This is a genomic window from Nocardia sp. NBC_00508 (assembly GCF_036346875.1).
In the GTDB taxonomy this organism is placed as follows: Bacteria; Actinomycetota; Actinomycetes; order Mycobacteriales; family Mycobacteriaceae; genus Nocardia.
In genome coordinates this window covers 3,035,928-3,265,164 of record NZ_CP107852.1, presented here as the reverse complement: position 1 = coordinate 3,265,164, position 229,237 = coordinate 3,035,928, and the positions used below count along the sequence as shown (strand labels likewise).

The window sequence follows — 229,237 nt, the reverse complement described above, 5'->3', positions numbered from 1 at the left end:
GCCGCCCATCTCAGGAGAGTTTTCATGACGTCAGCGACCATTCCTGGTCTTCGTGGATCCGACGGCAAGGCGCCGACCGAGCACAGCGAACTACTCGCCTGGGTACAAGAAGTGGCCGAACTCACCCAGCCGGATCGAGTGGTGTGGGCGGACGGCTCGGACGAGGAATGGGACCGGCTGACCGAGCAGCTGGTCGCGGCGGGAACGTTCAAGCGGCTGGATGAGAAGAAGAAGCCGAACTCCTTCCTCGCGCTTTCCGATCCCTCCGACGTGGCCCGGGTGGAGTCCCGCACGTACATCTGTTCCAAGACCGAGGCCGACGCCGGCCCGACCAACAACTGGGTCGACCCCGCCGAGATGCGCGCCACGATGACCGAGCTGTACCGCGGCTCGATGAAGGGCCGCACCATGTATGTGGTGCCGTTCTGCATGGGCCCGCTCGGCGCCGAGGATCCGAAGCTGGGCGTGGAGATCACCGACTCCGAGTACGTCGTCGTGTCGATGCGCGTGATGACCCGCATGGGCGCCGCCGCGCTGGAGAAGCTGGGCGCCGACCGTCCGTTCGTGAAGGCGCTGCACTCGGTGGGCGCGCCGCTGGCCGAGGGCCAGGCCGACGTGCCATGGCCGTGCAACGACACCAAGTACATCACCCATTACCCCGAGGACCGGGAGATCTGGAGCTACGGCTCCGGCTACGGCGGCAACGCGCTGCTCGGCAAGAAGTGTTACTCGCTGCGGATCGCCTCGGCGATGGCCCACGACGAGGGCTGGCTGGCCGAGCACATGCTGATCCTCAAGCTGATCTCCCCGGAGAACAAGGCCTACTACATCGCCGCCGCGTTCCCGAGCGCCTGCGGGAAGACCAACCTCGCGATGATCCAGCCGACCATCCCGGGCTGGCGCGCGGAGACCCTCGGCGACGACATCGCCTGGATGCGCTTCGGCAAGGACGGCCGCCTGTACGCGGTGAACCCCGAGTTCGGCTTCTTCGGCGTCGCTCCTGGTACCAACCGCAGCTCCAACCCGAACGCCATGGCGACGGTGGAGGCGGGCAACACCGTCTACACCAATGTCGCGCTGACCGACCACAACGACGTCTGGTGGGAAGGCTTGGAGGGCGAGCACGATCACCTGATCGACTGGAAGGGCAACGACTGGTACCTGCGCGAGACCGAGACCCTCGCGGCCCACCCGAACTCGCGCTACTGCACGCCGATGGCGCAGTGCCCGACCCTGGCTCCCGAGTGGGACGACCCGCAGGGCGTGCCGATCTCGGCGATCCTGTTCGGCGGCCGCCGCAAGACCACGGTCCCGCTGGTCACCGAGTCCTTCGACTGGCAGCACGGCGTGTTCATGGGCGCGACGCTGTCCTCCGAGCAGACGGCCGCCGCCGAGGGCAAGGTCGGCACGGTGCGCCGCGACCCGATGGCCATGCTGCCGTTCATGGGTTACCACGTCGGTGACTACCTTGGCCACTGGATCAACGTCGGCAAGAACGCCGACGCCGCCAAGCTGCCGAAGATCTTCTACGTCAACTGGTTCCGGCGCGGCGGCGACGGCCGCTTCCTGTGGCCGGGCTTCGGGGAGAACTCCCGCGTGCTGGAGTGGATCATCGGCCGCATCGAAGGTTCCGCCGATGCGGAGCCGACCGCGATCGGCAATGTGCCGACCGCCGCGCAGGTCGACCTGGACGGTCTGGAGGTCGATCCCAAGGACGTCGACGAGGCGCTTGCGGTGAACGCCGACGAGTGGCGCAAGGAGATCCCGCTGATCGAAGAGTGGTTCGAGTTCGTGGGTGACAAGCTGCCTTCCGGCGTGCGCGACGAATTCGAGGCGCTGAAGCAGCGTCTGGGCTGACACTCCACCAAAAGTAGCATCGCCCGCACCATCTGGCCGATGGTGCGGGCGATTTTGTTCTGCGCGCCAATACTTTCCGCTTCGCAGCAGGATTTCCCCTGTGCCGGAGCACTATTCGGCGAATGGCGGTATGCGGATCAATCGACTGCCCGCGCCGCGATCAATCCCGCGGTGTGCTCACCGCGGGCGGCGGCGGCCAGCACTTCGTAGACTCCGTTTCCGGTCTGCTCCCAAGAGAATTCGCGGGCGCGGGCGCGGGCCTTCTCGCCCATGACCGTGCGCGCCTCCGGATCGTCCAGCAGCTCGCCGACGGCATCGGCCAACTGCGTGACGTCGTCCACCAGGATGCCGGTGGCGCCGTCGACGATGGAATCGGTGAGCCCACGCGAACTGCGGTAGCCGACGGTCGGCACACCGTGCTGTGCGGCCTCGATCACCGCGAGTCCCCAACCTTCCTTGCGCGAAGGCAGCACGTGCAGCCACGCGCGGGCGAGCAGTTCGTGTTTGCGGCGTTCGTCCACGTGGCCATGGAACGTGACTGCGTCGGCGATGCCGAGTTCGCGGGCGTTGTCCTTCAAGTTGTCCGCCCACCAGCCGTCGCCGATCACGTCGACGCGCAGCCGGGGAATGCGGTCGCGCAGCCGGGCGACGGCGGCGAGCGCGTCCTCGATCTGCTTGTGCGGCACCAGGCGGGAGAGCACCACGACGGTCGGTTCCTCGGTCCGCGTTTCCGCGGCGCCCGTGGGTGCGTCGACTGGAACCGGTTCAGCTCCGTTGCGCACCACCGCGATTCGCGAACCGTCTACACCGAGCGTGGCCAATTCCTCGGCCGAAGGCAGTGACACGGTCAGGTATTGGTTGTCCCGGTGCACCCGCGGCGACAGCCGGGACTCGATCCACCAGCCGATCCGGCCGACCAGCCGACCGGCCACCGGCCACTGCTCGCGGTGGCCGTGGTGCACCAGTACCACCGATGCCGCCTTGGTGGCGACGGTGGCGAAGAACGGGATGCCGTTCTGGGTGTCGATCACCGCGTCCGGGCGCACACCGCGCAGCGGGCCAAGGCCGACCCTCGCGAGCAGGAGGGCGGCCAACGCCCGCGGATACACGGTGTAGCGGCCGCCCGCCCGGCTGATGTCGATGCCGTCGATGCGTTCCTGTCGGGGCGCCCCTGGATACCGGGCGGTGCGCAAGGTGACTTTGACCCCGCGTGCCGCGAGCTGCGCGCCGACCTGCTCGAGGTACCGCTCGCTGCCGCCGCCCTGTGGGTGTCCGGTGTCACGCCAGCAGAGCAGGAGGACTTCGCGCACGGTGGAGCTTCTCTCGGTCAGTAGGTCCCGGTAGGGGAACGTCGGATGTCGCGCTACACCCTAACCGAGCACCCGCCGAGGACGGCGACCATCGGGGTTGTGCGAAACTCGGCGCCGTGCTCAAAGCCGAAACACCCCCCGCCCGCAGTGGCTCGCACCGGTTCGCCCGGCGTGCGACGTTACGCCGGTCGCTGCGGCTACTCGGCAGTTTCCGGTTCGAGCAGACCGATCCCGCGCTGTTCTATGGCGGTTTGGCCGCCGACAGCGCGGCCATGATCGCCGACTTCTACGCCGACCTCACCGGCCGGTCGCTGGACACTGCGACGATTCTCGACGTCGGCGGCGGTCCGGGCTACTTCGCGGACGAGTTCGTCCGCACGGGTGCGCGCTACATCCCGGTGGAGCCTGATCCGTCGGAAATGCACGCGGCGGGGCTTTCGGTGGCCGGTGCGGTCCGCGGGTCCGGGATGGCGCTGCCGTTCCGCGACGACGCGGTGGACATCTGCTTCTCGTCGAACGTCGCCGAGCACGTCTCGAAGCCATGGGTGATGGCCGACGAGATGGTGCGGGTGACCAGGCCGGGCGGCCTGATCGTGCTCTCGTACACCGTGTGGCACGGTCCGTTCGGCGGGCACGAGACCGGACCGTGGCACTACCTCGGTGGTGAGTACGCCGCGCGCCGGTATCGGCGCAAGCACGGGCGGGAACCGAAGAACCGGTTCGGTACATCGCTGTTCGCGGTGCGCGCCGCGGACGGATTGCGCTGGGCCGCAAGCACTCCGGCCGAGGTTCACACGGTCTTCCCTCGATACCACCCGCGCTGGGCCTGGTGGCTGGTGCGGATACCAGTGGTGCGCGAGTTATTCGTGAGCAATCTGGTCGTTGTGGCAACTAAAAGTTAGCTGAGCTAAGCCTCCAGCCACCCGCGACGCCAGTGCCGCTTGCCGCACGGCGCGTGTACCGGCTCGCTCCACGGTGACTCCCGGATGGCCAACCCGACCGTCTCCAGCGTGGTCAGACCGACCAGGTCGGCTAGCATTCCGACGGCGGCGACAGCCTCTGCGGCCTGCATAGCCGCGGTCGCCTGCTCGATCGTCAGGGTGCGGCCGGGTAGGAAGGAGACCACCCATCCGCCGCTGCCGACACACTTCGCCTGATGCTCGGTTTGATCACTGGTCATCAGCGACCGGCCGATCACTTGCACCGCCATGACTCGGACTCCCCAGTTTGCGGTATCGGTGGGTGAATGGAGCGAGCTGATCTGTCGCTACAGCATGACGTTTCCAGCAACAGAACGCAATAGTGCGTTCGGCGAAAAGCGAACCGAGAGGTCGGAATTCACACTGGACAGCGCGTCGGGCGGGCGTAAAACTGAAACAGGTTACAGACAAACTGGGCGTAAAACTGTAACGTGTTCTCATGGATTACGACAGCTTGTTCATCGGCGGCCGCTGGACCGCGCCAGCCACTGCCGAGCGCGTCCAGGTCATCTCGCCGGCCACGGAAGAGCCGGTGGGCAGCGTACCCGTGGTGAGCCGTGCGGACGTGGACGCCGCGGTCGCCGCGGCCAGGCACGCCTTCGACCACGGCCCCTGGCCCGCCACGCCGCCGCAGGAGCGTGCCGCGGTGCTCACCCGGGCTGCACGGCTGATCGAGCAGCGTTCCGCCGACCTGCTCGCCGCGCTGACCGCCGAGGTCGGCGCGCCGCAGATGATCGCCATGACGCTCAACCAGATCCCCGCGGTCGCCGCGCTGGACGCCTACGCGGCCCTGGCCGAGTCCTTCCCGTGGCGCGAAACGCGGGTCGGCGGGTTCGGCACCACACGGGTCACCCGTGAGCCGCGCGGTGTCGTGGCCGCGATCACCGCGTGGAACGTCCCGCTGTTCCTGGCGGCGAACAAGCTCGCTCCCGCCCTGCTGGCCGGTTGCACCGTGGTACTGAAGCCGGCCCCGCTCACGCCGATCACAGCCAATATGCTCGCGGACATCTTCACCGAGGCGGGGGTACCCGAAGGTGTGATCTCGGTGCTGCCTGCCGAGCCCGACGCGGCCGAGTACCTCGTCTCGCACCCCGGCGTGGACAAGGTGACTTTCACCGGAAGCACCGCGGTCGGCAGGAAGATCGGCGCGATCGCCACCGGGCAGCTCAAGAGCGTCTCGCTCGAGCTGGGCGGCAAGTCTGCGGCAATCCTGTTGCCCGACATGGATATCGCGGCCAACATCCCGCTGCTGGCGTTCTCCGGCCTGATGAACAGCGGGCAGGGCTGCGTCGCGCAGACACGCATTCTCGCCCCGCGCAGCCGGTACGACGAAATCCTCGACGCGCTTGTCGAGCAGGTGCGGACGATGAAGGTCGGCGACCCGAACGACCCGAGCGTGCAGCTCGGCCCGCTGATCTCCGAACGCCAGCGCGACCGGGTGGAGGGATACATCGCCAAGGGCAAAGCCGAGGGCGCGCGGCTGGTGCTCGGCGGCGGTCGGCCGGAGGGTCTGGATCGCGGCTGGTTCGTCGAACCGACGATCTTCGCCGACGTGGACAACAAGTCCACCATCGCCCAGGAGGAGATCTTCGGGCCGGTGCTGTCGGTCATCCCGTACGAGACCGAGGACGAGGCCGTGGCCATCGCCAACGACTCGGTGTACGGCCTCGCGGGTTCGGTGTGGACCACCGATATCGAGCACGGCGCCGAGATCGCCGCGCGGGTGCGTACCGGCACCTACGCGATCAACTGGTACGCGTTCGACCCGAGTTCGCCGTTCGGCGGCTACAAGGCATCCGGGCTCGGGCGGGAGAACGGCCCGGAAGGTCTCGACTCGTTCTGCGAGCAGAAATCGCTGCTCATGCCGCTCGGCTGGACCGGGTGATCAGTCGGACGGCATGACCACCCGGAGTATGGGCGCCCGGTCGCCATACAGCCAGGTCGGTGCGTCGACGACCTCGACGCGCCAGCCTGGCGGCAGCACGGTCCGCAGCCGTCCCGCGGCCCGGCGGAGCGGGGTGCTCGCGGTCGCGAACTCGAATTCGGCATCCATCGGGAGAATGGGCGCCGTCGTCTCCAGATCGGCCATGCTCCAACCACCTCTCTCGCGCCTCGATCTCGCCGTACGCCGCGGGCTCGCGGGTCCGATATCGGTAGGGAAGTAGGTCAGTCGATCAGTTAACCGCCAGTAATCAGGCTGTGTGGGTAGTAGTGAGAACACGCCCAGGATACGCTACGAACTACACGAAAACTCTCAACAAGATCTTTACCCCTTTGTATGTGTCGATAAACTTACGGCGCGGGTGGAATCCCGAGCCGCTGCTCAGTGCTGATGCACTGCGTGCCAAGGGCTTTCGCGCGAAGTAGTGGATAACACTGCGCTACAACGTCATTCGGGCCGGAATGTTACCGTGCCGCGGTCACCGACCCAGTGATCGGCGGTAGGCGGCAGGGGTGGCTCCCGTCGCCGCGCGCAGGTGTACCCGCAGGGCGGTGACGCTGCCGAAGCCGGATTGCGCCGCAACGACTTCGACCGGCAAACGAGTAGTTTCCAGTAGCTCGCGGGCACGTGCGGTGCGCTGGGCGTCGAGCCAGCGCCGCGGTGTCGTGCCCACCTCCGCCTTGAACCGGCGGATGAACGTGCGCTCGCTCATCAACGCGTGCGCGGCCAGCGCCGAAACGTCGACCGCAGCAGTAGGTTCGGAGACCGCCCAGGCCAGCGTGGCGGCCAAGCCGCTGTCGACGTGGCGAGCGCCGGGATCATCCGGAATGTACTGCGCCTGACCGCCCTCACGGTGCGGCGCGGTGACATTCCACCTGGCCAACTCCGCCGCCGCATGTGCGCCGAGTTCCCTGCGGACGATGTGCAGGCACAGGTCCAAGCCTGCCGAGAGCCCCGCCGATGTGAGCACGTCACCGTCGTCGACATACAGTGCCGCCGGGTCCAGTTTCACCGCGGGATACAACTCGGCGAACTCGTCGCAATAGGCCCAGTGTGTGGTGGCAGGCCGCCCGTCCAGCAGACCCGCCTCGGCGAGGATGAACGCGCCGACGCAGATGCTCACCAGCGTCGCGCCGCGCTCGGCCGCATCCCGCAGCGCGGTCAGCGCCTCCCGGGGAGTGGGCAATGTCGGAATGCCGATCCCGGGGACGACGACGATATCGGCCTCCGCAATCGCCTCGAGCCCGTGTGCCACCCGCAATTCGAAGCCATTGGGCGTCCACACCGGTCCCGGCCGCAGCCCGCATGTCCGCATCTCGAACCCGCTCGGTTCGCCGGTCTTACCTGGTCCATGCCGGAACGCCTGTACGGCAGAGGCCAGGTCGAAGGCCATGACACCGTCCAGCGCGAGTGCGACCACTTTCTTCATCACTCACCAGTTTGGCATGAATCCGAGCGTTACTGTCATCTCTGCCACTCGTCACCGACGCTGGGCTGCGCTTGACTGATGCGGACACAGAGTTCCGACGACGAAGGAGACCGGCGTGGCCGCACCGACCGGCATCGACTGGGAATGGGCCACCCGCACCGGTGGCGCGCTGTCCAAGGAGCAACGCCGAAGGTTGGCCGTCGAGACCGCCCGAACGCTGCCCGCCGTTGTGCCCAACCGGGTGCGGCTCGCGCTGGGGCGGCGCGGACGCGGCAAACTCGAGTTCGCCGGGCTGCGCCTGCCCGATTCCAAGCTGGCTGTCGCGGCGGAAACCGAAGCGCGCGAATCGCTTTCCCCGCACGTGCTGCACCATTCGCTGCGCACCTACTACTTCGGACGAGTCCTGGCTGGCCTCGACGGCGCCACCTACGACGACGAACTCGTCTACGTCTCCTGCCTGCTGCACGACCTTCAACTCGAACATCCCACGCCAGGACGGTGTTTCGCGGTGACCGGCGGCGAGCGTGCTGCCGCGTTCGCGCTCGATGCGGGTGCCGACCCCGGACGCGCCGAAGCGATCGGCGCGGCCATTGCCGCCCACATCACCCCCGGCGTCGCCGACGATCTCAGCGACCCCGGCGGCTTCGTCTCCGCGGGCGCGTCGGTTGACGTGATCGGCGCGCGACTGGCGGAACTGGACCAGGACTGGGTCGCCGAGCTACTGCGGCGGCACCCGCGCCACGACCTCAAACGGCACGTGATCGCGGCCTTCGAGGCGGAGGCCGAGGCTGTGCCGGACGGCAGGGTGCGCTGGCTCAACGGCAAGGGCTTCCTGACCATGATCCGGATGGCGCCGTTCGACGAATAGCGCCGCCACCGTTACCGCCACGGCGAGTTGATCGGTGTCTCTCTACAAACTGTGAGCCGATCGAGCGCGGACGGCTATCGGTCGCGGGATACTCCGCGCGCGCGGTCCTGCCCTTGCCCGGTGCCGCCCCGGACAACGCCCGGTGCATTACCAGGCGGCTCCCGCACCGCCGCTGACGGTGGCTGCGCCTGCCCGAGCCCGAGAATCTTCACCACTTCCGGGGGCACCCCCCGGGCTTGCAGTCGCGCCAGTTCTTCGGCGCGTTCCTTATCCGCCGCCTCGCGTGCTTTCTCCTCCGCCGTGCGGGCGTCGGCTGCTGCACGCTCCAGGCTGGCAGCGTCGGCTGCCTCCCGGGCCGCCTGTTCCCCCGTGTCAACGGCTTCCCGTTCCTGGAACTGATTGGGCACCGGGAATTCCAGCGCAACCCGTTCGGCAGCCGCCCGTTCAACCCGTGCACGTTCATCGGCTCCGCGTGCTTGCCTGGCTCGCTCGGCTTGTTCTCGCGCTTGTCGATCGCGCTCGACTCGTTCGGGGGCTTCTACCCGGCCACGCGTGGCACCGTCGCGGAATCTCAGCATATTCCGGAACTTCTCGGCTCGCGCGCGTGCTTTCGCCAGCTTGGCGATCTTCTCTCTCCGCTTTTGTAGCTCCTGCGCCTTCTCCTCTCGCGCCTTCTCTGCTACACCTTGGTAACTCAAGCTGCTTACCTCGCTCCGGCAGTTCGAGCTGTTTACTTCGCTCCAAATCTACGCCCAATGCCCAAATTGTCCGGGCGTCAGCTCGCGAGATGAGCCTGTGTGTGAACCGGTCCGGAAAATCCCGTTTCAGGCCGGTGATAAGTTCCTGCACTTCTTTCGATACGTGTTCGCCCTCTACGGATCGCAAAATGTGCTTGTGCTGGTCGTTCTCCTGGAGAAGCTCTCGCAGTGCACGCAGTTGTTTTTCGTCTTTCTTCCCCTCGATCCTGCCGGATTTATCTTCTATTGTGAACAGGTGGTCACGGTATTCTTTTACGTGGTCGAACTGGACTCGGCCTTCTCGGGTTTCATATACGCGAGACTGCTGTGCATAGCCGTTCTCGCTGTCACGAAAGAATCGATCGCAACCGCTCTCGAATATCCTGCCGCGCTCATGATTTGGGACCTGGTCGCGGTCTCTGTAATATTCGTCTGGCACGGCTGGCCACACCCCCCAGTGTGTGAAACTTGCTGGTCAAAGGGTTCTGTGCGGTGGCACTTACGGAGTGGTCGACGCTTCTTCGTCGAGCTTCTCCTGGTGATATCCTGCATATTCACGGAGGATTGCAGCCATTTTTGAGAACATCCCGTCATGATCTTCGGGATGGAATTCGATCATGCTTCGCATCAATCCCCACGCGGTCTCTACGTCTTCATCTGCGTCCAACGTGTCAAATCGCAGGGCCGGATTCACGTGGTCATAAAACGAATTGTCACGACCGAACCATTTGTATTCCATCCATTCCGCGCCCGCAAATTTGATACAACACTCGCCGATGAAACAAATAAATGCGTCGGCCATGTCGGCGTTCTCGGGAGCCATCGCCGTAGCCAAATCCGGGAACAGCTCGGCAATAATCGGATCGAGCCGCTCAACCTCCGCTGAGTCTTCCGGCCACGGCTCCGAAGGAATCTCACGTATGCCCGCGCGGTCCATGAATTTCCGGACTTGCGCCTTGCGGCGGTCCGGGTCGACCCATTTTCCCCATTCGGTCTGTTCGACGGGTACGCCGAGATCCATGGTCAACTGCTCGTCATTCCCCACGCCTAGCTCCTTCTCGTCATGGTCCGAACAGTAGGCCAGTGTCCCATGTCACGGCTCCAAATACAGCCGCTCACATGGCAATCTCGGATATCCGTCGGTGTCGTCGTCCATGGACACTTCGACTGCGTCGTGCCAGTGCCGAGCGCGCCACTCCTGGACGAATAGGCACGCCGCCGTGACGCACGCGACGAAATCCAGTCGGGCACCATGCCAGAACACCGAGAGGTGAACATCCCTTTCGGACGGAATCGGCGAGGTTCGGCGATCATCAGGGTCCACAGCTGCCGCTCCTCGTGCCCTCGTAGATGGTCGTCATCGGATGCGGCGCGAGGTCCGTGCAAGGGCCACAACCACATTCAGACATGTGCCACCGCCCTGCGCCTGCCGGGCCCACCACAGGCACGGATGGCGTCGAGCACAACCATTCCGGACGGGCGGAAGGTATCCCGCGGTGTCTCTATCCAGTGTCTGATAGCGCCGGACTGAGCGGTAGGAAACGGCAAGGCAACCGTCCCGCCTTCCCGGACCACTGACACGTCGACCCGGTACATCTCGGCGAAAAGCCTTGTGTCATCGGGAATATCGGGCCGTACGAGGTAGCTCCACCTGTTCGATCGCGGATGCGCCACGATCGGCCCTCCACCAACGCCACGTCGCTGCATCACCTGCCTTACCGCGCGCCCCAGCGGTGCAGGCATGGTCATCGCCCACACATGCGAGGTTCGCATGATGATGCGCCCCAGCTCGGGCGGGTCGATCACGGCGGGTAGATCGCACACTCTGCGGTAGTACGCGCATCGGGACATCGGCGTGTCCCCAAAAGCCGTCTGCTCCATGACAAGACCTCTGCTCATGTCGAAGAGTCTGTAGGTGCGCCCGCCGTCGGCGGCGTGGGTGAGAAGTGATCGTTGGCGAAGGCCACCGAGGGGGCGCAAATAGACATCAACACGGACAGAGGCGCCGGCTCAGGACTACGCTGTATTCAACGGTCCAGCTCGAATCTGAATACAGTCGGCGGGGTGTGCGTTGGACGTAGCGGCACCAGCATTGCTGGGGATGGAATCTCAACGAACCGGACGTACGCTCAGACAGCTACGCAGAGACCGCGGGCTCAGTCTGGGCGACCTTGCCGCGCTGGTATACGACACTCGGGGGCAACTCGGGAACGTCGAGACGGGCCGCCGTTGGCCAAAGGACCGAGGTTGGGCCGAGCGTGTGGACCGGATGCTCAACGCGAACGGCACCTTGGTAGCCGCATGGGATGCCGATCAAGCAGACCAGGCACGGCGAGATGACACCATCCGCATGTTGGAGCGTGCCCGGCTCGAATCGGAAGCATTGCTCGCAGCGCCGGACGCCGCACCACTCGACGACGTTCAAGACGGAATCATCGACGTAGCTCGAAACGCCCGGTTCGAGTCCTACGACCGGACCCTGGTCAGGGCGTTGGATATCCGGGCGGAGTTGATGCGCCGAATCAAATTGGGTGCGCATCGTCCGGAGGAAGTCCGGGAACTCTACGTTGCGCTCGGCCGCGTCTGCGGTGTGCTGTCGTACTTGACGCTCGACCTCGGGCAGGCAGACACCGCCCGCGTCCACGCTCAGGCATCGTTTCAGCTCGGGGACCGCGCGGACCATGACCAGTTGCGGGCATGGGCGTGCGGCACTCGAGCTCTCGCGTTGCGGTTTGTGAAGGATTTTGAGAAGGCGGCAGCGGCGGCAACGGACGGGTTGCGATATGTGAACAACTCCACCGGCACTGCCGAGCCCCGCTTGCTGTGCGGACTCGCCGCGTCGGTAGCGAACCTCGGCGACTCGGCACGCGCTCTGGAACTGCTCGACCAGGCGGAGCGTGCACGGGATGCGGCAGGGCCGGACGAGATACCGGGCCTGTTCACCTTCACTCCGGCGAAACAGATTTACTACCGGGGGTTTTCGCTCATGTGGGCGGAGGACAAAAGGACTTTGCGCAAGTCTGTTAAGGCGTCTACGGATGCTATCGAGGCATGGCAGGTGCAGCGATCGCCCGGTGACGAGATGTTGTCGCAGATCTATTTGGCTTCCGCGAGTGCACGTCTCGGAGACTTGGACGGCAGCATCGCGGCCGTATCGCCGGTTCTGGAGAACCCGATCAGTGCGCATTTCTCATGGGTGCGGAAGCGACTGAACCAGTTGGAGGGTTTGCTCGCCGAGCACTTCCCGGACTCGCCGGTCGCGGAAGACATGCGAGAAACGCTGGTTGCCTATGTGCACTCGACCTGACCGCCAGCCTGAAACAACCTGTCCGGTGCAAATGTTCGCGCGTGGAGAGTTGGATGCCCTCCCGCCCACTGTGTGGATGTTCCAGGCGACTTTGCACCGCATGTCATTTGCGTCGCCGCACCGCCGTTCGGGATCGTGCGTATAGGCCGAGAACGGCGAGCGGGCCGACGACAAGCATTGCGCCCCAGAGCGAATGGGCCGCAGAGGCAAGGGTGCGCTGGAGCGTTGTCGGGCCGCGTTGTTCGATGACGCCCGGCACGCGATATAGCGCGAGGTCGGCGTCATGGTAGGTGGGTTCGAGTTGGGCAAGGGTGGTCGCCGATTCGCCGAGCGGGCCGGGGGTGGTTCGTTCGACGAGCACCCAGCCGACGCCGAGGCGGGCCAGATCCGAGGCCGAACCGCCGTGCAGTAGTAGGGCTTCCACGTCGCTGGCGCGAGCTCCTTCGCCGGACACCGTACGGCCTCGCACCGGGAGCTCACCGGTCTGCAAGACGTCACTCGGCAGCATGCGCGGCGCCGGGTCCAGTACCGGCGCGGCGCCGCTGTAGCGGAACTTGCGGAACATCCCGCCCGGCAGCACCGCGACATCGGCGGAATCGTCGATCCTTTCCGCGACCCGTTGCCACCCGTCGGGATAGTGCACGGCTCGGACCGCTCCGCCGACACCCCAAGCGAGGTCGTAGAGCGGTAGTACAAGGAGTGCGACGAATACCGTTGCGACCGTAGATGTCACTGCTCGGTGCGTCACCGCTGGTTGGTCGGCCGCTGGCTGCGGGGCGGCGGAGAGACGCCGCGCCAGCACGCCGCATCCGGCCGCGGCGCACAACGCATAGGCGGGCATGGCCATGGCCACGTACTTCTGCGTGTCCCGCAGCAGACCCGCGCCCGGCACGTGAGCGACCAGCCACTCCAGCGCCTGCATGCCCCATGGTGTCGCGCCGAGTGCGGGAAACAGGACCGCGATGGCCGCGAGTAGCAGCAGCACGCGGCGGACGTGGCGACTATCCGGATCGTCGTTGCCCGTCGCGACGGCACGCACGCCCAGCGCGACAATCGCCAGGAGCGCGATGCTGCCGATCGCGGCGAGCGGCGTCGTGCGCGAATCCGGCACGGCGTCGGCGTTCCAGATCCCGCCCAGCCCGGCCAGGCTGCCCAGCGTGCCGAGGCCGGGTTCGGCGCGGGCGGCGAACGCCGCGATACCCGTGGGGTCGGAGGGTTCGCTACCCGCCCCGGACAAGGCGGTGGCGGCCAGCCACGGCGCGGACGCGGCCACCCAGAGTGCGAGCGTCGCGGGAAGTTGCCGCACCCGGGCGAGAGTGAGCGCCGCGCAGCCTGCCAACAACGCGCCGGTTGGGGTGAGGCCAGCAGCGGCCAGCGACACCGCGAGCGCCGCCCACGCGGACGCCGATCGGCTTGTCTCGTGCTGCGCAGCCGTTCGGAGGCGATAGGCGGCCAGCACCGTCCACGGCAGGGCGGCATAGCCGGTGAGCAGGCTCCAGTGGCCCTGCAAAAGGCGCTCGGCCACATAGGGGTTCCATAGCGCGACGGTTGCGGCGACGAGTTGTGCCCCGATCGACGCGCGCAGCAGTTCGCGCGCGAGCACCGCCGCGCCGTACGCCGCGGCCCATAGCGCGACGACCAGGATCGCCTTGACGATCAGCCCGCCGTCCACGATCGGCGACAGAACCGCGAGCAACGCGTCCTGCGGCACCGCACGCGGCGCGGCGTCGCCCAGCCCGAGCGCTGAGTCGGTCGGATAGCTGCGTGGCGTGCTCACCGCGTCCCGCAACAGCAGGTACCCCGGCCCCAGCAGCGGCCCGGCCACGAGCAACGCCGCCGCCGCGCTGTATCCCGCAGCCAGCACTCGGTCCCGACGGCTCACACCCACGCCTGAGCACTGTACGTTCCGAAGAGCCCGACGGCGGAGCCGAGCGGCGACTAAAAATCCGGTTCGGCCGGGTACGCGCGGATGCCAGCGTGGGTCCGCCTCTCCGAGTATTCAGGCCGTACCAGTCAGGTGGCGCGGGATTTGCCTTCAGGTCCTACCTCGCGCGGGCCCCGAGTTCTGGGCGGTCCCGGTGAGTTACCCATGTACTCACCAAATCAGCGGTCACGTTGCGCGGCGCGACGGCAGCTGATCCGGCCTGCCTCGGCATCGGCTGGGTGCGCGTCGCAAGCCTCTCGGGCGCGAGCCGCTGGGCGAATCGACGACTCTCGCCCAGCTCGAGGTGGCCTATCAGGACCTCGACCTCGCACTGTATTGTGTGGCGGGCGTCATCGAGAGCGGTGGTTTCAACGACAGTGCAGCCAGCCGCCTTCGCGCCGACGAGTGGCTTGCGACACCAGGACAACTGATCGCGCGAGCGCATCGGTAACTCACCGGGTACGCCCAGAACATGAGCGGAACCCAACGCAGGACCTGAACGCGAATCTTGCGTCACCCGACTGGTACGGCCTGAAGACCCAGAGAGGCGGGGGAGCGTGTCTGCTGTCCGTCGGTTTCTCATGGTGGCGGATCTGACGTGGGTGACGGCCGGGGCGATGACCGCCAACGTGGCCGGGTATCTGCTGCAGCTGCTGGCCGGACGGTGGCTGGGGGTCACCGGATACAGCGAGTTCGCGAGTCTGCTCGCGGTGCAGCTGCTGTGTGCGGTGCCGGCGCTGGCCTTGCAGAACGTGGTGGCCCGGGAGCTGGTTCGCGGTGCGGACGTGGCGGCGCTGCGCGGGTTGCAGTGGCGGTGCGCGTTGATCGTCGCCGTGGTGGTGGCAGTTCTGGTGCCGCTGGTATCCCGCACGCTGAACGTCGGTGTCGCCGCCACCGCGGCGGCACTCGGTGCCGCGCCCGCGTTGGTGCTGTTGTCCGGCGAGCAGGGTGTCTTGCAGGGCAACAAGCGGTTTCGGGCGTTGGGGGTGGTGTTGGGCGCGGCGGGGATATCCCGGGTCGCGCCCGCCTTGGTGGTTCTGGCGCTGAGCGGCGGCGCGACACTCGCGCTGTGGGCCGCGGCCTGCGGGATCGCGGCGGCGGCGGTGCTGGCCAGGATCGTGGCCGGTTCGCCGTCCACGCGGGTCGGTGCCGGAATCGAGGCGGGCGAGGTCGCCGCGGCCACGGGCGTGCTGCCGGTCCTGCGGGCCGCCCAGGTGCAGGCGGCGCTGATGGCGCTGCAGTCGGCGGACCTGATCGTGGTCCGGATCGTGCTGGACGACGTGGATGCCAGCCGCTACGCACTCGGCACCATCGCCACCAAGATCGCGTTCTGGTTGCCGCAGGCAGTCGGCGTGGTGCTGTATCCGCGGATGGCCCAGCCGACTCAGTCGGCGGGCGCCATCCGGGCCGCGCTGGCGGTGCTCAGCGGCATCGGCCTCGTCGCGGTGCTCGGCGCCGTGGTCGCCGCCCCGCTGGCCCCGCTGCTCGCCGGCGAGGACTACGCCCCGATCCAAGGCCTGCTGTGGCTGTTCGCGCTGCACGGAGCGGTGCTGGCCGTACTGCAAGGCGCGGTGCTGTCGGCTATCGCCGTCGACCGCACCTCGCTCGCGGTGGTCACCTGGCTCGGCCTGGCCGTCGAAGTCACGCTGATGCTGGCTTTTGCCCGCACGGTTCCGGCCCTGATCACGACGGCCGTATCGGTCGCGGCGACCACGACCCTGCTGGTCGCCATCGTGGTGTTGCGCGCGGCCGACAGCACGACACGCCCCGAGCCGCTGCGCCCGGTCGGTTGACGGGCCACTGCCCATGATCGAGCTCTCGACCACCGCGATCGTGTCGGTCGCGGTGGCCGACAACCCTGTTGGTCACGGTCATGGTCTTGCGCGCGGCCGACAGCAGACACGCCCTGAGCGGCTGCGCCCCGCCGGTTGACTGGCACCTACCTGAGATCGAGCCCATGATCGCCGCCGTACACGTTCTGGTCTACGTGGACGATCCGGACGGCCGAAGCTCCTCTCGGCAGGCTGTTCGCCACGGCATGCCTTGCCTTCGAGGGAAAGCTGGGCATACGTGACAACTGATTTCGTGAGTACATGGGTGGTACGCCCAAAACTTGCTCGGCACCCGACCTAGAACCTGAACGTGGGTTTCGCGGCACTTACCAGTACGGCCTGAGTACTCGGAGAGACGGTACAGAAACGAATTCGGCTCCCCAGCCGGATGGCGGGGAGCCGAATTCAGTGACGCTCAGCCGGATCAGGGTTGCTTGTTGATCCGGATCTGCTCGGTGGGCGCATCATCGCCGCCGCGACCGCCTGCACCCCGCGAGGTGCCGCCGCCCGGACGCTGGCCCGGGGCGCCGCCGGAGCGCGCGGGCGCCGGGGCGGGCCCGGCCCGGCGGACACCGAGGAACACGCCTGCGATCAGCGCGATCACGCCGAGGACGCCGAGGACGATCGGCATGATCCGGCCGTAGAGCGACAGCTTGTCGATGTTCTCCTTGGCCACCGAGATCTGCGACTCGACGGTGTTCTCGTCGAACACGATGTGCGACTTCAGCGCACTGATCTCCGGCTTGTCCGCGGTGCGCGAGTAGAACAGGTGCAGCTGCTCGCCACCCTTGATCACCGTGCCGGTCTGCGGCTCGACCCACAGGTCACGGGTGTTGGTGTAGTACCGGTTCATGGTCACCGGCTCCTCGCCGCCCTCGACGCCCCACTTGGCGGCGGGCAGGCTGAGCCGGTTGGTCGGCGACTGGACCACGTCGTTCAAGTTGGTGGCGGGCACCGACATCTGGAAGCGGTAGACCTTCATGTTGTTGATCTCGGTCTCTTCGACGAAGGTGGCGTCGAAAGTCTTGCGCACGTTGAGATCGAAGTAGGGGTAGGTCTTCTTCTCGGTGCCGATCGGGAACCGGTACTGCAGACCGGTGTGCTGCACCGGGTCGGCGATGGTCTCGCCTTCCTTGGTGGTGGTGACCGCGATGGAGCCGTTGGGCTCGGTGTCGACCGGCATGCCGGTCACGCGGTCGATGGTCACCCGGTCTACGAGCGCGCTCAGCAGGCCGGTGTCGCCCTGCTTGTCGATGCGGCGCAGCGTCTGGCCCGCCTGCACCGTCATCTTCTCGGCGTCGGCCGGTTCCTCGACGGTGAGGAACCGCTGCGAAACCAGCGGGACGTTGGTGTCGACTTTGGCGGAACCCTCCGGCGCGGTCAGCGACTTGGAGTCCAGCACTAGGCTTTCCTCACCAGGCTGATTCGTCGCGATCGTGGTGATCTCCAGATCGAGGGGAGTCTTCGCCAGCTTGTCGACGGTGTAGGTCGGGATCATCAGTGCGGCGACGATCAGCAGCGCGCCGAGACCCACCAGCAGGCAGGCCACCGTCCTTCTGGTACCGGCACTCAGTGCCATGCAAACTCTCCTCGTCGTAGAACACAGGCCGTTCCGTCGAGTACTGCGGGCATCCCGCGGCACTCGTGAGCCCCGACACTAACAGCCCGATGTCGTACCATGCCGCGTCGAGGCCGGAATCGGCCGAGAAATCGCCCGAGTTTAGCGTGAAATCTGAAACGTCGGGTTATCAACTGTGAATTCGCAAGGCAGACTGGAGCTTGATGACCGCGACGCTGCCCACCACCGCACCCGTTACCGAACGGGTGCGCCCGCGCGCGTTCGTGCCCGCGCTGGAAGGCATGCGCGGGATGGCCGCTCTCGGAGTCCTGCTGACCCACGTCGCCTTCCAGACCGCGGCCTCGGGCACGCCCGTCATCGGCCGGGTGTGGGGACGGTTCGATATGGCGGTCGCGGTGTTCTTCGCGCTGTCCGGATTCCTGCTCTGGCGCCCGCACGCCGCGGCCGCGCGCGGGCTCGACACCGCCCCACCGACCGGCTACTACCTGCGACATCGCGCCGCGCGCATCCTGCCCGCGTACTGGGTGGTGGTGTGTGTGGTGCTCGTGCTGCTGCCCAGTGCGGCCGGGACCGCTGGACTGCGGGTGTGGGTGTCGAACCTGGCGCTGCTTCAGGTGTTCATCCCACTGACACTGACCGACGGGCTGACCCAGATGTGGAGTCTTTCGGTCGAGGTCGCCTTCTATCTGGTGTTGCCGTTGCTGGCCTTCGCTCTGGTTCGACTGCGCGGCCCGGCGGCGCGCTGGCGAGTCCCCGTTCTGCTCGCTGTGGCGCTGATCAGTCTCGGCTGGAACTTCATTCCGGTGCCGACGCCGGACGCCATTCATCCCGACAACTGGTTGCCCGGTTATTTGCCGTGGTTCGCGGCGGGCATGCTGCTCGCCGAGCTCGCCGATAATAGCGTTCGGCTATCACGGTGGTGGAAGATCGCGGCGAACCAGCCTTTGATGTGGACGGTCGCGACGGTCGCCTTCCTGCTCGCCGCGACCGATCTGGCCGGACCGGCCGGGCTGACGCGAGCCGAACCGTGGCAGTACGTGGTGAAGATGGGCTTGGGCGCGATCATCGGGTTCACCTTGCTCGCGCCGCTGGTGCTGCGCGACCCGGCCGCGCGACCGCACCGCTGGCTGGAATCGCCGGTGGCCGCGATGCTCGGACGCTGGTCCTACGGCATCTTCATCTGGCACCTCGCGGTGCTGACGATCGTGTTCCCGGTGTTCGGCATCCTGCCCTTCTCCGGGGACTTCGTCTACGTCCTCGTCCTCACGGTCGCCATCACCCTCCCGCTCGCCGCGGCCAGCTACGCGCTGGTCGAGGAGCCGGTGCGACGCTGGGCCCGCAAGCGGGACCGGGTGAAGCGGGACGAAAAGCCCCAGCCTGCGCTCGGATAGACGACGCGGCAGCCACGTCAGCCGTCCAGCTGCCGGTGCATGTCCAGCAGGTGGTGGCGCATTTCGTGCAGGGTGTGCAGCGCGAGCCAACGCAGTGAGCGATCCGCTTGCTCGGGGTAGGGGAAGCTCAGGGTGCGTTCCCAGTCCTCGTCGCCGAGTCGCTCCAGCACGTTCGCGAACAGCAACGCGGCGTCGCGGATCTGGCGGGCCACGTCCGCGGGAGCCTGTTCCGCGTAGCCGTCGTACTCGACCCGCTCGTCCCGGCCCATCGGTATCGCGGGCGGGTTGTCCAGGCGGCGCGCGGCCAGCACACGCTCCCGCTGGGCCAGCAGCACATCCCGCATGTGGCAGGCGTATTCGAGCGGTGACCATACGTCGGGCCTGCCGCGCTGCCGTAGCTTGCCGGTATCCGCGCCCAGCAGGTCGGCGTACTCCACGGCGTGCTCCCGCGCCAGCGACGGCACCTCGGCCGCCGAAGCCAAGTCGTAGCAGAAACCGCATTCGGCACAGGTGTTCACGCGTGGGAACGTTAGCAACGAGTGCCGTTGCGGCGCACGGCGAATCCGCCTCTTCGCAAGCGGAAGCCCGCTTGTGCGCCCACGGCTATGGCAGTGGTCCCCGTAGGCGCTGAAGACCGAATCGGTGAGCACCGACGTGCGCTCCTCGGTGCGCTTCGCCGGCAGCTGTTCCACCACCGTCACATCGCGGTGCGGCGCGATCTCCACCCGTGTCCGCGACAGGTGGCAGGCATCCGTCAGCGACATGCGGCTGCCCGCGTCGGATGCCACAACTACGCAGCGCGCGGCAAGCGCGCTGACCGCGCCGAGGCGGCTGGCAGCGGCTCGCTCAGTCGGAGGCCGGTCGGCCGATCTCGTCCCCGGACTCGGCGGCCCGTTTCGTGTTCGGCCGGTCTTTGCGCTGGGGCAGCGCCGCGACGCCCACCGCGATGATCGCGATCAGTGCGGGCAGCTGCACCAGTAGCGACCCGCCCATATAACCGTCGGGCGAGCGCCATGGGCCGGTGGAGAGGGCGGCGGCGGACAGCGCGGTACCCACACCCGCCACGACGACGAGTGCTCGGGGGGCTAGGCGCGGCCTGAAACGAGTTGCGACCAAGGCGATCACCGTGACGACCGCACCCACCGGCCCCACGATCAGCGTGGTCGCACCGGCGAGCCCGGCCGCGCCCATCCACCTGCGGCCCCAGGTGTCCGGCGGTGATCCGGCTTGCGGGCCCTGTTGCGTGGCAGGCGAATCCGCGACCGTGCGAGTGTGTTCGGCCGCGGCCGCATCCGGTCGCTTCGCCGTGCGGCCGCGACGCGGGATGGCGAGGGCGGCGAGCGGGATGAGCAGCAGCAGGCCACCGAAGATGCCGAGGCGATACCAGCGGTCGGCCGGGAACGAGACGGTGACCGGTTCGGTGGCGTCGGCAGGCAGCAGCCAACCTTGCTGCCACCCGTCGACCACCACCGGTTCGAGGACACGCCCGTCCGCGGTGGTCGCGTGCCAACCGACGTTGGTGCTCAGGGGCAGCACGAGCAAGCGCGTTCCCGCATCCGGCTGGTGCGCGGCGGACGCCTCGGTGCTGTTCAAGCGCAGGCGGTCCACGAAGAACAGGTCGGTCGGCCCGACCGAGACGTCCACCCGGCCCTGCGGCAGCGCAAGCTCGCCTGACCGCTCGGCCGCGTCGTCGGTGCAGACCCGGGCGGGAACCGGAGCGCCGGAGCGCAACTCGCCGACGGTCGCGGTGACGGTGGTGGACAGGATCCGTCCGCCGACCTCGATCGTGGGGCCGAGCGCGCACGGGACGGTGAGCTCACGTTCCAGCGGCGCGGACTCGGGGTAATCCGGTCCGAGCACCGACACCTCCGCCAGGCCGGACGGTTGGGTCTGTGCGAACCCGAGCGCGGTCTTGTCCAGCACCGGCCGCCAGGTGCGCATGCTGAGCTCGATCCGGTCGGTCACGGTGGGGTGCAACGAGATGTGTACCGGCGTGCCGGGGTCGGCGTCGTCCAGCTCGCGTACTTGCGGGCCGTCGCCGAGATTCACCGTCACGGAGGTCGGCGCCGCGGGCAGGCCGCCGAGCGAGGGGGTCAGGTCCAAGCCGGTCACCAGCGCGGGTTCGGGCAGCTCGATCGTGAGCGTCGGCCTGCCACCGGTCATCGTGCGGACCGAGTCCTCCGGCGCGGTCCAGCTCGTGCGCGGATCGCCGTCGGTCGCGGCGAAGGCGGCGCCGCGCAGGTCGCCTACGTCGGCCTTGCCTCTGGCCACCGGGCGGCTGCGGTCGGTCAGCAGCGCCTCCAGCGCGGGCCCCTGCCTGGTCCGGACGGTCAGTTCGGGAGTGACCGACATCGGCTCATGCACCGTCAGCGTGCGCTGGAACGTTCCCGGTTCCTCCGGCGCCAACGCGAGGCCCTTGCTGCACCGCACTCGGTCGGGCGCGTCGAAACAGGCACTTCGGCCGGGGAATTCCTGGCCCAGATCCCATGCGCGCACCGGTGCGCCCACCGGAGTCGGCGGCAACACCGTCCGATGCCGGATATCGACGCGGACCGGCGCGTTACGGTCCGAGTAGTCGTCCAAGGCGAGTTCGCTGATGCCGAATTGCCCGCCGCCGGAACCGTCTTCGGTGCGGATGGCGGTGATGGTCAGCCATTCGGTCTTGCCCGCGGGCAGCGAAACCGACACCGGCGCACCTGGTTCGGATATCCGGACCGAGACGGTGCCGTTGGCGGTGCGCACCTCGACCCACTTGACCGGATCGCCGATGGCGGCCGCGCTGGTGGTCAGGTTCAGCTGCCCGGCCTTGACCGGGCGATCGAGGTCGAGCCGAAGCCACTGCCCCAACGCACGTTCGATGCCGCTGCTGATCCAGGCGGTGGCGGGGTCGCCGTCGACGACGGCCGCCGTCGAACTTCCCGGCGCCGCGCCGCCGAGCTGGGTGGCGTCCGCGGCCGAGCTGGACGCGGTGATCGTCGCGCCGGACCATTCGCCGCGCACCAGCTCGGTGCCTGGCACCGGATAGTCGGGGACCAGGTTGTGCGTGCGGCGCGCGTCATCGGGCGCCCGCAGCGCCGAATTGTGGTTGTCCACCCGGCCGAAATCGGCTTCGCGATCCATCGGCGTGTCGGTGACCGTCACCGGACCGACGGGTAGCCCGGCTCGAGCCGCGTCTGCGGCGAACAGGGTGGGAGTCTCGACGGCCTGGTCGCGGTGCAGTCGTTCGAGCACTTCAGGGCCGCCCTGTAGGTAAGGAACGTCGCCGAGGGAGACGGTGTATGCGCCGGGAAACGCCTCGGGCGCCCCGGTGCCGCCGCGCACCTCGGCGGGCGTTCCCGGGCCGGGCGCGTCCACCCGGTAGATCTCGATCGCCGGGTACGGCGGGCGCAGATCGCCGTCGGCTACCAGGTCGTCGGCGATCACCACCGATTCGATCGGGTCGCCGAACTCGGCGACCCTGCGCAGCCCGGGCGAGGCGTCGAGCGCCTGGTGGGCCAGCATCGGCCGCGTCGAGCGGGAGGTGTCCGGGTCCAGGTCGTTGCGCAGCACCACGATTCCGATGCCCTGCGCGGCAAGCGTCGGGGCCAGCCCGGTCGAGGGCCTGCCGTCGGCGATGAGCCGCTGCACCGAATCCATCGCGCGGATGGTGCCGGGCGGGTTCAGCGGCACCGCGTCGCGGATCGCCCACGGCGTGTCGGCCAGCGCTTGCAGTGGTTCGTCGCGGGTCAATCCCCAGACCTGGCTGCCGAACGGGGCGCCGGGTACGACCAGCGCGCGCGTGTCGGAGGCATTGTGCCGTAGCCAGTCCGCGGTCTGCAGCCAGTAGGCGGGCACCCGGTCGTAGGCGCCGCGCGGCGCGAGCTTGCCGGTCCAGGCCAGCGACGTGGACAGGGCCAGCGCGGTGAGGATCAGCGCGGCCACCGCGACCGCGCGGTCCCGCTCCGGATGGGCGAACGCGCCGCGCCAGACCGGCATCGGCACCGAGCCGGGCAACGGCACCCGAGCCAGCAGCTGAGCCAGCCCGAGCACGAGCGGGATGCGGATCAGCGGCTCCAGCTTGTGCACGTTGCGCAGCGGGGCGCCGCCGGAGTCCAGGAAGACGCGCACCGACTCCGCGAACGGCCCACCCAGCTCGCCCACGAACCCGGCGCAGATGCCGACCAGCCCGACGCACAGGATGAGCGTGAGCCTGCCCCGATACGGCATGGATCGCAGGGCCAGGCCCGCCATGCCCGCCGCTGCCACCAGACCGGTAGCCAGGACCGCCGCGGGCTGGGTCACCAGCACCGCGCCCGCGATGCGTTCCGGTGAGACGAACGGCGTCCAGCTGTCGGTGCCGCGCAGCACCTCGCCGAGCGAGGCCCACTGCGTGGTTACGCCCGAGGATTCGATGTAATCCAGGAACGGCGGACTCACCTTGCCGAGCAGCAGTAGCGGCACCACCCACCAGAACGTGGCGAGCACGAGCAGCGGAATCCACGCCGCGGTGAAGCGCCACCAGCGTCGGCTCGGCCGGTACGACATCCACCACAGCAGCGCAGGGAGGAACGCGGCCACCGTCGCCACCGCGTTGACCGAGCCCATCAGCGCCAGGGCCAGCGCGCTGCCCGCGGGCGATGCGGCACCGCCGCGCCGCCGCCGGTCCCGCTGGGCGATGCCGAGGGCGGCGGGCGCCAGCAGCACCCACGGCGCCAGCATCATCGGCAGCGTCTCCGAGGAGATCGAGCCGAGCGTGGTCAGCACCCGCGGCGACAGCGCGAACGCGAGCGCCGCGATGACTCGCGACCCACGCGTGCCGATGCCGAGCGTCTCGCACAGCCGGACGATTCCCCAGAATCCGGCGAGCAGCAGCAGCGCCCACCAGACCCGCTGCGTCACCCAGGCGGGTACGCCCAGCACATGGCCCAGCGAGAAGAACGCGCCGTGTGGAAAGAAATATCCGTAGGCCTGGTTCTGCACCTGGCCCATCGGCGCCTGGCTACTCCACAGATGGCTCGCGCGTGCCAGGAAGCCGAGCGGATTCTGCGCCAGGTCGTATTTCGTGTCGGCGACCGTGTTTCCGGGCGCCTGCGCGAAGGTCAGCAGGAACGCCACGACGACTGTCGCGGCGAACCAGCGTCTACCGAGCGGCGCGGTGCTGTGCTGCCCCGGCGCCCCGGAAGATCCGAGCGAGTCGGCAGATGAAGCGGAGGTCAGCGGGTCAGCGGCTGCCGTACTCAACGCTGTTCAGCAGCGAGGAGTCTTTGTCGCCGCTGCGGTCGATCTCGGGTCGCGTGTTCTGCTGGATGGCCATGGTGATGAGGAGAACACCGATCACGCCCAGCACGGCGCCCGCGACCGCACTAGCAACACCAGGGACAGCAAACTTCATCGCGGCACTCCAATACGTCGATGCAGGCACGTTCCCGGTCAACCTAGCAGGACGTCCGGTATTTGTATGCGCTCAGGCCGCGGAATCTCGATCGACTTGTCCCGCGGATCAGCGCTGCGGACGCGCTGACCAGCATGTGACCGGTCGCACAGGCCAGCCGGAATTCGGCGAATCAGTGCTCGGGCAGGCTGCAGTGCAGCGCGCCGAGCAGGGTGCGCAGCTTCGCGGTGGTCTCGTCCAGCTCCGCCTGCGGGTCGGAGGCCGCGACGATGCCGCCGCCCGCGTAGGCGTGCACCGTGCGGCCGTCGGCCGAGAGCTCCGCGCTGCGAATCGCGACCATCCACTCCCCGTCGCCGTCCGCGACACACCAGCCGACCGCTCCGCCGTAGAACCCGCGGTCCTCCTCGACGTGCGCGATGGTGTCCAAGGCGAGGTGGGTCGGGGTGCCGCAGACCGCGGGCGTCGGGTGCAGCAGCAGCGCCAAGTCCAGTGCGGTGATCGAGGTGTCGCGCAGGCGTCCGGTGATCGGCGTCGCGAGATGCCATACCTCGTGCGTGCTGATCAGCTCCGGGCTGTCCGGAATGGACAGTTCGGCGCAGATCGGGCCGAGCCGATCCCTGATCCAGTCGATCACGAACGCGTGCTCGTCGCGATTCTTGGTGCTGGCCAGCAGTTCTCGGGCTTGCGCCGCGTCGGCGTCCCGGTCGGCGAGCCGTGGCAGGGTGCCCGCCAGCGGGCGCAACGTCACGGTGCCGCCGTGCCGGGCGATCAGCACTTCCGGTGTGGCCCCGACCAGCGTCACCCCGGCGCGACCCGCGGGCGTCAGGTCGACGGCGAAGACGTTGGCGTGCGGATGCCTGGTCAGCAGGTGTCCCGCGACGAGTTCCGGGTCGAGTGCGAACTCCGCCTCCGCCAGCACCGATCGTGCCGCGACGACCTTGCGCAATGGTTGCGCCGGATCGCCCAGCTGCTCGACCAATTTCGTCACCCGTGCGATATGCTCTGCCGGACTGGGTATTTCGGCGACAACCCGGACCGCGGGCAGATCGGGTAGTGCGGCGGGCCGCCACGGACCGGCCGTGTGCTCAGCACGTTCGGGCACACTCAGGGCAGCGGGCCTGCGCGGATCGAAGGGCAGCGCACCCACGATCAGCTCCGCGCTCCCATCGCGCAGCGCCACCCCCGCCCGCTGCGCGTCATCGAACACGACCCGGCTCCCGTACCCCCGAACAACGCCGTCCGCCCGAGCAAGCAGGAACCCATCCATGGACCCAACGTAACCCCGCCGTCGGGTCCTATCGCTCTCGAGCGATCCAAATCTCACGAGTCACGCGGGCGAGCGGGTCAGGGATTCTTGCCGGGCGGGACGAGCAGGACGGGGCGATGACAGTGCTTGAGGACGGCGTCGGCGACGCTGCTGTGCAGGAGCGCGCGGATACCGGTCGCGCCGCGAGTGCCCGCGACGATGATGTCGACGTCCAGTTCGTCGGCGTAGTCGACGATGGCGTTCCAGATGGTCGTGGTGCATTCCGCGGTCCGCGCCTCGGCGTTCAGGCCCGCCAGCTCGGCAAGCCGCACGCCCTCCGAGTTGACGGCGCGAGCGTCGATGTAGGCGATGTCCTCGATCTGGTCGTCGGGCACCCATTCCGGTTGCATGACACCAGACAGCCCGGAGAGTCGAGCGGCTTGGCGCACCATCGGTTCCCACGCGGTCAGCACGATGGCTCGGTTCGCGCTGAGGAACCGCCCGGCGTATTCGATGGCGCGCTTGGCGTTGTCGGAGCCGTCGTAGGCGATGAGCATCAGATCGCAGGGCACGGTGACCTCCTGAGGGAGACGCACGGCGACACCAAGAGACTACCCCGCTCGGCCGACCCGAATCCGCTGGCACACCGTCCCCGACCTGCGCGAACACAGCCGAGTCGCATGCGGTAGCGCCGCAGCGATCTCGTTCCCGAGCCCAGTCGCCCCGACTCGGCCTCGGATGGGAAATGCACGAGCGGTCTGGTCGCTGCTCGACCGCGCCCGGTGTGCCAGCCACTTCGGCGGTAGCGGACGGATCCCCCACGACCCCAACCGCATTGCCGTCCGTTGGACCGACGCCACACGCGGCTGGGCCGCCGTCGCATCCGAGTCCGCGAGTTGCCCGCCCTTGTAGGGGCCCAGCCGCTGCTGTCGCCCATACCGCGGCGAGTACGGTTGACCTCTATGCGGAAGACGCCTCTGCTCGTCCTCACCGTTCTCGCCGCCATCGCGACCGCCTGCACGAACGGCGGTTCCTCCGATTCGGCGTCGCCGAGCAGCACCACACCGGACGCGCCGACTGCCGCGGTCCCGGTCACGTCCGCGGCGCCGCCGGACTGCACTGCCGGGTACCTCGCGCAGTTCACCACCCGCGAGAAGCTGGCCCAGTTGCTGACGGTCGGCGTCACCGGGGCGGCCGATGCCACGAACGTGGTGCGCAACGAGCAGATCGGCGGCATTTTCGTGGGCGGATGGACCGACCAGTCGTTGCTTGCGTCGGGCGAGATCACGCAGGTCAAGGAGGCGGCCAAGGTTCCGCTCATGGTGACCATCGACGAGGAGGGCGGTCGCGTCTCGCGCGTTCGCGATCTGATCGGCCCGGCGCCGTCCGCGCGGGTGACGGCGCAGACTATGAGCCCCGAGCAGTTCTACAGCGCGACGCTGGCCAGGGGGCGTGCACTGAAGGACGTCGGCGTGACGGTGAACTTCGCCCCCGATGTCGACGTCAGCTCCCAGCCCGACGACACGGTGATCGGCGACCGCTCCTTCTCCGATGACCCCGCCGTGGTCACCAGCTACGCGGACGCCTACATCCGGGCCATGCGTGAGGTCGGTGTCGGCACGGTGATGAAGCACTTCCCGGGGCACGGGTCCGGCTCCGGCGACTCGCACACCGGCGCGGTGCGCACTCCGCCGCTGGCGCAGCTGCAGACCGTGGACTTGGTGCCGTTCCGCGATCTGATCGGCTCGGGCGCGGCGGTCATGGTCGGCCACCTCGACGTGCCCGGCCTGACCACCCCGGATGTCCCGGCCAGCATCAGCCCCGAGACGATGGCGCTGCTGCGCGAGGGTCGCGGTTACGGCGCCGCGCCGTTCGAGGGCCCGATCTTCACCGACGACTTGGGCGGGATGGCGGCGATCACCGCCAGGATGTCGATCGAGGACGCTGTCGAGGCCGCACTCGTCGCCGGCGCCGACAACGCTCTGTGGATCACCACCGACGCGGTGTCGCGAGTGCTCGACCGGCTGGAGCAGGCGGTGTCGAGTGGACGTTTGCCGATGACGCAGGTGGATGCCTCGGTGCTGCGGATGGCCGCTTTCAAGGGTGTGTTGCCGCGCTGCTGAGGCAGCCGCATGAAGGACACCGCCGGGCGAAGCCCGCCTACAGCCCGCGCCGGGCCGAGCGAAGGCGAGGCAGCCGCACGGCGGGGGCGGGCGACTGGTGAGCAAATCGGACCGCCGGAACTTACCTTGGAGTAATATATGAGGTTCACCTGTGGTAGGAGTGTGGATGGCGGGCGGAACGAAGCGACTTCCGCGGGCGGTACGCGAGCAGCAGATGCTCGACGCCGCGGTGGAGGTTTTCTCGCGTAGAGGCTTCCACGACACCTCGATGGACGCGATCGCCGCCGAGGCGAAGATCTCGAAGCCGATGCTGTACTTGTACTACGGCTCCAAGGACGAACTGTTCCGCGCGTGCATCCAGCGCGAGGGGATGCGCTTCATCGAATCCGTCGTGCCGGCGGGCAACCCGCTGCTGTCGCCGCACGAGCAGGTCCGCACCGCGCTGGAGGGTTTCCTCGGCTTCGTCGACCGCAATCGCCGCTCCTGGCAGGTGCTCTACCGGCAGGCCATCGGTCAGCAGGCGTTCGCGTCGGAGATCGAGAACGCACGCGAGCGCGTCATCGAATTGACCGCCAAGCTGCTGGAATCCAGCGCCAAGCACGCCGAGCCGGGAACGAACTTCGATGTCGTCGCCGTCGCCGTCATCGGGGCGGGCGAGGCCATCGCCGACCGCTTGGCCAGTGGACGCATCGAGGTCGCCGAAGCCGTCGATCTCCTCGACGATCTGGCCTGGCGTGGTCTGGCCGGCCGCAAGAAGACCGAGTAGCCCCGCTTTTGCCCAGGCCGGTTGCTTCCGTGCCGCCCTCCTGCCAGAGTGCGTGAGTTCGACAAACGCGGACCGGCTCATTCGGTCGAGCCGGGGGAACGGGGCGGAAGTGTTCGGGTTGCTCAGGCCGTGTGCGCACGGCGCTCAGAAGTACGGCATCGATAGCACGGAATGGCGTGCGCATCTGTGCGGGTTGTGTCTCGGGTTGCGGGACGGGCACGGTCAATTCGCCCGCGCCACCACCAACAAGGACGCGCTGGTGCTGAGCATGCTCACCGAGGCGCAGTCCGGTTCGGCGCGGCGCACCACGGCGGCGCCGTGCCCGCTGCGCGGAATGCGGCGCGCGTCGGTGGCCGCCGCTGACTCGCCCGGTGTGCAGCTGGCCACCACAGCCTCATTGCTGTTGGCGGCAGCCAAGATTCGCGATCACGTGGATGACGGGGAGGTGGCCGCCCTCGCGCGCGGTCCGCTGGCGAAAGCGGCGACGCGATGGGCCGCAGACGCACACGCGGGCGCCGCGCGGATCGGCCTGGACGTCGAACCTCTCGCCGCGGCCCTCGAGGCCCAGGTGCGACTGGAGCAGGAGGCGAAAGAGCTGGTCGCCGCAGGCGTTTCGGGTGCGGCCGTGCGGCGGACGAACGCGTACGTGCCGGAATCGCTTGCCACCTCGCCGCATTGGCAGTCGGCGATGGCGCCATCGGCCGATCCGCTGGCCCGGCTCACCGCGCCCACCCAGCTGTGCGCGTCGGCGTTCTTCGCCCACACCGCCGTGCTGGCCGATTGCCCGGACAATATCGAGGCCCTGCGCGAGGCGGGGTGGCAGTTCGGCCGGATCGCGCATCTGGCCGACGCTGTCGCCGACTTCGACGATGATTCGGCGCAGCATCGCTTCAACCCGCTCGCGGCCACCGGAACCGCGGTGGGCGAGGCATACGACCTGCTACGGCAATCGAATTCGCGCTTGCGGACCGCCATCGCCGCAGCCGAGCTGAGCCGAGTGCCCACCGTGCGGTGGATGCTGCTCGATCCGCTGACCTCGGTGCTGCGGCGAATCGGCGGCGGCCTCGGGATGCTCGCCGCGCACACCTGCTCGGTGTCGCGCGACACCGCCGGACTGCCGCACGCCGAGATCCGCGCCCACGTGCGCGGCACCGGTCATCGGCCACCGACCCGCCGTCCCGGAGTGGGTGAATCTCTCGCGCTCATCCTGGGCGGGTATTGCACCGGCTACGCCTGCTGCGCCGACCACACACGACCGTGCACCGGCGAACGCAAGGACGCCTGGATCAAGCGGTGCGATTGCAGTGATTGCGGCGAGTGCGATTGCGGCTGTTGCAATTGCGGCGACTGTGGCTGCTGCAACTGCGATTGTGGCTGCGACTGCTGAACGCCGCTGGCGGCGAACCCACTGAAAGACACGAAACCGCCGCCCGATTCAGCTGCATCGGGCGGCGGCTCCGGTCGCTCAGCGAAGGGTCGCCGTCAGGTGCGAGTACCCCTTCTTCGGATGGCGCAGCGCCAGGTCCCAGCCGCCTTCCCCCTGATCGGCGTACACGTTCACGGTGGAGGGCAGCAGAATCGGCTTGCCGAACTTGACCGAATACGTGGTCTGCTCCGGAATGCGGCCCTCGACCGCGCCGAGAATGGTCGCCGCCGACCACATGCCGTGCGCGATCGACCTCGGGAAGCCGAATGCCTTGGCGCCCAACGCGGAAGTGTGGATCGGGTTGTGGTCACCGGACGCGGCCGCGTACCGGGTGATCGTCTTCTGGTCCACGCGCATCGCGCGCAGCGGCGGAGGCGGGACCTCCTCCGGTTGCGGCTCCGGCTTCGGCCCGCCCGACAGCGAGGTGCGCTGCTGGTGCAGGAACGTGGTGACCTGGTGCCACACCAGTTCACGCCCCACCTTGACGTCGCTGATCGCGTCGACGAGCAGACCCTTCGGGTGCTCGCGCAGATTCTCGATATGCGTGCGGATGTCCAGCGGCTCGCTCACCGAGATGTCGCGAGTGCGCTCGATGACGTTCTGCGCGTGCACCGCACCCACCGCGACGAATGGGAAGTCCCGCGCCACCACCAATTGCATGGCCAGCGGGAAGGTGAGGATGAACGGGTAGGTCAGCGGCAGCGCGTCGCCGAACCGCAGACCGGTCGCCCGGCAGTAGGCGGCGAGATGATCCGGATCGACCCGCAGACCCTCCAGCTGAACTGCCCGGTCCGGCAGCGTCGGCTTGCGCGCCGACAACAGCGGTACCGCGCCGAGCGCCGCTTTCGCGAACAGACGGCTGTTCTTCGGCGGCCCGGTGAGGGTGATCACCTGTGTCCGTTCCCCCGCTGCTGAGACGTGGGCCATCATGCTCCGATCAGGCTCTGCCCGCAGACCCGAACGACGTTGCCGGTCACCGCGTTCGAGGCCGGGCCCGCGAAGTAGGCAATGGTCTCGGCGACGTCGACGGTCTGGCCGCCCTGCTGCAACGAGCTCATCAAACGACCCGCCTCACGGGTTGCCAACGGGATGGCGGCGGTCATCGCGGTCTCGATGAAGCCGGGCGCGACGGCGTTGATGGTGATGCCCTTCTCCGCCAGCTTCGGCGCCTCGGCGGCGACCATGCCGATGACGCCCGCCTTGGAAGCGCCGTAGTTGGTCTGGCCGCGGTTGCCCGCGATGCCCGCGATCGAGGACACGTCGATCACGCGACCGCCCTCCTTCAGCGCGCCCCTGGCCACCAGTCCCTCGGTAATGCGGTGCGGCGCGGCGAGATTCACGTTGATGACCGCGTTCCAGCGGCCCTCGTCCATGTTCGCCAGCAACTTGTCGCGGGTGATGCCCGCGTTGTGCACGATGATGTCGATGCCGCCGAAGCGCTCGGCGGCGAATTCGGCCAGCTTCTCGGCGGCGTCGGGGGCGGTCACGTCGAGCGCGAGCGCGGTGCCGCCGACCTTGTTCGCGGTCTGCGACAGCGCCTCGCCCGCCGCCGGGATGTCGGCCACGATCACCTGCGCGCCGTCGCGGGCGAACACCTCGGCGATCGTCGCACCGATGCCGCGCGCCGCGCCGGTGACCACGGCGACCTTGCCCTCCAGCGGGCGGTCCCAGTCGGCGGGGGCGGCGGCGTCGTCCTTGCCGACGCGGATGACCTGACCGTCGACGAACGCCGACTTGGCCGAGAGCAGGAAGCGCAGGGACGACTCCAGACCGGTCGCGGCGGCCGACGCCTCCGGGTGCAGGTAGACCAGCTGGGCGGTCGCGCCGCGACGCAGCTCCTTGGCCACCGAGCGAGTGAAGCCCTCCAGCGCGCGCTGCGCGATCTGCTCGTCCACACTGGACGCCAGCTCGGGCGTGGTGCCGATGACCACGACGCGCCCGGACGCAGCGAGGCTGCGCATGGCGGGCTGGAAGAACTCGAACAGCTGCGAGAGGTCTTCGATCGTGCCGATGCCGGTGGCGTCGAACACCAAGGCGCCGTATTTGGTTTCGGGGCTGAGCGCGTCGGCGAAGGTGTAGTTCGACAGCAGCGCGCGGACCGGCTCGGCGACGCGGCCCTTGCCGCCGAGCAGTACCGGACCGGGCAGCGGCGACGCGCCCTTGACGTAGCGGCGCAAGGCCTCCGGCTGCGGCAGGCCGAGCTTGCTGGCCAGGAACGCGCCGGGAGCGGAGTGTACGAACGATCCGTAGAGGTTGGGAGCACCCTTACTCTTGCTGGCTGCCACTATTCCTACCTTTTCTGAGTTCTGTCTCTCGGGTTGGAGGTCGCCCCGACGTGGTCTGCTAGCGCACTTTTGCGGGGTACGTATCGACATTGAACTTACTCCAGAGTAAGTTCAATGTAAACAACCGCGACGGTGCGCCGATCTGCGTGGAAGCCTCCGCGCCGAACCGGGCCGCCGGGACATCCATCCACGAGACCTTGGAGACTCGAGTGACTAGCAAAGCCCGTTCGGCGAAGAGCACCGCCAAGACCGGTAAGACCACCCGCCCGGTCGCGATCGTGGGTGGCAACCGGATTCCGTTCGCTCGCTCGGACAAGGCGTATGCACACGCCTCCAACCAGGACATGTTCACCACCGCGCTGGACGGCCTGGTCAGCCGTTTCGGCCTGCAAGGCGAGCGGCTCGGCATGGTCGCCGGCGGCGCCGTGCTGAAGCGGGTCGGCGAGCACGGCTTGATCCGGGAGAGTGTGCTCGGCAGCAAGCTCAGCCCCTACACCCCCGCGCACGATCTGCAGCTGGCCTGCGGCACCGGGCTCCAGGCGATCGTCACCGTCGGTGACGCGATCGCCGCGGGTCGCATCGAAGCAGGCGTCGGCGGCGGCACCGACACCACCTCCGACGCGCCGATCGGCGTCAGCGAAGGCTTGCGCGAGTGGATGCTCGACGCCAACCGCGCCAAGACCAACACCGACCGTCTCAAGCTGGTCGGCCAGTTGCGCCCGAGCATGCTCGGCATCGAGATCCCACGCAACGCCGAGCCGCGCACCGGGTTGTCCATGGGTGAGCACGCCGCTATCACCGCAAAGGAATTCGGCATCGCGCGCGAGGCGCAGGACGAGCTGGCCTACCTGTCGCACAAGAACATGGCGGCCGCCTACGACCGCGGCTTCTTCGATGATCTGATCACGCCGTTCCTCGGCTTGACTCGTGACGACAACCTGCGGCCGAACTCCTCGGTCGAGAAGCTGGCCACCCTGAAGCCGGTCTTCGGTGTCAAGGCGGGCGACGCGACCATGACGGCGGGCAACTCCACCCCGCTGACCGACGGCGCCTCCGCGGTGCTGCTGGCCAGCGAGGAGTGGGCCGCCGAGCGCAGCCTGCCGGTACTGGCCCACCTGGTGGACAGCGAGGTCGCCGCGGTCGACTACATCCACGGCCCCGACGGCCTGCTGATGGCGCCCACCTACGCGGTGCCGCGCCTGCTCGCCCGCAACGGCCTGACCCTGCAGGACTTCGACTACTACGAGATCCACGAGGCGTTCGCCTCGGTGGTGCTGGCCACCCTGGCCGCGTGGGAGTCCGACGCCTACTGCAAGGAGCGCCTCGGCCTGGACGGTGCGCTCGGCTCGATCGATCGCGCCAAGCTCAACGTCAACGGCTCGTCGCTGGCCGCAGGGCACCCGTTCGCCGCGACCGGCGGCCGCATCGTCGCCTCCACCGCGAAGCTGCTGGCGGAGAAGGGGTCCGGCCGCGCGCTGATCTCCATCTGCGCCGCCGGCGGCCAGGGCGTCGTCGCCATCCTGGAGTACTAGCCCGCGCTGAAGTACTTGCGCACAGCGACGGTGGCCACCGCGCAGGAGGGGCCACCGTCGCTGTGCGGCTACTTGCCGGGGAGTTCGATGTGCCCGCCGAACGCCTCGCGCATCGCCGAGAGCATCTTGTCCGCGTACAGTGCCTCGCCCCGCGAGGAGAACCGCGCGAACAAGGCGGCCGCGAGCACCGGCACGGGCACGCCGGTATCGATGGCGGCATCGATCGTCCAGCGCCCTTCGCCGGAATCGGACACCCGGCCGCTGTAGGACTCCAGGTCCGGGTCGGCGTGCAGCGCGGCCGCCGTGAGGTCGAGCAGCCAGGAGGCGACCACCGAACCGCGCCGCCACACCTCGGTGACCTCCGGCACGTCGATGTTGTACCGGTAGTACTCGGGGTGCTCCAGCGGCGTCTCCTCCGCGGAGAACTCGCCCGCGTGCTCGGCACCGTAGTTGGCCTTGTGCAGGATATTCAACCCTTCGGCGTAGGCGGCCATGGCCCCGTACTCGATGCCGTTGTGCACCATCTTCACGAAGTGCCCCGCGCCCGCCGGTCCGCAGTGCAGATAACCCAGCTCGGCGGTGGACGGCTCGCCGGAGCGTCCGGGCGTCCGCTCCGCCGCCTCCAGACCCGGCGCGATGGATTTGAGCAGCGGATCCAGGTATTTCACCTGCTCCGCCTCGCCGCCGATCATCAGGCAGAACCCGCGGGTCCGGCCGAACACTCCGCCCGAGGTGCCGATGTCCAGGTAATGGATGCCTTTCGGCCGCAGCCGCTCGGCTCGCTCGATGTCCTCGTGGTAGCGGCTGTTGCCGCCGTCGATGACGATGTCGCCCGGCTCGAGCAGTTCGGCCACCTGGTCGATCACCGAGCCGGTCGCGCCCGCGGGGATCATCACCCAGACCACGCGCGGCGTCTCCAGCATGCTCACGAACTCGGCGAGGTCGGTGCTGCCCTGGAAGCCGTCCCCGAGCTCGGCGCGCAGTTCGTCGATGTGCTGGGCACGGCGTTCGTACCCGACGGCAGTGTGCCCGTCCGTGACGATCCGACGCACGATGTTGGCGCCCATCCGGCCGAGGCCGATCATTCCCAGCTGCATGCCATCCATCTCCCTCATATGCGAAGTCTTGCGGCGGGGTCGTCCTCCTCGATTCTCCCGCGTGTTTTCGATCACGGTTTGTCCGGCGCGTGTAACGCCCCCTTCGATACCCCGATAAACAGGACGGCTCCGCGCAGTTGCCAGACCCCCGACCCGGCAACTGCGCGGGCCTCTTTGCGTGAACGTGCTGTACCCGGTTCTTTGCACGGGATTTGCTGCATATCCGTGCTGTGCCGACCCCGTCGGTAAGGGCCACTATCGTTGGTGGGGACTCGCATCGTGTGGGTCCACAATTCAATGGAACGTGGAGGACGGTTCGTGACGAGCCAGCCGAGCACCGGAGACCGCGGCCCCCAAGCGGGGGGCGATGTCGGATGGCGCCAGCTCCTCGGGGCGGACCGACCCCAGGAATCAGACCAATCGGTCGGGTGGCGCGGCGATGCGCTGCCCACTCAGCCCCTGCATACCGGCCCCCGGCGCCCGTCGCCTCCGCCGCCGCGGCGGCCACCCGGGCGCCGTCCGATCTCCGACCCGCCGCCGAAGCGCCCGGCTGTCGCCATGGTGCGCCGTGTGGGCATCGCGGCCGGCGCGGTGCTCGCGATCGCGGGTCTCGGATACGCGGTGGACTGGGTGCTGTCCTCGGGTGACGTGCCCCGCGGCACCGTCGTCGCGGGCGTCGACATCGGCGGCATGGACAAGTCCGCGGCCGATACCGCCCTGCGGGCCGAACTCGAGCCGAGAGCGAGCCGGGAACTACCGCTGCGCATCGGTGACGTGCAGACCGGCATCGTGCCGAGTTCGGCCGGGCTCTCCGTGGACTGGAACGCCACCTGGACGCGGATCGGCTCGCAGCCGCTCAACCCGTTCACCCGGCTCGCCTCCGTGTTCACCACCCGCGACGTCGCGATCGTCAGCGCGGTGGACGAACCGGCACTGGACCGTCAATTGTCCGACCTGCGGGTGCACGACCGCCCCACGGTCGAGGGCACCATCACCTTCGACAAGGCCAGACCTGTTGCCGTACCGCCGGTTCCGGGCCGGGTGCTCGACGCCGCCTCCGCGCGTGCGGAATTGGTCGACAACTGGATCGCCGGTGCGGCGCTGGATCTTCCGGTCGTTCCCGCGCCGCAGAGCGTGCGCCCGGACGCGGTGGACAAGGCTTTGCGCGAGATCGCGCAGCCCGCCGTGCAGGCGCCGATCACGTTCGCGGGCAAGGGCGCGGGCGCCGAGCTCGAGCCGGAGCAGATCGCGTCCGTGCTGACCTTCGCGCCGGACGGACAGGGCGGTCTCGCGGTGTCGGTGAACCAGGACGCCGCGATCGGCCTGCTCGCACCGCAGCTCGCGCCTTCGGAAGTCGAACCGAAGGACGCCACCTTCGCGCTGTCGGGCGGTAGACCGGCGGTCGTTCCAGCGGTGATCGGCGACAAGATCAACTGGCCGAAGACCTTCGAACAGTTCAGCGCGCTGCTGGTCGCCCCCGGCGAGCGGACCGGGCAGGCGGTCTACGAGCGAATCGAACCGAAAGTGACCACCGAGGCGGCACAAGGCCTCGGCATCATCGAGTCCGTTGGTTCGTTCACCACCAGCGGATTCAGCGGACCGTCCGGTGTCAATATCCGCACCGTGGCCAGGAAGGTCAACGGTGCGATCGTGAAGCCGGGAGAAACGTTCTCGCTCAACGAATTCACCGGCCCGCGCGGTACCGCGGAAGGATACGTCGAGTCCGGCATCATCGACCACGGCCGACCGAGCACCGCGGTCGGCGGCGGCATCAGCCAGTTCGCCACCACGCTCTACAACGCGGCGTACTTCGCCGGTATGGAGGACGCGGGCCACACCGAGCACAGCTACTACATCTCCCGCTACCCGGCCGCCCGCGAGGCAACCGTCTTCGACGGCGCGATCGACCTGAGATTCCGCAACAACAGCCAAACCGGCGTTTACGTCGAAGCTTTCGTCACCGACTCGGAGGTGACCGTCCGGTTGTGGGGCACCAAGTCGGTGGACGTCGAATCCGTCACCGGCGAGAAGACCAAACCGACCGAACCCAAGACCATCACCTTGCCCAAGGGCAAGGACTGCATCGCCTCCGAAGGCGCCCCCGGCTTCACCATCACCGACACCCGCGTTATCACCGACCGCAAAACCGGACGCGAAGTCTCCCGTACGACGCGGACGGTGAAGTACGACCCGATTCCGGTCGTGAAGTGCGAGTGAGCGAGTCCGCTGAAGGGTGTGCGTCGGCAGGGCTCGTCGCTCGAACCTGTGGCAATTCGCGCTTCACAGCGGCGTTCGCATCAGCAGCACGTTGTACTGGGTGTGCTGGGTGACCAGGAAGTAGAGATCACTGCCGGTTTGGTACGGGAAGATCATCGGGGCGTAGGCGGTGGGCAGGGCGTGGGCTTCGATCAGTACCCGGGGTTCGCTCCACGGCCCTTCGGGGGCGGACGCGGTACGCATGACGACACTGTTGAACGGATCGGTGGTGAGCATGACGAACCGGCCGAGGTGGTCGTTCCACATCACCGATAGTTCGGCCACACCGCCGACGATCGGCGCCGCGGTTTTGGCGTCGGTGGGCTTCCACTCTCTGCCGTCCCAGTATTCGTAGGCGTCGATGTTGGCGATATCGGATTCTTTTGCGCGGGAGACGAATCCGGGGCTGTTGCGGCCGGAGGGAGTGCCGTAGCGGTATATGTAGCCGCCCGCCTTCAGGAAGGCGTTCTGCTGGAAGTTCTCGTGGCCGTCGACGTTGGCGCGGCGAGTGTGGGTGAGCGGCGTCCAGGTGGTGCCGCGGTCATTCGAGGCGGCCAGCGTGGAGAAGTTGGTGTGCCACTTGCCATGGTCGCCCCATTCGCGGACCGACATCAGGCTCATGTACTGCACACCGCCCACCGAGATGCCCGCCGTGGGGATCAAACTGATCTCGATGCCGGGAATCTTCGGGCTCGGCAACGGATTCGGCACCACGTCCTCGAAGAGGATGCCGTTGGCCGGGTCGTGTGTCGAGCTGCGGAAGAGCACGTTGCTGGTCCAGGCCCACATGCTGCCCGCAAGCAGGTTGGGGATGCCGAGCCCCGCGCTGTCGCCGAAGGCGGTGATCATCCGGCCATGGCCGTCGTCCCACATGATCCCGAGGTCGGTGCCGAGCACGTTGACATTCTCGGTGCGGTTCGGGCTGTCCATGCCGGTCACCTGGAACACGGCCTTGGTCGGGCCGGGCAGGTTCGGCAGTCCGTGGATGCCGTTGAGGGCTGGGATCGGTATCACGTTGTTGGGGTCGGCTCCGACCGGCGCGGCGGCGGCGAGCGAGAGGACCGCGGCGAGCGCACCGGCGCCGACAAGTGCGGACAGCGATCGAGTCATCCGGCAATTCCCTTCTCGTGGGACGCAGTCTGCTGGCTCATTGTGCCTGTTCGACGCCAGGATGTCGCCTACCTCGGCGCGTACGCGCCACGCGTTCGTTCGATCGGCACCAGCCGGTAGAGCCACCATGGCCGTTGCGGCAGCTCGGGGCTGTACACCCGCATGCTCATCGTGCGGACCCGGCGCGTGGCGAGGTCGCGTATCTGAACTCTGCTGCGCGGGATGTCCGCGGAGCGAACCTCGGTGGTCCACATGCGGTCCCAATCGGGGGAGCGGCGGCAGCGCTCGGCGATCTCCTCGACGCGCTCGCGCAGCGCGAGGGGGGACAGGATGCGGAAGGCGTCGACCAGAAGTTGCGCCTCGACGGCCCAGTCCACCATCACCCGTTTGGCGGCCGAGTCCAGAAACATCCACTCCAGCATGGTGGATCGCGCGACGGCTCCCGGAAAAGTCCGCTCGAAGGCGGAGTTCGCGGCCACCAGATCCTGCGTCGGCATCCGCTGATAGCAGGCTGGATCGGGAAGGCTGTGCAGGTCGGCCCGGTCGTCGGGGGTCGGCACCTCGGGTCCTGGTCCGTAGGCGGCTTCGAAGAAGTTCGGCAAGGTCAGCACGACGATGTGCCTGCGGTACCAGGTCGGCACTTCGAGCGCGTCGAACAGCTGCTCGAGCAGCGGGTAACTCGGCGTGACCGCGCCCGTTTCGACCTGGTCCAGCACCGGCTCGGCGAGTCCGGCGCGTTCGGCCAGGTGGGTGGCCGTCAATCCAGCGGCGAGTCGTCGTTCGCGCAAGTAAGCGCCGATCCCAGTCGCGTTGCGCATCACCTCGGGCACCTCTGCCGGCACTTTCCGTGCCGAACTATGTGAATCGGGAGGTTCCTGCCGCCTCCCGGGAGCACGCAATCTACCGGAGAGCATCGGCACGGAGCCGTGATCGGACGTCACGAATCGACAACCTAGACGACAAACGGCCCGGAGATGATCTCCGGGCCGTCGTGTGCGGCTGCCTCGCCTTCGCTCGGCCCGGCGCAGTCTTCGGACGGGCTACACCCGGCTGCGCCTTTTATGCGGTGTGCGAGTTGAATCAGAAGGCGGCTTCGTCCAGCTCCATGAGGTCGTTGTCCAGGGTGGCCAGCACGGCGCGGGTGGCGGTCAGCTCCGGCAGGATGTTGCGCGCGAAGAACTGCGCGACGGCGATCTTGCCCTGGTAGAACGCCTGGTCGGCGCCGGTCGCGCCGTTGTCGAGCGCGGCGATGGCGATCTCGGCCTGACGCAGCAGCTGCCAGCCGACGAGCAGGTCGCCGACCGAGAGCAGGAAGCGCACCGAACCCAGGCCGACCTTGTACAGCTCGCTCGGCTGCTCCTGGGCGCCCATCAGGTGGCCGGTGAGCGTGGCGGCCATGGCCTGCACGTCCTCCAGCGCGGTGGCCAGCAGCTTGCGCTCGCCCTTGAGGCGGCCGTTGCCCGCCTCGGACTCGATGAACTTCTGCACCTGGCCGGCCACGTGGGCCAGCGCGACGCCGCGGTCGCGGGCGATCTTGCGGAAGAAGAAGTCCTGCGCCTGGATGGCGGTGGTGCCCTCGTACAGCGAGTCGATCTTCGCGTCCCGGATGTACTGCTCGATCGGGTAGTCCTGCAGGAAGCCGGAACCACCCAGGGTCTGCAGCGACTCGGTGAGGTACTGGTAGGCCCGCTCCGAACCGACACCCTTGACGATCGGCAGCAGCAGGTCATTGACGCGGGCGGCCAGGTCGGCGTCCGCACCGGAAACCAGCTGTGCCACATCGGCATTCTGGTGCGCCGCGGTGTAGAGGTAGACCGCGCGCAAACCCTCGGCGTACGCCTTCTGGGTGGCCAGCGAGCGCCGCACGTCCGGGTGGTGGGTGATGGTCACGCGCGGCGCGGCCTTGTCCGTCATCCGGGTCAGATCCGCGCCCTGGACCCGCTCCTTGGCGTAGTCGCGGGCGTTCAGGTAGCCGGTCGACAGGGTCGCGATGGCCTTGGTGCCCACCATCATGCGAGCGTGCTCGATGACGTCGAACATCTGCGCGATGCCATTGTGCACCTCGCCCACCAGCCAGCCCTTGGCCGGGATGCCGTGCCCGCCGAAGGTGACCTCACAGGTGGACGAGACCTTCAGGCCCATCTTGTGCTCGACGTTGGTGACGAAGGCGCCGTTGCGCTCGCCCAGTTCGCCGGTCTGGTGGTCGAAGTGGAACTTCGGCACGAAGAACAGCGACAGGCCCTTGGTGCCGGCTCCCGCGCCCTCGGGGCGGGCCAGCACCAGGTGCATGATGTTCGGGAACAGGTCGTCGGAGTCGGCGGAGGTGATGAAGCGCTTCACGCCCTCGATGTGCCAGGAGCCGTCCTCCTGCTGGATCGCCTTGGTGCGGCCGGCGCCCACGTCGGAACCGGCATCGGGCTCGGTCAGCACCATGGTGGCGCCCCAGCCCTGGTCGGCGGCGATCTTCGCCCAGCCCTTCTGCTCTTCGGTGGCGTTGTTGTAGAAGATGTTCGCGAAGCCCGGGCCGGCGGCGTACATGAACGCGGCCGGCTGCGCACCCAGAAGCAGCTCCGCAATGGCCCAGTAGGCCGCGCGCGGGATCGGCAGGCCGCCGAGCTCCTCGGTGATGCCCAGCTTGTCCCAGCCGCCATCCTGGAGGGTGCGGTAGCTCTTCTTGAAGGATTCGGGCAGCGTGACCGTGTGGGTCGCGGGGTCGAAGACCGGCGGGTTGCGGTCGGCGTCGGCGAACGATTCACCGAGCGGGCCCTCCGCCAGGCGACGCACCTCGTTCAGCATCTCCTTGACGGTGTCCGCGTCGAGATCGCCGTAGGCGCCGCTATCCAGGATGGACCCGAGGCCCAAGACCTCGAAGAGGTTGAACTCCAGGTCGCGGACGTTGCTCTTGTAGTGACCCATTGTCAGTACTCACTCTCCGTTGAGTTGGTGCGGTCGGTTGGTTGCCGTTCCCGCCCGTTGTCGCTCCACCGGGTAGCCGTGCCGGTTTTCCGCATGCTACTCGCGGGTAACTTATGCGCCATATTACCGGTCGGTAATGAACGCGCAAAGAACTGAGCAGGCAATGTGACGCGTTTTACAGTGTTTGATGCACGCGCATTCGGCGCGGCCCTGGACGCGAGCCACCAGGGTAGCGAACACTCAGCGCGCAGGCGATGCACAATAAAGACGGTGCGCATCGAGACGAATGCCGGACCGGCCGAGGTCGAGCTCGAGCAGCCGCGCGGGCCCGCGTTCCTGCTGCTGCTCACGCATGGTGCTGGTGGCGGAGTGGACTCGAAAGACCTTCTCGTGGTGCGTGATTCGGCGCTGCGGTTGGGCGGCGCGGTGGCGCGGGTGGTGCAGCCGTATCGGGTCGCCGGGCGTCGCGCACCTGGTTCGGCGGTCAAGCAGGACGAGGCGTGGCTAGAGATCGTCGCTCGGCTACGCGGCCGCAAGCGCATTCCCCTGATCCAAGGTGGGCGCAGCAATGGGGCGCGGGTCGCCTGCCGCACGGCTGTCGCGGCCGGGGCTCGCGGCGTGCTCGCGCTTTCGTTCCCGCTGCACCCGCCGGGCAAGCCGGAGAACTCCCGCCGGGACGAGCTGGTCGCCCCCGGAGACATCGAGGTGGTGGTCGTCAACGGCGCCAACGACCCGTTCGGCATTCCCGATCCGGCCGACGCCGCCGAAGTGCGGGTCATCCCTGGCCAGCCGCACTCTTTCCGCGCCGGGTTCGATCTCATCGCCGAGACCGTCACCCCGTGGTTGGAGCGCTGGTCCTGAGCCGGCCGGTACCCGCTGCCCAGGTGAGCGTGCGGGGCAGGTCGGGTCGCGGAATCCACGGGGTGGGCACCGCCCCGGCGGCAGGCCGGGGCGCAGCGACCAGCATCGCGTCAGGAGCAGCGGCCGGGCTCTGTTGCCGCCTATTCGGCGGGCCGGGTGGCAATGACCAGCGCGTCGATGGCTTCGCGGGCTTCGGTCGGTCGGTAGACCCGGTCGGCGATGCGCACGCTGATGCGGTGGGCGGCGATCGCGGGGCCGAGGTCGGCGACGATGTCGTCGGGGGTGAAGAGGATGGCGGGTTCTTGGGGGCCGCCGCAGCCGTCGGTGAGGTTGGTGGTGTCGTGGCCGAGGACGAACAAGGTGCCTTCGGGAGCCAGCAGGCCTGCCGCCTTACGGACCACCGCGCGGCGCTGCTCGACGGGCAGGTGTAGGAAGACCATCAGCACCAGCTCGAACGGCCCCGTGACACCCGCCGCGCCCAGGTCGGTGACGTCTGCGCACTGCCAGGTGATCCGACCGCGGACCGAGCGGGACAGTCGTGACGCCACCGTGCGCCCCTTGTCGATGCCCACCTGGGAGTAATCGACCGCGTGCACCTGCCAACCGTGCGTGGCCAGCCATAGGGCGTTGCGGCCCTCACCGCACGCCAAGTCGAGTGCGCGAGGGAACTCCAGCGGTTCGCCGTCAGGTGTGGCGGGCTGCAGCGGCAATCGCCGTTCCAATCCGTAGACATGTTCCACCACGGTGTTGTTCGGCGGTGCGCCCCAGACCAATTCCGTTTGCGCATAGCGCTCGTCCCAATCGGCCGCATCCATAGTCGCGAGTCTATTGACTCAGGGTCGGCGGTCCCCGAGATTGCCAGCGGATGCAACCAACTCCGCTCGTTTGCGAGCGAAGTCAGACCGAACATCCACCCGATCGCCCTTCTCCCGTCCGATTGCTTCCCCAGATTCCTCCCATCCGAGTGGCCCACAGATACCGCCACCAGACAAGACGCCGCCCCCAGCCAAACAGCGAAACACCTGGATCCCGCCTCTACCACCCCACCGCAACCGGCATCGGCCTGACCCCCGTTTTCGAGCGCAGCGAGACCGAGCATTCCCTGTTCGCGGCCCGGCTCGCGTCCGAGCGGCCGCCGCGTCCGCGACGAAGTCGCCAGCGGCGGTCGCTCGGACGCGAGCCATAAGGGGGCCGCGAACACGCAGCGCCGCAGGCGCTGCAAATCAGACACAGCCGCGAACACGCCGCGACGAAGTCGCGGCCAAAAATTACAGCCAGTGCACCGGCGCGGTCTCGCGGACGTGGATCAGCACGTCGAACGCTGCGGCGAGGGATGCCAGCCGGATGTTCGCCTCGGCGTCCGCGGCCGGGTCGTAGACGCCGCTGATGGTGCGTACCTTCGCGGGACCGGCCAGCCAGGCGCGCACCGATTCCGGCGCGTCGGTGTGCAGGTCCAGGTAGTACACGGGCAGCTCGACGGCGCCGAGCGCGGCGTCGACCAGGTCGGGCAGCGGGTCGGGCGCCACGGCCACGCCGAGGTCGCCGTGGTGGAAGCCGATGCCGACCGACACGTATGCGTCGCCGAAGTGGTCGTGCAAATGGCTTCCGGTGCCGCGGAATTCGGCCGGACCGAAAGAGATCGGGAGGTTGGTGGTATGGGCGAGCCCGTCCCAGTAGACGATCTTGGCGCCGGTCGTGCGCTGCCGATTCAGCACTGTCTCGGCGGACGGACGCTCATCGCGGGCGAAGCCCTGGCTCGCGACGCTCTGCCGGTGGAAGTCGAGGATCAGGCGGGCGTGGGCGAGCGCGGTGACGCGTTCCGGCGTGTCCGGCAACGTCTCGAGCAGGGCGACGGCGTCCTCGGCGTGCTCGGCGAACGGTCGTCCGGGGTGGATGCCCTGATGGCGCTGGACGTGCTCGTCGATCTGATGCGCCGTGCGGATCGGTGCGAGGTGCGCCTCGATCGCGGCCGACCGGTCCGGAGCCGTGTCGCGCACGTACGCCAGCACCGCGTCGTAGTCGCTCGGCTCGGCGTGCGGAGGTTCGACGCCGAAGATTCGCACCGGGTCGTCCGGATGGGCCAGGTTGTACGCGCGAATCCAGCGCAGCGTCGCTACCGATTCCTCGGTTCGCCATGGGCGCCACGCACCGGCGAGCACCGTTTCCGGGTCGCCGTCTCCGGCGGTGACGAAACGGTCCCAGCGTTCGCCGGAACGCGCGCTGTCCTGAATCGCCAACGCGCGGAAGCCATACCGTTCGACCAGGGCGCGGAATATCCGCTCGCGCACTCCGAAGGTCTGCCGGGAGAACCGCGTCGACTCGCCGAGCCCGACCACCGTCGCGGCGCCGAGCCGCGCGATCAGTGCGTCGAGGTCCGGGCCGAGAAAGTCGGGGTCGGTGCTGTCGATCGCAATGGCGTTGTCGCGCAGCCAGGCGCGGACGTCGACTGTGGTGGTGAGCATGAAGCCTCCCGAGACGTGAACGATCCAACGCGGTTCAGCCTCATACATCAACCGTTGTTGAGGTCAAGCCGCGTTGGATCGGTGTGGCACGCGCTACAGGGTCGTGCGCATCAGCACGACGTTGTATTGGCTGTGCACCGTCGTGAGGAAGTACAGGTCGCGGCCTGTCTGGTACGGAAAGATCGATGGTGCGTACGCGCTCGGCAATTCTCGCGTGTCGATCAGCACTTCGGGTGCGCTCCACGGGCCGACCGGAGAGGAGGCGCGGCGCATCACCACGGAATTGAACGGGTCGGTGGTGAGCGAAATGAACTGTCCGAGATAGGAGTTGTACATCACCGACAGCTCGCCGACACCCCACATGATGGGTGCCGCGGCGTTCACGTCGTTCTTACGCCAGCGGTCGCCGTCCCAGTATTCGTACTCGCCGAGATTTGCGATGTCCTGCGCGCGGACCCGAGCCACATGAGCGGTGTGATTGCGTCCGGATCGGGTGCCGTATTCGTAGATGTAGGCGCCGTCGGCGAGGAACGCGTTCATCTGGAAGTTGGCGTTTCCGCCCTCGTTCGGGCGGCGGGTTTCCGGTAATTCCGCCCAGGTCTCGCCATTGTCGCCGGAGACGGCCAGCCCGGAGAAGTTGGTGCTCCACCGGCCCACGTCGTCCCAGCTCCGCACCGACATCAAGCTCATGTACTGCGCGCCGTCGACCGCGATGCCCGCGGTGGGAATGCGGCTGATCTCCAGGAAGGGAATCTTCGGGCTGGGAATCAGGTCACGCGCTTGGCCGAGCATGTCGCGGACCACGCTGTCGAAATAGATGCCCTCGGCCGGATGCGTGGTGTGGCTGCGGAGCAGGATATTGCTGCGCCAGGCCCACATGCTGCCCGCGAGCAGATTCGGGAAGCCGAAGCCTGCGGTGTCGCCGAACGCGGTGAGCATTTCGCCGTGCCCGTTGTCCCACATGATGCCCAGGTCGGTCCCGAGAACGTTGTAGTTCTGGGTGTTGTTCGGACTGGCCATACCCGTCACCTGGAATACCGCTCTGCTACGGCCGACCAGATTGGGCAGTCCGGTCGTGCCGTTGAGCACGGGAATCGGGTTGATGGCGTTTGGGTTGGCGATGGCGGGGGTAGTAGCTGGGAAGAGCAAGGCCGAGACACCCGCCAGCGCCGAGAGCAGCAAGGATGCGGTCCTGATCAATGTCTGTGAGCCCTCCGGTTTCTTGCCGAGGGCGGTGCGAAACACAGACGTCCCGCGATACACAGACTCCTTCGCAGTGTGCCTCGCACCGCTGGTTCGACTGGCTGGCAAATCGTGCAAATGGTAGCAGCGGAACCGGCGGGTTCGGGGCTTCTGTCTCACATTGGTTAGCGTAAAGCTATATTGCTGTCATATTGCTGACAGCTTTTCGCACAATTAAGGGGAGCTGGGTGGCACGCTCGACGGCGAAGGTGCGCCGCGGCGAGGCCTGCCAGCTCTTCTCGAAGAGCCGCTTGGCGGCCGCGACAGCGTGCGGCGGTCGGGCCGCGATGCGATCGGCGAGCTTCTCCGCTTCGGCGACCGGATCCGTGACCACCTCGGTGACCAAGCCGATTCTCGCCGCGTAGGCGGCGTCGACGGTGTCCGCGGTCATCGTGAGCATGAGAGCCTTGTCCAAGCCGACCAGCCGGGACAGTGTCGCCGCGCCGGTCATGTCGGGGACGAGGCCGTGCTTGGCCTCCATTACGGAGAACTCCGCGCCGGGGTGGGCGAAACGGACATCCGCGGCGAGTGCGAGTTGGAGTCCGCCGCCGTAGCAGCGCCCGTGAACCGCCGCGATCACCGGGACGGGCAGGCGGCGCCACGCCCAGCACGCCTCTTGGAAGGCGTTCGTGCCACGCCAGGGCAGTGGCACGAAATTGCGCATAATTGCCAGAGGATCGCTGGAGGCCGCCGCAATGTCCAGACCGCTGCTGAAGCTAGGCCCATTGCCGGAAAGGACGACCGCGCGCACTTCGCGGCGACGGGCCACTGTTTTCGCACTAGAAATCAGTCCGCTAATCATGTCGACGGTCAGTCCGTTGTGCTTGTCCGGCCGGTCGAGCGTGACATAAGCCCGCTCGTTCTCGAACCGCAGCGCGATATTGGTATCCATTCTCGAATATTACTAACGAGTCAGTTCTGTCGGAAGCTGTTGTGCTGCGTACTTGCGGGACCCGCATACTGGTCCGGGAGTCGGATACCGACACCACCGCGGCGGCCGGCGGGCGACCCGCTGGGCGAGAACGCCGACGACGCCGTGGATATGTTCACCCCGCTCACCGAGAGGAGCGCCATGACCGACCTGGTAGATGTCGAACGGCGCGATGCGATCACCGTGCTGACGGTCAACCGTCCCGAGGCGCGCAATGCGATCAACCTGGCCACAGCGCAGGCCATCGAGGCCGCCGTCGACGCGTTCGAAGCCGACGCGGCCGCACGCGTGCTCGTGCTCACGGGCGCGGGCGGAACATTCAGCGCCGGAATGGATCTCGTCGCCGCCTCGAAGGGCGAGATGCCGATCACGCAGACCCGCGGTCCGCTCGGCATCACGGCGAAGCCCCCGGCGAAGCCGATGATCTCGGCGGTCGAGGGCTTCGCGCTGGCCGGTGGTTTCGAGCTGGCGCTGTCGGGTGACCTCATCGTCGCCGCGCGGGACGCGCAATTCGGCATCCCGGAAGTCAAGCGCGGTCTGGTCGCCGCGGGCGGTGGCGTGCTGCGGTTGACCCAGCGGCTACCGCGCAGCATGGCCGCCGAACTCGCGCTCACCGGCGGACGGGTCGGCGCCGAACGGCTCTACCAGCTCGGCTTGGTCAACCGGGTCACCGAGCCCGGCGCCGCGCTGTCCGCCGCATTGGAGCTGGCGGGCGAGATCGTCGCGGCCGCACCGCTCGCGGTGGCCGCGAGCAAGCGGATCATCGACGAGTCACCGGATTGGCCGATCGCGGAGGCGTTCGCGAGACAGGGTGAGATCGCCTTGCCCGCGCTGTTCTCCAAGGACGCCGCCGAGGGTGCGCTGGCGTTCGCGCAGAAGCGTGAACCGCAATGGCAGGGACACTGAGAGTGCCGCGCCCGGCGGCCTGGACGCTTACCGCGCCCGACTGATCGTCTCGACCAGGACCTGTGCGCAGGCGGCGGGGTCGTCAGGGAACGGACTGTGGCCGCTGCCGCGCAACGTGACGTGTTCGGCAGTCGGCAGCAACTGACGGGCCCTGCGACTCTGGGTGGCGTAAGTGAGCAGGATGTCGCGGTTACCCCAGGCGATAGTCACCGGAATCTCGGCGAGCGAGCCGATTTCGTACAGCCGTGCGTCGGTGAACGAGGCGAGCGCCTCGTCGAATCCGGTCGCCTCGGCCGCGCCGACAGCGGTTTCCAACGCCACCTGGGCGTCCAGGGCCCAGGGCTTGCCGAAGATCAGCGAGAGGAATACGGTCCGGCCCACGGCGTTTCCGAGCACGAACGGGAGCGTGGGCCGGACCAGACGCGCGAGCGCCTGTGACTTGCCCAGCGACTGTTGGCACCACACGCGACCAGCGGTGTCCCAGAAACCGATCGGCGAAAACGCGGTGACCGAGCGGGCCAGCCCGCGCGCTCCCAGATTCAGCGCGATCAGACCGCCCATCGAATTGCCCGCCAAATGCGGCCGATCGATTCCTTGCGCCGCGAGGAATTCGGTGAACGCGTCGGTGAGGTTGTCGACGGTGGTGTGCGCGAGCGGATTCGATCCACCGAAACCCGGCAGGTCGACTGCGATCACGTCGTACGAAGCGGCGAGGGTGTCGATGATCGGCTCCCATATTTGCCACCGGCTTCCGACGCCGTGTACCAGCACCAGCGGTTCCCCCGCGCCGACCCGGTGATGGTGCAACGTCGTCATGCGCCAACCCTAACAGCGGTCACCAGCCATCAGTTCCAATCCGCCGCGCCGTGCCGCGATACTGTAGCCATCGCTGAGCACCGCGCTTGCTGGGAGAACTGGCCTGGCGCCGGTCCCGGCATGGCCGGTACGATAATTGGTATGGCAACCCGTAAGGTCACCCTCTCGCTCGACGAAGCCGCGTGGTCGTACGCAGAGCAGGCCGCGGCCCGCGCGGGTATGTCGCCCTCGGCGTGGATATCGAAGGCCGCGCGGCGGGAAGCTGTGCGTACCGGCGTCGGTCCGGTCTCGGACGTGACCGCGGAGGCCGCGGCGGACGCGGCAGAGCTGGCGGCCGCGGAGGAGGCGATGCGTGCGTCGGGGTGAACTGTGGATCTACAACCCGCATGGTTCGCCTCGCCGCCGAACGGTCGTGCTGATCAGCAGTGATGGCATCAACGAATCGCCGCGTCCGTGGCTGATCGCCGCCGAGGTGATCGAGGAGGATCCGCAGGACATCCTCGCGGTTCCGGTGCAGGATCACGGCTGGGTACATGCAGGCAATATCGGGCGCATCTTCCGCGGTTGGCTGGCCGAGCGGGTCGACGTGGTGGACCCCGAGACTCTGGAGCGGCTCGACACGGCGTTGCGAGCGGCCATGGACCTGTGAGCACCGGTCACGTAAAGCATTGTCCGGCAAGGTATCCGAGGCTGGGCACGGCGGACGACTACCGCTGGGCGCCGTGGGGCATTATGGTGGCCTCGCCACTGACGGTGGCCAGTCGAGGAAGAGGAGTCAGGTGCGGATCTGCATGATCGCCGCGGCGCTGATCGCGCTGCCGGTGCTCGCGGCATGCGGCAGCGACAAGGACACGGCGGCGGCCACGGTGACGCAGGCCGATCTCGCTCAATCGCTGCAGGACAAAGGCCTCAAGAACAAGCAACTGGCCGACTGCGCCGCGAAGGTGTTCGTCGAGCAGGGTATTTCGCAGGCCGGACTGCGGGTCATGATCAGCGACGAGTACGACGCGAAGTCTCCCAACCAGGAGACGCTGGGGATGACCAAGGAAGACGCGGACAAGGCGCGCGCCGCCAGCGGCCGGATCGCCGGTGAGTGCATGTCTGCGGCGCAGCCGCGCTGATCAGATCGAGGCGGCGTTTTCGGACCTCACAGGGCGACAGTGAGTTCGATCCGGGCGGCCGAACCCGCTTCCAGCCCTTCCGCGATCCGCACCGCCTTCTTCATGGGCAGCACGTAGGTCGCCCGGGACTTGTCCGGAAACAGCGACGTCGACCATCGGCTGTTGCCGACGACCACATGCACCCGCACGGCCCCGAACCCGCCCGCCCGCTGCGCATACCGCTCCTCGATCTCATCGGCCACGTCCTCGGGAAGCGACACGAAATGCCATGCGCTATCCCCGTGGTGCTCCCACACTTCCGCCGTGAACGAGTACTGCGAACCAGCCACGTCGCGACTGTAGCTGGCGGCACCGACTGCAAAACGACTAGGAACGCTCCTGCTCGAGGCCCGGTGTCCCGGGCGGGTGCGTGGCGGCGGGCTTCGCGGTCACGGGTGGGCCTGCTGCCATGCCGCCGAATCGGCCGTACCGGATCATCGGTAGACCCACATGCCGATCGGGCCGGACAACTTCGGACCGCCCGGCTCCGGCTGCCGCGGCCGCCTGTACCAGGGTCATCGCGGTGAGCGCGACCAGTGCGGGTGCCCAACCGTGTGTTCGGGTGTGGAGCACGCCCACCAGGGTTGGTCCCGCGGCGGCCATGGCGAACCCGACCGTCTGGGCCATGGCGGCCAGCGCGGCCGCCTGGCCGATATCACCGGCGCGTTCACTCTGAAATGCCATGGCCATGGCCAGGCACGCCCCAGCTCCTGCACCCAGCAGGAAGATCGCTAGCGGAGCCGAGCTGGGGGCGAGCGCGAGCAGCAGGAACCCTGCGGCATCGAGTACCGAGGCGGCGACCGCAAGCCACCGTTTCGCCGCGGCTGTGCGGGTGAGCCACGGCATCGCGTTGATGACCGCCAAGCCGAGGATCTGGAAGACGAACAGCGACCAGCCGGCGGTCCGCGGCGTCACCCCGTTGTCGTGCAGGATGCTGGGTAGCCAGGCGAGCGTGGTGTAGAACCCCAGCGCCTGTAGACCCATGAAAGCGCTGACCTGCCAGGCCAAGGCCGAACGCCATGGCATCGGCACCCGGCGGACGGTAAGCGGCTCAGCGACGGGTCCGGTCCGAAGCCGCCACACCAGCAACGCGGCGACGGTCAGCAGTGCGGTGGCGGCGAGCGCCTGGCGCCACCCGCCAGGCAGAACATCGGCCAACGGAACGGCGATCCCGGAGGAAACGGCCGCCGCCGCGCACATCGCCGCGACCCAGGCGCCGGTGACCGCTGTGACACGCGCGGAAGAGACGCTGCCGCGGACGATCGCGGGCAGCAGCACATTCGCGAACCCGATCGCCACCGCGATCACCGCCGTCCCGGCGAACAGCCATGTCTGCCCGGGCGTCGAGCGAACCACCAGCCCCACCAGCATCGCGACCAGCGCGAGCCGCACGAGCCGTTCAGGCCCGTGATGCACGGTGCGCAGCACCAGCACCGGGACTACGGCGAAGATCAGCAGCGGCAGCGCTGTGAGCAGCCCCGCGTACGCGCTGGATAGGCCGGTGTCGCCGGTGATGACCGGCATCAGTGGTCCAACGCTGGTCAACGGCGCGCGCAGGGTCGCGCCCACCAGCACGATTCCGAGGTCGATTGGGCCGCCCATCTATCGGCGGGGGATCGGAAAGGTCATGCGGCGAAGTAGCTTGTCGCGCACGACCATTGCGTGGAAAGCGACCGCGCAGATGTGGGCGGTCAGCGCGAGCAGCAGCAGATAGGCGAGCGCGCTGTGCAGGGTCCGCAACGCGGCATAGAGCTGGGGATCGGTCTGCGCGATCGCCGGAACGCGCAGACCTGCGAGGATGTGGATGGGAATACCGGATGCCGAAACCAGTGCCCACCCGACGAGCGGTTGAGCCAAGAACAGCGCGTACATCAGGATCTCGGATCCGGTCGCGACGAGCCGCTCGGGTTTCCGCATAGTTTCGATCTGCGGTGGTGGCCGGCGGCGGATGCGGTAGGCGATGCGGATGACAGCGAGCAGCAGGATGGCGAGCCCGATGGTTTTGTGCCAGGTCAGTAACCGGTTGTAGGCGCCGAGGTAGCCGACCATCGCCGCGCCGATACCGATCATCGCCAGGATCAGGGCTGCCATTGTCCAGTGCAGAATTCGCGCGACAACGCTGAAGCGCGTGGTGTCGACGGTGCGTTCGCGCAGCGTCATCGTCAGACCTCCTTCACCACAACGGCTCCGGTGGGTTTCGTTTCGCCTGCTCGGCGGCGGTACGACTCGGCGTAGGCTGCCGAGCGCGCCTGCAGGAGCGGGTCATCGGAAGGCGCGATGCCGTCGGGCAGCACCAGCGGATCGAAGTTCACGTTCTGCACGTTGTCCGCGGATTCGGTGTGCGCCTGCTCCACCACCACTGCGCCTACCTGCACCTCGCGGCGACCGGGCGGCCACGCCTTGGTGGCGTCATCGGTAGGGTCGACGCCGCGTTCGCCCACCGTCACGACGAGTTTCCAGCGCAGCGGCGCGGCCTGAATGCCGGCGACCAAGCCGTCGAACAGCGCGTTCTCGCCGACGGGTTGGGCGAGCGGAGCGGGATTGTCCGGGACGAGCCGCCAGCGCACCGGTACGGCGTCGCCGTCGGCGTTGGCGAACTCGAAGGCGTTGAGCCCGAAGAATGCCGTCTCCGCGAAGGTCGCTGGAGGCGCGCCTTGTTCGATGATGCTCAGCGCTGCGGCGGTCTTCGGGTGTGCCGCGATGTACCGGCTCATCACGGCGGTGTCGGGCTTGCCGGTGGCCGGATCCGGCGCGAAAGCGAGTGTGCGGTCGTAGAAGTCCTGCGCGGTGGCGTCCAGGAAGACGGGGACGTTGATCATTGCCATCCGCCACTGCTCCCCGCCGGGGAGAAACAGCCGCAACCCCAGTCCACGGGGGGCGGCCGGCACGTCGGGCATGTGCGGGTTGCCGCCCGCGAGGGAGAACCGGCCGTCGAGCCGGTAGCGACCCGGCCGGAACACGGATGCCTTCGACAACTCGACGCCATTGCCGTTGCTGTCGAAGTAACCGGCGACGGCGACGCCTTTGGCGTGGTTACGTCGACAACCGGGGAAGGTGCCGCCCGCGGTGTCCTGCAGGCGATCCACCAGTCTGCGCGCGGTCAGCCGCCACGGCCCGATCACGCTCTCGGTGAACAAGAACCCTCCGATTCCTGCGGCACCGAGCGCGGCGACAGCGGCGCTGCCGAGCAGTGTGCGGCGATTCAGCTGCAAGGAACGCTGGCTTGCCTCGGTCATATTTCTCTTCCTCCGGGTGCGATGCGCCCACGCGGAGCGCGGGCGTAGGAAGGCGGCGTGGCGGCCTCGCCGATCACGGCGGACCCATCGCCTGGAGCCGTTCTATCAGGGCCGAGTCGACGTCGGGCTTATCGGCCAGCAGCATGTCGATCGGGGGTGCGGATGCCGAAGCGATGCGGATGTCGATCACGTAGGGTTCGCCCCCGTCGAGGGCCTTGAACCCCCGCCTGAGCGCGTCGGCGAGTTTCGCGGTCTTGGTCACCACTTCGCCGTCGATGTCGAAGCTCTCGGCGATCTCCGCGAAATCCTGGGCAGGCCGACCCAACCGCAGATACCAGGCGTCGTTGGTCGGCCGCCAGCCGTAGATCTGTTCGATGGCGGACAGACCGGTCATCAGGGTCTTGTACTCGTGGTTGTTCATCACGAGGTACAGGACCGGCAGCGCCAGTTTGCTCGTGGTCCACCATGAATTGGTGTGGAACAGGGCCGAACCATCGCCGACTATGGTCACGACATAGCGGTGCTTGTTTGTGGCAAGACTGATACCTATCGAAGCGGGCAATGAGAACCCGAGGGAGCCGCCTGAGGTGCAGAAGTAGGCATCAGGTGCGTCGTAGGCGATCGCCTTCTGGATCGCCGCCGAGATCGCGAAGTCCTCGTTGATCACGGTCAGTGGCTTCTCCAGCGTCTTTTGCACCTCGGCGAGCACCATCGGCACGACGTAGTCCGGAATAGTCGGCTCGTGCCCGCGTTCGGTGGGTCCCGCCACGAGGAATGCCTCGTCCCGGCGGGCATTGAGCGCGAGAAGGCGTTGATTGCGTTGTGCCGCCGCGGCTTCGTCGTACGCAGAATGATCGATGATGGCGTCGATGATCAGCGGCAGACTGCGCTTGATGTCGCCGAGCACACCCACATCGGCATACGAGTTCTTACCGATTTCCCACGGATCGTTGTGCAGCGTCACTTGTGCGAGCGAGGGCGGGATGATCGGGCCTTTCTCCCACCGGAAGACCAGGATCTGAGCTTGGGAGTTCACGCCGATCTGGAAGATGGCGTCGAAGTCGGCCAGCTGCATGTGCACCCCGTCCTGGGTGGGCACCAGCTCGCCCTGCCAGTGCGGCAGATCGTTCGGGTAGTTCATCCGGCTGGCCTGGTTCTCCGAATAGACCGCGGCGCCGAGCACATTCGACAACCGCTCGATCTCCGGCCACGCATCCGCCTCGCCGACTCCGTCTCCGACGAGCACCACCGGGTTCTTCGCGTGCGCGAGCTGTTGCGCGGCGGCCGCGACACCAGCCGGGTCGGCGGCCACGCCGTGTGCGATGCGTGTGACACGCCCCGGCTGCTGCATGGCAGGCGCTTCGACCAGGAAATTCCATGGCAGCGACACGAATACCGGCCGGAACGGCGGGACCAGGAGTTCTTTGAAGGCACGCTGCAGCACCAGTGGCATCTCGTCGACACTGCGAATCTCATGCGCCCACTTCGTGTACTGCTCGGCCGTGTGGACCAGGTCAGAGGCCAGGATCGGTTCCTGGATCAGCAGCTCGCTGTGCTGCTGTCCGCAGAACACGATGAGCGGGATGTTGGATCGATAGGCATTGAACAGGTTGCCGATGATGTTGGCCGTGCCCGGCGTGATGTGCACGATCGCCGCGCCGGGGCGCCCCGACATCCGCGCGTAGCCCATGGCCGCGCCGAGTGCGATGTTCTCGTGCAGGCACGGTACGTACTCGACACCGTTCTCGGGAATGGTCATTCCGTCGAGCAACGGAATCTCGTGGGTGCCCGGCACACCGAACGCGTACTCGGTACCCACCTCGCGGAGATAGTCGAAAATGATGTCGCGGCCCAGTCTGCGGGGCGGTGTAGATGAACTCATGATCCTTTCGTTTCTGGTAGTTCTGTACCCTGGTCGTCGCGCCGCTCAGCGGCCTGTCCAGATCGGTGGTCGCTTCTCGACGAACGCGCGTGGACCTTCTCGGGCATCGGCGGAGTGGGCGCGCAGGGCTTCCCAGTGGTATGGGGCGGTGAATGCCTCGGGCAGCGGCATGGTCAGGGACGAGGCCGCGGCCTCCTTGATGGCGCGCACCGACAGCGGTGCGCACGCGAGGATGTCGTCGACCCAGGTGTCGGTGCACACGTCGAGGTCGGCGGCGGAAACGACTTCGTTGACCAGGCCGAGTTCGGCGGCGCGTGCGGCGGTCATCCGCCGACCGGTGAGCAGGTGGCCGAGCGCGATCCGGTAGGGAGCCTGTCGCGCCAACCGAAAGACGCCGCCCGCGCCGGGGACCAGGCCGAGTTTGGCTTCGGTGAGACCGAACTCGGCGTTGTCGGCGGCGATCACGATGTCGCAGGCGAGAGCAAGCTCGAAGCCGCCACCGAGCGCATATCCGGTGACCTTGGCTATCAGCGGTTTCGCGAATCCGAACCGTTCGGTGATCCGCGGGTAGCCGGGTTTGCCCGCGCTGCCGAACGTGGAATGTCCGTCGCCGCCGGCGATGCGCTGGGATAGCTCTTTCAGGTCCTGCCCGACCGAGAAAGCACGACCGCCGCGTCCGCTGAGAACCGCTAACCAGATGTCGTCATCGCGTTCGATGTCGTCCCACACCTGCGCGAGTTCGGTGTGCATCCGCAAGTTCATGGCGTTGAGCACTTCGGGGCGATCGAGTTCTACGGTGGCAACGCGGCCGTGCTTGCGATAGACCACGGTGGCGAGGTGCGGCATCGGGGTCACCGGTGTGCTCCCGCGCTGAACCGGCCCACCTTCGCCAGCACGTCCAGGCCGTAGAGCCGAAGCGCCTGATGCAAGGCGAACTCGGCCATATAGCGGCGGAATTCGTCCTGCGGTTCCTCGGCGGTCACGATCATGTGTTTGTTCGCCACCACCGCGTCGGCGGCCAGTTGCTCAGCAGCCGAGGCGATTTCGGCGTCCATCGTGTCGGGTTCGACGACGGAGTCGAACACGTACCGTGCCTCGGGTTCGGTGGCGCGAATTTTCCTGCCCCAGAGGATCACATCGCGCGACAGCCGCGACGTCGAGCCGCGCCCGAGCCGCAGGTTGGCCGCACCGGGGACGATCCCTTCCTGAGCTGCCGGAAGACTGAAGTAGCTGTCCGCGGCGGCGATCACTCGGTCGAAGACCAGCAGCAACTGCGCGCCGCCGCCGATCGCGAAGGTATCCACGGCGGCGATCCACGGCTTGGTGTGCAGCCGCGGTGGCCACTCGTCGGGTTCGGTGGCTGACAAGCCACGCAGGATCTTCGCGATGTACCCGGTCTCACGGCCGAGCAGGAACTCGACATAGGAGATCTTGCCCCGGTGCAGCTGTGTGAGGTTGATGCCTGCGCTGAACACTCGTTTACCGCGGTAGCGCGGGTGGGTCATTTCGCCGCCCCGCACTACCCCGACCGTGGACTGCTGGTCGAGCAGCACCAGGTCGACCGCGGTTTCCAGATCGGCGACGTGCTGGTTGTCCTCGGCGTTGAGGCAGTGGGTGTTGGTGATCGTGATCGTCGCGGCATGACCGGAGCGGGTCAGGGTCGCCGCGGGCAATGTGATTCGGCCGGTGGTCTCGAAGTCGGGCAGCAGCGCCTGCGCGCGGCTGGTGGGCCGGCGCATCGCGTCCAGTAGGTGGTCACCCGCGACCGGGTCGGAGAACACCGCGTGGAAGAAAATTCCCTGGTCGATCTCCCAGCCTTCCTTATGCGCCTGGACCGCGGAGGCGTCGGCGGCGAGCTGACCGGGCTCGGGCAGCAAGCCGGGAAACTGGGTGGTGACCGTGGCGGCGAGCTCGGACAATCGCAACGACTCGCGCAGGTTGTCGGTAGCGGAGAGGTACACCGCGGAAAGATGCTTGCGCAAGAATTCCCGGCGCAGGGCTCGCACAGCATGGTGGGCTCGAGCGGCTCGAGCGGCGCGGTCGTCGTCACGGTCCGCGACCGGCCCGAGCTCGTGCAGGATGCGACCACATTCGGTGGCGGCGGCTCGGAGTTCGGCGTGGTCGTAGCCGAGGTCGCCGAGGTACTGCGGCAGTGTGGTCACAGTGCGCTCCTGAGCCGTCGTAGCGTTCGGTCGGACGCCGCCAGATGCGCGCCCAGCGCGTCTTCGAATCGGGTGGCCGTCGCGTCCAGGACCAGACGTCGGCGGATGGCGATCTCGGACCCAACGGATGCCTCGAACAGTGCCAGACCCGCTTGCACCGCTTGGGTTTCGGCTTGGGCATCGTCATCGATCGAGGCGTCCACCAAGCCCTGCTCCAGCGCTTGGGACGCCGAGAGGCAGCGTCCCTGTACCGCGAGTGTCCTGGCATTCCCCGCGCCGTGTCGGGCGACCAGTCGATACAGCGCCATCCCGGGCCAGGTACCGCCATGCGAGGTGGCCAATCCGAAAATCGACCCGGATCGCAGGATCCGGTAGTCGGAGACGAGTAGCAGTTCGGCTGCCGGACCGTAGGCGTCACCGTCGACTGTGGCGACGATCGGTGCAGGCACCTGTTCCAGCCGCCGCAAAGCGGCTTCCCATTTGCCGACAACGCCGATATCCACCGAGCCGGGCCACGAAAAGTCCTGTCCCGCTTGTGGCCCGGTGATGTACAGGACGACACTGTGCGGTCGATCTTGTGGTGCGTCTTCGGCGCGCAGCGCGATGGCGGTCACCGTGTCGATCAGTTCGGTGGACAGCGGTCGGTCGGCGGGTATCACCGCGGCCAGAATGTTGGTTGTGAGTCCGTCGGATGTAGTCATTGTTCCCCCTGTGTCTAGTTCGACCGACGTGGATCAGAAACGGAGAAGAGCGGCTTCGATCTGAGAACCAGGGCCCATCGTCATGAGGACGCCGTAGTCGCCGGGGCGGACCTGTCCTTCCGCGAGCAGGCGCTGGTAGGAGAACAGGAACGACCCGCTGGACAGGTTGCCGAAATCGCGCATCACGCTCGAGGTGTGGCGCAGATCGTAGGAGGTGAGCCCGAGGTTGATCTTGACCGCGTCGATGACCTTCTTGCCGCCGGAGTGCACGGTCCAGTGCGCGATGTCCTTGCGCCGTAATCCGCTACCGCGCAACAGCTTGTCGATCACGATCTCGGCGTGCGCGCCCACCTCGTAGGGCACTTCCTTGTCGAGGTAGAAGCTGAATTTTCCGGCGTCGTCGTCCCAGTCGTAACGCATCGCTCCGACCGCGTGCCGAATCATGTAGCTGCTGCTGGTCAGCAGCACGGGCGTGCGATCCTCGCGCATGGCGGCAGAGCCGCCGCCGTCACCCGCCTGCACAGCCAGCGCGGCCGCGCCGTCACCGAACAAGCTGTTCACCACCGCGGTGCGCATTGTCCCGTCGAATACGTAAGCCGCCGAGCACGCCTCGGAGCAAACGAGCAAAGCGAGCTCGCCGGGATGTGCGGATGCCCAATTGGCCACGGCGGAAAGCCCGTTGAGCCCGGCGTTGCAGCCCATACCGACGACGTCGAGCCGGGCCGTGTCCGGATCGAGCCCCAACTCGTTGATCAGCAGCGCGCTGAAGCCGGGGGTGAGGAATCCGGTGGTGGTGACGGCCACCAGGTAGCGCACGTCGGGCAGGTCGCGCCCGATCTCGCGCAGGCAACGGCGTACCGCGTCGGCGCCGGTGCGAACGCCTTGGTTCCGGTGCTTTTCCAGCAGCTCGCCTTGAGTCTCGATGCGGAATTCGCCGTCGTCGCCGCGCGGGGGCAGGGTCAGATACCGCTGCTCGATGCCTCCGTTGAGGAAAACGCCGCGGATCTTGGGGTCGGTGATCTTCAGCAAGTCGACGAGTTCGCGCTGGCTGTAGCGGTCCGGCGGGTTCGCGGTGGCCACGCCGAGCAACTTCGGAAGGGTGGCGGGTAACTGCGTGTCGGTGCCGAGTAAGTTCTGCTCGAGTGCTTCGACCCGGGCCGTGCTCATGGTCGTCATGCTCAATTCCTGTGGTGATTGTGGCGACGCGCTGACATACGGGCGCGCGCGGTCGATAATTGCGATGCGCTTCCAGGCGGTCGTTTTATCCAGCTCGGCAGAGCTGGACAACGGCAATAAGGCAACCGTTATCACCCGTGAATGTGTGGGACACATTCATCGAGCAGGGCGCATTCAATATCTTGGCAGGATACCCCCGTCCCCCCTGTAATCGATTCACGCGACATAGTCGCTCAGCGGCTATGTAGTGATGCGCATTCCGGCTCAGGCCCGGAAGCACCACTTCGATCGACTCCGAACAGTACCCCCGCGTGATCGGTGGTGACAACCCCTGAACTTTAGGGGGTCAGCGCCATCGTCTGTGCGAAGTAGTCGAGATACATTGTGGCACAAGACATTTCGGTATGAGCGGATCGCTCCGAGTTGGTACGTACACGTACTATCGACCGAGTGTTGATGACCACGTAACCCTCTTGGGCAAACGACCAACCTGCGCCGGACGGCGGCGCGCGCGTGATCTAATCAGCGAATGGAGTCACTCACCTCGGCGCTGGTGCCGCATATCTTCGCGGAGACGCCCGGTCACCTGATCCGGCTGCTCTACCAGCGACATAATGCCATCTGGAACGCCACGGTCGGGGACTCGATCACACCCACGCAGTTCGCCATTCTGAACGTCGTCTACATCGACGGACCCATGACGCAACACGAGATATCCGCCCGAGTCCGGACCGACACCTCGACGATGGCGCAGTCCGCCGCGTCGCTCGAACGGAAGAACCTGATCAAGCGATCCGTCAACCCGGCCGACAAACGGGAGCGGAGGATCGCCCTGACCCGTACCGGACGCCGTGAGTACGCTCAGCTGCTACCGAAAGCCGATGAGGTACAACGTATCCTGTTCGCGGTCCTCGACCCGGACGAACACCCGCACGCCCTCGGCGTGCTTCAGCGGCTCGCCGGCATGACTCCCGTCTCGCCGGCAGAAGACGCGCTCACCGACGCCTGATCCGATCGCGCAGATTCAAACCCTCGTCCCGATCGGGGCACGGTGCTGGAGTGGATCCGAGGCTACACAACGACGGAGTCATCGACCGGTACAGTGGTCGGTGGCGTTCGGTCGCCCAGGCACTGACCCACAGCTCGAAGGCTGCGAACCATGCATGACCTGTTCGAATTCCCCGCCGACGGAGCCAGTCTGCGTCGCGCGTTCGCCAACTTCCCCAGCGGTGTGGTCGCGGTATGCGCCGACATCGACGGCACTCCCCACGGCCTCGCGGTCAGCACGTTCGTCCCCGTCTCACTCGACCCGCCGCTGGTCTCGTTCTGCGTGCAGAACTCCTCGGCGACCTGGCCCAAGCTCGCCGCCGCGAGCCACCTCGGCCTGAGCCTGCTCGGCACCGATCAGCAGGCCGCCGCCCGCACACTCGGCACCCGCGACGGCGACCGCTTCCGCGACATCCACCTGCACCGCGGCTCCGGCGACGCCGTCTTCATCGACGGCGCCTCCGCCTGGATCGAGGGCGTTCAGGAAGCCAACGTCCCGGCGGGCGACCACGCCGTCGTCATCCTCCGCATTCACCGCATCGCCACCCGCACCGACGTCGAGCCTTTGGTCTTCCAGGGCAGCCGCTACCGCCGCCTGCACGCGGAAACCGCTCACGGGGCGGCCTGAGACCCGAGCGCGCCACGGGCTTACAGCGCATCGCTTTCCGGTTCACGCGCTGTACCCGAGGTGCGCGAGGACCGGAGCGTCTGGGTGAAGCCGGCGAGCTGAGATGAAAAGGCCCCGCACCTGTGGGATGCGGGGCCTGGAGAGCCGATGACGGGAATCGAACCCGCGCTGTCTGCTTGGGAAGCAGAAGTTCTACCATTGAACTACATCGGCCTGCGCTCGAGCGCGATCGACAGCCTATCAGACCAGGCGCTATGCGGTGCAAGTCTCGTTATGCCTGCCCTGATAGCAGACCGCGTAGTCCTCCAGGGACCCGCGGGGGTGTCCGGCTCACGCGCTTGCGGGCGCCGACGAGCGAGGCGGCCTGGCGGGGCCCGCGAACATGCTGGCGGCGGAAGATATGAGGGACGGAAGGTCGAACCTTCAACATGCCGAGGTCGGTCGAAGCCGGTGGCTTCGACGTCGACGCGCCGCTCGTGACCACAACCGCGGCTGGACTTCGATGGCAGACGCTCGGGTTGGTCGCGAGTCGCGCCCGCCCCGCAAACCCCTGGTGAGCAGGGCAGACGGGTGCTGTCCTCGGTTCAGGGACGACGCGTCAACCAGCCCGTTCGGCTTCGCTCATCGCTTGCACGAGAGACTCCCCCAGTGTGGTCAGTGAGCCGGACTCACGCAGTTGGCGCAAACCTTCTGCGGTGTGACCGCGCACCTCGGCGAGCCGACGCGCGGCAGCCTCGCGTGCCGATCCGGTCGCCAGTGTTTCCCGCGCTCGCCAGAAGTCCGCGATGGCAAGGTGGGCGTAGGTGCTGTGCAGCACGCCTTCGATGGGCCGCGGATGCGTAAAACACGGTGGGTGATAGCGCGGCTCGGTATCCGAGCGGTCGTACAGTTCGAATGCGTCCATCATCGCGCCCAGCTTCACATGCTGAAATTCGTGCACCAGCAGTTCGGCGAGCGTGATCGGGTCCAGCCGCAAGGCCGCGATGCCGACTGCGCCGAATGCCAGTCTGGCCGAGGCGCTTCGGTCTGTCGGACCCTCCGCTCGCAGCGGCAATACGGTGCACAGACCGGCGCGAAGGCCGGGAGCGTAACCGGGCAGATGGGTTTCGATGAAGTCGATGGCGTCCGCGAAGGCTGCCTGCCACTGCTGCGCCTCGGCATCGCTCAGCCGCCCAGTGGGGTGGATCTCGCTGCCGAGGTAGGGGAGCACGCGATAGGGGTCGGTATCTTCCAGAGTGACAGTCGGTCCAGCGGAGGTCAGCCGACGCAACGGTTGTGCCATGGCGAGTTCATCCACCGCATCGGTTTCGATCCATACCTGTTCCACTGCACCGGCTTTCAGTGCCCCGAGCATCGGCAGCGGCGCTACTCCGTCACGAACGGGCACCGGTAACCGCATATCCTTGCGTGCTCGTACGGCCGCGCTCGCCGCGACCGCTTCCAGGTGATGGACGTCCGCAGGCGCGAACGCACTGTCGGCGGCACCTTGCAGCAACCGCATCGCCCACACCCGCGTGTACGGGTGTGCCAGCACGTCTGCCACCGCATCCGGTGCGGATGCGTCCAGTGACACGAGAACATCCCACGCGGCGGCGAACCGAGGATCGCTGCGCGGTCCGAATCTGCCTACCGCAGCCAATAATTCGCGCTGCAATGACGACTGGGCCTGCACCAGCCAGCTCACTGCCCCGGCATCGCCGAAACCCGATGCCAGTTGTGCGAATTGATCCTCCGACAGGCTGTGCGCCGATTCAACGGCCGTCATGGCCCTCCTTCATGCGCTCGTCGAACGCGGCGCGGTGTTCCGCGGCGGCGCGCACGGCGGCAGCTTCCGCCTCGGTGTCGACCGGTTCGGCCAGCCATGGCCGCATCGTCTCGCCCATGCCCTGCACGAACCGCTCGCCCAATGCGGTCAATGACCCAGATGCCTGGAGTTGGCGAATCGCCTCGGCGGTCATCATGCGCCACCGCACGAATTGCTGCTCCGATTCCTCGCGCTGCGCACCCTCCGCCTGCTTGCGATGCACCCGCCAGAAGTCGGTCACGCCGATGTGGGCATAGGTGCCCTGCAACAGCCCTTCGAGCGGACGGGGATCCGGGCGCCACGGTGCATAGTGCACGAGCGCGGTGTCGGAGCGGTCGAACAGTTCGAACATATCGAGTACCGCACCCATCTTCACGTGCTGGAATTCGTGGATCAACGGCAGGGCGGCCGACACACACGCACGGCGCAACCCGATACCGACAGAGCCGAACGCCAGCCGCATAGAGGCGCTGCGATCATATTTTTCCTCCGGCTCCATCGGCATCACCGCACGCAATCCGGCGCGCAAGCCTGGTGCGTACACCGGCAAGTGCGCGTCGATGAAGTCGATCCCTTCGGCGAAGGCGCGCTGCCATCGGTCCGCCTCGGCAGCGCTCAACCGCTCGGCCGGGTAGGTGTGGCCAATTCGGTAGGGGTCGGTATCTTCCAGCGGGACAGTCAGCCCAGCACCGGTGAGGTGACGCATCGGCTGCGCGAAGTCCAGATCGTCGATCGAGCCGGTATTGATCCACACCCGATCGTCCGCCCCGGCCTTCAGAGCGCCGAATGTCGGCAACGGCGCTACCCCGTCCCGCACCGGGACCGGCAATCGCAGATCCTTGCCCGCACGCAGCGCCGCACTGGCGGCGATGGCCTCCAGGTGGTAGACATCCTCGGCGGCGATCTCGCCGCGACTCACTCCTTCGAGCAGTCCGACGGCCCACACCCGCGTATAGGGATGTGCCAAGACCTGGGCCACTGCGGCCGGGGCGGTGGAGTCCAGTGATACCAGCACATCCCACGCCGCCGTGAAGCGCCCGTCATTCTGTGGGCCGAACCTACCTACCGCGGCCAGCAACTCGCGCTGCAGCGACGATTGTGCCTGGGCCAGCCAATCTACCGTCCCAGCATCACCGAAACCGGCTGCCAACTGGGCGAATCCATCTTCGGTCAAGCTGTGCGCGCCTTCGTCGGCCGCTCGTGCCGAGGTCTGCGCACCACCGCGTCCCGCCGCCGCTTCTGTCGCTGCCACGTGATCGATCATCTCCTCGAGATCGGCGCAATAAACGGAAGGATTGTCGAAGCCGGCACCCGGCCGGTAGCGGTGCGGATAGAAGCCCCCGCCGCACACCTGCACCAGACGGCACGATCGACAGGTAGCGCTGACACCGTCGATGCCATCCCGGCGGACGGTGATACCGGGAAGCGCGGCTGCCTCGTCGAGGGTGTTGTCCCACACGTTCAATCCGGTGGCCGCCGCGCCGTCGTAGGCAGTCTTGAGCGAGTCGACCTGCTCCAGGGTGCCGTCGGTTTCGATCACCAGCAGGTCCACCGGATCGAGCCCGATGGCTTCGGCGGTGCTCGGCCGGCCGTACATCGCGGCCACGATGGATTCGAAGGTGCGGATCGGCACCGGTCGGCCGTCGGCGTTCCAGGCGTCGAACATCGCGATCAGCCATTTCGCATACTCGCCGTCGCCGTTCGTCGGGTTGTCCGGGTCGCGCGGGATGCGCAACCCGGGCGGCTGATGTTCCCAATTCGAATGCGGCAGAAGGAGGTCCATGCGCGGAGGCTCCTGCTCGAGCAGCCCTCGATACACGGCGATCGGGTCGTTGTCGATATCCACGGTGCACAACAGGCCCGAATAGAGCGCGCGGTACTGTGGCTTCCGCAGCAGGTCCAGACTCCCGAGCACCTGGTCGTAGCTGCTTCGCCCGTTGCGATACAGCCGATGCCTGTCGTTGGCGGTGCGATCGCCGTCGAGCGAGACACCGACTCGCACATTGTATTCGGTGAACAGGTCGAGGTACTCCTCGCTCAGCTGCACCGCGTTGGTGTGAATGTGCAGATTGAGGCGGCAAACCGGAGAAATGGCCGTGTCCAACGCGGCCAGGAAATCCCTGGTGCGGTCCACGCCGAGCAGCAGCGGCTCACCGCCGTGCAGCACGATCGCGACTTCGGGCAGCGAGTGCGTTGCCGCGTGTTCGGCGATACGAAACGCAATCCGGGCGGCCGTCTCCGGGGCAAGCCCCATCGGCCGGCCGCGCCAGGATTGGTCGACGTGCTCATACATATAACAGTGATTGCACGCCAAATCGCACCGGCTGTGCACCTTGATCACAAACTGACGAAATGGAAGCGGTCTATGGTTCATGTGGCAGCCGGTGTCGACGCTGAATCAGATAAGTGCGGAGCTGAACGAAATCCCGGTGGTCGAGGAGTTGCCCAGGCTCGACAGCAGGTCGGGCAGGCTCTGCGACGAGAGCTGGCCGAGCGGCGTGCTCCGCAGATCGGTCACAGCGGAAACCACGGTTTGGTCTTTCGGGGTCATGATCATTCTCCTTCTGAGCGAAACCCTTTGGCGCTCAGGCCGAATGCTATCCCCCGCCCGGCCTCGGTCTCCTTCCCATTCATGGGGGCAGCCGGACTGCATTGGAACATAGCTGATTTCGCGTCGGCGTCAACCGATATCGACTCTGTACATGTATATTTCGATCGCATACGACTGCCTGAAGCTGTGCATCTTTCACGTTGTCCCACTTCGCAATTCGGCGTGTGCAACAGCCGCAGGTCCGCACGAATGTCGTCGTCCACCGTGCATCAGGTCTCCGGCGACCATGACGCTCGCCCTGATCTTTCACGCGGTTCCGCCGAAGTCGGCGGACGGATTGTCCGCGTCTCGTGGAAGAGACTCGCGGGGATGGTCGGCCGGTCGTGTCGCATGCTGGTCCGAGTGTGCGGATCGCCACCGGCCACCGCCGCACCTGATCCGGGTGGCGACTCGTGACGCTCCTGTTCACCGCTGGCCCCGACAGCCTCCTGGACCGGCTCGAAGTAGCGGTAGACGGTCAGGCAGAGGATGAGCCAGAGGGCGCCGATACACCAGCCACCGAGGATGTCGGTGGCCCAATGGACGCCCAGGTAGATGCGGGACAGGCCCACCGCGGCGACGAACACCACGGCGGCGGTCGCGGCCAGGATGCGGAGGGAAGGGCCGCGCACGCTGGGCAGGGCGACCACCGCGACGACGCCGATCACGACGAACGAGCCGACGCTGTGCCCGGACGGATAGGACAGGTTGGCCACGGAGATGAGGTGGTCCTCGACGGGCGGGCGGGCCCGGCCGACCAGGTTCTTGCCGCCGCGGACCAGCAGTCCGGCGCCGAGGCCCGCCCCCGCGACGAGTGCCGCGGCAGGCCACCGCCGCTGCCAGGACAGACCCATGCACGTCAGGGTGGCCAGCACCGTCATGGCGATGGTGCCGCTCAGCACGCTGACCGTGACCGCGATGGGCGTCAGCACTCCGTTGCGGTGTGCGATGGCCCACTCGGTGAGTGTTCGGTCGATCCCGCCGTGGCCGTCGTCGCCGAGCGCGACCACCGTGAGAGCGGCCGTGCACATCACCAGCATCGCGGTGAGCACCCCGGCCGCATTCGGAATCCGTGGGGAGGTCACTCCTCCACGGTGCCACTCCGGGCGCTGGAGGTTAACCGCAGCCCCTTCGCGCTGCCGGGAAGTCTCGAATCCACAGGGTGCGGACGGTCGAGCGCGGCGGCTCGGATATCGGATCTCGTCCGGACCTGCAAAGTTGCCTCACCGGGCGAATCGACGTGGGCCACGGCCCGACGGCCGGATCACCCGGTCGAGGTGCGAAGGCACGCGATCGCGGCGCCCGATCGGTGCGAGGACATCGCTCCGGCCTCGGCAGGCTGAAGCACCGCGGCAAGCAGGCGCTACGCTCGTCGGCGTGCTGCTTTCCGATCGTGACATCCGCGCGGAGATCGCCGCTGGGCGTCTCGGCGTCGAGCCGCTGGTGGAGAACCTGATCCAGCCGTCGAGTATCGACGTGCGCCTGGACCGGATGTTCCGGGTGTTCAACAACACCCGCTACACCCACATCGACCCCGCGCAGCGGCAGGACGAGCTGACCAGCCTGGTGGAGCCGGCCGAAGGCGAGCCGTTCGTGCTGCACCCCGGTGAGTTCGTGCTCGGTTCCACGCTCGAGGTGTGCACGCTGCCGGATGACCTGGCCGGACGCTTGGAGGGCAAGTCGAGTCTGGGCAGGCTCGGCCTGCTGACCCACTCGACCGCGGGTTTCGTCGATCCCGGTTTCAGCGGCCACATCACGTTGGAGTTGTCCAACGTGGCCAATCTGCCGATCACACTGTGGCCCGGGATGAAGATCGGCCAGCTCTGCCTGATCAAGCTGACCAGCCCCGCCGAGCATCCGTACGGCAGCGCCGTGGCGGGTTCGAAGTATCAGGGCCAGCGCGGTCCGACGCCGTCGCGGTCCTATCTCAACTTCCCGGTTCCGGCTGCCGCGATCGACGCCGCCGAATCACGCTGAGCCAGGGCCGGGCCCGCCTCGTCGACTGTGCGGAAGCGGTCCCGGCGGACGGCAGCGGGAACTGATCGCGGAGGTGATCAGTCCCCGCCGCCCGCTCCCACCGCGAGCGCCGTAGTGAGGATGACGGACAGCGGCGGAAGCGTGTCACCGCGGTTCGGCGGGCTGACCCAGAAGCACCCTTCCCGGGTCCAGCGGCCGAGGCCGGTCGGCAACATCACGGCACTGCCGACGGCGGGCAGGCCGATATCCAATCGATTGAGTACCTCGAGCACCTGGGGTCCCGGTCGGCTGTCCGGCTCGGCGAGGAAGCTCCATCGGATCTGTCTGGCCAACATGGGACCCCTCATGCCCTGTTGTTCCAGTGCGGCGCGCACCTTTTCGGCACGTGCGGTCGGCAAGTGGACGACGCAGACGCGCCCGGTGACCGGCAGCATGGCGAAACCACCACGTTCGGTGGCCGGCAGCCCGAACTCGTGCCGATAGAACGCCACCCAATCGTCCACGGTTCTGAGCTTCTCGACATTCACGGCGAACTCCTTGCCTTCCCACTCAATGGTCCCGTCCCGCCTGCTGATTCGGTATTGCCCGAGCGTCCGCCTTCTGCTGCCCTTCCGCTGCCTTTGATAGAAGCCGGATTTCATTTGTGGCCGTGCTCACAAACCCCTCGTACTCTGGAAGGAATCCGTTCGGAAGGGATGTCACCGTGGTCAGGCATTGGTCAGGCAGAGAGGCCCGAGCCCTTCGCGATGCCAAGCGGATGAGCATCAGGGAGTTCGCCGCCCATCTGGGCGTGCACGAACGACTGGTATCCAAGTGGGAGGCCGGGGGCGTCCGAGTCCATCCACGACCGATCAATCAGGCCGCTCTGGATACGTCCTTGGCCAGGTCCGACGAAGTGGTGCGGGCGCGGTTCGCGGCATTGATCGATCAGCCGGTGATCGATCGAAGCGTCCCGCCGGGTTCCGATGCGCGGGGCGGCGCCTCGGCACCCACCCCGTATTCGACCGACGCGGACCTTCTGGCTCTCATAGACGCCGGTGCGATGAGAGGTGCTGCGTTAGCAGCGATTTCGGAGAGGGATCTGATCATGGCGGCTGCCCACGAGGCCAGCGAGCACGCCGGCAAGGCCGAGAGCACCAATGTCGGTGCGACCACCCTGGAACAGCTCGACGCGGATGTCGCGCGAATCGCGAACGATTACGTGCATATCCCGCCGGTTCCGATGATGGTGGAGATGTTGCGGGTGCGACGCCGGGTGTACCGGCTGCTGGAGGGCCAGCAGCGGCCCGCCGATACGAGCCATCTGTATCTGCTGGCGGGCACGCTCTCGGGCCTGCTCGCCAACGCGAGTACCGATCTCGGCTATTACGACGCGGCGGGCGAACAGGTCCGCGCGGCGTGGGCCTACGCGGAACTATGTGGGCACAACGGACTTCGCGCCTGGACCCGCGGCATGCACGCGCTGATCGAGTACTGGTCGCAGCGCCCCCGGCGGGCGGTCCAGCTCGCGCAGAGCGGGCGGGAGTTCGCCGAGTCCGCGACGGCGCATGTGCGACTACTCAATATCGAGGCGCGGATCTGGTCGGCACTGGGCAGCGCCGCCGACACCGACCGTTGCATCCGGGCCGCCGCCGACGCCCGCGATCTCGGCGCGACCGATGCGCTGCACGACGAGGTGGGTGGCGTCTTCGGGTTCAACGACGCCAAGGCGAATTACTACGCGGGAGCCACCTACATCCACCTCGGTCAGGCGGAGCCCGCGCTGAACGCCACCCAGCGTGCCATCGAGCTGTATGCGAAAGGGCCCTCCGAGCAGCGTTCCTACGGCGCGGAGTCGCTGGCGAGGGTGGACTGCGCGGCCGCTCACCTGATCAACGGCAGTCTGGATGGGGCGTCCGAGGCGCTGCATCCGGTGCTCGGCCTCGACGAGGACAAGCGCATCGCACAACTGGAGGAACGGTTGAACGGCGTGCGCCGACGGATGGCGACCCCCGCGTTCAAGGACGCGGTGGAAGCGCGGCGCCTGGACGAGCGGATCGAGGAGTTCTGCGGCTCCACCGCGGCCAAGGGCATCCCGCCGGGCAATCCGGCTTGATGTATGACGCGTCACATTCAATAGTGCCGGAGCCGCCGTCGCGGCGGCGGCCGCCCGATGCCGCCTCGGACAGGCGAATTATCCAGTTGCCACGGATGGCACCATGGGACGCGTGAGTCCTCAACATCCGCACCGCCCCCCGCGTGTTCTGGAGCAGTCCACGAAGCTGCAGAACGTCGTCTACGAGATCCGTGGACCGGTACACGCGCACGCGGCACGGCTGGAGGCCGAGGGCCACCGCATCCTCAAGCTCAATATCGGCAATCCCGCCCCGTTCGGGTTCGAGGCGCCGGACGTGATCATGCGCGACATCATCGCCGCGCTCCCGTACGCCCAGGGCTACTCCGAATCCAAGGGCATCCTGTCGGCGCGGCGCGCGATCGTGACCCGCTACGAACTGGTGCCCGGCTTCCCCGAGCTCGACGTGGACGACGTCTACCTCGGCAACGGCGTCTCCGAGTTGATCACCATCACTATGCAGGCGCTGCTGGACAACGGCGACGAGGTGCTGATCCCCGCGCCGGACTACCCACTGTGGACCGCCATGACCAGTCTGGCCGGCGGCACCCCGGTGCACTATCTGTGCGACGAGGCCAACGGCTGGCAGCCGGATGTCGCCGACATCGAATCGAAGATCACCGACAAGACCAAGGCGCTGCTGGTGATCAACCCGAACAACCCGACCGGCGCGGTGTACTCCGCCGAGGTGCTGCAGCAGCTGGCCGACCTCGCGCGCAAGCATCAGCTGTTGCTGCTCGCCGACGAGATCTACGACAAGATCCTCTACGACGACGCCAAGCACATCTCGTTGGCGACCATGGCGCCCGATCTGCTGTGCCTGACCTTCAACGGGCTGTCCAAGGCCTACCGCGTCGCGGGTTATCGGTCGGGCTGGCTGGCGATCACCGGTCCCAAGGAGCACGCGGCCGGTTTCCTGGAGGGCATCGACCTGCTCGCCTCGTCCCGGTTGTGCCCGAATGTCCCTGCGCAGCACGCGATTCAGGTCGCGCTCGGCGGACACCAGAGCATCGAGGACCTGATCCTGCCCGGCGGCAGGCTGCTCGAGCAGCGCGATGTCGCCTGGGAGCGGCTGAACATGATCCCGGGTGTGTCCTGTGTGAAGCCGAAGGGCGCGCTGTACGCGTTCCCCAAGCTGGATCCGAACGTGTACGAGATCCACGACGATTCGAAACTGATCCTGGATCTTCTACTCCAGGAGAAGATCCTGATGGTGCAGGGGACCGGCTTCAATTGGCCCAACCACGACCATCTCCGGATCGTGACACTGCCCTGGGCGCGGGATCTCGCCGTCGCGATCGAACGCTTCGGCAACTTCCTCTCCAGCTATCGCCAGTGAGGAAAGGCCTGGACCGGGGCATGATTCCCGCCCCGCTTCAGGCCGGTAAACAAACCATATGTACGGATATCTGTCGGATTTTGCGACTACCTAGCGCAAAAGAAGTACTTTTGTGTACAGTAGTCCTCGGCACCACAGAGTGCCTGGTCGGATTGCCTACCCCCCTGGGCATATCCGACCTCGGGTTCGGCCGCCTACCCCCCTGGGCCGCCAGCCCGCGGGCGGCGGAGACATCCCCCTGCTCTCCGCCGCCCCCTCCAAAATCCCCTTTTCTTTTCCGATCGGATCGCTTCGCCTATGTATCGTGGCCGCCGCTCCGATCTTGAAAATGAGATCCTTTAGGCTCGCTCCGGGCAGAAACACGTCTGACAGGTAGGAGCGCGGTGAGCGACCACCACCATCACCACGATCACTCGGGACCGATCGCGATCGGCGCCACCGCGGCGCGCGTGGTCATCGGGTTACTCACCGTGATCGGCGTCGCCGTCGTCATCGGTGCGATCGCCCTGTGGCCGAGCCAGCAGCACGTCGATATCCCGCTGCCGATGCAGAACGCGGGTGGCGGCGCGGTGCAGACCGAAGCGGGCACCGTGGTGATGCAGGACATCGGCCCGTGCGGCAGCCCGTCGCTGGGCAAGGTATTCCCCGACAAGCCCGAGCCGCCACGCAGCAACGCCTACACCTGTCAGCGCAGCGTGATCGCGATCGAGTCCGGCCCGCACGAGGGCAACCGCACGCTGTTCGAGATCGCTCCCGGCCCAGGACAACCCGACCTGCGCGCGGGCGACGAGATCCGGGTGATCCGCCAGACCGACCCGAGCGGAACGCCGATGTACTCGTTCGAGGACTACGCACGCGGGCTGCCGCTCACGCTGATCGTCGTGGCCTTCGTGGTGGTGATCATCGTGGTGGCGCGCTGGCGCGGCGTACGCGCGCTGCTCGGTCTGGTGTTCGCCTTTGCGGTGCTCGTGATGTTCCTGCTGCCTGCCTTGCTGGACGGCAAACCCGCGATCCCGGTCGCATTGATCGCTGGCTCGTTGATCCTGTACGCGGTGCTGTATCTGGCGCACGGGGTGAACCTGCGCACGAGTTCGGCGCTGCTGGGCACGCTGACTGCGATGCTGCTCGCCGCGGCGCTGTCCTGGCTCACGATCGAATTGACGAATCTGACCGGGCTGTCCGAAGAACAGAACACCAACGTCGCCACCTACATCGAGCACGTCAGCATCACCGGGTTGCTGCTGGCCGGGTTCATCATCGGATCGCTCGGCGTGCTCAACGACGTCACCATCACCCAGGCGTCGGCCGCGTTCGAGCTGGCCGCTATCGACGAATCGGCTTCGCGGCGCGAAGTTTTCACCGCCGCCATGCGGGTGGGCCGTGACCATATCGCGAGCACCGTCTATACCCTGGTGCTTGCCTACGCCGGTGGGGCACTGCCGCTGTTGCTGCTGTTCAGCGTGGCGGGGCGGTCCATTCGCGATGTGCTGGCGGGTGACGCGGTCGCGATCGAGATCGCGCGCTCCGCGGTCGGCGGCATCGCGCTGGCGCTCTCGGTGCCGTTGACCACCGGCATCGCGGTGCTGCTCGCCCGCCCGTTCGGCGGCAAGGAGCCGAGCCCGCCGCCGCGGGCGCGCCACGCGCGGCACGCGCGCGTCTGACGGAGTGCCTCGGCGATCATCGCGGCAAACCCGGCCCGTGCGGTCCGTATTCGATTCAGCGTGGTGGCGGTGGGGGGAAGGGGAAGACCTCGGGCGGGATCGTCGGGACCACGATCGGCGGAAGGCCGGGCACCACAATGGTGTTCGGGCCGGGCGTCGGCGGCGCCTCGCTGGTGGTCTGGCGCCGGTTGGGCGGAGGTGCGGCGACCGATTCGTGCGCGGGTGGTTCCGTCGTGCCCGGCGCGACGGCGATCTGCGGGTCGAGAATCGTGGTGCGTGGCGCGGTTGTCGGCGGGATCGAGGGCGAGCCCTCGGTGGTGTGCGAATCGCGTTCCAGCACCTGCGGTCCGTAGCCGAGGCCGAGCCCGATCGCGGCGACCACGGCGAGCGCGCTGACCGTCAACACGGCGCCGCTGATCTCGCGTTTGCCGCGCTGGGTCGGTGCGGATAACCACGCGGGCGAGAGGTCGTCGTCCAGCGCCGGGCTTGCGGCCGGACTCTCCTTGCGGACCGGCCGGGCCAGAAGCGCGGCGCCGCGGGCCATCACGGTCTCCGGACTGTCCGGCACGATGACGGGCACGCCCATCCAGCGTTCGAGCACCTTGGCGACCAAGGGAATTCGGGCGCAGCCGCCGATGGCGAGTACCCCGTGCACCGGACGGTCCGAGCGCACGATCACATCACGCGCCATCCGCGCCGACGACTCGATCGCCAACATGATCAGCGACTCGAAGTTCTCCTGCGCCAGCAGCACCAGCCCCTGCTCGCTGGGCAGCGCCACTGCGGTGTTGCTGGTCAGCTGCTCCTTGGCCTCCCGGCACAAGGCGTCCAGCTCGGCCAGGCCGGCGGCGTTCGGCGGGTGTGCGATCCGGCCGGACGCGATCTGCTGCTCGCGAATCAGCGAATCGAGATAGTCGCCGCTGATGTCGCTGGTGCGTTCGCTGTGCCGAACCTCACGGGTCTGCGTGTCGACCACACTTACCGACAGGCCCGAACTGCCCAGGTCATAGACGACCAGCGAGGAGATGCCTCGGATATCTCCGGTGGCCTGCGCGAATTCCAGCGCGGCGATGATCTCCGGTACGAGTTCGTAGTTGGTCAGCTGCTGACGTGCCATGGCCGCGCGAATCGCGCGGGTGTGCTGCTCACTGCGATAGGCGATCGCGGTGGCGCCGATTCCCGGCGTGGCTTCCAGGGTGACCCCGATGGCCTCGGCCGCGAGTTCCTCTACGCTCTGGCCGGCAACCGGAATGGTCTGCAGGTCGAAGGAATGTGGGGCGACATGCCCGTGGGGGTTTCCGGCGTGTGGTCGCGCCATACGGACAGCGCCGGCCCCCACCGAAACTCCCAGTACCGAACTCATCAGCTGCCCATCTCGTCAACACTTCACGACATGCGAGCCTGCACCGTCCAGCGGCGCAGGAGGCCCGCTGGACGGACCCTACCGCCGGCGATCAGCTGTGCTCGAGGCGGACTGGTCATCTGTCTGGCAGTAGCCCGCCCCGCTCCGCAACTCTACGGTGTGCCGAGTCCCGCGTACACCCATCCGGCTTCTCTCCAGGTGGCACGATTGAGACAGTTCCGGCCGTCGATGATCGAGCGGGCGCGCACCACCCGGTCCAGATCCTGGGGGCGCAGTGAGGTGAATTCGTCCCACTCGGTGAGGACGAGCACGACGTCGGCGCGTTCACACGCCTCGGCAATCGAGGTCGCGTAGTTGAGGGTAGGGAACACCCGGCGCGAGTTCTCCAGTGCCTTCGGGTCGTACACGGTCACCACCGCACCGTGCAGCTGGATCATGCCCGCCACGTTCAGCGCGGGTGAGTCGCGAACGTCATCGGATTCCGGTTTGAACGCAGCGCCGAGCACCGCGACGTTGGCACCGAGCAATGAGCCGCCGCAGGCGCGGGCGGCCATGTCCACCACCTTCGTGCGGCGGCGCATGTTGATGTTGTCCACCTCGCGCAGGAAGGCCACGGCGTGGTCGGCGCCGAGTTCACCCGACCGGGCCATGAACGCGCGGATGTCCTTCGGGAGGCAGCCACCGCCGAAACCCAAGCCGGCATTGAGGAATCGGCGTCCGATGCGCGCATCGTAGCCGAGCGCGTCGGCCAGCATGGTCACGTCGGCGCCGGTCGCCTCGCACACCTCCGACACCGCATTGATGAACGAAATCTTGGTCGCCAGAAAGGCGTTCGCGGAGACTTTGACCAACTCGGCAGTGGCGAGGTCGGTCAGCAGGAAGGGGACCTCGGCGGCGAGCAGATCGGCGTAGATCTCGCGCACCAGTTCCTCGACCCACCCGGCGGAATCGCGGTCGCGATCGACGCCGAGCACCAGCCGGTCCGGGCGCAGGGTGTCCTTGACCGCGAAGCCCTCACGCAGGAATTCCGGATTCCACGCCACCTCGACGTCGGTGGCACTCAGGGCGCGGGCCCTGTCGCCGAGCGCGGCGGCGGTGCCGACCGGGACCGTCGACTTGCCGACGATCACCGAGGGACGCTCCAGCATCGGGGCCAATGTATCCACCACGGCGTGTACGTATTTCAAATCGGCGGCGTACTCGCCCTTCTTCTGCGGGGTGCCGACGCCGAGGAAGTGCACCTCCGCGTGCGCGGCCGCCTCGGCGTAGGAGGTGGTGAACCGCAACCGGCCCGCGTCGAGATTGCGGCGCAGCACATCCTCGAGTCCGGGTTCGTAGAACGGCACCACTCCGTCGGACAGCTTCGCGACCTTGCCCGGGTCCACGTCCACCCCGATGACGTCGTGCCCGAGTTCGGCCATGCACGCAGCGTGCGTGGCCCCGAGGTACCCGGTTCCGAAGACTGTGCATCGCATGATCGATTGGTAAGCCCCGCCGGTGGCCACGCCACGTCACCGAGGCAAGTGTCCGGGCAACAGCAGATGTACATGCGGCGACATGGGCATGCCTGATCCACTGACCTGGACGTATCGGAGCGGTGCCGGGCTAGCATCGGCGTGGTGCGACGTCATCGGTGGGCCTGGATCCTGCTCGGCGCGATTCTGGTGGTCGTGGTCGCGCTGTGGCCGGTCTACGTGCGCCCGCGGACCGACCCTCCTGCCCCGGCGGACGCGATCCTCGTCCTAGGCGGCGCGCACGACGGGCGCGAACAACTCGGCCTGCGCCTGGCTCGCGAGGGGTACGCGCCGCGTGTGGTGTTCTCCAATCCCTATACGAACAGCGCGATGCTGAACCGTATCTGCCACGGCGGCTACAGCTTCGAGATCCTGTGTTTCGACCCGGCGCCGCGTACCACCCGCGGGGAGGGTCGAGAACTCGCCCACCTTGCCCGCACATACAATTGGCGCCGCGTCATCGTCATCACCTTTACCCCGCACATCTCCCGCGCCCGCTACATCCTGCGAAAGTGCTGGGACGGCGAGTTGCTCTTCATCGACCCTCGACCCCACCTCTCCATGCTTCGCTGGGCCTACGACTACGCCTACCAGTCAGTGGGCTTCACAAAGGCGTTCTTCGAGGACTGCTAGGTGGAGTCAATCTGCTGGCGGATGACATCAGTTTGACTCGATGAGAGAATTAACCGTACATTCTGTCGTGGTGGCAGTCTGGCCGCCGCGGAAGCAACGGTGCACACCCTCTGGGAGGGCGGATGGAATACGACTGGTCGGCGGAGGATCTGGCGTTTCGGGACGAGGTGCGCGCGTTTCTCGCCGCGAAGCTGACGCCGGAGTTGCGGCGGGCCGGGCGCTTGGCGACGAGCGTTTATCCCGACCACGAGGCGAGCATGGAGTGGCAGCGGATCCTGCACGAGCGCGGCTGGGCGGCGCCCGCCTGGCCGGTGGAGCACGGCGGATGCGACTGGAGCCTGACCCAGCACTACATCTTCCATCGCGAATCGGCGTTGGCCGGGGCGCCGACGTTGTCCCCGATGGGGATCAGAATGGTCGCGCCGGCGATCATCGCCTTCGGCACCGCCGAGCAGAAGGCGTTCTATCTGCCGCGCATCCGCACCGGCGAAATCTTCTTCTGCCAGGGCTATTCCGAGCCGGAGGCGGGATCGGACCTGGCCGCGCTGACCATGGCCGCCGTCGACGACGGCGCGGATTTCGTATGTACCGGCAGCAAGATCTGGACCACCCACGCCACCGAGGCGAATTGGATCTTCTGTCTCGTGCGCACCGCGCGCACGGGCAAGAAACAGCAGGGCATCACGTTTCTGCTGATCGAAATGACCTCGCCGGGCATCGAGATCCGGCCGCTGGTGATGACCTCGGGTGAACAGGTGCAGAACCAGGTCTTCTTCGACAACGTGCGGGTGCCCAAAAGGAATGTGCTCGGCCGGATCGATGACGGATGGACGGTCGCGAAGTACCTGCTCGTGCACGAGCGCGGGGGAGCAGCGGCGCCGTTCCTGCAGGTCATGGCGCAGGACATCGCGACAGCCGCGGCCCGGCAGCCCGGCCGGGACGGCAATCCGCTGATCGATGACCGCGCCTTCGCGGCGAAGCTCGCGGACCTGCGGATCCGCACCGAAGTGCTGGAAATTCTGGAATACCGCACCCTTTCCGCGATGACGCGGGGAAAGGACCCGGGGCCCGCGTCCTCCATGCTCAAAATCCTCGCGACCGAACTCAGTCAGAAGCTCACCGAGCTGGCGCTGGAAGCCGCCGGTCCGCGCGGGCGCGTGTACCAGCCGCACGCAACCGAGCCGGGCGGGCCGATCGCTCACTACGCCCCGCCCGCCGACGGGTACCACAGTGGCGCGGACTGGCAGGCCGTCGCTCCGCTGCGCTATTTCAACGACCGAGCGGGCTCGATTTACGCGGGCAGCAACGAGATTCAGCGAAACATCCTCGCCAAAGCAGCATTGGGGCTCTGATGGACTTCACGCTTACCGACGAGCAGGAAATGCTCCGCTCCGCGATCGCCGGATTCCTCGGCGCCCGCTACGACCTGGAAAGCAGCCGCGCGGCGGCGAAATCGGCGGGATGGCAACCTGCCATCTGGCGCGGCTTCGCCGACGAGCTGGGGATTCTCGGCGCGACGCTGCCCGAGCGGGTGGATGGATCCGGCGGTGGACCCGTCGAATTGATGGTCATAGCCGAGGAACTCGGGCGGGCGCTGGTGGTCGAGCCGTTCGTCGACACGGTGGTCGTCGGCGCCGGACTGTTGGAACGCTGCGGTGGCGAGCAAGCCGACGTTCTGCTGCGCCGAATCGGGTCCGGTGACGCGCGCATCGCCTTCGCCGCGCTGGAGCCGACCGCAGGACATGCGCTGTACGACGTGTCGACCACCGCCTACCGCGACGGCGATTCGTGGGTGCTCGATGGCGCGAAGGTCGTGGTGACCAGCGTGCCACTGGCCACACACCTGCTGATCACGGCGCGCACCTCCGGCGAGCGGCGCGACGAGGCGGGGATCTCCTTGTTCCGCCTCGAATTCGACGCGAGTCGTCCGCCGGCCGGAGTCGAGGTGCATTCGTATCGGACCATCGATGACCGGGTCGGTTCCGACCTCGTGTTCAACGGCCTGCGCCTGCCCGCGGACGCATTGCTCGGCACGGAGTCGGACGCCTGGATGGTCATCGAACCGACCATCGCGGAGGCCACCGCGGCTATCTGCGCCGAGGCCGTCGGATGCATGCGGAAAGTGCTCGCCGACACCGTCGACTACACCAAGCAACGCCAGCAGTTCGGTCAGCCGATCGGCAGCTTCCAAGTTCTACAGCACCGCATGGTCGATATGTACATGGAACTCGAACAAGCCATCGCCGCGGTCCATTTGGCGATCCATTCGCTGCGCGCCTCCGCCGATGATCGCGCGCGGGCGGTGTCGGCGGCGAAAGTCACCATCGCGCGGGCGGCGCGGTTCGTCGGGCAGAGCGCGGTGCAACTCCATGGCGCGATGGGCATGACCGAGGAACTGGCCATCGGCCACTATTTCAAGCGCCTCACCGTGATCGAGCAGGAATTCGGTTCCAGCGACCATCATCTGGCCCGCTACGCGGCCTTGACCAGGCCGTAGGGAATACTGCACAACGCTGACCGATCGACCCCGATTCTGGTACGACATCTCGTGTCGTGCGGCCGCTGGGATGGCGTCGAAAAGTTGCCGGGTCAGCTCGTCTCGAGCCGTCGATGCGGCTGACCGGTAATCTCCGCAATGGTCTGATAGTCGCTGTCCACATGCAGGACGGTTGCCCCGTGTACCTCGGCGGTTGCCGAAATGATCAGATCGGGGATCGGCAGGCGGTGCGCACCTTGCTCAGCAAGCAGCCCCTGGACCTCCAAGGCTCTGTCCATGGCTTCTTCGGTCAGCGGCAGCCAGACCAGAGCCTTCTGGCCAGCAAGCTTGGCGACGTAGTCAGCATGGGATCGCGCTGAGTAGCCGATCTCGAGTGCGGTGAGATGACACCCCGCGACGAGCGCTCCCGGCGCGCCGGTCACATTCGCAAAGTCGGCGGCAGCAATCTTGTCGCGCAGAACCCACTCCAGCGCCGACTTATCCGCCAGCATGAACAGAGTTCTCAGTGCCAGGCCCCCTTCATCGCCTCTGTTGAGAGATCCGTCTCGCTGTCACGAAGCTGCCGAAGCATCTTCGATACCGCGCGCCTGTTCGCGACCTCGCGCAATGCGGCATTGACCGTGGCCACCTTGGTTTTGTGCCCAGTTCGTCAAACGCGCTAGCTGCCCGAAACGTGGCTGGGCCGGGTCCAGTGGTGGACCCGGCCGCGGCCGTCGGTGTTCAGTTGTCGGTGGGCTCAGTTCCTACGGCCCGGGGCCTTGGCACCGGATTTGAAGCCGAGACCGCCCGGCTTGGCGGCAGGCGGCGCGACCGCAGTTGCGCCGTTGCCGTTTGCGGTCTGCTCGGGCTCGTCGGCCGATTCGGCCTGCGCCGCGGTGGTGTCCGCGGCAGGAGCCTGCTCGGTTGCGGCAGGTTCGGCCGGAGCCGCGGCACCGGGCGCCTTGGGGCCGGGCCGCTTGAAGCCGGACTTCATGGCCAGACCCTTGGCGGGCACCGTCGGCTTGGTCTCCGTCGGCTTGGCCTCGGTCGGCGCCGCTGCCGTGTCGGCGACGGGCGTCTCGTCGGCCGAGGGGGCTGCGGTGGGCGCCGGGGTCTTGGCGCCGGGTGCCTTGGCCGCACCCTTCATTGCGAGACCACCACCGGGCGCCTTGGCGCCGCCCTTCATGCCGAGACCCTTGACCGGCTTGGCCTCGGGAGCCTCAGCCGGGGATTCGGCGGCGGGAGCCGCGGCAGCCTTCGCGCCGGGCGCCTTCGCTCCACCCTTCATCCCCAGACCACCGGGCGCCTTCGCGGGGCCCTTCATGGCCAGGCCCTTGACCGGCGCCGCGGGAGCGTCGGCGGGCGCGGACTCGGCGGCGGGAGCCGCAGGGGCCTTCGCGCCGGGCGCCTTGGCAGCGCCCTTCATGCCGAGACCACCACCGGGTGCCTTGGCCGGTCCCTTCATGGCGAGACCGCCGCCACCGGGTGCCTTGGCGGGGCCCTTCATGGCGAGACCACCGCCGGTTGGGGCGGCCTTGGCCGGGGCGGGGGCTTCCGCGGCCGGGACGGGTTCCGGTTCCGGCTCCGGTTCGGCCTCGGGCGCCTTCGGCTCCTGGATGACGGTGAGGTTCTCGGTCAGCACCGACGGCTCGACGCGCTCGATGGCGTCCAGCATCAGCTGGGCGACGTCCACCACCTCGACGCCTTCGCCTTCGCCCTTCTCCTGGCGCGCGGTGACGCCGTCGGTGAGCATCACGCGGCAGAAGGGGCAGCCGGTGGCGATCTTCGCCGGTGACGTGGTCAGCGCCTCGTCCACCCGGTCGATGTTGATGCGCTTGCCGAGCTGCTCTTCCATCCACATCCGCGCGCCACCGGCGCCGCAGCACATGGACCGCTCGCCGTGCCGCGGCATTTCGACCAGGTTCGAGCCGGATGCCGCCATCAGCTCACGCGGTGCGTTGTAGACCTTGTTGTGCCGGCCCAAGTAGCAAGGGTCGTGGTAGGTGACGTTCTGCGCCACCGGGGCCACCGGGATCAGCTGCTTCTGGCGCACCAGTCGGTTGAGCAGCTGGGTGTGGTGCACCACCTCGTAGCTGCCGCCGACCTGCGGGTACTCGTTGTTCAGCGCGTTGAAGCAGTGCGCGCAGGTGACGACGATCTTCTTCTTGCGCTGCTCCACGCCCTCGAACACCGAGTTCAGCAGCTCGATGTTCTGCTGCGCCAGCTGCTGGAACAGGAACTCGTTGCCCGCGCGGCGCGCCGAGTCGCCGGTGCAGGTTTCTTCGGCGCCGAGCACCATGAACTTCACGCCCGCGGTGGCGAGCAGCTCGGCGACGGCCTTGGTGGTCTTCTTGGCGCGGTCCTCGTAGGCGCCCGCGCAGCCGACCCAGAACAGGTACTCGTAGCCGTCGAAGCTGTCGGCGTCTTGACCGAAGACCGGGATCTGGAAGTCGAGTTCGTTGATCCAATTCAGCCGGTCCTTGGCATTCTGGCCCCAGGGATTGCCCTTGTTCTCCAGGTTCTTGAACAGACCGGCGAGCTCGGAGGGGAACTCCGACTCGATCAGCACCTGGTAGCGGCGCATGTCGATGATGTGGTCGACGTGCTCGATGTCCACCGGGCACTGCTCGACGCACGCGCCGCAGGTGGTACAGCTCCACAGCACCTCGGGATCGATGATGCCGTCGACCTCGGCGCCGCCCACCAGCGGACGCTCCGCCTCGGCCTTGGCCGCGTCGGAGATCTCGGCCAGCTTCGCTTCGTTCGGGTTGCCCTCGGCGTCGACCAGGCCGATCTCGTCGCCGCCCATGTCCTTGCGGCCGCCGGCCAGCAGGTAGGGGGCCTTGGCGTAGCCGTGGTCGCGCAGCGACATGATCAGCAGCTTCGGCGACAGGGGCTTGCCGGTGTTCCAGGCGGGGCACTGCGACTGGCAGCGCCCGCACTCGGTGCAGGTGGTGAAGTCGAGCCAGCCCTTCCAGGAGAAGTCCTCGATCCGTCCGGCGCCGAAGGTGTCGGTGTCCGGGTCGGCGGTCTCCATGTCGACCGGCTTGCCCTTGGACATCATCGGTTTGGCCGCGCCCAGCGCGACGTCGCCGTCGTCCTCGCGCTTGAAGTAGATGTTCGGGAAGGCCGAGAACCGGTGCCAGGCCACGCCCCAGGTGATGTTGCGGCCGACGTAGTAGAGGAACGCCATGCCCGACATCAGCTTGATGAAGGCGAAGATCGACACCATCACCGGGCTGGCGGGCAGCAGCTTCGCCACCTGCATGGTGAAGAAATCGGTCGCGGCGTTGGAGTGGTGGTAGGTCGCGATCTTGCTGGCCTTGACGAAGATCATGCCGAGGCCCTCGAGCAGCACGATCGCCTCGATGACGTAGGCCGGGCCGAACTTGGAGCCGCTGAACCGGGAAAGCCGCTCCGGCACCCGCGGGTGGTTGAGCTGACGCAGGATGATCAGCGTGAGGATGCCGACCACGGTGCCGATGCCGAGGATCTCGTCCCACAGGTGGTAGACCGCGAGGTCGCCGATGATCGGCCAGTGGAACGCGGGGTCGAACGTCTGCCCGTACGCCTCGAACCACAGCATGAAGCCGCCCAGGAAGCCGATCATCACCAGCCAGTGCGCCCAGCCGACGGTGCGGAATTTGTTCATCCGCGTGTGCGCGATGAACTCCACGATCATCTGTTTGAAGCGCGGGAAGAAGGGCCGCCAACGATCCGGCGCGGGCTGTCCGATCATGATGGCGCGCGCGATATTGCGGACGCCGCCAATGAACGACGCCCAACACAGGAGGCTGAGCGCCGCCCCAATCGTGCCCAGCGTCACTGTCAGGGCATTCATGTCGCGACCTTTCTTTAGAGGCACCACGAGCGCGGCCGGTCTGTAACCGCATCGGTTCGCTCGTATCCTAACTGGCAGTAAGTTACCCGCCAGTAACAACCCCGTCCATCGTACGATCGGGTTTTGGCTTATAGCCCCACATATCGGGGCTTGACCGATTATTTACCTGTGATCAATGTCACAGCTGATTTCGTCGATCTTTCTGCCGGTCCGGTGATCCATCACCGTAAACGTCGAAGCATCCCGCCCGGTCGTAAGGATTGGCTTACTCCCATGCCTGATAAGGGATCTCGCTTAAAACGCGGTGTTCCATTAGGCTCACGACGTTCTGATAGCTGTGCCCGTCTTCACACCGCTCGGGGAGGATCCGGAGCCGACCACCCGGATTTGATGGAAAGAGCTCTCGCGTGCTGGAGATCAGCCGGTGACGACAACCTGATGATGGATTGGAAACTGAATGAAACTCCGCAGAACCACCGCGGCGGCTGCGATGGTCATCGGTGCGATGACCATCGGTCTGGGGACGGCTCATGCCGACGAGCCGGCCGCTACGCCTGACCCCATCCGCTACTCGGTCAAGCTGGTGGAGAAGACCGTCGTGACGACGCTCAAGGGGGGCACGTTCGAACTGGCGAAGTCCTCTGAGGACGTCAAGGAAGACGACGTCTACAAGATCAAGGACTCGCAGGGTGACACGGTTATGGTGTTGCCGATCGCCTTCAAGGTCGCCGACACGGTCGTGCCGGTGAAGCCGGTCGTCAAAGAAGACGACACCGTGCTCGAGCTGACCCCGGACCAGAGTGTCGACGTGCCCAAGGACAAGCCGGTCAACACCGTCAACGTCGTCGCGCAGCCGATCGCCTCGCCGATCGAGAACCAGCGCGCGCAGAACGAATTCGCCAGCCAGTTCGGCATCGCGACTGCCGTCGGCGGCTTCCTCGGCACCGCGGTGGGCGTCGTGCTCGGCGGTGTGATCGGCTGCATCCTCGGTCTGCCGTTCCTCGGTGTCGGTTGCATCCCCGCCGCGATCGCGGGCGCGGGCATCGGCGGCATCCTGGGCACCGTGGCCGTCGGCGGCCCGGCACTGCTGGTCGCGGGCATGGACCTGCTGAACACCCTGCAGGCGCCGGACGGCACCACGAAGTGGGCGGATCAGCCGAAGTAAACCACTCGGCCCGAACACTTCTCGATCGATCCTCGACGGCCCGCTCTCTTCGGAGGGCGGGCCGTCGGTCGTCAGTTCGTCAGATCGAGCACCCCCCGGACGACGACCTCGCCCAGATCCTGCCCCAGAACGCCGAACGAGCGCTCGACCATCTCGAACGTGCCGTTCTCGCGTACCAGCAGCACCGTGCCGGCCCTGGTGCCGTGCACCGTGTGCGCGACGAACCTGGCCGAGAGCGCGCGCTCCAGCTCGTAGGGCACCCCGGTGTTCGGCAACCCCTCGTCCGGTGCCTCGGTGCGATCGGCGAGCACATCGAAATAGCGGTCGACCCCACCGGGATCGGATCGCACGACCTCGCCCAGCTCGGTCATACCTGTTCGTACTTTGGGCCAAATAGCCTGTGGTGCGGTCAGATTCGTGTGCGGGTCGGTCGTACCCACGGACGTGACGAACGTGCCGTTGGAGAGTCCGTGGAGGCCAGGAGCGAGCTCCCTCGGCTCCGCCGCGCTTCGGTTGGAATGCCACCACAGCGTGCGCAGGTCGGAGACCACGAGGTTGAAGCCGTTGTAGTCGTCGGGCGCGGCCGCGACATCGAGCACGTACTTTTCCGGGCCGGGAAACCCGCCCGCCGGATGCCGGTCCGAGGCGCCACGCAGGAAGTCCATCAGCAACGCGCCACGGGAACGGGCGTCGGTGCGCTGGTCGTTGGGGTCGCGCACATTCGTGACCGCCGCGAAGCGATTGTTGCCCTGCGGCTGTGCCGTGAGGCCGAGCCAGGTGCCGGGAGGCTCGCCCTCGGCTCGGCCTTCCGCTCCGGTGTCGCGCCCGGCGATCAGGCCGGACACCTCCGGCCACCGGCGCATCGACTCGGTCGGCCGGGTATAGAACTCGTCTCGGTTGGCGGCAACGATCAACCGGTATTCCGGGTGCGCGCGCCAGCCGATCAGCACCAAACACATGCAGTCCAGAATGCCCGACCGGCACCGCACCCCACGCGGCGTTTCCGCCACCGAAGGCCGTCTATGGGCAGTAGAAGGGGCCGAAGACAGCGAAAAGGCCGACAGCCCAACGGCTGCCGGCCTTCTCACGTCCTGCGGTCAGTTGGTGCGCACACGGAGCCCAGGGTTGTCGGAGAGCACGACGTGCACCGGCTGCGCGAACAGCTGCGGCACGTTACCGGTGAGCGCGCCGATCAGGTTCGGGATCTCGCAGATCGGGAAGTCCGCCACCGATGACGCGCTGGAGATGCCCAGCGCCAGCCTGCCGGTCACGATCGGGCCGCCGCTGTCGCCGGGCAGCGCGCAGATGTTGGCCGAGAAGCTCTGGGTGAGCTCCCGCTCACCGACCTGCACGGTCTGGTCGACCGCGTTGACCACGCCGCAGCTGAAGCCGGTGCGCGCGCCGGACTTGCACACCGGAGCGCCGACGACCGGGGTCGCCACGCCCTCGATCGGGATCGGCGCCGCGCCGGGCGCGCGGACGCCGTTATTGGCGAAGCGGTCCTTGGCCTGGTCGTTGATCCGCACGATCGAGTAGTCCTGCTCGCCGAGCACCGACTTCTGGAACGCGCCCAGCTGCGCGCCGAGCCGGTCGCCGGTCAGCTCGTAGACGCCGGCGGCATTGCCGCTGCCTGCCGAAGCGAGATCCGGGTTGCAATGCCCCGCGGTGATGTTCACTGTGTTGCCGTTGCGATCGGTGCCGTTGAAGCCGAGCGAGCAGCGCAGCGAGCTGCGTCCCGCGACCGAGGCGTAACCGTCGCCGCCCGCGAGGGGCCCGTGCGCCTCTCCGGCGATCTCATCGGCCTGCAGGGTGGCTTGTTCGCCTGCCACCGGCGGGGCCATCACGATGACACGCGCCGGGTCGATGAAGTTCGGCATCGGCAGGCCCGCCTGGTCGACGCGCACCGCGATGCTGTTGTTCACGGTGTCGACCACCGCGCCACGCACCAGCGACTGCACCGCCTCCGGCTGGCCCTCCAGCCACCGCTCGAACGCGCTCTTCTCGCCGCGCAGGGCGGCCTCGCTCTTGGCGACATTGCGGACCTCGAACCCGGCCGACTCCGCTGCCTTCTTGGCCTCGTCCGCGCCGTGGCCCTGAGCCAGGGCCACGACCGCCTTGCCCGCCTCGTCGAGCCAGGAACCGGCGAACACGGCCGGATACTGCCGCTGTGCGGTGGTGGCGAACGCGGCCACCTGCTGTGCGACGTCCGCGCGGTGCAGATACTCGTCGGGCGAGATCTTCAGATCGCGGGCCACCGCGGCCACCAGTTCGGCCGGCAGGCCGGGTGCCTGATCGGGTTCAGCCGTCGCTACTGCCGCCGTGGGGCCGAACAGCAGGATCGCCGCCGAGGCGGCGATCACTGTTTTTCGGATTCCGGTCTGTCGCGCGGCTGATCGGGGAGGACCTATACGTGGCAGGAGCATGAGCAGACTATATGGGGTTCTGCCCGGTATGCCTACTCATCTTTCGTTCTTGGTTCCCTGATAGCCCGTCGACCAACGATATGTCGGTCGCCACACACTCGGAGGGGTGTTCAGCCCGCGTTCGGCCGGGTGCGCACCGTGATGCCGCTGCCGATCCCGCCACCGGACGAGGCATCGATATCGGCCAGGATCGACCGGATCGGGATGCCGAGCGAGGCGGTGCCGCCGTGCTGCGCCAGGCCGATGTTTGCCTCGTTGCAATTCGGCGCGTCCGCGGCGTTGGAACCGCTGGTGATGCCCAGCGCCAGCGTGCCGGACACGATCGCGCCGCCGCTGTCACCGCCGAGCGTGCACGCCGAACTGGCGAACCCGCGCACGGTCTTGCTCTCGCCCTCCGCGGTGTAGAGCTGGGTCTCCACCCGGTCGGCCACGACGAAGCCGCAGGTGAACGTGGACGACTGGCCCGACTTGCAGACCGGGGCGCCAGTCATCGGGTCGGCGGTGCCGGTGATCCACATCGTGGTGCCATTGGCGCCACGCACCGAGGGCTGATCCATGCCCGCCAGCACAGCGCGCTCGTTCAGCTTGATCACCGAGTAGTCCAGCGCGGACGGGCCACCGAGCGAAGCCTGCACGAAGGTGCCCAGTTCAGGGCTGGCCGGAATGTCCCGAACGTTGGGGTAGTAGACGGTGGCCTCCTGGTTGCCCTTGCCCAGGTTCGGATCGCAATGGCCCGCGCTGATGTTCAGCGCGTTGCCGGACGCGTCGACGCTGTTGAACCCGAAGGAGCAGACATCGACCGCACGCAGCGACGCGTCTTGCAGCGAACCTGGAGTGCTGATGTAGGTGTCGCCACCCATCGGCCTGCGCTCGACCGGGCCTCCGCCGTTCGGCGACAGGATGACCTTGATGTTCGCCAGCAGGGTGGGCAGATTGAGCAGGTGGCCCGCGGGGGTATTGGCGACGCTGAGCACCAGCTGGCTGTTCAGGAAGTCGATCGCCACCGAGTTGATCCCCTGCGAAATCTCCCGCGGCAGGCCGGTGACCCACTGGTTGAGCTGCACCAGCGAGGTCTCCAGGCTGTCCGCCGAGACCGGGGCCAGCCTGGTCTGGTAGCCGTCGGCCGCGGCGATCTTGGCGGCATCCAGCGAGGTGACGGCGACGACGGGCTTACCGTCGGCGCCGATCCAGGCGCCCGCGTAGGAATCCGGTCGCTCAGAGCGGAAGTCGCGCGTGTAGTCACGCAGCTGCTGGGCGCGCGCGGCGCGGTCCAGGTATTCCGTCGGGGTCATGTGCAGATCGCGTGCGATGGCCTGCACCAGTTCCGGCGGCAGATTGTCCGCGGCGAGCTGTGCAGGAGCCTCGGGCACCGCCGAGGCGGTCGTCGTGCCGAGCAAGGGAGCCAGGAGAACGGTCGAGGCGATGGCGACAGCTTTGACCGCGGCGCGACGCGCCACCAACTTGCGCATGAAGTCCCTTCGTCGGCACGCACGTGCCAGCTAAATCCGTGGCCAGGGACGTAATCCATTGGCACACAGCCTTCGTCCAGCAACAGACCGTGTGTCGAAATTCATCCGACAACAGGGTCAGCGCAACACTCTAAGCCACAAACCCGGGAAGGGCGCTACTAATCACCGACTACCCGGTGTTCCCATGCCGGGGATGGTCGGGATCTGCGGGAGTTGCGGGAACGGGTTGCGGGTGGTCGTGGTGGTCCGCGTCGTCGACGTACTAGTGGTAGGGGGTGTCGTCGTGGGTGGCTCGGTGGTCGTCGGGACGGCGGTCTCCGGCGGGGTCGTCTCGGTGCTCACCACGGGCGGCTCGGGCTCCTCGGTGGTGGTGGTGGGCACGGTGGACGACACGACCGATGGGGGCGGCGGAGACGGAGTCACCGACGTCTGCTCGGACTTGGCGTCGGGCAGCGGCGGCACGGGCGTCTCTCCGCTGTCCCGGAACAGGACGGCCACCACGATGCCGCCGAGCACCAGCCCGAGCAGCGCGGCCACGGCGACCAGCAGCGGTGTTCGCCTCTGCTCCCGCGCGGGGGCCGGTGCCTGCGTGACTTTTGCGGGCGAAGCCGGTTCGGTGGCCCCGATCGGTTCGGCGATCGGGATGGCCGCCGAATACGCCTGCGGTGGTGCGTCGGCGGCGGACACCGCGGGGATGACGATGGTGTCGATCGTGGAGTTCTCCGCGGTCGACGGGTCCGGCGGGGTGGCGCCCGCCGGCGTGGCGAGTACCGCCGCCAGTGCCCCGCGCGCCGCGTCGTGGGCGAACGAGCCGCCCGCCGCGCCGGTCTCGGCGCTGGGCAACTCGCCCTCGCTGACCAGCAAGACCGAGCGGAGGCCGAGGTAGTCCAGTGCCTCGCGCAGGGAACGCACATCCTCGGCGGGCCAGTCCGCCGGATGCGTCGCGTAGAACTCGGCCGCACCGCTGAGATGTTCGGCGGCCAGGTTGATCAGGCAGAACAGGGCGGTCGCGACCAGATCCTCGGCGCGGTAGGCCTCGCCCTCATCCACCGAGATGCCCGCGGGGTCGCCGACAGCGGGCACGAATCCGGTGATCGAGTGGGAGTGCCCGGTGGGCGCCGGGCCGCCCAGTACGGTGTCGCCGTCATCGGACATGTGCAGGATCGACTCGCGGACGATGTACCGCGGTTCCTCGTCGCCGTCGGTGACGATGACCGCCGTGCACTCGTGCTCGGCGACGCGCAGGCCCACCCCAGTGGCCATCCTCAGTACCTCGCTTCGGCGTTTCCGCTGACGGAACCGCACCCGGTCACACCAAAAGCGAGCCGTGTCCCATGGCGCGGAGCATCGACAATAACTCCGAACGGGAGCGGGCACCGACCCGGCGTCGAATGCGGGCGACGTGGTGCTCGACCGTCTTGGCGGAAATGTACAGGCGCGCGCCGATCTCCCGATAGGTGAGTCCCAGCAAGACCAGTTCGGCCACCTCGCGTTCGCGTTCGCTGAGTATCGCGGCCTGCGGCTTCGCGGGCGGTGCCGAGTTCGCGTCGCCGTTGCGAGCGGCGGCGGGCGCGGACGGCGGCGGGGGCATCTCCTGGGGGCGCGCGTCGGCGCGGACTGTGCGTGCCAGTTTGAGCAGCGCGGTGGCCGTCGCCGAGTCGGGGGCCGCGAGCGCTGCCTCGCTGGCCAGCCGGGCGCCGTCCCAAGTCATACCGATCTCGGTCAGCGCGGCGACGGCGGCGTGGACCGGTGCGGTGGCGACCTGGCCGCGCAGTACGAGCACCCAGGTGCGGCCCGCGTCGGCGAGCACCGCCGCGTGCCGGTCGCCCGCCTCGGCCGCCGCCTTCAGAGCGCGGGCGTGTGGCAGCAGTTCCTCGGGGCTCTCGTGCGCGATCGCGGCCTGAACGCCGTACCAGTGGAAGGCGTTGGACCACGCGGGTGGGTCGTCCAAGCGACGAAGCAGCGCGAGCGCCGCGTCCACCAGCGGCGCGATCCGGCGCTCGTCGCGCATCCGGATGCCCGCCAGCCACAGCTCCCCGATCGGCAGCAGGGACAGCAGATCGGCCTGCACGTCGTCGAAGAGCGGATACGCAGCCTGCCACGCGCGGGCGAGCGCGGTGTGATCGCCAGTGCGCCGGGCGAGACCGACCGTGACGCCCTGCGCGAGCAGCCGGTCACGGACGTCCAGCTCGGCGTGGTCCAGCTCGGCCGCCTTCGCGGCGGCGGCCCGCTCGTCGCCACCGAGCATCGCCGTCCAGGCCGCGAGCACGTCGAGTTGATGACAGCGCAGTCCGCTCGCGGTGGCCCGCCGCAACGCGTCGCCCGCGCGGCGCGGCTCACCGGTGCCGAGGGAGAGCAGGGTCGCGATCGAGGCCGCCGTGCACGGCAGGAAGCGGTCCACGCCCGCGTCCGCGTGCGCCGCCTGCACCAGTGCCGATACCGCCGCGGCGGTCCCGTTGCCCGGTTCGACGGTGTCCGCGAGCGCGGTCGCGATCAGCCGCGCGTGCGCGTCGGCCTCGGTAGGCGGCCACTGTGTCGCCGACGCGGACATCTCCTTGGCGCCCGCCACGTCGCCCGCCACGCACAGCACGGTCGCGCCGATCGCCCAGTCCGGGCCGACCCGGTCCGGGCCGAGCCAGGTGTACAACTGCGCCGCGCGAGCGACCAGGCCGCGGCGGGTCAGCACCGCCGCGCAGATCCGCACGGCGGTCGCGAGATCGGCGCCAGGGCTGCCCGAACGCGCCAGCATCGGCTCGGCCAGCCGCATGGCGGTCTCCCCGTCGCCGGTGCGCGCGGCCACCTCGGCCCAGCGCAGCGCGATCAGATCGAGTTCCGCCCCGGCCGAGGCCGCCGCGGCGTAGTAGCGGACCGCGTCGCGACCGGCCTTCTCGGCGGCGCCGATGAGGAATTCGGCCAGGCGCGGATCGCGGACACCGGATTCGGCGAGTTGCATGGCGGTGCGGTCGCGCAGCAGACCCGCCTCCAGCCGGGCGCTGAGCAACCGGCGTTCGACCGCGACGAACCTGCGGTCGCCGAGCAGCGTGCGCAGCGGCCCGACGGCGGGCTCGAGCAGGAGGTCGGCGTCGGTCACCAGCGCGCTGGCCCTGGCTCGGTCGATGAGATCCTGCGCGGCGGCCTGCTGCACACCGAGCACCTCGGTGAGCTCGCTGGAGTCGAGTCCGGTTCCGGTGGTGGCTACCACGAGTGTTTCCAGCAGGTCGGGCTCGAGATTGTCCAGCAGCCCACGCGCCCATGCGGCGACGGCCGTGTCGACGGCCGCGATGCCCGCGTCCAGGCGCGCCGAGCAGGCCGCGGTCAGCGCGGCGACCACACCGCCGCGAATACCCGCGGTCTGCAGGTGGATGTGCTGGGCGACCTGGCGCGGCACCATCATGCCCAGTTCCCTGGCGAACGGCGCCATATCCGCGACGCCGAGCGGGCGCAGATCGACCACGCGCCCGCGCCGGGCGACCGCCTCGGCGAGCATCCGCAGCTGGGTGTCGTGTGGGCGCGGCTGGGTGGCGACGACCACTGTGCGATGGCCGGACTCGACGGCGGCGCAGAGGTATTCCAGGTCGAAGCGGCCGAGCGTGTGGGCGTTGTCGATGACCAGGGCGGGACGGGCGGTGTCGGTGGTCACGCCTGCGGTGCCCGCGACGACCGCGCTCGGCGCGCGAGTCACGTGGTGTGAGCCATTGTGCGCGTGCGTTTTGTGCAGGGCTGCGGTGTCGTCCTGCAGCGGAAGACCCCGGGTGCGCAGGCGAGCTCGGATTTCCGCGAGGAGTGTCGACTTGCCGGTTTGCGAGCGTCCGCGGATCAGGTAGACGACCGGCTGCTCGTCGACGGATTCCAGGTCGCGGAAGATGTCGCGGGCGCAGGGGAGGGTGTCGAAGGCGATCTCAGCCACCGGAACCTCCCAGGATCTCGCCGGGCGTGCGCAGCACCGTGCCGACCGTGTCGCCGACGCCGTCGATGGTGTCGTTCAGCACGCCGGTCGGCAGGCTCGGCACGTTCGGCGGTGTGGGCCGCGGCTGCTGCGGTCCGGGTTGCGGATTGGTCGGCGCGGGTGCCGGAGCTTGAGACGGTTGTGGTTGCGGCTGTGCGGCAGGCTGCGTCGGCGCCGGTTCCGCGGGAGCGGGCTGGCCAGGAGTCGGCTCGTTGTCGACCACGGCCACGGTGGTGCCCTCGGCGGCGGACGAAGGTGCGCCCGGCTGCGAGGCATCGGTTGCCGGGCGGCGCGTAGTCGTCGCGTAGTCGGTGGCGGCGACACCTGCGGCGGGCGCGGGGTCGCCCGGTTGCGTTCCGGTCGTCGCCGCGATCTGCGCGCCGGTGTTGGACTGCTCGGTCGAGGCGGGATGGCTCGGGCCGGACTGGATACCGGTGCCGATGGCGAGCGTGCCGGTGGCCAGCAGGCCGATGGCCACGGCCGCACCCGCGACCACGGCGACGCGCCGCCTGCTGGTCGGTGGGCGACGGCGTGCCGGGCGATCCTCGGGCAGCGCCGTGAGCCTCGGCGCGGGGAGTGCTCTGGGCTGGGGCACGGTCTCGTCCTCGGCGTCCGGCGCGACCACCGGGAGCTGGTCGGTCTCGGCGGCGACCAGATCGGCGGCCAGCAGCGCGGCACCCCGCGCCGTGGTGTGCCCCGGGTCGGGGGCCGCGACCACCGGCAGTCCGAACTCGGACGAGATCAATTCCGCGACCAGGGGGATCGCACCGCCACCTCCGGTGAGCAGGACCCGACCTACGTCGCCGATAGCGAGTCCCGCGCGGTGTACCGCGTCGCGGATCAGATCGATCGAACTCGCCACCGGTCCGCGCAGCAGGTCTTCCAGTTCACCGCGAACCAGCCGCACGGTGCTGCCGTGCGGGTCGGCGGGGTCGAGCCGGACCGGAACGACGGTCGCGGTATTTATGGAAAGCTCTTCTTTCGCTTTTTTGCAGCACTCGCGCAAAGCTGACAATTCGCGCTCCACTGCCGGATCGAACGGATCGAAATCCGCGGCGAGCACGGCATTTGCCAGGACATAGCGCATGGTGAGCAGATCGAATTCCGCGCCGGCGACATCGGTGGAGCGCAGCGGCGAACCGAGCAGGCTCGCGTGCTCGCCGGTGCGTACCACCGAGACGGTCAGCCCGGTTGCGCCGAGGTCGTAGACGACCACCGCGCCGTCGCCGGTCCTGCCGTGCGCCGCGTCCAGCCAGCGGATCGCGGCGGTCGGCTCCGGGACCAGGGTCACTTCGCCGAGTCCGGCCCGCTCGAGGGCGCCGCGCTGGATCTCGACGGTGTGCCGCGACCACCACGCCGGATGGCAGGCGACGACGGCCTGGGTGGCGGATTGCCCGGTGTCCGCGGCGATCTCGTCGATCAAGCACCCGATCGCGGTGGCGACCAGGTCGGGCGCGGAATACGACGAGCCGTCCTCGGCGAGGATGCCCACCGGATCGCCGACCCTGGCGAGGAAGTCTTCCAACAGGACGTCAGTGGAATGGCGGCCGGTGGCATACGCACCCGAGCCGAAAGTGGGTGCCATGTCCCGCGACAACCGCAACACGCTCGGGTGCGTGCGTAGGTAACCGGCGCCGGACGGGCCGATGCCGTCGTCGCCATCCTCCGTTGCCGCCACGGCGACCGAATTGGACGCCCCGACAGTGATGCCGAGCGCCAGGCGCTGTGTCATTCGAGAACCCCGTTCGAAAGCTGTCTTGTCCGGTGTCGCTGCTGTGTAGTTCCGCGATTGGTGCGCAGGCCGTTGGAGCCACGCCGACGCAACCGTTCTTTCGGTTGCTGGCCATCAGCCGTTACTTCGTTAGGGGAACGATTGGGGTAATTCCCCTAATTTCGCCGTCGCCCCTACTGAGTACCCTCGACCGGCTGTAGGGGTTCGCCCCGTTTCGGCGTAACGAGATGCGCTCTTAGCGTGATTTGCATTCCAACGACTGCGGATCACGGAGGTCCGCCGGATCTCAGGAGACGATTCTCATGACCCCCAATGCGATTCTGGAGTTCATCCTCGATCTGCTGCGGAACGACGAGGCTGCGGTCGCTTACTGCGCGAATCCCACCCAGGCGCTGGCCGCCGCGGGCCTGAGCGCGGTGACCCCCGAGGACATCACCCTGTGCGCTCCGATGGTCGCCGAGTCGGCGCTGGTCACCGGGGGTTCCCAATTGCAGGCAATTGTGGCGGCGGGCGCGCAGACCGGTGCGGCGGCCGCGGTGAGCGCGGCGGGCACCGTAGGCGCGGCCGCGGTGGCGAACGCAGGCGTCGATCTGGGCGCGGACCTCGGCGTCGACCTCGGCGCTGGTGCGGGCGCTGGTGCCGATATCGATCTCGGCGTGGGCACGGGCGTCGACCTCGGCGCCGGACTGAACACCGCGATCGACACCGGCCTGGAGATCGGCGCCGGTCTGGGGGCGGGGCTGGCCGCGAGCCTCGACACAGTGGTGAATGCGGGCGCCGACCTGGGTGCTGCCGTGGGCGGCCTGCTCGGCGCAGGCACCCAGGTGATCAGCGGCATCGGCGCGGGCGTCGACCTGGACGCCGACCTGTCCACCGGGTTGGCGGGCGCGGGAAACATCGGCGCCGGCCTGGAGAGTGGCCTGTCCACCGGCATCGACGCCGCCGTCGGCGCGGGCGCCGGTCTTTCCACCGGCCTGGAGGGCGCAGTGGATGCGGCGGCGGGCCTGACGACCGGCCTCGGCGCGGGCCTGGAAGGTGCCGTGAACGGGGCGGCGGGCCTGACCACGGGCCTCGGCGCGGGACTGCAAGGCGCGGTGGACGCGGCAACCGGTCTGACCACAGGAATAGACGCGGCGCTTGGCACCGGCGCCCAGGCGGGTGCTGATCTCAGCGCGGGCGTCAGCGCAGGTCTACAGGGCGCGGTAGATGCGACGACCGGCTTGACGACCGGTCTGGGAGCGGGCCTGGAAGGCGCCGTCGGTGCGGCCACCGATTTGACTGCGAGCCTCGGCGCCGGTGCCCAAGCGGGTGCTGATCTCGGCGCGGGTGTGGGGGCAGGTCTGGAAGGTGCGATTGACGCGACGACCGGCTTGACGACCGGCCTCGGTGCGGGCCTGGAAGGCGCTGTGGCTGGCGCGGCCGGTGTGACCACCGGTTTGGGTGTGGGCCTTCAGGGTGCTGTCGGTGCGGCAACTGACGTCACCGGAGGCCTCGGTGCACAAGCTGGAACCGGTCTGGGCGCGGGTCTGGAAGGTGCTGTCGGTGGCGCCGCAGGCGTGACCACGAATCTGGGCGTGGGCTTGGAAGGTGCTGTGGATGGCGCGGCGGGTGCCACCGCGGGTCTGGGCGCGGGCCTGGGGGGAGCTGTGGATGCGGTCGGTGGTTTGACGACCGGAGTGGACGCGGTGCTGGGCGGCGGTGCGCAGACAGGTGCCGGTCTGGAGGGTGCCGTTGATGCTGCGACCGGCCTGGGAGCGGGTTTGGAAGGTGCTGTTGGTGGCGCGGCTGGTGTGACCACTGGTCTGGAGGGCGCTGCGGAGGCGACCACGGATTTGGGCGCGGGGCTGCAGGGGGCAGTGGGTGCGGCAACCGATTTGTCCGCCGGCCTCGGGGCTGGTGGGCAGGCCGGCGCGGGTCTGGAGGGCGCTGTGGATGCGGTCGGCGGTTTGACGACCGGTGTGGATGCGGCGCTGGGTGCCGGTGGGCAGGCCGGTGCTGGTCTGGGTGCGGGTCTGGAGGGAGCGCTGCAGGGGGCCGGTGGCCTGACGACTGGTCTGGATGCCGCGCTCGGCGGCGGTGCGCAGGCGGGTGCCGACTTGGGTGGTGGGCTCTCCACCGGATTGCAGGGGTCGGCGGACGCGGGTACACAGATCGGCACCGGACTGGAGAGCGGCTTGTCCACTGGGATCGGTGGCGTGCTCGAGGCCGGAGGCCAAGCGACGACCGGGCTCACCGGCGGAATCGAAACCGCTGCGCAGGGGTCGGGCAATCTGACCGCCGGACTCGGTGGCAACTTCTCTTCTGCCATCGGCGGGACCGCGAACCTCGGAACGCAGGCGACGGCGGGTCTGGAAACGGGTCTCGCGACCGGACTCGGCGCGGCGGTGAGCACCGGCGCGGAACTCGGCGGCGGCCTGGATGGCTCGCTGAACGCCGGAGGCCAGTTCGGTACGGGCCTGGAAACCGGACTCGGCACGGCGCTCGATGCCGGGGCCGAGGCGACCACCGGACTGGAAACTGGTTTGTCCACTGGTCTCGGCGCGGGATTGTCCACCGGCGTGGACGGCGCGGTGCAGGCCGGTTCCGGTCTCGAGACAGGCCTCAGCGGCGCCATCGACGCCGGAGCGCAGGCTGGTGCCGGGCTCGGTACGGGTCTGTCGGCTGGTCTGGATGCGGGAGCACAGGCTGGCGCTGGGCTCGGTACGGGTCTGTCGGCTGGTCTGGATGCGGGAGCACAGGCTGGCGCTGGGCTCGGTACGGGTCTGTCGGCTGGACTCGATGCGGGAGCGCAGGCGGGTGCCGGACTCGGCTCAGGCTTGACCACCGGAATAGATGGCGGGATCGGGGCGGGCGCGGGTCTGGAGACCGGCTTGTCCACCGGCCTCGGAGCTGTGGGCAACGCGAGCGGCGGACTTTCCGGCGGACTCGAAGGCGCGTCGAATGCCGGTGCGCAGTGGGGCTCGAGCCTGGACAGCGGAATCAGCGGCGGCATCGATGCCGGTTCGCACGCGACATCCGGGCTGTCCGCGGGCCTCGACACCACATCGGGGCTCGGTGGTGGGCTGAACTCGACGGTCGGTGGCGCGGCGGACGCGGGCGCCGGACTCGGCGGCTCGGTGAGCGGCGCCACGCAGGGTGCGGTGGACACCGAGGCGGGTCTCGGTGGCAGCGTGGGCTCGACCGCGCACACTTGGTCCTCGCTGGACGTGTCGAGCGCCTTCGGTTCGGGTCTGGACAGCACCACGGGTGCGCAGACCGACGCCGGCCTGTTCGGCGACACGCAGGCGGGCGCGGATCTCTCCGGTTCGGCAGGCGCCGACCTGACCGGAGACACGTTCCTGCACTGACAGTTGGCCGGTTCTACGGAAAGAGGTCCATACCGCGATGGGGACGCCCGCGCCGAAACCCGCACCACCGGCGGTACCGCTGTTATCAGTACTCGGTGAGACCATCGCGGCGGCGCGCGCCGCGGGCCGCAACGATCTGGTCGGCCGCCTCGAGGTGGCGGCCGACCGGGTCCGTGACCCGCGCAGGCGCATCGTCGTCGCCGGGCAGCTGGACCAGGGGAAGAGCCGTTTCGTCAACGCTCTGCTGAACCTGGACATCTGCCCGGTCGGCGACGATGCCACCACCACGGTGCCGATGCTGCTGTCGCACGGCCCCGAGCCGCGTGCCGAGTTGGTGCTCGCGGCGCACGGCGATTCCAGCGGCGCGGAGACCAGGGTCGCGGTGCCGATCGCGGATATCGGTGCTATCGATCCGCGCTCCCCACTTGCGCAGGGGCGGCGGATCGTGCGTCTCGAAGTCCAGATTCCCAACACGCTGCTCGCCGACGGCATCGTCCTGATCGACACCCCCGGCGTGGGCGGGCACGGCAACGCGCACGCCGCGGGAGTGCTCGGGCTGGTGCCCGCGGCGGACGCGGTGCTGGTGCTGTCGGACGCGTCGACCGAGCTCACCGAGCCGGAACTGGCCTTCCTGCGGCAGGTGCGCGAGTTGTGCCCGACGGTCGCGCTGCTGCTCACCAAGACCGACCTGTACCCGCACTGGCGTCAGGTGCACGAGGCCGATCTGGGCCACCTCGAGCGCGCCCGCCTCGACGTGCCGATGATCCCGGTGTCGTCGCTGCTGCGCGCCCACGCGATGCGCTTGCAGGACAGTCAGCTGGGTATCGAATCCGGCTTCGGTGTGCTCTATCAGTTCCTGCGCGACCAGGTCGTAGCGCGTGACCAACTGGCCACCCGCGCGGCGGTGGCGCGTGATATCCGTTCCGTGGCGGAGCATCTCGCGCTCGCGTTGGGCAGCGAGCTGGTCGCCGTCCGCGATCCGGCCCAGGGCGCGGCGGCGGTACGGGAGCTGCAATCCGCTCGCGCGGCCGCCGAGGAACTGCACCGCAGAACCGCGGCGTGGCAGCAGACCCTCGCCGACGGCATCACCGACCTGGCCGGGGATGTCGACCATGATCTGCGCGACCGATTGCGCACCCTCGCACGGACCACCGAGGAATGGATCGACGAGCACGATCCCGGCAGGCACTGGGACCGCATCGCCGAACATCTCACCGGCACCGTCGATACCGCCCTCGGCGACAACCTGCTGTGGACCCACTCGCGGGCGATCCAGCTCGCCGAACGGGTCGCCGAACATTTCTCCGAGGTGGGCGCCGTCGACCTGCCGGACGTGCGGCCCGGCCTGCGCGCCGACACCGGCCGCGCCATCTCCGGCACGCTCGCCGATCTGGAACCCGACATCGGCTTCGGCAGCAAGCTGCTCGTCGGCATGCGCGGCTCCTACGGCGGTGTGCTGATGGTGGGGCTGGCCAGTACCTTCGCCGGGCTCGCCCTGCTCAACCCGATCTCGATCGGCGCGGGAGTTCTGGTGGGCGGCAAGGCCTTCCGTGACGACAAGCAGGCCAGGCTGGCCAAGCGGCGAAACGAGGGGAAGGCGGCGGTGCGTCGCTTCGTCGACGACGTGGCGTTCCAGGCGGGCAAGGAGTCGAAGGACCGCCTGCACCGCATCCACCGTGCGCTGCGCGATCACTACGCGGGCGTCGCTCAGCGCAGCCTCCGCTCGATCGATGACTCGCTGCGCGCCGCGCAGGAGGCCGCGACCATGGTGGCAACCCGCCGCGCCGAGCGTGGCGCACAGCTCGAACAACAGCTGCGCGTGGTCGCCGAGCTGCGCCGATATGCCGATGCCATGCAGACCGCGCTACCGATGGGACCCGCCGGTACGGTAGCCCCGTGAGGGAGCGCAGCGAGCGAACGACGGAGCCGAGCGCAGGCGAGGCGCAGTCGTGAGACGTGAAGTCGGCGCGGTGCCGGGCATCGTCGCCGAAGCCCATCAGCTGGTCGGCGCGGCGCAGGCGTCGCTCGCGGGCGAACCGCGGCCCCGGGCACTGCTGGCCGACTGTGCCCGCCGACTGGACCAGCCGCTGCGGGTGGCGCTGGCCGGTTCGATCAAGGCGGGCAAGTCGACCCTGCTGAATTCCCTTGTCGGGCAGGACATCGCCCCCACCGACGCGACCGAGTGCACCAGGGTGGTCACCTGGTACCGATACGGTTCGACCCCCAGCGTGACGGCGTACGCCGCGGACGGCGCCCGCGCGCACGTCGTGGTCCGGCGCGGCAGCGGAACCCATGGGCTGACCTTCGACCTGGACCGGCTGAACTGGAACGCCCCCGTGCCGCGCGAGGTCGACCACATCGAGGTCGAATGGCCCGCCGCGGCGCTCGCGCACACCACCATCATCGATACGCCGGGGACGTCGTCGCTGTCGCGGGAGGTGTCGCGGCGTACGGCGCGGTTGTTGATGCCAGGAGAGGACGACGAGCAGGCGGAGCGGGGCATCGCCATCCCGGGCGCGGACGCGGTCGTGTATCTGCTGCGCAGGTTGGACGCGGCGGATGTGCACTTCCTGGAGCGCGTGGGCGCCGGGACCGCGGCGGCCAACGGCGGTCCAGGGTCGCACGGCCCGCTCGGCATCATCGGCGTGGTCTCCCGAGCCGACGAGATCGGCGCGGGCCGGATCGACGCGTTGCACTCCGCGCGTGAGGTTGCCGCGCGTTTCGCGGGAGAACTCGAGCGAACCGGCTTGTGCCAGGCCGTGATCCCGGTCGCGGGGCTGCTCGCGTTCGCCGCGGCGACACTGCGTCAGCAGGAGTTCGCGGCGTTCCAGGCGCTGGCCGGCATATCCGTCGACGAACTGAGCTCCGCTCTGCTTTCGGCTGACCGCTTCGCGCGCGCCGACGTGCCACTGCCGGTGCCGCCGGAACTGCGCGCGCAGCTCGCCGAACGATTCGGGCTGTTCGGCATCCGCATGGCGGTCACCCTGATTCGCCTCGGCGTGCGCGATTCGGCCACGCTCGCCGCCGAGTTGACCGGTCGCAGCGGTGTCGACGAACTGCGTTCGGTGCTCGACGTGCAGTTCGGACAACGCGCCGACCAGCTCAAGGCGCATTCCGCGCTCACGGCGCTGGCCAGGGTGCTCACCGCCTACCCCGGCACTGCGGCCGATCGTCTGCTGCCGCGGGTGCGCACCCTGCTCGCGGATGTGCACGGCTTCGCGGAGCTGCGCCTGCTCGGCCGCTTGCGCACCGACGAACTGACCTTGCCCGCGGACGATCTCGCCGAGCTGCATCGCCTGATCGGCGGGTCCGGCATCGCGCCCCATCTGCGGCTCGGCCTTCCGATCGATGCCGCGCCCGGGGTGCAGCGCGCCCACGCTGTCGCCGCGGTCCGGAAATGGCGCGCCCGCGCCCGCCACCCCCTCGCGGACCAGTTCACGGTCACCGCTTGTCTCACGGCCGCCCGCAGCGCGGAAGGCGCGCTGAGTCTGCTGCCGGAATAGCGCCTCCTTGCCGGCAATCGTCGCGGAACCCGCCCCGTCGGGGGCGCTCCCACAGCGGGCTCAGGCGGTCGAATGGGTAGCTTCGCGGGCGGTGTAGCGGACCTGCCTGCGGGTATGCCGCCGATAGCGAGAGGAGGCAACGATGAGCCAAGAGGATGTCGTACATGAACTGCTCGTCCGGGCGGGCACGGGTTATGCCGAGGAAGCGGGTATCACGCTGGAGGACCAACCGGCTTCGCTGTTCCAGCTGCTCATGCTCGCCGAGCTGCTCAGCACCCGGATCTCCGCCGAGATCGCGGTGGCGGCCACGCGGGAGTTGATCGCCAACGGTTACCGCACGCCGCACCGGGTCGCGGACGCGGACTGGCAGGAGCTGGTCGACGCACTCGGCCGGGCGAACTACCGCCGATACGACGAGAGCACCGCGACCAGACTGGGCGCCAATGCCTCGCGCTTGCTCGACCGTTACCACGGTGACCTGCGCGAACTGGCCAAGAAGGCGGACAACGACCCGAAGCGCGCCGCCGAACTGCTGCAAGAGTTCCAGGGCATCGGTCCCACCGGAAGCGACATCTTCCTGCGCGAGGTCCAGGACATCTGGACGTGGGTGCGGCCGCACTTCGACGAGCGGGCCCTGCGCGGGGCCAAACGCGTCCAGCTGCCGGAGGATCCGGCCCGGCTGGCCGACCTCGCACCCGATCACCACACCGCGGATCTCGCCGCGGCGCTCGTGCGGGTGACGCTGGACGAGAAGATCGCCGACGACGTCTTGTCCGCCGCCCCGTGACGAGGCGGCCGCTCAGATCGGCGTGACGGCGGAGCTGCGCGGGTCGATCAGGATCTTCGCGTGCCGCTCCGGGTTGCCGAGGGCGGTGAAGGCGTTCGCCACGCCTTCCAGCCCGACGGTCCCGGTGATCAACGGGGTCGGATCGACCTTGCCGTCGGCGAGCATGTGCAGGGTGTCGCGGAACTCGCCGGGGTCGTAGCCGAGCACGAAACGCAGTTCGATTTCCTTGTTGATCGCCATCGCGGGGTGGAAGCGGTCGGCTTCCATGCACACCCCGACCACGACCACACGCGACAGCGGCGGCGCCGCCGCGAGGATCTGATCGATGATTCCGGGCACGCCGACACATTCGAAGATCACCGGCCCGGCCGGTCCCGCGTTCAGGGTGTGCGCCAGCCGGAAGACATACCACCACGGCAGGTTGGGGACCCGCCGCAGCCGTTGCATGGTGTCGAAACCGAGCCCGAGGATGTCGGTGACGTCGTTGATCCGGCCCTTCTTCGGTGCGGCGTCCCACGGCGACTCGGTCGCCGGGTCTACCACGACGTCGGCTCCGCACGCGGTCGCGAGTTCGCGTCGGCGCGGCGAGAAGTCGCTCGCGACCACGGTGCGCACGCCCGCAGCCTTCAGCATGCTGATCACCGCGAGGCCGATCGGCCCGCAACCGATGACGAAGGCGGTTTGTCCCTTGCCGACCCGGCCCTTGCGCACGGCATGCCAGGCCACCGCCATGGGCTCGGTCAGCGCGGCGTGTTCGGCGGACAGGCCGTTCGGCACCGGCATGGTCATCGATTCCTGGACCACCACTTGTTCGGCGTAGCCGCCGGGCGCCGCGGCCGAAAGCCCGACCAGATGTGGCTGGGCGCCGTGCCGGACGATCGGCAGGGCCACCACGGGGGTGCCCGTCTTCCACCGCCTGCGGCAGTCGGGCCCGTAATCGACAATGGTGCCGCTGAATTCGTGTCCGAGCACCACGCTCTGCTCGGAGCGCATGAAGTGCTCGTAACCGGTGGCCACCGCCAAGCCCGCCAGTTCGTCGGAATGTGTGCGGGCATGCAGGTCCGAGCCGCAGATGCCGCAGCGCGATACGTCGATCAGCAGCTGACCCGCTCCGGGACGCGGCGTGGGCAGTTCGGCGACGTCGAACTCGGCGGCTGTGACGACGGCGGCCCTCATGGCGACTCCTCGGATCGACGGCGCACGGGGGCGGCCCCGGTCAGGCCACCCCCGTCGTCACCCTAGTGCGTGGGAATGGGGACCAGACCGGAACGGACCCCGTCACACGCCGACCGCGGCTTCCTCGGCCGCGCGGCGGTCGTAGGTATTACGGGCCGAGGCGATTTCGTTCTGATGCGTCTCGGTCCAGGTGACCAGCGCCTTGATCGTGGTGTGCAGACTCGCGCCGAGTGGGGTGAGCGCGTAGTCGACCCTCGGCGGGATGGTCGGATACACGCTGCGCTGGACGAGGCCATCGCGTTCCAGATGCCGCAGGGTCTTGGTGAGCATCCGCTGACTGACGCCGTCGATCGCGCGCTTCAGTTCGGTGAACCGCAGACTGCGCTGGTCCAGCAGCGCGATCACGAGCAGCGACCACTTGTCGGCCACCCGGTCGAGGATCTGGCGCACTTCGCAGTCCACGCGGGTGTCCCATTGCAGGACGTCGTAGTCGGCCTCGGCATCGCCGCAGTGCGGCGTGATCGGTGCGCCGTTATCCATGAATGCCGATTGTGCTCAGTTCCGGCGAAGGTATCAACGGGGAACTGGCAGCACCATCGAGAACTGCGCGCCTGGCGTCTCCGGGAATTATTCGCGCGGTTCGTCCGTTGAGCCTTTCGACAAGATTGAGTGTGTTCGGCTCAAGTTTCGGTTGACTACCGGCATCGTGACGATGCAGGATTGAGCCGACCACGCTCAGTATTGCTGGGGCTGTGCTCCGTGAGGTGCGAGGGGCGAGGTCTCGTGGCGTCCGGTATGGGCGCCGCAGGGCGGTTGTTCGCCCAGCACCGACACAGATTGGTACGTCAACTAGGAGGAAACACAATGGCTCGTGCGGTCGGAATCGACCTCGGGACCACGAACTCGGTCGTCGCCGTTCTCGAAGGCGGCGAGCCGGTCGTCGTCGCCAACTCGGAAGGATCGCGCACCACCCCGTCGATCGTCGCGTTCGCGAAGAACGGCGAGGTACTGGTCGGCCAGCCGGCCAAGAACCAGGCCGTTACCAACGTCGACCGCACCATTCGCTCCGTCAAGCGGCACATCGGCACCGACTGGTCCGTGGCGATCGATGACAAGAAGTACACCGCGCAGGAGATCAGCGCCCGCGTGCTGATGAAGCTGAAGCGCGACGCCGAGGCCTACCTCGGTGAGGAGATCACCGACGCGGTCATCACCGTGCCCGCCTACTTCGAGGACTCGCAGCGCCAGGCCACCAAAGAGGCGGGCCAGATCGCGGGCATGAACGTGCTGCGCATCGTCAACGAGCCCACCGCGGCCGCGCTCGCCTACGGCCTGGACAAGGGCGACAAGGAGCAGACCATCCTGGTCTTCGACCTCGGTGGCGGCACCTTCGACGTCTCGCTGCTGGAGATCGGCGAGGGCGTCGTCGAGGTCCGCGCGACCTCGGGTGACAACCACCTCGGTGGCGACGACTGGGACGAGCGGGTCGTGCAGTGGCTGGTCGACAAGTTCAAGGCCAGCTCGGGCATCGACCTGACCAAGGACAAGATGGCCATGCAGCGGCTGCGTGAGGCCGCCGAGAAGGCCAAGATCGAGCTGAGCTCCTCGCAGAGCACCTCGATCAACCTGCCCTACATCACCGTCGACGCCGACAAGAACCCGCTGTTCCTCGACGAGCAGCTGACCCGCGCCGAGTTCCAGAAGATCACCTCGGACCTGCTCGACCGCACCCGCGCGCCGTTCCAGTCCGTGATCAAGGACGCGAGCATCAAGGTGTCCGACATCGACCACGTCGTGCTCGTCGGCGGTTCCACCCGCATGCCCGCCGTCACCGAGCTGGTGCGCGAGCTCACCGGTGGCAAGGAGCCGAACAAGGGCGTGAACCCGGACGAGGTCGTCGCCGTCGGCGCCGCCCTGCAGGCCGGCGTGCTCAAGGGCGAGGTCAAGGACGTCCTGTTGCTCGATGTGACCCCGCTGTCGCTGGGCATCGAGACCAAGGGCGGCGTGATGACCAAGCTCATCGAGCGCAACACCACCATCCCGACCAAGCGCTCGGAGACCTTCACCACGGCCGACGACAACCAGCCGTCGGTGCAGATCCAGGTGTTCCAGGGCGAGCGCGAGATCGCCTCGCACAACAAGCTGCTCGGCTCCTTCGAGCTGACCGGCATCCCGCCGGCCCCGCGCGGCGTGCCGCAGATCGAGGTCACCTTCGACATCGACGCCAACGGCATCGTGCACGTCACCGCGAAGGACAAGGGCACCGGCAAGGAGAACAGGATCAAGATCCAGGACGGCTCCGGCCTGTCCAAGGAGGAGATCGACCGGATGGTCAAGGACGCCGAGGCGCACGCCGCCGAGGACAAGGCCCGCCGCGAGGAGGCCGAGACCCGCAATCAGGCCGAGTCACTGGTGCACCAGACCGAGAAGTTCATCAAGGAGAACGAGGACAAGGTCACCGCGGACGTCAAGTCCAAGGTCGAGGCGGCTGTCGCCGAGGCGAAGGAGGCGCTCCAGGGCACCGACATCGCCGCGGTCAAGGCTGCCGTGGAGAAGCTGGCGACCGAGTCGCAGGCGCTCGGCCAGGCCATCTACGAGGCCTCGGCCGCGGATGCCGCGGCCTCCGGCGACGGCGCGTCGAGTGCCGCGTCGGATGACCAGGTCGTGGACGCCGAGGTTGTGGACGAGCCGGTCGACACGGAGAAGAAGTGACCGAGGGCAACACGGAGAAGGAACCGATCACCTTCGTCGACAACCGGAAGATCGACCCGGAGACCGGGGAGATTCGCGAGCCGGCCGCGGACAGCGCCGCGGCCGGCCCGGCCCCGGAGTCGGGCAACGGCGCTGAACCGGACAACGGCGGTGATGCTCAGGCACTCGCCGACACCATCAGCGGCGAACTCGCCGAGCGCACGGCGGACTTGCAGCGGCTGACCGCGGAGTACGCCAACTACCGGCGCCGGGTCGAGCGCGACCGCAAGGCCACGATCGATTCCGCCAAGGCATCGGTGGTCACCGAATTGCTGGGCGTGCTCGACGATCTCGACCGGGCGCGGGCGCACGGCGACCTGGAGTCGGGTCCGCTGAAGTCGGTGGCCGACAAGTTGGCGGCCGCGCTGCTCAAGCAGGGGCTCGAGGAGTTCGGTTCGGAGGGTGAGCCTTTCGACCCGACCCTGCACGAGGCCGTGCAGCACGAGGGTTCCGGCCATGACCCGGTGATCGGCATAGTGATGCGCAAGGGCTATCGCTTCGGCGATAGGGTGCTTCGGCACGCGCTCGTCGGGGTAACCGATGGCGTGGCCGATCTGACGGAGGCTACCGAGGCGGAAACCGCCGATCGGGTAACGGAAGAGGCATCGGACGTTGATGCCGGCGCGAACGACAATTAACGAAGCGAGAGGAGGAGATGCTCGGTGAGCCAACGGGAGTGGATCGAAAAGGACTTCTACAAGGAGCTGGGCATCTCCTCCACTGCCTCGCAGGACGAGGTCAAGAAGGCCTACCGCAAGCTCGCGCGCGACTTGCACCCGGACGCCAATCCCGGTGATACCAAGGCCGAGGAGCGGTTCAAGACCGTCAGCGAGGCGCATGCCGTGCTGTCGGATCCGGCCAAGCGCAAGGAGTACGACGACACCCGCAAGCTCTTCGTGGGCGGCGGGTACGGTCGCGGTGGGTTCTCTCCCGGCGCGGGAGGCTTCTCGCAGGAGTTCAACCTCGGGGACATCTTCGGTGGCTCGACCGCCGGCGACGGTGGCCTCGGCGACCTGCTCGGCGGTCTGTTCAACCGGGGCGGCACGCGGACCGCGAGCCGCCCACGGCGCGGCGCCGACGTGGAGACCGAGACGACGCTCGGTTTCCGGGAGGCAGCCCAGGGCGTCACGGTTCCGCTGCGGATGACCAGCCCCTCGCCGTGCACCACCTGTCACGGCAGCGGCGCCAAGCCGGGGACGAGTCCGCGAGTCTGCCCGGTCTGCAATGGAAACGGCGTGGTCAGCCGCAACCAGGGCGCGTTCGGTTTCAGTGAGCCGTGCGACGAGTGCCGGGGCAGCGGTTCGATCATCGATGACCCATGCGTCGACTGCCGCGGCAGCGGCATCCAGAACCGCACACGCACCATCACGGTGCGGATTCCTCCTGGAGTCGGTGACGGGCAACGGATCCGGCTGGCCGGTCAGGGCGAGGCGGGGCTGCGTGGGGCGCCCTCGGGTGACCTCTACGTCTCCGTCCACGTCAGCCAGGACAAGGTCTTCGGCCGTAACGGCGACGATCTGACCCTGGTGCTTCCGGTCAGTTACAGCGAATTGGTCCTTGGCACCACGGTTTCGGTGCCCACACTGGACGGCCGAGTTGGGGTCAAGGTGCCGCCGGGCACCGCCGATGGCCGTATCCTGCGGGTGCGCGGTCGCGGCGTGCTCAAGCGCGGCGGCGGCGCGGGTGACCTGCTGGTGACCGTCAAGGTGGCGGTGCCGCAGAAGCTCGACGGTGACGCCGTGGATGCCCTGAAGCGTTACCAGGAGGCGGAGCGGTCCAGCGGTTTCGATCCACGTGCGGGATGGGCGGGTGCGTGATGTCCTCTGAACCGAAGAACGCGTCCGGCGGGTCGCGCGCCGAGTTCTTCATGATCTCGGTGGCGGCCCAACTGGCCGGCATGCACGCGCAGACGCTGCGCACGTATGACCGTCTGGGACTGGTTACGCCGCAACGCACTTCGGGCGGCGGGCGGCGCTACTCGGCCAGGGACGTCGAGCTGCTGCGCGAGGTGCAGCGGCTGTCCCAGGACGAGGGCGTCAACCTGGCGGGCATCAAGCGCATCATCGAACTGACCAATCAGGTGGAGGAGCTGCGCCAGCAGGTCGCCGAGCTGGCGGCGGAGCTGGAGCGGATGCGGGCGGGCTACCGCCCCGATCTTTCGCCTCCGCAACGCAGTACCGCGTTGGTCGTCTGGCAGCCGCGCAATCGCCGCGACGACAGCAGGCGCCGACTGTAACCGGCACACATCGCCGCCCCCGGCCTCCGATCGCGCACCGCGATCCGATGCCGGGGGCGTTGTCGTTTCGGCAGGCAGACGCCAAATTTGCTGACAGTAAACCAGAATACGTTGGCCGGAAGTCGGACCGGTCTCGTCATTTCACTCTCGAATGAACACTGCGCTTTCACCATAGATTGGTCGACGGTATCGGTCACTTTCGAAGGTTTCGCAATCGGATTGTCAGTCTCGATGTTGCCGTGAAGTCGCTAGAACAGACCGATTGGGACGTAATTTCCTAAGGGGGCCTTGAGGTTTCGGCGATCAAACGGCCGATTTTGTGGCAGATCTACCGTCTTCCAGTTGGTTTCTCTGGCGTGTCTCGCTGTGCGCCCTCGTTTTGCCGAAATCGCACGCGTGATGTTTATGCGAAAGATTCCGTAGCTGGCAAACCTCGCCTACACTCCTTGCCATCGGCTGCTGTCGAGTGGCCCCGCAGCACCTCACTCGCCGGCACGGTTCGTGTACTAGTGCGAAATGGGGTTGTGACATCAATGGATTCGCGCACTGTCGCTTTGATCAGAACTACATTCAAGGCGGTTGCTGCGGAAGATGGAGGGCCGGAGAAACTGGCGAGATCGTTCTACGCGATCTTGTTCACCGACTACCCGCACGTCCGCGATTTCTTTCCGGCCGCGATGGACTCCCAGCGCGATCGCCTGGTCAAGGCGGTCGCCTATGCGCTGGACCGGTTGGAGGAGCCCGACAAGCTCCTGCCCTTTCTCGCCCAATTGGGTAGGGACCACCGCAAATACGGCGTGCAGGCCGTGCATTACGTCGCCGTGGCCACCGCGCTGAAGACGGCCGTCAAGGTGTTCGCGGGGACCGAGATGTGGACCGACGAGGTCGACCGGGCCTGGGACGAGGGCCTGAAGATCATCTCCGACACCATGATCGGCGCGGCGGAGAAGGAGACCACGCCACCGGTGTGGACCGGCACGGTCATCGAGCGGCGCGAGGTGCTGCGCAACCTGGTCATCGTCCGGCTGCAGCTCGACCAGCCGATGCGCTACGCCGCGGGCCAGTACGTGAGCGTGCAGATCCCGTCGCGGCCGCGGATGTGGCGCTATCTCTCGCCCGCCGTGCCCGCGAACGCCAATGGTGAGATCGAATTCCACGTCCGCGGTGTGCTCGGCGGCTGGGTCAGTTCGGCCATCATCGGCCAGACCGCCGTCGGCGATCAGTGGCTGTTCGGCTCGCCGCTCGGTGGACTAGGTGTTCCGCGCAACACCAAGCGCAAAATGCTGATGGTCGGCTGCGGTACCGGTCTCGCGCCGCTGCGCGCGCAGCTCATGGCGATGGCGCAACGGCGAACCAATCCGAAGGTGCACCTGTTCGTCGGCGGTCACCACCCGTGCGACCTCTACGACCTGGACACATTGAACGACCTGGCGGTGGCCAACCGCTGGCTCACCGTCACGCCGGTGACCGAACACGACGAAGACCCGTGGTGGCACGTCGAACCCGACGAGTCCCGCGGGCTGTGGCCCGCCCTGGAACCGCGGGTGATCGGACAGATCGGCAAAGTCGTGGCGAGCTTCGGTGCCTGGGCCGATCGTGACGTGCAGATCGTCGGTTCACCCTCGATGGTGCAGACCACGAAGTTCCGCCTGATGGCGGCGGGGATGCCGGCCAAGAACATCCGCCACGACCCGCTCTTCTGACGGTTCAGAGCCCTTCGAATTGAATCAGTTCCGCGGGGGTTCCGGTTTCGAGCAGGCGCTCGACAGTGGTCTGGACCATGGCGGGGGAGCCGCAGACCAGGACCTGGTGGTTCAGGAACGCGCCGTGGGAGCCGAGCACGTCGGCGAGGGTGCCGTACAGCAGGTCGTCGGCCGGGAAGCCGATGTCGACGCGGGACTGCTCGTACCACTCGTCCACCCAGTCCGGGTCCTCCGGGCTTTCCACCACCGGAATCACGGTGAGCCAGGGCAATTCCTCGGCCAGCAGGTACAGCATGTCCTCGGCGTACAGGTCGCGCGGGTATCGCCCGCCGACGAACAGATAGGTGGGCGGCGGTTCCGGCTTGCGAGCCAGGTCGAGGATTTGTGCGCGCAGCGGCGCCAATCCCGTGCCGCCCGCGATCATCACCACCTCGTTGCCGTCGGGGTCCACCTGGAACCCGCCGAGCGGAGCGCCGATCCGCCACTCGTCGCCCGGCTGGGTGTCGGCCACGATCGCGCCGCTGCACCAGCCGCCCGGCACGGTGCGCACATGGAACTCCAGTTTGCCGTCCAGCGAGGGCGGCAGCGCCGGGGAGAGCCTGCGTCGCACGCCCGGGTGCTGCGGCACCCGTACCTCGACCGACTGGCCCGCGCCGAACGGCACGAACTCGCCGATCAACCGGATCACCGCGAGGTCGTGACGAAGCCGATGATGGCCGACGACGGTCGAGGTCCATTCCGGCGCCTGATGCGCACCGTTACCGAGCGTGCTCGGATCCCCCACCGGGGCCTCCTTCTCCTACACAGGGTCGCAGCTGATGATCTGCTCGGGCGTACCGACTGCGATGAGAGCACGCCGGGTGTCCGCGATCATCCGTGCCGATCCGGCGATCTGGATCTGCCGGTCCGCCCACGCGCCGAAGCTCGCGACCACCGCGCCCAGGTTACCGATCAGGCGCCGGTGCATGCCGTACGGTGCGTCCTGCGGCGGATGCGGGTACCACCACGGGTTGGTCTTCTGCTCGCACACCGGCACGATGGTCAGCCACGGGTTGCTCTGCGACAGCTGCCACATGTTCTCCACGTCGTACAGGTCACAGGGGTAACGGCCGCCGATGAAGAAATGCACCCGCGGGTTGATGCCGCGCTGGCCCATCTCGATCAGCTGGGCGCGCAGCGGGGCGATGCCGGTGCCCGCGCCGATCATCAGCACGTCGCGGCCGCTGTCCCGGTCGACGTGCAGGCCGCCGAGCGGTCCGGCGATCTGCCATCGGTCGCCGACCCTGGTCTCGTTGACGATCGCGGGGCTCACCCATCCGCCGCGGATCTTGCGCACGTGGAACTCGATCTCGCCGTACGGATTGGACGGGATCGCCGGGGAGAGGTAGCGCCACATCTTCGGGCGCTGCGGCACGACGACCGGCACATACTGCCCGGCCTGGTAGGGCACCGGCCCGTCGGACTGCAGGCGCACGATGGCCAGGTCCTCCAGCACGCGGCGATGACCGACCACGGTCGCCTCCCAGTACGGCTGGGACTTGTCGGAGTTGGCGCCGATGGCCATGGACGCGGAGATCAGGATGGTGATGTCGCGCCAGCCTTCCTCCAGGCCCCGGTGCCAGGCCGCGCCGTTGTAGACCCGGAACGCGGCGAGCAGGGCACGGCCCGCGACGTCGTAGTGCGCGGCCTCGACGCCGAACTTGCGGTGGTCGCGGGCGAGTTGCTCCAGGAACTTCTGTGCCCGGTCCCAGTCCTCCAAGTGGTCGAGCACATACTGGATGGCCGTGGCTATCCGCTTGGCTTGCATATCCATGGCAGGCGGGAACAATTCGCGCAGCCGGGGGGCCTCGGCGAACAAATGTCCGTAGAACGCGCTGACCAACCGCTCGGGTCCATTCGGCGATTCGATCACCGAACGGAAATTGGCGCGGACCAGCGCAGCCGAACGCGCATCCACGACGTCGAGCTTCCTTTCCCTCAGTTCTGCCCGGGGACATACCCGTTACCGGCGGTCTCCCGCCGACAAGTATCCCCGAAAATGCCGTGGTCGTGTGGGTATAAGCCGTAAGACCCGGCCAAACGGTAATCGGTGGGCAAACGGCGGATGTCGCTGACCCGTCGTGCGGGGCGCCGCGGGCGAGCCGCACCGAAACCCTCGCCGCGTCGTCGCGATGAGACGGCCGGTCAGGCCCCGGCGCCGGCTCGGACCGCGGGCACGACTTGCTCGGTATAACGACGGATCTGTTCGACAGGTTCCCCGTCGGTCGGCCAGAAGACGAATCCGGCGGCCTCACGGGGTGTCGATCCGGCGCTGGGCCTGGCGGTAGCGCTCAAATGGCGAGCACGGTCTTGCCACGCGCGCCGGGTGCGCCGATGACCGCGGGCCCCTCTGCGAGCGGTACGGTCGCGTCGATCGGCACCACCACGTCGCCTGCCGCGACCCGCTGGATCAGCCGGGCCAATTCCGGAGCCCTGCCTTTGGATTCGATGTTGCCGCCCGTGATGGACCGTGCGCGCAAGGCGTCCTCGTCGGCGGCGAAGGTAGTGGAGTACACCGTCCCGCCGTCACGAACGAGGGTGGTCAGCTCCGCGAGCGCCTCGGGTGCGCTGACCAGGTCGAACAGGACATCTATGCCCTCGGGATGCGTGGCGAGGACTTGGTCGCGCACCGGGCCGGCGGTGTAGTCGACCGTCTCGGTCGCACCGAGACGGGTCATCTGGTCGGCGGAGCCGCTCCTCGCCGTCGCGATGACATGCGCGCCCGCGATATTGGCCAGCTGTACCAGGAACGAGCCGACGCCGCCGGTGGCGCCCACGATCAGCACGGTCTGGCCGGGTTGGATGTTGGTGGCGTCCACGAGGTCCTGTGCGGTGACCCCCGCGGTCGGCAACGCCGCGGCCTGGACGGTAGGGACCCCGACCGGGATCGGCACCAGCGTCCCCCCTTCGGGGAGCACCGCGTACTCGGCGAAGCTGCCGTGGCCGACCGGCGGTGTGAGGAACTTGCCGACCACCCGGTCGCCGACCGCGAACCGGCTGACGCCCGCGCCGAGCGTGGCGACGGTGCCCGCACCGTCCACCCCGAGGATCATCGGAAAATCGTGCGGCAATCTGCCGTCCAGCACGCCGGAGGCCATCCGCTGGTCGAAGGGATTCACCCCGGCCGCCTGGAGTTGCACCCGCACGGTTCCCGGCCCCGGCTCGGGCATCGGCATCTCGGCTAGCTCCGGTGTCGCTCCGAACTTCCGTACCACGATCGCACGCATCCGTTGGCTCCTCGACTCGGGCTGAATAGTGATGCATCGACTGACGGCCGTGGCCATCGTAGGCACCCGAAGGCGGTCGAAGCGCGCAATCACCGCATTCGGCGGTGTCGGAGTCGTCGCTTTCGCCCATGTCGCGGCGTAGCGTTCGACTCGATCCGGCGACCCATCGACACAGCCGGAACGGCTCGACGGAGAATTTCAAACTTGAGCGGAACAGACTCAACCTTTCCAACGTTGGACGGATAGGAACGGTGCCGAGCCGGACGACGGTCGAGTGAGATCGCGCTGGGCGCCGTGCGAATCGACCAGTAGGAAGGTGACTCGTGGACTCGTTCAATCCCACCACCAAGACCCAGGCGGCCCTGACCGCCGCACTGCAGGCGGCCTCCGCCGCGGGCAATCCGGAGATCCGTCCGGCGCACTTGCTGGTGGCGTTGCTCGATCAGACCGACGGCATCGCCGCGCCCTTGCTGAAGGCCGTCGGAACGGATCCGGCGACCGTGCGACGCGAGGCACAGGACATCGTGGACCGGCTCCCCCGCGCGACCGGCGCCACCACCGCGCCACAGCTGGGCCGGGAGGCGCTGGCCGCGATCACCGCCGCCCAGCGCCTGGCCACCGAACTCGGTGACGAGTACGTCTCCACCGAGCACGTCATGGTCGGTCTCGCCGAAGGCGACTCCGACGTGACAATGCTGCTCGAGAAGTACGGCTCCACCGCGGACGCGCTGCGGTCGGCGTTCACCGCCGTGCGCGGCAGCGCGCGGGTGACCAACCCCGATCCGGAGGGCAGCTACCAGGCGCTGGAGAAGTACTCCACCGACCTCACCGAGGCCGCCCGTTCCGGCAAGCTCGACCCGGTGATCGGCCGGGACACCGAAATCCGCCGTGTGGTGCAGGTTTTGAGCCGCCGCACCAAGAACAACCCGGTGCTGATCGGCGAGCCCGGCGTCGGCAAGACCGCGATCGTCGAGGGCCTGGCCCAGCGCATCGTGGCGGGCGACGTCCCGGAGTCGTTGCGCGGCAAATCCGTCGTGGCGCTCGACCTCGGCGCGATGGTCGCCGGTGCGAAGTACCGCGGTGAATTCGAGGAACGGCTCAAGGCCGTGCTGGAGGACATCAAGAACAGCGCGGGCCAGATCATCACCTTCATCGATGAGCTGCACACCATCGTCGGCGCGGGCGCCACCGGGGAATCGGCGATGGACGCGGGCAACATGATCAAGCCGATGCTGGCGCGCGGTGAGCTCCGGATGGTCGGCGCCACGACGCTGGACGAGTATCGCAAGCACATCGAGAAGGACGCCGCTTTGGAGCGGCGCTTCCAGCAGGTGCTGGTCGGGGAGCCGTCGGTGGCGGACACCATCGGCATTCTGCGCGGCATCAAGGATCGCTACGAGGTGCACCACGGCGTGCGCATCACCGACTCCGCGCTGGTCGCCGCGGCCACGCTGTCGGACCGCTACATCACTTCCCGGTTCCTGCCGGACAAGGCGATCGACTTGGTCGACGAGTCGGCCTCGCGGCTGCGCATGGAGATCGACTCCCGCCCGGTGGAGATCGACGAGGTGGAGCGCGCGGTGCGCCGCTTGGAGATCGAAGAAGTCGCGTTGAGCAAGGAGACCGACGAGGCCTCCAAGCAGCGGCTGGACAAGCTGCGCGCCGAACTCGCGGACGGCAGGGAGCGGCTCAACCAGCTGACCACCCGCTGGCAGAACGAGAAGAACGCGATCGACCAGGTGCGCACGCTGAACGAACAGCTGGAAGCGCTGCGCGGTGAATCCGAGCGCGCCGAGCGCGACGGTGATCTGGGCAAGGCGGCCGAGCTGCGTTACGGCCGGATCCCCGCGCTGGAGAAGCAGCTCGCCGAGGCTCAGAAGGTGTCCGCCGCGGCGGGAGACGGCGAAGTCATGCTCAAGGAGGAGGTCGGGCCCGACGACATCGCCGAGGTGGTGTCCTCGTGGACCGGCATCCCGGTAGGCCGGATGCTGGAGGGCGAGACGCAGAAATTGCTGCGCATGGAGCAGGAGCTGGGTCGTCGCGTCGTCGGGCAGACCCAGGCGGTGCAGGCGGTGTCCGACGCGGTGCGCCGGTCGCGCGCCGGTGTCGCCGACCCGAACCGCCCGACCGGCTCGTTCATGTTTCTCGGCCCGACCGGTGTCGGCAAGACCGAGCTGGCGAAGGCGTTGGCGGACTTCCTGTTCGACGACGAGCGCGCCATGGTCCGGATCGACATGAGCGAGTACAGCGAGAAGCATTCGGTCGCCCGCCTGGTCGGCGCACCGCCCGGTTACGTCGGCTACGACCAGGGCGGCCAGCTCACCGAGGCGGTGCGGCGCAGGCCCTACACGGTGGTGCTGTTCGACGAGATCGAGAAGGCGCATCCGGATGTGTTCGACATCCTGCTCCAGGTGCTCGACGAGGGCAGGCTCACCGACGGACAGGGTCGCACCGTCGACTTCCGCAACACGATCCTCATCCTCACCTCCAACCTGGGTGCGGGCGGTGATCGCGAGTTCGTCATGAACGCGGTCCGTTCGGCGTTCAAGCCGGAGTTCCTCAACCGCCTCGACGACGTGGTCGTGTTCCACGCCCTCGACGAGGAGCAGCTGGAGAGCATCGTCGACATCCAGCTCGACCAGCTGCAGAAGCGGTTGTCGCAGCGCAGGCTGAAGCTGGACGTCAGCGATTCGGCCCGGTTCTGGCTCGCCGTCCGCGGCTATGACCCGGCTTACGGCGCCCGTCCGCTGCGCAGGCTGATCCAGCAGGCCATCGGCGACACCCTCGCCAAGGAACTACTCGAAGGCGAGGTCACCGACGGCGACGTGGTCACAGTGACCGTCAGCCCCGATGGAGACGATCTGATCGTCGGGCGATAGGCACGCGGCGGACGTGCGGAGCGTCACCTCCGCACGCGCCGTTGCTGCGCGGGTGTGGTCATGCGGCTCCCGCTGACCGCGATGACGAACATGGCGCAGGTCAGCAGCACACCGGTGCCGGTCGTGCCGAACCCGCTCAGGAGGTAGCCCGCGAGCAGCGTGCCGATGGCGGCGGAACCGTCGGTCACCATGGAGAGCGTGCCGATCGTCCGGCCGAGGGTTTTCTCGGGGATGACTTCCACGCGGAAGATTGTCAGCAGGACGTTGGTCATGACGCCGACCCCGCCGACACCGAACCAGCACACCGCGAGCACCACGGGATTCGAACTCAGCGAGATCGGCAGCAGCAGCGCCGTCCACGCCCACAGCGCGCTGCGATAGACCGTCGTTCGGCCGAACCGTTTGACCAGCTTCGACGCAACGGCGGAGCCGATGATGCCGCCGACGCCCGCCGCGCCGAGGACGATACCGATCGTCCACGTCGCTCCCTCGCCTCTCTCGAGTTCCACCATGATCAGCAGCAGGCCCACCTGGATGACCAGGTTCGACAGTCCGCCGATCACGGTCGTGGTGCGCAGGAACGGTTCGGTCCAGATGATCTGGGCACCATCCCGGATTAGTTTCCATACTCCCGGACCGGTTCGTTCGCTCCGCGGAGGCTGCTCGGCGGAACCCCATTGGATCGACTGCAGAGTCTCCCGGCAGAAAACGTACGACACGGCGTTCATCGCGAAGGGCAGCCATTGCGCCACCCCGTAGGCGGCAGCACCGGTGGCCCGGCCGACCACCAAGGCGACGGGCTGTTCGGCTTCGAAGAACGCCAGCGCGACGCGGCGATGCTCGACGTCGACGATGTCACGGATGGCGGCCAGTTCGCTGGCTTCGAAGAAGACATAGGAGGTGCCCTCGACGAAAGCGGTGATCATGAGAAGCATTGCGGGGTTCGGCAACTCGAACATGACGACCGCGATAGCCAAGCAGGTCGCCGCCAGCCCGCCCGACTGGCAGAGCAGCAGGTTCCGACGCCGATTCCCGTAGTCCGCGGCGATGCCCGCCGGGATCTGGAAGACCAGACTCGGAAGCATTACCGCGAACCCGACCCAGCCCGCGAGCGCGGGGGAGTGGGTCACCGACAAAACCAGCAGCGGATAGGCGAGGCGCACCCCGTAGAACCCGACCAGAGAGGCCGCGTTACCCGACCACAGCAACGCGAAATCCCTGTCGATGCGGATGATCCGCGGTTCGCTCATCTCCCCGTCGCCGCGGTGATGTCGGCTCTGACTCTGGTTTCGATGTGGCGGATCAGACGCTCGAGGTCACCGCAATAGACCGAAGGGTTCCGGAATCCCATGCCGTCACGATAGCGGTGGGCGTAATGTCCTGCGCCGCAGACTTTGTGCACCGGGCAGGCCCGGCAGGTGTCGCTCAGCGCCTCGACGCCGATTTGGCGAGCAACCACAGCCGGTTCCCAGAGCGCCTCATCCAGCGGATTGCCATGGTCGGCCGGTCGGATCTCGGCGGCGCCCGCAAAGGCTGACTTCAGCGCGTCGACCTGTTCCAGCGTGCCGTCGGTTTCGATGACGGCAACCTGGATCGGCGCCAGGCCAACGGATTCCGATGCGCCCTGACCACCCAGCAGCAGCTCGATCACCTCGTCGAACAGCCGCACTCGGGTCTCCAGTTCGGGAGCGCCGTACCAGCGATCGAAGATCGCGATCAGCCAGTCGGCGTACGGCGTCGCCGCGATGTCGGCGACCTTTGCGGGCGGCGGGGTGGTCCAGTTGCCGTGCGGCAGAAGAAAATCGATGTCGAGTGGGCCGAAGTGAACGAGTGCCTCGTAGGTTTCGATCGGATCGTTCGCGACGTCGATCGTGCACAACAGGCCGGAGTACAGATGGCGGTGGTCGCGGCCGAGCAACTCCAGCCCCTTGGCAACGTCGTCGTAGCTGCCGGTGCCCCGGCGATACTTCCGGTGCCGGTCGTTGGCCCCTCGGTCGCCATCGAGGCTGACTCCGATCTGGATCCCCCAGCGATCGCAGATCCGAAGGAACTCCGTATCCAGCAGCACCCCGTTGGTCTGCATGCCGAGCCGCACCTCGGTAATCGGCTCCAGCGTCTGCCGGGCATGTCGCGCGAAGCGTTCCAGGGTCTCGTGTCCGACAAGCAACGGCTCCCCGCCATGAAACACCAAACTCACTGCGGGCAAGGCGAATCGGCGCGCATGTTCGCCGATGATCCGGCAGGCTTCGGTGAAGACCTGATCAGACATGGTCTTGGGCTGGCCGCGCCAACTCTGATCGGCCATCTCGTAGACGTAACAGTAGTCGCAGGCAAGATTGCAGCGGCTGTGGATCTTCACGATGAACTGGGCGAACGGCAACGGCTGCCAGCCGGTCCCGCGTAAGCCTTCGACGTCCAACCCGACGTCAGGCCACGACTGCGATCCCATTTCTTCTTCGCCTCTCCGGCGGGCTGTCCGCCGCCATGATCGAGACGGCCCGGCGCGTCACCGGACGCACCGGGCCGACCTCGGATAGGACCTGTTCCGGATCTACCGGCTCGGGCCGATGAACGAGTTGAAGTTCCCGCTGATGAACGAGTTGAAGTTCCCCTTGTTCTCGATGAAGGAGTTGAAGTTTCCTCGGTTGGCGGAGTTGCCCGCAGCCACGTGGCGCCGCAGAGCGGGTCGCACAGCGGTCGCCGCCGGCAGTCGCGCGGCGAGTTCGGCAAGGCCGAGTCCGGCGTCGATGCCGGTCGGAGTGGTGAGAGTGGATCCGGTCATGGCGATTCCTTCCTTCGTTCGACCGGCGCCCTTGCTCTTTCGGATTCGGCGCCGAGCACGGACCGCGAGCGAAATGTCCGGGATCGAGTGATCGGCACAAGAATCGGTCGGGACGCGGACACCGACGAATACGACGCCGACTATCAGTCGGCGGGTTCGGGGTTCGCATTCTGTGGAGCGGATCGCTCGCACATCCCGCTGGCTACCCCGCCGATGACGTTACGGCGGGCACTTGGCCTGCGGTATCGGACAAGTTACCGATGTCGGTATAGGTCGTCCGGATCAGCTCTCCGGATCCACGCCGCTGTACAAATCGACGTGCGCCAGCGCTTGCCGATTGGTGACACCCAGCTTCGGAAACGCTCGATAAAGATGGTGTGCCACGGTTTTGGGACTCAGCAGCAGTTGGCTGGCGATCTCTTTGTTCGTCGCGCCCGCGGCGGCCAATCGCACAACTTGCAGCTCCTGCGGCGTGAGTGCTCCGGCCAGGTCCGATCGGGTGCGGCCGCGCGCGGCCACACCGACCGCGCGCAACTCGACGCGGGCGCGTTCGGCCCACGGCCGGGCATCGAGACGCTCGAAGGTTCGCAGCGCATCGCGCAGCACCGACCGCGCCATGGTCTTGGAGCGTTCCCGGCGCAGCCATTCACCATATAGCAGCCCAGTACGGCTGTGGTCGAACCAGCGTCGTTCGGCGGCATGTAGGTCCAGCGCACGAGCGAAGGATTCGCCGTCGCCGTCGAGCATGCCGCGACAGCGCAGCAGATGCGCCTCGATCCAGCGCGAGCCCGTGGCCGCGGACCACTGTTCGAGCACGGTCATCGGTTCGATCGCGCGTTCGGGGCTGCGTAGCCGGACCGCGGCCTCGACCCGATCACTCATGAGGTGGATCCATTGGCCGAGCGCACGATACGGACTCTCGTACAGCGCCTCGAACCGATCGATGGCCGCCTCGTAGCGGCCGTAGGCGAGATCCAGGAGACCGAGTGCCCACTCGGCGTGCGTGATTTCGAGGGCATTGAAGTCGGTGGAGAAATGGCGCAGACAGCGCTGGGCGAGTTCGCGGCACTGGGGCTCGTCCCCGCGGATCGCCGCGAGAACGGCCAGGACGGATCGGGCTTGGCTCACCCGATTCGGTTGGTCCACTTCCTGCGCGGTTCGGAGGCTCTCGCTCAGGGCCGCATCGGCCTCGTGGAAGTGTCCGAGCAGCATCTCGACGGTGCCAAGGGAACTGCCGACCACGGGCAGCCACCCGACCATGCCGCCGTCGCGGCAGGTTCTGGCCAGCTCGATCAGGATCTGACGCCCGTCGTCGACCTCGCCCGAGTAGGTCGCCTGCAGCGCCAACGCGAGCGTCCCCCCCGGCTCACTGGTGTAGCCCGATCGCAGCAGCGCTCGGACGCGCCGCACGCCCTCCGCTGGATCGTCGGAGTGCAACCCGATCGGACCTTCCAGCACAGCGAGCAGCTTCTCATGTTCCGGACCGAGGGCAAGCTCGGCGATGGCTGCCTGAGCTTCGGTGATCCCGTGCAGGTTCCCGCTGATCCATGCCGCCACGGAGGCATGGATCAGCGACTCCGCCGCCTGACCAGGCGCGACGTAGGCGACATAGGAAGCCGAACGCAACAGCAGCGTGTGCGCTTCGCGCAGTGAGCCGCGTGCGAGCTCGACGCGGGCTCGAACGTGGACAAGACGGGCGCGCCCGGACGGCCACTCCGTCAACGATCCGTCTATCTCGTCGGCCAGCCGAAGGGCACGCTCCGGCTGGCCCGCCTCGGCGGCCGCTTCGACGGCGAGAAGCAGGCGGCGGACTCGGTCCGCTGAATCCGGACTGAGCCGTGCTGCCCTTTCCAGGGCGGTGGCGGCAGTGGCGATGCCGGTTCGGCAGTGGGCACGCTGAGCGGCGGCTTCCAGCGCCGCAGCCGCTGTTTCGTCCGGCCCGGCAGCGGCCGCAGCCAGATGCCAGGCTCGGCGGTCCGGTTGGTCGGTCAGGGCGGCGGCAATCGCCGCGTGCACCGCGAGGCGCTGCGTGAACGGCGCGATCCGGTAGGCGGCCGCGCGTTTGAGGGGATGGTGAAAGGTGATCGACTGTCCCGCGACCGTCAGCATGCCGGACTGCTCGGCAATTGCGAGCCCCTCGACCGTCGATCCGAGCTCGCCGAGGACCCGTAGCACCAGAGCCAGGTCGCCGCTGTCCTCGGCGGCGGCAACCAGCAGCGCCAGCCGTGCCGACTCGGGTTTGTCGGCGATCTGGGACTGATAGGCCCGCTGTAATCGGTCCGGTAGCGGAAACGGTTCCGGCGACAGCGCATCGATGTCCATCCGCGGGAGTTCGAGCAGCGCCAAAGGATTGCCCTCCGCCGTAGCCAGCACTCGATCACGAAGCGCGGACGGCAGCTCGGGCGTGCGGTCCGCCAGTAGCTCGAGCGCCGCGGTGGTATCGAGGGAGCCCAAGTGCATTTCTGGTATGCCTGGCGCGGAGAACTCCGGCCGTCCGGCGACCAGGACAACGATGCCCCGCTCGCTCAGCCTGCGTGCCGCGAACAGCAACGTGTCCGCGGAGGATCGGTCCAGCCAGTGCGCGTCATCGGCCAGGCACAGCACCGGTCCGGCCCGCGACACCTCGGTCAGCAGCGTCACTGTGGCGATGCCGACCAGGAAGCGGTTGTCGGCCGCGTGCGTGCCTGAGCCGCCGAGCGCGGCGAGCAGTGCTTCGCGTTCCCGTTCCGGCAGCGCGTCGACGCTGTCCAGCGCTGCAGATAGCAGCAGTTGCAGCCCAGCGAACGGCAGTTCCGCCTCGCTCTGGATTCCGGTGCACCGCAAGACCCGCCACTTGTCGTCGACCGAGTTCGCCGCGAGTTCCAGCAGCGCCGACTTTCCCGCCCCGGGCTCGGCGGTGATGAACAGGGCGCCGCCCCGCCCTTCCTGGGCGCTGTTCAGTAGCGCGCGAATCTGTGTCTGTTCATCGACACGACCATGCAGCATCCGTCAAACGATGGCCTGCCGGTCGGCGCGCGGCCAAGGTCGCTGGTGGGGGTTGCATCGACGTTGCAGTACATGGCTTGTGACGCCCGCCACCAGAACGGGCGATCGGGCGGGGTAATCCCGGCGGCTATGACCAATCCCGAGCGCAGACCGCACCGGGGGCCATCCACCAGCAGTACGCGGATTTATCGACGAGCGCAACACTTTTCGATCGCGTCCGTGATGGTAGGCCAGTGAGCGCCACCGACTGACTCCTGTTGTCGAGGACACCGAGACCAAGCATTGCCCGTTCGCGGCCCGAGCCGCAGGGACCGCCGATACACAGCGCTGCAGCCCTGTATATCGGACACCACCTACGCTGGATTGCATGACCAACCCGAACGATCCGTGGGGACAGCGGCCGGAGGATGCGCCGACCGAGCACCTGGGTCCGCCGGGCAAGTCCGGGGTCGGCGACCCCACACACACCGCGGAATATACCGAGGCGTATGGCACCGGCGCGCCATCGGAATATCCTCCGACCGAGCAGTACGGGGGATGGGCGCCGCCAGGGCCGAATGCGACGCGAGAATTCCCGTCCTACGACGCTCAGTGGGCCTCCTACCAGGACAGCGGCGCCAACCGGTGGTCGGGCACGGCGGTGCCGCCCGGCGGCGGTGCTCCGCCGGAACAGCCGCGGCCACCGCGGCGCAATACCGGCCTGTGGATCGCGCTCGGTATCGGCGTCCTGCTGTTGATCGGCGCGGTCGGCGTGGTCGCGGGTGTGTTGTTGGGCGGCGGCGATGCCGGTTCGAGCGATACCGCGGCGGCTACGTCGGCGCCGGTCACGACCAGGTCCGTGCCCGGCACCAGGACCGCTCCGCCGACTCCGCCGAGCGGGCTGCCGAGCCTGCCCGGCCTCGGCGATGTGGACGGCCTCGGCGCGACCATGGGGACCATCACCGCCAACGACGGGGGCACGCTGACCGTGAGCACGGTGCTCGGCGACACCGTCACCGTACGCACCGATGCCGGCACCCAGGTGGTCTCACTGTCGGGCACCAAGGTGTCCGATCTGCCCACCGGCGAGCTGGTGCTGATCCAGGGTGACAAGGCGGCGGACGGATCGATTCAGGCCAAGGTCATCGTGGGCACTTCGCTGCCCGGCGGCGGACGATGAGCGGCTGCCTCGGCTTCCCTCGGCCCGGCGCGTGCTGCGGACGGACTTCGTCCGGCTGCGTTGTTGATGCGGCTGCCTCTGGCTTCGCTCGGTCCGGCGCGTGCTGCGGACGGACTTCGTCCGGCTGCGTTGTTGGTGCGGCTGCCTCTTGCTTCGCTCGGTCCGGCGCGGGCTGGGGACGGGCTTCGTCCGGCTGCGTTGTTGGTGCGGCTGCCTCTGGCTTCGCTCGGCCCGGCGCGGGGCCAATGACGGACTATGTCCGGCTGGGCCTATTAGGCTAGGCGGCGATGACGGCAATGTGGTTCGGACTGGCGGCGATCGCGCTCGTGGGCGCGATCGTGTTGCTGTATTTCGATCGGCTCCAGCGGCAGCGGACCGGTCACGCGCGACAGGTCTGGGCGAAGTCCCAGGGCTATACCTACGTGTCCGTGGAGCCCGCGCTGCCGTCCACGTGGCGGCGCGGCGCGTTGGCCAAACTGGGCTATCTGTCCGCGGTCGACGTGGTCTCCGGCATCCGCAAGGGCGAGAAGTTCGTGCTCTTCGACCTGGAGGACGCCGCGACCCTGGTGGCGGTTCGCCGCCAGATCGGCTCGGACATCGACGTGGACATGCGGCTGAAGACTGCCGCACCGCCCAAGGACCACGATCTGGAACTGCTCGGCGCCATCGGGGACCGGGTGGTCTTCGCGACCAACCCCGAAATCGCAAGGCACGCCGTCGATCAGCGCATGGTCGCGTTCATCGAGAACCTGTCCGACACCGTGCAGATGCTCTGGAGCGAGGGCAACTGGACGCTCGGCATGCTGTCGGTCGGCACCTCCCCGAAGGACTGGGAGAACGCGATCGACGCGGTGCTGCGCCTGTCCGGCCTGCTGCACGTGTTGCCTCCGGTCAGCGAGCCACGCTTCGACGGTGGCGGCCACGATCCGGGTCGTCCGCGTCCACGCGAGCGTCAGCGGGATACCGAGGACGACACCGCGGGCGGTCCGGCCAGGCCGCGGGTGCGCAAGGAGCCCGAGAGCGACGAGCGGCCGTTCGGCGAGGACGTCTACAGTGACGACCGCGCGCCGCTGACGGCGGCGGACGAGTCCGAGCCGGAGCCTCCGCGTCGTCCTTCGCTCGCGGTGGTGCCGAACACGCGGGCCCGCGTGCGCGAAGACGATCGGGCGGACGATGACGCGCTGCGGTGGGAGGAGCGCGGCGCGCGTCCCGCCGCGGAGAGCTGGGCCGAGGCGGCTCCTGAGACGCCGCAACGGCCTGCCGACCCGCCCGGCGGACCGTTCCACCCCGGATTCCGGCCCTATCAGGGACCCGTGCCGAAGTGACCCGCCGCGCGCCCACCGCAGTCGGGCTCGCACGGCTGCGACCGACCGCGCTGTCATGACCGAGCACCCGCACGCCCGTCTGCCCGGCGCCACTCGCCCGGTGGCCTTGATCACCGGCCCGACCTCGGGCATAGGTCACGGCTACGCGACCCGGCTGGCAGCGCTGGGATTCGATTTGGTGCTGGTCGCCAGGGACGAGCACCGTCTCGCGGCCCTCGCGACCGACGTGGAGCACCGTTTCGGCACCCGCTCGCAGGTGCTCGGCGCGGACCTCGCGCGGGAGCCCGATCGCGAGCAAATCGCGGCGCGGCTGGCCGACGGTGTCGAATTCCTGGTCAACAACGCGGGATTCGCACATTCGGGGGAGTTCTGGACGCTGCCGCCCGAGCGGTTGCAGGCGCAACTGGATGTCAACGTGACCTCGGTGGTCCAGCTCACCAGGGCGGTGCTGCCGTCGATGATCGCCGCGGCGAAGGGGTCCGTCGTCAATGTGGCCAGCGTGGCGGGCCTGGTCCCCGGACGTGGCTCGACGTATTCGGCGTCCAAGGCCTACGTCGTATCCTTCACGGAAGGGTTGGCAGGCGGATTGGCCGGAACCGGAGTGCGGGTCCAGGCCCTGTGCCCGGGATTCGTGCACACCGAATTCCATGAGCGAGCCGGCATCGAGATGTCGTCGCTGCCGAAAGCGCTGTGGCTGAGCGTCGACCAGGTAGTCGCCGGTTCGCTGCGTGATCTGGAGAAGGATCAGGTGCTCAGCGTGCCCGGTATGCAGTACAAAGCGCTCACTACCGTCGCCGGAATGATCCCGCGAACCCTGGCGGCCCGACTGAATCGCGGGCTGTTCAACGCACGCGGAAGGACTTAGACATGATCGACCAGGTGATTACCAACGACAGGGACAGATTGGCCGCGCTGGTGCGCGAGCTCGCGGTGGTGCACGGCCGGGTCACACTGTCCTCGGGCAAGGAGGCCGACTACTACGTCGACCTGCGCCGCGCGACCCTGCACCACGGCGCCGGTCCGCTGATCGGCAAGCTGCTGCGCGAGCTGGTCACGGACTGGGACTTCGACGCCGTCGGCGGTCTGACCATGGGCGCCGACCCGGTCGCGCTGGCCGTGATGCACGCCCCTGGCCGTCCGATCGACGCCTTCGTGGTGCGGAAGGCCGCGAAGTCGCACGGCATGCAGCGCCAGATCGAGGGCCCGGAGATCGCGGGCAAGCGGGTGCTGGTCGTCGAGGACACCACCACGACCGGCAATTCACCGCTGACCGCGGTGCGCGCGCTGCGCGCGGCAGGCGCTACCGTGGTCGGCGTCGCCACCGTTGTCGACCGGGAAACCGGCGCTGACCAGGTGATCGCCGCGGAGGGACTGGAGTACCGGTCGATCCTCGGCTTGAAGGACCTGGCCCTGGGATAACCTGGACGGTGGTCTCGGTTACGAAGGTGAAGGGTCGTGTGAGTCACCAGTGGTGAGCATTGCAGTCAACAGAAGTCGCGACAACGTTGCGATGCTCGGAATCGGTGCCTACCGACCCAGACGCCTGGTCAGCAACGCCGAAGTGTGTGCGGTACTGGATTCCAGCGATGAGTGGATCTACGAGCGCACCGGCGTCCGCAACCGGCGCTGGATCAGCGGTGACGAGACGCTGCGGTCGATCGCCGGGGCGGCAGGCGAGCGTGCGATCGTCAACAGCGGCATCGACCGGTCCAAGATCGGCGCCCTGATCCTGGCCACCTCCAGCTGGCTGACGCTCACCCCACACGGCGCGCCGCAGGTGGCCTACGACATCGGGATGAACGGGATCCCCGCCTTCGACCTGACCTCCGGCTGCGGCGGCTTCGGATACGGCCTCGGCGTGGCCGCCGACATGATCCGCTCGGGCTCGGTTGAATACATCCTGCTCATCGGCGCGGAGACGATGACGGTCGGGCTCGACCCCACCGACCGCGGCACGGCGATGATCTTCGGTGACGGCGCGGGCGCGGTGGTGGTCGGCCCGAGCGAGGAGAATGGCATCTCGCCGACTGTCTGGGGCAGTGACGGCGAGAACGCGGCCGCGATCATGCAGGACATCGATTTCCTGGAGTACATGCATCGGGCACAGTCCATGCAGGGCCTCGATCCGGAGATCGAGCCGGTCGGCCGGATGTCGCTGCGAATGGAAGGCCCCCGCGTGTTCCGCTGGGCCGCGGTCACCCTGCCGAGGGCGCTCTCTACCGCGCTGGAGGTGTCCGGCGTGGCGAAAGAGGATATCGAGGTCTTCGTCCCGCACCAGGCGAATGCCCGCATCAACGAGCTGATGAAGAAGAACCTCGGCCTGGCCGACGAGGTCCCGATGGCGGGCGACATCGAGAACGCCGGCAATACCTCGGCCGCCTCCATCCCGCTCGCGATCGAAGAGATGCTGGTGACCGGCAAGGCCAAGGGCGGCCAGACCGCGTTGCTGCTCGGTTTCGGCGCGGGACTCAGCTACGCGGGTCAGGTCGTCACCCTGCCGCCCGCCCCGGCCGAGCCGAGCCTCTAGCCGATGCGCCTATTTCGAGCCGGGTTCCTCGTCGCGGCGGCGGTCACTGTCTACGGTGCCGTGACCGGGCGGGAGAAGGCGCAGTGGATCGCGAAGCCGCTGCTGATGCCGCTACTCGCGGCCGACGTGGCGACCGAGGGCGCCGAGATGCCGTCCACCGATCGCACCGTGCTGATCGGGTCGCTCGGCGCGGCGACGGTCGGCGACATCCTGCTCATCGACCCGGACGACGACCGTCGGCTGATCGCGGGTGCGTCGTCGTTCGCGGTGATGCAGGCCGGATACTCGGCGCTGTGGTGGCGGATGGGCGGCAGGCCCACCGCCGGGGCGGTCGTACCGCGCGTGGTCGCCTGGCTGGGCGCGGCCGGGTTGTTGCGGGCGAAGGCGCCGTCGGTGGCCGCGCCGCTGACGGCCTACGGCGTCGCCTTGGGTACCGCGACCGTACTGGCTTCCGATCCCGTGCTGGAACCCGCCGCGAAAAACATTGCGGGCGTGAATGTTCCCGGTGCCGATCCGCGTAGCCGCCTCGGCCTCGGCGCGCTGTTGTTCACCGTCTCGGACGGGCTCATCGTGCTGCGCCGTCTATTCGCGCGTGGCGAGCGGGCCCGGCGGGTGACCGAAGCGGCCATCCTGGCCACCTACGCCGCCGCGCAGTATCTGCTGGCCGACCCGAAGGCGCATGTCGAGCCAGCGATCACAGCACCAGAATGATGCGGTCCCGGTTCGCGGGATCGACGCGGATCGAGAGGATCTCGCCGACCGCGAGCCGGGGTTTGTCGGCGGGTGTGACGTCGAAAACGATGGTCCCCCGGTAACTTTCCGAGCCGGGTACGGTCAGTTCGAGATCCAGCTCGGTGAGTTCGGTGTGATGGTCGGTGCGCTCCAGTGGATGCACGCCCTCGACGGTCGCCCAACCTTCCAGGCCGTGCCGCCACAGCCGTCGGTCCGCCTTCGACGGGCGCGACGCCAGAATCATCCCGATGCCCGCGCACGAGCCGAACAACCCGACCAGCGCGACGATCTGATACGGCACGGTCCCCGGCGGCGTCCGATGCACCACCCACCCCAGCCACAACGCGAGTAGCACCAGATACCCGGCCGTCACACCGAGCACCGTATGCAGTATCCGCTCGTGATCCAAGCCAGCCTCCGCCCCGAGTGCCAGACCTCTAGGATAGGCCCGTCAGGTCCGGGGCGGAGGGCTATCGGTCGGTGCGACTGCTGGTCAGCGCGGCGATATCGATCGTGATCCCAGTTCCGGCGAGGTCGACTGTCATCCGGCCGGATTGCTCTGCAGCCAACTCGTAGTCACCGTCGATCAGGTGGTAGGCAGCTAGGCTGGTGGGTTTGTCGAGGTCGACGAGCCAGTAGTGCTCGATACCGGCGTCGGCGTACTCGAAGAACTTGGTCACGCGATCGGTGCGCCGCGAACCGGCCGACAGGATTTCGACGGCGAGCAGTACATCGGCCGCGTCCCAGCGCGGCTGGTTGGCATCAATGCCCGCCTCGAGGACCACGAGGACGTCTGGAACGCGGATGGTCGGCAGTGGACTTGCGTCGATCAACACTTCCGACTCGGTGAGAACACCGTGGGTGGACGGTAGTTGCGGTTCCAGCTGCGCGGCAAGCCGCCAGATGGCGCGCTGATGTTGCGACACCGGCCTCGGTGACACGACCAGAACCCCCTCGACAAGCTCGTAACTACGGCTGCTGTCTTCCGGCAGCGCGATCCAGTCCTCCAGGGTCAGCAGATGATCAGGCCAGTGCATTTCGACGGTCATCGCTTCCTCCCTCCCCGCACGGCTACCGCGTCGTGGCCAGTCTTGCACAGCGAGCCGACAAAACAGAGCCTCGTCAGCCTTTGAGTCGCAATACCGCCAGCACACGGCGGTGATGCGTGTCGGACGGCGGCAAATCGAGTTTGGTGAAGATGTTGCCGATGTGCTTCTCCACCGCCCGTTCGGTGACTTTCAAAGCAGTCGCGATGGCGTTGTTGGACAGGCCCTGAGCCATCAATTCGAGTACCTCGCGTTCCCGCGGGGTCAGACGGGCCAGCGAATCCTGCTGACGTGAGGCGCCCATCAATTGGCTCACCACTTCCGGGTCGAGCGCGGTGCCGCCCGTGGCGACGCGGTGCAGCGCGTCAACGAAGTCCTTGACGTCGGCGACCCGGTCCTTGAGCAGATAGCCGACGCCACTCGCGCCGCCCGCGAGAAGTTCTGTGGCGTAGCGGGTTTCGACCCACTGGGAGAACACCAGCACGCCGGTCATCGGGTACTTGCGGCGCAGTTCGATGGCGGCGAGCAGCCCTTCGTCGGTGTAACTGGGCGGCATCCGCACGTCCACCACGGCAACGTCGGGGTTGTGCGCGCCGACCACGTCGGCCAGCGTGCTCGCGTCGCCGACCATGGCGACCACCTCGTGACCGCGTTCGGCGAGCAGCCCGGCGAGTCCGTCGCGCAGGATGGCACTGTCCTCGGCGATCACGACGCGCAGTCCGTCGCTCATCGCGACCCCGCCAGCGGCAGCAGGATGGTCACCACGGTCGGTCCGCCCGCCGGGCTCTGCACGGTCAGCGTTCCATCCACCGTGCGGGCCCGCGCCGCGAGGCCGGACAGCCCGCTGCCCGCGCCGATCGCGCCGTCCGTGGGCGGCACCACGCCGCCGATGCCGTTGTCGCGCACCGTCACCGCGATGGTCCGCGCGTCGTTCGGCAGCACGGACACCCATGCGCCGGTGGCGTTCGCGTGCCGCACAACGTTTGTCAGCAACTCGGCAACCGAGAAGTAGGCGATCGCCTCGATGGCCGGGCTCGGGCGCCCGGGCAGGTGGACGCGCAGCTCCACCGGCACCGAACAGCGCGCGGTCAGCGTCTCCAGAGCCGGTTCCAGGCCCAGTTCCAGTGCGGGCGGGTGGATTCCGCGCACCAGCTCGCGCAGCTCGGTGAGTGCCTCCTTGGAACTGGCGTGCGCGTCCGCGATCAGGTCGCCGGGATTGCCGCCCGCCGCGAGCCGATCCTCGGCCCGGCCCAGCGCCATCGCGATGGTGACCAGCCTGGCCTGCGTCCCGTCGTGCAGGTCGCGTTCCAGCCTGCGCAGTGTCGCCGCGGAATCCTCTACCGCGGTCCGCCTGCTCTCCTGCAGCTCGACCATCCGGCGGTCGCGCAGCGTCGCGCTGAGCAGGGCGATGGTCAGCAGCCGATGCAGCAAGCAGACGCCGCGCAACAACCATGGCAGCACCAGACAGCCTAGGGCGCCGAGGAGCGCGAACCCGAGCACCTTGGGCCAGCTGTCGACGTAGAAATCGCCGAACTGGACCATGGATCGGTGCTCGACACCGTTCTCGTCGACGTTGGTCGGATGTACCAGTGCCCACGGGATCGGGGAGATCGCGGTGAACATGGTCATCGCCGCTGTGACGAGCACCAGATACCCGACCGCGACGCCGAGTACGGCTTGCGCGAGCAGGAACAGCACCGCACGCCAGCTCACCCGATCGGTCAAGGCGCCCTTGATAAATCCGATCAAGCCGGGTGCGGGCGCGAACGGCAGTGGGGGCGCGACGGTGACTCCGAGCAGGTCCTTGGCCAGTGCGCGGTAGATCCGGCCCCACACCCGCCCACCGAGCAGCACCAGCGCGAGCACCGGCAGGCCGATGATGGTGATCGCGAGGTACAGCCCGCCGCCGAGGCCGAAGAACAGATAGGCGACGGCCGCGCAGCCGAGTACGAACACCGTGAGGACGTAGACGAGTTCCTTCCAGAACCGTGCGCGCACCGGCGCGAGCAGCACGGTGCGCAGCAGATGCTCCGCCGGTTCGGGCTCGCCGGGTGACGGGTCGAGCACGAGGGTCGCTTCGGCATGTGTCTCGATCATGGACTCCATGGTTGTCGCGGAGGCGCGGAGGTTCGATGGAGCTGCCCGCCGAATGGTGGTGTAGCCAGCTACACCGCTACCATCCTGCGGATGAGCTACCCGCCGCAGCAGCCGCCGTACGGCTACCCAGCCTACGGTGCCTACGGACCGCCACCGGACCATCCGCAAGCCGCCACGATCCTGATCCTGGGCATCCTGAGCCTCGTGCTGTGCCAGATCATGGGACCCTTCGCCTGGGTGATGGGCAAGCGCGCACTCAACGAGATCGACGCGTCCGGCGGCGCCATCGGCGGCCGAGGCAACGTCAACGCGGGCTACATCTGCGGCATTATCGCGACGGCGCTGCTGTGCCTCAGCATTCTGTTCATCGTGCTTTTCGTGGTGCTCGGCCTGGTCGGCGCCTTCTCGGGAAGCTCGTCCAGCTACTGAGCCCAGCCCGGCCGCGCGCCGTCGGCGTTGTGGCCGGAATTAGCATCGTCGACGTGAGTCATCCAGTATCGGACGCGGCGGAGCCGGACCTACCCGGGCCGACGGAGTGGGGTGTGCACGCGCACGGCGTCGGCCCGTGGGCTGTCGAGCACGCGGAGCCGCCACCGGAGGACCCGCGTCTGGATCCGCAGCTGCTGGCGGGTGGCGACCGTCGCAACGTGGTCGACGCCTATCGATACTGGAGCCGCGAGGCGATCGTCGCCGACATCGACCGGCGCAGGCACCCATTCCATGTCGCGATCGAGAACTTCGGGCACGATGCGAACATCGGCACGGTGGTGCGCACGGCGAATGCCTTCGCGGCGGCGGCTGTGCACATCGTGGGCAGGCGGCGCTGGAACCGGCGCGGCGCAATGGTGACCGACCGCTACCAGCACATCGAGCATCACGCCGATATCGGCGAGCTGCTGGCCTTCAGCGAACGCGTCGGCCTCACGGTGGTCGCCGTCGACAACGTGCCGGGCTCGGTCCCGCTGGAGACGGCCACGCTGCCGCGGAAGTGCCTGTTGCTGTTCGGCCAGGAGGGGCCGGGAGTCACCGAGCACGCCAAACAGGCCGCCATGATGACGGTGTCGATCGCGCAGTTCGGTTCCACCCGCAGCATCAACGCGGGCGTGGCGGCCGGAATCGCGATGCACGCCTGGATTCGGCAACACGCCGATCTCGGTACGGCCTGGTGAGCGCCCGGCTCGAAACGCGGTGAGCAGGCGATCTTCCCGCAACAGACCGAACAGACACGATTTCACATCACTCTGGTCACAAATCGGGCGCATAAATCCGGTCGATCCTGGCACCATTGAGACATGACCTCGCGCAGCGACGATCTCGACGTGCCGCACGCGGAGCACGCCGGATCGGCCTCCGCGGTACCGCGTCCGCCGGCTGCCCGCTCCGGGGCGGGCCGGGACGCCGTCGCGCCCGCGACGCTGTGGTCCGAACGCGCCGACATGGCCGAATCCGCGATCGTCTCGCGTCATCTGCGCGCGCTGTGGGCGTTGCCGGGCACGGAACTGGGCGTGGTCGGCTGGCCGGCCACCAAGCGCGAGCGGATATTCGGTTCGTGGCACTACTGGTGGCAGGCGCATCTGATCGACTGCGCCACCGACGCCGCGAACCGGGTGCCGACTCCGGCGCGTCGCAAGCGAATCGCCGCACTGGCGCGCTCACACCGTTTCCGCAATCTCACCGGCTGGACCAACCGCTATTTCGACGACATGGCCTGGCTGGCCATCGCGCTGGAACGCGCCGAGCGCACTCAGGGCACCGATGTGCGCAGCGCGCTGATCGCGTTGGAGAAGGCGCTCTACGAGGGCTGGGAGCCGCAGACCGGCGGCGGACTGCCCTGGCGCATCGGCTCGGACTTTTTCAATGCGCCCGCCAACGGTCCCGCCGCCATCGCGCTGTTGCGCCTGGGGCGGGTCCAGCGCGCCCAGGAGATGGCCGACTGGATGGACGCGACGTTGCGTGACCCGGAGACCGGTTTGATCTTGGACGGCATCCACCTGCCCTCCGGCGAGATCGAGCGTCCCGTCTTCACCTACTGCCAAGGTGTCGTACTCGGCCTGGAGACCGAGCTGGCCGTGCAGACCGGCGAGGCCAGGCACATCGAACGCGTGCATCGACTACTCGCCGCCGTCGAGGAGCACCTGACCACCGGCGGCGTGGTGCGCGGCGGCGGTGGCGGCGACGGCGGCTTGTTCAATGGCATCCTGGCCCGCTACTTGGCGGTGGCGGCGGTGATGTTGCCCGGCGAGGACGCCGCGCAGCTGGCTGATCGTCGTGCGGCGGCCGCGATCGTGCGCGCGTCCGCCACGGCGGCCTGGGCGAACCGGCTCGAGGTCGAGGGCGAGCCGCTGTTCGGGCACGACTGGAACAAATCGGCTCAACTGCCCGGCGGCAGCGCCGGAGCCGGATACTTCACCCCGGGCGGTTCGGTGACCTCGTCGAAGGTGTCCGAACGCGACCTGTCCGTGCAGCTGTCCGGCTGGCTGCTGATGGAGGCGGCCTACCAGGTCAGCGCCGCGGGGCTCTGACCAGGGGTCAGCACTCGGTCTCCAGCACCACCGTCGGCGCGTCGTCCAGTTCGAAGTCCTCGGCGGGCCGGGACATTTCCTGCCGGTAGTGCCGTATGCCGAGCACTGTTCCGATGACGAGCCCCACCACCAGCGTGCCGATCACGATCGGCATCAGCCACGGCACTCGTTGCAGGAAGCTCCCCGCGTAGTAGCCGATCAGCAACAGCACCGGCGCCCAGACGATCGCGCCGATGGTGCTGGCCACGGTGAATTTGCGGTGGTCCATTCGCGCCGCGCCCGCGACCGACGGGCACAGCGTGCGCACCCACGGAATCCACCGCGCGACCAGCACCGCGACGAACCCGTGCCGATGCAGCAACTCCGCCACCCGCTGCAGGTTGCGGACGTTGATGTATCTGCCGTCCTTGCGGGCGACCAAGTGCTGTCCCGCGCGCTGCCCGATCACGTATCCCACCTGGTTGCCCGCGATCGCGGCGACCATCGCGCCGAGCGACAGCGCCCACACGTGGGCCTCACCGGAGGCATGCGACGCCATCACGATGCCGGCCGTGATGAGCATGGAGTCACCCGGCAGGAACAGCCCGAGGATTACCGCGCATTCCAGGAAGACGAAGGTCAGCACCACTGTCCAGACGAGCGCGGGGCCCGCTGACATCAGCGGATCGAAACTGCCCACAGCTAGGGGCGGAGACGCCATCGACACCGGCTCAGCGGGTGGGCTCGCTCGTCGAAGCGGTCAGCTCTGCCGTATCCGCCTCCGCCGCGTCGGCCTCCGGCGCCCTGCGGCCGAGCAGCTTCTTCGCCACCGCGGTGATGCCGGGGAGGATCGACACGAACACGATGAGCAGGAAGATCGCCTCGACGTGGTCCCGGATGAACGCGACGTTGCCCAGGAAGTAGCCGAGCACCGTGATGCCACCGCCCCAAAGGATCGCGCCGACGATGTCGAACGCGACGTACTTGCGGTAGTCCATCTTGGACACACCGGCCAGCACCGGCATGAAGGTGCGCACGATCGGCACGAAACGGGCCAGGATGATCGTCTTGGGTCCGTGCTTCTCGAAGAACTCGTGCGTCTGCGTCACGTAGTGCTTCTTGAAGAACCGGGTGTCCTCCTTGTGGAACAGCGCGGGCCCGATGGCCCGGCCGATCCAGTACCCGGACTGATCGCCCGCGAACGCGACCAGGACGGTGGCGGGCACCAGCACCCAGATCGACACCGGCGGACTCGGCTGCGCCGCCAGCAGGCCGCCGGTGAACAGCAGCGAGTCGCCGGGCAGGAGCGGGAACAGCAGGCCGGTCTCGATGAAGACGATCACCAGGATGGCCGGAAGCACCGCGTTCTTCAGCCACGTCTCCGTGAGCAGGTGCATCGGGTCGAGCAACTCGGTCAGCGCGAGGTTGCTCGTCACCGATTCTGTCGCTGCCTGCAGAATCACGTGGCCTCCTGTCCCGATACGGCTGGCCTGCATCGCTTGCCACCGCGTCGGAAGCTGCCAGCGCAAATTACCGGCCCCACAGTACCGGCTTCCCCGGAGAATGCTCGCGCTGTGCGCGAAATTACTCGCGAGTCAACTATCCACTCCATCCCTGCATACCAGGCGAAACACCGCTGCCTTAGGGTGAAGGCTGACAAAATAGGTCTTTGCCGCAACAACACGGAGGTCTTACTGTGCCCATCGCGACTCCGGAGGTCTACGCCGAGATGCTCGGTCGGGCCAAAGCCAGCTCCTTCGCCTTCCCGGCCATCAACTGCACGTCGTCGGAGACGATCAACGCGGCCATCAAGGGTTTCGCGGACGCGGGCAGTGACGGCATCATCCAGTTCTCCACCGGCGGTGCGGAATTCGGTTCCGGCCAGGGCGTGAAGGACATGGTCACCGGCGCGGTCGCGCTGGCCGAGTTCGCGCATGTCGTGGCCGCCAAGTACGACGTGACCATCGCGCTGCACACCGATCACTGCCCGAAGGACAAGCTGGACACCTTCGTTCGTCCGCTGATCGCGATCTCCCAGGAGCGGGTCAACGCCGGGCAGAACCCGCTGTTCCAGTCGCACATGTGGGACGGCTCCGCGATCCCGATCGACGAGAACCTGGAGATCGCGAAGGAACTGCTGAAGGCCACCCACGCGGCCAACATCATCCTCGAGGTCGAGATCGGCGTCGTCGGCGGCGAAGAGGACGGTGTCGAGGCCGAGATCAACGAGAAGCTCTACACCTCGCCGGAGGACTTCGAGAAGACCATCGACGCGCTCGGCGCGGGCGAGAACGGCAAGTACCTGCTCGCCGCCACCTTCGGGAACGTGCACGGCGTGTACAAGCCGGGCAACGTGGTGCTCAAGCCCGCGGTGCTGGCCGAGGGGCAGCGTGTCGCCGCGGCCAAGCTCGGCCTGGCCGCCGACGCGCAGCCGTTCGACTTCGTCTTCCACGGCGGCTCCGGCTCGCTGAAGTCCGAGATCGAGGACTCGCTGCGTTTCGGCGTGGTGAAGATGAACGTCGACACCGATACCCAGTACGCGTTCACCCGGCCGGTCGCCGGACACATGCTGACCAACTACGACGGCGTGCTGAAGATCGACGGCGAGGTGGGCAACAAGAAGGCCTACGACCCGCGCAGCTATCTGAAGAAGGGCGAGGCGTCGATGGCGGCGCGCGTGCTCGAGGCGTGCAACGACCTGAATTCCGCCGGCCGCTCGATCAGCGCCTGACCCTGGTACACCCGTCAGGGGCTTGGTGCACATGAGTCTGGATGTGCGCGTGCTCGGGCCCGTACGGCTGCTCGTCGGTGACGAGCCGGTGGCGGTCGGCGGGCCCAAACCGCGAGCTCTGCTCGCCGCGCTCACGGTGAATCGGCGGCGCGCGGTGTCGTCGGCCGCTCTCGCCGACATGGTGTGGAACGAGGATCCGCCCGACTCCTATGCCGCCAGCCTGCAGGTTTTCGTCTCGAATATCCGCAAGGCGCTGCGGAATTCGGGCGTCGACCCGGCGGCGGTGCTGCGCACCGAGTCTTCGGGTTATCGTTTGGAGATCGACGAGACCGCCTGCGACCTGGGCCGTTTCGAGGCGGCGCGGGAGGCGGGCAGCCGCGCCGCCGAGTCGGGCGATCACGCGGGCGCCGCCCAGCTGTTCGGCTCCGCGCTGCGGGAATGGAGCGGCCGGGCACTGGCGGATCTGGCCGGTCTGCAATTCGCCGACGGCTTCGCCACCGCCATGGACGAGGAGCGGCTGCTGGCCGCCTCGGCGCGGATCGACGCCGAAATCGCCTGTGGACGTGCGTCCTCGGTGATCGGCGAGCTGGTCGCGATGACCACCGAGCATCCGCTGCGGGAACCGCTGTGGGGTCAGTTGATCACCGCGCTGTATCTGTCCGGGCGCCAGGCGGACGCGCTGGAAGCGTGCCGGAAGGTGCGCGGGGTTCTCGCCGACGAGCTGGGCATCGATCCGGGGCCCGCGCTGATCGATCTGGAACAGCGGGTGCTGCGGCAGGAGCCGCTGAGCGCGGTCGAACTCCGCCAGGTCGAGCGGCTTGCCGCGGCGATGACCGAGACGGTCACCGAAATGCCGCGCGCGGTGCGCAGCGGTCAGCTGCGTTTGCCGAATGGTCGCGTGGTGGCGATCGCGCAGGGCGGTCTGCGCATCGGCCGGATGACGGACAACGACTTGGTCCTGGATGATCCGCGGGCCAGCCGGTATCACGCGCATATCATGCCGAGCCGCGCAGGACTGCTCATCAAGGATCTGCATTCGGCCAACGGCGTCTTTGTCAACGACGACCCGATCGAGAACGGCGTGCTGCTCGCCGACGGCGACCGGATCCGCATCGGCGCGACGATCCTGACTTTTCAGGCCCTGCACTAGTTGCAGGCGATCCCGTCGCCGTCCGGGTCCAAATGCGCGTTGAAGCCGGGTTGCCCGCGATACAGCGGACCGACGCCCTCCGCGCGGACCCGATCGCAATTGGTGTAGATCTTCGGCGACCGCTGCTCGGATTCCTCTGGCGGCGAGTGGTCTTCCTTCGGGCCGGAGCGATTGTGCGGAATCGGATGGTCGTCGTGCGATCCGGCGATCGCGGCGGCAGATCGCGGGGCAGCCGACGCCGTCGGCGGCACGAGCACGCACACCCCAGCCGCCAACAGTGCCGCCCCGATCGCGGGCGCGACGTGCAGAACTGACTTGCTCACGCCTCCATCCTCCTCCCGGATCGGCCGATCCGCCGGTGCCGTTCACTCGCAGGCGATTCCGTCGTTGTCCCGGGCGAGCCGTGTTCCAGCCCGTTTTCCGGCAGCCGAACGGTAGAGTCGGTCCGCTGGTTCATGTCTGCAAGGTTCGTATCCGCAACGGATTTCGAGGGGTTGCTATGGCCATGCGAATACTTGCCGCGGTCGGTGCCATGGTGGTCGGCGCGGGCATGCTCGTCTACGCCGATGGACCTGCCGCCGCGGCGCCGGAAGTGGCGGACGGCCTGGTCGGGGTGGGACCGTGCGCGACCGACCCGGTGCCGAGCCATGAGCCGCTGGTGCCCAAGACACTCGAGGTGCCGATTCCGTATCCGGTGGTCACCGTGCTCCCGCCGGCGGCGCCGGAACCCGCACCCAAGCGGACGAGCATGGAGTTTCCGCCGGACCCGTGCATCAATCCCTGCCCGGACCTCACCGACCTGCCCGGTGCACCACCCGGTCTCGCCGCGCAACTCGGGATTCCGGAGATCCTGTTGAATCCCAAGCCTTTCCACTTCGCGCTTCCCGGCCCGGGCCCGGACCCCGGTCCGGCGCCGCCGCCACCCGCGCCGGTGCAGCCACCGGTCGAGCCCGCGGCGCAGTCGCCCGCCCGGCCCGCGCCGCGTCTGGGCCCCGCACGAGAGGTGGCCAAGCTGACCGGCGCGAACTCGGTGAACCGCACCGACAAACGCTGGCAGGTGGACGGCACCGATCTCGGCATCATGTGGGAGAGCGCACCGGGCGAGATCGCGACCGTGTTCGGCGATACCGTCGGACGCGGCTTCCATCCGCCGGGCGGCATGGGGCTGGATTGGCGCAGCAATGTGCTGGCGTTCAGCACCGACCGCGACCTCGCCGACGGGATGACCTACGACCGGATGGTCACCGACGACCGCTGCCACGCCGCCGAGGTGCTCGCCAGCCGCAAGCTCGACAACGTCGAGGTCACCACGATCCCCACTTCGGGTTTCGCGCTCGGCGAGCGCCAGTACCTGAGCTACATGTCCATCCGGACCTGGAACAGCGCCCCCGGCACGTTCTTCACCAACTACGGCGGCATCGCCTACTCCGACGACCACGGCCAGACCTGGACCAAGGACCCGCACGCACGCTGGGACAACATCTTCGGACTCGCCAATTTCCAAGTGAGCGCGATGGTTCCGCACGGCGGCTACGTGTACATGTTCGGCACGCCCAATACCCGCCTCGGCGCGGTCGGATTGGCCAGGGTGCCCGAGGACCAGATCCTCAACACCACCGCCTACCAGTACTGGCGGGACGGCACCTGGACCCCGGTCGGTGGATTCGCTTCGGCCACACCGATCCTGAGTGGCCCGGCCGGTGAGCTCTCGGTGCGCTACGACACCACCCGCAACGTCTGGCAGATGAGCTACTTGGACACCGCCAAGGCCGCCATCGTCGTCCGCGAAGCGGATTCACCGCAAGGTGTGTGGTCGGAGAGCACGCCGACAGTGTCCGTCCTGAACTACCCCGAGCTGTACGGCGGGTTCATTCACCCGTGGTCGTCGGGGTCCGACTTCTATTTCACCCTGTCGACCTGGAACGACTACAACGTCTACCTGATGCACTCCGTGCTCGGCGAGTGATCCGGTCGCGCTAGCCGAGCCGGACCTCGGCCAGTGCGCGTCCGAACAGCTTGCGGCCTTCGGAGGTGCCGCCGAGCAGGATGGTGGCGGTCCGCGTGTTCGGGTCGAGCGATTTGATCCGGCCGGTGAACTCCACCGTGCTCGCCGCGTCGGCGGCGACCGGGACGAAGCCGGAGAAGCGGACGCTGAGCTTGCGGATTGCGGTCGGATCGCCAAGCCAGGTGGTGAGATAGCCGCCCGCCAGGCCCATGGTCAGCATGCCGTGCGCCACCACCGTCGGTAGCCCGGCCACCTGTGCGGCGTGGTCGCTGAAGTGGATCGGGTTGGCATCGCCGGAGACGCCCGCGTAGTTGGCGAGGTCGCCGCGGGTCAGACGGAAGCTGCCGATGGGCAGCAGGTCGCCTGGCGCGAACTCGTCGAACGCGGGCACGGTGTGTACCGGCGCGAGTTCGGGCTCGCCCGGCTCGGCCAGCGGGCTCGCGCCGAGTGGGACCAGGGCGTCGCCCAGGGTGAGATCGGATTCCGCCGGACGCCCGTGCATCATGATGTTCTCGGTCACGTCGGCGAGGTTGGCGTCGACGTCGGCGCCGCGGCGCGCGACGATCGTGGTCGACCCGACGATGGTGACCTCGTCGTGCTGGTTGATCAGCGCGAACCGCACCACGATGAAGTCGTTGTCGCCGAACTGGCGGATCGACTCGATCACGATCTCGCTGCGCAGCCGATCACCGGCCAGGATCGGCCGGTAGAGCTCGAAGACCTGGTCGGTCTGCAGGAACTGGGAGAGGTCGTAATCGGTGAGCACCGAATCGAGCAGTGCTCTGGTCGCGGTCATCCCGATCACCGAAGCGAAGGTCGGCGGCGCGATGATCGCGGGATAGCCGAGCGCGCGTGCGTCGGCCTCGTGCTGATGCGCCGCATGCTGGTTCTGCACCGCACGGGCGAACTCGCGGACCTTCTCCCGGCCGACCTCGTAGTGATCGAGTACCTGGTAGCGCTGTCCAGCCGACGTTGCCGGAACCGCGTCGATATCCGGTCGCGCCATCGTTTCTTGCCTGCCCATGATCCGGGCCATGCTACTGGCGAGCCGGACCATTGACCAGGTGTGTGTGACGCGCGCGACCGGCATCGATGCGTGTCGGCTATCACGCAAAGGTGTAGCTACTGTGTCCCGGAGGGCGGGTCGCAGACCTTCCATCCGTCGCCGGTGCGTTGCAGGTCGAAGGTGCGTTCGGACCGCTTGGCGGGGTCGGCCTCGGTGTACACCGAGGCCTGCGCGATGGCGGTGTCGTCGGTGATGCGGATGGCGTCGATGCTGTCGACCACCGGGATGTTCTTGCGCTCTACCGACAGCTGGTGCACGCCCGCGAACTGGTCTTCCGGGATGCCCTGGTAGAAGTCGTGCAGGGGGCCGCAGGTGGTCGAGCGCAGGGTGGCCAGGTCGCCGGATTTCAGCGCATCGGTGTAGTCGGTGATGGCGGCCCGCACCTGCGCCTCGGGCGAGTTGTCCCCCGCGGTAGTGACGAGCGCCACGATCACCGCGATGAGCGCGACCACCAGCACGGCGGCCGCGCCCAGCACGAGCAGCCGCCGGTTGGGCCGTGCGGTATCCGCCGGTGCGGCACTGGGCTGCTGCGGCGGAGTGATCCGCTGGGGCTGCGCGATCGGCCGCGGCTGCGGCGGACGCGGACCGGTCAACGACTGGGCGGGCACGGTCAGCTGGACGTCCGCGGGCGAGGGGGCTGTCGCCGTCTGCCGCGGCGCGCCCGGAGACCGGTGCGGCGACGGGCGGGTCTCGTCGGTTCCCGGTCCGTGCTGCGGTGGCGCCGACGGACCGTGCGGTCCGGGCAGCTTGGGACCGGCCGCGGGGCGCGGAGTGCTCGGCGGCTTCGTTATCGGCACCGGCCCTGCGGCGGGCGGGACCACGCGATCGGTGCCCGCCCGGCCACCATCAGTGGGCCGCTGGATCGGTAGCGCGACGGTTTTGGCATCGTCCAGGTCGACCACCGGCATCGCCATGGTCACGTCATCCGAACCAGGCGGATTCTGCTCCTCGGGCGCGGTGGGTTCCGCCGCCTTCGGCTCCGGTCTGCTCGGCGGCTGCGGCTTGCGCATGACGACGGTCGCGTCGTCTCCGCCCGCTCGGCTCGGATCGTTCTGCGGGATCGCCGCGGTCTTCGCTTCGGCATCCGCGGGGCCCGCCGCCGCGGTTCCGGCGGACGAGCTCGCCGCCGCTCGAGCGTGCCCTGCCGCTTCGGTCTTCGACGCGGCGGCCACGCCTCCGGCACCGGCGGCCGCAGACTTCGCATCGGTGTCCGGGGCCGTCTTGCCCGTTGCCAGCTGGTTCTGCTGCGTCGCAGCCTGTTTCGAAGCGGGCCCGCCGGAGGACGTCGAACCGGACGGAAGTTGATCCCGCTTGATCACCTCGGTCCTGGCCTCGGCGGCTGCTCCCACCGGTCCGGAACCAGCCTTCGCCGCGCCACCGGCGTCTTTCTGCTCCGGCGCGGTCTTCCGTTCGCTCGCTGTCGTTCCCGCATCCTGCGTCGCGGGGCGGCCCGGAACTCCGGTCGGCGCGCCGGGACCGGGGCGTGGCTCCGCACCGGCGGCATTCGTCGTTCCGCGCGCCGCGTCCGCCTTGCCGGTAGATGCGTTCGGCGTAGCGCCGGGTCCAGGCCTGCTGGGAGCAGCCGATCCCGAGGGAGGCACGTCTTCGGCCTGGTCCGCGCGTGGTTTCGTGGCCCCGGACGCAGGCGAGCTCGCGGACGCCGATGCGGGAGTCTTCGATTGATCCGGGCTCCCGGTGGCCGTGCCACCAGGCTGGCCGGGTGTGCTCCCCGAAGCCCCGGTCGTGGGCGAGTCGGGCATCGAGCCGGAAGAAGGCGCCGGTGCGCCGCTGGCGGGACCGGAGGCCGACACGGCCGGGGCACCGCTGGCCGGTCGGGACGCGGCCGCCTCGGCCCCGCCCGGGTTTCTGGACGCGGCTGTGGGTCGCGATACGGGCGGCGGGGTGGCGTTCCCCCCGCTGGGTGTGGTGCCGGCGGGTCCGGGCGGTTTCGTGGCACTCGATTGCCCGCTCGCGGGGTTCTGGGTCGAGCCGGAGGGCGCTTTTGCGCTGCTTGCGGGACCGGAGGCCCCGCCGCTCGCCGGTCGGGGCGCGGATGTGCCGGGGTGGCCCGGGTTTCCGGACGTGGCTGTGGGTCGGGAGGCGGGCGGTGTGGTGTTCGTCCGACTGGCTGTGGTGCCAGCGGGCGTGTGCGTGCCGCTGGATGGCCCGGTCGCCGACCTCGCGGTGGGCTGTTGTGCGGAGCCGGTTTTCGTGGCAGCGGTGCCCGCCGGGCCCGATGCGGGTGAGTTCCTGGGGGCCGAGCCGGGAATGGAGATCGAGGGGTTGGTGGTGCCCGCGGGTCCGGAGGCGGTTGCGCTCGAAGCGCCGGAGCTTCCGGCGGCCGCCTTTTTCGCATCTGCTGGTTCCGGCGCCGCCGAGTTCGCGTTCTTGGGTGCGTCCGCGTTCCCGCCGGGTGCGCTCTCGCCGCCTCGAGGTGCACCGGACACGGGGCCGCGTCCCTGGCCGGACGCGGAAGCATTTGCCTTCGAGGCGGATTCGCCCGCGTCACGTTGCGGCGTGCGGGCGGTCGATGCCGACGCGGCCCCCGGTCGCTGCGGTTGCTGCACGATCGGCTGGGTGGCAGGAGGCGTCGGAGCGTCTTTCCCGGCGGCCGTGCGGTCGGCGGCCGCATCGGGGCGTGCGTCGGCCCCGGCCTGGTCAGCCGGTCCGGCGCTATCCCGCGCCGGATTCTTCTCGTCGTTCGGGTCGGACACGCACACCCCTCGCTCAGGTGGAACTGTGGAACTCGACGGCCAGCCTAATGGGATCAGGCGGACGAAGTTCGTCATTAGCCCGCGCCGGGCTGAGCAGCGGCGTGGCAGCCGCACCGACCGGAGGTGCGGTAGCCGCATGGTGGGTGCAGCGGGCGAGGTCCGTGGTCAGCCCGCGCCGGCCGAGCGGAGGCGAGACAGCCGCCTGACGAGCAAATCGACCTGCGGTGCAGAATGAACCGCATGACCTCGTTCGGTGACCTGCTCGGACCGCAACCGGTACTGCTACCCGAAATTCCCGATGCCGAGGACGCGCTCGGCGACAACGCCGATCCGGTGCGGGTCGCGGCCGATCATCCCGCCGCCTCGATCGCCTGGGCCCACCTCGCGGAGGCGGCGCTGACCCGCGGCGAAGCCCAGGACGAGGCGGTCAACCACGACATCATCGCCGCGTACGCGTTCGCCCGCACCGGCTATCACCGCGGCCTCGACCTGCTGCGGCGCAACGGCTGGAAGGGCTTCGGCCCGGTGCCGTGGAGCCATGAGCCCAACCGTGGTTTCCTGCGCAGCGTCGGCGCGCTGGCCCGCGCGGCCAAGGCGATCGGTGAGACCGAGGAGTACGCGCGCTGCCTGGACCTGCTGGAAGACTGCGACCCGCGTGCGGCCGCGGAGCTCGGCCTCGACTGAGCCGTAGTGATCGCAGCATCGCGTAGCGAATCGATGAGGGATGGCGGTCGGGTGACGGGTGGGCTCGACCCGAATTCCCGCGTCCGAACCGCTCGCGCGAGCGGTGTGGCTCGGCTGCGCACCTCCTCGGTGCGGCTGCGGCGCTCGGCGCTGCCGATCATCCAGTGCGCGGTCGGCGCGGCGGTGGCCTGGTTTCTCGCCCATCACGTGATCGGCCATACGCTGCCGTTCTTCGCGCCGACGGCCGCCGTCGTGTCGATCGGCATCTCCTTCGGCGCCCGGCTGCGTCGTTCGGTCGAACTGGTGGTCGGTGTCGCGGTCGGGATCGGCATCGGCGATCTGTTCATCTCCCGCGCGGGCACCGGCGTCTGGCAGATCGCGTTCGTGGTCGCGGTCGCCATGGCCGCGGCGGTGTTCCTCGACGGCGGTTCGATCATCACCATGCAGGCGGCCGGTTCCGCGGTGCTGGTCGCGACGTTGCTGCCGCCCTCGGTGGGCGGTGGCTTCTCCCGAATGATCGATGCCTTGGTCGGCGGTCTGGTCGGCGTGCTGGTGGTGGCCGCGATCCCCTTGCATCCGGTGCGCAGGGCCAGGACGCTGGCCGCGGACATCCTGGGCGTGATGGGTAAATCGATCACCGAGTGCGCCGATGGACTGCTCGAGCAGGACCCGGAGAAGGTGCACCGCGCGCTCACCGCGGTTCGCGCGACCCAACCACAGATCGACTCGTTGCGCGCCACTTTGGAGGGCGGCCGGGAGATCAGCCGGATCTCGCCGCTGTACTGGAACTCCCGTTCCCGCCTGGAACGCATCAGGGCCACCGCGGATCCGCTGGACAACGCGATCCGCAACACCCGAGTCCTGTTGCGGCGCTCGCTGACTCTGGTCCGCGACGACGAGATCCTCCATCCCGGTTTGATCGATGAGGTGGAGCGCCTCGGCCAAGCCGTGGACGTGGTGCGCCGGATGATGCTCGCCGACCCGGGCGAGCAGCCCGACCGGGCCGAGGCAACCCGCCTGCTGCGCTCGGTCGCGAAGGGTGCGCGCCCAGAACTGGTTGCCGGAGCGGGACTTTCGGCGCACGTCGTATTCGCGCAGGTGCGTTCGACGCTGGTAGACCTGATGCAGGTGTGTGGTCTGCAGCGCACCTCGGCGATTGCTCTGCTGCCGCCGACGGTCAAGAATCCGTACGTACCGCCGGAAGCCTGAGCCGGACTACTCAGCGGTAATCGGACATTCTTGCCGGGCAAGGTGGTTCGCGTCCGGCGCGCCGTGGGGGAGAGTCGGCCTTCAGGTAGTGCGCTACCCGTGTTCCGCGCGCATCCGCGCCGTAGTTTTGCGATGTGACCGCGAGTTGGCGGGGTATCGCGGTCTACCGCTTCGCACGCGGACGTAATGACCCACCGGCCAGGGTGTGGTGGCCGGGGGTCGGGGTGGGGTCGGACGCGGCGAAGAAGCCGAGGCCGCCTGGTCGACACGACCGGGCGGCCTTGTGCTGCACCGGCGTTCCCGCGCGCTGAACCGATGCGTGTGCCGGACGATCCCAGCGCGAAATCAGGTCCAGAAGCGGGTCAGGTAGCTGCCGTATCGCGACCAGTCCGACGGAACGCCGGACAGTTCGAACAGCGCGTACACCGCGTCGAAGAACACTTCATTGATGGCGGGCGTGAAGAGCAGTGCGAACAGGATCAGCATGCCGAACGGCTTGAACTGATCGAGCGAGCGCCTGGTCTGGTAGCTCAACGACGGCTCGACCATCCCGTAGCCGTCCAGTCCGGGCAGTGGGATCAGATTCAACAAGGTCGCCGTGATCTGAAGGAACGCAAGGAAACTCACAGCGAACCAGAACGCGGGGTGCGTGTCGGAGCTGCCCCGGATCCGGACCACCACCAGCAGCAGCACCGCGCACAGCGCGTTCACGGCCGGCCCGGCGCCACTGATGATTCGTTGCGTCCGTGGTGTGACATTGTGCGTGTGCACGTAGACCGCACCGCCGGGCAGGCCGATCCCCCCGAGCGCGATGAACACCATCGGGAGCACGATCGACAGCAGCGGATGGCTGTATTTCAACGGATTCAGGGTCAGATAGCCGCGCAGTTCGACCTCGCGGTCGCCCGCGCGCCAGGCGGTGTACGCGTGCGCGAATTCGTGCAGGCACAGCGTGACGACCCAGCCGAACACCACGAAGACGAACACCCCCGCCTTCGCCCTGGTCGAGTCCAGCGGGGCGTCCCAGGCGAACGCACCGCCGACCGCCGTGAGAACGATGACGAGCAGGAACACCGGGCTCGGCCGGACTGCGCGCGACCTGCGATTGATCGGAATACTCATCGCACCAGCTGCCAGGATTCGTGGTGGCGGTAGAAGGTCGAGCGCGGCACCGGGCGGTCGGTGCGGACGCCGTCTCTGGTCACGATCGCACCGGGGGTACCGAGCTGGGCGGCCCGCCCCTCCACCCAGCGGCGTTTGCGGATGCCCTTCCGCACGGTGGCTCGCGCACCGGGTAGGTCGAGCGACGGCGAGACGATCATGGCCGTCACCTTTCCGGTGAACAGCTGGGTGTCGTCGACGTAGGCTTCGCCTTCCAGCTTCGTGCCGCCGACGCCGGTGATCACCGCGCGGCCGACCAGCACCGTGCCGGTGTCGTCCCGGACCAGTGGCGTCTCGGCGGCGCGACCTTCGATGGCGCGCTTGGCCGCCGCGTTGCCGGTGCCGGTCTGGTACGCGCGCGAGGCATAAGTCTTTTCGACCGGCACGTAGCCGATCTCCACGTGCAGCCGCTCGGTGCGCATCAGGTGGGTGAGCACCGCGGCCAGTGCGGCGTCATGGCCCAGCACGATGAGCCGGGGCAGGCTGTCGGCGGCCAGCACGGGAAGCAGCTCGTCGATCTCGGCGGGGTCGGGAATGGCAGCCGTCTGGGTGGTCGGCACCGCCGCGAGCGCGATGGGTACGGGTGCGCCGTCGCAGCGGAGAACATGGGTACTCAAGCTGCCGTACACCCTCCTCGGTTCGAGCCGACACCGTCGGGCCCCTCGCCACTTCCGAGCGAACCCGTTACGGCTCGCCCGTGCACGCCGCGCAGCCGCTCGGTGTGCCGTGCAACCATAGCCCTGCCCGGCCGCGACCACACGGTTGTCGAGACTACGACGAGATCCGACGCGACGCCGCTGCGGACCGGTCGGCTAGACTGTCCTTCCGGCCACCGCCTCAGTACGGCAGGTAGCTGCAACACGTCAGTGTTGCCTGTCGAACCGTAGGAGACACGACCATGCCGGCAATCGTCCTGATCGGCGCCCAGTGGGGCGACGAGGGGAAGGGCAAAGCAACCGATCTGCTGGGCGGTCGGGTGCACTGGGTGGTCCGCTACCAAGGCGGCAACAACGCCGGTCACACCGTGGTGCTACCCAACGGCGACAATTTCGCGCTGCACCTGATTCCTTCCGGCATTCTGACCCCGGGCGTGACGAACGTCATCGGCAACGGCGTCGTCGTCGACCCCGGCGTGCTGCTCGCCGAGCTGGCCGGGCTGGAAGAGCGCGGCGTGGACACCTCCGGTCTGCTGCTCTCGGCCGACGCGCACCTGATCATGCCGTACCACGTGGCCATCGATAAGGTCACCGAGCGCTTCCTCGGCAACAAGAAGATCGGCACCACCGGCCGTGGTATCGGCCCGTGCTACCAGGACAAGGTCGCCCGCGTCGGTGTGCGCGTCGCGGATGTGCTCGACGAGAAGATCCTCACCCAGAAGGTCGAGGCGGCGCTGGAGTTCAAGAACCAGGTGCTGGTAAAGATCTACAACCGCCGCGCGCTCGACCCGCAGCAGGTGGTCGACGAGGTGCTCACCCAGGCCGACAGCTTCGCCCATCGGATCGCCGACACCCGGCTGAAGCTGAACCAGGCGCTGGAGCGGGGGGAGACCGTGCTGTTGGAGGGTTCGCAGGGCACTTTGCTGGACGTGGACCACGGCACCTACCCATATGTCACCTCGTCCAACCCGACCTCGGGCGGCGCGGCGGTCGGTGTGGGCATCGGGCCTAACAAGATCAACACGGTGCTCGGCATCCTGAAGTGCTACACCACCCGGGTCGGTTCCGGTCCGTTCCCGACCGAGCTGTTCGACGAGTCCGGCGCCTACCTGGCCAAGACCGGCGGCGAGGTCGGCGTCACCACCGGCCGCGCCCGGCGCTGCGGCTGGTTCGACGCGGTGATCGCCCGCTATGCCACCCGGGTGAACGGCATCACCGACTACTTCCTCACCAAACTGGACGTTCTCTCGAGTCTGGCGACGGTGCCGATCTGCGTGGCCTACGAGATCGACGGCGAGCGGGTCGAGCAGATGCCGACTACGCAGACCGAATTCCATCACGCGAAGCCGATTTACGAACAAATGCCCGGTTGGTGGGAGGACATCTCCGGCGCGCGGAGCTTCGAAGAACTGCCTGCCAACGCCCAGGCGTACGTTTTACGCTTGGAGGAGCTGTCCGGAGCACGGATTTCCTGCATCGGCGTGGGGCCGGGCCGGGACCAGACCATCGTCCGGCACGACGTCCTCGGCTAGAACCTGTTTCGAATTCCGCGCCGTCCTGCGGAAATTCGGCGGGTTCACCACAAATTCACCGTCGCGATCGGACCCGCTCCGCTTCGATCATGATCGTTGAAGATCTAAAGTTAGAGCATGGCTCGGAACTGGCCGATGATCGAGCGCGAAAGCGAATTCGAGGCGATCCGCGCGGCACTGACCGGTCCGGAGCACGTCGGGGTGGTACTCACCGGCGATGCCGGAGTCGGTAAGACCACCCTCGCCCGGCACGCCACCGCCGCGATCGGTGGCAATATCCGCTGGGTGGCGGGCACCGAGTCGGCGCGCAGCATTCCGCTGGGGGTGTTCGCGCACATGGTCGGTGTCTACACGGCGCACGACCCGGTCACGTTCATGTCGGCGGCGCGTGAGGCGCTGCTCGCCGACGGGCACACGGTGATCGGCGTGGACGACGCGCACCTGCTCGACCAGCTTTCCGCCACCCTGCTGCTCCAGCTGGCCATCGACAAGGCCGCGCACATCGTGGTCACCGTCCGCAGCGGAGTTCCGGTGCCGGACGCGGTCACCTCACTGTGGAAAGACGGGCACCTGACGCGCATCGACCTGCGCCCGTTCACCCAGCACCAGAGCGTGGAGCTGGTGGAATTGATGCTCGGTGGGCAGCTCGAGGGGTTCACCGCCAATCTGATGTGGGAATCCTCCGCCGGAAACGCGCTGTTTCTCCGGCATTTGGTCGAGGGCGCGCTGGAGGCGGGCACGCTGCGCCAGGTCAACGGCGTCTGGCAGCTGCGCGGGCGGGCCGCGGTGACCTCGGAACTGGCCGCACTGCTCGAGGACCGGGTCGAGCAACTGCCCGAGTCGGTGCTGCGGGTGCTGGAACTGCTGACCTTCTGCGAGCCGATCGATCTGGACGTGCTCGCCGAATTGGCGGGCGAGGACGCGGTGGAGGCCGCCGAAACCCGCGGTGTCATCAGGGTCGTGGAGAATTCGCCAGAGCTGAGCGTTCGCTACAACCACCCGCTGTTCGGTGAGGTGATCCGGCGCAGGCTCGGGATCGCCTCCGCGCGGCGCTTGCGTGGCCTGCTGTATTCCTCGCTGAAGGAACGTCCGATCAAATCCGCGGCGGACCGTATCCGATTGGCCGAATTGGCGTTGGACAGCGATAAATCGGCGGATCTGGAATTGTTCGAGGCGGCGGCCGCCGACGCGATCGGATTGGCGAATCTGCCGCTGGGCGAACGCTTCGCGCGGGCCGCGGTGGAGCGCCGCGGGGGCGTCGAGTCCGCCGACCTGCTGGCGCGAGCCCTGCTGTGGCAGGGGCACCGGATCGAGGCCGAGCGCACGCTGGCCAGCTTCGACCCCGACCAGCTCGATGAGGTGCAGCTCGCGCGCTGGGGCAGTACCCGGGTGGCGAACCTGTTGTGGGCCATGGGCGATGCCGACCGCGCCGACGAGGTGCTGACGCTGGTGCGGACGAAGGTGCGGCACCCGAAGATCGCGGCCATCTTCACCGGTCTCGCGTCGGCGAGCGCGGTCAACGAGAACCACATCGATGAGGCGATCGCCGAGGCGGGGACGGTCATGTCCATGAGCGACGCGCCGCCGTGGGCAGTGTGGTGGGCCGCGTTCGGCGGCGGGTTGGCCTTGGCGTTGATGGGCAAAGCCGAAGTGGCCGAGCAGTACGCGGCTCGCGGGCACGAGGTGGAGGAGCACATCGACGGGCTCAACCGCTTCATGTCCACCCACGCCGAGGTGCTCGCGCTGACCTTCACCGGCGATCTCGAGGACGCACGGCGTTGCGCTGGAGCGTATTTCGGTTACTCGTCGCCCGGCCAGTACCTGGCCTGGGGCATGTCGAAGATCCTGCAGGGCACCGTCGACGTGGCGCAGGGCCGGTTCAACGACGGCATCGAGCATTTGGAACAGGCGCTGGCGGCGCTGGCCGCGGAGGGTGCAGCCGCGTGGATGTTCCCCGCGCGAATCCGCCTGTCGGAGGCCTATTCGGCGCTCGGCCGCGCCACCGAGGCCGCCGAATCGATCGCGCACGCCACCGCGCGCGGCGGACGGCACAGTGCGGTCTACGAGCCGCAACTGGAGATCGCCCGCGCCTGGCTGGCCGCGGCCGAAGGCACCGTCTCCCCGGCGATCCGGATCGCGGTGAGCGCCGCCGACGCGGCGGCCCAGGCGCATCAGCACGCGATCGAGGCCATGGCACTGCACACCGCGGCCCGCTTCGGCGACCATTCCGTGGCAGGACGACTGGCCGACCTGGCCGCTCGGGTCGATGGGCGGCTGGTGCAGGCCCAGGCGCGGCACGCGGTGGCACTCGCCGCGCACGACGGACACGGACTCGACGCCGCCGCAGCGGAATTCGAGCGGATCGGCGCATTGCTCTCCGCCGCCGACGCCGCGGCGCAGGCCGCGTCTGCGCACGAGCGGGCCGGGGACCGGCGCAGGCTGCTCGAGTCCGCCGCCGCGGCCAATCGTCTGGCTGCCGCATGCGGTGGAGCGAGCACCCCCGCCCTGCGCCAGGCCGCGCAGCCCTTGCCGCTGACCGCGCGAGAACGCGAGATCGCGAACCTGGTGGCGGCGGGCCTGTCCAATCGGCAGATCGCCGACCGTCTCACCGTCTCGGTGCGCACGGTGGAGGGACACCTCTACCGTGCCTGCATCAAGATGGACGTCACCGATCGCGAGTCGCTCGGCGCGCTGATGCGCGGCGAATCCGGAAGTGAGTGAATCGCCGTGCGATCAATCGTTATGGCGTCTGTGGTAGCGGTCGGTGTCGCCTTGGTCGCCGGGTGCTCGGACGGACAGCCGGGACCGGTCACCAGTTCGGCACGGCCTTCGGTGACGGTGGCGCCGCCGAAGACGGAGACTCCGGCGGAACGCAATGCCAGGATCAGGCAGCGGCTGATCGAACTAGGTTGCTCGACGAACGCGTGCATCCAGACGTACTTCGGCTGCGCGGACGGCTACATCACCGGCGAAGCCTGCGATTTCTACCGCGAACATCCGATCGATTAGTTTGGCAGCGCCTGCGGCGCTGCGTGTTCGCGGCTGTGTTTGTTTGGCCGCGCCTGCGGCGCTGCGTGTTCGCGGCTGTGTTTGTGGCTCGCGTCCGAGCGACCGCCGCTGGCGACTTCGTCGCGGACGCGGCGGCCGCTCGGACGCGAGCCGGGCCGCGAACGGGCAATGCTTGGTCTCGCTTCGCTCGAAAACGGGGGTGGGGCCGAGTAGTTGCGTGGGTCGGCGACTGCGGCGTCAGGGTGTGCCGCACTTCATCGCTAGCGGCTGGGTGTCTACCGCTGGCGACTTCGTCGCGGACGCGGCGGCCGCTCGGACGCGAGCCGGGCCGCGGACGGGAATGCTCGGTCTCGCTTCGCTCGAAACGGGGGTTGGGCCGGTGTGACTGTGGGGGGCCTTACCCGTGGGAGCTGCAGGTCCACGGCCCTTCTGCGCGGCCCGACCCGCAGACGCTGGTTCAGAACAGGGTCGGCTCGCCGAATCCCGGTGTGCGCTCGATGGTCAAAAGTCGTTGCTTGGTGTCGAGTCCGCCGGGCGCGGAGAATCCGTGCAGCGCGTGGTCAGCCGCGAGCACCCGATGGCACGGGATGATCAGCGGAATCGGGTTGCGGCCCAGTGCCTGTCCGACGGCCTGCGCGGCGCCCGGCGCGCCGACCCGTTCGGCGACTTGGCCGTAGCTGAGGGTGTGGCCGGGATCGATGGCACGCGTCACGGCGTAGACGGCGCGGTGGAACGCCGGAATTCCGGTGGTGTCCACGGGGATCCAGCGCAGATCGTCGAGCCTGCCCGCTAGATGGGTGCGAATGCCCGCGATGGCCTCGGCGATGACCTGGGTGGGCGCGTCCTCGTGGATTTCTTCGTCCAGGTGTCCGGTGCGAGAGCGCGTAATGCGCATGCGAGTAGCGGCCGGGCTTGCCTCGGGGAGCTGGAATCGGATCACTCCTTCGCCGCTCCACGCGATCGCACAGCAGCCGATCGCGGTATCGAACAGCGCCGCCGCGACAGGGAGCGCGGCCGCCGGGCGGCCGGAGGCCACGGGCTTCGTGGCGGAGCCGGTGGCCTCTGCTGCCGTGCGAGCCATGAGGGCGTGGCGCGTGGCGTCACTCATGAGCCAAGTCTGCACCTAGGGACCGACAAGTTCGCAATGATCAGTCCAGTTATGACAAACTGGCTGTCTTGTTGGTGCGGAGACGTCGCTGTGTTGGTCGCGCCACCATGGGCAGCTCGGGATCCGGTATGTCGCTGCGACCGTAGATCGCGGCGAGATCGGAGTATCGCCGCTGGTCATCGTAGTACGAGAGGGGTTCGTCCGACATCGGTGTGCCCGGATGGAAGCGTTCGAGACGAAAGGCGCGCTCGTAGGGTCGCGGCGCGAAGCGATAGATCAGGAAGCTGAAGACGGCGACTGTGCACAAGCTGGCGAGGGCGGTCATTTTGCCAGGGTGCGCTCGACTGGCCTTGCCAAGAAATATCCAATCGGTCGATACTGGACCGCATGGTAACGAGAGTGATCGGTGCGGGCAGTCTGTCCCGCGATCTGGGCGGCTGGCGGAACGCCCACAATGGCGAACCGGATTCCGCTGGGCGGCGGTCCGCGCGTCCGGCATATCTGGCGCTCGCCGAAGGCATCCGGCTGCTGATCCACGATGGTCGCGCACCGCTCGGCGTCGCGTTGCCCAGCGAACGCGACCTCGCCACCACGCTCGGCGTCAGTCGCACCACCATCACGTCCACCTACTCCCTGCTGCGCGAGCACGGCTACCTGATCAGCAGGCAGGGCTCGCGCAGCACCGTGGCGCTGCCACGCGACGTGCAGCACGACGGCATCAAGCCGGCCAGGAGCATTCTGGCCATGATGGGCTCGCCCGAGCTGCCCACCGTCGATATGACCTACGCCGCCATGGCCGCCCCGCTCGAGATGCAGGACGCGTATTCCGCTGCCTTGGCAGGGATTCCGGCCTACCTCGGCACGCACGGCATGGACCCCGTCGGTGTGCTGGCGCTGCGCGAGGCGATCGCCCGGCGCTACACCGCGCGCGGCCTGCCGACCGAGCCCGAGCAGATCCTCGTCACGCTCGGCGCCCAGCACGGCATGCGCCTGCTGCTGAACGTGCTCACCGCTCCCGCCGCCCGTGTCCTCATCGACCATCCGACCTATCCGAACGCCATCGAGGCGATTCGCGACGTCGGTGCGCGCCCGGTGCCGGTGCCGTTGCGCCCGGACGATCCAGCGGGCGGCTGGGATCTCGACGGAATCCGCAGCGCGGCACGGCAAACCGCGGCGACGCTGGCCTACCTGGTGCCGGATTACAACAACCCCACCGGCCTGCTGCTCGATGCCGAGGGCCGCGCCGACCTGGCCGCCATCGCGCGGGAAACCAGGATGACCGTGGTGATCGACGAGTCCATGGCGGATCTGGGACTGGGCGCCACCGACCCGCCGCCTCCGGTCGCGAGCTTCGCGAAGGGCGCCGAGATCGTCACGATCGGCTCGGCCTCGAAGTCGTTCTGGGGCGGTCTGCGCGTCGGCTGGATTCGCACCAACCAGGCGCTGATCACCAAGCTGCTCGGCATCCGCTCCACGGTCGACCTCGGCACGCCGGTGATGGACCAGCTGGCCACTGTGCATCTGCTCGAGCACGCCGACACCATCCTCGACCGTCGCCGGGACCAATTGCGTTCGCAGCGGGCCGCTCTGCTCGATGCGCTCGCCGAAGAGCTGCCGGATTGGCGCGTCACCGTCGGTGCGGGCGGTATGTCGGTGTGGGCGCAGCTGCCCACCTCGGTGTCGACGGCGCTGGCCGCCACCGCTCCCAATCACGGCGTATTGCTCGCGGCAGGGCCGAGATTCGGCGTGCAGGGCGCGTTCGAACGGTTCCTGCGGTTGCCGTTCACGCACCGGGAATCCGACTTGCGATTGGCGGTCAAGGCCATTGCGTCCGCCTATGCGGCGCTGACGCCGCGCGCCGCCGATCCGTTGACGCCTCTGACCTGCTACTGAACGGAGTTCGCCGGTCGGCGCGGCCATGGGCGCGAGACGACCATCGACGCGCCGATCCGGGGGGAGGGCCTCCGCCGGCGGGGCTTTCCCTCCGACCGCCGCCGGGCACGATGGGCCGGCCACCCCTCGGGGCTGGCCCTCGTCGTGCTCGGTCGGCGTGCGGAAGGCCGCACGGCGTCGAGGCCTCCAACTCGAGCTGGCGGTCAAGAAGCGGACCGGATCGCGTCCAGTGAATTCAGCTGCGCTCGAAAGCCGCCTGCTCGCGGACAGTATTGCAGGCACAGTGCCACACTGTCGAACCGGTTGGTTTGTTGCAAATTTGAACTATTCGCAGGCGGCGGGATATCGCGGCGACACGCGGGAGAGTCTCCGTGCGACATCCCGCCTCGCGCTCAGCCGACCCAGACCGACTCGATGGGCGTGGCCGTGGTCGGTGGCGGGGTGGGTACCCCGTTCGGCGTGCGCGAGAAGCGCGGCGCCGGGGCGTGCTGGGTGATGTTCTCCAACTCCAGCAGCGAGCCGCGAGCGGCGATGTGCTCGTTGGCCGTCGCCTCCTCGAAGGTGAGCACGGGCGAGACGCACGCGTCGGTGCCGATGAAGATCTCCGTCCACTGGTCCCGCGTCCTGGTCCGGAAGCGTTCGGCGAAAAGCTTCTTCAGCGTGTCCTGACCCGTGGGGTCGAGCTGGAACGGCAATCCTTCCTGGTCGATCTCCAGCCCGGCGAGCAGTTGCGCATAGAACTGCGGTTCGATCGCGCCGACCGCCATATATTTGCCGTCGGAGGTTTCGTAGGTGTCGTAGAACGACATCCCCGTGTCGAGCAGGTTCACGCCGCGCTCATCGGACCAGGCGCGGGAGCCGCGCATGCCCCAGATCATGTGCGAAAGGGCAAGGGCGCCATCGACCATGGCCGCGTCGATCACCTGGCCCTTGCCCGAGGTCTGCCGCTCGACCAGTGCGGCGAGGACGCCGAACACCAGGAACATCGAGCCGCCGCCGAAGTCGCCCACCATGTTCAGCGGCGGGACCGGACGTTCGCCTTTGCGGCCGATGGCGTGCAGCACCCCGGTGATGGAGATGTAGTTGATGTCGTGTCCGGCGCGATCGGCCAGTGGCCCCTGCTGGCCCCAGCCGGTCATCCGGCCGTAGACCAGGCGGGGGTTGCGGGCGAGCGCGTCGTCCGGCCCCAGGCCCATCCGCTCGGTGACGCCGGGGCGAAAGCCCTCGATCAGTACGTCCGCTTTCTCGACCAGCCGGAGCACCTTCTCGATGTCCGCCGGGTCCTTGAGGTCGGCCTCGACGATGGTCCGGCCGCGCAACTGCGGCCGGTCGAACCCGCCGGGCAGCTGACCACGGCGCTGCACCCGCACCACGTCGGCGCCCAGATCGGCGAGCAGCAGCGCCGCGTGCGGACCGGGGCCGATACCGGCCAACTCGATGACCTTGATGCCCGCGAGCGGGCCCTGCTCGGCGGTGGATGGCATGCTCACGCCTTACCTCGGTTCGTCGTTGATCCAGCACACCGTCAGCCGGTGCGTCCTCCCAGCGGCCACCGGGAGATGTATTGACAGTAGGACAACAACGCTGGAAGGACGAGCCCCGGTCACACTCGGACGCCCTGCGACGCCAGATAGGCGATGGGCTCGACGGGCTGTCCGTTGCGCCGCACTTCGTAGTGCAAGTGGGGGCCGGTGGAATTGCCGGTGGACCCGACGGCCCCGATCATGGTGCCCGCGGGGATTCGATCGCCGGCTCTGACCCGGATGCTGCCCGGGGTCTGGTGAGCGTAGATCGTCTCGGTGCCGTCGGCGGATCGGATGCGCACCTGGTAGCCGAAGCCACCGCCGTAGTTGCCCGCCTTGACGACTGTGCCACCGGTGGCGGCGTAGATGGGCGTACCAGCGGGAGCCGCCATATCGAGTCCGCCGTGATGCTTGCCGCCACGGGGGCCGAAATGCGAGCTGATTCGGTATCTCCCCGGATCGAGGGGCGATCGGGGTCGGCCACTACCCGGCAATGCGCCGGCCAGCTGTGTTCGTTTTCCGGCGAGGGCATTGAGATATTGGGCGGTGAGCCGATTCACCATCGCGGCGGTTTCGGTCGCGTTGGCCTGGCCGCCACGGACGATGGCTTGAGCCTTTCGCAATGCCTCCGTGAGTATCTGGTGTGCTTTCCGCTGGCCTTCTTTGGTGTAGGCGGCGGGACCGAGTTCGGCCAGTTGAACGTTGACGTCGCGCACCAGCCGGATCACCGCTTTCCGGTCGGTCTTGTTCGAACCGGAGAGGCGGGAGATGTATCGCGCGAGTTCGTTGTCGAGCGTGTTGAATGCTCTCGCGGCGTTCTTCTGGAACAGCGCCCTCGCCTTGATCGCGGTCGCTCCCGCGCCGGATCCCCCGATTCCACCCGTTCCCGATCCCAGGCTGTTGGTGCCCGACGCGGTGCCGTCGGTGCCATACATGGCTGCCAAGGTTTTCAAGGCTTTCAACGCCTGCTGTGCTTCCGGGGACAGCGCGGCGGCGCCGGGTTCGGCAGCGGTGGGTACGGAACCACCTGATGGCGCGCCTGATCCACCGCCTGCGAGGCCGGACAGCGCCGACGCCAACATAGGAAGTGCCATCATGGCCATGGGTGCGAGACTCGCGATGGTCTCCGGATCGATCCCGGGCGGTGGCGGCGCCTCGGCCGGTGCAGGAGTGCCGGATGGCGCCGGGGTGCCCTGCGGTGGTGACACGACACCACCAGGAGGGGGTGGCACGGCGCCGTGGGATGCCGGTGCCACGGTGCCGGTGGGTGGCGGCGATTGCACACCGTTGGGGGCGGCGGGTGTACCCGGCGATGAAACGGCTTGTGTACGTGTGCCCGACGCCGGCGTCCCGGTGGGACCACCCGGCGCATACCGTGCCAGGTCGGTGAGAATACGCGCCGCCTGGCCGGCGATGTCGTGCTGCTTCTGGTCGGCCGTCGACGTAGGCGGCCCGTGCGCGCCGGGCTCGTTCTCGGCGGGACCGCTCTCGACTGCCCCCTCGTCGTCCGCGAGCTGTGCCGCCTCCCCGCTAGTCATGACCACCTCCGCCTGCCCAGAGCTCCATCCGTCACGCCTCCCGCCCAGCGCTGGTGCCGAGATGAATTGTGGCCCTTGGACTTGGCCACTCGGTCCTCATCATTGGGAATGGAGATCGACTACGTCATCGACGGGTGAACAGAAGCCAAAAGGTGGTGCAGTCGCTCGCGTATCCGCCGAACACCGGGTGCCTTGGATCCCGGCAGCAAAGGCCCCGGATATCTGCCGTGCAGATCGCCCACGACACCCTGCGCGACGTCCGCTTCCAATTGGCGGAAATCGGCCCGGATTCGGCTGTCGAGCCGATAGGGGTCCGACGAGAGGCGATATCCGAATATTCGTCGAAGCCGGGTGAGCTCCGCGCGTACCGTCACGGTTTTTCCGTTGTTTCCGTACAGTTCCTCGGCCAATACCGCGGCGGTCAGTCCATCGGGATTGGCGAGCAGGAGCACCACCAGCTCGCTGTGCCGGAGACTGAGGTCATGGACCACCCCATCCATCCACAGCACGGCGCGATGACGTCCCAGCGCACTCACTCGCGGGGCTTGTTCGCCGGAATACCTCTTGGGCAGTGCGTAGACGGAAAACGGTCCACCCGGCGCGAGTCGCTCGAGCACGACGCGCCGCCCATCGGGTAGTTCGGTTTCCCCCTCGGACAGCGGTGCGGGCCAGATCGCGGGCAGCCACCCAGGCGGAGACGCATGCAACAACCGGCCCTCGTGCGATAGCAGTGCGCAGTGGTCGCCGACGCGGCTGAGGATTCGATCGAGGTAGCGGGTCCGTATTTCCGCATCGCGCTGCCGGGTGAGTTCGCGCAGATGCGCCTCGGCGAGCCGTGCCGCTGTCGCAACCAGCGGCAGCGCAAGCGGACTCGTGTTGCGGAGCTTGCAGGTGACGTCGACGACGCCGATCACGGCTCCGCTGACCGGGTCCCGGATCGGCGCGGCCGAGCAGGTGAAATCCGCGGCGACCGATAGGTAGTGTTCGGTGCCGCGGACTTGGAAGGCCCGCCCGAGAGTCAGGGCGGTGCCGACACCATTGGTGCCCGCCTCGGCCTCGTGCCAGCGTGCTCCAGGGACGAGATTGGCCCGCTCCGCCCCCCTTCGGGCCGCGGCATCGCCCTGCACCCACAGCAAATGGCCATCCGCATCGCCGCCGAACAGCACGTGGCCCGGCTCGAACGCCGCACTCTCCAGGCTCGCGAACAGCACCGGCCACACCGAGGCCATCCGATGGTCCCTGCGCCAGGTCCTGACCTCGTCTCCGTTCAGACCGACATCCGGGAGATGCCGGTCCGGATGCAGGCCGCGACGTTGGGCGCGATCCCATGAGGCGCGCACGTCGGCGCGCATCAAGTGCGTCTGCTTTGTCACCAAGTGCGTTTGCCTCGTGATATTCCGGCCGGTGCTCGCCGCGCGAGTCATGGCTTCCGGACCAGACTAGGCAGGTCGACGTCCACCTGACAACGGGTTGTCTTGCGCTGCAACGTCTATGCAACCCCCACTCGTCAGCTTGGCCGCGTGACCGCCGACACGCCATCGTGTGAGCACCACTTGTCCTGAGCTGGAGGTTGTCGATGCCCTACCTGGAATTGCCGGACGGCGTGCCGATGTACTACGAGGATCACGGCGCCGGTCGTCCCGTCGTGCTCATTCACGGCTGGACGATGAACACCACCTTCTGGGCACAGAACGTGCCCGCTCTGGCAGAAGGGAATCGGGTCATCAACGTCGACCTGCGCGGGCACGGCGCGTCCGGCAAGACCGAGGACGGTCACACCCTCGCGCAGTACGCACGGGACATCCGCAGTCTGCTCGACCATCTCTCGCTCGACGACGTGGCCCTCGTGGGCTGGTCGATGGGCGCCGCGGTGATTTTCGCCTACGTCGAGCAGTTCGGGTGCGAGAAGCTGCGATCGGTGGCATTCGTCGATCAGTCACCGCGTTTCCTCGACGGGGAAGGGTGGGACTTCCCGCTCCAAGGCGGCTACAGCCAGACCGACCTCGCGGTGTTCGTGCAGGCGGTGCGGCACGCCCGCCCGTTGGTGATCAAGCCGTTCATCGCCGCCTGCTTCGCGGAAGAACCGTCCGACGAGGTGATCGATGCGGTGTACGCGGAGACCACCAAGATGCCGACGTCGGCGGCATGCGCCATCTGGTACGACATGGCCTTCTCGGACTTCCGGCCGGTGCTGCCGCAGATCACCGTGCCGGCACTGCTGGTCTACGGAGGGCAGAGCAAGATCTTCCCCGGTCCACTCGATGTATGGATCGCCGCGCGGGTGCCGAACGCCAAGGTGGTGCGCTTCGAGCGCAGCGGGCACGTGCCGTTCTCCGAGGAACCCGAGGCCTTCAACGAAGTCCTGGCCGAGTTCCTGTGATGTCTCGACGTCTCGCGGCGTGACTTGTCGCCCCTCTCCCGTACCGGCTCGCCGAGCCGGTCAGGAGAGGGCTTGGTCGAGATCGTTCAGGAGGTCTTCCACGTCTTCGAGGCCCACTGAGATACGGACGACGCCGTCGGACAGGCCGATGGTGGCGCGGCCTTCCGGGCCCATGGCGCGGTGGGTGGTGGTGGCGGGGTGGGTGATCAAGGTCTTGGCGTCGCCGAGGTTGTTGGAGATGTCGATGACGCGCAATCGGTTCAGGATCTCGAAAGCGCGCTTCTTCGCCTCGTTTTCCGGCGCGTTCAGCTCGAAGGTGACCACGGTGCCGCCCGCGCTCATCTGGCTGGTGGCCAGTGTGTGCTGTGGATGCGACTCCAGGAAGGGGTATTTCACCCAGCTGACGGCCTTGTTGCCCTCCAGGAAGCGGGCGATCCGCAATGCGGAATCGGCCGAATGGCGCACCCGCAGCGGCATCGTCTCCAGCCCCTTGAGGAGCGTCCACGCATTGAACGGGCTCAGCGCCGGACCGGTATGGCGCATGAGCGTTTTCACCGGGCCGTCGATGTAGTCCTTGGCGCCGAGAATCGCGCCGCCGAGCACCCGGCCTTGCCCGTCGATGTGCTTGGTGCCGGAGTACACCACCACGTCGGCGCCGAGCTCGAAGCCACGCTGCAGAAGAGGCGTAGCGAAGACGTTGTCCAGTACCACTTTCGCGCCCGCGGCATGGGCCAGCTCGGTTACCCGGCGCACGTCGACCAGTGTCTGCATCGGATTGGCGGGCGTCTCGAAAAACACCGCCTCGGTCGGCACCGACAGCGCCTGCTCCCACTGATCGAGATCCTCGCCGTCGACGAAGACGGTTTCCACGCCCCAGCGCGGCAGGATCTCGTTGCACACCATGAAGCAGGAGCCGAACAGACTGCGCGCGGCCACCAGCCGGTCACCGGCGCCGAGCAGAGCTCCCAGCGCGGTGAACACGGCCGACATGCCGCTCGCTGTCGCGAAACACGCTTCCGCGCCGTCGATCAGCCGCATCCGCTCCTCGAACATCGCGACCGTCGGATTGCCGTAGCGGGAGTAGACGAAATGCTCGACCTCGCCGGTGAACGCGGCCTCGGCGGCTTCCGCGCTCTGGTAGACGAAGCCGGAGGTCAGGTAGAGCGCCTCGGCGGTCTCCTCGAAACCGGAGCGCCGCAGTCCGCCCCGCACACCGAGTGTCGCGGGACCGACGCCCTCGGGCAGTGGCTTGTCGAACGCGCCGCCGGTGATCACGACCGACGCCCGTCGGCAGAGCCGCGCGGGCAGGCCTGCCACGCGCTCACGACTGCCGCCAGGGCAGCCCTAGGGCACGCCAGCCGGAGCCGCCGCGGTGCCCGAACTCGTCGAGCGGACCTTCGAAGCCTTCCAGCACGTTGTAGGAGGTGCGGTAGCCCGCCGATGTGGCGGTGATCGCCGCGCCGACCGAACGCTGGCCGGAGCGACACAGGAACACGACCGGCGCCTCCGGGGCGTGGTCGGCGAGCGCCTGCCGCAACTGCTCGACGAACGCCTCGTTGCGCGCGCCGGTGGAATCGACCCACTCGATCAGCACGGTCGGCCGCTCGATCGAACTCGTGTCGGGTACGCCGACGAACTTCCATTCGGCTTCCGTGCGCACGTCCACGAGAACGGCTTCGGGGTTGTCGCGCAACAGTTCCCATGCCTGTTGCGGGGTGATGTCACCGGCGTAACTCATCTGCTCCTCCTGCGAATCCGCACTTGCCGCGTCCGGGATCGGAGCACGGCCAGGTCGTCACCCGGAGCACCCCACCGCGGAGGAGGGTTGCCGACCAGTAATGCCGGGGCTTGACACTGGCTCTCATGACCTTCGACTGAGATTGCACCGACCCGGGTCACCGTGTCAAACGACTGTTCGCAGTGCGAGAACGCTCAGGTGCAGACCAGCCACCGGTCATCGGATCTGGTGAGGTTCCACGTCCTGGTCGTCTCCGTGCCGTCCGCCTTCGTGGTCACGGTCGCCTTGCCCTTGTCGCCATCCACCATCGCGTTGTCGATTTTCGTGATCTCGACGGACTTTCCGGCGCCGGACTGTCCGGCCAGCGGTGAACGGGCGGCGTCGAAGCCCTGGCATGCGGCGCCGGGCGGCGGCACGGTGCCGGTGCGATTGGCGCCCTCGACGAAGTTGTGGACGGCCGCGGCGATGCGGTCGGCTTCTGTGACATTTTTCTCAGCGGGCGACAACACCCCGCCGAGCACGATCGCGATGAGCACGATCACCGCGACCACCGCGGCCGCGATGAACGGGACCATGGACCGCTTGTCGGTCTGATCGACCCGGATGATGTCGTCCTCGCCCGCGGTCGGCTGCTGCTCGGTCATGGGTCGATGATCCCTGGTCGGCGCGGGTATCGAGCGCGCGGCCCCGGAGCAGGCGGTCGGCTGTGCCCGCCCGGGACCCGGCGGGCGCTATAGGTTGCGCGGGAGCGGGTACGCACCGATTGTGATAGTCGATGACATCCACCGAGTTCACGCACCGGACCTCCGGCGGTATCGAGCGTCCCGATAGAATCGCGGGACGGCGGCCTGCTGTCATAGCGAATCGGCAGCTCATCGCCGCGGCGAACGGGGCACCGTGCAGCCACGAGCCGGCAACGCCGGCAACCGCACCGGAGGGGTGCGACCGAGCCGGTGCGTCAACTTAGCCTAAGCTAAGCCAGACGTCATTAATTGTTTCGACCATAAGGGTGCGCGTAAGAGATGACCGAACAGAGTGCAGTATCGGATGGCGGTGTTCGCGAGCCCTCCGCGGTGACGCAGGCTTCCTCCTCCGGGCCTGACGCGCACACCGCGACGCCCCGCCCGCTCCGCATCGCGATCGTGGGCGCCGGACCGGCCGGGATCTACGCCGCCGACGCCTTGATGAAGTCCGATGCCGAGGTGAGTATCGACCTGTTCGAGCGCATGCCTGCGCCGTTCGGGCTGATCCGCTACGGCGTCGCGCCCGACCACCCGCGGATCAAGGGCATCATCACCGCGCTGCACAAGGTGCTGGACAAGCCGCAGGTGCGGCTGCTGGGCAACATCGACTACGGCACCGACATCACCCTCGATGACCTGCGCGCCTTCTACGACGCGGTGATCTTCTCCACCGGCGCCAACGCCGACCGCGCGCTGCCCATCCCCGGCATCGACCTGGACGGCTCCTACGGCGCCGCGGACTTCGTATCCTGGTACGACGGCCACCCCGACGTGCCGCGCTCCTGGCCGCTGGACGCGCAGAAGGTCGCCGTCCTCGGCGTCGGCAACGTCGCCCTGGACGTGGCCCGTGTGCTGGCCAAGACCGGCGACGAACTGCTGCCCACCGAGATCCCGCCGAACGTCTACCACGGCCTGAAGGACAACAAGGCCCTCGAGGTCCACGTCTTCGGCCGCCGCGGCCCCGCCCAGGCCAAGTTCACCCCGCTGGAACTGCGCGAACTCGACCACTCCCCGACCATCGAGGTCATCGTCGACCCCGCCGACATCGACTACGACGAAGGCTCCGAAGCCGCGCGCAGGCATTCCAAGCAGGTCGACATGGTCGCCAACACCCTCGAGCAGTGGGCCATCCGCGATGCCGGTAACCGGCCGCACAAGCTGTTCCTGCACTTCTTCGAGTCCCCCGCCGAGGTGCTCGGCGACAACGGCAAGGTCGTCGGCCTGCGCACCGAACGCACCCAGCTCGATGGCACCGGCAACGTCAAGGGCACCGGCGTCTACAAGGACTGGGACGTGCAGGCGGTCTACCGCGCCGTCGGCTACCTGTCGCAGAACATCAGCAACCTGCCCTTCGACGACCAAGCCGGCACCGTACCCAACGAAGCCGGCCGCGTGATCGCCGACGAGAACGCCGACGGCGCCGAACGCTACCTGCCCGCCACCTACGTGACCGGCTGGATCAAACGCGGCCCGGTCGGCCTGATCGGCCACACCAAGGGCGACGCCAACGAAACCATCGCCTGCCTGCTCGACGACGCCCCCCGCTTCACCCCGGCCCAGCGGCCCGACCCCGAAGCCGTCACCGAGTTCCTCGAAGCCAAGGGCATCCCGTTCACCACCTGGGCCGGCTGGTACCGCCTCGACGCCCACGAACGCTCCCTCGGCGAACCCGAAGGCCGCGAACGCGTCAAGGTCGTCGAGCGCGAGGACATGCTGCGCGCCAGCGAACCGCACAAGGTCTGATCAACCCCGCGGCGACCGACTCCGCTGCCGCGGCAGCACCCACGTTGTGGCAGCGGAAAATCCGACACTGAGGCATTCTGTACAAGTGTTCGATGCCCACCTGCACATCTTCGACCCGCGGTTCCCGCTGGCCGAAAACGAGGGCTACCTGCCCGACCCGTTCACCATTGCCGACTACCGCAAGCGCATGTCGCGGTTCGACATCAGTGGTGGCGCCGTGGTCAGCGGGTCGTTCCAGGGCGCGGATCAGAGCTACCTGAAGGCCGCCCTCGCCGAGCTCGGCGAGGGCTGGGTCGGTGTCACCCGCCTCGACCTGGACGCCACCGACGAGGAGATCATCGAGCTGGACCGCATCGGCGTGCGCGCGCTGCGGTTCAACCTCAAACGCGCGGCCGCCGACATCACCGGCATGACGCTGCAAGCGCTGCGCGCGCACGAATTGGTCGGCTGGCACGTCGAGGTCTACATCGACGGCACGATGCTCGCCTCACTGCAACCCGTCATCTCCAAGCTGCCCGCGCTCTCGGTCGACCATCTCGGTATGTCCGAGGAGGGGCTGCCATTCCTGCTCGATCTCGTCGACCGCGGGGCGCGGGTCAAGGCAACGGGTTTCGGCCGGGTCGCGATGAACGTCGCCGACACGCTGCGCCGCATTCACGCGGTGAACCCCGAAGCGCTCATGTTCGGCACCGATCTGCCCGGTACCCGAGCGGGGCGACCGTTCGAGGACTCGGACGTCGACCTGATCTGTGACGTGGTCGGCACCGACATGTACGCGGTGCTGGAGGACAACGCGCGCGCCTTCTACCGGCTTCCTGCCCGCGAGCGGACCGTCACCACCGACCCGGCCCCGACGCTGCCGCTGTACCGCCCGGAACCGCCGACGCTCCGGCTGCGCCGCGACGAACTGCCCGGCAGCCGAGCCGGAGACACGATTCCGTTCCCCGCCATCGATCGGTAGCGCTCATGCCTCCGCCTCGCTGACGCTCGGCCCCGGCATGCGCGATGCGCGCTGTGCCGATGCTTCGCTCGCTGCGCTCGCTCATGCCTCCGCCTCGCTGACCCTCGGCCCCGGCATGCGCGCTGTGTTGATGCTTCGCTCGCTCAGGCGACGGTCGCGCCGACGATCCAGACCCCGGTGGCCAGCAGCGCGCCGAAGAGCTCGATGAGGATGGACAGGCCGACACCTTTCAGCGCGTGAATCGTTGCCCGCCATGCCTGTTGGTTGCCGCGCAGCCGATGGAGTTCCGAAAGGTACACGCCGAGAACGAAACCGACGAACAGGCCGACGACGGGGATCACGAAGAAGCCGACGATACCGAGAATCGCGCCGAGCAAGATCGCGCGATTGGACACCCCGGCTTCCTTCATCTTGCGTCCCGGCCAGGTGTACTTGACGACCCCGGAAAGTGCCAGCAGCAATGTGCTGATCGCGAACACGGTCCACGCGGTCGCTCCACCGGTCATGAACGCCCAGACGGCGATGGCGCCGAAGATCAGGATGACCCCCGGCAGGATCGGTACGACGATTCCGATGAGGCCGACCAGGATCACCAGGCCGACGACGACCTCACCCCACACGCTCATGGACGGTTCCTCCGCTTCTCGCGAATCTCGCGCTGCTGGGATTCTGGCGCACCTGCCCGGCCCGCGCATGGCGGGTTCTGAAAATGGCGAGGTCGCGGTAAGTTATTGACAGCATGCTGTCGAATATGACAGGGTACTGTCATGATCACGAAGACAGTGCACATGGCCGTTTACGACACTCTCGCCGACTGGGAGGTGGGCGCGGCCACCGCGCACATCAACAAGCCGAGCTGGCATCGGGAGCCGGGAACGTGGCAGGTCAAGACGGTCGGGCCGACCGCGGAGCCGATCACGACGATGGGCGGGATGCGCATCGTGCCGGATGTCGTGCTCGCCGATCTCACGCCCGCCGACAGCGCGATGCTGATCCTGCCCGGCTCGGAGACCTGGATGGGGCCGGAGCTGGATCCGTTCGGGGAGAAGGCGCGCGAGTTCGTGGCGGCGGGCGTTCCCGTCGCGGCGATCTGCGGCGCGACCTACGGCCTGGCCAAACAAGGTCTGCTCGATTCTCGCAAGCACACCAGCAACGTCGCGGAATTCCTGCTCTACAGCGGGTATTCGGGTGCCGAGCACTATGTCGAGCAGTCTGCGGTCACCGACGGCGACGTGATCACGGCCAGCGCGAGCGCGCCGTTCGAATTCGCGCGTGAAGTGCTGGGCAGGCTCGGCGTGTACGAGCCGCATGTGCTGGACGGCTGGTACCGGTTGTTCGCGCACGCCGATCCGGAAGGATGGGCGGTGCTCGAGGCGTACGACGCGCAGCAGGCATGAGCGAGCGTAGCGAGCGAACGATGGACACAGCCGAGCACTCGCTCGTGTCGGAGCCGAGCGTCAGCGAGGTGGAGGCATGAGCGAGCGTAGCGAGCGAACGATGGGCACAGCCGAGCAGCGAACCGAGACACAGCGCCCCGTCGCGGACGACGGAGCCGAGCGTCGGCGAGGCGCGGTCGGGAGCAACGGTCGGTCGGCGATCCCGTGTATCGGCCGGGTCGCCGACCCGGGCGTCGGGAGGTGAAGCATGGGCGGTGAGCAGGAGTTGTTCGCCAAGGCGGCGATCACGTCGTTTCGTTTGAACGGCCAGTTCCTCGCGGTGGCCGAGGAACTGGCGCGACCGGCGGGTTTGACCGCTGCCTGGTGGCAGGTGCTCGGCGCGGTACTGCACGCGCCGTTGCCCGTCGCGGGGATCGCCCGCGAAATGGGCATCACCCGCCAGAGCGTGCAGCGCATCGCGGATCTTTTGGTGGACAAGGGACTTGCCGAATACCGGCCCAATCCCGCCCATCGCCGCGCGAAACTCGTCGCAGTCACCGAAGCAGGCCTTGCCGCGGTCCGGCGCATCAACCCGCAACACGCGGTGATGTCCGAACGCCTTGCGGCCGAACTCGGCCCCCAACAGCTCGCACTGACCGTCGATGTGCTCACGAAGCTCTCCGCCGCCATGGACGCGATCACCGCACAGGACGACCAGCTCTGAATGTGTCGGAAAGAATGCACCCGACGAACACGATGCGATAGCCCCCTGTGCATCCGGTATCGACAGGTTGCTTCCTGCTTCGATGACGGACGCAGCGACCGATCAGGCCGTGAACGGGGACTTGGTCTTTCCGATCAGGTCCGCGACGGATTCCACCACCATGGTCGGGCGGTATGGATATGCCTCGAAGGACGCGCGAGTGGAGATGCCGGAGGTGACCAGGATGGTGCGCATGCCCGCTTCCAGGCCGGAGATGACGTCGGTGTCCATCCGGTCGCCGATCATCACGGTCGACTGGGAGTGGGCGCCGATGCGGCGCAGCGCGGAACGCATCATCAGTGGGTTCGGCTTGCCGACGTAGTACGGCTCGCGGCCGGTGGCGCGGGTGATCAGCGCGGCCACCGACCCGGTCGCGGGAAGTGAGCCCTCGCGGGAAGGGCCGGTCGGGTCGGGGTTGGTCGCGATGAAGCGGGCACCACGCTCGACCAGCCGGATCGCGGTGGTGATCGCCTCGAAGGAGTAGGTCCGGGTCTCGCCGAGCACTACGTAATCCGGTTGGCTGTCGGTGAGCACATAGCCGATCTCGTGCAGTGCGGTGGTGAGTCCGGATTCGCCCACTACGTAAGCGGTTCCGTTGGGGCGCTGGTCGTTCAGGAAAGTGGCGGTGGCCAGCGCGGAGGTCCAGATCGCCTCCTCCGGGATGTCGAGTCCGGTGTGCCGCAGCCGCGCCTGGAGATCCCGTGGTGTGCGGATCGAGTTGTTCGTCAGCACCAGGAACGGCGTCTCGTTGGCACGCAGCTCGGCGAGGAACTCGTCGGCGCCGGGTATGAGATGGTCCTCGTGCACCAGCACCCCGTCCATATCGGTCAGGTAGGACAGGATCGGTTCATCTTCTGGGGTCACGCGGCCATTATCCGCTATCGGCCCGCAACCGAAACGGGAACGATCAAGACCGGCCTGCCGCTCGCCTCCGGTACGGCAATCGCCGACGAAATACCCCGCCCCGGCCACGGCGTTCTCTTGCTGAGGCACGGTCCGGCGGGAGCAGCACCGGGCGACGACGAAGATCATCCACGGCAGGCCGTCCGCACCACACGACGACCGGGTTGGCTACTGTCGAGGGCGGATCGCGATGGCGGCGAAACGATACGCGAGGAGCGTGGCAGATGAGCGAACTCAAGCTCGGATACAAGGCATCGGCGGAGCAGTTCGGCCCCCGTGAACTCGTGGAGATCGCGGTGCTGGCCGAGGAACACGGCCTGGACAGCGCCACCGTGAGCGACCACTTCCAGCCGTGGCGGCACAAGGGCGGGCACGCGCCGTTCTCGCTGGCCTGGATGGCGGCGGTCGGCGAGCGCACACAGCGCATCCAGCTGGGCACCTCGGTGCTCACTCCGACCTTTCGCTACAACCCCGCGGTGATCGCCCAGGCGTTTGCCACCATGGGCTGCCTGTACCCGGATCGCGTCATGCTCGGAGTCGGCACCGGTGAGGCGCTCAACGAGATCGCCACCGGATACTCCGGCGAATGGCCCGAATTCAAGGAGCGTTTCGCCCGCCTGCGCGAGGCGGTCGACCTGATGCGTGCGCTGTGGACCGGCGACCGCGTCGACTTCGCGGGCGAGTACTACAAGACCGTCGGCGCCTCCATCTACGACGTGCCCAAGGGCGGTATCCCGATCTACATCGCCGCGGGCGGTCCGCTGGTCGCGCGGTACGCCGGACGAGCGGGCGACGGCTTCATCTGCACCTCGGGCAAGGGCATGGACCTCTACACCGAGAAGCTGATGCCCGCGGTAGCCGAGGGCGCGGCGAAGGCAGGCCGCACCGTCGACGACATCGACCGGATGATCGAGATCAAGATCTCCTACGACACCGATCCGGAACTGGCGCTGGATAACACCCGCTTCTGGGCCCCGCTCTCGCTGACCGCGGAGCAGAAGCACAGCATCACCGACCCGATCGAGATGGAAGCCGCCGCCGACGCACTGCCGATCGAGCAGATCGCCAAGCGCTGGATCGTGGCCAGCGACCCCGACCAGGCCGTGGAGCAGATCAAGCCCTACCTCGACGCCGGGCTCAACCACCTCGTGTTCCACGCCCCCGGCCACGACCAGCGCCGTTTCCTCGATCTGTTCCAGCGCGACCTGGCCCCGCGCCTGCGCGCACTCGCCTGAGCCCCTCCGCACCTGCGGCACGCTCTGATAGCCCGAAGCTCTTTGTGAACAGCCGCAAAACGCGACCACAGCCGGTCGACCCCGCTGGAAGCCGACGGGTTCCGATCAACTGCGGGAGGTAAGCCGGGTACGGCACCCGACGCGCCCAGCACCGCCAGAGGAAAACGATGGTGGGCGGGCACTACTCGAAGCTGCGGGCAGAGCAGTCCCTGGCGATGCCCCTTAGTTGAGTACACCCTCCGTGTGTGTACCGGAGCAGTGCTGGGCGCGCTGGGTGCCGTACCCGGCTTACCTCCCGCCGTCGATCACGCATCCACAGCCCCAGCCCAGTCGACCGGCTGTGGTTGCGTTGCAGAACTGGAGCATCGAGCGGAGTCAAATGGCGGCTTCAGGGCAAGGAAAGCGCCGCCTTTTGACTACCGCCGATCTCATGAAAGCCTCTCAGCAGGTCGGTTACGCCCGGCGGAGGGCGAAGATGCGCAGGTCGCGGGTGGTGCGGGAGCGGTAGGTGGCGTAGGCGGCGGTGACTTCGACGAAGCGGCTGAAGATGGCGTCTTTGTCGGGTCCGTCGACCGGGGTGGCGGTCACGTCGATGCGTTCGCCTGCTATCGCTACGGTCGCAGTGGAGTTCGCCAGCAGATTGGCGGTCCAGGCGGGGTGGTGGGCCTGGCCGAAATTGCTGCCGATCACGTAGAGCGTGTCGCCGTCGTGCACGTAGAGCAGGGGCTGGGTGCGCGGCTGACCGGATTTGCGGCCGATGGAGGTGAGCAGGATGACGGGCGCGCCGATCGGGCCGAGCAGGGTGTACTTGGCGCCGGTGCGTTCCAGGATCGCCCGGTCCAGCGGGGTCAGCACGCGGATGAACCGGGAACCCGGCTTTGTCGCGGCCAATCTGCTTGCCGCACGGGCCAATAGGTTGGTTCTCGAACCCCACTGCCGATCCGGAAACTGCTCAGCCATGCCCGGACTATAGCGGTCGGACCGAGCCGGGGCGGGCAATGGTCGAAACCGTGCGTGCTCGGGGATCGATCGTGTGACCGAGTCCGATAGCCGCGTGTTCACTAAGCTCTCGGACATGGCCGACAACGCTCCATCAGCCGTCTACATCGCCTCTCCGGAAGGCGACACCGGCAAATCTACGGTGGCTCTAGGAGTACTTCAGATGCTGTGCGCCACCACGGCACGGGTCGGGGTGTTCCGGCCGATCACGCGCTCGACCACCGAGCCCGACTACATCCTGGAACTGCTGCTCGAGCACAGCACCGCGGATATCGACTACACACAGGCCATCGGCACGACCTACGAGCAGGTGCACGCCGACCCGGACGCGGCGATCAGCGAGATCGTCATGCGCTTCCATGAGGTCGCGAAGATGTGCGACGCCGTGGTGGTGGTCGGCAGCGACTACACCGACGTGGCCAGCCCCAGCGAGCTGCGGTTCAACGCCAGGATCGCGGTCAACCTGGGCGCACCGGTGTTGCTGGTGGTGCGCGGCGCGGGCCGCACTCCCGACGAGGTGAAGCAGCTGGCCGAACTGTGCGCGGCCGAGTTGTCCCATGAGCACGCGCAGTTGGTCGCCATCATCGCCAACCGCTGCGACCCGGAGCGGCTGGAGGAGGTTTGCGCCGCGCTGCGCGGGTTCGGCGCGCCGTCCTGGACGCTGCCCGAGGTCCCGCTGCTGATCGCGCCCACCATGGCCGAGCTGTGCGCGGCGATCGACGGCGAAATGTACAGCGGCGACCCAGAATTGCTGCATCGCGAGGCGCTGCGGATCATGGTCGGCGGTATGACGGCCGAACACATCCTGGAACGTCTGGAGGAGGGCGTCGTGGTGATCGCGCCGGGCGACCGGTCGGACGTTCTGCTCAGTGTCGTGAACGCGCATGAGGCGGAAGGCTTTCCGTCGCTGTCGGGCATCATCATGAACGGCGGCCTGCTGCCGCATCCCGCGGTCGCGCGGCTGATGACCGGACTCAAACCCAAGCTGCCCATCCTCACCACCGACCTCGGCACCTACGACACCGCGGGCGCGGCCTACCGCACCCGCGGCCGCATGTCCGCGGGCAGCCCCCGCAAGGTGGACACCGCACTGGCGTTGATGGAGGAGCATGTCGAAGCGGTGGAACTGCTGCGGCGCGTCGACGTTCCGCCCAGCTCGGTGATCACACCGCAGATGTTCGAATACCAGCTGATCGAGCGCGCGCAGGCCGACCGCAAACGCATCGTGCTGCCGGAGGGCGACGACGACCGCATTCTGCGCGCGGCGGGCCGGGTGCTCCAGCGCAAGGTCGCCGACCTGGTCATCCTCGGCGACGAGACCGCGGTGCGCGCCCGCGCCGCCGAACTCGGCGTGGACGTCTCCGCCGCACAGGTGCTCGACCCGCGCAGCTCCGGCTACCTGGACGAGTTCGCCGCCGAGTACGCGGAACTGCGCAAGCACAAGGGCATGACGCTGGAGCGAGCCCGCGAAACCGTGGCCGACATCTCGTATTTCGGCACCATGATGGTGTCTCGGGGGATTGCCGACGGGATGGTCTCCGGCGCCGCGCACACCACCGCGCATACCATCCGGCCGTCGTTGGAGATCATCAAGACGGTGCCCGGCGTCGCCACCGTGTCCAGCGTATTCCTCATGTGCTTGGCCGACCGGGTGCTCGCCTACGGCGACTGCGCGGTCGTGCCGGACCCGACCTCGCAGCAGCTGGCCGACATCGCGATCTCCTCCGCGGCGACCGCCGCCCGCTTCGGCATCGAACCCCGGGTGGCGATGCTGTCCTACTCGACCGGCGAATCCGGCAGTGGAGCGGACGTGGACAAGGTGCGCGTCGCGACGAAGCTGGTGCGCGAGCGCGGGCCGGAACTGCCGGTAGAGGGCCCGATTCAGTACGACGCCGCGATCGAACCGACCGTCGCCGACACCAAGCTGCCCGACTCCGAGGTGGCGGGCCGCGCGACCGTGTTCGTGTTTCCGGATCTGAATACCGGCAACAACACCTACAAAGCGGTGCAGCGTAGCGCGGGCGCCATCGCGATCGGACCTGTCCTGCAAGGTCTGCGCAAGCCGGTCAACGACTTGTCCCGGGGCGCCCTGGTAGCCGACATCGTCAACACCGTGGCGATCACTGCCATCCAGGCACAGGATGCGTGATGCGGACACTGTCCGCTCCGGCACACTCGCGGCGTCCGCGGAACAATCGCGTCGTGCACCTGGTTCCTGAGACACAGGAGACGTGATGAGGCACGATCGCGAACCGTCTTATCGCGCCGATCGGGAGCCGGCGTCCAGCATGTCGCAGGAGGCGTGATGAGCAAGGCGGCCGAGGATCTGGTGTTGGTGATCAACTCCGGCTCGTCGTCCATCAAATACCAACTCTTGGACCCGGAGTCGAGCGCGGTAGCCGCGTCCGGGATCGTAGAGCGGATCGGCGAGGACGTCGGGAGGATCGAGCATCACGACGACGGCGAGACCTCCGAGCGTCCCGGGCGGATCGCCGACCATACCGCCGGGCTGCGCCTGATCTTCGAGGCATTCGCCGCGACGGGACACGACTTGGTGCGGGAGGGGGTGCGCGCGGTCGGCCATCGTGTGGTGCACGGCGGCGAGGTGTTCTATCAGCCCACACTGATCGATGACGCCGTCGTCGCCGCGATCTCCGAGCTCTCCGTGCTTGCGCCGCTGCACAATCCGGCCAATCTGGCCGGAATCGAGAGCGCACGTGGACTATTGCCCGGAGTACCGCAGGTCGCCGTGTTCGACACCGCGTTCTTCCACAGCTTGCCCGCCGCTGCGAAGACCTACGCGATCGACGCCGAAGTCGCCGCCGCCCACGGCATCCGGAAGTACGGATTCCACGGCACATCGCACGAGTACGTGTCCGGCCGCGTCGCCGAGCTGCTCGAGCGCGATCCCGCCGAGCTGAACCAGATCGTCTTCCACCTGGGCAACGGCGCTTCGGCCTCGGCTCTCCGCGGCGGTCGCCCGATCGATACCACGATGGGCCTCACGCCGCTGGAAGGTCTGGTGATGGGTACCAGGTCGGGTGATCTCGATCCCGGCATCGTGCCGCACCTGGTCCGGTCGGCGCACCTGGACATCGACCAGGTCGACACCCTGCTCAACCGGGATTCCGGCATCAAAGGCCTGTCCGGCGTCAACGACTTCCGCGAGTTGCAGCGCCTCATCGAGCGTGGGGACCGGGCCGCCCGGCTCGCCTACGACGTGTACATCCACCGGCTACGCCGCTACCTCGGTGCGTACCTGATCGAACTCGGCGGCGTCGACGCGATCACCTTCACCGCCGGGGTGGGCGAGAACAGCCCGCAGGTGCGTGCTGATGCCCTGGCGGATCTCGCTCCCTTCGGTATCGAAGTCGACCCGGCGGCCAATACGGCGAAAGATCGTTCCGCCCGGCGCATCTCCCCGCCCGGCGCGCGGGTCGCGGTGCTGGTGGTGCCGACCAACGAGGAGCTGGCGATCGCGCGGGCGGCGGTGCAGGTGGTTGCCGACCATCGCAGCCGACCTTGATTCATGTCGGGCCGGGATGTCCGTGGCCCCGATCAGGGTGACCGCAGCGGCGGATCATCTGAATCACGTCGGCGATGGTGCTTCCGGCCGTGGCCGGTCGCCGATCGACCTGCTAGATGTACCCGGCCACGACGTTGGTCGCATCGCAGCGATAGGACCGGATTCATGGACTCGGCTTGACCCTCACGTTGCGTGAGGGTGGATGGTGCAATGCATGAGTGAATTCTTCAACGCGTTCGAGATGAGCCCCATATCCGAGCGAGGTCCGGAGGCGGTTGCGTTAGAAGTGTTTCGCGGCATCTACGCGATGCCGACGTTCGTGACGATTCCGACATCCGACCTGGCGGCGTCAACGGACTTCTGGGTGCGAGGGCTCGGCTTCATCGAGCTGTTCAGCGTTCCCGGACAGGTGGTCCACCTGCGCCGGTGGGCGTTCCAGGACGTACTGCTCGTCCCCGCGGCGGCGGGCCCCGAAGAGACCGATGTGCCGCCGATGAGCGTGAGCTTCGCGTGCGTGCTGAACGAGATCGATCGCCTCGTCGAGGCGTGTACGGAACTCGTGCCCGACAGCGTGACCGGACCGCGTGATACTCCGTGGATAACTCGCGACGTCGAAGTGATCACCCCCGAACGGGCGCGGGTCGTGTTCACCGCGGCGAAGCAGTTTGATCCTGACAGCCAGGAGGCACGCGATCTTGCATCGGTCGGGATCGTCCCCCCTGACACAGCGGGTGAAAGTCACACTGGCGTTCATGGCTGATCGCGAGTTCGATGACGGTGTCATGGTGGGCGCGGCCGCCGAGCTCGTGGGGGTGACCGTCCGCACGTTGCATTACTGGGACGAGATCGGCTTGGCGTCGCCTTCGGTCCGCACCACGGCGGGGTATCGCCGCTACACCGACGCAGACCTGCAACGTCTGCACCGAATCGTCGCCTATCGGGAGACCGGGCTCGGGTTGGATGCGATCCGCGAAGTGCTCGATGACGCGACCGCGAAGATCGGCGCCACCTTGTGTGAGCAGCGTTCCCAGCTCGCCGAGCGGATCCATGACCTGCAACAGCTCGACGAACGCCTGGAACGGATGACCGAGGCGCACGAGCGCGGCATCCTCCTGAGCGACGAAGAACAGTCGGCAACGTTCGGGGCGGACTGGGACCCACGCGGGTCCGGGCAGGCCCGCGTTGTCTGGGGAGATTCCCCGCAGTGGGCGCAGTTCGCCGAACGCTCCGCTTCCCGCACGCGGGAACAGTGGCAGTCGCTCTCTCACGCGATGTCCACGCTCCAGCGTGATCTGGGCGATGCCCTGGACCAGGGCATCGCCCCGGGCAGTCCAGAGGCGAACACGCTCGTCGAGCGCCACCGCGAGGTCTTCTCCAACTTCTTCCCGCTCACACGACAGATGCAGGTGTGTCTGGGCCGGATGTTCGATTCCGACCCGGGCTTCTCCGCCCACTACGACGGCATCCGGGTCGGGCTGGCCTCCTGGTTCCGGCAGATCATCGACGAGTCCGCTCGTACCCACGGGATCGACCCCGACACGGCCACCTGGCAGTAACCCGTAACCACATCAGTTCCCCCAACGCCCGGTCGCACTGCGCTCGCGGCCGGCGTTTGTGGCATGCACCGTTTTCGGGCATGCCAGACTCTCTCGAAGCACGCGGAGGTGCTCCTGACCCACGGCAACGCTCGTCTGACCGTCCACGGCAGGCGATTGATCATCCACACCGCTCTCGGAGACCACGCCCTGATCAGCCGACTGCTATCAACGTGATGGCCGGGTACAGCTAGATCCAGCTTTTCGCGCGAATCGCGTTGGCCAGGTCGACGAGCGCGTAGCGGTGTTTGCGGTTGGGCGCGCCGCGGGCAAGGGCACGCAGCCCCGCCTCGGTGCCTGCCCTCAGTTCCCGCTGGGTGAACGGCGCGCCGAACAGCGTCGCGTCCGGGCGCTTGGGCGTGTTGCCCGCCTGGAGCCAGGCCAGCGCCGCGCCGAGGACCAGCACCCGCATCTGCACCGCACGACTCTCTCCTCTCGGCAGACTCTGCACGCGCGACGCCGAGATGTGCAGCGTGAACTCATCGAGTTCGGCCACCGGTGCGGCGGTCAGCATCAACAGGACGGCGGTCATCCGCGCGGTGGTGAAACACCGCGACGCCGCGGGCACCGCGTCGAGCGCCTGCACGGCCTCGGTCACCCGGTCATTCGCCGCCAGTTGCCTGGCCAGGCCGAAGGCGGCGCTCACCACGGTGCGGTCGGTGCGCCAGACGGTCTCGTACGTCTTCTCCGCGTAGGCGCGCCATTGCTCGGGATCCGGCGAATCCCAATGCTGAAGAATGAGTTCGGCAGTGGCGGCGAGCGCGAGCTTGGGAGCGATCTCGCCGGGAAGCACCCGGAAGACCTCGTCGAAGTTCGTGAAAGCGCGCTCGTACTCCCGGTCGAGCAGTTCGGCCATGCCGCGATACCAGCTGACCCGCCATTCCCGCTCGGGTAGGCGCGCGAGCAGGTCCAGCACGACGGCCGACTCGCGCAGGTCGATCCGCACTCTGGCCTCGGCGAGCGTGAGCTCCAGGTCCAGGCTCTCCGGGGCGTCGGCCGGATCGGCGTCGGCCCGCTCGCGTGCGTTCCACAGCGCCTCGAGCGCTTGACGCGGTTCGGGATGCACCGCGGCCGCGAGCAACGGCGCTGATGGCTCGGCCGGGTCCAGCAGCGGAATCGGCAGCCCCGCCACCACATCGAGGGCGTCGAGCCGGCTGCTGCGGGAGCGGCCGTCGGTGTAGGCGTCGGTCTGGCTGATCAGTTCCTCGGTGCCGAAGCTGCCGCGCGGCGGAGTGAAGACGGCGGACAGCTGCGGGTGCTCGTTATCGGACTCCAGCGCGAGGATTTCCCGCAGCACTCCCGCCAGTTGCGTGGCGATCGCCCGCGCGGAGGGGAAGCGGCGTTCCGGATCCGGGTCGGTCGCGCAGAGCAGCAGGCGATAGAAGAATTCGTAACGCGCCAGCACCGGCTCATCGGCGGGATCGGGGATGCCATCGAGATAGCGTCCGTGCTCCGTCGGCACATGCAGGGTGAGTACGGCCAGCGTGCGGCCGACGGTGAAGATGTCCGAAGCGATCGTCGGGCCCGTCTTCGCGATCTCCGGTGCCTGGAACCCCCTGGTGCCGTAGAGGTTTCCGTACGCTCCGATGGGGGCGACCGCGCCGAGATCGATCAGCTTGACCTGGTCCGCGGTGACCATGATGTTGTCGGGCTTGAGGTCGTTGTAGCTCAGACCGGTCGAGTGCAGGTACTCCAGCGCGGGGAGGATCTCCAGCAGGTAGGCGATCGCCTCGGCGACCGGCATGCGCTGCGGGCGTTCGTAGTTGTCGAGGATGTCGCGGAGCGAACAGCCGCTCACGTACTCCATGACGATGTAGCCGACGGGTATGCCGTGGTCGTCGGTGTGCTCGACGAAGTTGTAGATCTTGACGATGCTGGGATGCGCCACCTCGGCCAGGAATTGGCGTTCGGCCATCGCCACCGCCTGCGCTTCGGCGTCGCCGGCGTGCAGCAGTCCCTTCAGCACCACCCAGCGGTCGCTGACATTGCGGTCGATCGCCAGGTAGATCCAGCCGAGCCCACCGTGGGCCATGCAGCCCTGGATCTCGTACTGCCCCGCGACCATGTCGCCCGCGTGCAGCGTCGGCCGGAAATCGAACGGGGCCGCACAGACCACGCAGGTGCCCGCCGTCGTCGCGGGCCGGATCGGTGTCGCCCGGCCGACCGGTTTGCCGCAGCGCCAGCAGAACCGCCTGCCCTCGGACACAACCGGGTCGGCGAGCACGGCGTCGGGTGGATCGACGGACGGCACCTCCGGAATCGGCACCAGGCCCGCGCCGAGCCGTCGCACGGTCGGACGGCTGTGGGCGGTACGCACGCTGCGTCCCGTGGTGCGCAGCGGCACCGACGCACCCGGGTCCCATTTCGTCCGCCCCGCAGCTTCCTGCTCCACGGCGGATGTCTCCGGCAGCTCAGGGGCGAGCTCCGTGGCGGGGCCTTCGTCCGCGGTAGCGCCGCCGACGGACTGCCTACGGGTTGCGTTCGGGTCCTCTTCGCCCGCCTCCGAGCCCGGATCGGCTGGCTGCTCGGCCGCGCTCGATGTTTCGCCGCCCGGCCGCTGCGGGTACGGGGCCGGATCGTCGGTGCCCCCGGCCGAACCGGTCGACCCGCCCTTGAATACCTCGGCCGAACCCGGCTGTCCCGTGGCGGTTTCGTCTGGTTCGGGATCCGAGGCGGGCCGGGTATTCATCTCCCGTCAATCCTGATAGGTCGGAGTGGGTGGAGCGGGAAGCGGGCCGAGCACGGTGAGATATTTCTGGTACAGCCCGGCCCACGTGCCGTCGTTGCGGATGCGATCCAGCGTGCCGTTGACGAAGCGGACGAGATCGTCCTGGCCCTTGGGGATGCCGATGCCGTACGGCTCCGCGGCGATGCTGCCGCCGACCAACTCGGTGTACGGGTCTTGCGCGGCGAGACCCGCGAGGACGGCATCGTCGGTGCTGACCGCGTCGACTTGGCGCTGCTGCAGGACGACCAGACAGTCTGCCCAGGTAGGGACGGTGAGGATGGTCGCGGCGGGCTGGTCGCGGCGGATGTGGTCCAGCGAGGTGGTGCCGGAGACGATGCACACCCGCTTACCCGCGAGATCGGCCAAGCTGTCGATACCGGAGTTCTTCACCGCGAGCACGCGCTGATTCGCATGCAGGTAGACGGTGGAGAAGGCGACTTTCTCGCGCCGTTCGCAGTTGATCGTCATGGTCTTGGCGACCAGATCGACGGTGTGGTTCTGCAGGGCGGTCTCGCGCTCGGCCGAGCCGAGGCTGCGGAATTCGATCAGGTCCGGGTTGCCGAGCAGGTCACGGGCGACCTCCCTGGCGATGTCGGCGTCGAAACCGACGATGGAGCCGGAGACCGGGTCGCGGAAGCTGAACAGGTTGCTGCCGGTATCCAGCCCGACGAGCAGCCTGCCGCGCGCCCGGATGGCGTCGATAACCGGTCCGCGCGCGGCGGCCCCCGCCCCGGTGGGGCGCAGACTGGCGGTCGGGTCTCCGCACCGCGGTGCGCTGGGCGGCGGGGGGACCGGCGAATCCGTCAGCACGGGTATGGCGTTGGCCGGCAGTGGGGCATCGGTGTATTTGGGCGTCTTGGTCTCCAGTGGTGCGCCGGAATCGCCGGCGCAACCGCTCGCCAGCGCCACCACGACGAGGACGACGACCAGAATGCCGCGCGGGGATCTCATCGGTACTCCCGAAGCCGGGGCCACATGCCGAGTCCTACATAGCCTGCCGCCAGAATGCCGAGCACCATCGCTCCTGCTCCTAGGAAGTCCAGCACGCGGGCCGCCTGGGAGATCTCGTCGCGCAGAGTGTGCCGTGTCTCGGCGATGCCCTGTTCCAGTGAACGGTCCAGCGCCTCGACCTGCGCGGTGGCGTCCGCGGAGCCAGGGCCGGTGGTCACTGCGGCCGCGCCATTGAAATCACCCTTGGCCAGCGCGTCGTTCATGCGCTGGTGCGCCACCCGCCAACGAGCCAGCGCGGGCACGGCATTGCGCACGTCGTCGGTGGCGGGCGCGGAATCGGGGTACTTGCCGATCAGATCGGCCAGGCGCTCGATACCCGCGTCGAAGGTGCGGTCGTAGTCGCCGGTGGCGTCCCTGCGCACCAGCTTCAATGTCTCCGCGGCGCGCGCCTGCTGCACCAGAATCCGGCTCTCGGTCAGCCGCGACGACGGCACCGCGCCGTCGTCGCGCGCGCCGATCATCGACGTCGCTGACACCGAGCCCGCGACGACCGTCCACGCCAGCAGGATCAGCATCGCCGCCGACGCGAGCAGGAGGCCGGGATTGAGCACCCGCCGCCAGCGCCGCGCCAGGTCTCGCTGCACCCAGACCAGCACGCCGAGGGTGAGGATCAGCAGGCCGATGGCGGGCCATGGTGGCCGCACGTGGTTGCGCTGCGCGGTGGCCACCGCGGCGGAACGGTGATTGTGCAGTTCCTCGGCCATCGGTAGCAGTGTCGTCTGCATCTGGTTGGACGCCTCGCTCAAATACGCTGCTCCGACCGGATATCCGCTGCGATTGTTCGTCCGCGCGGTCTCGATCAGACCCGAGTACACCGGCAGGCCGGTCACTATGCCGGTACGCAGCCGGGTATCCGAATCGGCTGTCGTGTTCGGCCCGACGGCGCGGTCGGATTGGGTCACCAACTCCGCGGCCGCCTCGCCCATGGCCTGGGTATAGCGATCACGCACCGTCTGCGGCTCCAGCCCGCCCGCGATGAAGGCGGTGCTCGCGGCGGCGTCGGCGATCGACAGCGAGGTATACAGCTGGTGTGCGGAGTACGCCTCCGGTTCGGTGTCGTAGAGCAGCACGTCCAGGCCCTGCTGCCGTTCGCTGACGGTCGCGGCGGTCACCGAGCCTGCGGCCAGGCACAGGCCGATGAGCAGCAGCCCGAGCGCGATCAGCCGTCCCGGGGAGGAATTGGCGAACGAACGCAGGTTGGACAAGTCGAGACGTTCGCGCACCACCGCGACGCTCAGCCCGCCGGGAACGTTGTCCCGGCCGGCGGGCGCGGACGACGGCCGGAGTTCGGCCGCCGTCGGCTCAGAGCTAGCCATGTCCACCTCCCCAGTCTGGGCCGAGTGCGCGGATTTCTCACGGTCCGATCGAACATTCGATCGCTCCGCGCATGTTGGTGCGGAGTTTATTGTGGTCGTACGGACGCTGCGGCGTGTGAAACACCCCCGGTTGGGAGCAAGAGGCGGCTATCTTGCCTTCGCTCGGGCCGGCGTGGGCAGTGGACGGACTCCGTCCGGCTGCAAACTCTATGCGGCTGCTGTTTGCTCTGCTCGACGCGGGGCAGCAGACAGACTTCACTGTCGTAGCTGGATGAGGATGGTACGAGATGCGTGGTGACGGCGACGGTTGGTCGCGTGGCCCGGACGGATTGCGGCACTGGGGCCGCTTCGGCGCCGCCGGACTGCTGCTGCGCGCTCCGCTCGCCGGTGGTGGTTCGGCGGTGCTGCTGCAACACCGCGCACCGTGGAGCCACCAGGGCGGGACCTGGGCATTGCCCGGTGGCGCCCGCGACAGTCACGAGACGCCCGAGCACGCGGCGGTCCGCGAGGCATGGGAGGAAGCGGGTATCGATCCCGCCGACGTCCGAGTGCGCGGCGCGCGGGTGACCGCGTCCGCCCTGAGTGGCTGGACCTACACCACGGTGGTCGCCGACGCGGTGATGACCCTGCCGACCACTGGCAACCGGGAGAGCACCGAGCTGGCCTGGGTCCCTGAGCCCGAGGTCGACGCCCGTCCGCTGCATCCCGGCTTCGCCGCCTCGTGGCCCACCTTGCGCGCCGCACCCGCGCGTGTGCTGCTCGCCGAGATCGACCGCGCGGTAGCCGCCGCGCTGCCCCGCACGCTCGACCTCGCCGAGCTCGGTTTCGTCTGGCTGCACTCGGATCCGGACGGACCGGGCGACGCTGCCAGGATCGTCGATGACCTCGGCGTTCAGACCACCGAGCCGACGGCGAACGGGAACACCGCGGTGGAGACCGCCCTTTCGTTCACCCGAGGGCAGCTGCTTTCCTGATGCCGGCGGCTACGCGTTCGCCAGCAGCGCCGTTTTCAGCTCCCGCGCAGCGGCCTCCGGATCCCGGGCCTCGGTGATCGCGCGCACCACGACCACCCGAGCCGCCCCGGCTTCCAGCACTTGCGGCAGGTTGTCCGCGTTGATCCCGCCGATCGCGAACCAAGGCCGGGTCGGGTGGGCGTCGGCGGTCGAGCGGACCAGCTCGGGTCCCGCCGCCTGCCTGCCCGGCTTGGTCGGGGTCGCCCAGATCGGGCCGGTGCAGAAGTAGTCGATGTGCTCGTCGATCGCGGCGAGCCCGGCTTGCGCGCGGTTGTGCGTGGATCGTCCGATCACCACATCGGGTCCGAGGATCCGGCGCGCGTACCAGGGCGGGAGGTCACCTTGCCCGAGATGCAGCACGTCGGCACCCGACGCCAGCGCGATGTCGGCGCGGTCGTTCACCGCGACGAGCGCACCGTGCCTGCGCGCGGCCGCCTTCAATTCGGCGAGCGCGCCGAGTTCGGCCCTGGCTTCGAGGGGACCGAACTTCGCCTCGCCGGGCGACCCCTTGTCTCTGAGCTGGATGATGTCGACTCCGCCCGCGAACGCCGCCTCGGCGAACCTGGCCAGATCGCCCTTCTCCCTGCGTGCGTCGGTGCAGAGATACAGACGCGCATGTGCCAGACGCTCCCGCGGCGAGGCGGGTCGATTCGGATGGGAGGGTTGCACGTCTTCGACCGTAGCCGCGCTACCGTGGGGATGCGAAATAGGAGGCAGGTGGAGCGAATGCGGACTCTGGCCGTCGTCGGTGGCGGCGCCATCGGGCTCGCTGTGGCCTGGCGCGCCGCCGAGGCCGATTGGTCGGTCACCCTGCTGGATCCGGCGGTGGCGAGCGGCGCCTCCTGGGTCGCCGGGGGCATGCTCGCGCCACTGTCGGAGGGCTGGCCGGGGGAGGAGCGAGTGCTCGACTTCGGCGCCGCCTCGCTGGCCCGCTGGCCGGAGTTCGCCGCCCGGTTGGAAGCCGCGACCGGGCTCGCTGTCTTCGTCGCCGACGAGACCATGACCGTCGCGCTGGACGCGGCCGACGCCGCCGACCTGCGTACCGTGGCCGACTGGGTCGGCGGCCGCGGCCACGAACTGCGCATCCTGGACCGCGCCGGAGTCCGTGAGCTGGAACCCACGCTGGCCCGCTCCGTGCGCGCCGCGCTGCTCGCGCCCACCGAACCCGCCATCGACAACCGCAGGCTGGTCACCGCGCTGCGTCAGGCGGCCGAGGCGGCGGGCGTGCTGGTGCGCACCGAGTCCGTAGACTCGCTGACGGAACTTCCGCACGATCAGATCGTGCTGGCGGCGGGCGCCGCGTCGGCGGAGCTGTGGCCTGAGCTGCCGGTCCGACCGGTCAAGGGCGAGATCCTGCGGCTCCGGCAGCGGCCAGGTGTGGCTCCCGCGCCGCGGCGGGTGATCCGCGCTCGGGTGCACGGCAGGCCGGTGTACCTGGTGCCGCGCGCCGACGGGATCGTGGTCGGGGCAACCCAGTACGAGGCCGGTTTCGACACCGCGGTCACCGTCGCGGGCGTGCGCGACCTGATCGCCGACGCGGAGGCGGTGTTCCCCGGCATCGGCGAATACGAGCTCGCCGAGGCGAGCGCCGGTTCCCGGCCGGGCAGCCCGGACAACCTGCCGCTGATCGGCCGGCTCACCGACCGGATCATCGCGGCCACCGGGCACGGTCGCAACGGGATGCTGACCGTGCCGCTCACCGCGGACGCGGTGGCGAGCCTGCTCGGCGGGGCAACGCTGCCCGAAGCGGAAGTCGCCGACCCGCAACGCTTTTCGACGACTGTAGGAGGAATCCGATGACGCTGTCATCCGTCCCCATCGGTGTCACGGTGAACGGCGACGAGCACGAGTTCGCCGCACCGCTCACCGTGCGTGAGCTGCTGGAACGCCTCGACCTGCCGTGCAAGGGCGTCGCGCTCGCGGTGGACGGGGCGGTGTTCCCGAAGTCGCGCTGGGACGAACCGGTGCGGCGCGGCTGGCAGATCGAGGTGCTGACGGCGGTCCAAGGTGGCTGAGGAGTCGGTCGCGGCGGGGCGCGCGGAGGCCGACGCCCCACTGCGCATCGCCGACCGCGCGTTCGGCTCCCGCCTGATCATGGGGACCGGCGGCGCGGAAAACCTCGCCGTGCTGGAGGAGGCGCTGATCGCCTCCGGCACCGAGCTGACCACCGTGGCCATGCGGCGGATCGATGCGGCGGGCGGCACCGGCGTGCTCGACCTGCTGAAGCGATTGAACATCGCGCCGCTGCCGAACACAGCGGGCTGCCGCACCGCCGCCGAAGCGGTGCTCACCGCGCAGCTCGCCCGTGAGGCGCTGGACACCAACTGGGTGAAGCTCGAGGTAGTCGCCGACGAGCGCACCCTCCTGCCGGACCCGATCGAATTGCTCACCGCCGCCGAACAACTCGTCGACGACGGCTTCGTCGTGCTGCCCTACACCAACGACGACCCGATCCTGGCCCGCCGCCTCGAAGAGGCGGGCTGCGCGGCGGTCATGCCCCTCGGCGCCCCCATCGGCACCGGCCTCGGCATCGGCAACCCACACAACATCGAAATGATCGTCGCCGCCGCGAATGTCCCGGTCATCTTGGACGCGGGCATCGGCACCGCCAGCGACGCCGCCCTCGCCATGGAACTCGGCTGCGCGGCGGTTCTGCTGGCCACCGCCGTGACCAGGGCCCATCGCCCAGAGTTGATGGCTGCCGCCATGGCGGACGCGGTCCGCGCCGGATACGCCGCCCGCCTCGCCGGACGCATCCCCAAGCGATTCTGGGCCCAGGCGTCGTCGCCCGTGTTGTGAGGTGAACCGGAGTCGCTGTGCTGCTGTCTCCGGTGCATCCGGCCCGCGTCGATCAGTGGCGCGATGCAACTCGTGGCAGACCGGACCGGTCGCGCGTCATCATTCATCAGCTGCCCGTTGACCCAGTACGCCGCTCATAGCGGGAGCGTGCGAGCTGATAGGCCGTGCGGAGCAGTCCGCGGGCGGCTTCTTCCGAGCGCCGGCCTGGATTCACTATCGCGAGCCAACCAACGGGGCCGTAGACGGGGTGTGCGATCACGGTATCGAGGATGCTGGGGTCGATGTCGGCGGCTGGTTCGCGCGGCGCGCGGCCGGTCCACTGGATGAAGGCTTCTTTTCCGGCTGCGATGTTGACGCGGAACGTATCCGGGCGTTCCAAGCGGGAGCTTTCGTCGCCGGGGTAGTTCTTCGTCACGATCGTCGCGAAGGGCTGAGTCGCCTTCGGCACGTCCCCGGTCGGTGAGTAATAGAAGAACGTGTCGCCCCAGCTGATCTCGGGTGAGCCGTCGCCGGGTCGCGGTTGCAGGGTCAGGACTCCCTCCAGGCCGGATGCGAAGCCGATGATCTCGTCGATGGTCATGTGCTCCAGCGTTTCATTAAGGTGCTTGTGGAGACTCTGAGAAGGAAGACCAGGTACAGCAGAGTGTCGACTCTCAACTCGTCGATGCGCACGGTCGATGTCGCGCGGCAGGCCGGATACTCCGTGCAGCAGATACGCAACCTCGAGCGTGCCGGGGTGCTGCCGACGGTGACGCGCACCCCCGCGGGTTATCGCAGGTACGGCGAGATTCACCTGCGTTCAGCGCTGGCCTACCGTGCGCTGGCGGTGGGGGTCGGTCCGGTCGAGGCCAAGCGGATCGTTCGTGCGGTCCATGAGCGCCCGGCCGCCGAGGTACTCGCCCTGCTCGATGCGGCGCACGCCCGGCTCGATCGCGATCGTACGGACCTCGAGCTCGCCAAGCGGGCGGCGGAGGCGATCTCCGCCGAGCCGATCGATGATGTGCGCCCGTCGGATTCGATGGGTGTCTCCGAACTCGCCGCCGCGCTGGGTGTGCGTCCGTCGACCTTGCGGCATTGGGACGCCGAGGGGCTTGTCGTTCCGGACCGCGTTGCCGCGCAAGGGGCGCGACGGTACTCGCCGGACCAGGTCCGGGATGCGCGGATCGTCCACCAGTTGCGCAGTGCCGGATACCGCATCGACACTCTCCGGACCTTGATGCCGGACTTGCCGCGCGGGAATCGATCCGAAGACGTCGCAGCCGCGCTGGACGCCAGGGAGGCCGGCATCGCGGCTCGCTCCCGCGCCCTTCTCGACGCCGCCGCCGCACTCAGTGCCGTGCTGGTGCTTGCGGCAGACGTCGTCTGGACGGACTCCGTCGCGTCACCTGCCCGACCATGATGCACACCGCGATTCCGGTGCGGGTGGACCTGGTGGAGCGGCAGCATTGCGAGATCAGCCGCGTTTCAACCCTTTCCGGCGCGGCGCGTGCAGGCGGAGACCGGATTCGCGCAGGGTTCAGGCGGATGCCCAGGAGCGGATCGCGGTGACTATCTCTTCGGACGCGTCTTCCTGAATGTAATGGCCGGCGCCGACGAGGGGGACGGTGCGATGTTGCGGGAACAATTCTTCCCACCGGCGAAGTTCGGCGGCGCGGAAGGCGACATCCTTGGTGCCCCAAACGATCAGCGCAGGTCGGTCGGTGACAGTCGGGAGTTTGCGTTCGATATCGGCGAGCAGAGCGCGGCTGGCGAGGATCTCGCGGGGAAATACGTGCACCGGTTCGCGCGAGGCGGGGGTGGGGAAGGGGCCGCGATATGCGTTCATCACGGTGTCGTCCAGCTTCGTGAGCCGGACTCCGGCCGGGATGATGCGTTCGACGAAGAAATTGTGCTGCCGGATCAGCCAGCCACCGACCGGGCCGCCGAGAAGGCGCGAGAACGCTTGCGTTCCCAGGTCGGCTTTGGGCCAGGCCCAGGTATTTCCGATGACGAAAGCGGTGAACCGGTCCGCGTGACGTGTGGCCGTGGCGAACCCGATCGGGCCGCCCCAATCCTGCACCATCAGCGTGATTTCGCGCAGATCGAGCCGCTGGACCAGTTGACCTACGATTTCGGCGTGCTCGGCGGGGGTGAAGCGGTAGCCAGATGCCGCGTAGGACAGACCGAATCCGGGATAGTCGACCGCGATGCAGCGGTAGCGGTCACGCAGGCCGATGACGATGTCGCGGTAGAGGAACGACCAGGTCGGGTTGCCGTGCAGCATCAGCAGTGGCGGTCCATCGCCTTCATCGATGTAGTGGACCCTGGCCTCGGTGAGGTCGAGGTAGTGGTCGGTGAACGGGTAGAGCTGGTCGGGCACCCAGGACGGGCGATGCGGATGCGACTCGTGTGTGGGCATGCCGCCGATCCTCCTTGTGGGTAGGCCCGTTCCGATCCGTCATCCATGACTTCCACGCCGTGTTCGGTCGAAACCCCTCGTTATCCTGCGCGGATGATCGGATGTGCGTGCACATTGCCCGTCGTGTTCGGCAGCCGACCTGCCTGCGTATGGCGCGGTAGCCGCCGGGGGGATCCCCCTCATCTCCTCCTCATCCTCGAGGATGACCGAACTCGCCACTATTTACCGACGCGCGCCGCCCCGTTTTACGGAATGCTGGGCAGCATGATCGAGCTGAGAGGCCTGACCAAGCACTATGGGCAGACCGTCGCGGTCCAGGACCTGTCCTTCACTGTGCGACCGGGCCAGGTGACGGGCTTCCTGGGGCCGAACGGGGCTGGTAAGTCGACCACCATGCGGATGATCCTCGGATTGGACAAGCCCACCGCGGGCACCGCGCTGATCCACGGCAAGCCCTACCACGAGCTGGACCATCCGCTGCGTGCCGTCGGCGCGCTGCTGGATGCCAAGTGGGTGCATCCGAACCGGTCGGCCCGCGCCCATCTGGAGTGGATGGCCGCGTCCAATGGCATCGCCAAGTCCCGAGTGGAGGAGGTGCTGCGGCTGGTCGGCCTGTCGGAGGTGGCCGGCAAGTCCGCGGGCGGGTTCTCCCTCGGCATGTCGCAGCGGCTCGGCCTGGCCGGCGCGCTGCTCGGCGATCCGCAGGTGCTGCTGTTCGACGAGCCGGTCAATGGTCTCGACCCGGAGGGCATCCTGTGGATCCGCCGGTTCATGCAGCGACTGGCCGCCGAAGGCCGCACGGTGCTGGTCTCCAGCCATCTGCTCTCGGAGATGGCGCAGACCGCCGAGCACCTGGTTGTGATCGGTCGCGGCAAGCTCATCTCGGACTCGACCACGCAGGAGTTCATCGAGCGCGCATCGGAGCAGTCGGTGCGGGTGCGCAGCCCGCAGCTCGAGCAGCTGCGCAGCGTGCTCACCTCGAACGGCATGACCGTCCGCGAGGACGGCGCGGGCCCCGACGGCCCGGCGCTCGTCGTGGCGGGCGTGCCCAGTGACGTGGTCGGGAAGCTGGCCGCGGCGAACGACATCACGCTGTTCGAGCTGGCCCCGCAGCGCGCCTCGCTGGAGGAGGCGTTCATGCGGATGACCGGCGGCGCCGTGCAGTATCACGGCGAAGGCTTCGATCAGGTGATGGGAGGTGCGCTCTGATGGGCGTGCTGGCAGCGGAACGAATCAAGCTCACCTCGACCAGGTCGCCCTGGTGGTGCTCGGCCATCGTCGTGGCCCTCGCGCTCGGCATGGCGGCCCTGCTCGCCTGGGTGGCGCGGACGACCTACGGCGAGGATGGCGCGATCGACCTGACTGTCTCCACCGCGGTAGCCGGAATCAGCGGCTTCGGCGTGATGGTTCTGATGATCATGGCGACCCTGACCGTGACCAGCGAATATCGCTTCGGCATCATCCGGACGACGTTCCAGGCCACCCCGCATCGTGACCGTGTCATCCTCACCAAGGCGGGGTTGGTCGGCGTGTACGGCGCGCTGCTGACCACCGTGCTGGTGTTTCTCGCCTACCTGGTGGCCAAGGCGCTCGGCGGCCCGGACGCGGGCGCGAGCCTGACTCTGTCCAGTGCGGAGGACTGGCGCGAGGTCTACGGCATCCCGGTCTACGCGTTCCTGTGCATCGTCCTCGCGGTCGGCGTCGGCGTGCTGGTGCGACAGTCCGCCGCCGCGATCTCGCTGATCGTGCTGTGGCCGCTGCTCATCGAGGGCCTGCTCGGCGCGTTCGGCAGCTTCGGCCGCAACGTCACCCCGTTCCTGCCGTTCGCGAACGCGAGCCACTTCTTCAGCACGGCCCCGTCCCCTGCCAATTGGCACTGGGGGCCCTGGGGGAGCCTGCTGTACTTCACCGGCTTCGTCGTGATCGTCTTCGGCGCGGCTCTGGTCTCGGTGAACCAGCGCGACGCCTAGTGCGGAGCTACCCGAGTCGCCTTCCCTCGCCACTCGGGTTGTGGAGCGCCGACCTTGTCGGGAGGTCCGGGGCTCCGTCCACCGCCTGCCACTGCCCGGCGGACGGTGTGGCGATCGGCCCGGTGCGAGTCTTCGCGCCGGGCCGATCGTCTTTGTGCACAGCCGCGTGTGAACATCCCGGAAACTATGCGGCCGGTCGGTTCCGAGACCAGTACTCGCGCGAGTAGCCTCGGTTCAGCAACCAGCTCGTTATCCATCGCGGGGCCCGACGGCGTGCTCGCTGACGTTCACCGCGGAGGTGAGAGATGGCGATGATTGCTAACCTGCCGACGTCAGATCGGCTGAGATACCCTCGGGGCGTGAGCGAAACACCTTCCGGCGGCGCCGAGTCGGGGGCCGATGGCGACATACCGCCCGAAATGGTCATTCCGTTGGAGCCGTCCGAGGAGTTCGAGTCTTCCCGCCGTTCCGGCGGATCGCGTCGTGGCCAGCTGTCCGCGCTGATGAGCGCGGCAAATCAGCGGGCCGATCTGATCGGTGTGCTGCGCAAGGCTCGCGAGCAGCTGCCCGGTGATCCTGCATTCGGTGACCCCCTGTCGGTTTCGGGGCCGGGCGGTGCGCGCGCGGTCGCACGGGCAGCGGACAAACTGGTCGGCGACGCGCCGAGCGCGGCCAGGGAAATCGGCTTCGGCGCCTTGCAGGTCTGGCAGGCGATGTTGGAGCGGGTGGGGCGCGGAAAAGGTAGCCAAGAGGTAACTGTTATGTTCACCGATCTGGTGGCGTTCTCCCGATGGTCGCTGTCGGCGGGTGACGAGGCCACCCTCGAACTGCTGCGTGAGGTGGCCAAGGCCATCGAGCCGCCGATCGCCGAGCGCGGCGGGCAGGTGGTCAAGCGCATGGGTGACGGCGTGATGGCGGTCTTCCCCTCGGCCGACCGCGCCGTGCGCGCCGCGGTGACCGCCAGGCGCACTCTGACCGAGGTGCAGGTGCGCGGCTATCGCCCGCGGATGCGAATCGGTTTGCACACCGGTTCGCCGCGTGAGATCGGCGGCGACTGGCTCGGCGTGGACGTGACGATCGCGGCCCGGGTCATGGAGGCCGGCGGCAACGGGAACACCATGCTGTCGGAGGCGACGCTGCAGGCGCTGCGGCCGGAGACGCTGGACGAGCTCGGCTTCGAAGTCAAGCCGTATCGCCGCAGCCTTTTCGCGGCGCCGCTCAATGGGGTCCCGGACGACCTGCGAATCTTCCGTCTCTCGAAGAGCTAGCCGAGCCACCAGGCCAGGGCGCCGCCCGCAGCGAGAACGGCGCAGACCGCCAGCGCGATGGACAGCGGCCGGGCGGTCTTCCAGGTGGTGTAGGCGCCGCCGAGCAGGAATCCGGACAGGGCGAACAGAATGATCACGGTGACGTCGCTGGGCACTGTGCTCATTGTGCTCCATGCGGCGAGGTCATCGAGCCGTGGGTGCCGACGCCGTGGCCGGTATCGCGCCCATGAGCAGCCGTTCGCCTTGCGGCCGCGCGATCACGACGTCGCTGTGCCGGTATCGACCGCGGCGATACCGCAGGGGGCGCCGGTGAAACTGCCTTGGGCAATTAACAAGCACGCGTGCTTGCTTTTTTCTGGATCGAGTGTGATGCTGGTCGCGGAACGCGGACTCCACGGGTGCGGCATGCGGCCCCATCCTGACGGTTCGCCGTACAGGAGGCATTCCCGCTGATGAGTATGCTGGCCGCCGACCCGGACGTGCTCCGGATCGGCAACTGTTCCGGCTTCTACGGTGATCGGCTCAGTGCCATGCGCGAGATGCTCGATGGAGGGCAGCTCGACGTGCTCACCGGCGACTATCTCGCCGAACTGACCATGCTGATCCTCGGCCGCGACCGGATGAAGGACCCGAGCCTCGGCTACGCGAAGACCTTCGTCAAGCAGATCGAGGACTGCCTCGGCCTCGCGCTGGAACGCAAGGTGCGCATCGTCGCGAACGCGGGCGGCCTCAACCCGGCCGGTCTCGCGGAGAAGCTGCGCAAGGTCGCCGCGGATCTCGGACTGGACGCGAAGGTCGCGCACGTCGAGGGGGACGACTTGGTCGCGCGCGCCGGTGACCTCGGCTTCGGTGCACCGCTGACCGCCAATGCCTACCTCGGCGCGTGGGGCATCGTCGAATGCCTGAACGCGGGCGCGGACATCGTGGTCACCGGCCGGGTCACCGACGCGTCGGTGATCGTCGGCCCGGCCGCGGCGCACTTCGGTTGGGACCGAACCGATTACGACCGGCTGGCCGGAGCCGTGGTGGCCGGGCACGTCATCGAGTGCGGTACCCAGGCCACCGGCGGCAACTACTCCTTCTTCACCGAACTCGCCGATCTGGGCAGGCCGGGCTTCCCGATCGCCGAAATCCGCGCCGACGGCAGCAGCGTCATCACCAAGCACACGGGCACCGGCGGCGCGGTGGCCGTCGACACGGTCGAAGCCCAGCTGATGTATGAGATCCAGGGCGCCCGCTACGCCGGACCCGACGTGACGTCCCGCCTGGACACCATCCGGCTCGACCAGGACGGCCCGGACCGGGTGCGGATCAGCGGCGTCACCGGCGAGGCGCCGCCGCCCCGGCTCAAGGTCTCGCTGAACACCCTCGGCGGTTTCCGCAACGAGATGGAGTTCGTGCTCACCGGTCTGGACATCGAGGCGAAAGCCCAACTGGCGCAACGGCAGCTGGAGTCCTGGTTGCCGACCCGGCCCGCCGAGCTGACCTGGACTCTGGCCCGCCTGGACCGGCCGGACGCCGAGACCGAGGAGCAGGCCAGCGCGCTGCTGCGTTGCGTGGTCCGCGACCCCGATCCGAACAAGGTCGGGCGCGCGTTCTCCAACGTGGCAGTGGAGCTGGCATTGGCCAGCTATCCGGGATGCAGCTTTACGACCTTGCCGGGCAATGGATCTCCGTACGGCGTGTTCACGCCGGGGTTCGTCGACGCCGCCGAGGTGCCACACACGGCGGTGCTGCCGGACGGCACCCGTGTGGATATCGCGCCGTCCACCGACACAGCTGAACTCGCCGCGGTCGCCGAGCCGCCCGCGCCCGAGCCGCTGCCTGCCGGGGAGACCCGCCGCGTGCCGCTGGGCACGATCGCGCTGGCCCGCAGCGGCGACAAAGGCGGCGACGCGAACGTCGGCGTGTGGGTGCGCACCGACGAGCAATGGCGCTGGCTGGTGCACACAGTTACCGTGGAGCGAGTCAAAGAGCTGCTTCCGGAGGCGGCTTCGCTCACCGTCACCCGGCATGTCCTGCCCAATCTGCGGGCGCTGAACTTCATCATCGAAGGTTTGCTCGGTCGAGGCGTGGCCTACCAGGCCCGCTTCGATCCGCAGGCCAAGGGACTCGGCGAATGGCTGCGGTCCCGTCACCTCGACATTCCAGTGGAGTTGCTGTCATGACCAAACCCTGGGACACGCCGGAGCGACGCGAATTGCGTTCCACGGTCCGTGGCTTCGTGGAACGCGAGATCCTGCCCTACCTGGACGGTTGGGAACGCGAGGGGGAGATCCCGCGCGGGTTGCACAAGAAGGCGGGCGCCCTCGGCCTGCTCGGCGTGCAGTTCCCGGAATCCGCGGGCGGCTCGGGCGGCGACGGCGTAGACGCGATGATCGTCTGCGAGGAGATGCATCAGGCCGGTGCGTCCGGTGGGCTGTTCGCCTCGCTGTTCACCTGCGGTATCGCGGTGCCGCACATTATCGCCTCCGGCAACGCCGAGCAGATCGAGCGCTGGGTGCAGCCGACCCTCGCCGGTGCGAAGATCGGTTCGCTCGCGATCACCGAGCCCGGCGGCGGCTCCGACGTCGGGCACCTCACCACCACCGCGCGCCGCGACGGCGACCACTACATCGTCAACGGTGCCAAGACCTACATCACCTCCGGCGTCCGCGCCGACTTCGTGGTCACCGCGGTGCGCACCGGAGGACCGGGAGCGGCGGGCATCTCGCTGCTCGTGATCGACAAGGACACGCCGGGCTTCACGGTCAGCCGCAAGCTGGACAAGATGGGCTGGCTCGCCTCCGACACGGCCGAGCTGTCCTACGTGGACGTCCGGGTGCCGGTGGAGAACCTGGTCGGCCCGGAGGACTCGGGCTTCCACCAGATCGCGGGTGCTTTCGTCAGCGAACGCGTCGGCCTCGCGGTGCAGGCCTATTCGAGCGCGCAGCGCTGCCTGGACCTGACCCTGGAGTGGGTGCGCAACCGCGAGACCTTCGGCCGTCCGCTGATCAGCAGGCAGGCGGTGCAGAACACGGTCACCGAGATGGCGCGGCGCATCGACGTCGCCCGGGTCTACACGCGCGACGTGGTGCAGCGCAGCGCCGAGGGCGAGACCGACCTGATCGCCGAGGTGTGCTTCGCCAAGAACACCGCGGTCGAGGCGGGCGAGTGGGTGGCCAACCAGGCCGTCCAGCTCTTCGGCGGCCTCGGCTACATGCGCGAATCCGAGATCGAGCGCCAGTATCGGGATATGCGCATCCTCGGGATCGGCGGCGGCACCACGGAAATCCTCACCGGACTGGCGGCGAAACGATTGGGGTACCAGTCATGACCATCTTGCGCAGCACCCTGGACACCGGGTCGCCCGAGTACGCTTCGGCGGCGGAGGCGATGACCGCCAAGCTCGTCGAGGTCGAGGCGGAGTTCGCCAAGGCCATCGCGGGCGGCGGACCGGACAAGCTGGCCCGGCACCGCAAACGCGGCAAGCTGACCGCTCGCGAGCGCATCGAACTGCTCATCGACGAGGATTCGCCGTTTCTGGAGCTGTGCCCGCTGGCGGGCTGGGGCAGCGAATTCCACGTCGGCGCGAGCACCATCGCGGGCATCGGGGTCGTGGAGGGCGTCGAGTGCATGATCGTCGCGCCGGACCCGACCGTGCGCGGCGGCACCTCGAACCCGTGGACATTGCGCAAGACCCTGCGCATCAACGACATCGTGCGGGAGAACCGGCTCCCGGTGATCTCGCTGGTGGAATCCGGTGGCGCGGATCTGCCCACGCAGAAAGAGGTCTTCGTCCCTGGCGGCCGGATGTTCCGCGATCTCACCCAGGCGTCGGCGGCGGGCATTCCGACCATCGCGCTGGTGTTCGGCAACTCCACCGCGGGCGGCGCCTACATCCCTGGCATGTCCGATCACGTGGTGATGATCAAGGAGCGCTCCAAGGTCTTCCTCGGCGGCCCGCCGCTGGTCAAGATGGCCACCGGTGAGGAGTCCGACGACGAATCGCTCGGTGGCGCCGACATGCACGCGCGGATCTCCGGGCTCGCCGACTACTACGCGGTGGACGAGCAGGACGCGATCCGCATCGGCCGTTCCATCGTCAAGCGGCTGAACTGGCGCAAGCGGGGCCCGGCCCCGCGCGCCGAGGTGATCGAGCCGCTGTACGACCCCGAGGACCTGCTCGGTATCGTGCCGTCGGACCTGAAGATCCCGTTCGACCCGCGCGAGGTGATCGCGCGCATCGTGGACGGCTCGGACTTCGACGAATTCAAACCGCTCTACGGCAGCAGCCTGGTCACCGGATGGGCCGAATTGCACGGGTATCCGATCGGCATCCTGGCGAACGCGCGCGGGGTGCTGTTCTCGGAGGAATCGCAGAAGGCCACCCAGTTCATCCAGCTGGCCAACAAGTCCGACACCCCGCTGCTGTTCCTGCACAACACCACCGGCTACATGGTCGGCAAGGAGTACGAGCAGAAGGGCATCATCAAGCACGGCGCGATGATGATCAACGCGGTCTCCAACTCGAAGGTGCCGCACATCTCGGTGCTGATGGGCGCGTCCTACGGCGCAGGCCACTACGGCATGTGCGGCCGGGCCTACGACCCGCGTTTCGTCTTCGCCTGGCCCAGTGCGAAATCCGCCGTCATGGGTGGGGCACAGCTGGCGGGCGTCATTTCCATCGTCGGCCGGGCCGCGGCCGAGGCGAAGGGCCTGCCGTTCGACGAGGAGGCAGACGCCGGCATGCGCGCCATGGTGGAGGCGCAGATCGAGGCCGAGTCGCTGGCGATGTTCATGTCCGGGCGGCTCTACGACGACGGCGTCATCGACCCGCGAGATACCCGCACGGTATTGGGAATGTCCTTGTCGGCCATTCACAATGCCCCGATCAAGGGCGCCGAAGGCTTCGGCGTCTTCCGAATGTGAGGCGCGCTGTGCCCAATACCTCCCTCACCCCGCCTGTCACGAACGTCCTCGTCGCCAACCGTGGCGAAATCGCCCGCCGGGTCTTCGCCACCTGCCGCCGGATGGGCTTGGGCACCGTCGCGGTGTACTCCGACGCGGATGCCGCCGCTGCGCACGTCACCGAGGCGGACGCCGCCGTGCGCCTGCCCGGCAACACGCCCGCGGAGACCTACCTGCGCGGTGAGCTGATCATCGAGGCCGCGCTCGCCACCGGCGCCGACGCCATTCACCCCGGATACGGATTCCTCTCCGAGAACGCCGAATTCGCCAAAGCGGTGCTCGATGCCGGGCTGGTCTGGATCGGGCCACCCGTCGAGGCGATCGAGCAGATGGGTTCGAAGGTCGCCGCGAAGAAGATGATGGACGCCGCCGGTGTTCCCGTGCTCGCCGAGCTGGACCCGGCCGAGGTCACCGAGGAGCATGTGCCGGTGCTGATCAAGGCGTCCGCAGGCGGCGGCGGGCGTGGCATGCGGGTGGTGCGCGACCTCGCCGAGCTGGCACCGCAGATCGACGCCGCCCGGCGGGAGGCGGAATCCGCGTTCGGCGACCCGACGGTGTTCTGCGAGCGCTACCTGGAGACCGGCAGGCACATCGAGGTCCAGGTCATGGCCGACACGCACGGCACGATCTGGGCGGTGGGTGAGCGCGAGTGCTCCATCCAGCGCCGCCACCAGAAGGTGCTCGAGGAGGCGCCCGCACCGCTGGTGGAGCGCACCGAGGGGATGCGGGCGCGGCTGTTCGAAGCGGCGCGGCTGGCGGCGGGCGCGATCGGCTACACCGGCGCGGGCACCGTCGAATTCCTCGCCGACGAGCAGGGCGAGTTCTTCTTCCTCGAGATGAACACCCGCCTGCAAGTGGAGCATCCGGTCACCGAGTGCACCACCGGGCTGGATCTGGTCCGGCTGCAACTGGATATCGCCGCCGGTGCCACCTTGCCCGCCGAACCGCCAGCGCTGCACGGGTATTCGATCGAGGTCCGGCTCTATGCCGAGGACCCCGCGCACGGCTGGCAGCCGCAGAGCGGCACGGTGCATCGGATCGAGATCCCTTCGGTGAGCAGCGAATTCGATCTGCTCGACCGGCCCGGCGTACGCCTCGACACGGGTGTGGTGGACGGTTCGGTGGTCGGCGTGCATTACGACCCGATGCTGGCCAAGGTCATTTCCTACGCTGAAACACGAAGTGCGGCAGCACGATTGCTTGCCGCCGCGCTGCACCGGGCGAAGATCCACGGTCTGGTCACCAACCGGGACTTGCTGGTGCGGGTGCTGCGCCATCCGGCGTTCCTGGCCGGGGACACCGACACCGCGTTCTTCGATACGCACGGCATGGACACCCTCGCCGCGCCGCTGGTGTCGGAATCCGACGAGGCGTTGTCGATCGTGGCCGCCGCGCTCGCCGACGCCGCCGCGAACCGTGCCGGTGTGCGGGTGGGCGGCGGGCTGCCCAGCGGATGGCGGAACCTGCCGTCGCAGTCGCAGCGCAAGTCCTACGAGAGCCGCGCCACCGGGACGCACGAGGTGGGCTACCGGTTCGGCCGCACCGGCCTCACAGTGGACGGTCACGACGGGCTCGTCCTCGTCGATTCCGCACCGGATCGCGTCGTGCTCTCGGTTCCGGGCGAACGTGGCCCGGTGCGCAGGCAGTTCGAGGTCGCGCGCTACGGCGACCAGGTCTACGTCGACTCGCCGCTCGGCCCGGTGGCCGTGCGCAAGCTGCCGCGGTTCAGTGATCCGGCCGATCAAGTGGCCACCGGGTCACTGCTCGCGCCGATGCCGGGCAGCGTGATCCGGCTCGGCGCCGAGGTCGGCAGCCACGTCGAACAGGGCCGGCCGATCCTGTGGCTGGAGGCGATGAAGATGGAGCACACCATCGCCGCGCCCGTCGCGGGCGTGCTCAGCGCCGTCAACGTCACCGTCGGCCAGCAGGTCGACGTCGGCGCCGTGCTCGCGGTCGTCGAACCCGCCTCGAACGACGAGACCAACGAAACACAGGAGGCTTGATGAGACACCATCGCGCAGCACTCATCGAGCCGACGGGGTGCGGGAGCGCCCGCGAGATACAGGAGAACTGATGAGCTTCATCGAAACCGAAGAGCAGAAGGCGCTGCGGGCCGCCGTCGCGGCGCTGGCCGCGAAGTACAACTACCGCGACTACGTGCTGCCGAAGGCGCGTAACAACGAACCGCTCGACGAATTGTGGAACGAGGCGGGCAAACTCGGGTTCCTCGGGGTGAACCTGCCCGAGGAATACGGTGGCGGCGGTGCGGGCATGTACGAGCTGTCGCTGGTGATGGAAGAGCTGTCCGCGCAGGGCGCAGGCCTGCTGCTCATGGTGGTGTCCCCGGCGATCTGCGGCACCATCATCACCAAGTACGGCACCGACGAGCAGAAGCAGGAGTGGCTGCCCAAGCTCGCCGACGGCTCCGGCAAGATGGTCTTCGGCATCACCGAGCCGGACGCGGGCTCCAACTCCCACCAGATCACCACCACCGCCCGCCGCGACGGCGAGGACTGGATCCTCAACGGCCGCAAGATCTTCATCTCGGGTGTGGACCAGGCCGAGGCCGTGCTGATCGTGTCCCGCACCGCGGACCACAAGACCGGCAAGCTGAAGCCCGCCCTGTTCATCGTGCCGACCGACGCCGAAGGCTTCACCAAGACGGCGCAGGAGATGGACATCATCGAGCCCGACCACCAGTACAACCTGTTCCTCGACGACGTCCGGCTGCCCTCGACCGCGTTGGTCGGTAAGGAGGACGCGGCGCTGATGCAGCTGTTCGCCGGGCTGAATCCGGAGCGCATCATGGGCGCCGCGATGGCCATCGGCCTCGCCCGCTACGCCATCGACCGTGCCGTGGAATACGCCAAGGAACGCACGGTGTGGAAGACGCCGATCGGTGCGCACCAAGGTATTTCGCATCCGCTTGCGCAGGTGAAGGTCGAACTGGAGCTGGCGAAACTGATGATGCAGAAGGCGGCGACGCTCTACGACGCCGGTGACGAGATGGGTGCCGCCGAGACCGCCAACATGGCGAAGTACGCGGCGGCGGAGGCCAGCATCAAAGCGCTCGATCAGGCCATCCAGACGCACGGCGGCTCCGGCCTGACCAGGGACGTCGGGCTGGCCGCCATGCTGGCCGCCTCCCGGATCGGTCGCATCGCGCCGGTCAGCCGGGAAATGGTCCTGAACTTCGTCGCGCAGCACTCGCTGGGCCTGCCGAAGTCGTACTGAGAGGGACGCGCATGACCGAGACGGGTCCGTACGTCCGCTACGAGGTGAGCGGTGGTGTCGCGACGCTCACACTCGACTCGCCGCACAACCGCAACGCGCTGTCATCCAAGCTGGTCGCCGAGCTGCTGTACGGACTCGATGACGCGGCCGGCGACGACAAGGTGCGCGTCATCGTGCTCGCGCATACCGGCAACACCTTCTGCGCGGGCGCGGATCTCAGTGAGGCGAGCGACGCCGATCCGGCCGTGGCCGCCGACGAGCGCACCCGGGTCATGATCGGTGTGCTGCGCAGGCTGGTGGAGACACCGAAGCCGGTGATCGCGCAGATCGACGGCAACGTGCGAGCCGGTGGCATGGGGATCGTGGCCGCCTGCGACCTGGTGGTGGCCGGGCCGGGCAGCAGTTTCGCGCTCACCGAGGTGCGGATCGGGTTGGCGCCCTTCATGATCTCGCTGACCCTGCTGCCTCGGCTCAGTCCGCGCGCGGCCAGCCGGTACTACCTGACCGGCGAGAAGTTCGGCGCCGCCATGGCGCAGGAGATCGGCCTGGTCACCGTCACTGCCGAGGACCCGGCGGCCGAGGTGGCGCGGCTGTGCGGGGAGGTGCGCAAGGGGTCGCCGCAGGGGCTCGCCGAGGCCAAGCGGCTGGTCAACGCGGACATCCTCGCGCAGTTCGACTCCTCCGCCGAGGAACTCGCGCAGCGTTCGGCGAGCTTCTTCGGCACCTCCGAAGTGCACGAGGGCATGCTGGCCTTTTTGCAGCGTCGCCCGCCGAGCTGGGCAGAATAGCGACCATGGCGACACCCCACGAACCGAAGCAGGATCGCAGCCGAGCCACCCGGCAGCGCCTGCTCGAGGCGACCATCGACTGCCTGGCCGAAAAGGGCTGGGCGGCCGCTACGGTCGCCGTGGTCGCCGAGCGCGCCGGGGTGTCCCGTGGTGCGGCCCAGCATCACTTTCCGACCAGGGAGGATCTGATCACCGCCGCGCTGGCGTACATGTTCGACACGCGTGGCGGGCAGGCCGTGCAGGAGGCGGCGACGTTGGCCGAGCTGGGCGACGGACCCGCCCGCACCGAGGCGGTGGTGGCGGGGCTGGTCGAGTCCTACACCAGTCCGCTGTTCAAGGCGGCCCTGCAGGTGTGGACGCACGCCGCCGCCGATCCGGCGCTGCGCGAACGCATCGTCCCGTTGGAGGCCCGTTTCGGTCGCGCGTCCCACCGCCGTGCCGTCGAAGCCCTCGGCGTGGACGACTCCGACCCGGTCGCCCATCATCTGGTCCAGGCGACCCTGGACATGGCCCGCGGCCTCGGATTGGCCGACGTCCTCACCGACGACTCGGCCCGTCGTAAGCGGATCGTCGAGCAGTGGGCGGCGACGCTGCACACCGCTCTGCACGCCCATCGCTGAAACGGCTGCCGGACAACGGGTTTGCCCGTCGTTCGGTGCGGGCGTCTTCCGTTCGGCATGCCCAGCGGGGACACTGCACTCATGGTGTGGGTTCCGGTGGCGGCACTGGTGGCGACAACTGTCGGCGTTGTCGCCGGGTTCTACTACTTCGTGGCCAATCGCCGCCGCAATGTCGTGCGGTTCGATTTCGATTCCCGGCGCATGATCTCGGGGGTGCCGGGGCCTGAGCGCTTGCGGGTGTCCTATGGCGCGGCGGCGATCGGCGACCCGCATCTCGTGGTTGCGACGCTTGTCAATCGGGGCCAGAAAGACGTGCGGCCGGACGATTTCGTCCAAGGCATGTCGCTGCCGATCGAGGTGAGTGCTCCGGTGGTGGCGCTGATCCCGGACCAGAATGGCACCCGTCTGCCGGTATCCCGCACCGCGCACGGCCTCGACCTGGCACCCACCTTGCTGCGCAGGAACCGCAGGTACACGATCACCGCGATCACCGATGGACCACCGACTTTCACGGTCCGTGATGACGTGGTGGCCGACACCGACATCTCGTGGAAGGAGAGCGACGCTGAGTCGGCGTCGCTGCGCATCGGCGTCCGTCTGCTGATCGTGGGTGCGACGCTCCTGGCGATCAACGTCGTCACCACTGCCGTGTTCTTCTCGTATTACACGAAATCCCAAGAGGTGCTGCACGAGCAGCAACGGATGATCGCGGAGATGTACGGCAAGAATCTCTCACTCACCGAGGCCGTTCGCCGACTCCTCGAATCCCCACCACCTCGTTAGCGCGGCGCGAGAGACGGCCGCGACGGACGCCGACCGAGCGGCTAGCGGCTATCCATCGGGTAGAAGATGGCGACGGCCCCGCTACTGCCTGCGCGGCAGTAGCGGGGCCGGTCCAACGGATCAGCTCTCAGCACAATCCCTGCTGCTCGAGCCGCCCGGAATCGATGGCGTAGGACGAGGCTCCGACGGCGGCCCCGATCAGGCCGACGATGATCGCCCCTGGGATCGCGCCGACGAAGAAGACCGGCAGGCCGACGAGCGCGCCGATCGCGGCTCCGACCGCCGCGCCGATTCCGGTGCGGAGTTCGATCGTGTCACCGGGCGGCAGACACGCCTTGATGTAGGTGACCTGCGGAGGTTCGCTGGTCGCCGCGGCGATCGGTGCGGCATGTTCCACCGGCGCCGCCGATGCGGTGGAAGCGAATCCAACGGCGAGCGCGGTTGCGACGAGTGCGCTGACCACCGTCACGGCCAGCTTCGTAAAAGCATTCAACTGTTTCCCTGAGTGTTCGCGGTGTAGGCGTGACCTGATGGTGGCCCCGGGGCCCCGGCTCCCGACCCGGAGCCGTCACATACCCGAACATCATCGCTGGCGTATTGCGGGATGCCAAGAGCCCGCCGCTGAATGACCCACCGTGGTAACGAACCGCGGGTTTGGCGGCCAGGTCACCTTCGGCGGACCGCATCCCCTGTCATCGACCCGATCTCGAACAGCTCCGCCGAGAACGAATGCGCGCCGAGGATCACACCGCCAAGATGTCCACCTCGTATTTCTCGAAATACGGGTCACGGGTGACAAGGGTGAGGCTCGCGCAGCGTGCTTGGGCAATCAGTATTCGGTCGAAGGGGTCCCGGTGGATCAAGGGAAGCCGTCCAGCCATGACCGCATGCCCGTGATCGATCGGCAGCGGAATGAATCCACTGTCGCAAATGCGTTCGGGCAGGTCCTTCGGGCCCTCGAGCTTGCCTATGGCCTGCTTGACGGCGACCTCCCAGACCGTGGCCGCGCTCAGATACACATCCGGATCGTGATCCAGCCGATCGTTGATCTCGTCGGATAGTGCGGGGTCGCCACTCAGCCACCACAGTACGACGTGGGTGTCCAGCAACAGGCTCATGGCAACAAGCCGAAGTCGCGGGCGATGGATGCGTTGGTCTCTTCGGTGTCCCAGTCCGGATCTAGAACGAGTTTCCCCCGCAGTGATCCGCGACCCCCGCGATTCGCCCGGCGGACCAGCGGCACCACCTTCGCGACCGGATGGCCTGCGCGGCTGATCACGATCTCCTCGCCGTGCTCGACCCGCTCGATGATCCGCGACAGATGCGTCTTCGCGTCGTGGATATTGAATTGCTCAGCCGCTTTCCCCACTGCACACCTCCTTAGCTAAGAGGTTAGTCCACGGAGAGGCTCGGGCCAATGGTCGGGTAGACAGGACGTAGTCGAGCAGGGCACCGGAGCGCTCGGTTATGCGACGACCGACCGGGCGAGGGTCCACACACGGTCCTGTGCATGGCGCGGCCACGCTGGGAGGGGTGCGGCCCCGGTATGCAGGGCGGTGGGGCCGCACCCCGCGGTCTCAGTGGATGGCTGTCAAGTCGTACAGGGTGACGCCATCCACCTGTGTGGCGGTGAAGTTCTCCTGGACCCACTGCGTGATCTGTGCGCTGGGCGAGGAGCTGGAGGAGCCTGGGACGCCGCGGCCGCCGCCGATGAAATAGTGGATCCTTCCTTCGGCGACATACTGTTCGAACTGCTCCAGGGTCGGCGACGGGTCGCTGCCGTTGAAGCCGCCGATCGGCATGACGGGGAGTTCGGTAGCCAGCTGCAAGCCCGCGGCGCTGTTCGAGCCGATGGCCGCGGCCACCCACGTGTAGTCGCCGCCGTTCTGCTCGAGCAGGGACACGACCTGCGCGCTCGGCTCGCTTGCCCCGGGGAGCCCGCCGATTCCACCGCCGCCGTTGGGGCCTGGACCACCATCTCCGGTTGCGCCGCCGGGCATGCCTTGGTTCGGTCCGGCGCCCTGTGGAGCCTGACCGTCGGGCGTGGCGCCCTGCGGTCTCCCGTCGGGCGGGGGCACGGGCAGCCGGTTGCCGGGCATCGCGCCCTGCGGACCCATTCCAGGCATCGGACCGGAGCCCGCCGACCGCCCATCCGGCGTCTGGGGGGCACCGGCACGGCGATTCGTTCCCGGGCCGTCCTGCGGTCGACCGCCTATACCGGTCATCCCTTCGCCCCACGGCGGTCGGTTGCCGTGCATCGCGACGTTCGGCCCGGCCGAGGGGATCGAACCGGCGTGCGGGGTGGCGATCGTGTCGACCGCATACGCGACCGGTCCGGCCAAGCCGGTGAACGCCACCGCCAGCGCCGAGACAACGGCTAGCCTCCGCGGCGCGGGGAAGGCGACGGCAAGCGCCGCGAGTACGCCGACGACAAGCACGGTCCAGCGCAGCCACGGCTGCCAGTCGGGACTTCGGGACAACAGCATCCACGCGGTCGCTGTCGTGAGACCCACCGCGAGCGCCGAGGCCAGCCGCACCGACAACTGGTTCCGTTCCCGCCAGAACAGCACGACTCCCGCGCCGGCCAGCGCGGCGACCGCCGGAGCCAAGGCCACGGTGTAGTACTGGTGGAAAATGCCCGCCATGAAGCTGAACACAAGCCCGGTCACCAGCAGCCATCCGCCCCAGAGGATGAGCGCGGCGCGTTGTGGGTCCGTCCGGACTGCCCTGCCGCGCAAGAGGATTCCCACGACCAGCGCGACAAGCGCGGCTGGGATCAGCCATGCGATCTGACCGCCCTGGGCGGGTTCGAACAATCGCGTGATGCCGGTGTTGCCCCACATGCCATTGCCCCCCGCCGGAAGTTCGCCGCCGGGCCCGACGCTGCCGCGCTCGTTGCCGTTGAGCCGTCCGAACCCGTTGTAGCCGAGGGTCAGCTCCAGGATCGAGTTCTCGTGTGAGCCGCCGATCCACGGACGCGACGAGGCGGGCCACAACTCCACCGCCAGCAGCCACCAACCCGCGGCCACCACCATCGCGGCGCCCGCCGCGAACAGCTGCACGATGCGTTTGCCGAGTTTCGGTGGGCCCGCTATCAGATAGGTCAGCGCCAATGCGGGCACCACCAGCAGCACCTGCAATTGCTTGGTGAGGAAGCCGAATCCGATCATCGTGCCGGTCAACACGAGCCAGCGCCAGCGACCGTCCTCCGTCGCCCGCGTCATCGCCCACGCCGCGGCGACCATCAAGAACACCAACAGCGCATCCGGATTGTTGAACCGGAACATCAGCGCCGCGACGGGAGTCACCGCCAGCACCAGCCCCGCGAGCAATCCGGCGGCCGGGCCGAACGGTCGGCGCACCGTAGCCCACACCAGCGCGACGGTGGCGACGCCGAGCAACACCTCCGGCACCAGGATGCTCCAGCTGTTCAGCCCGAACGCCCGCACAGACAGTTCCATCAACCACAGGGAGGCGGGCGGTTTGTCCACGGTGATCGAGTTCGCCGCATCGGACGACCCGAAGAAGAATGCCTTCCACGACACCGAACCTGCTTGTGCCGCAGCGGAATAGAACGAATTCCCCCAACCGTTCGCGCTCAGATTGCACAGATAGGCCACCGCCGTGCCGATCAGCAGCACCGCCAGCGCCGGGTACTCCCAGCGGAGTTCGGACTTCGGCCGCGATGCGACCGGCGGCGGTGGCATGGTGAGTGTCGCCGTCACCGGTGGTCACCTGCACGGCCGAATGCGATGGGAGCGGATTTCGAGGCGGCCGTAGCCGTGCTGCGAGGTTCGGCGAGTGCACGGGAACGGGCGCGACGTCCGGCAGGGTCCGCGCCATCGCGGAACACCCAGCGCAGCCCGATGAACCGCACCAGCGTCGCCACCAGATTGGCCAGTACCAGCACGGACAGCTCCAGATGCACCGAGGCGCCCGGCGCCCACTGATGCAGCGCGAACAGTGCACCGCTGGTGAGCGTCAATCCGATCCCGAAAATTGCCAGACCTTGGAATTGGTGCGAGACCACCCCGGTCGAGCCGCGCACCCCGAAGGTGAAGGCCCGGTTGGCAGCGGTGTTCGCCACCGCCGTGATCAGCAGCGCCGCCGAGTTCGCCACCTGCGCCCCGGTGAACGGTTGCAGCACGACGTACAGCAGCAGATATGCCAGCGTGCTCAGCACGCCGACGATCGCGAACCGCACCAGCTGTCCCACCATGCCGAGCGGCACGCCGGGCACCAACGGCTCCCGGCCGACCGCCCGGCGCAGTTCCTGCAGCGGCAGCGCGCCGGCGGTGAGCGCCCGACCGAGCCGCCAGATGCCGCGTAGGTCCTTGCGCGCGGTGTCGATGATGTCGACCCGGCTGTCCGGGTCGTCGATCCAGTCCACCGGCACCTCGTGGATGCGCAGCCCGACCCGTTCGGCGAGCACGAGCAGTTCGGTGTCGAAGAACCACTCCCCGTCGTGCACCAGCGGCAGCAGGCGTCGCGCCACGTCGGCCCGCATCGCCTTGAACCCGCACTGCGCGTCCGAGAACTGCACGCGCAGTGAGGCTTTCAGCAGCAGGTTATAGCAGCGAGAGATGATCTCGCGCTTGGGTCCGCGCACGACGCGGGAGGCGGAGTCGAGCCGAGTGCCGATGGCCAGGTCGGAATGCCCGGTGATCAGCGGTGCGACCAAGGGCAGCAACGCGTTCAGGTCCGTGGACAGGTCGACGTCCATGTAGGTGACCACCAGCGCGTCGGAGCGTTCCCACACCGCCCGCAGCGCCCTGCCGCGCCCCTTGGCGGCCAAGTGCACTACGCGCACATCGCCCAGCTCCCCGGCGAGCAGGCGTGCGACTTGAAGCGTGTCGTCAGTGCTCGCGTTGTCGGCGATCGTGATGCGCGCCGGGAAGGGGAACCCGTCGCGCAGGTAGGCGTGCAGCCTGCGCACGCACACGCCCAGGTCGGTCTCTTCGTTGTAGACAGGTATCACCACGTCCAGCACGGGCGCCCCCGTGCCCTCGGTTCGTTCCGTCGCCGCGACGGTCACAGTCTCGGTCATGCGCACTACCCTCGACGGCCCCGCTGTAGTGGTGCTGGGGCCGAGCTGTGAGGTTGCTGGGGGTGCAGCACGGCGATGACGCGCCGCTGGCAGGCCGACATGGCGTACGGTCGATGACAGCGGGACCACTCAGGTTCTCCGAGCAAAGGACCCCGATTGTCCGATAAATCTCCGCGCAGTTCAATGTCCAAGAAGTCCGGGAAGTCCATCAAGGAAAAGCGAGCGGAGAAGAAGGCCAAGTCCGCGGGCGATAGCGGCGTCGACCCCAAGAAGCGCTGATCCTGCACCGGTCGACGGCCGGGGATCGGTACCAGTGGTAACGGGTAGCATCCGGATTCGTGACGCGTAGCGGCCCGAGACCGGATGAGGCGCCGCGTAAGCGTGTCGACGCTCGCACCGAGCGATGGCGCGAGCATCGGCGGAAGGTTCGAGCGGAGTTCGTCGACGCGGCGTTCCGTGCGTTGGACAAGATCGGCCCCGAAGTCAGCATGGGCGATATCGCCAAGGAGGCCGGCGCGGCGAAGCCCAAGCTGTATCGCCATTTCGAGGACAAGGCCGACCTCTACAACGCGATCGTCGACCGCCTCCGCGACCTGCTCTGGGAACAGATCGTCGCGAGTTTCGACCTGACCAGCGATTCGGCGCGCGACCTGGTCCGCCGCGGTGCGGCTGAATACGTGCTCGTGGTGTCACAGCACCCGAACGTCTTCCGGTTCATCCTGCACAGCCACTTCACCCAGCGTTCCGACGACTCCGGCCGTGCGTTGCAATCGGCCAGGCAGTCGGCGAAGCGCGCCGCCGAGCTGTTCGCGGGGGCATCCGGCGACGAGTCGGTACCGATCGCGAGCGCGGAACTCGTCATCTATTCGATTTTCGGTGCGGTGGCATCGGCCACCGACTGGTGGCTCGGCGCGAACCGGCTGGAGACACCGACCATGCCGATCGAGCAGTTCGTGGCCTACCTCGCCGAGATCATCTCCGCGCTGGTGGCGGCGAACGCGCGGGTCATCGGCATCCTCATCGATGCCGACCGTCCGTTGCACCTTGCCGTTTCCCGTAGGTGACCGTGGCGCCGCCCGGGCGGACGCCGAGTTCGTTTGTCGCATTCACATCGAACGCCGTTGTTCCGATTGTCTTCACCGTTGAAGCCACCTGTGTTTGCGACGCCCTCAGTATCGCAGCGCCCACCGACAAGTAATGGTGTCGCGCCGTGCGGCGATGCCGGAAGTCGATGTCTCGTTGAGTGGTTGCCTGGTCAATGCTCGTGCAGCCGCCACAGCGGGGACACCGGCCCGTGGCCCGCGCCGAGATCGTAGGACGCGGCGAGGCAGCGGTAGGTCCACTCCTTGGCGAATTCCACGGCCTCGGGCACTGAATAGCCGTGCGCCAGGGCGCAGGCAATCGCTGCGGCCAGCGTGTCACCGCCGCCGTGATCGTTGCCGGTCGTGATGCGCGGCGCGGTGAACTCGAGGAACTGCTCGCCGTCGAACAGCAGGTCGGTGCTGTACTCGGAGGAGCGCAGGTGCCCGCCCTTGACGATCGCCCATCGCGGCCCGAGCTTGTGCAGCGCCGCCGCGGCGCGGCGCGCCGAGTCCTCGTCGTCGACTTCGATACCCGTGAGCAGCCTGACCTCGTCCAGGTTCGGCGTCACCACGGTCGCGAGTGGAATCAGCGTGTTGCGCAGCGCGTCCAGCGCCTCGATGTGCAGCAGCGGGTCGCCGTGCATGGAAGCCGCGACCGGATCGACGACCAGCGGAATGTGGCCGTCGCGGCCGATACCGACCTCCTGGCACACCGCGGCGACCGCCTCGATGATCGCGGTGGAGGCCAGCATGCCGGTCTTGGCGGCGCCTGCGCCGATGTCCCCGACGACCGCGCGCACCTGATCGGCCACGATCTCTGGCGGAACCTCATGGAAACCGCTGACACCCACCGAGTTCTGTACGGTCACCGCCGCCACCGCCACCAGTGCATGCACCCCGCACAGCGCCATGGTGCGGGTATCGGCCTGGATTCCGGCGCCTCCGCCGGAATCGGTGCCGGCAATGGTGAGCGCCCGGACAGGGGTCTGCCCCTCAGCGGGCAATGGCAGCAGTTTCACGCCACAAACCCTACGGCGGTCTGGCAGTGTCGCCACCGGCAACCGGAACCCACCCCGCTGACAGTAAATGAAAATGGTTATCATTTACGCCATGGATTCCGACCTGCTTCCTGTCACTGTGCTGTCCGGCTTTCTCGGCGCGGGCAAGACGACGCTGCTCAACCACATCCTCGCCAACCGGGAGGGCCGTCGGGTGGCGGTCATCGTCAACGACATGAGCGAGGTGAATATCGACGCCGCGCTGGTCGCGGGACAGGGCCACCTCGATCGCACCGAGGAAAAACTGGTGGAGCTGACCAACGGCTGCATCTGCTGCACGCTGCGCGAAGACCTGATCGAGGCGGTTGCCAGGCTCGCACGCGCGGGGCGGTTCGACCAGTTGGTGATCGAGTCGACCGGGATCTCCGAACCGATGCCGGTGGCCGCGACCTTCGACTGGGAATTCGAGGACGGATTCCGGCTCGGCGATATCGCGCGGCTGGACACCATGGTGACCGTGGTCGACGCCTCGACGTTCCTCGCCGAAGTGGCGCGCGGGCAGGCGCTGGCCGAGCGGAACCTGCAAGCGGGAGACGGCGATGCCCGCACCATCGCCGATCTGCTCGTGGACCAAGTGGAATTCGCCGACGTTCTGTTGGTGAACAAGACCGACCTGGTCGGCGCCGCGGCGGCGGGTGCGGTGGAAGCCACGGTGCGCAGGCTCAATCCGCGTGCCCACGTGCTGCGCACCAGCAACGGCGTGGTCGACTTGGCCGAGGTGCTGGACACCGGTCGCTACAACCCGCTGGTCGCGGCCGAGGCCGAGGGGTGGGCGGAGGAACTCGCAGGCGGTCATACGCCGGAGACCGAGGAGTACGGCATTCGCAGCCTCACCTACACCGCCGACCGGCCGTTCCATCCGCTGCGCTTGTCCGAAGCGTTGGATCAACTGCGCGGTTTGTTGCGCAGCAAGGGGTTCTGCTGGATCGCGAGCCGGTCGACGCTGGCCGCGGTCTGGTCGCAGGCCGGGCCGAACCTGGTCTTCGAACCCGCCGCTTGGTGGTCGTCGTTGGAGGTGTCGCCGGGGCAGGAAATCGTCCTCATCGGGATCGAGCTCGATTGCGATGGGGTGCGCGCGCTGCTGGATGCGGCCTTGCTCACCGACGCGGAGTTCGCCGAAGGTCCGGGCGCATGGGCGGAGTATCCCGACCCGTTTCCGGCTTGGGGCGAACTGCACGAGCACGCCTGAAACTCGTTGGGCTACAACGACTGCGGCCCGCGTCCCGGAATCGGGGCGCGGGCCGCAGCCGTTCCGCCGCATGGCACGCCGTGCTCAGTGGGAGATGCCGGGCGCCTGCCGGAGGTACGTCGTGTCGGTCAGCTGCTCGATCATGAAGTCCGCGATGTCGGCGCGGGCGATCTTCAAGGTGAGACCACGCTCGCCCGCCGGGAAACCGCGCCGGTAGTTGCCGGTGCGCGGTCCGTCGGTGAAGGCGCTCGGCCGCACGATGGTCCAGTCCAGGTCGCCGGCCCGGACGTACTCCTCCTGCAGGACATGGTCGGCATAGGCCGGACGCAGCAGCAGCCCGAACATCACGTACTTCCAGAGGAAGTTCAAGTTGCCCTTGCTGTCGCCGACGCCGAGGGTGGTCTGGCAGATCAGCCGCTTGACGCCGGTGCGGTTCATCGCCTCGATGATCGCTTTGGTGCCGCCCGCCCGCACGACACCTTTGCGGCCGTTGCCGAGCGAGATCAGCACCGCGTCCTGCCCCTCCACCGCACGCTGCACCGAGTCCGGGTCCAGCACGTCGCCTTCCACCACGCGCAGCCGCACGTGCTGCTGCCCGACGCTCGCCGCGCTGCGAGTGAATGCCGTGACCTCGTGTCCCTCCTGCAGGGCACGCTCGACGACGAGGCGTCCGACGGTGCTGGTGGCTCCGAAGACTGCGATTTTCATGGTGTTCGTCTCCTTGTTCGAAAGCTGCTGTGCTGTTGGTGAATCCAGTACATCAGCGGGAAGCGAGACGAACCATGGCCGTGAGTCTCGATGACATAAGAGATTGTCTAGAGCCCCGGCGTGTGCAAAGGCCGCCGCCCACACCGGGGCGACGACCTTCGCGTGCCCGGTCAGCGCAGGCCGGCGAAGAATTCCGTGATCTCCTGCGCCATGAGGGCGGGCGCCACATGGTGCAGGTAGTGGGTGAAGACGTCGTGCGTCCGCCACGACACGATGTTGTGGTCACGCTCGGCGAAGCGCCGGATGCCGTGGAAATCGCCGGTGGAGCCGGAGAGCGCGAGCGGCACCGTGGTCGGCGTGGTGGGACGCTCGGCCTTGTCCTTCTCGTAGTAGTGCCGGATCGCCGAACCCGCGGTGCCCGTCAGCCAGTGGATCGCGATGTTGGTGAGCACGAAGTCGTCGTTCAGGTCCGGTCCGAGCAGCTGGCCGTTCCAGCCGACCAGTCCGGCGGGCGAGTCCATGATCGCGTGCGCCAGCGTCTGCGGCTGCTGTGATTGCAGCACGTTGAAACCCATCTTGTTCTTGACGAACCAGTCCAGGGTGGCCAGCGATTGCTGCTCGTCCTCGGTGAGGTCGGCCAGCTCGGCCGGATCGCCGGACGGGAACGAGTACACCTGCGCGACGTGCACGCCGACCACATTGTCCGGCGCCACCCGGGCGAGCTCCGGCGAGATCGACGCTCCACCGTCGTTGCCCACCGCGCCATAGCGGGTGTAGCCGAGTCGTCGCATCAACTCTGCCCAGGCGCGAGCGATCCGGGCGTCGTTCCAGCCCGCCTCCGTGGTGGGCCCGGAGAATCCATACCCCGGCACGGAGGGGATCACCAGATCGAACCCGGCCGCGGTGAGCGGCTCGATCAGGTCGACGAACTCGACGAAAGTGCCCGGCCATCCGTGCGTGAGGATCAGCGGAAAGGCGTTGTCCTGATCGGCTTTCACGTGCAAGAAGTGGATGTTCTGGCCATCGATCTCGGTGGTGAACTGTGGGTAGGCGTTCAGCGCCGCCTCGACGGCGCGCCAGTCGAACCCGTCGCGCCAGTAGTCGACCAGGTGGCGGACGCGCTCGACGCTCACCCCGTAGGCGTCGCCCGACTCGGGGATCTGCTCGGCCCAGCGTGTACGGGCCAGCCGGGCGCGCAGGTCGTCCAGGTCGGCCTGGTCGACGTCGATGCGGAAGGGGGTGATCGCGGTCATGTTTTGCTCCTAATTGAAACGGAATGCTTCGTTCTGTCTGAACTGTATCAGAACGGATTATTCCGTTTCAAATGGTACTGTAGATTCATGCCGAAGACATCCGACGCCCCAGCTCAGAAGGGTCTGCCCGGCCGCAAGGCGCAGGCGGCCCGCAACGACGGCCTGATCCTGGAGGCCGCCCGTGCGGTGTTCCTGGCCGACGCCACTGCCCCGATCGCCGCCGTCGCGGAACGCGCGGGCGTCGGTATCAGCGCGCTGTACCGGCGATATCCGAGCAAGGAGGCGCTGCTGCGTACGCTCTGTTACGACGGCCTTCGTCGGTACAACGCGGAAGCTGATGCGGCGCTGGAGGATTCGGACGGCTGGCGCGGACTGGTCGGCTTCCTGGAGCGGGTGGTCGACGCGGACGTGCACTCACTCACCGTGCATCTCGCGGGCACCTTCACCCCGGACGAGTCCATCCTGCCCGACGTGCAACATTCCGGAGTGGTGACCGAGGAGCTCGTTCGCCGCGCCCACGCCATCGGCAAGCTGCGTCCAGACGTCACCCCGCAGGATCTGGGACTGATCCTGGAGTCCTGCGCGGCCATCGCGGTGCCGAGCCGGGAACGCACCGTCCAGTTGCGCCGTCGGGTGCTCGCCATGCTGGTCGCCGGGCTCAGCGCGGACGGTGACCTGCCCGGCCCGCCGCCCGCGCCGGACGAGTTCGCCTGGCGCTGGACGCGGCGATAGCGCCGATGAATTTCACCGCGCGACGTGGTCTGCACTGGTACGAATACCCTGTCCGCCCCGAAAGGATGCGCCGTGAACTGGACACTCGAGGTTGTGATCGTGCCCGTGTCGGACATCGACCGAGCCAAGGAGTTCTACGCGGAGAAGCTGGGCTTCGCCGTCGACCACGACACCAAGATCGCCGATGGCGTCCGTATCGTCCAGCTCACCCCGCGCGGTTCGGGCTGCTCGATCGTGATCGGCGCGGGCGCGGTGCCGGACATGGCGCCTGGATCGCAGCAGGGTTTGCAACTGGTGGTCAACGATCTGCGCAAGGCGTATGACGACCTGGTCTCCCGCGGCGTGGAGGTGACCGATATCCAGGTCCTCGGCGAGAATCCGAGCCCCATGCCCGACCCGCTGGACAACGTCGGGTTCTTCTTCTTCACCGACCCCGACGGAAATGGCTGGGCGGTCCAGCAGATCTCCACCCGTCCTTGAGCGACTCGGCTATCGGTTGCCGAGGAACAGGGTTTGCGTGCTGCGGCCCAAGGGACCCTTTTCGTCGTAGAGCGCCGATTCGGCCATGCCGATGCCGTGGGGTTGGGGATAGGTGACGGCGTCGAGGCAGACCCATTCGCCTGCTGGCTGACGGTGCACGGTCACCGTCAGATCGGTATTGATGAACAGGTACTTCGACCAATCCAGGACCGCGCTGACGCCGTTGCCGGAATCGGCGGCCGCGAGGGTGCGTTCCAGCGGGCTCGGATCGGTACCCGCGACGATCGGGTATTTGAGCCTGATCCAGCAAATCGCCGGGCCCGGTTCCGTGAAAGAGCCGCTGACGAAGCGGTATTCGATAGCGGTGTGGAAGCCGACCGGCTGGGCGGAGGGGAACTGTGCCGGCACCGACGCCTGCTCGGGGCCTGGGCGCATGCCTGTGGGTACGAAGCGTTCCGGCAGTGGCAATTCCGGTTCGGCCAGTTTGAATCGCCAGGCATTCGCCCGCATCACCGGCCCGCGCTCGGTGGACAGCGTGGCCTCGATCAGCTCGACGCTGCGGCCAGGGCGGGCCACGCGGGCCGCCGCCGTCAGCGGCTCCAGCGGCACCGGGCCCAAGATCTCGACGGCGACCCGCCCGACCTGGAACCCGGGTCGCGGCTCGCACCGCTCGATCACGTGACCGAGCAGCGCGGAGGGCGGCCCCGCGTGCTGGGCGTCCGGCGACCAGGGACCGCGGGTGAGCTCGGTGGAGAGGAACCGATCGGGGTGCTCCGGATCGGGCAGGTAGAAGGCATCGGTCACGACTGCACCTCGCCGGCGTTCGGCTCCGCCGTGCGCGATGACGCACTGTGTCCTCGGCACCCGGTGGCGTGCTGCGTCCGCAGCGTGGTGCGCGACTGTGCGCTGTGTCCTCGGTTCACTCGCTGACGCTCGTTCACGTCGTTGTCCGTTCTTTGGGACGATCAGTCGGTTGTGTATCGACAGTAACTCGCGCCCCGACCGCGCCACGGTCAGGGCCGCCCGAACGCGAGGGCGACGTTGTGACCGCCGAACCCGAACGAATTGTTCAGCGCGAAGTCGATGCGCTGGGGCCGCGCTGCGCCCGCCACGATGTCGAGATCGATCGCCGGGTCGCGGTTGTCCAGATTCAGCGTGGGTGGGACAACTTGATCACGCAGGGTGAGCATGGTGACGAGTGATTCCAGCGCGCCGACCGCTCCGATCGAGTGCCCCAGCGCGGATTTGGGAGCGTAGACCGACGCGTCCGGGACGACGGACGTGATCGCGTTGGCTTCCGAGGCGTCGCCGATGGATGTGGACGTGGCGTGTGCGTTGACATGTTGGATATCCGAAACCCGCAGGCCCGCGGTCTGGATGGCCTTGCGCATGGCGCGGGCGGCGCCGATCCCCTCCGGTTCGGAGGCGACGATGTGGTAGGCGTCCGAGGTGATGCCGGCGCCGAGAACCCGGCCGTGCACGGTCGCGCCGCGGGCCCGCGCGTGCTGTTCGGACTCGAGCACCAGCAGGGCGCCCGCCTCGCCGAAGACGAAGCCGTCGCGGTCCCGGTCGAACGGGCGCGAGGCGCGTTCCGGCTGGTCGTTGCGGGTGCTCATGGCGCGCATCATGGCGAAACTCGCGATGGGTACGGCGTCGATGTGTCCTTCGACCCCGCCCGCCACCACCAGGTCCGCCTCGCCGGTGACGATCAGCCGCCAGGCGTGCGCGATCGCTTCCGAACCGGACGAGCAGGCCGAGACCGGTGCGAAAACTCCTGCCCTGGCACCGATTTCGAGACCGACGGTGGCGGCGGGCCCATTCGGCATCACCATCGGCACCGACATCGGCGAGACCTTGCGGTAGCCGCCGTCGCGCATCGCGTCGACCGCGGAGATCAGCGCGTCGCCGCCGCCGAGTCCGGTGCCGATGGCCACGGCCAAGCGCTCGCCGTCCACCTCGGGCGCGCCCGCCGAGCGCCAGACCCGGCGGCCGAGCACCAGCGCCATTTGTTGGACGTAGGAGTGGCGGCGCTGTTCGATCCGGGTCAACTCGGCGCCGGGCTGTGACTTCAGCTTCCCGCCGATGCGGATCGGCAAGTCGTACTCGGCTACGAAGTCGTCCTCGAGCACGCCGATTCCGCTGTGTCCCGCCAGCAGTTCGGACCAGGTCGTGTCCATGTCGTCGGCGAGCGACGTGGTCGCCGCGTATCCGGTGACCACGACCGAATCCCGAGTTTCTGAAGCGATTGTTACAGTCACGATGACATGAATACCTGTACCAGTCGCTACAGTCAACTCATGGCCCGTCCCCTCGACCACGCCAAACGCGCCGAACTGCTCGCCGCCGTGGTGCACTACATCGCCGATCACGGCTTGGCGGACCTCTCGCTGCGCCCGCTGGCCGCCGAACTCGGCACCAGCTCGCGCATGCTGATCTACTACTTCACGACCAAGGAAGAGCTGCTGGTCCAAGCGCTCGCGACCCAGCGTCCCGACATCGCGGCCCTGTTCGCCGACATCACCGGCGTGGCCGAACTCCGCGAGCGGCTGTGGGATTTCTGGACCGCCAACACCTCGGGTGCGGGCAGCACGAGCGTCAAGGTGATGCTCCAGGTCCTCGGTGCGGCCTGCGCCCCCCGCAGTCCGTACGCGGACTATGCCACCGCGGCCATCGCCACTTTCATCTCGGCGCTCACCGGCGGGCTTCGCCGTCTCGATGTTGCCGACGATCCGGAAGTGGTGGCGACCCTGCTGGTTTCGGGCCTACGCGGCATACTCCAGGATCGATTGATCACCGGCGAGGCCGAGCGGACCGATCGTGCCGCCCGGCGTCTGATCGATCAGATCCTTCGCTAGCGGGCGGCAGTGCGTGTCCGGAAGCTCCGAGCACGCTTTCGTGTTCGCAGTGTGGCTGCCGTGCGGTTTCCGGCTGCTTCCGCGCGGCGGCGATCATGCTTCGAAAGTCGTTGACCTGGCCGAGAAGTGTGCGAGTGTGACGTGTCCCTCCGGTGCGTTTCCCCCGGCGCCCGATTGGTCAATCATTTACGCGGCGGCCCGTCGGCCAGGCGCGACGGACGCCCGCAACGCATCAGATCGACCACCGGGCACGAGAACCGCGCCGAGCGCGCACCAGGAGGACAAGTGCGATCCATCAAGGGCGGCGCCATCGCCGTGATGCTGGCCGCCGCCATCATGGCCGGAGCAAGCCCGGCGCATGCCGAGGAGCCCGCACCCGGTGCGCCCGCCGAAGTCATCTGGATCGACCTCAACCTGCTGGGATGTTCCTTCGGCGCCGGGCTCGGTGGGGACGTTCTGCTGGCTCTCACCGCAGGCAACGGTTCCAGCGCAGGCATCTCCTCCGGATTGGCGACCCGCCTCCGGCTTGCCGGTTGCCTGCCTTGGACCCGATGATCCACTCGGGCGGGAGCCTATTCGGCCGACGCCGACGGTGCTTGGCGTGAATCGAACCGCGCGGCAATGGTTTCCATCAGCCAGTGGTACTTGGTGTTCTGGAAGGCGGCGAGCAGCCATCGGCCGTCCTGTCGCACGGCGACGGTGGTCTGCATCTTGGTGTTGCGGCGCGTGCGCCGTTGCTTGCCTTTGAGCACCGCGCCCTTGCTGTGGATAACCGCGACATCGGGTGTGAGGAAACGGAGCTGGGTGATCTCCCCGTCCAATCGGGTGCCCTTCAAGTACTTCTCGAACAGCGACATATGTGAGGTGGCGATCGCCGCGCGGCCTTTGAAGTGTGAGCCCACCCAGGTGACGTAGTCCGCGTCCTCGGTGAACACCTCGGCGAATGCTTCGGCATCGCCGTGGTTCCACGCTTCTGCCTGCTGGGTGAGCAGCTGCCGGATGGCGTCTTCGTCGGTGCGCTGGTCGACGGTCATGGCTTCTCCAGTAAGATGAATCGATCAACAACTGATCGAATAAGTAGTTGACTGAGTAAGATATTGACCGAGTGAGCCGAGGTTGTCAACATGCCGAAGCGTGCCGAGTTGGACGTGGCGCTGACCATGGCCGCCCAACGCAGCGCCACCGACGCCGTGATGATGCACCAGGCGGTCGCCGATCGACTCGGCCTGCACGTGACCGACCTGCGCTGCCTGAACCTGCTTCGCCTCGGCGGCCCGGCCACCGCGGGGGAGCTCGCGACGCAGACGGGCCTGACCACCGGCGCGATCACCAGGATGATCGACCGGCTACTCAAGGCCGGTTATGTCCGCCGCGAGCACGACGAACAGGACCGGCGGCGGGTCATCGTGAGTGTCGTCCAGGAACGAATCAATGAGATCGCCCCGCACTACGAGATCCTGGCGAGGGAATTCGGTGCGGCGATGGCGGATTACACGGCCGAGCAGATGGAACTCGTGCTGGAGGTGTTCAACCGGCTGCACGAGACGTCGTTGCGGGTGACGGCCCAGCTGCGCGCGGGAGGATAGGGCGGGCGATCATCACCTGCACGCCACGCGATTTCGCTATCGGGGGCCGACCCCTGGGCGAGGTTTACGGGGAGGCTCGGCGTCCCGCATGGACGACGGTGATGAATCGGGTCAGGTCGTCGATGAGCGTCGAGACCACGGATCCAACGCCGGGACCCAGTAGCGGCAGGCCGCTCGGCGGAGGTGCTGCGGGTCATATCTCGACGATAGCCGGGGGCCGACTGATCTTGCCGGTCCGCTGATCCAGCCGGTGCTTGACAACGGCGTTCCCGGGTACGCCGCTGCTACACGAGCGTCTCGATCTCCGATGTCCGGCCAGAACGCCCCGCGGAGATCACGGCCGCAGCCCGTATGGAGACAAGGAGTGAGGTCATGACCGATCGCCCGGCCCTTCGTCACCGCCGGCCCGATGGCGTCGATGACGCCACGGTCGCCGCCACGGGCAAGCTCTCGGAAGCTCTGGAGACCACCGAGCGCGCCCGCGGCCACCTGTACGCCTTCCACCAACTGACCGGCCGCGCCGACCTTATGCTCGACACGGTGGTGGACATGCTCCGCGAAGCGGGCCACCCGAAGATCGCCGACCGGATATCCACCGAGCTGATCGGCCGCAACGTCCTCGCCGGACGCTGGACATTCCAGGTCGTCGAGGCATACGACGACGGCTACTACGACCTGTTCCGCAGCATCGAACGCGCGGTCCGCGACGAACTCCTCGACGGTCGCCGCCACATCTACGAGGCAGAGATGAAAGAAGCTCGCCGCACCCACGGCTTGCCGGACCACTCCGCCACGCCGGAGCCCACAGAAAGCAACTGACCACCAGCGCGACCACCTCAGCGAGCACCTGAGCTTGCCGTCACTCGGCATGAACTGGTTGCAGGAACGGCTGGCGCCGGGCGCACCTGACCAGGTCGGCTGCCGCACCGAGGACGTGGTGTCCATGCTCGCGGACGCCGATGCGCTGCTGTCCCAGATCGAGATCAACCTCAACGCGACCTTCGGCGCGCTCGGATTCCCGATCGGCCCGCGCGAGCGCTGAGGCGGTTTCCGCCGGACGCCCTCGGCCAGCCGGGAGCCGCTCCCGGTCGGGGGCATCCTCTTTGGGCCGTCGACCTGGGGGTTCTCCCGAGCCTGTCGAATCCCCCGACACGCGCGCGGCCGCGCCGGGTATGGTCGGGCGGGAAATTTCATCACCAACGGGGGCTCGCACCAGCGGGCTGAGAGGACGGCTAGCCGAGAGGCGTCAGGGCCGTCGACCGTATGAACCTGACCGGGTAATGCCGGCGTAGGGAGGAAGAATGGCACCCGCCGCTGCGTCCGACGGCAGTTCCACGCCTGTCGACAGCGTCACCACCGGCCCCATCGAGGGCAGCGTCAAGCACTATCTCGAGGTCGACGACCTGCGCATTCCGGTGCGCCGGGTCAACCTGACCAACGGTGAGCACTTCGACGTCTACGACACGTCGGGTCCGTACACCGACGATACGGCGACCATCGATCTAGCCGGTCTACCGAAATTGCGCGACACCTGGATCAAGCCCACAGCAGAGGGTCCGCGCACCCAGCTCGCCTGGGCGCGTCATGGCATCGTCACGCCGGAAATGCGCTTCATCGCCGCACGCGAAGGAGTTTCGCCGGAGCTGGTGTGCGACGAGGTGGCGGCAGGCCGCGCGGTGATCCCGGCCAACCACAAGCACCCGGAGCTCGAGCCGACCATCATCGGCAAGAAGTTCCTGGTCAAGATCAACGCGAATATCGGCAACTCGGCCGTGTCCTCGTCGATCGCCGAGGAAGTGGAGAAAATGGTGTGGGCAACCCGCTGGGGCGCCGACACCATCATGGACCTGTCCACCGGCAAGAACATCCATGAGACGCGCGAGTGGATTCTGCGCAACTCCCCGGTCCCGGTCGGCACCGTGCCGATCTATCAGGCGCTGGAGAAGGTGAACGGCGATCCGACCGCGCTCACCTGGGAGATCTACCGCGACACCGTGATCGAGCAGTGCGAGCAGGGCGTGGACTACATGACCGTGCACGCGGGGGTGCTGCTGCGCTACGTGCCGCTCACCGCCAAGCGCGTCACCGGCATCGTCTCGCGCGGCGGGTCGATCATGGCCGCATGGTGCCTTGCGCATCATCAGGAATCGTTCCTGTACACGCACTTCGAGGAACTCTGCGAGATCCTCGCGCGCTACGACGTCACCTTCTCCCTCGGCGACGGCCTGCGGCCCGGCTCCATCGCCGACGCCAACGACGAGGCGCAGTTCGCCGAGCTGCGCACCCTCGGCGAACTGACCAAGATCGCGAAATCGCATGGCGTGCAGGTGATGATCGAAGGCCCCGGCCACGTGCCTATGCACAAGATCGTCGAGAACGTGCGGCTCGAGGAGGAGCTGTGCGAGGAGGCGCCGTTCTACACCCTCGGCCCGCTCGCCACCGACATCGCACCCGCCTACGACCACATCACCTCGGCGATCGGCGCCGCGATCATCGCGCAGGCGGGCACCGCCATGCTCTGCTACGTCACGCCGAAAGAACACCTCGGCCTGCCCAACCGCGACGACGTGAAGGTGGGCGTGATCACCTACAAGATCGCCGCCCACGCCGCCGACCTCGCCAAGGGACACCCGCACGCACAAGACCGGGACAACGAATTGTCCAAGGCGCGCTTCGAATTCCGCTGGCGCGACCAGTTCGCGCTGTCACTCGACCCCGACACCGCGCGCGAATACCACGACGAGACCCTCCCCGCCGAACCCGCCAAGACCGCACACTTCTGCTCCATGTGCGGCCCGAAGTTCTGCTCCATGCGGATCTCCGCCGACGTCCGCGAATACGCCGCCAAGCAGGGCCTGAACGAGACCGAGGCGCTGACCGCAGGCATGGCGGAGAAATCCGCCGAGTTCGCCAGCAGCGGCAACGCGGTCTATCTGCCGGTCGTCTCGTAGACAACCGCTCGCCGCCCGCCGGACTCCGGCGGGCGGCGGCGCAAACAGTCCTGATGTCGGGTGAACCGGTTGCTATTGGCTGGTCGAGGCTGAGGCTACGGTGGCCTCGATCACTGCGAAGATATGTGAATCGGTTTTGCGCTGCCAGTCGGGCATGTCGTCCCAATCGGCCACGTAGGACGGTTTCGGATCGGAGAAGTGCTTGTGGATTTGCCCGATCCAGCACAGCGCCACCCAGCGCCCCTTTTGCTCGGGGGTGAGTTTGTTGGCACTACCGTCGGTCGCCGTCAAGAATTCGGCGACTTGGTCGTACACGGCGATCGCGGCGGCTTGCTCCCAGTCGGGCATGTCTTCCCACCCAGCGACATAGCCAGGTTTGGGTTCTCCTGGGTAGAAGTTGCGCACGCCCTCGATCCAGGCGTTGCGGAAGACCCGGCCGCGGTCAGTGTCGTTGAGCAACGTCTCTCCTTGTAGTGGTCGTTGACGACGGTAGGGCTGCGATCTGTGGTCGAGGTGACGGACGTGAGTGTCGCCGCCCAGTGGCGCAGGTGTTCGCGTAGGTCGTGGAGTCGGCGGGCGAGGTAACCGGAGTGCGTGCGGTGTGCGGTGTCGAGGGCGATGTTGCCGAAGGCGACCAACTGCATCGTGTCGCGGTTCAGTGCGGCGGTGGCAGTCAAGTCGATGAGTACACCTGCGGTGCGAATCTCGTTTGGCTTCATCCAAATTGACCTTGCTGATGAGCCTGCCCGGCCAGGCGGATCTTGCGGACGACCTTGCTCACGGTACCCGTCGACCACCCCGGTCCACCACGCCGTGACGAGCTTCCCATCGCACTTTGCTCGGGATGTGACGTCACCGACGCCGCATCCCGGCGGGGAAGGCGGGGCTATGTCACGTCGCGATCATTGGCCGGGGAAGCCGTGAAGCCGGTGGCCCCGATAACCACGACACAAGGCTTGCCGATTCTGCCCATCTCGTAGAGCGATTCGTACAGGTGGGTCGACATCAAGGTCATCCACCACTCCCACGGTGACTGCTCCTGACGGCCGGGATCCTCGGCGATACTTCGGTAATACGCGAGCAGCGCATCTTCTGTGAACCTGATCGGCACAGCCGGACGTATCGGCGAGCCGCCTCGACCGGTGATCCACAAATCGCCCCGAGAATCGGAGGTGATCTCCAGGTTCCAGTCCCGTCCGGCATCGATCACCGAGCCGACCAGATCCAACACCGATGGGTCAGGCACATCCCCCTCCTGGAAACGCCGTGATGATTCGTCCGTCATTGGAGACGATCACGCTGGGCTGGACAGTCTTGGCGATCGCTCCTGTAGCGAAGTTGACCAGGTAGATCTGGCCAGAGTAACAGGAGGTGCCTCGGCCCTGATTCACCGTGCGGTCCGGGTTGTCCAGCGCCTTCGCGAGCGCCATGTCGGCGATATCGCGCCAGTTCCGATTCTCGATGGCAGCCAACTGCTGCCATTCGTCCCCGTGACGGTTCTGGATATGGCGGAACCCAAATTTGTCGTTTCCGCACAGGAGTTGTGCCTTGCTGTATGTAGCAACCACTTTGTCCTCGGGCGAGGACCTCCCGCAGGCGGCCCACAGCTGTGGAGCCGCTTCGGCCGCCGATGCGCTGAAGCCCACCGCCACGAGTAACCCGAGCACGACGCTCGCCGTGGCGACCGACCTTCCTACCTTCATCAGGAACCCCCGGTTGAGTTGCGGCACGTGGAACCGCGTTGGTGCGATTTCTGGTTGACGGGTCTACTCGCCGTCATTGACTTGGGAGCTCGAAGGAACCAACGCCCAACGGGATTGGACAAACCTGGTGTGAATCCTTGTGTCACAATAGGATTCGCTATCCTAGTTCACGAACGTGCTGCCCGCTCAGCAGGTCAGAGATGATCTGGCCGTCGCGGTACGTGCTCGGTTTCATCCGGCCGGTGACCCGCAACGTCTCGACCGCAGCGGTTTTCCATGAGCACTCGCCCGCATCGCACTCTCGATGCACCCGCATGAGCACATTTGCATCGCCGGGCCTGAACTCTGGGCGGTCCTGCGGCTCCACTGCTGGCCATCCCAACGGTGGCCAACCCAAGAGGCACAACTCCTCGTGGCTGACACGCTCTGCGATGTAATGGATGCTCGGTCCCTGCAACGGCCTTCGCCACCACCTGCTTGCCGGGAAGAAGGCTCCCACGATCAGCGCGACGACTGCTGCTGCCACGCCAATCGGCGCATTGAATTCGTGCCAATCCGGCATTAGATGTCCATTCCGCTGTCGGGGGTGCCGGTCGCGCCGATCTTGCAGATGGCCTGGCTGCCACCGGAGCACGGGGACGCTCCACCCGTGCTCCGGGGCGTCTGTTCGGCCCATCGGCGGGTCGCCGCCGCTATGAGGTCCAGCCACTCCGCGGGCAACGGCTCGGCTGCTGGGCCGTCCGGGATGTCGGACGTATCCGGAACGCGTTGCGGTAGTGCAGCCATCAGGGTCCTCCTAGCGTCGTGGGCTGGGCACAGACGCTACGAACTCAGATCCAGGTCAATCCACGAGTATGCAAAAGCTTGCAGAGGAAAGAAGATTCAGCCACAAACATGGCGATGAAGCAGGATCATCAGAAGGCACCGGTGCAAGACCCTGCATAGCACCAGACAGGAGAACATAGCCATGCCAGGAGCAGACATCATGCGCTTGCGGTTCCTGGGTAGCGGTGGATCGAACCACGACGGCTGCCCAACGCTCTTCGCCACTGACCGGGGTAGCTACCTGGTTGTGGGGTGGAAGACCGACCGCCCTGAGACGGTTGAGATTCCACACTTGCTGACAGGGTTTGCTGAACCATGTACCTACATTGGTGCCATGCTCGGCGACACCGGGCGTGGCACATTCACCCTCACCGGCCGACCAGTCACGCAGACTGAGGTGCTGGACCAGTTGACCATGGAGACTTACGAAACCGCTATCGAGGTCCCGAAGATGGAAAGGACGTATTTCGGTGGAGTTCCGGCCGAATCGTGAAATTCTGGCAGAATCCCGGTACGAAGCATTCCACCTGGAAGTCCGAGACGAGTACGGAGTTCCGTCCGAGGATGAACCATTCCAACGGTTCTTGAACAACGAACCGTTCGACTACCGGGAATGGTATAAGAGCTGGTCCGGTTTCGTGAAAGAACTTACGGCGCGTGGTGTATCGTTCAGAAGGGTGCGAGTCGTCACTGTTCCGCATAGTGATTACCATCGCTGGTCTCTCGCTATGGCAGCGTTCAATGAGGAAGCGGGCGAAGATATCCGATACCTTCCCCGTCGCCTTGCCGGAGAAGTGCCGAAAGACGATTGGTGGTTGATTGACAACGAAGCGGTTGCATTCAACCTTACGGGCATGGATGGTCGTGCGGTTGGTAGTTCGGCAGTATCGACCGACCCTGGTATTGTCTCTTACTGCCGAAGCATCAGAGATCGCCTCTGGGCATTGGCAACACCTTCCTCTGAATACGCACGGGTGACATCGCGCCAGTGACTGATTCGGTACAGGAGGCACGGGAAGCTCTCGGTAAACGGCTACGGGAAATACGTCGCCGGGGAAACCTGACCGGCCGGGAGCTTGCCCGCCGTGCTGGCTGGCACGAAACCAAGGTCTCGAAAATAGAGTACGGCGTCATTCGTCCGGCAGATGCCGACATCCGCGCTTACTGCCGTCACGCCGAAGCTGGGGATCAGCTTTCAGACCTTCTCGCCAGTCTCCACAACATCAACTCTGCATATATCGAGTGGCGGCAGATACTCGGTACCGGGATGAAGCGTCGGCAGCAGCAGACGCTGAAGCTCGAATCACAAGCGACGTTCATTCGCAACTGGGAACCGGCCGTAGTGTCGGGTCTGCTACAAACCGCCGACTACGCGACGGCGATCATGAAAAACGTCATAGCGTTCTATCAGATTCCTGACGACCTGGACGAAGCCGTTTCGAAGCGGATGGAACGCCAGCGCATCCTTTATCAGCGAGGGAGGCGGTTTCATATTATTTTGGCCGAGCAGTCGCTTTACACTACCTTCGGGAGTGATCAGGTGATGATCGGTCAGCTTGACAGGCTTTATTCGGTTATCGGTATGCCGCGGGTAACGCTGAGTATTGTGCCGCGCATCGCTGAGGGTTTGGTTGTAGTTGAAAACTTCTTCATGTTCGATAACCGCATAGTGAAAGTTGAAGGCCACACGGCTGGCATCACCATTACCCAGCCGCGAGAGATAGCACTCTATGGTCGCGCCTTCGATGTGCTGGCGAAAAAGTCTGTCACCGGAGAGGAGGCACGGAACCTGATCCGCAACGCGCTGGAAACCCGGGCTGGATAGCCCGTAGGCAGACGATCAACCGCCGCCCCATCTGTCGGTGCTGACAGATGGGGTCCAGCGTGTGCAGATTCGACGAGAGCGCGTCAGCGGGCGGCGGCGGAGCCGGTGGCCAGGGCCTCGACGAGTTGGATGAACAGGTAGGCGAGGGGGGAGCTGCAGGTTGGTGGTTGGCTGGAGGTGCAGCCGGAGCCGGTCGAGGAGGATCCGGAGTCGGCCACCGGGGCGGGGGACGCCGTTGCGGTCGCGGTGGCGAAGTGTCCGGGGATCAACAGGGCACCGGCTACGACGAGTCCGGCTAACGCGCGTTTCATAATCCTTCTCCTACATGGTCCCCGATGGGTTACTCCTCCGGTGAGAGACGGTACTGGCCGCAGGATCTTCTGCTAAGCCCTCGATTCCGGGGGTACCAATTCCGGGGTATCAGCGCGTGCGGGCGGGACGGATGCGGCCCGTCACCTCGCCCAATCCGATTCGTGCTGCCTGTGGGCCCGGAGCCGATGCGGTGATGGTGACCTCGTCGTCGTCTTCCAGGAAGGTGCGTTTCTGGTCGTTCACCGGGACAGGTTCCGTTCCACCCCACGACAATTCGATGAACGAGCCGCGCTGGCTCGGGGCGGGGCCGGAGATGGTGCCGGAGGCGTACAGGTCGCCGGGGCGGGTGGACGCGCCGTTCGCGGTGAGATGGGCCAGCATCTGCGCCGGTGACCAGTACATCCTGGCGTAGGGCGGATACGCGACTGGTTGGCCGTTCCACATCACGGTGAGATCGATGTCCAGGCCCCAGTCTTGCGTTCCGCGCAGGTAGGGCAGCGGCGTGGGTGATTGCTCCGGCAGGGGTATCCGGGCGGACTCCAGGGCGGCCAGTGGGGTGATCCACGGGGAGATCGAGGTCGCGAACGACTTGCCGAGGAATGGGCCGAGCGGCTGGTACTCCCACGCCTGGATGTCGCGGGCGGACCAGTCGTTGACCAGTGCGACGCCGAAGACCCGGTCGGCGAACTCGTCGATCTCCACCGGCGCGCCGAGGTCCGAGCCGAGGCCGATCACGAACCCGAGCTCCGCTTCGATATCCAGGCGCCGGGACGGGCCGAAATCCGGTGCGCCCGAATCGGTTCTGCGCTGGCCACACGGCCGAGTCACCTCGGTGCCCGACACCACCACGGTGCCTGCTCTGCCGTGGTAGCCGACCGGCAGGTGACGCCAATTGGGCAGTAGCGGTTCACCCTCGGGCCGGAACAGACGGCCGAGGTTCGTCGCGTGATCGATGCTCGCGTAGAAGTCCACGTAATCGCCGATCCGGACCGGCAGTCGCAACGCCACATCGGCGACGGGATGAACTGCGCCACCATCGATCTCGCGGTCCACCAGTTCCCGGACCTGTTCCCGTGCTTCGCGCCAGCGCGCGGGCCCCTGCGTCAGAAACCCATTCAGATCGGGACCGGCGAACACGGGATCCTGAAGTGTCGCAGCCAGATCGATGACCTTATCGCCGTACCGAACACCCACTCGGAAGTCTTGCCCGATCGGGGCGAACACGCCATAGGGCAGGTTGTCCGGTCCGAACAGGGATTCGGCGGGTACCTCGACCCTGGTCCTCATGCGGGCCCCCGCCCGGACCAAGTCCACGCGTAGGTCGGGTCCTCGCAGGCCAGCGCGCCTTCACCGAGTTCCAGCGGCCGGAAGGTGTCGACCATTACGGCCAGCTCGTCGAAGTACTCGATGCCGATGCTGTTCTCGTACGCGCCGGGCTGCGGTCCGTGTGCGTAGCCGCCGGGGTGCACCGATACCGAGCCCTGCGTGATCCCGGACCCCTTGCGGGCCTCGTAGTTCCCGCCGCAGTAGAACATGATCTCGTCGGAGTCGACGTTGGAGTGGTAGTACGGTACCGGGATCGATAGCGGGTGGTAGTCCACCTTGCGCGGTACGAAATTGCAGATGACGAAGTTGCCGCCCTCGAAAGCCTGATGGACCGGGGGCGGTTGGTGGATGCGGCCGGTGATCGGTTCGAAGTCGGCGATGTTGAAGGTGAACGGGTACAGGCAGCCGTCCCAGCCGACGACGTCGAAGGGGTGGGTGGCGTAGACCATGCGGGTGCCGACGACCTGCCCGCCGGGGCGATGCTTGACCAGCACCTCCACGTCGGTTCCGGTCGAGGTGATCGTCTCGGCCGGTCCGTGCAGGTCGCGCTCACAATACGGCGCGTGCTCGAGCAGCTGGCCGAACTTGGACAGGTAGCGTTTGGGCGGTGTGATGTGGCCCGTCGCCTCGATTACGTAGGCGCGCAACGGCTCCGGTCCGGTGGGTAGCCAGCGATGGGTCGTGGCCCGCGGGATCAGCACTTGGTCGCCATGGCGCGCCGACAGCGGACCGAACACGGTTTCCACCATCGCGGCGCCGGATTCCACGTACACCAGCTCGTCACCGATGGCGTTGCGGTACAGCGGCGATCCGCCCTTGGCGACAACGTAGGAGATGCGCACGTCCGCGTTGCCGAGCAGCAGCCGCCGCCCGGTCACCGGATCGGTCTCGGCGGGGGTGTCCCCGGGGAACAGGGCATGCAGGCGGAGATGACGATGGCGCAGCGGATGGTTCGGCTTCGTCGTCTGATCGCGCAGCTCCCACACCGTCGAATCGACGAGCGCGGGCGGCAGGCCGCGGTGATACAACAGCGAGGAGTCACCGGAGAAGCCCTCCTCGCCCATCAGCTCCTCGTAGTAGAGCCGACCCTGCTCGTCGCGATGCTGGGTGTGCCGCTTCGGCGGTACCGCACCCACGTGCCGATAGAACGCCATGACCGTTCCTCCGCCAGCCGCTGGTCGGATAGTTGATCACCACTGTAGTGATCGGGCTTGGCGGGTGGAGCGGAAACGCGACCCTGTCGCGCCAACTTTGCCGGACTACCGCCCACTGGCCGGTCGAATTGCCTATCAATGTCCGTGTTCATCGAACAAATGTCAGCCGGATGCTCAGGCGTTCCGCAGCGCCCGGTAGACCGCGGCGCCGACGAACGCACCGAGATCCTCCGGTGTCCAGCCGTCCTGGTCGGCGAGCAGCGTGCGCACCGCCGCTTCGCCCGCGGACACCCACTGCTCCACCAGCACGGGCAGCTTGCGCTCGGCGTCCTCGATGCCCCAGGCGCGCAAGGTCGGCCGCAACAGTCCGGTGCAGCGCTCGACGGTCAGCGCGCGGCCCCGGCCGAACGAATCCGCCACGGCCGGATCGGGATTGCCGTACATCAGCCGCCACGCGTCGGGTCTGCTCGCGGCCTTCGCCAGCAGTGCGCGGAAGCCCGCGACGAACACGGTCTCGTCGGCGTCGACATCGCGCGGGGTCGCCACCTCGAGCATGCCGCTGATCAGGTAGTTCTCCTCGCGCTGGATCAGCGCCCCGATCAGCTCGACGCGGTCGGCGAAGCAGGCGTACACCACCGGCCTGGTCACGTTCATGCGCTCCGCGATGGCCGCCATGGTGACCGCGGCGATGCCGTGCTCCACCGCGATGGCGAGTGCGGTGTCGAGCACCTGCGGGCGGCGGCGCTGCGGGCCGAGATGTTGCGCGCGCTGCCGCTGCGCGGCCGGATCGCTACCCATGCCGCTCGATCCAACCGTGCCGGTCGGCCGATTCCCACTGGTCCGGCGCGGGTAGGGCGGTTGCGTCGGCCGGATCACGAGTGCTGGGGGTGGTCGGTGAATTCGGCGATCACCGGAGCGTGATCACTGGCGCCCTTGCCCTTTCGCGCCTCGCGGTCGACCATCGCGTCGGTCACGGTGGCGGCCAGCGCCGGGGAAGCGAGGATGAAATCGATGCGCATCCCCTCTTTACGCGGGAAACGCAGCTGGGTGTAGTCCCAGTAGGTGTAGACGCCGGGTCCGGGCGCGAACGGACGCATGACATCCGCGAACCCGGCCTCGATGACGGCGTTGAAGGCGTCACGTTCCGGTTGCGAGGTGTGTGTCTTGTCGGCGAAGTATTCCACGGACCACACATCGTCGTCGGTCGGCGCGATGTTCCAGTCGCCCACCAGCGCGATCTTCGCCTGCGGATCCTCGGCCAGCCAGCGCGTGCCGTTGTCGCGCAGCGCGGCAAGCCATTCCAGCTTGTAGGCGTAGTGCGGATCGTGCGGTGTGCGGCCGTTGGGCACGTACAGGCTCCATACCCGCACGCCGCCGCAGGTGGCTCCGATCGCGCGGGACTCGACCACCGGCGCGCTGATCAGTGCTTCGCCCGCGTCCCGGTCGAAGCCCGGCTGGTTCGGAAAGGCCAGTTCGACGTCGGTGAGACCGACTCGGGAGACGATCGCCACCCCGTTCCACTGGTTGATGCCCAGATGGGCCACCTCGTAGCCGAGCTCGTCGAAGCGCTCGAACGGGAACTGGTCGTCCCGGCACTTGGTCTCCTGGATGGCCAGCACGTCGATGTCCTGGCGGTCCAGCCAGTCCGCGACGCGATCGAGCCGGGAGCGGATCGAGTTGACGTTCCAGGTGGCGAGACGCACGAAAGCACTTCCTTCACGAGGGGTGACAGGTCCGTTCTACCGCAGGCCGCCGGGTTCGGCGAGCGGCTCCGGTGCCGCGTACCGGTAGGCGTGGTGCTCGACGAAGCCCAGCTCGCGGTACATCGCGCGGGCGGCCACGTTGGTGGCCTCCACCTGCAGATACGCGTGCGTCGCGCCGCGGTCGCCGCCCCAGCGCAGCAGCTCGGCGCAGACCAGCGAGCCCAGTCCGTGCCTGCGGTGCGCGGCGGCGACGGCCACGCAGGTGAGGCCGACCCAGCGCCGTCCGTCCGGCGCGGTGGTGAGAGCGCCGCGACCGATCGCGATCGGTCGCGGCAGGCCGAGCGAGGCGAAGCCGAGCTCGCCGTCGTGGACCGCGGTCAGCACCTCGGGAAGCGGCGTGGGAGGGGAAACCTCCTGCGCGGCAGGGTCTTCGCCGCTGTGGCGGTGCATGGTCAGCCAGTCGTCGTTCGGTTCGGGCGCGATGCGCACCATCGAAGGTCCCTGTGGCAGAATGAAACTATCGATATCGATGGCCAGCATGAGCGTCTCCCGCCAGCTGTGCCAGCCGGGGGGCACCGGGGCGAGCCGATCGGGCAGCGCGAGTTGCAGGGGCAGGCCGCGCGCGGTGTACCACTCGCTGATCCGGTGCAGTGTCTCCACGGACACGACAGCCGACCGCTCCGAGCTACCCAGCGGCACAGCGGAATTCGCCCGGCCGGTGTAGCCGTGGCCAGCGCGCGCCAGCCAGCCGTCGATCCAGGCGTGCTCGACGCCCGGCCAGGCGTAGGCCGCGGCGGCCTCCAGAGCGCGGATCTCTTTGGTACGAATCGGCCGCGGGCCAATGGCTTTCAGCGCGATCACCCGGTCCGGCGCCACCGAGACGACCTGACCGTCGGCGCCGCGCACGGTCGGCGGGTCCAGCGAGACGAGTTCGCCGATCACATCGGTGAGCGGTTGCGGATAGCCCGCGGGCAGCTGGTAGCGCAGCACCACGCGGCGGCCGAGCGGAATATCGGGCAGGCCGGCGCCGGGGTCAGTCGTCATGCCCGAACGGGTCGGCGTCGGTGCCGGGCAGCCAATTCAAACCCGGTGTGCCCCAACCGTTCCGCTTGATCGCCTTCTTCGCCGCCCGCGCGTGGCGTCCGATCAGCACGTCCACATAGAGGAACCCGTCGAGATGGCCCACTTCGTGCTGGAGCATGCGGGCGAAGAAACCCTTGCCCTCCACCTCGACCGGGTTGCCGTGCTCGTCGGTGCCGGTCACCTTGGCCCATTCGGCGCGGCCGGTGGGGAACTGCTCGCCGGGCACCGACAGACACCCTTCTTCGTCGTCGTCCGGGTCGGGCATGGTCTCCGGGATCTCCGAGGTCTCCAGCACCGGATTGATCACCGCCCCGCGGCGGCGGGTCGCGGTGCCGTCCGCGCCGAGGTCGGGGCAGTCGTAGACGAACAAGCGCAGCCCGACGCCGACCTGGTTGGCCGCGAGTCCGACGCCGTGCGCCGCGTCCAGCGTGTCGTACATGTCCGCGATCAGCGGAGCCAATTCCTCCGGCGATTGGGTGACGCGCTCGGTCGGATTGTGCAGAACCGGGTCGCCTACGATCACGATCGGGAGGATTGCCATGGGCCAATTATTGCCGTGGGTTCCTCGTCACAGCGCTTCGGGTGCCTCGAGTGCGACGCACCCGCTACCGGCAGGTAGCGAACACGCCGCGCCGTGGACCGGGCGTTTCGCGGCGCGCGTGGTTGAATGTTCCGCGACGTACAAGCGTCATTTTCGTCTGGTGGTCACTCGGCGAGGGAGCGAGATGGACGGCGCAGCGGCACGGAATCTTTCCGAGATCGAGGACGGCCCTTCCGCGAGCGACGATGTCACGGCGGAATCGGCGCATGCCGAGCAGGGCGACGGCCACGGTCTGAGCCGCCGCGAACTCGACATCCTCGCCTTCGAGCGGCAGTGGTGGAAGTACGCGGGGGCGAAGGAAGAAGCGATCCGCGAGCTGTTCGGCATGTCGCCGACCCGGTACTACCAGGTACTCAACGCCGTTGTCGACCGAGCCGAGGCGCTGTCGGTGGATCCGATGCTGGTGAAGCGGCTGCGCAGACTCCGTGCGAGCAGACAGAAGGCGCGGGCGGCGCGGCGACTCGGCTTCCAGGTCTGACCCGGCGATGCGGGCCTCGACCCACCCGGTGCGACTAGGCTCGCGAGGGTGAGCTACCCGAATCCCACCTCCGGTGGGCCACCGTTGCGTGCCCTGGCGATGGTGCTGATCGCGTTGGCCATCGTCTTCGCAGGTCTCGGCGCGATGTCGCTGTCGAATTCCGACGCCGACACCGACGCCTCGGGACCGAGTCAGCCGGAGACCTCCAGCGCGAGCGCGGCTCCCCAGGTCCCGGCGAGCACGACGGCGCCCAAGGCGCCGGTCCCGGCCGCCTCCTCCACTATCGCGGCGACCAGCACCACAGCGGCCCGTTCGGTGCCGGTACGCGTGCTCAACAACAGCATGGTGGCCGGGCTCGCGGCCAAGACGGCGGACCAGCTCTCGTCGAACGGGTGGACGATCGCGGAAACCGGGAACTATCCGGGGTCCACTATCGCGAAAACCACGGTGTACTACGGCAATTCGCCCGGCGACAAGGAGGCGGCGCAGGCCATCGCGGATGAACTCGACGCGGCCGTCGCACCGAAGTCGAGCGCGATCGGGGACTCGGCGCCGGGTGTAACGGTGATCGTCACGGGTAACTGACCGATGTAGCCGCCGTTCGCGCGCGTCGGACGGGCAATGAGTGGGCGGCCCGGTCAGGGGCGCGACACGGTGGGCGTGGCATCATTCTGTCCGGTAACGAACGTGTCCACCCAGCTTTACTCGTAAACTCGGTACTCGTAAAGGAGTTCCCCGATGGCCCCGTCCACTACTCGACGCCCGTCCTGGCGGACTGCGACCCCGCTGCTCGCGGTCGCGGTCTTCGGCCTCGCCGCCTGCACGAACAGCCAGGAGTCGAGTGACGTCAAGGGCACGACTCCGCCGGTATGGACCGGTTCCCCGGCACCGGCGGGCGAGCAGGGTACCGAGCACGGTACGCCGCACACCAACCCCGGGGTGAATGTGGAGCTGAAGGATCCCTCGGGGGCCTCGGTCGGCACCGCTCACTTCGCCAAGGACGGCGAGCACCTCCAGGTCACCGTGGAGGCGCACGGGCTGCGTCCCGGCTTCCACGGCCTGCACGTGCACTCGGTGGGCAAGTGCGAGCCGAACTCGGTCGCCCCGACCGGCGGCCCGGCGGGC

207 protein-coding genes, 1 tRNA gene, 1 pseudogene and 2 riboswitches (1 of these 211 running past the window's edge) are annotated in these 229,237 nt (G+C 67.9%); of the genes and pseudogenes, 100 read left to right on the top strand and 109 right to left on the bottom strand.

Annotated features, from left to right (window positions below; translation table 11 throughout):
* Positions 1–24: 24 nt before the first annotated feature.
* A complete protein-coding gene (locus OHA40_RS14550) occupies positions 25–1,857 on the top strand; it encodes a phosphoenolpyruvate carboxykinase (GTP) (RefSeq protein WP_330233578.1) in 1,833 nt (610 codons plus the stop codon).
* A 137-nt stretch (positions 1,858–1,994) separates the two neighbouring features.
* Here OHA40_RS14550 and OHA40_RS14545 read toward each other — a convergent pair whose 3' ends face one another.
* Positions 1,995–3,167 carry a glycosyltransferase family 4 protein gene (locus OHA40_RS14545; RefSeq protein ID WP_330233577.1) on the bottom strand — a complete coding sequence of 391 codons (1,173 nt, stop codon included), beginning with the start codon at positions 3,165–3,167 and terminating at the stop codon, positions 1,995–1,997.
* Between the two features lie 116 nt (positions 3,168–3,283).
* Between OHA40_RS14545 and OHA40_RS14540 the strand changes: the two genes are divergently transcribed.
* The gene (locus OHA40_RS14540; RefSeq protein WP_330233576.1) at positions 3,284–4,069 is read left to right on the top strand and encodes a class I SAM-dependent methyltransferase; all 786 of its coding nucleotides are present in this window, start codon (positions 3,284–3,286) and stop codon (positions 4,067–4,069) included.
* 5 nt (positions 4,070–4,074) lie between these two features.
* Here OHA40_RS14540 and OHA40_RS14535 read toward each other — a convergent pair whose 3' ends face one another.
* The gene (locus tag OHA40_RS14535; RefSeq protein WP_195127624.1) at positions 4,075–4,377 is read right to left on the bottom strand and encodes a hypothetical protein; all 303 of its coding nucleotides are present in this window, start codon (positions 4,375–4,377) and stop codon (positions 4,075–4,077) included.
* Positions 4,378–4,586: 209 nt separating this feature from the next.
* Between OHA40_RS14535 and OHA40_RS14530 the strand changes: the two genes are divergently transcribed.
* The gene (locus tag OHA40_RS14530; RefSeq protein WP_330233575.1) at positions 4,587–6,032 is read left to right on the top strand and encodes an aldehyde dehydrogenase; all 1,446 of its coding nucleotides are present in this window, start codon (positions 4,587–4,589) and stop codon (positions 6,030–6,032) included.
* Here OHA40_RS14530 and OHA40_RS14525 read toward each other — a convergent pair whose 3' ends face one another.
* Both OHA40_RS14525 and OHA40_RS14520 read right to left on the bottom strand, forming a co-directional pair.
* Positions 6,033–6,236, bottom strand: a complete 204-nt coding sequence (locus OHA40_RS14525) for a hypothetical protein (RefSeq protein WP_330233574.1) — start codon at positions 6,234–6,236, stop codon at positions 6,033–6,035.
* Between the two features lie 331 nt (positions 6,237–6,567).
* Positions 6,568–7,518, bottom strand: a complete 951-nt coding sequence (locus OHA40_RS14520) for a GlxA family transcriptional regulator (protein ID WP_330233573.1) — start codon at positions 7,516–7,518, stop codon at positions 6,568–6,570.
* 115 nt (positions 7,519–7,633) lie between these two features.
* On the opposite strand from OHA40_RS14520, the gene OHA40_RS14515 reads away from it, so the two are divergent.
* Positions 7,634–8,386 carry a phosphohydrolase gene (locus OHA40_RS14515; protein WP_330233572.1) on the top strand — a complete coding sequence of 251 codons (753 nt, stop codon included), beginning with the start codon at positions 7,634–7,636 and terminating at the stop codon, positions 8,384–8,386.
* A 236-nt stretch (positions 8,387–8,622) separates the two neighbouring features.
* Positions 8,623–9,033: a hypothetical protein gene (locus OHA40_RS14510; protein WP_330233571.1), complete on the top strand. Its 411-nt coding sequence runs from the start codon at positions 8,623–8,625 to the stop codon at positions 9,031–9,033.
* Between the two features lie 589 nt (positions 9,034–9,622).
* Here the strand turns inward: OHA40_RS14510 and OHA40_RS14505 are convergent.
* Positions 9,623–10,168 (bottom strand): hypothetical protein, encoded by a 546-nt coding sequence (locus tag OHA40_RS14505; protein ID WP_330233570.1) that lies wholly within the window; start codon positions 10,166–10,168, stop codon positions 9,623–9,625.
* A 1,056-nt stretch (positions 10,169–11,224) separates the two neighbouring features.
* Between OHA40_RS14505 and OHA40_RS34720 the strand changes: the two are divergent.
* Positions 11,225–11,368, top strand: a pseudogene (locus tag OHA40_RS34720) (helix-turn-helix domain-containing protein); the annotation flags it as partial.
* 15 nt (positions 11,369–11,383) lie between these two features.
* Positions 11,384–12,430, top strand: a complete 1,047-nt coding sequence (locus tag OHA40_RS14500) for a hypothetical protein (RefSeq protein WP_330233569.1) — start codon at positions 11,384–11,386, stop codon at positions 12,428–12,430.
* 103 nt (positions 12,431–12,533) lie between these two features.
* On the opposite strand, the gene OHA40_RS14495 is transcribed toward OHA40_RS14500, so the two are convergent.
* Positions 12,534–14,312 (bottom strand): hypothetical protein, encoded by a 1,779-nt coding sequence (locus OHA40_RS14495; protein WP_442944047.1) that lies wholly within the window; start codon positions 14,310–14,312, stop codon positions 12,534–12,536.
* A 623-nt stretch (positions 14,313–14,935) separates the two neighbouring features.
* Here OHA40_RS14495 and OHA40_RS14490 point away from each other — a divergent pair.
* The gene (locus OHA40_RS14490) at positions 14,936–16,147 is read left to right on the top strand and encodes a polysaccharide biosynthesis protein (protein WP_442944046.1); all 1,212 of its coding nucleotides are present in this window, start codon (positions 14,936–14,938) and stop codon (positions 16,145–16,147) included.
* A 463-nt stretch (positions 16,148–16,610) separates the two neighbouring features.
* Here OHA40_RS14490 and OHA40_RS14485 read toward each other — a convergent pair whose 3' ends face one another.
* Positions 16,611–17,765, bottom strand: a complete 1,155-nt coding sequence (locus OHA40_RS14485) for a DUF3068 domain-containing protein (protein WP_330233567.1) — start codon at positions 17,763–17,765, stop codon at positions 16,611–16,613.
* Positions 17,766–17,968: 203 nt separating this feature from the next.
* Between OHA40_RS14485 and OHA40_RS14480 the strand changes: the two genes are divergently transcribed.
* Positions 17,969–19,156: an acyltransferase family protein gene (locus OHA40_RS14480; RefSeq protein ID WP_330233566.1), complete on the top strand. Its 1,188-nt coding sequence runs from the start codon at positions 17,969–17,971 to the stop codon at positions 19,154–19,156.
* Positions 19,157–19,173: 17 nt separating this feature from the next.
* Here the strand turns inward: OHA40_RS14480 and OHA40_RS14475 are convergent, their stop codons facing one another.
* From OHA40_RS14475 to OHA40_RS14455, 5 genes are all read right to left on the bottom strand, one after another.
* Entirely contained in the window at positions 19,174–19,611 is a 438-nt protein-coding gene (locus OHA40_RS14475; protein WP_330234173.1) for a DinB family protein, read from the bottom strand.
* A gap of 391 nt (positions 19,612–20,002) precedes the next feature.
* Positions 20,003–24,376, bottom strand: coding sequence for an alpha-(1->3)-arabinofuranosyltransferase (locus OHA40_RS14470; RefSeq protein WP_442944001.1), 4,374 nt, complete (start codon positions 24,374–24,376; stop codon positions 20,003–20,005).
* The gene (locus tag OHA40_RS14465; RefSeq protein WP_330233565.1) at positions 24,357–24,527 is read right to left on the bottom strand and encodes a DUF2613 domain-containing protein; all 171 of its coding nucleotides are present in this window, start codon (positions 24,525–24,527) and stop codon (positions 24,357–24,359) included. The genes OHA40_RS14470 and OHA40_RS14465 overlap by 20 nt, the downstream gene beginning before the upstream one ends.
* A 172-nt stretch (positions 24,528–24,699) precedes the next feature.
* Positions 24,700–25,794 carry an isochorismate synthase gene (locus tag OHA40_RS14460; protein ID WP_330233564.1) on the bottom strand — a complete coding sequence of 365 codons (1,095 nt, stop codon included), beginning with the start codon at positions 25,792–25,794 and terminating at the stop codon, positions 24,700–24,702.
* A gap of 77 nt (positions 25,795–25,871) precedes the next feature.
* The gene (locus tag OHA40_RS14455) at positions 25,872–26,345 is read right to left on the bottom strand and encodes a universal stress protein (RefSeq protein ID WP_330234171.1); all 474 of its coding nucleotides are present in this window, start codon (positions 26,343–26,345) and stop codon (positions 25,872–25,874) included.
* A gap of 390 nt (positions 26,346–26,735) precedes the next feature.
* Here OHA40_RS14455 and OHA40_RS14450 point away from each other — a divergent pair, with 390 nt between their 5' ends.
* The 3 genes from OHA40_RS14450 (at position 26,736) to OHA40_RS14440 (ending at position 30,049) form a co-directional block, all read left to right on the top strand.
* A complete protein-coding gene (locus tag OHA40_RS14450; protein ID WP_330233563.1) occupies positions 26,736–27,896 on the top strand; it encodes a glycoside hydrolase family 3 N-terminal domain-containing protein in 1,161 nt (386 codons plus the stop codon).
* A gap of 166 nt (positions 27,897–28,062) precedes the next feature.
* Positions 28,063–28,662, top strand: coding sequence for a TetR/AcrR family transcriptional regulator (locus tag OHA40_RS14445; RefSeq protein WP_330233562.1), 600 nt, complete (start codon positions 28,063–28,065; stop codon positions 28,660–28,662).
* Between the two features lie 109 nt (positions 28,663–28,771).
* Positions 28,772–30,049, top strand: a complete 1,278-nt coding sequence (locus OHA40_RS14440; protein WP_330233561.1) for a DUF5685 family protein — start codon at positions 28,772–28,774, stop codon at positions 30,047–30,049.
* 78 nt (positions 30,050–30,127) lie between these two features.
* Here the strand turns inward: OHA40_RS14440 and OHA40_RS14435 are convergent, their stop codons facing one another.
* Together OHA40_RS14435 and OHA40_RS14430 are read right to left on the bottom strand one after the other, a co-directional pair.
* A complete protein-coding gene (locus OHA40_RS14435; protein ID WP_330233560.1) occupies positions 30,128–31,018 on the bottom strand; it encodes a MaoC family dehydratase in 891 nt (296 codons plus the stop codon).
* The gene (locus OHA40_RS14430; RefSeq protein WP_330233559.1) at positions 31,015–32,373 is read right to left on the bottom strand and encodes a 3-oxoacyl-ACP reductase; all 1,359 of its coding nucleotides are present in this window, start codon (positions 32,371–32,373) and stop codon (positions 31,015–31,017) included. Before OHA40_RS14430 ends, OHA40_RS14435 begins: the two co-directional genes overlap by 4 nt.
* Positions 32,374–32,582: 209 nt before the next feature.
* Here OHA40_RS14430 and OHA40_RS14425 point away from each other — a divergent pair, with 209 nt between their 5' ends.
* On the top strand, positions 32,583–33,905 hold the full coding sequence (locus tag OHA40_RS14425) for an acetyl-CoA C-acetyltransferase (protein WP_330233558.1): 1,323 nt from the start codon (positions 32,583–32,585) through the stop codon (positions 33,903–33,905).
* 68 nt (positions 33,906–33,973) lie between these two features.
* Here OHA40_RS14425 and gnd read toward each other — a convergent pair whose 3' ends face one another.
* Positions 33,974–35,002 (bottom strand): phosphogluconate dehydrogenase (NAD(+)-dependent, decarboxylating), encoded by a 1,029-nt coding sequence (gnd, locus tag OHA40_RS14420; RefSeq protein ID WP_330234170.1) that lies wholly within the window; start codon positions 35,000–35,002, stop codon positions 33,974–33,976.
* A 570-nt stretch (positions 35,003–35,572) separates the two neighbouring features.
* On the opposite strand from gnd, the gene OHA40_RS14415 reads away from it, so the two are divergent.
* The gene (locus tag OHA40_RS14415) at positions 35,573–37,219 is read left to right on the top strand and encodes a VanW family protein (protein ID WP_330233557.1); all 1,647 of its coding nucleotides are present in this window, start codon (positions 35,573–35,575) and stop codon (positions 37,217–37,219) included.
* Between the two features lie 63 nt (positions 37,220–37,282).
* On the opposite strand, the gene OHA40_RS14410 is transcribed toward OHA40_RS14415, so the two are convergent.
* The 3 genes from OHA40_RS14410 to OHA40_RS14400 form a co-directional block, all read right to left on the bottom strand.
* On the bottom strand, positions 37,283–38,368 hold the full coding sequence (locus tag OHA40_RS14410) for a DUF4185 domain-containing protein (RefSeq protein WP_330233556.1): 1,086 nt from the start codon (positions 38,366–38,368) through the stop codon (positions 37,283–37,285).
* Positions 38,369–38,436: 68 nt separating this feature from the next.
* Positions 38,437–39,186 carry a helix-turn-helix domain-containing protein gene (locus tag OHA40_RS14405; protein WP_330233555.1) on the bottom strand — a complete coding sequence of 250 codons (750 nt, stop codon included), beginning with the start codon at positions 39,184–39,186 and terminating at the stop codon, positions 38,437–38,439.
* A gap of 262 nt (positions 39,187–39,448) precedes the next feature.
* Entirely contained in the window at positions 39,449–41,284 is a 1,836-nt protein-coding gene (locus tag OHA40_RS14400; protein ID WP_330233554.1) for an acyl-CoA dehydrogenase, read from the bottom strand.
* Positions 41,285–41,554: 270 nt separating this feature from the next.
* Here OHA40_RS14400 and OHA40_RS14395 point away from each other — a divergent pair, with 270 nt between their 5' ends.
* Entirely contained in the window at positions 41,555–42,145 is a 591-nt protein-coding gene (locus OHA40_RS14395; RefSeq protein WP_330233553.1) for an alpha/beta hydrolase family protein, read from the top strand.
* Positions 42,146–42,285: 140 nt separating this feature from the next.
* Here the strand turns inward: OHA40_RS14395 and OHA40_RS14390 are convergent, their stop codons facing one another.
* The 4 genes from OHA40_RS14390 to OHA40_RS14375 form a co-directional block, all read right to left on the bottom strand.
* The gene (locus OHA40_RS14390; protein ID WP_330233552.1) at positions 42,286–42,960 is read right to left on the bottom strand and encodes a class I SAM-dependent methyltransferase; all 675 of its coding nucleotides are present in this window, start codon (positions 42,958–42,960) and stop codon (positions 42,286–42,288) included.
* 453 nt (positions 42,961–43,413) lie between these two features.
* Entirely contained in the window at positions 43,414–44,607 is a 1,194-nt protein-coding gene (locus OHA40_RS14385) for an erythromycin esterase family protein (RefSeq protein ID WP_330233551.1), read from the bottom strand.
* A gap of 93 nt (positions 44,608–44,700) precedes the next feature.
* Positions 44,701–45,807, bottom strand: coding sequence for a DUF4185 domain-containing protein (locus OHA40_RS14380; RefSeq protein ID WP_330234169.1), 1,107 nt, complete (start codon positions 45,805–45,807; stop codon positions 44,701–44,703).
* Between the two features lie 178 nt (positions 45,808–45,985).
* Positions 45,986–46,741 carry a crotonase/enoyl-CoA hydratase family protein gene (locus tag OHA40_RS14375; RefSeq protein ID WP_330233550.1) on the bottom strand — a complete coding sequence of 252 codons (756 nt, stop codon included), beginning with the start codon at positions 46,739–46,741 and terminating at the stop codon, positions 45,986–45,988.
* 180 nt (positions 46,742–46,921) lie between these two features.
* On the opposite strand from OHA40_RS14375, the gene OHA40_RS14370 reads away from it, so the two are divergent.
* The gene (locus OHA40_RS14370; RefSeq protein WP_330233549.1) at positions 46,922–47,686 is read left to right on the top strand and encodes a crotonase/enoyl-CoA hydratase family protein; all 765 of its coding nucleotides are present in this window, start codon (positions 46,922–46,924) and stop codon (positions 47,684–47,686) included.
* A gap of 27 nt (positions 47,687–47,713) precedes the next feature.
* Here the strand turns inward: OHA40_RS14370 and OHA40_RS14365 are convergent, their stop codons facing one another.
* Positions 47,714–48,502 (bottom strand): alpha/beta fold hydrolase, encoded by a 789-nt coding sequence (locus OHA40_RS14365; protein WP_330233548.1) that lies wholly within the window; start codon positions 48,500–48,502, stop codon positions 47,714–47,716.
* Between the two features lie 141 nt (positions 48,503–48,643).
* Between OHA40_RS14365 and OHA40_RS14360 the strand changes: the two genes are divergently transcribed.
* The 3 genes from OHA40_RS14360 (at position 48,644) to OHA40_RS14350 (ending at position 49,623) form a co-directional block, all read left to right on the top strand.
* Positions 48,644–48,868 carry a hypothetical protein gene (locus OHA40_RS14360; protein ID WP_063016531.1) on the top strand — a complete coding sequence of 75 codons (225 nt, stop codon included), beginning with the start codon at positions 48,644–48,646 and terminating at the stop codon, positions 48,866–48,868.
* Positions 48,855–49,151 carry a hypothetical protein gene (locus tag OHA40_RS14355; RefSeq protein WP_330233547.1) on the top strand — a complete coding sequence of 99 codons (297 nt, stop codon included), beginning with the start codon at positions 48,855–48,857 and terminating at the stop codon, positions 49,149–49,151. The genes OHA40_RS14360 and OHA40_RS14355 overlap by 14 nt, the downstream gene beginning before the upstream one ends.
* A 142-nt stretch (positions 49,152–49,293) precedes the next feature.
* Entirely contained in the window at positions 49,294–49,623 is a 330-nt protein-coding gene (locus OHA40_RS14350) for a hypothetical protein (RefSeq protein ID WP_330233546.1), read from the top strand.
* Positions 49,624–49,649: 26 nt separating this feature from the next.
* Here the strand turns inward: OHA40_RS14350 and OHA40_RS14345 are convergent, their stop codons facing one another.
* The 9 genes from OHA40_RS14345 to dpgA form a co-directional block, all read right to left on the bottom strand.
* Positions 49,650–49,952 (bottom strand): DUF1905 domain-containing protein, encoded by a 303-nt coding sequence (locus tag OHA40_RS14345; RefSeq protein WP_330233545.1) that lies wholly within the window; start codon positions 49,950–49,952, stop codon positions 49,650–49,652.
* 37 nt (positions 49,953–49,989) lie between these two features.
* On the bottom strand, positions 49,990–51,264 hold the full coding sequence (locus OHA40_RS14340; RefSeq protein ID WP_330233544.1) for an MFS transporter: 1,275 nt from the start codon (positions 51,262–51,264) through the stop codon (positions 49,990–49,992).
* Positions 51,265–51,822, bottom strand: a complete 558-nt coding sequence (locus OHA40_RS14335) for a cytochrome b (RefSeq protein ID WP_330233543.1) — start codon at positions 51,820–51,822, stop codon at positions 51,265–51,267.
* A 2-nt stretch (positions 51,823–51,824) separates the two neighbouring features.
* Positions 51,825–52,898, bottom strand: a complete 1,074-nt coding sequence (locus OHA40_RS14330) for a catalase family peroxidase (RefSeq protein WP_330233542.1) — start codon at positions 52,896–52,898, stop codon at positions 51,825–51,827.
* A gap of 73 nt (positions 52,899–52,971) precedes the next feature.
* Positions 52,972–54,780, bottom strand: coding sequence for a thiamine pyrophosphate-binding protein (locus OHA40_RS14325; RefSeq protein WP_330233541.1), 1,809 nt, complete (start codon positions 54,778–54,780; stop codon positions 52,972–52,974).
* A gap of 45 nt (positions 54,781–54,825) precedes the next feature.
* Positions 54,826–55,626: an enoyl-CoA-hydratase DpgD gene (dpgD, locus tag OHA40_RS14320; RefSeq protein ID WP_330234168.1), complete on the bottom strand. Its 801-nt coding sequence runs from the start codon at positions 55,624–55,626 to the stop codon at positions 54,826–54,828.
* A 5-nt stretch (positions 55,627–55,631) separates the two neighbouring features.
* On the bottom strand, positions 55,632–56,942 hold the full coding sequence (gene dpgC / locus OHA40_RS14315; RefSeq protein ID WP_330233540.1) for a (3,5-dihydroxyphenyl)acetyl-CoA 1,2-dioxygenase DpgC: 1,311 nt from the start codon (positions 56,940–56,942) through the stop codon (positions 55,632–55,634).
* Positions 56,939–57,643, bottom strand: coding sequence for an enoyl-CoA-hydratase DpgB (gene dpgB, locus OHA40_RS14310; RefSeq protein WP_330233539.1), 705 nt, complete (start codon positions 57,641–57,643; stop codon positions 56,939–56,941). The genes dpgC and dpgB overlap by 4 nt, the downstream gene beginning before the upstream one ends.
* Positions 57,644–57,676: 33 nt before the next feature.
* Positions 57,677–58,954 (bottom strand): 3,5-dihydroxyphenylacetyl-CoA synthase DpgA, encoded by a 1,278-nt coding sequence (gene dpgA, locus OHA40_RS14305; RefSeq protein WP_330233538.1) that lies wholly within the window; start codon positions 58,952–58,954, stop codon positions 57,677–57,679.
* Positions 58,955–59,348: 394 nt separating this feature from the next.
* Between dpgA and OHA40_RS14300 the strand changes: the two genes are divergently transcribed.
* On the top strand, positions 59,349–59,828 hold the full coding sequence (locus OHA40_RS14300; protein WP_330233537.1) for a MarR family winged helix-turn-helix transcriptional regulator: 480 nt from the start codon (positions 59,349–59,351) through the stop codon (positions 59,826–59,828).
* A gap of 150 nt (positions 59,829–59,978) precedes the next feature.
* Complete coding sequence (locus OHA40_RS14295; protein ID WP_330233536.1) at positions 59,979–60,494, top strand: flavin reductase family protein; 516 nt, start codon at positions 59,979–59,981, stop codon at positions 60,492–60,494.
* A gap of 142 nt (positions 60,495–60,636) precedes the next feature.
* On the opposite strand, the gene OHA40_RS14290 is transcribed toward OHA40_RS14295, so the two are convergent.
* From OHA40_RS14290 to OHA40_RS14270, 5 genes are all read right to left on the bottom strand, one after another.
* Positions 60,637–60,707, bottom strand: a tRNA-Gly gene (locus OHA40_RS14290).
* A 385-nt stretch (positions 60,708–61,092) separates the two neighbouring features.
* Positions 61,093–62,259, bottom strand: coding sequence for an HEXXH motif domain-containing protein (locus tag OHA40_RS14285; protein WP_330233535.1), 1,167 nt, complete (start codon positions 62,257–62,259; stop codon positions 61,093–61,095).
* Complete coding sequence (locus OHA40_RS14280) at positions 62,246–64,591, bottom strand: FxsB family cyclophane-forming radical SAM/SPASM peptide maturase (protein WP_330233534.1); 2,346 nt, start codon at positions 64,589–64,591, stop codon at positions 62,246–62,248. The genes OHA40_RS14285 and OHA40_RS14280 overlap by 14 nt, the downstream gene beginning before the upstream one ends.
* 105 nt (positions 64,592–64,696) lie before the next feature.
* Positions 64,697–64,849 (bottom strand): hypothetical protein, encoded by a 153-nt coding sequence (locus OHA40_RS14275; protein ID WP_330233533.1) that lies wholly within the window; start codon positions 64,847–64,849, stop codon positions 64,697–64,699.
* A 269-nt stretch (positions 64,850–65,118) separates the two neighbouring features.
* Complete coding sequence (locus OHA40_RS14270; RefSeq protein ID WP_330233532.1) at positions 65,119–65,973, bottom strand: phosphatase PAP2 family protein; 855 nt, start codon at positions 65,971–65,973, stop codon at positions 65,119–65,121.
* Positions 65,974–66,265: 292 nt separating this feature from the next.
* Here OHA40_RS14270 and dcd point away from each other — a divergent pair, with 292 nt between their 5' ends.
* The gene (gene dcd, locus OHA40_RS14265; protein ID WP_330233531.1) at positions 66,266–66,865 is read left to right on the top strand and encodes a dCTP deaminase; all 600 of its coding nucleotides are present in this window, start codon (positions 66,266–66,268) and stop codon (positions 66,863–66,865) included.
* Positions 66,866–66,942: 77 nt separating this feature from the next.
* On the opposite strand, the gene OHA40_RS14260 is transcribed toward dcd, so the two are convergent.
* Complete coding sequence (locus OHA40_RS14260; protein WP_330233530.1) at positions 66,943–67,392, bottom strand: hypothetical protein; 450 nt, start codon at positions 67,390–67,392, stop codon at positions 66,943–66,945.
* A 230-nt stretch (positions 67,393–67,622) separates the two neighbouring features.
* Between OHA40_RS14260 and OHA40_RS14255 the strand changes: the two genes are divergently transcribed.
* From OHA40_RS14255 to OHA40_RS14245, 3 genes are all read left to right on the top strand, one after another.
* The gene (locus tag OHA40_RS14255; RefSeq protein ID WP_330233529.1) at positions 67,623–68,960 is read left to right on the top strand and encodes a helix-turn-helix domain-containing protein; all 1,338 of its coding nucleotides are present in this window, start codon (positions 67,623–67,625) and stop codon (positions 68,958–68,960) included.
* A gap of 103 nt (positions 68,961–69,063) precedes the next feature.
* Positions 69,064–70,317 (top strand): pyridoxal phosphate-dependent aminotransferase, encoded by a 1,254-nt coding sequence (locus OHA40_RS14250; protein ID WP_330233528.1) that lies wholly within the window; start codon positions 69,064–69,066, stop codon positions 70,315–70,317.
* Between the two features lie 383 nt (positions 70,318–70,700).
* Positions 70,701–71,978 (top strand): YibE/F family protein, encoded by a 1,278-nt coding sequence (locus tag OHA40_RS14245; RefSeq protein WP_330233527.1) that lies wholly within the window; start codon positions 70,701–70,703, stop codon positions 71,976–71,978.
* A 55-nt stretch (positions 71,979–72,033) separates the two neighbouring features.
* Here OHA40_RS14245 and OHA40_RS14240 read toward each other — a convergent pair whose 3' ends face one another.
* Positions 72,034–73,341: an Hsp70 family protein gene (locus OHA40_RS14240; protein ID WP_330233526.1), complete on the bottom strand. Its 1,308-nt coding sequence runs from the start codon at positions 73,339–73,341 to the stop codon at positions 72,034–72,036.
* 152 nt (positions 73,342–73,493) lie between these two features.
* On the bottom strand, positions 73,494–74,816 hold the full coding sequence (locus OHA40_RS14235; protein WP_330233525.1) for a UDP-glucose dehydrogenase family protein: 1,323 nt from the start codon (positions 74,814–74,816) through the stop codon (positions 73,494–73,496).
* Positions 74,817–74,960: 144 nt separating this feature from the next.
* Here OHA40_RS14235 and OHA40_RS14230 point away from each other — a divergent pair, with 144 nt between their 5' ends.
* The 3 genes from OHA40_RS14230 (at position 74,961) to OHA40_RS14220 (ending at position 77,985) form a co-directional block, all read left to right on the top strand.
* The gene (locus OHA40_RS14230; RefSeq protein WP_330233524.1) at positions 74,961–75,488 is read left to right on the top strand and encodes a YdcF family protein; all 528 of its coding nucleotides are present in this window, start codon (positions 74,961–74,963) and stop codon (positions 75,486–75,488) included.
* A 122-nt stretch (positions 75,489–75,610) separates the two neighbouring features.
* Complete coding sequence (locus tag OHA40_RS14225) at positions 75,611–76,840, top strand: acyl-CoA dehydrogenase family protein (RefSeq protein ID WP_330233523.1); 1,230 nt, start codon at positions 75,611–75,613, stop codon at positions 76,838–76,840.
* On the top strand, positions 76,840–77,985 hold the full coding sequence (locus OHA40_RS14220; protein ID WP_330233522.1) for an acyl-CoA dehydrogenase family protein: 1,146 nt from the start codon (positions 76,840–76,842) through the stop codon (positions 77,983–77,985). The genes OHA40_RS14225 and OHA40_RS14220 overlap by 1 nt, the downstream gene beginning before the upstream one ends.
* A gap of 92 nt (positions 77,986–78,077) precedes the next feature.
* On the opposite strand, the gene OHA40_RS14215 is transcribed toward OHA40_RS14220, so the two are convergent.
* Entirely contained in the window at positions 78,078–78,476 is a 399-nt protein-coding gene (locus tag OHA40_RS14215) for a PIN domain nuclease (RefSeq protein WP_330233521.1), read from the bottom strand.
* Between the two features lie 245 nt (positions 78,477–78,721).
* Positions 78,722–81,805, bottom strand: coding sequence for a heterodisulfide reductase-related iron-sulfur binding cluster (locus OHA40_RS14210; protein ID WP_330234167.1), 3,084 nt, complete (start codon positions 81,803–81,805; stop codon positions 78,722–78,724).
* 457 nt (positions 81,806–82,262) lie between these two features.
* Between OHA40_RS14210 and OHA40_RS14205 the strand changes: the two genes are divergently transcribed.
* Positions 82,263–82,970: a hypothetical protein gene (locus OHA40_RS14205; protein WP_330233520.1), complete on the top strand. Its 708-nt coding sequence runs from the start codon at positions 82,263–82,265 to the stop codon at positions 82,968–82,970.
* A gap of 71 nt (positions 82,971–83,041) precedes the next feature.
* Here OHA40_RS14205 and OHA40_RS14200 read toward each other — a convergent pair whose 3' ends face one another.
* The 6 genes from OHA40_RS14200 to OHA40_RS14175 form a co-directional block, all read right to left on the bottom strand.
* Positions 83,042–83,929, bottom strand: coding sequence for an NRDE family protein (locus tag OHA40_RS14200; protein ID WP_330233519.1), 888 nt, complete (start codon positions 83,927–83,929; stop codon positions 83,042–83,044).
* A 138-nt stretch (positions 83,930–84,067) separates the two neighbouring features.
* Positions 84,068–85,393, bottom strand: a complete 1,326-nt coding sequence (locus OHA40_RS14195; protein WP_442944000.1) for a S1 family peptidase — start codon at positions 85,391–85,393, stop codon at positions 84,068–84,070.
* Between the two features lie 110 nt (positions 85,394–85,503).
* A complete protein-coding gene (locus tag OHA40_RS14190; protein WP_330233517.1) occupies positions 85,504–86,862 on the bottom strand; it encodes a S1 family peptidase in 1,359 nt (452 codons plus the stop codon).
* A 162-nt stretch (positions 86,863–87,024) separates the two neighbouring features.
* Complete coding sequence (locus tag OHA40_RS14185; RefSeq protein ID WP_330233516.1) at positions 87,025–88,125, bottom strand: hypothetical protein; 1,101 nt, start codon at positions 88,123–88,125, stop codon at positions 87,025–87,027.
* A gap of 46 nt (positions 88,126–88,171) precedes the next feature.
* A complete protein-coding gene (locus OHA40_RS14180; protein WP_330233515.1) occupies positions 88,172–90,769 on the bottom strand; it encodes a LuxR C-terminal-related transcriptional regulator in 2,598 nt (865 codons plus the stop codon).
* Positions 90,762–92,540, bottom strand: coding sequence for an Hsp70 family protein (locus OHA40_RS14175; RefSeq protein ID WP_330233514.1), 1,779 nt, complete (start codon positions 92,538–92,540; stop codon positions 90,762–90,764). The genes OHA40_RS14180 and OHA40_RS14175 overlap by 8 nt, the downstream gene beginning before the upstream one ends.
* Positions 92,541–92,842: 302 nt before the next feature.
* Between OHA40_RS14175 and OHA40_RS14170 the strand changes: the two genes are divergently transcribed.
* From OHA40_RS14170 to OHA40_RS14155, 4 genes are all read left to right on the top strand, one after another.
* Positions 92,843–95,887 carry an IniB N-terminal domain-containing protein gene (locus tag OHA40_RS14170; protein ID WP_330233513.1) on the top strand — a complete coding sequence of 1,015 codons (3,045 nt, stop codon included), beginning with the start codon at positions 92,843–92,845 and terminating at the stop codon, positions 95,885–95,887.
* Positions 95,888–95,924: 37 nt separating this feature from the next.
* Entirely contained in the window at positions 95,925–97,787 is a 1,863-nt protein-coding gene (locus OHA40_RS14165) for a dynamin family protein (RefSeq protein ID WP_330233512.1), read from the top strand.
* Between the two features lie 49 nt (positions 97,788–97,836).
* Complete coding sequence (locus tag OHA40_RS14160; protein ID WP_330233511.1) at positions 97,837–99,390, top strand: dynamin family protein; 1,554 nt, start codon at positions 97,837–97,839, stop codon at positions 99,388–99,390.
* A gap of 142 nt (positions 99,391–99,532) precedes the next feature.
* Entirely contained in the window at positions 99,533–100,177 is a 645-nt protein-coding gene (locus OHA40_RS14155; protein ID WP_330233510.1) for an endonuclease, read from the top strand.
* Positions 100,178–100,189: 12 nt separating this feature from the next.
* On the opposite strand, the gene OHA40_RS14150 is transcribed toward OHA40_RS14155, so the two are convergent.
* Both OHA40_RS14150 and OHA40_RS14145 read right to left on the bottom strand, forming a co-directional pair.
* Positions 100,190–101,353, bottom strand: a complete 1,164-nt coding sequence (locus OHA40_RS14150; protein ID WP_330233509.1) for a zinc-binding dehydrogenase — start codon at positions 101,351–101,353, stop codon at positions 100,190–100,192.
* A 102-nt stretch (positions 101,354–101,455) separates the two neighbouring features.
* Positions 101,456–101,893, bottom strand: a complete 438-nt coding sequence (locus OHA40_RS14145; RefSeq protein ID WP_330233508.1) for a winged helix-turn-helix transcriptional regulator — start codon at positions 101,891–101,893, stop codon at positions 101,456–101,458.
* A 324-nt stretch (positions 101,894–102,217) separates the two neighbouring features.
* Here OHA40_RS14145 and dnaK point away from each other — a divergent pair, with 324 nt between their 5' ends.
* From dnaK to OHA40_RS14120, 5 genes are all read left to right on the top strand, one after another.
* Positions 102,218–104,065: a molecular chaperone DnaK gene (gene dnaK / locus OHA40_RS14140; protein ID WP_330233507.1), complete on the top strand. Its 1,848-nt coding sequence runs from the start codon at positions 102,218–102,220 to the stop codon at positions 104,063–104,065.
* Positions 104,062–104,742: a nucleotide exchange factor GrpE gene (gene grpE, locus OHA40_RS14135; protein WP_330233506.1), complete on the top strand. Its 681-nt coding sequence runs from the start codon at positions 104,062–104,064 to the stop codon at positions 104,740–104,742. Before dnaK ends, grpE begins: the two co-directional genes overlap by 4 nt.
* Positions 104,743–104,766: 24 nt before the next feature.
* Positions 104,767–105,921, top strand: a complete 1,155-nt coding sequence (gene dnaJ / locus OHA40_RS14130; RefSeq protein ID WP_330233505.1) for a molecular chaperone DnaJ — start codon at positions 104,767–104,769, stop codon at positions 105,919–105,921.
* Positions 105,921–106,340, top strand: a complete 420-nt coding sequence (locus OHA40_RS14125; RefSeq protein WP_330233504.1) for a heat shock protein transcriptional repressor HspR — start codon at positions 105,921–105,923, stop codon at positions 106,338–106,340. Before dnaJ ends, OHA40_RS14125 begins: the two co-directional genes overlap by 1 nt.
* A gap of 533 nt (positions 106,341–106,873) precedes the next feature.
* A complete protein-coding gene (locus OHA40_RS14120; RefSeq protein WP_330233503.1) occupies positions 106,874–108,043 on the top strand; it encodes an FAD-binding oxidoreductase in 1,170 nt (389 codons plus the stop codon).
* A 4-nt stretch (positions 108,044–108,047) separates the two neighbouring features.
* Here the strand turns inward: OHA40_RS14120 and OHA40_RS14115 are convergent, their stop codons facing one another.
* From OHA40_RS14115 to OHA40_RS14105, 3 genes are all read right to left on the bottom strand, one after another.
* The gene (locus tag OHA40_RS14115; RefSeq protein ID WP_330233502.1) at positions 108,048–108,827 is read right to left on the bottom strand and encodes an FAD-binding oxidoreductase; all 780 of its coding nucleotides are present in this window, start codon (positions 108,825–108,827) and stop codon (positions 108,048–108,050) included.
* Positions 108,828–108,842: 15 nt separating this feature from the next.
* Positions 108,843–110,000: an FAD-binding oxidoreductase gene (locus tag OHA40_RS14110; RefSeq protein WP_330233501.1), complete on the bottom strand. Its 1,158-nt coding sequence runs from the start codon at positions 109,998–110,000 to the stop codon at positions 108,843–108,845.
* A 373-nt stretch (positions 110,001–110,373) separates the two neighbouring features.
* Positions 110,374–111,309 (bottom strand): NADP-dependent oxidoreductase, encoded by a 936-nt coding sequence (locus OHA40_RS14105; RefSeq protein WP_330233500.1) that lies wholly within the window; start codon positions 111,307–111,309, stop codon positions 110,374–110,376.
* 323 nt (positions 111,310–111,632) lie between these two features.
* Between OHA40_RS14105 and clpB the strand changes: the two genes are divergently transcribed.
* A complete protein-coding gene (gene clpB / locus OHA40_RS14100; protein WP_330233499.1) occupies positions 111,633–114,188 on the top strand; it encodes an ATP-dependent chaperone ClpB in 2,556 nt (851 codons plus the stop codon).
* Between the two features lie 23 nt (positions 114,189–114,211).
* On the opposite strand, the gene OHA40_RS14095 is transcribed toward clpB, so the two are convergent.
* The 4 genes from OHA40_RS14095 to OHA40_RS14080 all read right to left on the bottom strand — a co-directional run bounded on the left by OHA40_RS14095 (position 114,212) and on the right by OHA40_RS14080 (position 119,955).
* Positions 114,212–115,438: an MFS transporter gene (locus OHA40_RS14095; protein ID WP_330233498.1), complete on the bottom strand. Its 1,227-nt coding sequence runs from the start codon at positions 115,436–115,438 to the stop codon at positions 114,212–114,214.
* Entirely contained in the window at positions 115,435–116,607 is a 1,173-nt protein-coding gene (locus OHA40_RS14090) for an FxsB family cyclophane-forming radical SAM/SPASM peptide maturase (protein WP_330233497.1), read from the bottom strand. The genes OHA40_RS14095 and OHA40_RS14090 overlap by 4 nt, the downstream gene beginning before the upstream one ends.
* 132 nt (positions 116,608–116,739) lie before the next feature.
* Entirely contained in the window at positions 116,740–116,970 is a 231-nt protein-coding gene (locus OHA40_RS14085; protein ID WP_330233496.1) for a hypothetical protein, read from the bottom strand.
* 282 nt (positions 116,971–117,252) lie between these two features.
* Positions 117,253–119,955 carry a LuxR family transcriptional regulator gene (locus tag OHA40_RS14080; RefSeq protein WP_330233495.1) on the bottom strand — a complete coding sequence of 901 codons (2,703 nt, stop codon included), beginning with the start codon at positions 119,953–119,955 and terminating at the stop codon, positions 117,253–117,255.
* 367 nt (positions 119,956–120,322) lie between these two features.
* On the opposite strand from OHA40_RS14080, the gene OHA40_RS14075 reads away from it, so the two are divergent.
* The 6 genes from OHA40_RS14075 to OHA40_RS14050 all read left to right on the top strand — a co-directional run bounded on the left by OHA40_RS14075 (position 120,323) and on the right by OHA40_RS14050 (position 125,677).
* Positions 120,323–121,114, top strand: a complete 792-nt coding sequence (locus OHA40_RS14075) for a DUF5666 domain-containing protein (protein WP_330233494.1) — start codon at positions 120,323–120,325, stop codon at positions 121,112–121,114.
* Positions 121,115–121,401: 287 nt separating this feature from the next.
* Positions 121,402–122,439 carry a hypothetical protein gene (locus tag OHA40_RS14070; RefSeq protein WP_330233493.1) on the top strand — a complete coding sequence of 346 codons (1,038 nt, stop codon included), beginning with the start codon at positions 121,402–121,404 and terminating at the stop codon, positions 122,437–122,439.
* Positions 122,440–122,494: 55 nt separating this feature from the next.
* Positions 122,495–123,304 (top strand): SDR family NAD(P)-dependent oxidoreductase, encoded by an 810-nt coding sequence (locus OHA40_RS14065; RefSeq protein ID WP_330233492.1) that lies wholly within the window; start codon positions 122,495–122,497, stop codon positions 123,302–123,304.
* A gap of 2 nt (positions 123,305–123,306) precedes the next feature.
* Complete coding sequence (pyrE, locus tag OHA40_RS14060; protein ID WP_330233491.1) at positions 123,307–123,858, top strand: orotate phosphoribosyltransferase; 552 nt, start codon at positions 123,307–123,309, stop codon at positions 123,856–123,858.
* A gap of 49 nt (positions 123,859–123,907) precedes the next feature.
* Positions 123,908–124,966 carry a beta-ketoacyl-ACP synthase 3 gene (locus tag OHA40_RS14055; protein ID WP_330233490.1) on the top strand — a complete coding sequence of 353 codons (1,059 nt, stop codon included), beginning with the start codon at positions 123,908–123,910 and terminating at the stop codon, positions 124,964–124,966.
* Between the two features lie 3 nt (positions 124,967–124,969).
* The gene (locus OHA40_RS14050; protein ID WP_330233489.1) at positions 124,970–125,677 is read left to right on the top strand and encodes a lysoplasmalogenase family protein; all 708 of its coding nucleotides are present in this window, start codon (positions 124,970–124,972) and stop codon (positions 125,675–125,677) included.
* Here the strand turns inward: OHA40_RS14050 and OHA40_RS14045 are convergent.
* From OHA40_RS14045 to OHA40_RS14030, 4 genes are all read right to left on the bottom strand, one after another.
* A complete protein-coding gene (locus OHA40_RS14045) occupies positions 125,661–126,107 on the bottom strand; it encodes a hypothetical protein (protein WP_330233488.1) in 447 nt (148 codons plus the stop codon). The two genes, OHA40_RS14050 and OHA40_RS14045, sit on opposite strands and share 17 nt — an antisense overlap.
* A gap of 61 nt (positions 126,108–126,168) precedes the next feature.
* Positions 126,169–126,747 carry a Uma2 family endonuclease gene (locus OHA40_RS14040; protein WP_330233487.1) on the bottom strand — a complete coding sequence of 193 codons (579 nt, stop codon included), beginning with the start codon at positions 126,745–126,747 and terminating at the stop codon, positions 126,169–126,171.
* Positions 126,748–126,820: 73 nt separating this feature from the next.
* Complete coding sequence (locus tag OHA40_RS14035; RefSeq protein ID WP_330233486.1) at positions 126,821–127,474, bottom strand: response regulator transcription factor; 654 nt, start codon at positions 127,472–127,474, stop codon at positions 126,821–126,823.
* A complete protein-coding gene (locus OHA40_RS14030; protein ID WP_330233485.1) occupies positions 127,471–128,841 on the bottom strand; it encodes a sensor histidine kinase in 1,371 nt (456 codons plus the stop codon). The genes OHA40_RS14035 and OHA40_RS14030 overlap by 4 nt, the downstream gene beginning before the upstream one ends.
* Before the next feature lie 90 nt (positions 128,842–128,931).
* On the opposite strand from OHA40_RS14030, the gene OHA40_RS14025 reads away from it, so the two are divergent.
* The 3 genes from OHA40_RS14025 (at position 128,932) to OHA40_RS14015 (ending at position 131,363) form a co-directional block, all read left to right on the top strand.
* Complete coding sequence (locus OHA40_RS14025) at positions 128,932–129,270, top strand: DUF4190 domain-containing protein (protein WP_330233484.1); 339 nt, start codon at positions 128,932–128,934, stop codon at positions 129,268–129,270.
* 53 nt (positions 129,271–129,323) lie between these two features.
* Positions 129,324–130,010, top strand: coding sequence for a TrmH family RNA methyltransferase (locus OHA40_RS14020; protein WP_330233483.1), 687 nt, complete (start codon positions 129,324–129,326; stop codon positions 130,008–130,010).
* A gap of 267 nt (positions 130,011–130,277) precedes the next feature.
* Complete coding sequence (locus tag OHA40_RS14015) at positions 130,278–131,363, top strand: glycoside hydrolase family 76 protein (protein ID WP_330234166.1); 1,086 nt, start codon at positions 130,278–130,280, stop codon at positions 131,361–131,363.
* 7 nt (positions 131,364–131,370) lie between these two features.
* Here the strand turns inward: OHA40_RS14015 and OHA40_RS14010 are convergent, their stop codons facing one another.
* On the bottom strand, positions 131,371–132,021 hold the full coding sequence (locus tag OHA40_RS14010; RefSeq protein ID WP_330233482.1) for a DedA family protein: 651 nt from the start codon (positions 132,019–132,021) through the stop codon (positions 131,371–131,373).
* Positions 132,022–132,073: 52 nt separating this feature from the next.
* Positions 132,074–132,739, bottom strand: coding sequence for a DedA family protein (locus OHA40_RS14005; protein WP_330234165.1), 666 nt, complete (start codon positions 132,737–132,739; stop codon positions 132,074–132,076).
* A 299-nt stretch (positions 132,740–133,038) separates the two neighbouring features.
* On the opposite strand from OHA40_RS14005, the gene fbaA reads away from it, so the two are divergent.
* Together fbaA and OHA40_RS13995 are read left to right on the top strand one after the other, a co-directional pair.
* Positions 133,039–134,073 carry a class II fructose-bisphosphate aldolase gene (gene fbaA / locus OHA40_RS14000; RefSeq protein ID WP_330233481.1) on the top strand — a complete coding sequence of 345 codons (1,035 nt, stop codon included), beginning with the start codon at positions 133,039–133,041 and terminating at the stop codon, positions 134,071–134,073.
* A 31-nt stretch (positions 134,074–134,104) separates the two neighbouring features.
* Positions 134,105–135,223, top strand: a complete 1,119-nt coding sequence (locus OHA40_RS13995) for a BTAD domain-containing putative transcriptional regulator (RefSeq protein ID WP_330233480.1) — start codon at positions 134,105–134,107, stop codon at positions 135,221–135,223.
* Here the strand turns inward: OHA40_RS13995 and OHA40_RS13990 are convergent.
* Entirely contained in the window at positions 135,220–135,546 is a 327-nt protein-coding gene (locus tag OHA40_RS13990) for an excalibur calcium-binding domain-containing protein (RefSeq protein ID WP_330233479.1), read from the bottom strand. The two genes, OHA40_RS13995 and OHA40_RS13990, sit on opposite strands and share 4 nt — an antisense overlap.
* Positions 135,547–135,722: 176 nt before the next feature.
* On the opposite strand from OHA40_RS13990, the gene OHA40_RS13985 reads away from it, so the two are divergent.
* Positions 135,723–137,189 (top strand): DUF4185 domain-containing protein, encoded by a 1,467-nt coding sequence (locus tag OHA40_RS13985; protein WP_330233478.1) that lies wholly within the window; start codon positions 135,723–135,725, stop codon positions 137,187–137,189.
* A 10-nt stretch (positions 137,190–137,199) separates the two neighbouring features.
* Here OHA40_RS13985 and OHA40_RS13980 read toward each other — a convergent pair whose 3' ends face one another.
* Together OHA40_RS13980 and OHA40_RS13975 are read right to left on the bottom strand one after the other, a co-directional pair.
* The gene (locus OHA40_RS13980) at positions 137,200–138,252 is read right to left on the bottom strand and encodes a fused (3R)-hydroxyacyl-ACP dehydratase subunits HadA/HadB (RefSeq protein ID WP_330233477.1); all 1,053 of its coding nucleotides are present in this window, start codon (positions 138,250–138,252) and stop codon (positions 137,200–137,202) included.
* A gap of 98 nt (positions 138,253–138,350) precedes the next feature.
* A complete protein-coding gene (locus OHA40_RS13975; RefSeq protein ID WP_330233476.1) occupies positions 138,351–139,643 on the bottom strand; it encodes an Rv0361 family membrane protein in 1,293 nt (430 codons plus the stop codon).
* A gap of 346 nt (positions 139,644–139,989) precedes the next feature.
* Here OHA40_RS13975 and OHA40_RS13970 point away from each other — a divergent pair, with 346 nt between their 5' ends.
* From OHA40_RS13970 to OHA40_RS13960, 3 genes are read left to right on the top strand one after another with little or no spacing between them, the layout of a single operon-like run.
* Positions 139,990–141,243, top strand: a complete 1,254-nt coding sequence (locus tag OHA40_RS13970) for a hypothetical protein (RefSeq protein ID WP_330233475.1) — start codon at positions 139,990–139,992, stop codon at positions 141,241–141,243.
* Positions 141,244–141,248: 5 nt separating this feature from the next.
* Positions 141,249–141,692 (top strand): DUF3151 domain-containing protein, encoded by a 444-nt coding sequence (locus OHA40_RS13965; protein WP_330233474.1) that lies wholly within the window; start codon positions 141,249–141,251, stop codon positions 141,690–141,692.
* 33 nt (positions 141,693–141,725) lie between these two features.
* Entirely contained in the window at positions 141,726–142,901 is a 1,176-nt protein-coding gene (locus OHA40_RS13960; protein WP_442943999.1) for an FUSC family protein, read from the top strand.
* 345 nt (positions 142,902–143,246) lie between these two features.
* On the opposite strand, the gene OHA40_RS13955 is transcribed toward OHA40_RS13960, so the two are convergent.
* The gene (locus OHA40_RS13955; RefSeq protein WP_330233473.1) at positions 143,247–144,023 is read right to left on the bottom strand and encodes a site-2 protease family protein; all 777 of its coding nucleotides are present in this window, start codon (positions 144,021–144,023) and stop codon (positions 143,247–143,249) included.
* Positions 144,020–144,679 (bottom strand): hypothetical protein, encoded by a 660-nt coding sequence (locus OHA40_RS13950; RefSeq protein ID WP_330233472.1) that lies wholly within the window; start codon positions 144,677–144,679, stop codon positions 144,020–144,022. The genes OHA40_RS13955 and OHA40_RS13950 overlap by 4 nt, the downstream gene beginning before the upstream one ends.
* Before the next feature lie 281 nt (positions 144,680–144,960).
* Between OHA40_RS13950 and OHA40_RS13945 the strand changes: the two genes are divergently transcribed.
* From OHA40_RS13945 to OHA40_RS13935, 3 genes are all read left to right on the top strand, one after another.
* Positions 144,961–146,250, top strand: a complete 1,290-nt coding sequence (locus OHA40_RS13945; RefSeq protein ID WP_330233471.1) for an adenylosuccinate synthase — start codon at positions 144,961–144,963, stop codon at positions 146,248–146,250.
* A gap of 117 nt (positions 146,251–146,367) precedes the next feature.
* Positions 146,368–148,971 (top strand): helix-turn-helix transcriptional regulator, encoded by a 2,604-nt coding sequence (locus OHA40_RS13940; RefSeq protein WP_330233470.1) that lies wholly within the window; start codon positions 146,368–146,370, stop codon positions 148,969–148,971.
* A gap of 21 nt (positions 148,972–148,992) precedes the next feature.
* The gene (locus tag OHA40_RS13935; RefSeq protein ID WP_330233469.1) at positions 148,993–149,259 is read left to right on the top strand and encodes a hypothetical protein; all 267 of its coding nucleotides are present in this window, start codon (positions 148,993–148,995) and stop codon (positions 149,257–149,259) included.
* A gap of 457 nt (positions 149,260–149,716) precedes the next feature.
* Here OHA40_RS13935 and OHA40_RS13930 read toward each other — a convergent pair whose 3' ends face one another.
* A complete protein-coding gene (locus OHA40_RS13930; protein WP_330233468.1) occupies positions 149,717–150,367 on the bottom strand; it encodes a methylated-DNA--[protein]-cysteine S-methyltransferase in 651 nt (216 codons plus the stop codon).
* Positions 150,368–150,416: 49 nt separating this feature from the next.
* Complete coding sequence (locus OHA40_RS13925) at positions 150,417–150,692, bottom strand: hypothetical protein (RefSeq protein ID WP_330233467.1); 276 nt, start codon at positions 150,690–150,692, stop codon at positions 150,417–150,419.
* Between the two features lie 62 nt (positions 150,693–150,754).
* Here OHA40_RS13925 and yczR point away from each other — a divergent pair, with 62 nt between their 5' ends.
* Positions 150,755–152,260 carry a MocR-like transcription factor YczR gene (gene yczR, locus OHA40_RS13920; RefSeq protein ID WP_330233466.1) on the top strand — a complete coding sequence of 502 codons (1,506 nt, stop codon included), beginning with the start codon at positions 150,755–150,757 and terminating at the stop codon, positions 152,258–152,260.
* Between the two features lie 392 nt (positions 152,261–152,652).
* On the opposite strand, the gene OHA40_RS13915 is transcribed toward yczR, so the two are convergent.
* The 3 genes from OHA40_RS13915 to OHA40_RS13905 form a co-directional block, all read right to left on the bottom strand.
* A complete protein-coding gene (locus OHA40_RS13915; RefSeq protein ID WP_330233465.1) occupies positions 152,653–153,750 on the bottom strand; it encodes a CaiB/BaiF CoA transferase family protein in 1,098 nt (365 codons plus the stop codon).
* A 113-nt stretch (positions 153,751–153,863) separates the two neighbouring features.
* A complete protein-coding gene (locus tag OHA40_RS13910; protein ID WP_330233464.1) occupies positions 153,864–155,321 on the bottom strand; it encodes a M23 family metallopeptidase in 1,458 nt (485 codons plus the stop codon).
* Between the two features lie 119 nt (positions 155,322–155,440).
* Positions 155,441–156,694: a GAF domain-containing protein gene (locus OHA40_RS13905; protein ID WP_330233463.1), complete on the bottom strand. Its 1,254-nt coding sequence runs from the start codon at positions 156,692–156,694 to the stop codon at positions 155,441–155,443.
* Positions 156,695–156,897: 203 nt separating this feature from the next.
* On the opposite strand from OHA40_RS13905, the gene OHA40_RS13900 reads away from it, so the two are divergent.
* Positions 156,898–157,701 carry an alpha/beta fold hydrolase gene (locus tag OHA40_RS13900; protein WP_330233462.1) on the top strand — a complete coding sequence of 268 codons (804 nt, stop codon included), beginning with the start codon at positions 156,898–156,900 and terminating at the stop codon, positions 157,699–157,701.
* A 60-nt stretch (positions 157,702–157,761) separates the two neighbouring features.
* On the opposite strand, the gene OHA40_RS13895 is transcribed toward OHA40_RS13900, so the two are convergent.
* The 3 genes from OHA40_RS13895 to OHA40_RS13885 all read right to left on the bottom strand — a co-directional run bounded on the left by OHA40_RS13895 (position 157,762) and on the right by OHA40_RS13885 (position 160,083).
* The gene (locus OHA40_RS13895) at positions 157,762–158,976 is read right to left on the bottom strand and encodes an O-succinylhomoserine sulfhydrylase (protein WP_330234163.1); all 1,215 of its coding nucleotides are present in this window, start codon (positions 158,974–158,976) and stop codon (positions 157,762–157,764) included.
* Between the two features lie 46 nt (positions 158,977–159,022).
* Positions 159,023–159,439, bottom strand: a complete 417-nt coding sequence (locus OHA40_RS13890; protein ID WP_330233461.1) for a rhodanese-like domain-containing protein — start codon at positions 159,437–159,439, stop codon at positions 159,023–159,025.
* Between the two features lie 14 nt (positions 159,440–159,453).
* Positions 159,454–159,570, bottom strand: a riboswitch (SAM riboswitch).
* A 63-nt stretch (positions 159,571–159,633) separates the two neighbouring features.
* Positions 159,634–160,083 carry an Rv0361 family membrane protein gene (locus tag OHA40_RS13885; protein ID WP_330233460.1) on the bottom strand — a complete coding sequence of 150 codons (450 nt, stop codon included), beginning with the start codon at positions 160,081–160,083 and terminating at the stop codon, positions 159,634–159,636.
* 489 nt (positions 160,084–160,572) lie between these two features.
* Between OHA40_RS13885 and OHA40_RS13880 the strand changes: the two genes are divergently transcribed.
* The gene (locus OHA40_RS13880; protein WP_442944045.1) at positions 160,573–161,925 is read left to right on the top strand and encodes an FAD-dependent oxidoreductase; all 1,353 of its coding nucleotides are present in this window, start codon (positions 160,573–160,575) and stop codon (positions 161,923–161,925) included.
* A gap of 85 nt (positions 161,926–162,010) precedes the next feature.
* On the top strand, positions 162,011–162,886 hold the full coding sequence (locus OHA40_RS13875) for an amidohydrolase family protein (RefSeq protein ID WP_330233458.1): 876 nt from the start codon (positions 162,011–162,013) through the stop codon (positions 162,884–162,886).
* Between the two features lie 143 nt (positions 162,887–163,029).
* On the opposite strand, the gene OHA40_RS13870 is transcribed toward OHA40_RS13875, so the two are convergent.
* On the bottom strand, positions 163,030–163,512 hold the full coding sequence (locus OHA40_RS13870; RefSeq protein WP_330233457.1) for a DUF456 domain-containing protein: 483 nt from the start codon (positions 163,510–163,512) through the stop codon (positions 163,030–163,032).
* Between the two features lie 141 nt (positions 163,513–163,653).
* Between OHA40_RS13870 and OHA40_RS13865 the strand changes: the two genes are divergently transcribed.
* The gene (locus OHA40_RS13865; protein WP_330233456.1) at positions 163,654–164,283 is read left to right on the top strand and encodes a type 1 glutamine amidotransferase family protein; all 630 of its coding nucleotides are present in this window, start codon (positions 163,654–163,656) and stop codon (positions 164,281–164,283) included.
* A 247-nt stretch (positions 164,284–164,530) separates the two neighbouring features.
* The gene (locus OHA40_RS13860) at positions 164,531–164,986 is read left to right on the top strand and encodes a MarR family winged helix-turn-helix transcriptional regulator (RefSeq protein WP_330233455.1); all 456 of its coding nucleotides are present in this window, start codon (positions 164,531–164,533) and stop codon (positions 164,984–164,986) included.
* A gap of 102 nt (positions 164,987–165,088) precedes the next feature.
* Here OHA40_RS13860 and OHA40_RS13855 read toward each other — a convergent pair whose 3' ends face one another.
* Entirely contained in the window at positions 165,089–165,847 is a 759-nt protein-coding gene (locus OHA40_RS13855; protein ID WP_442944044.1) for an HAD-IIA family hydrolase, read from the bottom strand.
* Positions 165,848–166,152: 305 nt separating this feature from the next.
* Here OHA40_RS13855 and fgd point away from each other — a divergent pair, with 305 nt between their 5' ends.
* A complete protein-coding gene (gene fgd, locus OHA40_RS13850; protein WP_330233453.1) occupies positions 166,153–167,163 on the top strand; it encodes a glucose-6-phosphate dehydrogenase (coenzyme-F420) in 1,011 nt (336 codons plus the stop codon).
* A gap of 453 nt (positions 167,164–167,616) precedes the next feature.
* Here fgd and OHA40_RS13845 read toward each other — a convergent pair whose 3' ends face one another.
* Entirely contained in the window at positions 167,617–168,123 is a 507-nt protein-coding gene (locus OHA40_RS13845) for a nitroreductase family deazaflavin-dependent oxidoreductase (RefSeq protein WP_330233452.1), read from the bottom strand.
* A 115-nt stretch (positions 168,124–168,238) separates the two neighbouring features.
* Here OHA40_RS13845 and pta point away from each other — a divergent pair, with 115 nt between their 5' ends.
* From pta to OHA40_RS13825, 4 genes are all read left to right on the top strand, one after another.
* The gene (pta, locus tag OHA40_RS13840) at positions 168,239–170,311 is read left to right on the top strand and encodes a phosphate acetyltransferase (protein WP_330233451.1); all 2,073 of its coding nucleotides are present in this window, start codon (positions 168,239–168,241) and stop codon (positions 170,309–170,311) included.
* A 156-nt stretch (positions 170,312–170,467) separates the two neighbouring features.
* On the top strand, positions 170,468–171,688 hold the full coding sequence (locus tag OHA40_RS13835) for an acetate kinase (protein ID WP_330233450.1): 1,221 nt from the start codon (positions 170,468–170,470) through the stop codon (positions 171,686–171,688).
* 214 nt (positions 171,689–171,902) lie between these two features.
* Entirely contained in the window at positions 171,903–172,448 is a 546-nt protein-coding gene (locus tag OHA40_RS13830; RefSeq protein WP_330233449.1) for a VOC family protein, read from the top strand.
* Entirely contained in the window at positions 172,441–173,244 is an 804-nt protein-coding gene (locus OHA40_RS13825) for a MerR family transcriptional regulator (RefSeq protein ID WP_330233448.1), read from the top strand. The genes OHA40_RS13830 and OHA40_RS13825 overlap by 8 nt, the downstream gene beginning before the upstream one ends.
* Before the next feature lie 229 nt (positions 173,245–173,473).
* Here OHA40_RS13825 and OHA40_RS13820 read toward each other — a convergent pair whose 3' ends face one another.
* Genes OHA40_RS13820 through OHA40_RS13810 form a run of 3 tightly spaced genes read right to left on the bottom strand, consistent with a single transcriptional unit; the run spans position 173,474 to position 178,338 of the window.
* Positions 173,474–175,972 (bottom strand): serine/threonine-protein kinase, encoded by a 2,499-nt coding sequence (locus OHA40_RS13820; RefSeq protein WP_330233447.1) that lies wholly within the window; start codon positions 175,970–175,972, stop codon positions 173,474–173,476.
* A gap of 6 nt (positions 175,973–175,978) precedes the next feature.
* Positions 175,979–176,962 (bottom strand): glutamate ABC transporter substrate-binding protein, encoded by a 984-nt coding sequence (locus tag OHA40_RS13815; RefSeq protein ID WP_330233446.1) that lies wholly within the window; start codon positions 176,960–176,962, stop codon positions 175,979–175,981.
* Positions 176,959–178,338 (bottom strand): hypothetical protein, encoded by a 1,380-nt coding sequence (locus tag OHA40_RS13810; RefSeq protein WP_330233445.1) that lies wholly within the window; start codon positions 178,336–178,338, stop codon positions 176,959–176,961. Before OHA40_RS13810 ends, OHA40_RS13815 begins: the two co-directional genes overlap by 4 nt.
* 287 nt (positions 178,339–178,625) lie before the next feature.
* On the opposite strand from OHA40_RS13810, the gene OHA40_RS13805 reads away from it, so the two are divergent.
* Positions 178,626–179,312, top strand: coding sequence for an NUDIX hydrolase (locus tag OHA40_RS13805; RefSeq protein ID WP_330233444.1), 687 nt, complete (start codon positions 178,626–178,628; stop codon positions 179,310–179,312).
* Between the two features lie 9 nt (positions 179,313–179,321).
* On the opposite strand, the gene thiE is transcribed toward OHA40_RS13805, so the two are convergent.
* Entirely contained in the window at positions 179,322–180,020 is a 699-nt protein-coding gene (gene thiE / locus OHA40_RS13800; protein ID WP_330233443.1) for a thiamine phosphate synthase, read from the bottom strand.
* A 57-nt stretch (positions 180,021–180,077) separates the two neighbouring features.
* Between thiE and thiO the strand changes: the two genes are divergently transcribed.
* The 3 genes from thiO (at position 180,078) to OHA40_RS13785 (ending at position 182,150) form a co-directional block, all read left to right on the top strand.
* Positions 180,078–181,151 carry a glycine oxidase ThiO gene (gene thiO / locus OHA40_RS13795; RefSeq protein ID WP_330233442.1) on the top strand — a complete coding sequence of 358 codons (1,074 nt, stop codon included), beginning with the start codon at positions 180,078–180,080 and terminating at the stop codon, positions 181,149–181,151.
* Entirely contained in the window at positions 181,148–181,366 is a 219-nt protein-coding gene (gene thiS, locus OHA40_RS13790; protein ID WP_330233441.1) for a sulfur carrier protein ThiS, read from the top strand. Before thiO ends, thiS begins: the two co-directional genes overlap by 4 nt.
* Positions 181,367–181,445: 79 nt before the next feature.
* Entirely contained in the window at positions 181,446–182,150 is a 705-nt protein-coding gene (locus tag OHA40_RS13785) for a thiazole synthase (protein ID WP_330234162.1), read from the top strand.
* Between the two features lie 106 nt (positions 182,151–182,256).
* Here OHA40_RS13785 and OHA40_RS13780 read toward each other — a convergent pair whose 3' ends face one another.
* Positions 182,257–182,730, bottom strand: a complete 474-nt coding sequence (locus OHA40_RS13780) for a DUF6194 family protein (RefSeq protein ID WP_330233440.1) — start codon at positions 182,728–182,730, stop codon at positions 182,257–182,259.
* A gap of 84 nt (positions 182,731–182,814) precedes the next feature.
* Between OHA40_RS13780 and OHA40_RS13775 the strand changes: the two genes are divergently transcribed.
* Positions 182,815–183,549 carry a MerR family transcriptional regulator gene (locus tag OHA40_RS13775; RefSeq protein WP_330234161.1) on the top strand — a complete coding sequence of 245 codons (735 nt, stop codon included), beginning with the start codon at positions 182,815–182,817 and terminating at the stop codon, positions 183,547–183,549.
* A gap of 117 nt (positions 183,550–183,666) precedes the next feature.
* Here the strand turns inward: OHA40_RS13775 and OHA40_RS13770 are convergent, their stop codons facing one another.
* Positions 183,667–184,548 carry an alpha/beta fold hydrolase gene (locus OHA40_RS13770; RefSeq protein WP_330233439.1) on the bottom strand — a complete coding sequence of 294 codons (882 nt, stop codon included), beginning with the start codon at positions 184,546–184,548 and terminating at the stop codon, positions 183,667–183,669.
* Between the two features lie 264 nt (positions 184,549–184,812).
* Between OHA40_RS13770 and OHA40_RS13765 the strand changes: the two genes are divergently transcribed.
* From OHA40_RS13765 to OHA40_RS13755, 3 genes are all read left to right on the top strand, one after another.
* Positions 184,813–185,757, top strand: a complete 945-nt coding sequence (locus OHA40_RS13765) for an ABC transporter ATP-binding protein (RefSeq protein ID WP_330233438.1) — start codon at positions 184,813–184,815, stop codon at positions 185,755–185,757.
* A complete protein-coding gene (locus OHA40_RS13760; RefSeq protein WP_330233437.1) occupies positions 185,757–186,518 on the top strand; it encodes an ABC transporter permease in 762 nt (253 codons plus the stop codon). Before OHA40_RS13765 ends, OHA40_RS13760 begins: the two co-directional genes overlap by 1 nt.
* Positions 186,519–186,937: 419 nt before the next feature.
* Positions 186,938–187,786 carry an adenylate/guanylate cyclase domain-containing protein gene (locus OHA40_RS13755; protein WP_442944043.1) on the top strand — a complete coding sequence of 283 codons (849 nt, stop codon included), beginning with the start codon at positions 186,938–186,940 and terminating at the stop codon, positions 187,784–187,786.
* Here OHA40_RS13755 and OHA40_RS13750 read toward each other — a convergent pair.
* Complete coding sequence (locus OHA40_RS13750) at positions 187,783–187,950, bottom strand: hypothetical protein (protein ID WP_330233436.1); 168 nt, start codon at positions 187,948–187,950, stop codon at positions 187,783–187,785. The two genes, OHA40_RS13755 and OHA40_RS13750, sit on opposite strands and share 4 nt — an antisense overlap.
* 288 nt (positions 187,951–188,238) lie before the next feature.
* On the opposite strand from OHA40_RS13750, the gene OHA40_RS13745 reads away from it, so the two are divergent.
* The 8 genes from OHA40_RS13745 (at position 188,239) to OHA40_RS13710 (ending at position 198,161) form a co-directional block, all read left to right on the top strand.
* A complete protein-coding gene (locus tag OHA40_RS13745; protein WP_330233435.1) occupies positions 188,239–189,954 on the top strand; it encodes an acyclic terpene utilization AtuA family protein in 1,716 nt (571 codons plus the stop codon).
* On the top strand, positions 189,951–191,102 hold the full coding sequence (locus tag OHA40_RS13740) for an acyl-CoA dehydrogenase family protein (RefSeq protein WP_330233434.1): 1,152 nt from the start codon (positions 189,951–189,953) through the stop codon (positions 191,100–191,102). Before OHA40_RS13745 ends, OHA40_RS13740 begins: the two co-directional genes overlap by 4 nt.
* Positions 191,099–192,697: an acyl-CoA carboxylase subunit beta gene (locus tag OHA40_RS13735; RefSeq protein ID WP_330233433.1), complete on the top strand. Its 1,599-nt coding sequence runs from the start codon at positions 191,099–191,101 to the stop codon at positions 192,695–192,697. The genes OHA40_RS13740 and OHA40_RS13735 overlap by 4 nt, the downstream gene beginning before the upstream one ends.
* Positions 192,698–192,705: 8 nt before the next feature.
* On the top strand, positions 192,706–194,739 hold the full coding sequence (locus tag OHA40_RS13730; RefSeq protein ID WP_330233432.1) for an acetyl/propionyl/methylcrotonyl-CoA carboxylase subunit alpha: 2,034 nt from the start codon (positions 192,706–192,708) through the stop codon (positions 194,737–194,739).
* 70 nt (positions 194,740–194,809) lie between these two features.
* On the top strand, positions 194,810–195,970 hold the full coding sequence (locus OHA40_RS13725) for an acyl-CoA dehydrogenase family protein (RefSeq protein ID WP_330233431.1): 1,161 nt from the start codon (positions 194,810–194,812) through the stop codon (positions 195,968–195,970).
* 11 nt (positions 195,971–195,981) lie between these two features.
* Positions 195,982–196,758, top strand: coding sequence for an enoyl-CoA hydratase family protein (locus OHA40_RS13720; RefSeq protein WP_330233430.1), 777 nt, complete (start codon positions 195,982–195,984; stop codon positions 196,756–196,758).
* 5 nt (positions 196,759–196,763) lie between these two features.
* Complete coding sequence (locus OHA40_RS13715) at positions 196,764–197,378, top strand: TetR/AcrR family transcriptional regulator (protein WP_330233429.1); 615 nt, start codon at positions 196,764–196,766, stop codon at positions 197,376–197,378.
* Between the two features lie 81 nt (positions 197,379–197,459).
* On the top strand, positions 197,460–198,161 hold the full coding sequence (locus OHA40_RS13710; protein WP_330233428.1) for a hypothetical protein: 702 nt from the start codon (positions 197,460–197,462) through the stop codon (positions 198,159–198,161).
* 127 nt (positions 198,162–198,288) lie between these two features.
* Here the strand turns inward: OHA40_RS13710 and OHA40_RS13705 are convergent, their stop codons facing one another.
* The 5 genes from OHA40_RS13705 to OHA40_RS13685 all read right to left on the bottom strand — a co-directional run bounded on the left by OHA40_RS13705 (position 198,289) and on the right by OHA40_RS13685 (position 203,208).
* Entirely contained in the window at positions 198,289–198,630 is a 342-nt protein-coding gene (locus tag OHA40_RS13705; RefSeq protein ID WP_330233427.1) for a hypothetical protein, read from the bottom strand.
* A 274-nt stretch (positions 198,631–198,904) separates the two neighbouring features.
* The gene (locus OHA40_RS13700; RefSeq protein WP_330233426.1) at positions 198,905–199,279 is read right to left on the bottom strand and encodes a type II toxin-antitoxin system VapC family toxin; all 375 of its coding nucleotides are present in this window, start codon (positions 199,277–199,279) and stop codon (positions 198,905–198,907) included.
* On the bottom strand, positions 199,276–199,530 hold the full coding sequence (locus OHA40_RS13695) for a type II toxin-antitoxin system Phd/YefM family antitoxin (RefSeq protein WP_330233425.1): 255 nt from the start codon (positions 199,528–199,530) through the stop codon (positions 199,276–199,278). The genes OHA40_RS13700 and OHA40_RS13695 overlap by 4 nt, the downstream gene beginning before the upstream one ends.
* 208 nt (positions 199,531–199,738) lie before the next feature.
* Positions 199,739–201,886, bottom strand: a complete 2,148-nt coding sequence (locus OHA40_RS13690) for a glycosyltransferase family 39 protein (protein WP_442943998.1) — start codon at positions 201,884–201,886, stop codon at positions 199,739–199,741.
* Complete coding sequence (locus OHA40_RS13685; protein WP_330233424.1) at positions 201,883–203,208, bottom strand: bifunctional glycosyltransferase family 2/GtrA family protein; 1,326 nt, start codon at positions 203,206–203,208, stop codon at positions 201,883–201,885. Before OHA40_RS13685 ends, OHA40_RS13690 begins: the two co-directional genes overlap by 4 nt.
* Before the next feature lie 338 nt (positions 203,209–203,546).
* On the opposite strand from OHA40_RS13685, the gene OHA40_RS13680 reads away from it, so the two are divergent.
* Positions 203,547–204,272, top strand: coding sequence for a TetR/AcrR family transcriptional regulator (locus OHA40_RS13680; protein WP_330233423.1), 726 nt, complete (start codon positions 203,547–203,549; stop codon positions 204,270–204,272).
* A 191-nt stretch (positions 204,273–204,463) separates the two neighbouring features.
* Here the strand turns inward: OHA40_RS13680 and thiD are convergent, their stop codons facing one another.
* Positions 204,464–205,309 (bottom strand): bifunctional hydroxymethylpyrimidine kinase/phosphomethylpyrimidine kinase, encoded by an 846-nt coding sequence (thiD, locus tag OHA40_RS13675; protein WP_330233422.1) that lies wholly within the window; start codon positions 205,307–205,309, stop codon positions 204,464–204,466.
* A 73-nt stretch (positions 205,310–205,382) separates the two neighbouring features.
* On the opposite strand from thiD, the gene OHA40_RS13670 reads away from it, so the two are divergent.
* Positions 205,383–206,537: a GTP-binding protein gene (locus tag OHA40_RS13670; protein WP_442943996.1), complete on the top strand. Its 1,155-nt coding sequence runs from the start codon at positions 205,383–205,385 to the stop codon at positions 206,535–206,537.
* An 84-nt stretch (positions 206,538–206,621) separates the two neighbouring features.
* Here the strand turns inward: OHA40_RS13670 and OHA40_RS13665 are convergent, their stop codons facing one another.
* The gene (locus OHA40_RS13665) at positions 206,622–207,245 is read right to left on the bottom strand and encodes an NAD(P)-dependent oxidoreductase (RefSeq protein WP_330233420.1); all 624 of its coding nucleotides are present in this window, start codon (positions 207,243–207,245) and stop codon (positions 206,622–206,624) included.
* A 170-nt stretch (positions 207,246–207,415) separates the two neighbouring features.
* On the bottom strand, positions 207,416–208,498 hold the full coding sequence (locus tag OHA40_RS13660; protein WP_330233419.1) for an epoxide hydrolase family protein: 1,083 nt from the start codon (positions 208,496–208,498) through the stop codon (positions 207,416–207,418).
* 87 nt (positions 208,499–208,585) lie between these two features.
* On the opposite strand from OHA40_RS13660, the gene OHA40_RS13655 reads away from it, so the two are divergent.
* Both OHA40_RS13655 and OHA40_RS13650 read left to right on the top strand, forming a co-directional pair.
* On the top strand, positions 208,586–209,230 hold the full coding sequence (locus OHA40_RS13655; RefSeq protein ID WP_330233418.1) for a TetR/AcrR family transcriptional regulator: 645 nt from the start codon (positions 208,586–208,588) through the stop codon (positions 209,228–209,230).
* A 72-nt stretch (positions 209,231–209,302) separates the two neighbouring features.
* Positions 209,303–209,710 carry a VOC family protein gene (locus OHA40_RS13650; RefSeq protein WP_330233417.1) on the top strand — a complete coding sequence of 136 codons (408 nt, stop codon included), beginning with the start codon at positions 209,303–209,305 and terminating at the stop codon, positions 209,708–209,710.
* A 9-nt stretch (positions 209,711–209,719) separates the two neighbouring features.
* On the opposite strand, the gene OHA40_RS13645 is transcribed toward OHA40_RS13650, so the two are convergent.
* Positions 209,720–210,514 (bottom strand): thioesterase family protein, encoded by a 795-nt coding sequence (locus tag OHA40_RS13645; RefSeq protein ID WP_330233416.1) that lies wholly within the window; start codon positions 210,512–210,514, stop codon positions 209,720–209,722.
* 209 nt (positions 210,515–210,723) lie between these two features.
* Positions 210,724–211,968: a KasA/KasB family beta-ketoacyl-ACP synthase gene (locus OHA40_RS13640; protein WP_330233415.1), complete on the bottom strand. Its 1,245-nt coding sequence runs from the start codon at positions 211,966–211,968 to the stop codon at positions 210,724–210,726.
* Between the two features lie 39 nt (positions 211,969–212,007).
* Here OHA40_RS13640 and OHA40_RS13635 point away from each other — a divergent pair, with 39 nt between their 5' ends.
* On the top strand, positions 212,008–212,565 hold the full coding sequence (locus tag OHA40_RS13635) for a TetR/AcrR family transcriptional regulator (protein WP_330233414.1): 558 nt from the start codon (positions 212,008–212,010) through the stop codon (positions 212,563–212,565).
* Between the two features lie 285 nt (positions 212,566–212,850).
* Positions 212,851–213,120: a hypothetical protein gene (locus tag OHA40_RS13630; protein WP_330233413.1), complete on the top strand. Its 270-nt coding sequence runs from the start codon at positions 212,851–212,853 to the stop codon at positions 213,118–213,120.
* Positions 213,121–213,137: 17 nt separating this feature from the next.
* Here OHA40_RS13630 and OHA40_RS13625 read toward each other — a convergent pair whose 3' ends face one another.
* The gene (locus tag OHA40_RS13625; protein ID WP_330233412.1) at positions 213,138–213,599 is read right to left on the bottom strand and encodes an SgcJ/EcaC family oxidoreductase; all 462 of its coding nucleotides are present in this window, start codon (positions 213,597–213,599) and stop codon (positions 213,138–213,140) included.
* Between the two features lie 90 nt (positions 213,600–213,689).
* Between OHA40_RS13625 and OHA40_RS13620 the strand changes: the two genes are divergently transcribed.
* The 4 genes from OHA40_RS13620 (at position 213,690) to thiC (ending at position 217,102) form a co-directional block, all read left to right on the top strand.
* Complete coding sequence (locus tag OHA40_RS13620) at positions 213,690–214,151, top strand: MarR family winged helix-turn-helix transcriptional regulator (protein ID WP_330233411.1); 462 nt, start codon at positions 213,690–213,692, stop codon at positions 214,149–214,151.
* A gap of 372 nt (positions 214,152–214,523) precedes the next feature.
* Entirely contained in the window at positions 214,524–214,970 is a 447-nt protein-coding gene (locus OHA40_RS13615; protein WP_330233410.1) for a hypothetical protein, read from the top strand.
* A 49-nt stretch (positions 214,971–215,019) separates the two neighbouring features.
* Positions 215,020–215,193 carry a hypothetical protein gene (locus OHA40_RS13610; RefSeq protein WP_330233409.1) on the top strand — a complete coding sequence of 58 codons (174 nt, stop codon included), beginning with the start codon at positions 215,020–215,022 and terminating at the stop codon, positions 215,191–215,193.
* A 147-nt stretch (positions 215,194–215,340) separates the two neighbouring features.
* Positions 215,341–215,463, top strand: a riboswitch (TPP riboswitch).
* The gene (gene thiC, locus OHA40_RS13605; RefSeq protein ID WP_330233408.1) at positions 215,453–217,102 is read left to right on the top strand and encodes a phosphomethylpyrimidine synthase ThiC; all 1,650 of its coding nucleotides are present in this window, start codon (positions 215,453–215,455) and stop codon (positions 217,100–217,102) included. (Overlaps the previous riboswitch by 11 nt.)
* Positions 217,103–217,174: 72 nt before the next feature.
* On the opposite strand, the gene OHA40_RS13600 is transcribed toward thiC, so the two are convergent.
* The 5 genes from OHA40_RS13600 to OHA40_RS13580 all read right to left on the bottom strand — a co-directional run bounded on the left by OHA40_RS13600 (position 217,175) and on the right by OHA40_RS13580 (position 219,591).
* Positions 217,175–217,561 (bottom strand): hypothetical protein, encoded by a 387-nt coding sequence (locus OHA40_RS13600; protein WP_330233407.1) that lies wholly within the window; start codon positions 217,559–217,561, stop codon positions 217,175–217,177.
* 427 nt (positions 217,562–217,988) lie between these two features.
* A complete protein-coding gene (locus OHA40_RS13595; protein ID WP_330233406.1) occupies positions 217,989–218,330 on the bottom strand; it encodes a hypothetical protein in 342 nt (113 codons plus the stop codon).
* Between the two features lie 10 nt (positions 218,331–218,340).
* Entirely contained in the window at positions 218,341–218,832 is a 492-nt protein-coding gene (locus OHA40_RS13590) for a hypothetical protein (RefSeq protein ID WP_330233405.1), read from the bottom strand.
* Between the two features lie 130 nt (positions 218,833–218,962).
* Positions 218,963–219,367, bottom strand: coding sequence for a hypothetical protein (locus OHA40_RS13585; RefSeq protein WP_330233404.1), 405 nt, complete (start codon positions 219,365–219,367; stop codon positions 218,963–218,965).
* On the bottom strand, positions 219,367–219,591 hold the full coding sequence (locus OHA40_RS13580) for a hypothetical protein (RefSeq protein ID WP_330233403.1): 225 nt from the start codon (positions 219,589–219,591) through the stop codon (positions 219,367–219,369). The genes OHA40_RS13585 and OHA40_RS13580 overlap by 1 nt, the downstream gene beginning before the upstream one ends.
* 373 nt (positions 219,592–219,964) lie before the next feature.
* Here OHA40_RS13580 and OHA40_RS13575 point away from each other — a divergent pair, with 373 nt between their 5' ends.
* Genes OHA40_RS13575 through OHA40_RS13565 form a run of 3 tightly spaced genes read left to right on the top strand, consistent with a single transcriptional unit; the run spans position 219,965 to position 221,455 of the window.
* Positions 219,965–220,123, top strand: a complete 159-nt coding sequence (locus OHA40_RS13575) for a hypothetical protein (protein WP_330233402.1) — start codon at positions 219,965–219,967, stop codon at positions 220,121–220,123.
* Positions 220,101–220,622 carry a DUF6879 family protein gene (locus OHA40_RS13570; RefSeq protein WP_330233401.1) on the top strand — a complete coding sequence of 174 codons (522 nt, stop codon included), beginning with the start codon at positions 220,101–220,103 and terminating at the stop codon, positions 220,620–220,622. The genes OHA40_RS13575 and OHA40_RS13570 overlap by 23 nt, the downstream gene beginning before the upstream one ends.
* Entirely contained in the window at positions 220,619–221,455 is an 837-nt protein-coding gene (locus OHA40_RS13565; protein WP_330233400.1) for a helix-turn-helix domain-containing protein, read from the top strand. The genes OHA40_RS13570 and OHA40_RS13565 overlap by 4 nt, the downstream gene beginning before the upstream one ends.
* Before the next feature lie 83 nt (positions 221,456–221,538).
* Here OHA40_RS13565 and OHA40_RS13560 read toward each other — a convergent pair whose 3' ends face one another.
* The 7 genes from OHA40_RS13560 to OHA40_RS13530 all read right to left on the bottom strand — a co-directional run bounded on the left by OHA40_RS13560 (position 221,539) and on the right by OHA40_RS13530 (position 227,574).
* Complete coding sequence (locus tag OHA40_RS13560; RefSeq protein ID WP_330233399.1) at positions 221,539–221,766, bottom strand: hypothetical protein; 228 nt, start codon at positions 221,764–221,766, stop codon at positions 221,539–221,541.
* A 109-nt stretch (positions 221,767–221,875) separates the two neighbouring features.
* A complete protein-coding gene (fahA, locus tag OHA40_RS13555) occupies positions 221,876–223,054 on the bottom strand; it encodes a fumarylacetoacetase (RefSeq protein ID WP_330233398.1) in 1,179 nt (392 codons plus the stop codon).
* Complete coding sequence (locus OHA40_RS13550) at positions 223,051–224,247, bottom strand: homogentisate 1,2-dioxygenase (protein WP_330233397.1); 1,197 nt, start codon at positions 224,245–224,247, stop codon at positions 223,051–223,053. The genes fahA and OHA40_RS13550 overlap by 4 nt, the downstream gene beginning before the upstream one ends.
* Positions 224,248–224,421: 174 nt before the next feature.
* A complete protein-coding gene (locus OHA40_RS13545; protein WP_330233396.1) occupies positions 224,422–225,045 on the bottom strand; it encodes a TetR/AcrR family transcriptional regulator in 624 nt (207 codons plus the stop codon).
* 74 nt (positions 225,046–225,119) lie between these two features.
* Complete coding sequence (locus OHA40_RS13540) at positions 225,120–225,950, bottom strand: exodeoxyribonuclease III (protein WP_330233395.1); 831 nt, start codon at positions 225,948–225,950, stop codon at positions 225,120–225,122.
* 36 nt (positions 225,951–225,986) lie between these two features.
* Positions 225,987–226,994 carry an N-acetylglutamate synthase, CG3035 family gene (locus OHA40_RS13535; protein ID WP_330233394.1) on the bottom strand — a complete coding sequence of 336 codons (1,008 nt, stop codon included), beginning with the start codon at positions 226,992–226,994 and terminating at the stop codon, positions 225,987–225,989.
* Complete coding sequence (locus OHA40_RS13530) at positions 226,984–227,574, bottom strand: peptide deformylase (protein ID WP_330233393.1); 591 nt, start codon at positions 227,572–227,574, stop codon at positions 226,984–226,986. The genes OHA40_RS13535 and OHA40_RS13530 overlap by 11 nt, the downstream gene beginning before the upstream one ends.
* A 184-nt stretch (positions 227,575–227,758) precedes the next feature.
* Between OHA40_RS13530 and OHA40_RS13525 the strand changes: the two genes are divergently transcribed.
* The 3 genes from OHA40_RS13525 to sodC form a co-directional block, all read left to right on the top strand.
* Positions 227,759–228,112 (top strand): DUF3263 domain-containing protein, encoded by a 354-nt coding sequence (locus OHA40_RS13525; RefSeq protein WP_330233392.1) that lies wholly within the window; start codon positions 227,759–227,761, stop codon positions 228,110–228,112.
* A gap of 48 nt (positions 228,113–228,160) precedes the next feature.
* The gene (locus tag OHA40_RS13520; protein WP_330233391.1) at positions 228,161–228,697 is read left to right on the top strand and encodes a LytR C-terminal domain-containing protein; all 537 of its coding nucleotides are present in this window, start codon (positions 228,161–228,163) and stop codon (positions 228,695–228,697) included.
* 153 nt (positions 228,698–228,850) lie between these two features.
* On the top strand, positions 228,851–229,237 hold the 5' portion of the coding sequence (gene sodC / locus OHA40_RS13515; protein WP_330233390.1) for a superoxide dismutase[Cu-Zn]. Its footprint extends 297 nt past the window's final position; only the first 387 of its 684 coding nucleotides appear in the window; the start codon lies at positions 228,851–228,853; its stop codon lies off the right edge, out of view.

What these genes read in the sequence shown, in the direction of transcription:
- thiS (WP_330233441.1), top strand. Translation starts at nt 181,148, where the DNA reads ATGACGCTGTCATCCGTCCCCATCGGTGTCACGGTGAACGGCGACGAG.
- pyrE (WP_330233491.1), top strand. Translation starts at nt 123,307, where the DNA reads ATGATCGACCAGGTGATTACCAACGACAGGGACAGATTGGCCGCGCTG.
- OHA40_RS14240 (WP_330233526.1), bottom strand. Translation starts at nt 73,341, where the DNA reads ATGAGTTCGGTACTGGGAGTTTCGGTGGGGGCCGGCGCTGTCCGTATG.
- OHA40_RS13845 (WP_330233452.1), bottom strand. Translation starts at nt 168,123, where the DNA reads ATGGCTGAGCAGTTTCCGGATCGGCAGTGGGGTTCGAGAACCAACCTA.
- dnaK (WP_330233507.1), top strand. Translation starts at nt 102,218, where the DNA reads ATGGCTCGTGCGGTCGGAATCGACCTCGGGACCACGAACTCGGTCGTC.
- OHA40_RS14255 (WP_330233529.1), top strand. Translation starts at nt 67,623, where the DNA reads ATGAGCATCAGGGAGTTCGCCGCCCATCTGGGCGTGCACGAACGACTG.
- OHA40_RS13740 (WP_330233434.1), top strand. Translation starts at nt 189,951, where the DNA reads ATGACCAAACCCTGGGACACGCCGGAGCGACGCGAATTGCGTTCCACG.
- OHA40_RS13865 (WP_330233456.1), top strand. Translation starts at nt 163,654, where the DNA reads ATGATCACGAAGACAGTGCACATGGCCGTTTACGACACTCTCGCCGAC.
- OHA40_RS13660 (WP_330233419.1), bottom strand. Translation starts at nt 208,498, where the DNA reads ATGACCGCGATCACCCCCTTCCGCATCGACGTCGACCAGGCCGACCTG.
- dpgB (WP_330233539.1), bottom strand. Translation starts at nt 57,643, where the DNA reads ATGACTACATCCGACGGACTCACAACCAACATTCTGGCCGCGGTGATA.
- OHA40_RS14465 (WP_330233565.1), bottom strand. Translation starts at nt 24,527, where the DNA reads ATGAAGTTTGCTGTCCCTGGTGTTGCTAGTGCGGTCGCGGGCGCCGTG.
- thiC (WP_330233408.1), top strand. Translation starts at nt 215,453, where the DNA reads ATGGCACCCGCCGCTGCGTCCGACGGCAGTTCCACGCCTGTCGACAGC.
- OHA40_RS14015 (WP_330234166.1), top strand. Translation starts at nt 130,278, where the DNA reads ATGGCCGAATCCGCGATCGTCTCGCGTCATCTGCGCGCGCTGTGGGCG.
- OHA40_RS14085 (WP_330233496.1), bottom strand. Translation starts at nt 116,970, where the DNA reads ATGACCGGATCCACTCTCACCACTCCGACCGGCATCGACGCCGGACTC.
- OHA40_RS14025 (WP_330233484.1), top strand. Translation starts at nt 128,932, where the DNA reads ATGAGCTACCCGCCGCAGCAGCCGCCGTACGGCTACCCAGCCTACGGT.
- OHA40_RS14220 (WP_330233522.1), top strand. Translation starts at nt 76,840, where the DNA reads ATGGACTTCACGCTTACCGACGAGCAGGAAATGCTCCGCTCCGCGATC.
- OHA40_RS13585 (WP_330233404.1), bottom strand. Translation starts at nt 219,367, where the DNA reads ATGCCGGATTGGCACGAATTCAATGCGCCGATTGGCGTGGCAGCAGCA.
- OHA40_RS13995 (WP_330233480.1), top strand. Translation starts at nt 134,105, where the DNA reads ATGAGTCTGGATGTGCGCGTGCTCGGGCCCGTACGGCTGCTCGTCGGT.
- OHA40_RS13700 (WP_330233426.1), bottom strand. Translation starts at nt 199,279, where the DNA reads ATGAGCCTGTTGCTGGACACCCACGTCGTACTGTGGTGGCTGAGTGGC.
- fahA (WP_330233398.1), bottom strand. Translation starts at nt 223,054, where the DNA reads ATGAGGACCAGGGTCGAGGTACCCGCCGAATCCCTGTTCGGACCGGAC.
- OHA40_RS13980 (WP_330233477.1), bottom strand. Translation starts at nt 138,252, where the DNA reads ATGGGCAGGCAAGAAACGATGGCGCGACCGGATATCGACGCGGTTCCG.
- OHA40_RS14410 (WP_330233556.1), bottom strand. Translation starts at nt 38,368, where the DNA reads ATGACTCGATCGCTGTCCGCACTTGTCGGCGCCGGTGCGCTCGCCGCG.
- OHA40_RS13625 (WP_330233412.1), bottom strand. Translation starts at nt 213,599, where the DNA reads ATGACCGTCGACCAGCGCACCGACGAAGACGCCATCCGGCAGCTGCTC.
- OHA40_RS14340 (WP_330233544.1), bottom strand. Translation starts at nt 51,264, where the DNA reads ATGGGCGGCCCAATCGACCTCGGAATCGTGCTGGTGGGCGCGACCCTG.
- OHA40_RS13890 (WP_330233461.1), bottom strand. Translation starts at nt 159,439, where the DNA reads ATGAGTTACGCCGGTGACATCACCCCGCAACAGGCATGGGAACTGTTG.
- OHA40_RS14125 (WP_330233504.1), top strand. Translation starts at nt 105,921, where the DNA reads ATGTCCTCTGAACCGAAGAACGCGTCCGGCGGGTCGCGCGCCGAGTTC.
- OHA40_RS13525 (WP_330233392.1), top strand. Translation starts at nt 227,759, where the DNA reads ATGGACGGCGCAGCGGCACGGAATCTTTCCGAGATCGAGGACGGCCCT.
- OHA40_RS14300 (WP_330233537.1), top strand. Translation starts at nt 59,349, where the DNA reads ATGGAGTCACTCACCTCGGCGCTGGTGCCGCATATCTTCGCGGAGACG.
- OHA40_RS14105 (WP_330233500.1), bottom strand. Translation starts at nt 111,309, where the DNA reads ATGCGTGCGATCGTGGTACGGAAGTTCGGAGCGACACCGGAGCTAGCC.
- OHA40_RS14530 (WP_330233575.1), top strand. Translation starts at nt 4,587, where the DNA reads ATGGATTACGACAGCTTGTTCATCGGCGGCCGCTGGACCGCGCCAGCC.
- OHA40_RS13770 (WP_330233439.1), bottom strand. Translation starts at nt 184,548, where the DNA reads ATGCCCACACACGAGTCGCATCCGCATCGCCCGTCCTGGGTGCCCGAC.
- OHA40_RS13720 (WP_330233430.1), top strand. Translation starts at nt 195,982, where the DNA reads ATGACCGAGACGGGTCCGTACGTCCGCTACGAGGTGAGCGGTGGTGTC.
- OHA40_RS14535 (WP_195127624.1), bottom strand. Translation starts at nt 4,377, where the DNA reads ATGGCGGTGCAAGTGATCGGCCGGTCGCTGATGACCAGTGATCAAACC.
- thiO (WP_330233442.1), top strand. Translation starts at nt 180,078, where the DNA reads ATGCGGACTCTGGCCGTCGTCGGTGGCGGCGCCATCGGGCTCGCTGTG.
- OHA40_RS13685 (WP_330233424.1), bottom strand. Translation starts at nt 203,208, where the DNA reads ATGACCGAGACTGTGACCGTCGCGGCGACGGAACGAACCGAGGGCACG.
- OHA40_RS13670 (WP_442943996.1), top strand. Translation starts at nt 205,383, where the DNA reads ATGGTTATCATTTACGCCATGGATTCCGACCTGCTTCCTGTCACTGTG.
- OHA40_RS13935 (WP_330233469.1), top strand. Translation starts at nt 148,993, where the DNA reads ATGGCGTCTGTGGTAGCGGTCGGTGTCGCCTTGGTCGCCGGGTGCTCG.
- OHA40_RS13825 (WP_330233448.1), top strand. Translation starts at nt 172,441, where the DNA reads ATGGCTGATCGCGAGTTCGATGACGGTGTCATGGTGGGCGCGGCCGCC.
- OHA40_RS14175 (WP_330233514.1), bottom strand. Translation starts at nt 92,540, where the DNA reads ATGACACAGCGCCTGGCGCTCGGCATCACTGTCGGGGCGTCCAATTCG.
- OHA40_RS14280 (WP_330233534.1), bottom strand. Translation starts at nt 64,591, where the DNA reads ATGTATGAGCACGTCGACCAATCCTGGCGCGGCCGGCCGATGGGGCTT.
- OHA40_RS13785 (WP_330234162.1), top strand. Translation starts at nt 181,446, where the DNA reads ATGGGGACCGGCGGCGCGGAAAACCTCGCCGTGCTGGAGGAGGCGCTG.
- OHA40_RS14120 (WP_330233503.1), top strand. Translation starts at nt 106,874, where the DNA reads ATGGATTCGCGCACTGTCGCTTTGATCAGAACTACATTCAAGGCGGTT.
- OHA40_RS13940 (WP_330233470.1), top strand. Translation starts at nt 146,368, where the DNA reads ATGGCTCGGAACTGGCCGATGATCGAGCGCGAAAGCGAATTCGAGGCG.
- OHA40_RS13855 (WP_442944044.1), bottom strand. Translation starts at nt 165,847, where the DNA reads ATGGACGGGGTGCTGGTGCACGAGGACCATCTCATACCCGGCGCCGAC.
- OHA40_RS13810 (WP_330233445.1), bottom strand. Translation starts at nt 178,338, where the DNA reads ATGGCTAGCTCTGAGCCGACGGCGGCCGAACTCCGGCCGTCGTCCGCG.
- OHA40_RS14145 (WP_330233508.1), bottom strand. Translation starts at nt 101,893, where the DNA reads ATGGATAACGGCGCACCGATCACGCCGCACTGCGGCGATGCCGAGGCC.
- gnd (WP_330234170.1), bottom strand. Translation starts at nt 35,002, where the DNA reads ATGCAGCTGGGAATGATCGGCCTCGGCCGGATGGGCGCCAACATCGTG.
- OHA40_RS14065 (WP_330233492.1), top strand. Translation starts at nt 122,495, where the DNA reads ATGACCGAGCACCCGCACGCCCGTCTGCCCGGCGCCACTCGCCCGGTG.
- OHA40_RS14010 (WP_330233482.1), bottom strand. Translation starts at nt 132,021, where the DNA reads ATGTCAGCGGGCCCCGCGCTCGTCTGGACAGTGGTGCTGACCTTCGTC.
- OHA40_RS14250 (WP_330233528.1), top strand. Translation starts at nt 69,064, where the DNA reads ATGGGACGCGTGAGTCCTCAACATCCGCACCGCCCCCCGCGTGTTCTG.
- OHA40_RS14185 (WP_330233516.1), bottom strand. Translation starts at nt 88,125, where the DNA reads ATGGCCACTGGGGTGGGCCTGCGCGTCGCCGAGCACGAGTGCACGGCG.
- OHA40_RS13955 (WP_330233473.1), bottom strand. Translation starts at nt 144,023, where the DNA reads ATGAGTATTCCGATCAATCGCAGGTCGCGCGCAGTCCGGCCGAGCCCG.
- OHA40_RS14205 (WP_330233520.1), top strand. Translation starts at nt 82,263, where the DNA reads ATGAAACTCCGCAGAACCACCGCGGCGGCTGCGATGGTCATCGGTGCG.
- OHA40_RS14150 (WP_330233509.1), bottom strand. Translation starts at nt 101,353, where the DNA reads ATGAGGGCCGCCGTCGTCACAGCCGCCGAGTTCGACGTCGCCGAACTG.
- OHA40_RS14385 (WP_330233551.1), bottom strand. Translation starts at nt 44,607, where the DNA reads ATGCTCACCACCACAGTCGACGTCCGCGCCTGGCTGCGCGACAACGCC.
- OHA40_RS13830 (WP_330233449.1), top strand. Translation starts at nt 171,903, where the DNA reads ATGAGTGAATTCTTCAACGCGTTCGAGATGAGCCCCATATCCGAGCGA.
- OHA40_RS13615 (WP_330233410.1), top strand. Translation starts at nt 214,524, where the DNA reads ATGACCGATCGCCCGGCCCTTCGTCACCGCCGGCCCGATGGCGTCGAT.
- OHA40_RS14030 (WP_330233485.1), bottom strand. Translation starts at nt 128,841, where the DNA reads ATGATCGAGACACATGCCGAAGCGACCCTCGTGCTCGACCCGTCACCC.
- OHA40_RS13580 (WP_330233403.1), bottom strand. Translation starts at nt 219,591, where the DNA reads ATGGCTGCACTACCGCAACGCGTTCCGGATACGTCCGACATCCCGGAC.
- OHA40_RS13750 (WP_330233436.1), bottom strand. Translation starts at nt 187,950, where the DNA reads ATGAGCACAGTGCCCAGCGACGTCACCGTGATCATTCTGTTCGCCCTG.
- OHA40_RS14400 (WP_330233554.1), bottom strand. Translation starts at nt 41,284, where the DNA reads ATGGGTCACTACAAGAGCAACGTCCGCGACCTGGAGTTCAACCTCTTC.
- OHA40_RS13985 (WP_330233478.1), top strand. Translation starts at nt 135,723, where the DNA reads ATGGCCATGCGAATACTTGCCGCGGTCGGTGCCATGGTGGTCGGCGCG.
- OHA40_RS13780 (WP_330233440.1), bottom strand. Translation starts at nt 182,730, where the DNA reads ATGACCATCGACGAGATCATCGGCTTCGCATCCGGCCTGGAGGGAGTC.
- OHA40_RS14360 (WP_063016531.1), top strand. Translation starts at nt 48,644, where the DNA reads ATGGCAACCCGTAAGGTCACCCTCTCGCTCGACGAAGCCGCGTGGTCG.
- OHA40_RS14050 (WP_330233489.1), top strand. Translation starts at nt 124,970, where the DNA reads ATGCGCCTATTTCGAGCCGGGTTCCTCGTCGCGGCGGCGGTCACTGTC.
- OHA40_RS14520 (WP_330233573.1), bottom strand. Translation starts at nt 7,518, where the DNA reads ATGAAGAAAGTGGTCGCACTCGCGCTGGACGGTGTCATGGCCTTCGAC.
- OHA40_RS14035 (WP_330233486.1), bottom strand. Translation starts at nt 127,474, where the DNA reads ATGAGCGACGGACTGCGCGTCGTGATCGCCGAGGACAGTGCCATCCTG.
- OHA40_RS13725 (WP_330233431.1), top strand. Translation starts at nt 194,810, where the DNA reads ATGAGCTTCATCGAAACCGAAGAGCAGAAGGCGCTGCGGGCCGCCGTC.
- OHA40_RS13860 (WP_330233455.1), top strand. Translation starts at nt 164,531, where the DNA reads ATGGGCGGTGAGCAGGAGTTGTTCGCCAAGGCGGCGATCACGTCGTTT.
- OHA40_RS14040 (WP_330233487.1), bottom strand. Translation starts at nt 126,747, where the DNA reads ATGACCGTCGAAATGCACTGGCCTGATCATCTGCTGACCCTGGAGGAC.
- OHA40_RS14525 (WP_330233574.1), bottom strand. Translation starts at nt 6,236, where the DNA reads ATGGCCGATCTGGAGACGACGGCGCCCATTCTCCCGATGGATGCCGAA.
- OHA40_RS13545 (WP_330233396.1), bottom strand. Translation starts at nt 225,045, where the DNA reads ATGGGTAGCGATCCGGCCGCGCAGCGGCAGCGCGCGCAACATCTCGGC.
- OHA40_RS13550 (WP_330233397.1), bottom strand. Translation starts at nt 224,247, where the DNA reads ATGGCGTTCTATCGGCACGTGGGTGCGGTACCGCCGAAGCGGCACACC.
- OHA40_RS14210 (WP_330234167.1), bottom strand. Translation starts at nt 81,805, where the DNA reads ATGAATGCCCTGACAGTGACGCTGGGCACGATTGGGGCGGCGCTCAGC.
- OHA40_RS13735 (WP_330233433.1), top strand. Translation starts at nt 191,099, where the DNA reads ATGACCATCTTGCGCAGCACCCTGGACACCGGGTCGCCCGAGTACGCT.
- OHA40_RS14275 (WP_330233533.1), bottom strand. Translation starts at nt 64,849, where the DNA reads ATGACCCCGAAAGACCAAACCGTGGTTTCCGCTGTGACCGATCTGCGG.
- OHA40_RS13960 (WP_442943999.1), top strand. Translation starts at nt 141,726, where the DNA reads ATGAGGGATGGCGGTCGGGTGACGGGTGGGCTCGACCCGAATTCCCGC.
- OHA40_RS14295 (WP_330233536.1), top strand. Translation starts at nt 59,979, where the DNA reads ATGCATGACCTGTTCGAATTCCCCGCCGACGGAGCCAGTCTGCGTCGC.
- dpgD (WP_330234168.1), bottom strand. Translation starts at nt 55,626, where the DNA reads ATGCCGCACCTCGCCACCGTGGTCTATCGCAAGCACGGCCGCGTTGCC.
- OHA40_RS13925 (WP_330233467.1), bottom strand. Translation starts at nt 150,692, where the DNA reads ATGACCGCCCTCGCCAGCTTGTGCACAGTCGCCGTCTTCAGCTTCCTG.
- OHA40_RS13610 (WP_330233409.1), top strand. Translation starts at nt 215,020, where the DNA reads ATGAACTGGTTGCAGGAACGGCTGGCGCCGGGCGCACCTGACCAGGTC.
- yczR (WP_330233466.1), top strand. Translation starts at nt 150,755, where the DNA reads ATGGTAACGAGAGTGATCGGTGCGGGCAGTCTGTCCCGCGATCTGGGC.
- OHA40_RS13930 (WP_330233468.1), bottom strand. Translation starts at nt 150,367, where the DNA reads ATGAGTGACGCCACGCGCCACGCCCTCATGGCTCGCACGGCAGCAGAG.
- OHA40_RS13715 (WP_330233429.1), top strand. Translation starts at nt 196,764, where the DNA reads ATGGCGACACCCCACGAACCGAAGCAGGATCGCAGCCGAGCCACCCGG.
- OHA40_RS13765 (WP_330233438.1), top strand. Translation starts at nt 184,813, where the DNA reads ATGATCGAGCTGAGAGGCCTGACCAAGCACTATGGGCAGACCGTCGCG.
- OHA40_RS13805 (WP_330233444.1), top strand. Translation starts at nt 178,626, where the DNA reads ATGCGTGGTGACGGCGACGGTTGGTCGCGTGGCCCGGACGGATTGCGG.
- OHA40_RS13635 (WP_330233414.1), top strand. Translation starts at nt 212,008, where the DNA reads ATGGCCCGTCCCCTCGACCACGCCAAACGCGCCGAACTGCTCGCCGCC.
- OHA40_RS14335 (WP_330233543.1), bottom strand. Translation starts at nt 51,822, where the DNA reads ATGACGCTGCGCGAACGCACCGTCGACACCACGCGCTTCAGCGTTGTC.
- OHA40_RS14235 (WP_330233525.1), bottom strand. Translation starts at nt 74,816, where the DNA reads ATGCGATGCACAGTCTTCGGAACCGGGTACCTCGGGGCCACGCACGCT.
- OHA40_RS14480 (WP_330233566.1), top strand. Translation starts at nt 17,969, where the DNA reads ATGACCGCGACGCTGCCCACCACCGCACCCGTTACCGAACGGGTGCGC.
- OHA40_RS13900 (WP_330233462.1), top strand. Translation starts at nt 156,898, where the DNA reads ATGCCCTACCTGGAATTGCCGGACGGCGTGCCGATGTACTACGAGGAT.
- OHA40_RS14080 (WP_330233495.1), bottom strand. Translation starts at nt 119,955, where the DNA reads ATGCTGCATGGTCGTGTCGATGAACAGACACAGATTCGCGCGCTACTG.
- OHA40_RS14215 (WP_330233521.1), bottom strand. Translation starts at nt 78,476, where the DNA reads ATGCTGGCGGATAAGTCGGCGCTGGAGTGGGTTCTGCGCGACAAGATT.
- OHA40_RS13620 (WP_330233411.1), top strand. Translation starts at nt 213,690, where the DNA reads ATGCCGAAGCGTGCCGAGTTGGACGTGGCGCTGACCATGGCCGCCCAA.
- OHA40_RS13745 (WP_330233435.1), top strand. Translation starts at nt 188,239, where the DNA reads ATGAGTATGCTGGCCGCCGACCCGGACGTGCTCCGGATCGGCAACTGT.
- OHA40_RS14075 (WP_330233494.1), top strand. Translation starts at nt 120,323, where the DNA reads ATGACCAACCCGAACGATCCGTGGGGACAGCGGCCGGAGGATGCGCCG.
- OHA40_RS14365 (WP_330233548.1), bottom strand. Translation starts at nt 48,502, where the DNA reads ATGACGACGTTGCACCATCACCGGGTCGGCGCGGGGGAACCGCTGGTG.
- OHA40_RS14460 (WP_330233564.1), bottom strand. Translation starts at nt 25,794, where the DNA reads ATGGATGGGTTCCTGCTTGCTCGGGCGGACGGCGTTGTTCGGGGGTAC.
- OHA40_RS13530 (WP_330233393.1), bottom strand. Translation starts at nt 227,574, where the DNA reads ATGGCAATCCTCCCGATCGTGATCGTAGGCGACCCGGTTCTGCACAAT.
- OHA40_RS13870 (WP_330233457.1), bottom strand. Translation starts at nt 163,512, where the DNA reads ATGAGCGTGTGGGGTGAGGTCGTCGTCGGCCTGGTGATCCTGGTCGGC.
- fgd (WP_330233453.1), top strand. Translation starts at nt 166,153, where the DNA reads ATGAGCGAACTCAAGCTCGGATACAAGGCATCGGCGGAGCAGTTCGGC.
- OHA40_RS14405 (WP_330233555.1), bottom strand. Translation starts at nt 39,186, where the DNA reads ATGCGCAACGCGACTGGGATCGGCGCTTACTTGCGCGAACGACGACTC.
- OHA40_RS13575 (WP_330233402.1), top strand. Translation starts at nt 219,965, where the DNA reads ATGCTCGGCGACACCGGGCGTGGCACATTCACCCTCACCGGCCGACCA.
- OHA40_RS13655 (WP_330233418.1), top strand. Translation starts at nt 208,586, where the DNA reads ATGCCGAAGACATCCGACGCCCCAGCTCAGAAGGGTCTGCCCGGCCGC.
- OHA40_RS14435 (WP_330233560.1), bottom strand. Translation starts at nt 31,018, where the DNA reads ATGATGGCCCACGTCTCAGCAGCGGGGGAACGGACACAGGTGATCACC.
- OHA40_RS13665 (WP_330233420.1), bottom strand. Translation starts at nt 207,245, where the DNA reads ATGAAAATCGCAGTCTTCGGAGCCACCAGCACCGTCGGACGCCTCGTC.
- OHA40_RS14195 (WP_442944000.1), bottom strand. Translation starts at nt 85,393, where the DNA reads ATGCTCCTGCCACGTATAGGTCCTCCCCGATCAGCCGCGCGACAGACC.
- OHA40_RS13560 (WP_330233399.1), bottom strand. Translation starts at nt 221,766, where the DNA reads ATGAAACGCGCGTTAGCCGGACTCGTCGTAGCCGGTGCCCTGTTGATC.
- OHA40_RS13815 (WP_330233446.1), bottom strand. Translation starts at nt 176,962, where the DNA reads ATGAGATCCCCGCGCGGCATTCTGGTCGTCGTCCTCGTCGTGGTGGCG.
- OHA40_RS14200 (WP_330233519.1), bottom strand. Translation starts at nt 83,929, where the DNA reads ATGTGTTTGGTGCTGATCGGCTGGCGCGCGCACCCGGAATACCGGTTG.
- OHA40_RS14330 (WP_330233542.1), bottom strand. Translation starts at nt 52,898, where the DNA reads ATGACCGAGGCAAGCCAGCGTTCCTTGCAGCTGAATCGCCGCACACTG.
- OHA40_RS13835 (WP_330233450.1), top strand. Translation starts at nt 170,468, where the DNA reads ATGAGCAAGGCGGCCGAGGATCTGGTGTTGGTGATCAACTCCGGCTCG.
- OHA40_RS13775 (WP_330234161.1), top strand. Translation starts at nt 182,815, where the DNA reads ATGCGCACGGTCGATGTCGCGCGGCAGGCCGGATACTCCGTGCAGCAG.
- OHA40_RS13710 (WP_330233428.1), top strand. Translation starts at nt 197,460, where the DNA reads ATGGTGTGGGTTCCGGTGGCGGCACTGGTGGCGACAACTGTCGGCGTT.
- OHA40_RS14485 (WP_330233567.1), bottom strand. Translation starts at nt 17,765, where the DNA reads ATGGCACTGAGTGCCGGTACCAGAAGGACGGTGGCCTGCCTGCTGGTG.
- OHA40_RS14445 (WP_330233562.1), top strand. Translation starts at nt 28,063, where the DNA reads ATGGCGGGCGGAACGAAGCGACTTCCGCGGGCGGTACGCGAGCAGCAG.
- OHA40_RS14325 (WP_330233541.1), bottom strand. Translation starts at nt 54,780, where the DNA reads ATGAGTTCATCTACACCGCCCCGCAGACTGGGCCGCGACATCATTTTC.
- OHA40_RS14005 (WP_330234165.1), bottom strand. Translation starts at nt 132,739, where the DNA reads ATGCACCTGCTCACGGAGACGTGGCTGAAGAACGCGGTGCTTCCGGCC.
- OHA40_RS13885 (WP_330233460.1), bottom strand. Translation starts at nt 160,083, where the DNA reads ATGACCGAGCAGCAGCCGACCGCGGGCGAGGACGACATCATCCGGGTC.
- OHA40_RS14190 (WP_330233517.1), bottom strand. Translation starts at nt 86,862, where the DNA reads ATGCGCAAGTTGGTGGCGCGTCGCGCCGCGGTCAAAGCTGTCGCCATC.
- OHA40_RS13755 (WP_442944043.1), top strand. Translation starts at nt 186,938, where the DNA reads ATGGTCATTCCGTTGGAGCCGTCCGAGGAGTTCGAGTCTTCCCGCCGT.
- OHA40_RS13945 (WP_330233471.1), top strand. Translation starts at nt 144,961, where the DNA reads ATGCCGGCAATCGTCCTGATCGGCGCCCAGTGGGGCGACGAGGGGAAG.
- OHA40_RS14225 (WP_330233523.1), top strand. Translation starts at nt 75,611, where the DNA reads ATGGAATACGACTGGTCGGCGGAGGATCTGGCGTTTCGGGACGAGGTG.
- OHA40_RS13820 (WP_330233447.1), bottom strand. Translation starts at nt 175,972, where the DNA reads ATGAATACCCGGCCCGCCTCGGATCCCGAACCAGACGAAACCGCCACG.
- OHA40_RS14550 (WP_330233578.1), top strand. Translation starts at nt 25, where the DNA reads ATGACGTCAGCGACCATTCCTGGTCTTCGTGGATCCGACGGCAAGGCG.
- OHA40_RS14155 (WP_330233510.1), top strand. Translation starts at nt 99,533, where the DNA reads ATGAGCCAAGAGGATGTCGTACATGAACTGCTCGTCCGGGCGGGCACG.
- OHA40_RS13910 (WP_330233464.1), bottom strand. Translation starts at nt 155,321, where the DNA reads ATGACTAGCGGGGAGGCGGCACAGCTCGCGGACGACGAGGGGGCAGTC.
- OHA40_RS13965 (WP_330233474.1), top strand. Translation starts at nt 141,249, where the DNA reads ATGACCTCGTTCGGTGACCTGCTCGGACCGCAACCGGTACTGCTACCC.
- OHA40_RS14165 (WP_330233512.1), top strand. Translation starts at nt 95,925, where the DNA reads ATGGGGACGCCCGCGCCGAAACCCGCACCACCGGCGGTACCGCTGTTA.
- OHA40_RS14170 (WP_330233513.1), top strand. Translation starts at nt 92,843, where the DNA reads ATGACCCCCAATGCGATTCTGGAGTTCATCCTCGATCTGCTGCGGAAC.
- OHA40_RS14285 (WP_330233535.1), bottom strand. Translation starts at nt 62,259, where the DNA reads ATGACGGCCGTTGAATCGGCGCACAGCCTGTCGGAGGATCAATTCGCA.
- OHA40_RS14070 (WP_330233493.1), top strand. Translation starts at nt 121,402, where the DNA reads ATGACGGCAATGTGGTTCGGACTGGCGGCGATCGCGCTCGTGGGCGCG.
- OHA40_RS14450 (WP_330233563.1), top strand. Translation starts at nt 26,736, where the DNA reads ATGCGGAAGACGCCTCTGCTCGTCCTCACCGTTCTCGCCGCCATCGCG.
- OHA40_RS14390 (WP_330233552.1), bottom strand. Translation starts at nt 42,960, where the DNA reads ATGGATGCGGCCGATTGGGACGAGCGCTATGCGCAAACGGAATTGGTC.
- OHA40_RS14350 (WP_330233546.1), top strand. Translation starts at nt 49,294, where the DNA reads ATGATCGCCGCGGCGCTGATCGCGCTGCCGGTGCTCGCGGCATGCGGC.
- OHA40_RS14095 (WP_330233498.1), bottom strand. Translation starts at nt 115,438, where the DNA reads ATGAGCGAACCGCGGATCATCCGCATCGACAGGGATTTCGCGTTGCTG.
- OHA40_RS14490 (WP_442944046.1), top strand. Translation starts at nt 14,936, where the DNA reads ATGGTGGCGGATCTGACGTGGGTGACGGCCGGGGCGATGACCGCCAAC.
- OHA40_RS13535 (WP_330233394.1), bottom strand. Translation starts at nt 226,994, where the DNA reads ATGACGACTGACCCCGGCGCCGGCCTGCCCGATATTCCGCTCGGCCGC.
- OHA40_RS14370 (WP_330233549.1), top strand. Translation starts at nt 46,922, where the DNA reads ATGACCGACCTGGTAGATGTCGAACGGCGCGATGCGATCACCGTGCTG.
- OHA40_RS13760 (WP_330233437.1), top strand. Translation starts at nt 185,757, where the DNA reads ATGGGCGTGCTGGCAGCGGAACGAATCAAGCTCACCTCGACCAGGTCG.
- OHA40_RS14375 (WP_330233550.1), bottom strand. Translation starts at nt 46,741, where the DNA reads ATGGATACCAATATCGCGCTGCGGTTCGAGAACGAGCGGGCTTATGTC.
- pta (WP_330233451.1), top strand. Translation starts at nt 168,239, where the DNA reads ATGGCCGACAACGCTCCATCAGCCGTCTACATCGCCTCTCCGGAAGGC.